We start from the raw sequence: 192,558 nt of genomic DNA on the forward strand, positions 1-192,558 counted from the left end.
GACACTTACTCGGGTTGGACTTTCACCAACTAGCAATTAACGGCTTGCTGGGCACGCATAAATAAAAAAACGCCTACCAGGCCAGAGCCAAGGGAGGCGTTTTTAAGATTATATAGCAGACACTGCGATAATTTTGATTTGATCAGATTCAACGACTGCTTTGAAGTCTTTCACTTCAGGTTGTTCAAAGATAAAGTCGGCAATTGCATCCTCAAGTTGTTCTTGGATGACTCTGCGCAGCGGTCTTGCACCGAAAGCAGGATTGTATCCAAGCGCAACTAATTTTTCTTTCGCTTCAGTTGAAACTTCCAAGGTTAAGCCTTGTGAAGCGAGAGTTTGATCCAGGTCTTTCAACATAATATCGACAATTTGCAGCAGGTCTTCTTTCTTCAATGCTGAGAATTCGATAATGCTGTCAAATCGGTTTAGGAATTCCGGTTTGAAGAATCCCCCGAGCGATTGCAGGATTGAAGCTTCCTCAATAGCTGAGCTTGCACCAAAGCCCATTACATTGCGCTTTTCACCAACGCCTGCATTGCTTGTCATGATAATAACTGCATTTTTAAAGCTTACAGTGCGGCCCTGGCTGTCAGTTAGACGGCCATCATCCAAAATTTGCAGGAACATATGCATGACATCTGGATGCGCTTTTTCAATTTCATCCATTAAAATAATACTGTATGGGTTTCTGCGTACTTTTTCTGTTAATTGCCCTGCTTCTTCATGTCCTACATATCCAGGAGGTGAACCAATTAATTTAGAAACACTGTGTTTTTCCATGAATTCACTCATATCAAGGCGGATCATGGATTCTTTATCGCCGAATAATTCTTCAGCAAGTGCTTTTGATAGCTCAGTTTTCCCTACACCGGTTGGACCTACAAATAGGAATGAACCGATTGGGCGGTTTTTCGATTTTAGTCCGGCGCGGCTTCGGCGGATCGCCTTACTTACTTTTTTCACAGCTTCTTCCTGCCCAATTACCTTCTTGGAAATTCCTTCTTGAAGGTGGACCATTCTGATTTGCTCGTCTTCCTGGAGTTTCCCAACAGGAATGCCGGTTTTTTCTTCGATGATGCTTTGAATATCTTCGACAGATACAATCAGACGTTCGGTGTTTAGTCCTGTCTGAAGAAGCTTTTCTAAGTTTGCTTCTTCATCGCGAAGTGCAGCTGCTTTTTCATAAGCTTCTTCGTTTAACGCTTCTTCTTTTTCTTGATGAATTTGCGCAAGCCGCTCTCTTACATGATCTTCATTGCCGCCCTCAATCGTCAAATTGAGTTTTGATCCTGCTTCATCCATCAAGTCGATGGCTTTGTCAGGCAGGAAGCGGTCCTGGATATAGCGATGTGAAAGCTCCACAGCTGCTTTAAGGGCTTCATCACTGTATGTGACTTCATGATACGTTTCGTAACTCTCTTTTAAGCCATGTAAAATCGCTAACGCTTCTTCAGTAGTCGGCTCATCAACTTGAACGGGTTGGAATCGGCGTTCAAGCGCGCCATCTTTTTCAATCTTTCTATACTCTGAAAGGGTAGTTGCCCCAACAAGCTGCAATTCACCGCGTGCAAGCGCAGGCTTCAGGATATTTCCTGCGTCCATCGAGCCTTCAGCAGATCCCGCTCCAACGATTTGGTGAATTTCATCGATAAATAAAATCACATTTTTTCGTTCCTGCAATTCAGAAATCAGCTGCTTCATGCGCTCTTCGAATTGGCCGCGGATACCTGTATTAGAAACCAAGGAAGCAACATCAAGCATATAAACTACTTTGTTGCGGAGTTTAGCCGGGACAGAACCTTCAGCAATTTTTGAAGCCAAGCCTTCTGCAATAGCGGTTTTACCGACACCTGGTTCCCCAATCAGGACCGGGTTATTTTTATTGCGGCGGTTTAAAATTTCGATAACTCTGCTTACTTCTTTATCGCGCCCGATCACGGGGTCAACAAGGCCAGCTTTTGCAGCATCCGTAAGATTGCGTCCGTATTGCCCGATCAATCCTCCACCGCCACTTTGTTGTTTGCGTCCTGCTTCTGGCTGTTTAACTTTATCAAATGGCTTAGATGAATGAGAGAAGCCTTCAAATGGATCATTCCCAAAATTCATTCCACCCATGGCTGCACCAAGTTTATTACGCTCTTCTTTATAGCAAGTGGAGCACAATTTTAATTCATGGTATTGGCCGTTCAGATTCATACTTAACTTAATAGTAGCGTGATTTTCATTACATCTTTCACAATACATCCTGTGACTCCTCCTTTTATTGTTATTATCATTTTTAATGGTCCTAATTTCGCTGTTTGACTTTGACTAACTTTGACCTTTATTGAATTATACACTAATTTTCTATAATTTCAAGGTGTTTGTTGGGCATGGAAAAAATTAGTTGTGCAAGATGTTTTTATTGGAATTACAGAGGATATAGAGGAGTAGTTTATTCATTCAGCTGTTTAAGCGAAAACTCGAGTTGATTCAAGCAAAAGCCCGCTTTATTTAAGTGAAACCATAATGTGTGACATTTAAAGCCCTAACTCACTTGGACACCCGTCCTGAAGCAAGAAAAACCCATGTATCACGGGTTTTTCTTTACTTATCAATATAACAATGCATCTGCATCTACAATTTCAACAGTTAAATTTTCATTAGCTGATAAATCGATTTCGTATGGTTTGACTTCCTGGTCATCTTCGTTCCTGATAATTCTGATCTCAGGGCGCCCAACTGCATTAAAATTATATTTGCTGACGATTCCGGTTCTTCCGTCATTTAGTCTTACGGTTAGTCCTTGCGGATAGATAGCAATACAATTTTTAAATAGTTCAACTTGTTTACTTTCAAACTTGGTGCCGCTCCCGGCGTAAAGCAATTCAATACCTTTATGTGGCAGCATCGCTGGTCTGTAGACACGATGACTTGTCGATGCATCAAATACATCTGCCACACTGAGGATTTTTGCGTAATTATGGATTTCGTTTCCCTTTAAACCTCGCGGATATCCAGACCCATCGTTTCTTTCATGATGTTGAAGTGCACAATGGGAAACAGGTAAAGGGATTTCATGAATCTTGCGAAGAATGTCAAACCCCAGCTCGGTATGAGTCTTTACATGCTTATATTCCTCTGCTGTTAAATTTCCAGGTTTATGTAAAATCTCCGGTGAGATATACATCTTTCCCACATCATGCAACATTGCCCCCAATCCAAGTTCTTCAATGTTCTTAAGCGGCAGCCCGTTCTCTAAGGCCAACTGGCAGGCGTATATGCTTACATTAAGACTGTGTGTATACACATAATTATCATGTGCCTTGGTCGTTGCCAATAAATTAAGTGCAGTCGGATTGTCGGTTAAACAACTTAGGATATCTTTAAATATTTTTTGAAAGCTTCGTATCGCTCTGCCAGTTTTCATCATTCCCTCAATATTTGCGTTGTTTTTCTGTAAACCGGCAATGGTTGTTAACCCTTCTGTTATTACATTTACAGCTTCTGTACGTAACTCCGCGGGAATGGACTCAATGATTTCAATTCCTTCTGATGCTTCATCTTCTATGTAAACTGTAGAAATATTAAATTTTATTAATCGTTCAATTAAGCCATCTGTCAGCTCTGTCCCTTTTGCTAAAAGGATTTGTCCGTTCTGATTATAAATGGATTGGCCTAATTTTATTCCCGATTCACATCTATCTAACGTGATTAACCGCATTTGCTCTCTCCACCCCAAATATACTGGAAGTTTTTTTAGAATTGTATATCCATTATACCATATACGAATATAGGTATTTTGACCTATTAAAACCAACAAATAACGCTGATAGATGTTGTGTTTTTCATTACCACTTTGTTCCTTATAACATCTCTAGAATGAATAGATACCATTTGATTGATTTTCTCATCTGCCGGGGGAGTTCGGTGGAGTTTTGTACATATACATTTTTATTAAGTAACTTGGTAAATACCAACTCAGGTAAATAGTTGAGCATTTACTTAAATTTAACAAACATTTAAAATAGCAAAAGGAATTAAAGAACTATAATAATAGTATATAATCGACAATTTTCAACAAGGTGAACGTATGAAAAATAACCGCATGATTAATTGTATAAGTTTCCTTGGTTTTCTAAAATCTAACCGGGATGTTCTCTATCAAGAATTTAAAAAAAATGAAGAACTCCAGAGGCTTATGCAAGCTGAAAAAGTAAATACTGTATTTCAGCCAATCCTTTCATTAGAAGAAGGCCGGACAATTGGATTTGAAATTCTAAACCGCCCGCAAACTACCCCGCTGTTCTCGACGACAGAAAAGTTCTATGACTATGTGGGTAAAAGCCGCGACATCTTTTTAGTAGAACATTTTTTGCGTAATCTTTCTCTTGAAAGATACTCTGAACAAATTAATAGCTCACAATATCACAAGGACAAACTCGTGTTCCTTAACATCCAGCCTCAAGTGCTGGCAGATCCTGCTTATCAAAGCGGCAAAACGCTGGAATTGCTTGCTAAACACAATCTTTCTCCAAACCAGATTGTGTTGGAGCTTACTGAAAAAGAAGCCGTCATTGACTATAGCCAGTTCGAAAGAATGATTGAGCATTATCGGGAGCAGGGATTTCGCATTGCAGTAGATGATGCAGGGACGGGCTATAACAGCTTAAAAACGCTGGTTTATTTAAAACCGGAATTTATAAAGTTAGACAAATCTCTGATTCGAAATATCAGTGAACATCCGGCGCAGCAACATTTAGTCGAACTGCTTTTGGAATTTGCATCGCAATCTGAAACATTGATCATAGCAGAGGGAATTGAGACATTATCAGAGCTGAGATTTTTACAGAACCTAGGAGTTCAGATGGGTCAGGGCTTTGGACTTGGAAAACCGAAACCAACATTAATTGATGGGAGTTTGCCATTATCACACCCTACTAAATGCAAAGAATTTGCCTGATAAACAATTTCTTCCTTAACCGGACTAATCTAATAGGATTTGTCAAAAAAACCCTCACGGCTCGCGAGGGTTTTTTGCATTAGACTAATTTAATGAACTCTTCATCCAAATCTTCAAGGGTAAGAAACACGCTCTTCTTAACAGCCTTACATCTTTTTTTCACTTTAGCAGCTTTTTTGCTTAATTGCTCGACTGTTGTAAGTGAATTATTAGTATTTTGAATGACTGCAATCGAAATACTTACCAGAGGGACATTTTCAAGTATTCCCTGTCTGCTGATTGCTTGCACATAACCTTTTTCCAAATCTTCCTTTGAATAAAAACGGTGGATCGAATTGTCGAAGCGAGTGATGATTGAATTGCATATTCCTTCATGATGAAAATGTGGAATAACTGCAATAAAATCATCGCCGCCAATATGTCCAACAAATGAAGGTTCGTTATCAGCAGTTAGAATCGTCTCCGTTACAATATTAGCTGTTTCGCGAATTAATTCATCCCCTTCTCTAAAGCCATATGTATCGTTAAAAACTTTAAATGAGTCGATGTCGATATAGAGGACACTAAAGCTCCTGTAGGATAATACTTCCTGTAATGTTTCCTCAATGACGGAATTTCCCGGCAGACCGGTAAGCGGATTGGAGTAACGTGCAATGCGAATTTGCACCTCTGACAATTTGATCAACAATTCCCGTATGCTTACAATTCCATACATGCGGTCCTTTTTGGTAACAATAACGCAGTCATAAATATTTCCCTGTTTTCGATTCATCGCAAGCGCACTAACTTCCGCAATTGGCACAGAGTAATCAACCGTCAATAGTTCCTGGTCCATGACGAGGTCGATGGTTCGTTTCATAAAAAGGTCAAAGCCATATTTAGTAGAAAGCTTTTGATAAAAATGGGTTTTCATGACCAGTCCAACTGGCTGTTCGTCCGAACATACAACAATTCCCTCTAAAGATGGAATTTCATTAAACATCCTGTAGACTTCCTCACATTTTGTTGAAGGAGTTACGGTTTTAATTTCCTCTGCAATATCTCCAATAGTTATGTGCATAAAGACACCTTCATTTCCATATATGAGTTTTTTTCTATAAGAAATTCTTGTTTTGCCAGATTATCACTTTGACACCATGAACTCCAATATACCGCGCAATGTTTAATATTGCTCAAGCAGGACATTCTCCTTTTCTATTAAAATAGGAAAATTTTCCGGCGTCGCACACCGAAACCATCATCTACTTTGCTCAGCTTGTAGATTATGAACTGTTCCTTCCAATTAAACTTTTTAAGGCAAAGAACTAAGCTGTCCTGAAGTGAAAAATAAGGGTTAGAATACAATGTAATAGAGTTAGGAATGAATTTCACAGATGGATGTAGATGCGAGGTTGATTCATGGATAAACACCATCCAAAAATAATCAAATGCTCTTATTTATAAGTTACTGCATTAATATTAATCGTTTGTAAAATTGATGTAAAATATTAGATTTTATTATGAATTTTTACCTATGACAGAAGTATCTCTTTTTTTGTAATGACATACAACTATTTATCTAAAAAATTTTTTATAAAATAAGAAAATTGGCAAAGGATTTCCCCGTGCCAATTGTTAAACCACTGCATACAGTTCTTATTCAAACTTGATTCTCCTCATTGCAATAAACAAGAATAATAAGGAAAATACAAGCAGGATCGCGACATTATCGAGCACATCCAGGAGAGTGCCTCCAGTTGCGACAAGATCCGTGAAGCCTCTGATCGCCCATGTTTGTGGTAAAAATTCTGCGATTTTTTGCATAAACACCGGTTCAATTTCAAGCGGCCAATAGACACCGCTCACCATACAAGTAGCAACGACAACTATATTTCCGATTGAAGATTGCTGCTCTACCGTATTTACCATTCCTGCAATCAATAAGCCTAAACCGACGATAGCAAACAACATAGCTGAAACTAATAGGATGACAGCAAATGGGTCTCCCCATTGTACACCGAACAGAAAATGAGTAAAGATCATCAAAGCACCGAACTGAATCCAACCAATCAGGAAGAAAGACAATAGATAACCGGTGGAAATTTCAAGTCTTGAAGCAGGAGTAGATAACATACGATACCAAACTCCATTTTTCCGCGCCTCCAAAATCGTGCCGGTGACACTCATCATCACAATCATGACAAACATAATCGAAAAGCCCGAAGCACTCGCAGATATTCCGCTCATTTGTGGTGCTGTAGCTTTCTCGTCGATGTTTATTTTATCAATAGCTAAAGGCTTTGTTTGCGGCGCGTTTTTCAATCGTTCAAACATCACTTGCCAGGCTTCACCGCTGTGTTCACTCCACTTATTTGATGCTAAAACCTCCAGTTTCATCTTCACAAGCTTATTGGATAAAATTTGGGTAATCGTAGATGTTGAAGAGAACTCCGGAATATGCTGAAAAGTGACATTCGGCGCTTGCTTTGCAAGCATACGTTCTTGAAACCCTTTTGATACAATAATTGCTCCGCCCATCTCCTTTGACTCGAGCATTTGTTTTGCTTTTTTCGAAGAACTTTTCCGAATCTCAAAAAGGGTATTATTCTCTTCAATCTGGTCGAATAAAGATTGAGACAGGACTGATCTATCCTGATCGACAAACAGAACTATCATTTTCTCCTCAACATCTGTACCGAAAAGCGATCCAAAAATGAAAGTGAACAATAATGGCATTGCAAACATAAGAAGATAACTTTGCCGTTTTTTTAGTAACCTCTGTATTTCCATTCTACAAATCGCCCACATCTTCCTCATCCGTTTTCCTCCTTAACCTGCCCTCAATCGCCATGTACCAATTGCTAACGATACAAGGCCCATCATCAGCAATACAACGATTGGTACTGATAGCTCGTGCCATGCCGTACCCGACATGATTTCTAAAAAACTTGTTAGCGCCCATTTATTTGGGGTAATATTTGCCAGAGTCTTGAGCGTATCAGGGAATACATAAATGGGAAGCATTGATCCTCCTAAAATAGCGAAAATTTGAATACCAACACCGCTTATAACATCCGTCGCTTTGGCGTCTGAAATAACAGCAGCTAACATCATTGATAATCCAGAAACAGCGACAGAATAAGAAATACCCACTGCAATAACCTGCAGTACATTATCGCCCCAATTGACATTAAAGAATAGAGTAGTTGCCGTAAAGAATATCAAAAGCTGGATGTTCGCAAATAAAAGCGTGCCTAAAAATTTTCCAAACAGAATCGATATATTACTTGTCGGAGATATCATTAATCGGGATAATGTCTCTGTTGCACGCTCCTCAATAATAGATTTTGCTCCAATTGTTGCATTGAACAACATAAACATTGCTGCCATCCCCGCCGCGTAATATTGCATGGCTGAAACAAGTTTTTCACCAATCGATCTCTCGTTTATTTGAACGTCATTTTTTGCGGTATGACTCAAGTCTGACGCGATTACTGTTGCAGCATCTCGGATATTGACTTTACCTGATGCAACAGCTGCAGACTCAGTCAAGTCAGTGATCACTGTGTTGGCGGTGACGGAAACGGTCTTGACGCGCTCACTAAAGGACTGCAATACCGATTCAATTACCGACGCTTTCAATTGGTTTTCAGATTGAGAAAAAATAGCGACTTCCCTCAACTCGCCTTTATCCAGATTACTGCTCCATTGTTTCGGAAAGACCATACCTATATCTATTTTTTCATCACGTACCATTTCTTTCAGTTTTTGTTCACTTTTCACGATTTTCACTTTGATGAAAGATATTTCTGCTAAAACGTCTTTGTTGAACGTTTCCGCCAGCGGATCTTGGTCACTTTGGTACAATCCCAGTGTTGTTTCTCTAAAACCACCATCGCCTCCCATAACCGAACTTAAGGCAGTACCTAAAATGGCCGTCAGCAAAAGCGGCATAAAAATCATCGTCAAAAATCCTTTACGGTCTGCCAAACGGATCTTAAAGTCCTTCCAGGCAATAAGTAAACTCTTCAACTTCATTCCTCCTAATCACGCAGCGATCGTCCGGTTAATGATAAAAAGAGATTTTCTAAATTAGGCTCTTGAACTTCAAAGGATTGGACTTGGACATGATTCTTGACAGCGCAAGACATGATTTCACCCACCACATGCTGGTGGCTGCTAACAAAAATATCGAGTGAATCATTTTCATCATTCGTGATGATTCTCGCCACCTCTGGCATTTCTTTCACGCATGTGATAAAGCCATCATTTAAGCGACTTACACGCAATTTTATAGCGGTCCCTCCCGCAAGACGATTGCACAAATCTGCTTTTGTACCAAGAGCGATCATTTTACCTTGATCAACAATGCCGATCCGGTCACATAAAAAATCAACCTCTTCCATGTAGTGGCTCGTATATATGACCGTCATCCCATTCTGATTTAATTGTTGGATAGTTTGCAAAATATGATTTCTCGATTGCGGATCAATTCCAACAGTTGGTTCGTCCATAATCAACAATTCAGGTTCATGCATTAAAGAAGCACCAATATTAATTCGTCGTTTCATTCCTCCCGAAAAGGTTTCAATCTTATCTTTAGCCCGGTCACGGAGTCCTACATAATCAAGCACCGCTTCTGCACGTTTTTTCGTTTGCGAACCCGTTAAGCCATACATTCTTCCCCAGAAAAGCAAGTTATCCCTTGCTGACATCGTCGGGTATAATGCAATCTCCTGTGGGACAACCCCTATTTTCTTTTTAACTGCCATCGTATTATTCTTAACTGAGTTTCCACCAACGGTAATCTCTCCAGAGTCGTACGAAAGCAATCCGCAAATCATGCTGATTGTCGTTGATTTCCCAGCGCCATTTGGTCCTAATAACCCAAAAGCTTCCCCTTTTTGGACTGTGAATGAAACGCCGCGCACTACCTCTTTCTGGCCAAATGATTTTTTGATGTCATCAACCACTAACATGTATGTGTCACTCCCTCTTCTCAATATCTAATTTCATTTTATTTCTTTATGGCGTATTCTCCATGTAGCGCAAGGTAGAAATTCGCAAAAAAAAAAGACCTTACGCAGGCCTTTTAGAATTTCCGATATGCTAAAAGTCATGTGCCGATACACAGCGGATCATCATTCAAAAACAGTGATTCCATAACGAACCGCAAAAATAGCTGCTTGGGTACGGTCACGTAATCCGAGCTTATTAATAAGATTAGAGACATGGTTTTTTACTGTTCCTTCAGTAATAAAAAGAGTGGCAGCAATTTCTTTATTGCTGAAGCCATATCCGAGCTGGCGAAGAACATCTAATTCCCGCTCAGTAAGTTCGTCTAAAGCCTTTGGCGCCGTCACCCTTTCGTTCGGACTTTTTAACTCTCTTGATTTCTTTAACTCTATAAGCATTTGAGCCGTAATATCAGGCGGTAAAACCAGTCCCCCAGACTGCACTGTCATAATCGCTTTCACGATCGTATCTGTAGACATATCTTTTAATAAATATCCACTTGCACCTTCCTCTAATGCTGTAAAAATAAGTGCACTATCTTTAAAAGTTGTTAACATTAACACTTTAGTTCCAGTTGTGTTTTTCGTAATTAAACTTGCTCCTTCCACGCCGCTTGTACCTGGCATGCGAATATCCATTAATACTATATCTGGATTTAGTTTTTTAACTTTTTCATAAGCTTCAAGACCATCACCTGCCGTCCCAATAATTTCAAGCTCCGGCCTCAGTCCGAGAAGTGTAGCCAACCCATCCCTGATCAACGGCTGATCATCAACAATTATAACTTTTATCATTTGCTGCCTCCCGAGATCCACTTTCTTTGCAGAAGCGGAAATTGTGCTCTCATCCGAAAACCTTCTCCTTCTATACTCTCAAATAAAACCGATCCTCCATGCTCTTCAATCCGTTCTCTCATATTTATCAGACCAAATCCCGGCTCAATCGATTTAACTCCTGTTCCGTTATCCTTTGTTAATAAGATGACCTCTTCCCCTGAGCATTCTATGTTCAGAAAAAAAGCGGCGGCGTTTCCATGTCTTTTAGCATTCGTTAGTGCTTCCTGAATCGTTCTGATGATCGTAGGCTGAAGCGATACAGGAATGGTAGCAGGATCACCTTTGAGCTCGAATACCGTTGCTAATTCTGCCGTTTTATAAAAATCATCCAATAATTTGCGGATTGATTGAATAAGTGTTAGTTGCTCTCCTTCATCGTCGTGCAGAGTTCGCACTGAAAACCGGATTTCCTGGAGAGCATCCCGGGCCAATTGCTCACAAACGACTAATTTCTCTTCAGCCGTGTGCACATCCAACTTTAATAATTCTCGCCCGAGCTGTAATTGCACAAGTAAGGCGGTCATCTTATGACCAACCGTATCATGAATTTCCCTGGCAACCCGGTTGCGTTCGCGAATCGTTGTCAGTTCTTCTACTTGTTTCGAATAAATCTCAAGCTGCCCGTGTGCTTCCGATAACGCCCGATGGGAAATATTCACTTGATCATATTGTTTGTTCAAAGTATCCAGTGCTGCATGCAATTTACGGATCAGATCGCCGACAACTGCCCCAAATACCACAAATGAAAAACTAATTAAATTTTCCCAAAAATAGAAGGAACCAATTGTCCTCCACCAGTAAAACATCATGCCTGCCCATAAAAGCGAAAATAACCCCATACTCAGTGCTAACATCGTTTTGTTTGAAATGCCAATAAACAAGGTTACTGTAACAACTCCCAATAAAATTAAATACAAAGTGGAGCCCGGAAATAAAAACCCAAATGAAAAACTAATTAAGGCATCCACAATTATAATCACGGTCAGCTGCTTTTCGCCTTTTATTGAATAGAGGCGGAAATGGTTAAACAAATAAATGAGTGCTGCAGCTATTACATAAAATTTCAGAACATTATTTTGTTCAGGTATTTTCAAGTAATATATGAAGGTTAGCAGCAACAGCATAACGATTCGTATGTAGGTTAACAACTCTTCACCCCAAGTATATGTATTTAAATCTCTAAAGAAGATTTCGTTCTGACGGGCAAAAAGCCCTTCTTTTGAGTATACCTATGGAATAATCATGTGTGTCAACTGAATAGTAAAAAAGAGCCAACGCCTTGCGGAAACAAGCCAAAAGCCGTTTGTTCCTACTGTTCAGCCCTGGAAGCGCCAGGTCAACAATGTCGGAGATGGACATTAAAACGCCCACTTATAATTGGAAAAGTTTATACTTTTCCTATAATCCAAAAAGCCATCCATAACAATGGATGACTGTTTATTTCCTGATATTGATCAAGTGATCATTACCGACACAACTGATCTGCTTCTATAATTTAAATCTCACTAAAGTCGATTGCATATCTTCAGCCAGAACAGATAAAGATTGTGCAGATGCGGAAACCTCTTCCATCGTGGCAAGTTGTTCCTGGCTGGAAGCCGCATTCTGCTGGCTTGTAGTAGCCCCTTCTTCTGCTACTCCTTTTACTACGTCAATCGCTTCAACTATTTGATTGCTGCCTTCCGACATCTGTGTGATAGAGGTTGCAACCTCCTGGACCTTATCACTGACCTGGGAGACCCCTTGCTCAATCATTTGGAATAATTCTCCGAATTTTTGCGTTTTGACAACACCGTCTGCTACTTTTTCTGTACCGATTAGCATTGAAGAAACAGCCTGGTCAGTTTCTTTCTGGATGGCTCCGATCAGTTCAGATATTTGTTGTGCTGAAGCAGATGATTGTTCTGCCAGCTTTCTTACTTCATCTGCCACAACGGCAAAACCTTGGCCATGTTCTCCGGCACGAGCTGCTTCAATTGCTGCATTCAATGCAAGTAAATTCGTTTGTCCTGCAATTTCCGTAATGATCGATACAATTCCAACAATTTCCTTAGATCTATCACCAAGGTTTTGGATAATCGCAGATGTACTTTGTACAGTTTGGTGGATATCATTCATATGAGTGATCACACCTTCAACACTGTTGGCACCATCAGTGGATATTTGCAGTGTATGTTGTGTCAATTCGGATACTTCACTGCTGTTTGCGGCAATTTGTTCAATACCTACAGACAATTGATTAACAGCAGTGGCCGCTCCATTAATGCTGTTAAGTTGTTCATCAGCACCTGCAGCAATCTGTTGGGTTGCCGCCGCAACTTGCTGTGCAGAAAGGCTGCTTTGTTCCGCAATAGCCGTTAATTCTTCTGAAGATGCTGTTAACGTATTAGCCGATTTATTAACCTGGCTTAACACGGAACGAAGAGAATCTACCATAACATTAAAGCTTTGTCCCAATTGCCCCAGCTCATCATTCGATGTAATTTCAATCTTTTCATCAAGACTGCCTTGATTGATTTTTTCTGTAGCTTCCATCAAGGTTTTTAAAGGACTGCTGATTGATTTAATAATAAAAAACACTAGAATGGTGGCAAGTACCAATGCTACTAAGATGACAATAAATGTTGTGACTAAAATTGGGCGCGCCTCTACGTCTATTTCCGATGAATACATCGTTCCGGAAATTTTCCATCCCGTTACTTTATTCGTTTCAAACATCAGCTTTTTTTCTTCGCCGTCAAGCATGTATGCTGTTTGGCCTGAATCATGATCATACATGTATTTATGCTCAGCGCCGTTAGCATCCGCACCTACTGGCTGCTTCGGGTGAATCAAAAATTTGCTGTTTTTATCCAGCACCTGAGGGTAACCTTCATTACCTATTTTTGCCTCATTGACCATCGCTGCGAGAGTGTCAATGTTAACGTCAAAAGCAACTACGCCGCTGTTGTCGTTCAGTGTTTTTGCCAGAGTGATGGTCACCAGGCCTGAACTTTTATCCTCAACAGGATCAGTGATAATCACTTTTCCTGAATTATCAGTCGCTTGTTGAAACCAAATTTTTTCTTCCGGGTCGCCTGATTCTTGTTCTGAAGAGCTTAATAAAGCACCTGTATTCGTACCTATATAGACATTTTCAATTTCCGGATATACTTCACTAAAATCGACAAGCTTCTTTGTTGTGTTTGTGATTTGTGATTGATCAAACTGGTCATTTGTAAAAGAACCAGATAAGTAATCTACCACTTTCATTTTATCTTCAAAAAATAGAGTTACATTTTGATTGATTAATTTCACATTTTCACTGGCTGCATTGAGAATTTGGCCCTCAACTTTTGATTTTGCTGATTGGTAAGATATTAATCCAATCGCGATTGTTGGTATTAATAGAACTAATGAAAAAGCGATGATAAGTTTATTCTTGATGTTAAGTTTAAAAAACGAAAGCATATGTTATTCCTATTCCTTTCTATATGTGTAATATCTTGATGCATTATTTACTACATTTTTTTCCTTTCTTTTCATTATATAAAAAAACGCTGCTGTTTTAGGTAATCCTACCTATAAACAGGAAGCGTTTAGTTTATAGCAGGTTCGCTACTAAATAACTACAAAACTTCACAAAGCAAAGGTGTTTGTTTATGTACAACAGGTTCACTGACGTCATAGAACATTCTGCCTTTTTTATTTTAGTACATATGAACTAAATAAAATTTGCCTTTATTTTCGAAAATAAGGAAATATGCCCGGTTTTTTGATTAAAACATAAATAAATTCCAAATGTCAATAAAATTTCCATAAATAAATCATTAAGCTATGTCCATCATCTATAAAAAAGATGATTTTTAAAAATAGCAAAAAAGGACTTTCATAGTGAAAGCCCTTTTTTGATTTGTTCATTTGTTTGTTTGTTTGTATACAATTTGAGATCCGTACATATTTCATTAAATTTTATTAAAAAAGATAGAGAACAACTTAAATAATCAGCCGGGTGGCTTTAATGTTAGTGAACTGAAAAAATTGCACTCCAGTTATAGACGATCAAAAAAATTGTCGTAGAAACCAGCAAAGCAGTTATAAATAACATGAATTTTTTTCCTGTCCAACATAATAATATGATAGATAAACCTACTGCTGCACCCAAGTATGCGAACCATGGAAACTGTGCATGGCCCAAAAACAGATAAAAGCCAAAGTTGGTCATTATCACTAAGGCGAGCAGGATTTGATTCATCATCCTGATTTCTGACTTGTTATGTTCAGTCATAAAGCTATGTCCACTCATAATCTTCCTCCTTTCTATCATAATATAACGTAAACAAGTTAAATAACTTATTTACAAATAGTTTTTGAGGAGTATAATAATACAAGAAACTGGAATGTCAATACGTTTATATTACTATATCTGTGTTGAAAATAGTAATATTTTGTTGAAGTTTGTCAAAATTATTACTTTTATTTCGATTTATCGCCTTTTATGCAACCAGAATGTCAACATAAATACTTAGGTTTGTTATTTTTAAAAAATAAAAATTCTGACTATTATTATATCGATATTCTAACACATAAAAATCTTGCATCGAAGTAAGAGAGCGGAGGATGAATTTACTACATAATTTAACGGGTGGTCAACAAATGGATAAGGAATTTACGCTCGAGGAGCATTTAACGGAGTTAAGAAAACGATTAATTATTGTTGTCGTGTCGTTTTTAGTGTCTTTAGGAATAGGCTTCAGTGTTGCATCAAAGTTATTAAACTTTATAAAATCACAGCCTGCCGCTGTAAATATAGATTGGAATGTTTTTAGTTTTACTGATGGCATACTTATTTATTTTAAGTGCGCCATCATCATTTCAATTCTAATTACTTTACCAATTGCACTGCACCAAGTCTGGCTCTTTGTAAAACCCGGGATGACGGACAAAGAATCTAAAGGAACCTTTTTTTATATTCCCGTATCATTTTTCTTATTTGTGGCAGGTGCATGCTTTAGTTACTTTATCTTATTCCCTTTAATGATGGAATTCATGTCAACGATCAATCAAACAATAGGTGCAACAGAAACATATGGAATGAACCAGTATTTTACGTTTATGTTCAATCTGATTATTCCAGTTGCAATTGTTTTTGAAATGCCGGTTGTCGTACTTTTCCTGACGAAGCTGGGGATTATCACTCCGAATTATTTGCGGAAAATGAGGAAACTCGCTTATTTTGTACTGGTAATTGTAGGCGTTTTTATTTCGCCACCGGATTTAATCTCTGATTTCCTGATTATTATCCCGTTATTGGTATTGTTTGAAATAAGTATTTTAGTTTCGAGTTGGTCTTTTAAACGAAAATAGATGGGGGAATTATCATTGTCTGAAAAAGAAGTTGTAAAAAAAGAAATCAAGTCGACAAGACGTACCTTTATCCGGAACTCTGGTCTGACTGTTGGAGGCGTTGTACTCGGAGGCGCACTTGGAAGCTTGCTTGGAGACAAACCAGCAGCTCCGGTATCACAGCCTGCCGTTGATCATTCACAGGCTGCGGCGAACCCAAATCAAGCATTAATGTACTTCACTCCGGAGCAATTTCAAGTTGTCGATGCAGCTGCAGAAGTCATTTTCCCGAAAACAGAAGCGGGCCCTGGCGCAAAGGAATTATTGGTTGCCTACTATATTGATCACCAGATGGCAGGTCCGTTTGGTTTGAACACGAAGGAATATATGTCGGGTCCATTCTCTCCTGGTGAAGCTGTACCTGAGCAGGGATACCAGACTCACTTAAAGCGGCAGGAGATATTCGATCTTGGCATCATGGCCTTAAATGACGAAGCAAATAAACGTTTCAAGGCTAAATTTCCTGAATTGGAAGAAGATCAACAGATTGAAATTTTAACAGATTTTGAAGCTGATAAAGTGAAAATCAATGGTTCAGTTACTTCTAAATTCTTCTTTACTTTATTACGCAAAGTTACGATTGAAGGCGCTTATGCTGATCCAATGTACGGCGGAAATAAAGATATGGCCGGCTGGAAGATGAAGAACTTCCCTGGACACCAGGGTGCGTATACCCATTTAGGAAAAGATCAATTTGTCGTTGTGGAACCAAAAGCTTTGAATTCTCAACATAAACATTAAGGATAAAGGGTGAAAAAGAATGGCTACAGAATTACCAAAAACGGACATAGTATTAGTTGGGGTAGGCTGGGTTGGAGGAATCATCGCAGCTGAATTAACTCGTAAAGGTTATAAAGTAGTTGGCATTGAACGCGGTAAAGAGCGTTCAACCGAGGATTACTTTATGGCTCATGACGAAGTGCGTTATGCTGAACGCAAAGAAATGATGCAGGATATGTCAAAGGAAACAGTTACGTTCCGTCACAATATGAATCAAAAAGCACTGCCTTATCGCGAATGGGGTTCTTTCCTGATTGGAGACGGTGTCGGCGGTTCTGGAATGCACTGGAACGGGCAAACATTCCGCTTCCTTCCATACGATTTTGAAATTTATTCTAAAACGGTTGAACGGTATGGAAAAGATAAGATTCCTCAAGGAATGCAATTGCAGGATTGGGGTATCACTTATGATGAACTTAAGCCTTATTTTGATAAATTTGATCTGATGACCGGAATATCAGGTGAACCGAATCCATTGCCAGGTTCGCCGCAAATCGAGTATCCGAATCCACCGATGATTGAAACACCTGTTACTAAGTTGTTTAAAGAGGCAAGCAAAAAACTTGGCTATCATCCGTACCATATGCCTTCAAACAACCTGTCACAAAATTACACCAATCCTGATGGTGTAAGCCGTTCAGCTTGTCAGTATTGTGGTTTCTGTGAGCGTTTTGGCTGTGAATATGGCGCAAAAGCTTCACCAGTAGTAACCGTTCTACCTGTTGCCAAAGAAACTGGTAATTTTGAAGTCCGTACACACTCAGTTGTTCGAAAAGTAATCCATACTAACGGCCGTGCAACTGGTGTCCTATATGTGGATACGCGTACAGGCGAAGAATTCATCCAGCCTGCTGAAGTTGTTGTTGTATCTGCTTACCAGATGAACAACATTAAAATCCTATTGAACTCTCAATTAGGTACTCCTTATGATGCAAAGACTGGAACGGGTGTTGTTGGTAAAAACTATGCGTACCAAACATACCTTGGCCGTGCACGAGGATTCTTTGATGATAAAGAGTTCAACCTTTACGGTGGTGCTGGTGCTTTAGGTGCGCAAATTGACGACTTTAATGGCGACTTCTTTGACCATTCAAACCTTGGCTTTATCCATGGTGCAACGATGCATATTACACACCTGGGCGACCGCCCGATTGCGAATAACTGGGTTCCGCCTGGCACACCAACTTGGGGTAAAGAATTTAAAGAAAAGTCTACTTTCTATGCCAACAGAAACCTGATTCTGGCAGCACAGGGCGCAAGTATGCCGTTCCAGGATAATTACATTGACTTGGACCCAACTTATAAAGATGCTTTCGGAGATCCATTGCTGCGCATGACTTTCAACTGGAAAGACCAGGACCGCAATCTCATGAAGTTCATGGGTGACAAGTCGGAAGAAATCATGAAAGAAATGGGTGCGACTCATGTCCTTAAAGGTGGAGACGATATTAAAGATTACGATATTCGTAACTATCAATCCACACACAATACAGGTGGAGTCATCATGGGAGATAACCCGTCAACAAGTGTGTTAAACAGCTACCTGCAAATGTGGGATTGTGAAAACGTGTTTGTTCCAGGAGCTTCTGCATTCCCGCATAACTCCGGTTACAACCCAACGAACACAGTTGGAGCACTGGCTTACCGTGCAGCAGAAGGAATTGAGAAATACCTGGCTAATGGCGGCTCATTAGTTTAATAGAATATTAGGGGTGAGATCATGGCGAATATCGGCATACCGGGTTTAATCATCATTCTAATTCTTGCTTTAATCATTTTCGGGCCAGCGAAGCTGCCTCAATTAGGGCGTGCAGTTGGACAAACTTTAAAGGAATTTAAAAATTCTACTAAAGATGTTGTAGACGAAGTTACGTCTGAATTTGAATTAGAAGAAAAGCAACCAGACCTAAAAAAGAAAAACGTTTAAAATACTTCTGCCAGTTTATTTTCATTGCTGGCAGAAGTATTTTTTTTATGTATTTACCCTCAAAATAAAATTGACATGATGTCCGCTTTCGTTTTTGCTTGCATAATCATTTCTAATTTTGCCCTGTCTCTCAATACAGCGGCCAGTGATTGCAATATTTCGGTGTGACTGCTCCCGTCAGTTCCGCAAACAGCACAGACTAGCTTGATGGGATCATTGCTATGGTGTCCGAAAAAAACTGGATTTTTAAGACGTATCAAGGCAAGACTCTGTTCAAGAACCCCCTGTTCCGGTCTTGCGTGTGGAATCGCAATCGATGGGGCAACCGCCATATAAGGTCCAAACTCATTAAACCCTTCCACCATGGCGTCGACATAACGCTCTTCAACCTTACCTTCATCCATCAACAATGCCCCTGCCTTTCTTATTGCTTCTACCGGCGTTTTTGCTTCAACATCCAAACAAATTAAATTTTCATTTAGAGGCAGCATCCCGTCACTCACTTTCTTCTTTTTTGATTTCTTCTTTTTTTCTCCAAAAAGGCTATATTGTAACTATGTATGAACGAGACTATGATGTTAGCGACTTTTTAACTACGATTAAAGTACTATATTCAAAGCAAAAAAGGCACCGGAGGCACCAGCGAACGACTATTTAAAATGAATGTAAACTGTTATTTATTGGGCTCATATATATCCCATGCCAGTTTCAACGAATCTACTATATAATCGGCTATTTCCTCAATGTCATGATTGTCTGTTTGAACTTTTGAATGGTGAGTAGAGTATATTTCTTGCCGCTTATAAAACAGTTCTTTTATCTCGTCAATCGATCTTCCTTGTAAAACCGGGCGGCTATCGATTATCAGGCTTATTCTCTCTTTCCATGATTCCCAAGATAAATCGAGAAAGAATACAATGCAGGAGGCCAAGCATTCTTCCCTGATTTCCTCTTGTAAAAAAGCCCCGCCGCCGACCGAGATAATATGTAATTTTTGCTTGGACAATTCAATAATCAGACTCTTTTCTCTTTCCCTAAATGCTTTCTCGCCAATTTTTTCAAAAATCTGCGAAACCGGCATATTGAATTCCTTCTCAATTTCATCATCGATATCGATAAAATCTCGATAAAGCTTTTTTGCCACAAGCTTGCCGATCGTCGTTTTCCCCACACCCATAAACCCGATAAACACGATACTTCTTTCTCTCAACGAAACTTCACGGTTCTTCAATACACTCAATCCCCCTGGTTTTACGGTAAAAACATTGAAATCATAAGCTTAAATATAAAAATTTATATTCTAATAATAGCACAAGTTTACCTGAACTCACCCAGTAATCTCGTGTGCAGTCGGCTATCCTCCGTTCGGATCGACAAAAAATCCCGCTGAGTAAACAGGCTGCTTACTTAGAGGGATTGATTGATTGCTGGCCCCTTAATTGTGGTCAACAGCTTCTTTATTTAATTAGACGGCTTTCCGCAAGTCGTTCATTTCCGAAATAGCGATTACGCTCTTCGTTTCGTCAAATTCCTTTTCACTTTTTGCAACAACAATGGTGGCGATTCCATTTCCAATCAGGTTCACAATCGCTCTTCCTTCACTCATGAACCGATCGACACCGAGAAGCAATGCCAACCCTTCGAGCGGAATAACCTGCAGTGCTGCCAGAGTTGAGGCAAGGACGATAAATCCGCTGCCTGTCACGCCGGCAGCCCCTTTAGATGTCAGCATTAACACTAAGAGGACCGTAATTTGCTGCCCGATTGACAGGTCTACGCCGAATACTTGGGCAAGAAAGACAACCGCCATCGATAGATAAATAGAAGTTCCATCAAGGTTAAAAGAGTAGCCTGTCGGGATAACAAGGCCGACAACCGATTTCGAACAACCGTAACGTTCCATTTTATCCATCATTCTCGGCAACACTGATTCTGAAGAACTCGTTCCCAGTACGATCAGGATTTCGTCCTTAATAAACTTTAAGTAATTCCAGAGGTTAAAACCATACGCTTTACAAATCATATTTAAAACGACAAAAATGAATAGGAACATCGTGATATAGACGGACATCATTAACTTAGCCAGCGGTACAAGGGAAGCGAGCCCGAAATTGCCAATTGTATAAGCCATTGCACCAAAAGCACCAATCGGAGCTGCTTTCATGACATAGCCGATAATTTTAAAGAACACGAGAGACAGCTTATCAAGGAAATCGATAAGACCCTTTCCTTTTTCCCCAAGAGCTGCAAGACCTACTCCAAACAAAATCGAAAAGAATAAAACTTGTAAAATATCACCCTTTGCAAATGCATCGAACATATTCGAAGGAATAATGTGGGTGACGAACTCTATCCAGTTAATACCCTCGCCGCCATTTTGCGTATATTGCGAAACATCGCCTTTTTCAAGTTCATTAAAATTCAAGCCTGCACCAGGCTTCACAACGTTAACAACGATTAGACCAATCGCTAATGCTAAAGTGGTGACGACTTCAAAATAGATGAACGCTTTTCCGCCGACCTTGCCGACTTTTTTCATATCGCCCATTTTTGCGATCCCGAGTACGATCGTTAAAAAAATAATCGGTGCAATGACCATTTTTACTGCATTTATAAATGTGTCCCCTATTGGTTTCATTTCTTTTCCGACACTAGGCCAGATCAGACCAACCATCACACCTATAAAAATTGCAGTCAAAACTTGAAAGGTTAAATTCTTGAATAATGATTTCACCTTCATTGAAACCCCTCCCCTTATTTGCCTGAAAAATTTCTGCCATCCTTTACTCATAACAGAATGATAACGTTTTCATTAACAGCTGGGAAGTTTATGGTCATAACGGATGTTTTGTTCATTTTGGTCTTTTTTCAACTAACCCCTGAGAGAATGAGCCTTGACATTGCGAAAAGGACACATTCACTCAGTGATTAAGTAGCGGTTAATCGGCCTGCCAACCCCTCCATATTGGACATCCAGCTTAATGACACCACGTTTATCAAGGTAGTCTAAATAACGGCGGGCCGTTACTCGCGCGATTCCGATCCCGCTGGCTACCTCTTCTGCAGAACGCGGTTCAGATTGTTTCTGCAAATAGCTGATAACCTCATTTAATGTAAATTCATTTAGACCCTTTGGCAATTGAGGATCTGTTGCCTTTGGTTGATCTGCATAAAGCAGCAGATCCAGCTGTTCCTGTGACATTGTTCCAGAATCTCTCATACTGATTCTGTATTGGCGGTACTTCTCCAACGCCTGCTGAATCCGCTGCAGCTTAAAGGGTTTTATAATATAATCCAAAGCACCATTTTGGAGCATCAGTTTGATTGTTTCTCGATCTTTGGCAGCCGATACAACGATAACATCGGACTCCAGATTTTGTTTTCGAAATTCCTGAAGCGTCTTGATGCCGTCTTTTTTGGGCATGAAAATATCGAGGATTACGAGCTCTGGCTTCAATTTTTTCACAAGTTCGATTCCCTCTTCGCCATCGCCTGCGACAGCGACTACCTGAAAGCCGCTTACACTTGCAATAAATTCTTTATTTACTTCCTGGACCATTGGATCATCTTCAATAAGCAGCACTTTAATTTCGTCTTTATGTGCCATACAATCCCTCCTCCACTCCCATCGGGAAGGTTATCGTAAAAGATGTGCCTTCACCTGGAAGAGATGAAACCTCGATTTCACCTCTCCCTTTTTCGACGATTTGTTTAACTAGATAAAGCCCGTAGCCTGTTCCAGCACGTTTGTTTACGGTAAATCCTTTCTCAAATACTCTTGAAAGGTGTTCTTCCTTAATGCCGCATCCGTTATCTTCGATTAAAATAGCGCATAGATCCCCGGACTGTTCAAGGCTTATATCTATTCTTTTATTCTCTATTTCTCCTAATTCAAAAGATCCAAAGGCATTTTCGACAAGGTTCCCCAATAACACGACAAAATCGTGTTGGTCAAGCTGCAAAGGAAATGTTTCCAAATGGCTGTTCTCGTCAATTATCACCTGGACACCGAGCTCTTTTCCCCTGCTTACTTTGCTTAAAAGCAGACCTGCGACAGCGTCGTTCTTGATCGCTTTATTTAAAAAGTTTGTTAAGCTTTCCTGTTCTTCCGACGCATTAAAAGCATGCTCCAGTGCCTTGTCCGATTTTCCGAGCTGAATCAGGCCGGCAATCGTATGAAGCTTGTTCATATGCTCATGATTTTGCACCCTTAGTGCTTCAACAAAGTTTTTTACACCCGTTAATTCTTCGGCTAGTTTGGCGACTTCAGTACGATCCTGGAAGATCGCGACGGCACCGATCGTTTTGTTATGGATCATAATCGGAATCCGGTTGCTTACAATTACTTTTCCGCTTACCTCTATCTCTTCATTATAAACCGCCTGATTTTTCTCGACAATTTCCGGGAGTCTTGTATCTTTTAAAACGGTGCGTATCGGTTTACCGACAACATCTCCTTTAACATTGAATATCAGCTTGGCCTTTTCATTGAAAATCGTAATGATTTCGTGATTATCGATGGCAATAACACCTTCATTAATTGAATGAAATGTAGCTGTCCGCTCTTCAAACATCCGTTTGATTTCATGAGGCTCTAACTGAAACATCTGTTTTTTAATATGATGGGCGAGCATCAATGACCCGATTAAACCAAATATCAATGTTAATATCACAATAAATTGAATTTCGTCGATCATTTCAACCATGATTTCCTGGAAGCTTGGAATCCGGTTACCAACCAGGACAACTCCAATTTGATTTAAGTCTTCATCTTTAATCGGAATAAAAGCACGGAGAACTGTTCCGATTTCACCCTTGGCCTTTGAAAAGTAAATATGTTCGGCAAAAGCGGGTTCTTCATCCTCGCCTTCCGAACGTTTTCCGATCAACTCCTTCGCAGGATGTGAATAGCGTATTCGCTCCATATTCATCACAATAATATAATCCGTTTCATTAATAATGCGGATGTCTTCCACGATCGGATTGATCTTGTCCCAGCCATCCGGTTTCTTGACAGCCTGCTTGACGTCGGACAGCTCTGCGACGGTTCGTGCCGTATTCATGGATCTTATCCGTAAATCTCTTTCCTCTTTTTGTTGAATATTTGCAACGATCACAATTCCGCCTATCAATAAAGAAAAAATCACGACTATATAGGATAAAATCGTGATTTTCCAACGAATCGATAAGTGTTTCATGTTATCCCCCCTCATCTTTAAAATCATCTTTACGAAAAGAACACTTCTCCGGTATGCTTACAATAATGAATGAAAGAGGAGGCTCGAACATCATGAAAAGAACGCTTACTCTTTTGCTTCTTTTAACAGTCGGCATTGCGGCTGCATTATTTATCGCGTTCCACAATTCCACTCCCCCTGAGGCACTTTCATATGACGATGATCAGGAAGGGCTGAAAGATCAAATTGTTTTTAAGTTCAGTCATGTCGTCGCGGAAAATACACCTAAAGGTCTGGCAGCCAACAAGTTTGCTGAACTTGTCTACGAAAAATCAAATGGAGATATAAAAATAGAAGTTTTTCCAAATGGAAGCCTTTATTCTGATATCGAAGAGATTAATGCCCTAAAAGAAGGACAAGTCCATTTTATTGCACCTTCAACTTCAAAGCTTGGAATGCTCTCCCCCCAGTGGGGTGTACTTGACTTACCCTTCGCGTTCCCAGATCACAAAGCTATCCAAGCAGGCTTAAACGGCAAAATTGGCGATCAATTGCTCCAATCATTGGAGAAAGACGGATTGAAAGGACTTGCCCATTGGACAAACGGATTTAAACAAATTACTTCTAACAAAAGGCCTGTTTACAGTCCTGACGATCTCAAAGGACAATCGTTGCGAATTATGCAAAGCAAAGTGATCCAGGCGCAGTATGATCTACTGGACGCCGATGCCCATCAAGATTCATTTAATTCTACTTACCAGTTGCTTGAAGCAGGCCAGGTTGATGGAGAAGAAAACACGATTTCAAACATCTATTCAAAAAAATTTTATAACGTGCAAAAGCATTTGACAATCAGTAATCATGGTTATTTAGGTTATGCCGTGATGATGGATCAGCAGGTTTGGAAACGACAATCAGAAAAAACGCAGCAAATCCTGCTTGAAGCAATGGAAGAGACCACGGCCTGGAATGAACGCCATTCTATTAAACTGAATGAAGAGCAACTAGAGCTGATCAAGCAACATTCATCTATCGAAATTCATGAATTAACTGAAACACAAAAACAGGAATGGATCAACAAACTCGATCCGGTGTATGATGACCTTGCACCATATATCGGCAAAGAATTAGTAGAGGACCTTAAAAAATTGAGGAAGCAATACGAGGCTGACGGGACTTAAGTTGACCAGAATTTAAGATACTCGGCCAGAAAAAAAATCCTGAAGGAGATAGCATTTTTTCCTTCAGGATATTATAATCATTCATTTTTCACTTTGTTGGTCGATGTAAACTGGATACCCAACAAATTTAAAATCCTTTCCAACTGAAATGATGCTGGCATCGGAAAGTTCAATGGCATCTCCCATCTTATCAATGCCTGCTCCCTCGAGAAACGTCGGGGCTTCCCGTCCGCCGACTAATTTTGGGGCGATGTAAATAACGGCTTTATCCACTAATTTATTTTCAAGAAAAGCAGCGTTTATCGTTCCTCCACCTTCAATTAATAAAGAAGAGACAAGCTTTTCTCCCAATGTTTGAACTACATCGACCGGGTTTACATGCGGGGATCCTGTTGTTGGCCAAACCTTGATCCCTAATTCTTCTAATATTTTTCGCTTTTCTTCATCATAATGCTCTGCTGTAAAAATCCATGTCTCAGCCTGCATATCTTTGATGACTTTAGCATCTAACGGAATTTGTAAAGTTGAATCCAAAATGACGCGAATCGGGTTTCGTCCATTAGGTATCCTTGTAGTCAATTCTGGATTATCCTTAACAATCGTGTTAATACCGACAAGTATCGCCATATTTTCATTTCTAAGCTGGTGGACATCTTGCCTGGCTTCTGCGGATGTAATCCATTTGCTGCTCGAGGAGTACGTAGCAATTTTGCCATCCAGGCTGATTCCTGATTTAAGTGTGACAAATGGTTTTTTCTCGACAATGAACTTATTAAACACTTCATTCATTTTCTTTGATTCTTCCGCGCGTACCCCGGTAATGACTTCAATACCAGCATCTTTCAGGATGCTGACGCCTTGCCCGGAAACAAGTGGATTGGGGTCAAGCGTTGCAATCACCACTGTTTTAAGGCCCGCGTCAACAATCGCTTCCGCACACGGTCCTGTCCTGCCATGGTGGGAACATGGTTCGAGGGTGACATAAATGGTCCCTCCCCTTGCTTGATCTCCAGCCATTCGAAGCGCATGAATTTCGGCGTGCGGTTCCCCTGCCTTTAAATGGGCACCTATTCCAACTACGCGGTTGTCATTAACAATAACTGCTCCCACTAATGGGTTCGGGTCGGTTTGCCCTTTCATTGCTTCGGCGTTTTTTAAAGCCAAATCCATATAGAAATGATGATTAGTCATTTGGGCAAGTTCCTCCGTCTTCGATGTGGCCGGAGCGCTCTACCTTCGTTTTCAGATAGTTCTCGTTAAACTCGGATTTATCTCCCCATAAAGGTGTTCGGCCAGAAACAGGCAATCCGGAATTTCTTAATGCCTCGAGCTTTTTAGGGTTATTTGTGATCAACGTAACCGGTTTTGTACGCAATGCCTTTAATACGCGAATGGCATCATCGTAGTTTCGCGAATCATCGACAAAGCCAAGATGTAAATTGGCCTCGACAGTATCGTAGCCATTTTCCTGAAGGACGTAAGCCATCGCTTTACTGAATAAACCAATTCCCCTGCCTTCATGGTTCGCTAAATAAAATAGCGCTCCTGTTCCATTTTCGACGATCATTTTCATCGACTGTTTGAGCTGGAAACCGCAGTCACAGCGTTTACTTCCAAAAATATCCCCAGTATGGCAAATAGAATGCATTCGAATCATCGCATTATCGGAGTATTCAAAATCTCCATAAACAAGCACGCTTGACTGTTGAAGTTCGGCCAGATTGGACGATGATAGTTTATCAATTATCTGCTGATAATCCTCGGTTACTTCGTTGCATTGCAGCCAGCAGTACCACTGAAAAATGACCGTTTCGCCGTATAAATTAACCGGGAGCCGGATCGGCCCGACTAAGTAAATCGCGCTATCCTCATTTGTTTTAATTAATTGGATTTTATCTTCTAAAATAGAAAGAACTTTTGATTCAAGTTCGGTTTGTTTCACAATGTCATTCCCCTTTTTTGGTTAGTGTGCGAGAAGGTGTTCTATTACATGTAATGATTTTACCAAAAAGATTGATAACATATAAAAAAAAAGGAATTACCTGTGGTAACCCCTGGATTTTTTTTATTTTCACTTTGCTCGCGTTACTGCGTCTTCATAAGCCTGGACGGCCAGTAAAAGAGAACCGGTAATTCCCGCATTATCGCCTAATCCGGGACTGACGATATATTGTTCGATATCGCTCGTCAATTCCGGGACAACTACATAGTTATTTAAAAATTGCTGAAGGTATTTATTTATGATCGGAAAAATTTGCTTCTGCTTCATAACGCCGCCGCCAAGAATGATTTTTTTCGGCGAGAGGATCAGAATGTATTGCATAAGAGCCTGGGCGATATAAAAGCCCTCCAGCTCCCATACTTCCTGTTTGTTTTGCAAGGATGCCCCTTTTTCTCCCCAGCGCTCTTCAAGAGCTGGACCGGCCGCCAATCCTTCAAGGCAATCATGGTGGTATGGACATTTTCCTTTATATATATCATTTTCATGGCGCCGGACGAGGATATGCCCCATTTCCGGGTGCGAAAGACCTTGCAGCAGCTTACCTTGCATGATCGCACCTGCTCCTATTCCCGTTCCGACCGTGATGTACAAACAGCTGTCCAAACCCTTTGCCGCTCCGAGAGTTGCTTCCCCCAAAGCTGCAGCATTCACATCAGTATTGAATCCGATTGGCACCTGAAAAGACTCGCGAATCGTGCTCACAAGCGGGTAATCCCGCCAAGCTGTTTTCGGGGTGGTCGTAATATTCCCGTAAGTCGGACTGTCGTGATTGACGTCGACAGGACCAAATGATCCGATGCCGACTGCGCTCAGCTGATAATTTTTAAAAAATGCAATAACCTGTTCCATCGTTTCTTGCGGAAAGGTAGTTGAGACAGAAATTCTCTCAACAATATTTCCCTGTTCATCGCCGACAGCACAAATAAATTTTGTACCGCCTGCCTCAATTCCTCCAAAAAGCATGGTTTCTCCTCCTAAAACGCTGTTTATTTGCAATGGTTTCTATTAACTCTGTTAATGTTTATTTTAAAGGAATTTGCTGAGTTTTCCTATGTATTCAAGTGAAATTTACTCAAGTTGAAAAACTTATGAAAAAATTAGTAAAAGTCATCTGGACTATCACCGGCTGAATACTAAATATTTTTGTCCTAAAAAATTGGCAATCGTGTACAGAGCCGTGCCGATCAGGATGGCCAGCTCTTTTTCCGAAGAAATAATAGTGCCAAAAATGCTTTGCATAATTGTCCAGCCGGCCAAAATATCAGCAGTTCCATAGGCTAAAAAATAGCAGGCCAGTATGATGAGGAGGAAACGGGGCGCGCCCTTCCTGAACGTAACCGTGCTTTGGAAGGTAAATGCCCTGTTTAAGGTAAAGCTTATCACCGCTCCGAGACTATTTCCGATAAATGTTGCGATCCAGTAGGACTGCTGCAAGAGGTTCATCAGGATGAACATGACCGACAGGCCGATGATCGTGTTAATGATGCCAACAACCAAGAAGCGCAAGAACGGCTTAATTTGTTTCAGAGAGTGTTCCAAAATCACGGCCAAATGTCTCCCCTTCCTCTCTATCCGTATTTTTCAAATGGTCCGGCAAGGGCAGGTTGTAAAAGTCAATATCAACTGAAAATTTTGGGCGCCGCTTTGATTCTTTATATATCTTTCCGATATATTCGCCGACGAGCCCAATGGCAATTAGCTGCAGGCCGCCGATCAGCCAGATCGATGTAATTAACGATGTCCAGCCGGTTTTTGTATGTCCCATGAATTTTAGCGTTAAAAAATAACTGCCAAAAATGAGGCTTACTAAAAAAGAAGTACAGCCAATAAAAAGCACAAAGCGGATTGGTGTAACGGAAAAAGAGGTAATCCCGTCAAAAGCGAAAGCAAGCATTTTCTTTAAAGGGTATTTCGTTTCACCGGCAAGCCGTTCTCTCCTGTCATAGTAAACGGAGGCAGACCGGAAGCCAATCATGGGGACAATTCCCCGCAAAAACAAATTCACTTCATCAAACCGTTCAAGCTCATCAAGGGCCCTCTTGCTCATTAAACGATAATCGGCATGATTATAGATTAAGTCAACACCCATTTTTCTCATTAATTTATAAAATGCTTCAGCTGTAGTCCGCTTGAACAGTGAATCCTTATCGCGTTTTTTCCTGACTCCATACACGACATCAAAGCCTTCATCAAACTTTTCGATAAATTCCCGGATCACGGAAATATCGTCCTGCAAATCAGCATCAATCGAAATCACACAATCAGATCTATCCTTTGCTGTAAACAGGCCCGCCAGCAACGCGTTTTGATGGCCTACGTTTCGGGACAATTTTAAGCCGCGGATTTGTTCGTTTCTTAAGCCTTCCTTATAAATCATCGACCATGTGCGATCCTTGCTTCCGTCATCGACAAAAAGGATTCTGCTTTTATGTGAAATAAACCCTTCCATGATCAAATTTTTTAGTAATCCGCCCAACTCGGAAATCGTGTATGGTAAAACCTCTTCCTCGTTATAACAAGGTACAACGATCGTCAAGATTGTTTGTTCCATTTATGGTCGTCCTCCTGTTGATAAATTAACTTTGTATAAGTAAATTTTCCAGGCTGCAGTGTCCGATGTAAAAACCTTGTCCAGCTGTAATTGATTTTCAAGCGCATTATCGATCGGAAGTGCAGAGAGGATGTATCTGCCGCCCATTTCTTTAAAAGGTTCAATGTTTAACTCGAGGGTATCGAGCCGCTTTTTCGAATCCTTTTTAAACATATAATGCTTTCCGAGCTCGTCCGTAAACAGATAGCAGCGCCCGCCCCATTCATCAAAATAAATGCGAATCGTTTTATTTTTTGCCAATTCTTGCTCGATTATTTTTCTAAACTGATATTTGTATTCGAGAGGATAAAAATTATTGTATGTATCAAGAGTGTAAAATCCATTATATTGCGGGATGGCCGGGTGAATTCCAAGGCTGGCAACCCGGTAATCCTCAAGGGGCGAGTTAATATGCTCCTTTATATCGCTGAATAAGTCTTCGGCATAGAATTCTTTAACAGAGGGCTTTGACTGATAGATGATTTCATCATTAAAAGCGGCTAACAATAGTATCTGTGCGACAATAAAGAAATGAACGACTGATTTCCATCCCTTTAAGTACGTCCAAATGATTTTCAATCCTAAAGCAAACCCCATGTAAATGACGAGCGGCCTCAAAAAATGAAATCGGGCAAAATTAAAAGTATCCATAAAGTGAAATCTTTCTGTAAGCGGGAGCCAGCCCTTATAAAACCAGAAGGCATACCATGCGGAAAGGGCAAAATTCAAGGCGAACAAATAGATGAAAATTTTTTCCTGCTTCCAGAGCCTCTTTTTTACCACAACATAAACGGAGATCAAGGTCACCGGCAAAATAATTAAGCCATGGACTGTCATTACATGCGTATGCCCGAGGACAAAATTTTTAAAAGTTAATCGAATCGCCCGCCACAGGGACAATCTTGCATGAAAATATTCATCCCGGCTATTTGGTTCATTATCAAACAGAAATGAATGGACAAGCCGATATTCGACAATAAAATAGATGGATGCCATATAGGCAATCGCAAGGAGAAAAGGGAGATTGAATTCTTTTTTCCTGAAAAGATCGACCACCCAAAGTACTCCGATTGAAAACAGGAAAAAGAAAAAACCTAAAACAATGCTTGAGTAAAACGGCAAAAGTGTGAGCGTCAGATAATTCTTCCATGACCTTTCCCCGTTCCGGATATTTAAAAAGGCCCACAACGCGAGTGGCATCCCCAACGTACTCAGCATACCGGAAGGCCAAAAAGGAGTGAGTGAAAAAGCCAAAGCCGTCCCAACGCTGATCCAGGCCATGTCGGGTCTTTTGATAAAATGCTTTTTAAGAAGAAGGTACATGCCCAGAAAAGCAATGACCCTTGTAATCGTTTGGCTTAATGCATAAGCAACCATCGTTGGAAATAAGGCAAAAAGCCAGACTATTACCGTAAACTCCGAGCCAAAAGCATTACGCGGTAGCCCATTTATAATTTGGGGAATCACAGCGTCAACAGAGCCAAATATTTGTCCGCTCCTTGCCAGCACCTTATACCAGGCAAGGTTTGAATCCAAATTATCATGCACCCTGATATGGGCATTTTCACCCAGCAAAAATAACGGCGAAAGATAAACAGCTAAAATAAGAAAAGCAAAGAGGATTAGTCTTTGCTCTTTATTATTTGTCATCATGGACAAGTACAACACCTCAAGAATCGATAATTAACTATAATTTTCGCAATAGCGGTCAATTCTATTCTTAGGAAAATGAAGCTGTTAAAGCATTTTATTAAGATAATTTCTTTGAAAATAACAAAAAACTCGTTTGATCACACAGTTCAAACGCTATTTTGCTTAATCATCGGCTTTAACCTTTCAATATATAGTTCGGAGGATTTAGATACTAAGAACCAAGTAGTGGTTGGCTCGGATTACAACTCGCTTGTTTGTAATCCGGAGGATGAAATTACCTATTCCAATTATCGGGATGCAGTCGCGGCGGTTATTTTAGAAATGACCGAAGAAGATACCGGGTTTATTGACTCAATGTATTTTACGGATTCAGTAAGCCGCAAGAACATTATGTATCTTGAAAACGGCTTATCCAACGCGTTACAGGACCGTTCAGACGGAAAGTATATTAAATGGATCCCATTTAACGGCACTGAAAGCATGCCATATGTTTATGAATCGTTTGAAAAACTGATGGGCAGATACAATTTAATGCCGAATGACATTGGAGCATATTGCTTATCTCAATTTGCCCTTGCTAACATTAAACTCATCCAAAATAAATTTGATATTGATGATGAAAAAATAGTTTACGTCGGAGACCGATTCGGCTACACCGGGACAAGCAGCCCGTTTCTTGCTCTTCATGAAGGGATAGAAAGCGGCCGCATCAAACGCGGTGACCATTTAATATTCTGGACAATCGGTGCAGGCTACCAAATTATTACTATGCTTTAAAAGATTAAATAAACACCCCCCGCTTAAGCTATGCGGGGGTTATTGATGCTGCAGGGCCGTTGATAATATTCTACTCTTCAACTTTCAGAGTTATCATCTACTTCGGCCAGTTGACAGTGAACTCTTTCTGCCATGTCATCAACTTCGGAGGGTTTATCATCATCTTTCCAGGATATATCGTCAACTTCGGTCATTTTATCGTCAACTTTCCAGGATATTTCACCAACTTCAGTTATGTTATCATCAACTCCTCTGATTTATCATCAACTCGCATACTTACTTGGCAAAACGTTTAATTATAAAAGCAATTGCAAAACCGATAATCGTACAGGGAAGGATGCTGGCTGCCAGCATGCCGAGTCCAATCCCATACCATGGATTACTGATTACTGCCACAGCAAAACGGGCGATAAATATTGTAACTGAGTAATAGTAAACTGGATCGCAAATAAACCAAAAAAATTGGTGAACCGTTTTATCCTGGTTCTCCAAATTAAGCATCCTTAAAATTTTTATAGCTTACTTGATTCGAATTTTGACAGAGTTAAGAGTCAGCGCCTTATTCCTGAATGACGATGGCTTCGAAACCGGCTTCTATAGCTTTCCCTGCTAGCTGATCCGCGTTTTCCCGATTGGCGAATGCGCCGATTTGCACTTTATAGTATCCGTCGCGATAGCTTATATAGGTGTCGAATCCTTTTTCCTCTGCTTGTGCAGCTAACTGGTCAGCATTAGTGCTTACAGTAAAGGCGCCGATCTGGACCCTATATAGCGGCCCGGCCAGATTTTTTCGCACCAGCCCGAATGAGCGGACTAATCCATTTACATGGCCGCGCGCGATTTGTTCAATAAATGATGATTGTTTAAGCTTTGCAGCATCCGATGTGTTGTCGATAAAACCGTTCTCGGTTAATACGGCCGGCATGTTGGACTCACGGAGGACATGAAGGTTCGCTTGTTTCTTTCCACGGTCGCGGTAATCAACTTGTTTAAGAACCTCCTCATGAATCAAGTTCTGGTAAGTTGTCGTCGGCGCACCAAGTCCTGGAAAAATATAGTCTTCGTAACCAGTCCCGCCTCCAGCATTAACATGAATAGAAAGATAGAAATCTGCCCCCCAGTTATTCGCCGCATCTGTGCGCTGAGTAAGGCTCGTCGTTTGGTCACCTGTGCGGCTCATTAACACAGAAATTCCTTCGTATTCATTTAAAAGAATATCCCTTATTCGGGAGCTGATCTGCAAAGTGAGGTTTTTCTCTTGCATTCCATTTCCCACTGCACCAGGGTCTGTTCCACCATGACCGGGATCTATGAAGATTTTTGTCACTTTTTATCACCTCATCCTATTCTATGTATTTCAAAATAAACTGGTTGTACATTTTACATAGGATAAATACTCAATTTGCATTAGATGAGGATGGGTAATAACTGGATTGAAAATCATAGAGTGCTTTCGCGGCGGGGGAAATTGGCTGATAAGTACTGGATTGAATTAAAAGCCAGTTACTTTTACATCTTTAACTAAAATAATGCCGGGCCGGCATGCAAATGATTCAGTTTACTTCCACTTCATGTATAATATATTTATTAAATGCTTCTCTTTTTGATGTTAAAATTGATTTTCAAAGGGATATTGCAACAGATGGTGGCAAATTGGGAAAGCTGTGTATGTTTTAGAACGATAAATTCATGTGATTTGGGGTTACTAAATAAGATGAAGTTTAAAAAAGCTATACCTAATTTATTTACGCTAAGCAATTTATTTTGTGGTTTTTTATCGGTGTTATTAACTGCTCACGGCGACACAAGGAACGCATCAATACTGATTTTGATCGGGATGATGCTCGATAGTATGGATGGACGAATCGCGAGAATGCTAAAAGCCGAATCCGAAATCGGAAAAGAGCTTGATTCTCTGGCTGATATTCTCACTTTCGGCGTTGCGCCTGCGATTCTCGTCTATTATGTATCGTTTTCTCAATATGGATTAATCGGAATGATTATAGCCGGTTTGTTTCCTTTGTTCGGGGCGTTCAGGCTGGCGCGCTTTAATGTCAACGCAAGAAGCTCTATCTATTACTTTACCGGTGTCCCAATCACCGCAGCAGGCGGTTTACTAACGCTGGTGGCAATCCTGCACCGCTGGATTCCCGATATCCTGATCAGCGTCTCCTTCATGGCTTTATGTTTCTTAATGGTCAGCAAATATAAAATACCAAGCTTAAAAAACGTTCCCCTTCCGAAATACGGAACGATAGTCACAGCGCTGCTCGGATGCCTTATTTTTATTATTTTTAAAAATCAGCAGCAAGAAATGCCTTATTTTATTTATATCGCAGTCCCCCTCTATATCGGTTTTATCGGCTACCGTCTGAAAAAACGCCGGGATAATGGCGGGAAAAATCATAAGAGCTAATGGATGAGATACGCAAAAGAACCGCACCCGGAAATTTCGGTGTAGTTCTTTTACGGTCTTTATTCAACTTTCTTTAACGACTCGAACCGAAGTGTACTGGAACAACAATAGATTGGATTGGCTTCGGCGTTAAAAATTTGGTAAATACTCGTACTTGACCTTATCGGCTCTAAACAATATAATTAATAATGTTTTCAACTTATATGTCCCAGTAGCTCAGTAGGATAGAGCAACAGTTTCCTAAACTGTAGGTCGGGAGTTCGAATCTCTTCTGGGACGTTAACTCATGCGGGAAATTCCTTTATTGATAAGGAATTTCCCTTTTGTCATTTTGTTTATAAATCCATGTAATAAAAGGAAAAAAATTTAAATTAAGCTTTTTTCTACAATTTATGTTATTATATCCCTTAGGGCAAATTTTACGAAAGTAAAAGACGCAAAGCCACGGGCCTAAAGCATTGAGTTGTCATGGCAGCCGGGTTGCATAAGTCACATACTTGTTTGTTCGATCCCTTTCTAATTTGCCTAAATTAGCTAAAAAGAAGGGTGAAAAATGTTTTATCCAACCGTTTATAGTAAGGAAAATGATCAAAGGCACATTGTAAAAGACAAAAACATCTGTGAATGTGGATTCAAATACAATGGTTTTTCGACGTTTATCATGCGCGACTTTAAAAAGATTCAATTTAAACATGTTAAAGAAATAACATGCCCAAAGTGTAAATCCGTCTTAAAACAATAAGATGGATTTTTTCATTTTCCAGAGGCTATTTCGCCAAACTTCCCATTGGCCCAAAGAATTCAAAATGAATTTTATCTTCACGAATGCCCAACTTATTCAATGATTGATAAATAGATTTCATGAATGGCGCAGGTCCACAGAAATAAAAATCGGTTTCTTCATTAAATTCAATTTGTTCTTTTAACCATTCATATGAGATGAAGCCTTCAAAGTCGTAGTTCTTCGATTGTCGGTCTTCTTCAGTAGGTGAATCATAGAATAGATAGGATGTTACGTTTTGCTTTTCATTGCTGATTTTGGCCAGATGATCGCGCATTGCATGAACCTTGCTGTTTGCGGCCGCATGGATGAAGGTAACTTTTCTGTCGGGCTCCCTCTCAACAATCGTGTTTAACATGCTTAGCATTGGAGTTATTCCAACTCCTCCGCTTATTAAAACAACTGGAGTTAACCGGTCAGAATGTAAGATAAAGTCACCGGCTGGTGCACTTACTTGCAAAGTGTCTCCCTCTTCTACTTGGTTGTGAAGATAGTTTGAGACGATGCCATCAGGTGTTTTGTTTCCATCTTCACGTTTAACTGAAATACGGTAATAATCTTTTCCAGGTGCATCGGAGAGGCTATATTGGCGAATATGGGTGTAATTTTCCCCGTCAATATTGAACTGAAGGCTGACATATTGACCCGGGATAAAATCTGCTATCTCCGCTCCGTCCGCTGCCTTTAAATAGAAAGAGGTAATGACATCACTTTCCTTTACTTTCTCTGTTACCATGAAGCTGCGGAAATCTTTCCAGCCGCCTTTCTGGCTGGACGCTTCGGCATACATGTCAAATTCAACACTTATAAATGCATCAGCTATTATTGCATAGGCTCTTTCCCAGGCATGGATGATTTCCGGAGTTGCAGCATCACCTAAAACATCCTGAATCGCCAAAAGAAGGTGTTTCCCGACTATTGGGTATTGTTCCGGTTTAATCCCAATGCTGCGGTGTTTATGTGCTATTTGCTTCACAACCGGGATAATCGCTTCTAAATTATCGATGTACTTTGCGGCTGCATAAACAGTACCGGCTAAAGCCTTCTGCTGTCTGCCCTGTTGCTGATTGACATGGTTAAAAATATTTAAGAGTTCCGGATGATTTTCGAACATTAATTGATAAAATCGGGTCGTAATTTTCTCTCCATGCTCCTCCAGCACAGGAACAGTAGATTTAATAATTTCAATAGTCTTGCTATCTAGCATCAGTGATCGTCTCCCAACCTGAGTGTTTTTCTTATTTACATAGTGATTATACTTAAAATAAGAAATCTAGATCGTGATCTGAATCACACATAAATCCACTTTATCTGTTCCAGCATCCGCAAATCATGATTCTCCATAACAGACTGTAGAGTATTCCATATGAATATCCGATCTGATAGCTTATGAAAAATGACTTTTGCAGATATTGGGATACTGTTGCTATTGTGAACGCAAAAAACTCCCTTCATTGTAAAAAGGGAGTTTTTCGCATTTCATTAACACACTGAATCTGTCGATTTTGGGACTGTTAATCCAAACAGCGGACGGATAAATAAAGCGAGCAATGTTCCGAGCATTGCCATAACCATCCAGACCCAGCCATGGAGGCTGAAGGATGCGATCCCGCTGAAGTAAGCCCCGATATTACAGCCGAAGGCAAGACGTGCTCCATAGCCCATCATAATTCCGCCTACGATAGAAGCTGCCGCCACTCCCGGTTTAATTCTGCCGGGTTTAAAGGTACCTTGTGCTGCCGCAGAAACAAAAGCACCAAGAATAATTCCGAAGTTCATTACGCTTGTCGGATCAGCCAACACGGTATTGGCAAGTGCGGCACCGTTTGGTCCCGAATAATAACCCCAGCTCGTCACATCAATGCCCATTGCCATCATAGCCTTGCCGCCCCATAGTGCAAAGGCGGAAGTGATTCCCCATGGATTTCCGCGAATAGTTAAGGTTAACGCGTTTAAAACAGCTAAAACGATTGCTGCTGTAAAGAGCGGCCAAGAACCGCGAATAATCTTTTTCCAGCCTGTTGTGGTCGGAAGCGGCTTCATCATCGGCGGATTTTTCTTTTTCGCAATTTGAACTGTTACCCAATAAATAAGGGCAAACGCCACCAATTGTACAAGCAGCGCACCGAAATAGCCGAGACCGGTCGATTGCGCAAGGGAAATCGCTGGCAGGGAAGGCATATCCTCCATCCAGAAAGTGAAATGGTAGGCTCCGAGCACGGATCCTGCAATAAAAGCCAAAAGCGTTAATATCATTGATGACGAACCGCCACCAACTGAATATAGGGTACCAGAGGCGCAGCCGTTGCCGAGCTGCATGCCAATTCCAAAAATAAATGCCCCAAATAAAACACTGACACCTACAGGTGAAACGTTCCCGGAGGGTGCGACACCAGTGAAGCTAAAACCTGTGCCAAGAATAATCGCAAATAAAGTCGATGCGACAGCAAGCATGAGCATGTGGGCTTGCAATCCCTGAACATTGCCGACTGACATTAAGCGCCGGAATGCCGATGTGAATCCAAATCGGGCATAAAGCAAAGTGATTCCCAACAAAAGCCCAATTACAAATAAAGTACCTTGTGTCCAGTTCGTTATAGAAACAATCATAATAAATAAAATAACTGCTGCAAAGACACCTAATGCCACAAGTGGCTTTTGCATTGGACTGAGGGTTGTCACAAAAGTTGTCGACTTTTTATCCCATTCCAATGAAGGAACTGTTGAAGTTTGTGCCAATCTAATCTACCCCTTTTCTTACCAGTTTACTTGGTTTTGTTGTTTGACTATTTCATACTATAACGATTTGAACCAATTGTAAACCAGTTAGCTTTGAGTCGTAATAACTAAAATTTGTATAAATAAAGAAGGAGCAACCGCAACAATCCGGCTGGCTCCTTCTTAAGATATATTCTACTATTTTTTGTCGTCATCGAGGTAGTTCTCAATTTTATATTCTTTTTTTCGCTCTTCCAGCCAGGTTGGATACTCGGTTTGAAACTTTTGATCATAGAGCAAATCGCGTATCTCTTCTTTATGGTCCTCTAAGCTTGCTTCTTTTGCCGCTTTTTTATCAAGCACTTGAATGAGATGGAAGCCGTGTTCAGTCTTAACCGGCTCGCTGATTGCGTCAACATCGAGCGAAAAAGCAGCCTCTTCAAACTCAGGAACCATATCTCCCCTTGCAAAATAGCCCAAGTCACCACCGGACTCTGCATTTGTCTCATCCGTCGAAAATTCCTTTGCCAGTGCAACGAAATCTTCGCCGGCGTTAAGCTTTGCTTTTACTTCTTCAGCAGTTTTCTGGTCCTCTACTAAAATATGCCGTGCTTTAACCTGTTCTTCTTCAGCAAACTGGGCTTTATTTTCATCGAAATACGTTTGCATCTCTTCTTCTGAGATCGCAATTTTGTCCTTGAGTAGCTTTCTTGTTAATAAATACATATCGATTTCTTCCTCGATACTGGCTTTTGAAATCCCGCTCATTTTCAGCTGCTCATTAAAGGCTTCTTTGCCTCCGTATGAATCCATAAGAGTTTTGAGTTCAGCTTCCTTTTCTTTGTCGCTTACCGTGATTTTTTGCTTTTTAGCTTCGAGGGCAACAATTTTATTGGAAATCAGTGAATCCAAAGCCTGCTTGCCATATAGATCAACCAGCATCTTATTTAATTCCGCCTCTTTGATCGGTTCCCCCTCCACTGTTGCAACTGCATCATTATTTTTTGAAAAAGCGACTGTAATCACTGCCGCACTCGCGATGATAATCGCAACCAAGATAAAATAAAACTTTCTGTTTCGCAAACTCATTTTCCCCCTCCAAATTGTATTTGTCCTTTTTACTTTAGCAGGTAATTATGAACAAAAGATGAACAAACCCCTTGCATCAAGCTAATATTAATGAATGCGTTGGATAGTGCTGTTTCTGCAAAGCAATGTCTATGCTTCTAAGGAAAGGCACAAATAAGCCTAGAATAGGCTATTTTTAAAAATTAAGCTACTTTCTTTTGGCACGTGGTATATTGGTAGACAACACCCAATATATCAAAGACTGTCTTCTTCTCATAACGGTGGGATTTTCGCCCGTTTTTCTGCAGAAGGGTAAACAGGCGAAGCAGGACCTTTGATAGCTCTTTGGTTCTTTTTTGTATCGATTGAAACAATAATACAAAATAATCTTTGATGATATAAATAGCCTTATATTCGCTGAGTTCTTATTTTTTCTTGGTAAGTACTAGCTGCCGCATTTGAAACATGGTGGAAGAACAAAGGAGCATGGCAATTAGTTGACCATAGAGATGACATTCTAGTCGCTCTTTTTAAATTTCTTTACAATGATCGATTTCAAAGAAAGATTTCCATGTTTTAAAGAGTAATTCGATTTGCCAAAGTAATGAGTAAAGATCGTTAACGTGTCCCGTTCTTCGAGTGGTGCATTAGTTATGTATACACTCATCGTACTCAATCGTTTACTCCGTTCCTTCATAACAATCCTTTCTTTTTCTCCTTTAATTCTTGATTTTTCCAGCGTTTTCTGGTTTGTTCTTCAGTCAGTCGGTGGATAATGACCATAACTGGTAACATTTGATACCGACCAATGTAAACGTATACGCTGAAACCGAGCAGCATAATGATGAGGAAGAATATTAGAGGAATACAGCTTTTGAGTAAGCAAGGAAGTGAATACATGTCGTAGAAGCTTGACGGCCGATGGATTAAATCGTTGGTTGAATCATTCAAGACTAATCAAGACACCCGTTGAAGATTCTAGATAACTGCATGATTGTGTTAGAGAAGTACTCGCTATTTTTTTACTTAATCACACGCACAATGCTATTAAATCTATGACTTGATACTTACTGGTTCTTTGAAAAAAGCCTACTTTTTTGGCCAGCTGTTGGAGAGCTTGGGGGGACAAAGAGCGTTGTAATTCCTAAGAAAACAGAGTAAGTTCATTTGAAACCTCGCCACACATAAAAAACACCATCCCTTCCATTATATACAGAAAGAATAGCGTTTTTTAATTTTTGTAGAAATGATTTTCCTAGCTTAAAGGCTATGTGGTAGGAACCCTAATAATGTCTATGCAATTAATTCTATTTTGCATATAATAAAACCCTCTCACGAATACTTAAGTTCTAGTTTGGTCGGTAATAATTTAAAAAAGGAAGCCCCTTTTATTAAAAGTCCAGAAATTTCATATAAAGACAGATGACAAGGATAGAGAGAGATTATTTTTGCATTATCTATCCTTTTTATACTAATACGACATTATTTACTACTACAACATTTAAGATTTATAACAACAAATATCATATGTTTTTCAACTATTGTAGCCTCGTAAGTTCAAAAAAGAGATATTACATATTTCTTTAATTTCAACCTTACTTTTTATTCATCTTAAAAAGCCTATACAATAAAAATATTCCACCGATCATTAGTGCTAAAGTCAAAAATAGAATTAAACCTGGTACACCAATATTTGATAACATATTCTTCACTCCAAATAAGAGTATCGTGATAGCTTATAATTTTTTGGGTAATAATGAAACTGACAGTTATAAATTGAAAAATGACACCGATTTTTATTTTCGAGGACATTTATCGTTAGCTTATTTCATGTATTATAACTATAAGTTTCTACATTCTTGTAGAAGTTGTTAATAAGTTATTATTTAAATGTGCTTTTAAATATGCATTAGCACCACCAAATCCACCAAGAACATTAAAATCGCCTTCATAGGTAACTAATTTGTCGGTTCTAGTAAATTCTCTATCAGTAAAAGTTGCTCCTATAACCCAGTAATTAGCATTATATGCCTTAGTAAATCTGGAGTTACTTGTATTTGATGGTACATATACATTCACGTAAAAACTTAGTCCTAAATAAGGTGTAGTTGCTGAAACTTTATATCCTGTTGTGGTGCCATACGGGAAATAGTGTGGCCTCCAGCCTAAAGTTGAAACATCTCCTAAATTACTAGAATTACCAGAAATACTAGCAGGTACAGGTTCTACAGTAATTGTAACATTTTCTCCGTTTTCATAAACATAACTTACTTCTTGAACTTCTTTTTTAGAGAGGTCAAACGTATTTTCGGTTGTTTTGCTCGGTTTTTCAGCCGCATGTGCTTCTGTAGTACCATTACCAAAAACTAAAATACTAACTACAACAATTAAAAAGCCAAACCATTTCCAATTTCTCACGTTACGTCCTCCTTATAACTAAAGTGTAATTTAGTACACTATTAATATACCAATAAATGAAATATATTTATTTGAATTAACAGAAATGTCTAAATATAAACAAATATTAAACGGATTTTTATGGGTTTATTAAACAATAGTGTTAAATTTTATAGTATAAAAAGGGCTTATTGCAAACCTTTGTTATTTTAAACGCATTTAATACTGTGATCAGCTGTGGGAGTATATGCGTTGTAATTCCTGAGAAAACAGAGTAAGTTCATTTGAGACCTCGCCACACATAAAAAACACCATCCCTTCCATCATATTACAGAAAGAATAGCCTTTCATTTTACTGGTAATGATTTATCTTAGCTTGATGGGCATGTGAACAAACCCGTAAAAATGATAATAAACAGGAAGCGGACCTTCGCTTCCTGTTACTTTACTAGTTGTTGCTCGTTAACGTTATTGGAATGGTTTTTAAGCTTCCTTCTTGATAAACCTTTAACTCGATTTTGTCGCCGACCTTAAGATTTGTATATAAGTATTTTCTTAAATCTTTCGAATTTGTAACTTCTGTATCGTTGATCGCAACTATGACGTCCTCTACCTGCAAGCCGGCTTCAGCTGCTGCAGAGTCTGGATCAATATTGGCGACGATCGCACCCTTAGTTACGCTATCTGGAACATTTTTCAAATAACTCCTCGGAATTTCTTCTAAATTTGCTAATCCGACTCCAAGATATGGCCGTTCCACCTTGCCGTTTTCGATTATTTCTTCGACAATCGGCAGAAGGTCGTTACTCGGAATCGCAAAGCCCAGTCCTTCTATACCATTTTGAGAGATTTTCAGGCTATTTATCCCGATCACTTCACCCTGTGTATTGATTAGCGCTCCCCCACTATTTCCGGGGTTGATCGCAGCATCTGTCTGGATTACATTTAAATCCCATTCACCTGCTGAAGTAGGGACGGAAATACTTCGATCAACCGCACTGACAATTCCCTGGGTCACTGTCCGGGATAAATCAAGACCAAGCGGATTTCCTATCGCCAGTACTTGATCCCCTGGTCTTAATGTTGATGAATCACCGAATTTAATCACGGAATCGGCATACTTGGCATCCATTTTCAAGACGGCCAGGTCAGTCAAGGCATCTGCCCCGATTAATTCCGCCGTTGTCTTTTCTCCATTATATAGAGATATCTCAATTTCTTCCGCCGCTTCAATCACATGGTTATTTGTGACGATATAAGCACTGTCTTTATCTTTTTTAAAAATAACGCCAGAGCCTGAACCACGTTGGGCATTTTCACGGTTATTTTCAAAATAACCCTGTTGCCCCTGCAGATTTACGATTCCAACGATCGCCTTCGAAGAAGTTTCGACAATATCGGCGATCGAAGTTGATGAATTTTGTGCAGAAGCAGGGACAATATTGCTTGCACCTTGTTCTGTTTCAGTTTTTTCATTGTTCGCCGCTGCTTGGCGATCTTCAGCTAAATCGAGGGTCTGAAGCAGATCCGTATTGGCGGCCAATGTTAAGGTCAGCATTGAGCCTGCCACTCCTGCTGATAACAACGAAAATACATTTTTTATTTTTGACTTGCCAGATATTTTTTTCTCCTTGCTACTATCATTTTCGTGTGAATTTATTTCATTAAAGTCTGTCATGCTCATTTCCTCCTCTATCTTCTAACACAAACATTGTTATGATTTGTTTTTATCATATCCATAATTTATGACGAAATTATTAACAATCTTTGAAGAGAGTTAGAAAAAATGAAGAAGAATTCAAGATGTGTGTTAAATTAAAAATTGCCTTTATCATCCCGATAAAGGCAAAAACAGTATTTTTTCACTCTTCGAATGAAATCCCCCGGCGTTCATCCACGCTGTTTTCGTAAAGGTTGCTGCGGTGTTTAAACCACTCGAACAGATGGGTGATGATGACCTTTAAAATCGCATAGCCCGGTACTGCCAGCAGGATTCCGACGACGCCGAACAAGTTACCAGCCGTTAAGATCACAAAAATGATCGTAATCGGGTGGATATGAAGATTCCTGCCCATAATTTGCGGTGAGATAAACTTTCCTTCTATTAATTGTACAATCGTCCAGACAATGATTAGCTTAAGAAGCATAAACGGGGATGTGACAATCGCAATAATCAAAGCAGGCGTAATCGCGATCGCCGGCCCCAGATACGGGACAATGCTTGTAAAAGCAGCAATAAGGGCTAATAAGGATGCATAATCGAGCCCAATCGTTAAGAACCCGATAAACAGCAGAATCCCAATGCAGAAGCTGACGATGATCTGCCCCCTGATATAGGAACTGATTTGATTATTCATTTCCTGCATCACCGTTGCGGTCTGTTTGCGCAGCGACACAGGCAGCAAGCTGCGGATATATTTTGGCAGCTTATCTCCGTCCTTCAATAAGTAAAACAAAATGAATGGCAGGGTAATGACCGCTAAAATAAAATCCTTAACTGCTCCGACAAAGCTCCCGATCCCTGTCCACGTATTTTCAATTAGTGTCGTTGCCTGGCGGGAAAGATTATTGGATAAATCAGCTACATTTATATTTAATGTCCTTTGCGCCTGATTAACAAATTCGCTGCCAAGTATTTGTTTTGTCATCGATTCAACATCCCTGGCATATTGCGGGAAGCTATAAATGAGGCTCAACACCTGGTCGCGCAGGAACGGGATTACCGATACAATTAAAATCGTCAGCACCCCAATGATGATAAGAAATAGCATGAGAATGGAATAAACCCTTTTTATCTTAAATTTCTCCAGGAAATCTACAATTGGATTCAATAAATAATAGACAACAGCAGTCATAATAATGGGCAGCAAGACCGTCTTTAATAACACCACAATCGGCGTGAAAATAAATGATACTTTCATATAGACGAGAATATTCAACCCAATTAACAACAGAATCAACAAGAAAAGCACGAATCTATTATTCAGGACGAACCTGCGGAAAACCCCCATCCTTGTCTGACGGACATCCATATGTAATTCCCCATTTCTTTAAAAAGCACTACGATTTAAAAAGTTGTTAATCAATCGCCGAGCATTGTTGAAATGTTTGTAATAAGGCGCCCCTAAAAGGGACCGCCTTATTACTTTTCCGGCCAGCTTATTTATCAGCGGGAAAAACAACCCCGACCTGGCGTCGGACCTCATCGAGGATTTCGATAACTGCCGCAGAGTTTGCCAGGGAATTTGTTTGAGATTCTGTCTGTCCGCTTTGAATTAAGTCAATAAATTCCTTCGCCTCATAATACATTGAATTTCGATCCTGATTCCGCGTAATATTTTCAACAGAACCATCCCGATAGTGGATTTCTGCTTTTTCGGGAATATTGATCTTATCAATCACAATATTGCCATTTTCACCCTGGATTTCGGCGGGAAGAGCAGAATTCGTTATTTTTGAATACATGATCACTGCATCCATGTCTTTATATTTGAGCACCAAGCTGCCCTCACCGTCGACTCCGGATTCAAGCAGCAGTCCGGTTGCCTTCACTTCATCCGGTTTGCCAAACAAAACAACAAGCGGATAAACGCAATAAATGCCAATATCCATGATCGCCCCGTTCGAAAACTCCGGTTTAAAGGCGTTTAAAATGTTCCCGGATTTGTAGGCATCATAACGGGATGAGTATTGACAATAACTCGCGAAATACCTTCGCGCTGTTCCAATTTTGGTGAGGTTTTCTTGTACAGCTTTAAAATTCGGGAGCAATGTTGATTTTAAGGCTTCCATCAGCAGCACCCCGTTTTTCTTTGCGGCCGTCATCATTTCTGCTATTTCCTTACTATTTGAAGCGATCGGCTTTTCACATAAAACGTGCTTGCCATGATTCATGAAGATGATCGCCTGTTTTCCATGGAGCGAGTTGGGACTTGCAATATAAACCGCGTCAATCTCCCCGCTGTCCGCCATGCTTTCTAAATCAGTGAAAGTATGGACAACGCCAAATTTCCTTGCGAATTCCTTTGCCTTTTCCTCTGTCCGCGAATACACCGCAGTTAACACAAAATCCTCTACTTCGCTTGCCGCTTTGATAAATTCTTCTGTAATCCAGTTTGTCCCAACAACGCCAAATCGCACCATTTCAGTTCCTCCTCGGAATAATCAATATATGTAAGGTCATTCAATTATAAGAATAACAGGTTCTTTGCTATCTTTTCCACCTCTGCAGTGAAAAGAAAAAGGAAAAACCTCCGGTATGTGCTGAAGGCCTCCACTTCAACCATATATTGTCCAATTTACCAGCAATATAATGAAGAATAATAGCAATGCTCTAGCAAATGAATCTTAGGTGAATGAATTTCACAAGGTAAATTAATTGAAAACAAACAGATATTTAAAATGTAGACAACTCCATTCTTTTTTCCGTTTAGCTTATTACATTCAAATTATAAATTAGATACAATTATCTTATTGAAGCTTTTCGTCAATAATGTGTTCATACTATTCTTTTGAGGTGAGAGTGCTTGCAGCAGCATCTTTATTCGAATTTTTTACGTCTGCCGCTCCTTATCCGGATTTTGATGATCGCCCTGCTTGTGATCGTTACTTTTGGCGCGATTATTCATTTGATCGAGCCGCAAAATTTCCCGTCTATTTTTGATGGAATTTGGTGGGCAATTATCACCGCTTCGACTGTGGGCTATGGTGATTACGCACCTGAAAGTTTTTGGGGAAGAATCGTCGGCGTCCTGCTTATTCTCGTCGGTGCAGGTTTGTTATCGTCCTATTTTGTAACGATTACAGCGACAACCGTGAAAAAGCATAATGAATATATCGATGGAAAGGCCGTATATCGGGGCATGGGACATATTATCATAATTGGGTGGAATGAACGGTCAAAGGAAATCATTCAAAGTATTTTAAACACTGACAAACATATGCAAATCATTTTAATTGATGAGACATTGCAAAAAAAGCCTTTATCAATGCGGCAACTTCATTTTTTAAAGGGGAGGGCCAACCAAGATGAAATACTGCATAAAGCCAATATAAATGGCGCTGGAAAGGTGTTAATTACAGCTGATCAAAATAAAGATGAGCTTCAGGCAGATATGAATTCAATTTTAACTCTGCTCTCGATAAAAGGGATTCGTCCCGAGCTGACTTGCATTGTCGAGATTTTAACGTCGGAGCAAGTTGCCAATGCAAAACGCGCCGGAGCCGATGAAATAATCCGGACAAATAGCCTGACCAGCTTTGTGATGATCCACGGCCTCACCTCCCAGGAAAAAATGGGCTCGATCCTCGAGTTGCTTAGCCAGCTTGAAGGAAGCAGACTTACCTTCAGCGGAGTAACGGACCAATTGATCGGCAAAACATTTATGGATGCTGCGGCAGAAATGCTCGCTAACGGAATATTAATCGTGGGGGTAAAAAGAGGCAAAGAAACATATATTAACCCTCCCCATCCGTTTACGATTGAACGTAACGATCAGCTGCTTGAGATTGTCAGTTAACCACATCAATTCCTAATCTGCAAACAAGGTTGATTCCAACTCATTCACGAGTGATTTTCCGATATCAACATACTTTTCGGGAAAATTTGCGTCTTTATCGACAGGTTCGGAAAACTGGTTGAAAGCTGCTGTCATATTGCCCGTGACGGCATGGTCATCAATACCCTGCTGGTATTTATGTGAAAGAAGGAACGGCCTTCCAATTGCCACGGTGCAGCCATTTGAATCAAGCTGGCCATCAATAGCCCGGAATGGCACGCGTAAAAACTGATAGCCGTCATCATCAATTTTATAATCAAACGAGCCATGGTCATAGTCCCAGCCACTGCCAATCGTATAGCCGAGCGGCTTTAGCAGCCTTTCAAGCTTAAATAAATCAAAATGCATTCCCTCGGCTTTGGACGGTATTTCTATCATGAAAAATCCACCCTCTCGGAGTTTTCCCCTTAGGTTCTCCAATCCGGTGGATTTCATAATCTTTTCTAGCTTCGTGTTTTTTGCAGTGAAACGTTATTTTAAGCGTTTTTCAAGCTCCGCTTTCTTCTCTTCAAAACCTGGCTTGCCAAGAAGCGCAAACATATTCACTTTGTAAGCTTCAACTCCTGGTTGGTCAAATGGATTTACCCCCAATAAATAGCCGCTCATTGCACAGGCCTTTTCAAAGAAATAGGCAAGATAGCCAAAAGTGAATTCATCCTGCTTCGGAATGGATACAATTAAATTTGGAACGCCTCCATCTGTATGGGCAAGCATCGTCCCTTCAAACGCCTTGTTGTTGACGAAATCAACACTTTTACCGGCAAGATAATTCAAGCCGTCCAAGTCGCTGTCGGCCGCTTCGATCGTAAGTTCATGGCGCGGTGTCTCAACCTTAATGATCGTTTCAAACAGGTCTCGGCGCCCTTCCTGTACATATTGCCCCAGCGAATGAAGGTCGGTAGAGAAGTTGGCTGATGAAGGGAAAATTCCTTTTTGGTCTTTCCCTTCACTTTCGCCAAACAGCTGCTTCCACCATTCTGCGAAATATTGGAGCCCCGGTTCATAGTTGACCAACATTTCAATCGTTTTTCCTTTGTTATAAAGGATGTTGCGCACAGCTGCGTATTGGTAAGCAGCGTTTTCTTCAAGCTCGGAATGGCTGAAATCCTCGCGCGCCTTGGCAGCACCCTGCATCATTGCTTCAATGTCTGCCCCGCTTGCTGCAATCGGAAGCAAACCTACAGCGGTCAGTACTGAGTATCGGCCGCCGACGTCATCAGGAATAACGAAGGATTCGTAGCCTTCTTCAGATGCCAGAGTTTTTAACGCACCTCTTTCTTTGTCTGTTGTCGCATAAATGCGTTTGCGGGCTGCCGCGGCTCCATACTTTTCTTCTAAAAGCTTGCGGAAAATCCGGAAGGCAATCGCCGGTTCTGTGGTCGTACCCGATTTTGAAATAACGTTAATAGAAAAGTCTTTGCCATCGAGCAGATCGATGACATCGTTCATGTATGTTGAACTGATGTTGTTGCCGACAAACAAAATTTGCGGCGTGCTTCTTTTTTCTTTTGGAAGGGCATTATAAAAGCTGTGCTGCAGCATTTCGATTGCAGCCCGGGCTCCCAGGTAAGAACCGCCGATACCAATCACAAGCAATACGTCGGAATCCGCTTTAATTTTTTGTGCCGCTTTTTGAATGCGTGAAAATTCTTCTTTATCATAATCAACAGGCAGGTCAATCCAGCCCAAAAAGTCGCTGCCCGCTCCCGTTTGCTCATGAAGGGAATGATGGGCAACTTTTACCTGATCTCTTAAGTATGTAAGTTCATGTTCGCCAAAGAAACTTAATGCTTTCGAGTAATCAAAACGAACGTGTGTCATATCTGATCCTCCTCGTATTTATTCATTTACCACTTTAACGAATGCTGTTCGGAATATCAAGAAACAGCCGATAATGTAAGCGCGTCCAATTATGACATATTTTTTACTCTTAAAAAAGGACCCAGCAACAATGCTGAATCCTTCCATGCATTTCTTTATAAAGAAGCTCTATATATTGCGAGTACATCCTCGCGGTTCAACTTTTTAAAGTTGCCGAACTCTCCATTGACCATTGCTTTGTCTGCCATAACATCCAACTGGCTGTCATCAATATCATAATCGGCTAAATGGGCAGGAGCGCCAATGCTGTTCCAGAATTCACGAAGCTTTTCAATGCCTTCGAGTGCTGTTTCTTCAACTGTTTTCCCTTCTGGATTGACACCAAATACCCGAACAGCGAGCTGTGCAAAGCGTTCCGGCTTGACCTTCAGATTGTGCTTCATCCAGTTGGGGAACAAAATAGCCAGTCCGCCGCCATGAGGGATATCATAAACAGCTGATACAGCATGTTCAATATTGTGGGTTGCCCAGTCACCGCGATAACCCATTGATAGCATTCCGTTCAGTGCCATCGTTCCACAGTATAGAATCGTCGCCCTGTGCTCATAGTTTTCCAGATCTTCTAAAAGCTTTGGAGCTGTTTCCATAACAGTAATCAACAAAGATTCACACATGCGATCCTGGAGAAGCGTATTTTCCTCGGGATGAAAATAATGTTCGAACACATGTGACATCATATCAACAATCCCGTAAATCGTTTGATCTCTCGGAACTGTAAAAGTATTTTCCGGTTCAAGAATTGAAAATCTCGGGAAGACAGCCGGGCTGCCCCAGCCATATTTTTCATTCGTTTCCCAGTTCGTAATCACCGAGCCGGCGTTCATTTCAGATCCCGTCGCGGCCAATGTTAATACAGTTCCAAACGGAAGCGCGTCTTCTGCAGCTGCCTTTTTTGTAACAAGATCCCATGCATCTCCATCATATTTTGCACCTGCTGCAATAGCTTTCGTACAATCAATGACACTGCCGCCGCCAACAGCCAATATGAAATCAATTTTTTCCTTTTTGCAAATCTCTACTCCTTTATGAACAGTGGACAGGCGTGGATTTGGCTCCACACCAGACAATTCGTGAATATCTGCACCGATTTCTTGCAAATACTTGACCACTCTGTCATATAATCCGCTTCGCTTAATACTTCCGCCGCCATATACAAGCAGAACTTTGTTTCCGTATTGGGGAATCTCATTTTTTAACTGTTCCAGTTGGTTTCTGCCAAAAATTAATTTTGTAGGGTTCCAATATGTAAAATTTTGCAAAATGATTCAGCCTCCTTTTTACTTTATTATCCCCCCTATGTGCCAACAATGCAAAAAAGACGTTTTTCACAAAGCACATTTGGATAAACAAAAAACATAGCCTTGTATGAATAAATTAAGTAAGGCTGTATCACTCTATAAAAGAATCCATTAAAAGGAGGAAACTTCATGAGTACAATTCAACGTATTGCTCTAGTACTTACTATCATTGGTGCGATTAACTGGGGTTTAGTCGGTTTTTTCCAATTTGATTTAGTTGCAGCTATTTTTGGCGGTCAGGATTCCGCCTTGTCACGAATTATTTACGGTTTAGTAGGGATTGCTGGTCTTATCAATCTAGGTCTTCTGTTCGCACCAAGTGAACAAGCTGAGCGTCAAGCGGGAACAAATCCCAGCCGTTAACCTTTAAAAACATAGAGAAAACGCTTTGCCAGAGTTGGCAAGGCGTTTTCTTTGTGTTATGGATCACATTAAAACTTTTTTAATTCGCTCAATCGCCCAGTCAAGATCTTCTTGGCTGATGACAAGAGGAGGAGCAAAGCGAATCACTGTATCATGCGTTTCCTTGCAGAGCAACCCCTCTTCTTTCAACTGCTCACAGTATTTTCTTGCTGGTTCATTTAGTTCGACTCCGATAAATAAGCCCCGGCCGCGAACGTCCCTGATGATTGGGTTATCAATCTCTTTTAGCTTTGAGATGAAATAATCGCCAAGCTTTTTCGAGCGTTCGGCCAAATTCTCATCAATCAGGACATCGAGTGAAGCTACTGAAACCGCACAAGCAATCGGGTTTCCGCCAAAAGTTGAACCATGTGAGCCTGGATTAAATACACCAAGCACATCTTTGTTTGCCACTACGCATGAAATAGGAAAAACTCCGCCGCCGAGTGCTTTTCCGAGAATATACATGTCAGGGACGACGTCTTCCCATTCGCACGCAAACATCTTTCCGGAGCGGGCTAAGCCTGATTGAATTTCGTCTGCAATCAATAAGACATTATTTTGTTTACAAAGCTCATATGCCTGCTTCATAAAGCCCTCCGGCGGAATAATAATTCCTGCTTCGCCCTGTATCGGCTCAATTAAAAAAGCCGCTGTGTTTGGAGTAATCGCCTGTTTGAGCGCGTCCAAATCACCGTAAGGAATTAATTTTATACCCGGGAGCAGCGGACCGAACCCGCGTTTATATTCGTCTTCTGATGAAAGTGAAACAGCCGTCATTGTCCGGCCATGAAAATTTCCGGTGCAGGCAATAATTTCTGCTTTGTCTTCGGCAATGCCTTTCACATCATATGACCAGCGGCGGGCCGCTTTGATGGCGGTTTCAACCGCTTCTGCCCCGGTATTCATCGGCAGTGCCATTTCTTTATTTGTTAGTGTACAAATCTTTTCATACCATGGGCCAAGCTGATCATTATGGAATGCGCGTGAAGTCAAGGTTACCTTATCAGCCTGGTCTTTTAAGGCTTCGATAATACGCGGATGGCGATGTCCCTGGTTGAGCGCCGAGTAAGCGCTTAACATGTCCATATACTTTTTCCCTTCCGGATCTTCTACCCAGACACCCTCGGCTTTTGAAATGATAATTGACAGTGGATGATAATTGTTAGCCCCATATTTTTCAGTTTGTTCGATTAACTCCCGCGTTTTCGTTTCTGTCATATTAATTCCTCCATTTCCCTGTTCACTTAGCCCCGCAAAATAACTGGTCAGTCCAGTGACCTTGTCGATCCTGCGACATATCCCACTCAGTTCATTGTAACGCAGACCGTCTGTTGTTTGTAGATGCTTCGCTTATTTTACCCTATTCTCGGTCGGGAGCACCTTTTCCTGCATAACGAAACGTCCACTTCTTTATGCACTATATTGCTCGCTGGCGAGGCATTATTTTCGTGGATATATCAATTCTTGCACACTTTGGCCGTCTGAAAAAAAGTATAAAAAAAACCGAGATATCCCCGGTTTTTCCAACTTACTTTTTAATTAAATCTTCACGCTGTGACTGCTCAATCCACTCTTCCAGCTTGTCTTTTAACGTATTGAATCCTTGCGGTGATTCTTCTGTTTGCTGTTGCAGAGTAGGCTGGCGCTTACGAGCGGCTTTTTTCGGTTTGGCCTCCTGTTGGACAGGGGCTTCTTCTGTTGCACGGATTGAAAGACCGATTTTGCCTGCAGCTTCGTCGACCGACAACACTTTAACCTTAACTTCATCTCCGACCTTTAAATGTTCGTTAATATCCTTTACATACCCGTGGGTAATTTCTGAAATATGAACAAGTCCCTGGGTATTTTCGTCAAGCGCCACAAACACGCCGTATGGCTGTATACCAGTTACCTTTCCTGTTATGACACTTCCTGTTTCGATTTTTTCTGACATAGAAACACTCCTAAATATAAATTTATTTACTCTTTTTTATACGCAATTAAAAATTATATCACAGAAGGACCCTGTTATCAAAGGGATATTAGGTTTTTTCCACATTTCCGGCAGGATTAAACGCGGATTTCATTCAAAAACCGCACCACTACTCTTTATCGATTATGAGTAGTAAATACTGGGCTTTCCAAAAAAAGCACCGCTTAACATGCATTTTATTTAAAATTGAGCAGGATTATGTAACTGAATGTTCACCTCGAACACCCGAATTTTGCCTGCCTTCATGATAAAATAAACTTAAAACAGGTCCTTGAAAGGAGAGAGAGGTATGTCCGCAATTGGTGAAAACATCAAAATGAGCCGGGAAAGGCGAAATTTAAGCCAGCAGGAGCTTGCGATGAAAGTCAGGGTGGGAACGGGAACAATTGAAAAATATGAATCAGGGGAAAAGCTTCCGGACATACAAACTATTTTAAAAATCTCTACAGCCCTTGATACACCTGCATCGGAACTTCTTGAAAAAGCCTATCAAACAAATCCTTCCGGCATCGATCATGAAATAGAACAGTTAGTAAAAGAAATTGGCACGAAAAAAGCAAAGCTGATTCTGAGGAAAGCAAAGGAATTCTCTGAGGATGATTTTCTGCGTGCTATGCAAATGCTCTATGAGATTAAACACAAAAAAGTAAACAACGACGTATAAAAAAAAGGGGGACTGGAAAGCCTGATATCGTAAGGCTTTCTAGTATTCCCCCCTTTTTTTGTTGAGGTTAACCTGAATGGTTAAGCCTCTTTTTTTTATTGCTTGAACTAACAAATCGAGTCAACAAAGCGATTGATGCGTTTCAGCGCTTCCTGGAGCTGCTCCATTGAAGAAGCATAAGAGCAGCGTACATGTCCTTCTCCACTATCCCCAAATACATTGCCCGGAACGACAGCGACCTTTTCCATTATCAGCAGCTGTTCTGCAAATTGCTCTGAAGAAAGTCCCGTTTTTTCTATTGATGGAAAAGCATAAAATGCTCCGCCTGGAACATGGCATTCAAGGCCGATTTCCGTTAGGGAGTGGACAAAGTAGTTTCGCCTGCGCCTGTAGCTTTTGCGCATTTCCTCAACATCTCCGCTGCCGTTTTTTAATGCTTCGATCGCCGCATGCTGCGCCATCGTTGGCGCACACATCATTGCATATTGATGGATTTTCAGCATCGCTGCACATATTTCTTCCGGCGCACAAACAAATCCGAGCCGCCAACCGGTCATCGCAAACCCCTTCGAAAAACCGGACACAACGATTGTACGCTCCTGCATGTGACTGATCGCAGCCATCGAGGCATATTTTTCATCATAAACAAGCTCAGCATAAATTTCATCGGACAAAACGAGCAAATCATACTTCTCCGCAATAGCGGCAATTCCTTCAAGCTCACTTTTGCTTAACAGGGTTCCCGTCGGGTTATTTGGGGAGCAGAGCATGATGATTTTCGTTCTTTCAGTGACAGCCTCTTCCAACTGGGAAGGCTGGATTTTGAAATCATTTTCCTTTAATGACTGGACATGGACAGGAACTCCTCCAGCCATTGTCACCAGAGGCGCATAGGAAACAAAACACGGTTCAATCACGATCGCTTCATCACCGGGATCGAGCACCGCCCGCAGCGCAATATCAAGCGCCTGACTTGCACCGACTGTCACAATAATTTCTGAATCGGGAGCATAGCGAACTTCAAATTGTTTTTCCATATAATAACTAATCTCTTCGCGAAGCTCCAATAACCCGGCATTGGCCGTATAGGAGGTATATCCTTGTTCAAGCGAAAGAATCGCTGCTTCTCTTACAGACCATGAAGTTACAAAATCCGGCTCGCCAACCCCAAGAGAAATGACTCCTTCCATGCCGGCAGCAAGATCAAAAAAACGGCGGATTCCGGAAGGCTTTAACTGGCCAACGGTTTTTGATACATATGCAGTCTTTTGCTTCATCAAGGGGACACCACGATGCGCTTATCTTCATCTTGTTGTTCAAATACCGTGCCGTCATGCTTATATTTCTTCAATATAAAGTGCGTCGTCGTCGAAATCACGGATTCCAAAGTTGATAGTTTTTCCGAAACAAATCTGGCCACTTCATTCATCGACCTGCCTTCGACAATCACAGACAGATCATATGCACCCGACATCAAATAAACAGATTTCACCTCTTTAAAGCGATAAATCCTCTCGGCTACGCCGTCAAATCCCACTCCCCGCTTCGGTGTTACCTTTACATCAATCATCGCTGTTACACCTTCATGTCCCTCAACCTTCGACCAGTCGATCATAGACGCATAGCGGACAATGATCTTTGCTTCTTCTAATTTAGCAAGAATGTCTTCTGCTTCGCCTGCTTTTAAACCAACCATTTTTTCAAGGTCAGCAATCGGTATTCTCGCATCCTTTTCCAATATTTCAACAATCTCTAATTCCTTATCGGTTAAATGCATCGAATCCATCCCTCAATTCTGCTTTATAAAATATGTTCATTATAGCAAAATTTTCGATCAAAATAGATTCCTTTTATTTATTTTTTTTATGTGCCTTTTAAAAAATAATACTGTCATTATTTTAGAAAATGATAATCTTTTATGTGTATAGTGGAAAAGCTAAGGGAAATTAACGGTAAAAAGATTTTCAAGGAGAAGATTAAAATGGTCCCAACTGCTGCAGCCGAAACAAAAAGAATCAACGGGAATGACGTTTATTATGAGTATTACCTAAATACACAGTCTTGTGAAACCATTGTGCTGCTGCATGGGTTTCTTTCTTCGAGTTTCAGCTTCCGCAGATTAGTTCCGCTGCTGAAGAATGATTACAGCGTAATCTCGATAGATTTCCCCCCGTTTGGAAAAAGCGGTAAGTCGCGTAACTTTCATTACTCGTATCAAAATATCGCCCGCACGATCATCGGCCTGCTGGAGTCGCTTAACATCAATAACTTCAACATTATTGGCCACTCAATGGGCGGACAAATCACGTTAAATATGCTTCACTACCGTCCAGATCTTGCGGACAAAGCGGTTTTGCTATGCAGTTCCGGTTATCTCAGCCCTTCAAAAATACCGCTCGTCTTTTCCAGCTATCTTCCGTTTTTCCATGTATTTGTGAAGCGGCGCCTTGAAAAATCGGGGCTGAGGACCAACTTGGAGAATGTCGTCCACAACCGATCGCTGATTGATGAGGAGATGGAGAACGGCTATCTTCAGCCTTTCCTGGACGAAAATATTTTCAAAGCATTAACAAGAATGATCCGTGACCGCGAAGGCGATTTACCATCCAATGTGCTTAGGGAAATTGAAACTCCGTGCCTTTTGATCTGGGGTGAGCATGACAAGGTTGTTCCGCTCCGCGTCGGCAGGAAATTGCATAAAGATTTACAGCATTCCAAGCTCGTCGTCTTGAAAGATACCGGACATCTTGTTCCTGAAGAAAGACCCGCTGAGGTTTACCACTATATTAAGAAGTTTCTTACCGGGTGAAAAAGGCTCGTTTCACATGCAAAAGGGCCGGCCGGTGTTGTATCCGGTCAGCCCTTTCGCCGCTATACTGAGCAAGATCCCTGACCCTTAATTTCCAGCAAAGCGACGGCAATTTTTCTGCAGTCGTCCAGTTGAATGATCTGTTCGAATGAAAATTCGTATATGCTCTGAATTTTTCTGGCAAGCTTGTTGGCATCATCTTCGTCATGCACGGCCTGGACTACATCGGCAATCTCCGTGTCATATCCGCCCTCACCGCAATGAAAAGGATCCCAGCTGTTTAAAACATCGACAAGACGTAAATTTATTTGTTGGGTTTGCATATAATCACCTATTATTTTAACTTTTGACGTTCATATCTTATCATATTAGTATCAGTAGATAAAAACATGATAGAGGGTGAAAAGATGGCAGGCTATGATTTTCATGAAAAAATCGATCGCGTTAACACTGCGTCTGTAAAATGGGGAATGACAAAGGAAGTTTTTGGTTCGGATGATCTTTTGCCGATGTGGGTCGCCGATATGGACTTCCGCCCGCCCGAAGAGGTCCAGAAAGCGCTGGCGAAACGAATTGAACATGGCATCTACGGCTACACATATGTGCCGCCTTCTGTTTCCAAAGCGATCCAAAGCTGGCTCTACAAACGGCACGATTGGCAAATAAACCGATCATGGCTTTTATATGCTTCCGGAGTTGTTCCGGCAATCAGCACAGCCATTCAAGCATTTACGGTTCCCGGTGATAAAGTGATGCTTCAATCACCAGTATACTATCCGTTTTTTGAAATGGTCGAAAAAAATGACCGCATTGTTGTCAACTCTCCTCTTCAACTCACAGGCTCGCAATACGAGATCAATTTTACTGATTTTGAAGAATGCCTAAAACAGGGCGTAAAGCTATTCCTGTTATGCAGCCCGCACAACCCGGGTGGGCGAGTTTGGAATGAAGAAGAACTGACAGAGATCGGCAGACTATGTGTCAAATACGACTGCCTCATTCTTTCTGATGAAATTCATTCCGATTTGGTTTTCTCACCCTATCGCCATATTCCGATTGCATCCTTTGAACCGTTCAGCAGCCATGTCATCACTTGTATCGCCCCTTCAAAAACGTTTAACTTAGCAGGATTGCAAGCAGCGGCCCTGATCATTAAAAATGAGAAACTGAGAGAGCAATTTCGGGAAGCCCAGCAGCGCCAAGGATTTTTCAGTTTAAACACATTTGGAACACTAGCTATGGAAGCCGCTTTCCGCTACGGTGAACCATGGCTTGATAGTTTGCTTGACTATTTGCAGGGAAATGTTGGAATCGCCAAAAAGTATTTTCAGGAACACCTGCCCCGGTTCCGATTAATTGAGCCTGAATCAACATACCTATTATGGATTGATTGCCGTCCGCTTGGGCTAACAGATGAACAATTACAAGATCGGCTTTTGGAAAAGGGCAAACTTGCCCTTGAACCAGGCAGCAAGTTTCGCCAGGGCGGGGAAGGGTTTGTCCGGATGAACATCGGCTGCCAGCGCGAAGTTCTGATCGAAGGATTGGAGCGGTTTACGAAAGCATTTGCATAATTTAAAACACCCAAAGCTATTAGCGGCTTTGGGTGTTTTAATTGTATTATGAAGCTTTTTCACCAGCTTGGACTTGCTTATCTTTTGATAAAAACCAACCGCCAACCGCAATTAAAATTAAGACAACGTAAAAGCTGATTTTCCATTCGGAAGATTTCGCAAATGCTTCGGGCAGGACACTCAGTGCCGGATGGGACAGAGTATAAACGGCAAGCTTGACCCCGACCCAGCCGACGATCATAAATGCAGCGATTTCCAGCCCCGGCCTGCGCTGCAACAGTGTTACAAAATAATTGGCTGCGAAGCGCATGATGATTAGACCTATTAAACCTCCAGCGAAAATGACGAGGAATTTCCCGCCGTCAAGTCCTCCAATCTGTGGGAGTGGCGTGTTCGGAAGCGTCACAGCCAGCGCAACAGCGGCTAAAATCGAATCGACCGCAAATGCAATATCCGCCAATTCAACTTTAAAAACGGTCGCCCAGAAGCTTGATCCCTTCTTTTCCTCTTTTTTCACTTCAGTTCTGTCCTTATTTATGACGAACTTACGGACAATATGGTTAATGGCAATAAAGAGAAGGTAAAGAGCTCCGATTGCCTGTACTTGCCATACGTCGACAAGGAAGGAAATGATAAACAGTGACCCGAAGCGGAAAATAAAAGCTCCGAAAAGACCATAGAAGAGCGCTTTTTTCCTCTCCTCCTCAGGAAGGTGTTTCACCATAATAGCCAAAACCAATGCATTGTCAGCAGCCAGAAGTCCTTCAAGTGCAATTAGGACAAGTAATACCCAGCCGTATTCCAGTAAAATTGATACATCCATGAAAAAATTCCTCCTTGAATTTTATTATTTGCTGGCAGTCAAATAGATTTTTCCCACCGGCCTTGCAGATACAAAAAGGCAATCTCATATGTCGGGTTAACAACAGGTGAACATAATAATGAATTACCCCATACCAAGAAAACAAAGCATAGTTGTAGTCCCGGGCAATGAAAAAAGGCCTTTACTCATGTAAAGGCCCGAAACATACAAAAAGACCTTTACACATGTCTGTAAAGGTCTTGCTAACAACGGTAAGGTTGCCAATAAAGCCGGAGATATGTATCCCGAAATGACGACTTTATTGTCCAGCTACTCCCCTTTAAAAAGGATTATTGAATTAATATAAATATAAAGGAAACTGTTCTGAAAAGTCAAGTCAATTCCGATAATCTGGTTGATTTTTAGAAAATTAGCTCTATGAGCACCGACCCATCTATCATCTTATACAGCTAAATTATTTTGGTGTTGCAGTTAATTGATCAGGAACATCTGAAAAAAGACGCAGAGCCATGTTAACGGTCTTTGTTTCGTTGGTTTTGTTCGTTTATTCTTTTTTCAAGCTCCTCCGTTTTGCGGGCTTCCCGTTTGGAGACATTTATTATGAATCTCATCGTTAAAATGGCCGCAATCAAGAAGACGACAAGCGTAATAGCCGAGGGGATATATTCAGATTTATCTTCGGGAAAATATAAAAAGAGGGAAAGCACATACCATTGCATCGTCTGTTTCTTCCTTTCTGCCGGGGCAGGGTTCCATTCATCTATTATAACGCGAACGGCCGGGCTCCGGTCTTTTTTACAAAAACCAGCGGGAGACCCCAATTTTACATTCAATCCCGTTCCGAGAATTTGAACAACTGCGGATTCAGGTTATTATGATACCATATGAATAAGCTATTTACACTTTCAGAGATTTAATCCAAGGAGGAGAGCAGTCGTGGAATTACAAATTGGCGATAAGGTAACAGCCCATTATAAGACGGGAAAATATGCAGGGGAGATTACTGATGTTCGGCCCGCGCATTACTTAGTGAGAGTCCTTGCTGTTTTAAAGCATCCGAAGCAGGGTGATTTACATAACCCGAATGAAGCTGAAGGAGTTTTCTTCCACGAAAGACGTGCGCTTGCCCACCGGGAACAAGCAAACATTACGAAGCAAATGGTCAAGCCTTTTGCCGATGACATGCCCGACTATGATGAATCGTTGCGGGCGGCAATCGCGAAAATGAAGGAAGAACTAGCCAATGACAGTTCCAAATGGACCGAACTGAGCTTAAGAAATCTTGAATCATTAGAAAAAGATTATTTTAAATGAACATTCTCGTCTGTGTCATCATGCATGCTCATTAACTAAAAAGCCAAATCTCCAATTACAGGGGATTTGGCTTTTTAGGCGAACTTATTTAACAGCTTGGAAAAATCAACGCGATCACCGATCGTCGTGGGAGTTGGCTTCTGTAAATATTGCTTATCCTTTTCGACCAAACGGAAAATGCTGTATGTGGTCATGGCGTCATCTAAAGCGCGATGGTGTTTGCCTGTCCCTTCCTTTCCGTACTCCTGGACTGCCTTCCATAAACCCGTCTGGTTTTGGTCTCCAAAGAATTGTTTGTATTCCATCGATAAGTCGATTTCCTTCCCGGAAAAAGGAAATGGCAACCCGGCCTTTGCACAATTTTGGCGAAGTACCCTCATATCCATATTTCCCCATGTGACAACCGTGCTTGAAGCTCCCCGATCCAAATGCTCCAATTTTTTAATCAGTTCATAAAAAGAAACTCCCTGATTCACCTGTGCCTGTGAAATATGTAAAAACGATTTGCAGCGGTCTGTTAATTTGGGGAAGCGCAACGGGATAACAAATGAAGAAAATTTCTCGAAAATATTCTCCTCTTCTACGATGACGATACCCGCTTCAATAATTTCCGGGTAAAACCCTGTTAACTTGCCTTTTCGATCTGGCATTGTAAACTCAAAATCAATAAATAAATACCGGTGCTTCTCCTTCACTTATTCACCTGCTTTCCCCTTGTGAATCAACCAATTCCGTGAATTAAAGTTCGATACAGCGATTGTTTTAAATTATTATATCATGTTCAATTTTAAATTTTTAAATTTTCTGCATTATTTTTCCCTATTTTTTTATTGCAGACTTTCAATTAAAGGATTTTTTTATTAAAATTAATATTTAGATAGACGAAATATTTTATTAACGATATCCAGAAATTAACTGTGGAAAAATTCCAACAAGAAGGTGTTTATAATTCAGTTACAACGAAGAAACCTGATGATTATGTGGTTTGCGAATTTTTTAGTCGCTGCAAGCGCCACGATGATCTTGCCTTTTTTATCCCTATATATTGAAACAATGGGAGCATTTAGTGATGATTATGTACAGCGTTGGTCCGGATTCGTCTTTGGTATTACATTTTTAGCTGCGTTTTTCATTTCTCCATTATGGGGACGGTTTGGAGACAAGCACGGGTACAAACCAATCCTCATCATTACTGGCTTTGGAATTGCTTCGTGCATTTTTTTAATGGGCCTGGTTGATTCTGTGCAGGGATTATTTATCCTGCGGCTTGCGATGGGGGTTGTCACCGGGTTTATCCCGACATCACTAGCACTCATTTCATCGCAAACAAGAAAGGAAGTTGCCGGGAAAACGTTGGGAACCTTACAAATGGGGACTGTATCCGGAAGCTTGTTGGGACCGCTGATCGGTGGAATGATGGCCGATATATTCGGGTTTCAATATACGTTTTTGATTACTTCGTTTGTAATCGCTCTGGCCACGGTGTTAGTTGCAGTAGGTATAAAGGAGAAACGGCGTGAAAAAGCGGCAGATTATGGAAAGTCGTTTTCACGGAAGGATGTTGTAAGCCATATTTTTCATAACCGGGTATTGCTTACAATTATGATTTTGTCTTTGCTTGTCAACACAGCCAACTTTAGTATCCAACCGTTGCTTGCCCTTTACGTCAATCAATTAAATCATTCTAGCAATATCGCTTTTCTGGCCGGGCTGGCATTCTCGGCAACCGGCTTTGGAGACCTGCTTTTTACACGAAGCTGGGGAAAGCTTGGTGATTCAGCTGGACATGACCGGGTTTTAATGATCCTGCTCGTCCTCTCAGCCCTGCTGTTTATACCTCAGGGGCTTGTCGAGTCATTATGGCAGCTTATCTTGTGTAGATTTTTATTTGGCGTCGCGATCGGTGGGGTGATTCCATGCATCACCGCTTACATCCGCCAGATGGCACCACTTGCAATGCAAGGAGAAATCCTTGGTTATAATGTTTCGTTTCAATTTATGGGGAACGTAATAGGGCCGGCAATGGGTGGATTGCTCTCCGGATTATTTGGCATTTCTACCGTCTTTTTTGTAACAAGTGCTTTATTCGTTGCTGCTTTTGGCTTATTATGGTGGAGTGTTAGAAAATCAGGAGAGCTGGCCCAGTCCTCTTCCTGAATTAATAGTTTACAGAAAAGCTAAGCTCATTTTAATTGCGCTATAGATATTCTTATATTTTAGAAGGAACGGGATAACAATTTGCGGACATTAAGCGGCTACTTCATCATTTCGATTCTTTTCCCTTTATTAATTGGTACAGTCTTTTATGCGACGCAAGAAACAAAAAAGGCAAAAAGCCTGGATACGATCTTAGAAGATATACATGTTGAAGAAACAAATTTAAAGCAAAAAAGCCTGATCCTGGCCGGAAATGGCAGCATCGCAACCGAGCTTTACAATCCGGAGAACAGAGTTTTTTTGCCTTTTGAACAGATCCCGGCCTTTCTAAAAGACATATTTATTGTCAGTGAAGACCAAAATTTTTATGAACATCCAGGGTTTGATTTAACTGCAATTGGGCGGGCTTTGACGGTCAATATTAAAGAAGACGGGATCGAACAGGGTGCAAGTACGATCACCCAGCAGGTCGCCCGAAACTTATACTTAAGCCATAATAAAACCTATAACCGCAAGCTCAGCGAGATTTTATATGCATATCAACTCGAACGGACCTTCTCAAAGGATCAAATACTGGAGCTTTATATCAATGCCATTTATTTTCAAAACGGGGCATACGGAATTGAAGCAGCAGCAGGTTTTTATTTTAATAAAAACACAGCCCAGCTAACAAAGGGGGAGTTAGCTTTCCTTGCAGCGATCCCGAACAACCCCTCCTATTACGATCCTATTGAACATTTTGATCACACAAAACTGCGCCAGGAAAGACTGATTGGCCTGCTTCAACACAGCGGCCTTATCGGCGGGTCGGAGGCGGAGCAAATAAAAGGGGAGCCGATCGTTCTCCATATAAAAAAACGCGTCGACCAGTTTCCGGACTATACTGCCTATGTAGAAGATGAACTGCATAGGCTCGTCGCCCAGCAGGACGGCTACGATGCCCGATTTGCTGAAGCATCTGAACAAGAACAGGCAATTCTCGAAGAGGAACTGGCTGCAAAAGTGGACGATCTGCTGTCCTCCGGAATTATCATCCATACGGCGCTGGACGCTGGAATCCAGGAAAAAACGGTACAGGCAGTCCAGAATCATTTAGGGAATATCGATGCCCAGGGAGCAGCAGCGGTAATCCGCCATCGCGACATGGAAATTATCGCCTTATCCGGTGGTAAAAATTATCAAAAATATGATTTTCATCGCGCTTATCAGGCTTACCGGCAACCAGGATCAGCCATAAAACCGCTGCTCGTCTACGCCCCATACTTTGAAAGAACAAAGGCTTCTGCTTCGGAAAATGTCGATGCAGGCCGATATTGCAACAAAAATTATTGCCCGGAAAACTACGACGGGGCCACCTACGGACGGGTCCCAATCGAGCAGGCTTTTATCCATTCCTATAATACTCCGGCTGTCAGGCTGCTTGATAAAATCGGCATTCAAGAGGGCTTTGCCGATATTGATCATTTTCATTTCAAACAAGTGGTTAGTGATGACCACGTCTTGCCTGCAGCTGTTGGTGGTTTCACGTACGGGATGACACCGCTCGAATTAACGGGCGCTTATACAGTTTTCCCGAATGGCGGCCATTATCGGACTCCAAGAACGATTCGAAAGATTACCGATCGAAACGGAAAAATCCTTTATGCCTGGAATGACCAGCCCGTACAGATTTGGAGTCAACAAACGATTGAAACGGTTGATCAGCTTTTGCAAAAAACGCTGTCCTCCGGGACCGCACGAAAAGCGTACCTGCCAAACCGGGCAGCAGGAGGGAAAACCGGAACAACCAATCATTTTAAAGATCTTTGGTTTGTCGGCTATGCGGACGATTTAACTGCTGGAGTTTGGGTCGGCAAGGATCAGCCGGAAAGCATTGAGTCACTGCAAAACCAGGCGCCCCAGCTGATGATCTGGCGTGATATTGTTAAATAAATTAGGATTAGAAAAAGGCGGAGGGCTAATTAATCCCCTTCCGCCTTTTAAACTGGCAAACTTGCCATCACACTGTTATAGATTTTAATAGACAAATAGAATACACCAGTCAACAGTGATGCCCAGACTACAACCTGAAAGAAAATCATGCCAATAATCCCCGCAGCAGACAGGTCCTGGCTTGTTTTATGGACAAAATAAATAAAATAAATGACTGTCGTAATGAGCAGGATGGCACCGATCCCGATAAAGCTGTACATGCTGGCAACAGATAATGCACTGCCAACAAAATAAATAATCGAACCGCTGCGAATCTTTTTCAAGCTGTCCCCTTCAGAATCCTTCGAAAAAAACAGCAAGGACATGCCATTTATCGTATCGGCTACCAATTTTAACGCAGCAAACACCATAAAAAACACGACAACCAATAAAATCAGCAGGGAAAGCTTTATGCCCCCTTCCGAAAAGAATTCGAGCATTCCCTTATAAATACCAATCTTTTTTAAAAAATCCAACAGCCATAATTCCACACGGATGGCCAGGGCAAGGCTGAACAAAATAATCGACATAAGCGGGAAATAGCTTGTTAAGTATGTATTTTTCATATGTTGTTGGGCTCCCGGTTTCATTTCATGTATCAAAATTTATTATGATTGAAATCCCGGCTTTGCACAACCTTTAATCAAACAATATGCGCTTTATGAAAACATATAAAGGGAGCTGGTTCTTTTGATCCAGCTCCTGGTATGATACTGTTTATAATTTGCGTGTCCAGTCTTTTTGAACACTGTATTTAAGAGTCACTCAATACACATTATTAATGACTCGCTGCGGCTTCTACGAGGCCCGGACTCTTACATATTCCCTTGGACCAAACGTTTTTTGAACTTCAAATTTTTCGTTTACTCCACCCTGATCATGAATTGGGATGATCTCGATATGTTCTTCATCCCCGGTTGGAACATAAGATTGCCTTTTTGTTTGTTGATTTAAAAACCACGCACTTGAGAACATTAGCAAAAAGACAAAAAGGCAAACATTCGCTTTTTTCAACATGTTGCACACCACCTTGTATTAGTGTGCATACGTTACCAAAGTATTATTCATAAAAAAATTTTTTCTGAAAACAACGGGTTTTTACATATTTAATAATGAGGTCCAAACTCTGTTCCAATCTAGCTCTTTTGCATGCATGCCGTTTTGATTTAGGTTATAATTTGTTCTAAAGATCGAAATGAGGGATTTTTACATTTACTGTGTCTCAAAGGATGTATTGCATGGAGGATTATATTTCAGTAATTGGAAATAGTGATAAAGAACTTAAATCCATTCATGTTTCACAGAGACAAGCTCATTGGAATTTCGATTAAGGGGGTTATGTTTTGTCATTGCTTCATCTTGCTATTTTATCACCGCTATTGCTGGCAATAGCCATACCTTTATTACATAAGTACTTTCGGCAAATCCATACCGGCTGGTTTGTACTGCCTCTGCCTATCGTTCTCTTCACTTATTTTTTACAGTACATATCTCTGACACGAGATGGCTCCTCCATTATCAAGACGATTGCATGGATTCCATCACTCGACATCAATTTTTCGGCAAAAATAGACGGGCTTGGTTTGCTGTTTGCCCTGTTAATTACCGGGATTGGCTCCCTCGTCGTTCTTTATTCGATCTACTATTTATCAAAGGATAAAGAAAAACTTAATACTTTTTATGTGTATATGCTATTGTTTATGGGAGCGATGCTCGGGGTAGTTCTATCGGACAATCTGATCGTTCTGTATACGTTTTGGGAGCTGACAAGCTTTTCTTCCTTTTTGCTGATCGGCTACTGGTACCATCGGGAAGAATCACGTTATGGTGCACAAAAGTCAATGCTTATCACTGTATTCGGCGGTCTCGCCATGCTTGGCGGTTTCCTTCTGCTTTATATAATGACTGGAACTTTTAGCATTACGGAAATGATCGGCCGGTCCGGGGAGATCTTTACTCATTCATTATTTGTGCCTTCACTGTTATGTATCCTTTTAGGGGCGTTTACAAAATCGGCACAATTCCCCTTCCACATTTGGCTTCCTGATGCAATGGAAGCACCTACTCCTGTCAGCGCTTACCTTCATTCAGCGACGATGGTTAAGGCCGGTATTTATGTTGTTGCGAGGTTCTCGCCAATATTCGCTGAACACAGCCTATGGTTATGGCTTGTCGCAGGTGTTGGAATCGTGACATTGTTCTGGGGGTCTTTTTCTGCGGTAAAGCAGACGGATTTAAAAGCGATTCTTGCTTTTTCTACAGTCAGCCAGCTCGGCATGATCATGTCGCTGCTGGGCGTCGGAGCTGCAGCTATCCACTTTGAAGAGCTGGATAACAGCTACTTTACGGTTGCTGTAACAGCTGCTGTGTTCCATCTTATCAATCATGCTACCTTTAAAGGCAGCCTTTTCATGGTTGTCGGAATTATCGACCACGAAACAGGAACACGCGATATACGAAGACTTGGCGGATTAATCAATCTGATGCCTATCTCATTTACACTGGCGCTGGTCGGAGCATTTTCAATGGCCGGATTGCCGCCGTTTAATGGGTTTTTAAGTAAAGAAATGTTCTTCACCGGCATGCTCAGGGTTATGGAGATGAATATCTTTAAGCTTGATACATGGAGTGCGCTGTTTCCGATTATCGCCTGGATCGGCAGCATTTTCACTTTTGTTTACAGCATGATCATCGTATTTAAAACGTTTGCCGGAAAGTACCAGCCTGAGAAACTTGATCGTAAGCCACATGAAGCACCATTGGGGATGCTGATTCCGCCTTTGGTTCTCGCTTCTCTTGTCATTATTTTCGGGGTACTCCCAAATATCCTGTCAGAGACACTGATTGCGCCAGCGATGACATCCATATTGCCGGGCCTTGCCTTTGATGTGCGCATTTCTTTTTGGCATGGACCTACGCCGGAATTGTTCATGACATTGGGAGTCGTCATACTGGGAACCATTCTTTATCTCACTCTGGCAAAATGGCAAAGCGTCTACGGCTTGCTTCCGGACAAGCTTGCTTTAAACAGGTTATATGACAAGGGACTGGAAAAAGCCCAATACGGCTCCTTCCGGTTAACAAGTACATATATGAACGGGTATATTCGCACATATTTAGTCTATATTTTCGCTTTCTTCACCATCGTGGTCGGGACGACACTGTTTGTAAAGAATGCGTTCGCTATAGACGCCTCAGATGTATCTCCTATCCGGTTTTATGAAGCAATTTTGGTCCTGGTCGTCGCTATTTCAGCGGTGTCGATTCTTTTCGCCAAATCGCGCCTGACTTCAATCATTTTACTCGGGGCTGTTGGATACACAGTCGCTTTGCTGTTTGTTGTTTTCCGCGCACCTGACCTTGCTTTAACTCAGCTTGTTATTGAAACCGTCTCTGTAGCGTTGTTCCTGCTTTGCTTCTACCATTTACCTGAAATCTGCCGAAGTGAAGAACGGATTCGCTTTAGAATGACGAATGCGGTCATCTCAATTGGAATAGGAGCAATTGTCACACTGATTGCTTTATCTGCCCACAGCACAAAACTGTTTGATTCGATTGCGCACTACTATGTTGAAAACACCTATGAAGAAGCTGCCGGAAAAAATATGGTGAACGTTATTCTTGTTGACTTCCGGGGCTTTGATACGATGTTTGAAATAACCGTATTGGGCATTGCGGCACTGGGGATCTTTACCATGATTAAGCTTAGGCTGGCAAGGAGGAAAGAGGGATGAAAACAAATGATATCATTTTACAGACTGTCACAAAAATAACCGTTTTTATTATTATTCTTTTTTCCATCCATTTGTTTTTCGCCGGCCACTATTATCCAGGAGGCGGATTTGTCGGCGGATTAATGACTTCGGGCGCCATCGTTTTATTGCTGCTGGCGTTTGACATGAAAACGGTAGCCAATGTACTGCCGATTGATTATAAGCATTTAATCGGCATCGGGCTTTTTTTCGCTATCGGTACCGGGTTAGGCGGGCTTATATTTGATGCTCCGTTCCTGACACATGCATTTACGGATGTAAATTTGCCGCTTTTAGGCGAAACCTCACTGCATACAGCCGTTTTATTCGATACTGGCGTGTTTCTTGTTGTTATCGGCGTAACGATGACCATTATTCAAACGATAGGGGAGGACGAATAATGGAGATTTTAATGGCTTTTGTTATCGGAATTTTGTTTATGTCTGCCACTTACTTAATGCTGTCAAAAAGCTTGCTCCGCATCATCATCGGGACAGGATTATTGAGCCATGGTGCCCACCTTTTGCTTTTAACAATGGGAGGTCTTAAGCGGGGGGCTCCACCATTATTGGGTGAACATGCTGAAACTTATACTGACCCAATTCCACAGGCTCTCATCTTAACAGCGATTGTGATCAGCTTTGGAGTTACCGCGTTTTTCCTTGTCTTGGCTTACAGGGCTTACCAAGAGCTGGGCACGGATAATATGGAGCGTTTGAGAGGTACCGAAAGACATGAATAATTTGATTATAATGCCGATATTGATCCCTTTAATATCAGGGGTCCTGCTGATCTTTTTCAGCAAAAACATCCAAATCCAGCGATGGGGTGCCGCCCTGTCCTCATTTATTACAATGATTGTCTCGGTCATGCTGGTTCAACAAGTCAAAACCGAAGGCATCCAAACGATGGATGTAAGCAATTGGGAGGCCCCGTTCGGAATCACGCTTGTTTCCGATATGCTTTCCGCTATGCTTGTATTAACGACCAGCATTATAGCGTTTACTTGTATCATCTACTCATTCCGCTCGATTGGAGAAGACAGAGAAAGGTTTTATTATTATCCGGTCGTTTTATTTTTAATCGTCGGTGTCAATGGGGCGTTTACGACCGGTGATATATTTAACCTGTTTGTATTCTTTGAAGTCCTGCTGATGGCATCTTACGTATTAATTGTCCATGGCGGCACAAAGATACAGCTTCGTGAATCGATCAAATATATTCTCGTGAATGTTATTTCTTCCGCATTGTTTGTTATTACTGTCGGTTTTCTGTACTCCGTTGTCGGCACGCTGAACATGGCTCATATTTCAGAGCGCATCAACGCAGCGAACCAGTCCGGAATTCTCACCGTGATTGCCATATTATTTTTAATTGTTTTCGGATTAAAAGGCGCCATTTTCCCGCTTTATTTTTGGCTCCCCGGATCCTATTATGCTCCGCCGTCAGCGATCACGGCGCTGTTTGGCGCATTGCTCACAAAAGTCGGCGTCTACTCGATCATGCGCACATATACATTGTTTTTCAATCATGACGCAGGTTACACACACCAAATTTTAAGTGTTTTGGCGATTTTGACGATCATCTTCGGAGTAATTGGCGCGATTGCCTTTTGGGATGTCAATAAGATCATTATTTACAATATTATCGTTGCTGTCGGGATCATTTTGTTTGGCGTATCAGTGATGACGCCGACTGCTTTAGCGGGTTCAATTTTTTATCTGATGCACGATATGATTATCAAAGCAGCCCTTTTTTTCCTCGCAGGTGTTATGATTGCCATAACTGGGACCAGCAACTTACGCGGCTTTAGCGGATTGATCAAACGGTATCCCGGTCTTGGCTGGAGTTTTTTCCTTGCTTCCCTTGCGCTCGCCGGGATTCCACCACTAAGCGGTTTTGCCGGAAAACTGTTAATTGTCCAAGGGGGATTTGAAGGAGAGCGATTTTGGGGTGCGGCCATTGTCCTTATGTCAAGCCTGCTTATGCTGTTTTCCGTAATGAAAGTATTTATTCATGGTTTTTGGGGAAATCCGCGGACGTTTGAAGGTGAGGATAAAGTGCCCGTCGGAGCCCTGATGGTTGCTCCATTCGTATTGGTGGGATTATCTGTTTTATATGGAATCGGCACAGAGGTTTTGATGCCTTACATTATCGAGGCTGCAGAAACATTATCCGATCCGTCCATTTACATTGAAGCTGTATTGAAGGAGTAATGGACTATGGCATTTCAAATTTTATTAAACTTTCTATTAGCGTTCACATGGATGTTTATCACCGTGTCTTTTGACGTGGTCACATTTTTTGTTGGTTATCTCTTCGGGCTCTTGATTATTTTTGCCTTCAGGCGGTTTTTCAGCTCCCGTTTTTATTTACACCGGGTGAACGCAGTTATTGCGCTGTTGCTTATTTTTATTAAAGAACTGGTGCTATCCAACATCGCCGTTTTAAAGGTCGTGTTAAAACCGAAGCTCGACATGAAGCCAGGCATTTTTGCACTGCCTACCGTACTCGAAAAGGATTGGGAGATTACCGTGCTGGCCAATCTCATCACATTAACGCCCGGAACGCTTGTCGTTGATATTTCACCGGACAACAAAATTCTTTATGTTCATGCCATGGATATTGACGATGTTGACGACGCAATCAGCAGCATTAAAAACACGTTTGAAAAAGCAATCATGGAGGTGAGCCGCTAATGTTTCATTTCATTATACAATTATCGCTCGTTTGTATTTCACTCTCGATGCTCGGCCTCATTTATCGTGTCATTAAGGGCCCCAGCGTCCCTGACAGGGTTGTCGCACTCGATGCAATTGGAATCAATCTTGTTGCGATTATCGCGCTCGTATCCATTCTCCTGAGGACAAATGCATTCCTCGAAGTTATTTTATTAATTGGGATTCTCGCCTTTATTGGAACCGTTGCCTTTTCGAAATATATTGAAAAGGGGGTAATTATTGAAAGTGATCGAGATCTTTAGATTTATGAGCGGAGCGTTAATTCTTATTGGGGCGTTTTTAAGCCTTGTAGCAGCTTTTGGAGTCATCCGCCTGCCGGACGTCTATACACGGAACCATGCGGCTTCCAAAAGCGCCACGCTTGGGGTAATGTCTATCCTGCTAGGTACGTTCGTCCATTTTTTTATGGAACAGGACCACTTCAACTCGCGAATCATCCTCGGGATTGTGTTTATTTTCATAACATCTCCGGTCGCCGGGCATCTGATCAGCCGGGCTGCTTATAACTCTGGTGTTAAACTGTGGGAGAAAAGCGTTCAGGATGATTTAGAAGAGGCGGTTTGGAGACGCAATAACCGTGTCAGACAAAGAGACAATTAGCACTCTGCAGCCATTAAGTGGATAATGGCTATTTTTTGAAATCATTAAAAATTCAAAAAAGGTTGACGAATTAATATTCAATGATTATGATGTACATTATACAGTTTAATAAAGCTATTCTTCTTATCAAGAGAGGTGGAGGGACTGACCCTGCGAAACCTCGGCAACCAGCATTTATTTGCCCGGTGCCAAATTCAGAGGAAATACCATTATTTCCGAAGATGAGAAGGCGGAACGTTGAATATATTCATCCACCCCCTTCTCTCTTTTCGAGTAAGGGGGTTTTTATTTTTCAATGACTAGATAAAGAGATACTGCAAAATGGTCCATGAGGAAAATAGTGTTCATTTCAATTACGGAAAGTGTGGCCGCTCCATGTTTACCTTTAAACTATAAAAACAAGGTGTAGTCCGCTTTAAAAAGGAGACGATGCTTTATGGGAAATTTGCAATTTGCTTACTGGGTACCAAATGTCAGCGGTGGGCTTGTTGTATCCAAACTGCCTCAAAGAACAGGGTGGAATTTCGAGTCAAATAAAAAATATGCGCAAATTGCAGAACAATCGGGTTATGACTACGCTTTGCTGCAAACCCGCTTTTTTGCAAGCTATGGAGCAGAAAACCAGCTGGAGGCAATCACACTTGCTTCTGCACTCGCATCAGTCACGGATAAGTTAAAATTGATTTCTGCTGTCCATCCGGGGTTATGGCATCCTGGTGTGTATGCGAAAATGCTGGCTACTCTAGATCAAATAAGCAATGGACGCGCCGCAGTCAATATTGTCAGCGGATGGTTCAAGCAGGAATTCATCGGGTATGGCGAACCTTGGCTGGAACATGATGAACGATACCGGAGAGCAGAGGAGTTTATTCAAGTGTTAAGATCGATGTGGACAGAAGAAACAACCACTTTTAAAGGAGACTTTTACCGCATAAATGAAGCCCCGCTTAAACCAAAGCCGGTGCAGGGGGCAGAACTGCCCATATTCCAGGGCGGCAATTCTTTGGCTGCCAAGCAAATGGCTGCCCGTGTTTCCGACTTTTACTTTATGAATGGGAATACACTGGAAGGCTTTAAGACCCAAATACATGAAGTAAAAGCACTTGCTGAAAAAGAAGGGCGCAACTTAAAGTTTGCGGTAAACGGCTTCGCTATCGTCAGAGATACAAAGGAAGAGGCAGTGCAACTATTACGTGATATCGTCGCCAGCGCAGATGTTGAAGCAGTTAACGGCTTTAAAGAAGCGGTTAAAGAGGCTGGGCAATCAACGAGAGATAAACAGGGAATGTGGGCGAACTCCTCGTTCGAAGATCTTGTTCAATACAATGATGGATTTAAAACCGGCTTGATTGGGACAGCTGAACAGGTGGCTGATCGGATCATTGAGTTAAAGAAAATTGGCATAGATCTCATTTTAACCGGGCATTTCCACTACGAAGAAGATTTGCAGCGCTTTGGCGAAGAAGTCATTCCTCTTGTTAAGAAAAAAGAGCAATTATTAGAAAAAGAGGGAACTGCAGCTTCATTTTCATAAGACTATTCATGTAGCTAAACCTTTAAAAAGCCATTCTGGTTGAGTGACTGGAAGAAGGAAGCTTAATTGCTCCCTTCTTCTTTAAAAATTTATAATGTTATTTTCTTTTTAGCACCGCCATTGTGCATCTTGAAACACAGATCAGCTTTTCCTGTTCATCAACAATTTTAATATCCCATACCATCGTCGTTTTTCCCTGATGCAGTACAGTGGCTCTTGCTGTAACAACTCCATCCGTTTTGCCGCGGACATGATTGGCGTTAATTTCCAGTCCTGCAACAGCTTCTGTTTCTTTGTCGACCAGCTCATACGCACCTATACTTGCAACGGTCTCCGCAAGGGCTACAGAAGCTCCTCCATGCAGAAGGCCAAAAGGCTGCCTCGTTCTTTCATTAACCGGCATTGTCGCAGTTACCTTCCCCTTTTTGAGTTCAGTGATCTCAATCCCGAGTGTGCTGATTAACGTCTTTTCAATGTTCAAACCGATTCCCCCTTAAAATGATAACATCGTTATTATAACGGGCCTGGATGTAATTGTCGTGTATAGTCATGGTTAGAGAAGTTTGAAATTGCCCGCTTTTTAACTTTCAAATATATCGTCATTTCAGCCGCTTTATCGTCAACTTTTCTAATATATCATTAACTTCAGCCGCTTTGTCGTCAACTTTTCTAATATATCATCAACTTCAGCCGCTTTATCGTCAACTTTTCTAATATATCATTAACTTCAGCCGCTTTATCGTCAACTTTTCTAATATATCATTAACTTCAGCCGCTTTATCGTCAACTTTTCTAATTATCATCAACTTCAGCCGCTTTATCGTCAACTTTTCTAATATATCATCAACTTCACCCTCTTTATCGTTGACTAACTTGCCTGCATCTTTTCCCTTCGCTTTTTTCGAACCACTTTAACCGATAGAAAAATGGCTGCACACACCCCCAAGATCAATAACAGCTCTTTCCCGTATTGCATAATTGTGTCGATCTCCTCGCCAAATATGTATCCTAACGTGAACATAATCAACAGCCAAACGAAAGCACCTGAATACGCAAATAATGCAAAAGATTTATAAGGCAGCCGGCTGGAGCCATACAAAAAGGGGACGAAGTTTCTGACACCGGGCAGAAAATAGCTGAACGAAAGAGAGAATGCATGATATTTTTCGATTAAATACAATGATTTGTCTATCGACTTGGAGAACTTGTTCTTTTTTGCGAACATGCGGAGCAGCGGCCTTCCAAGAAAATGGCCAAGCGCATAGATCGTTGTTAATGCCGTCAAAATTCCAAAGTACACAACGAGAAAGGTCAAGATTGGATTTAAAACACCTTGTGATGTTGCAAGGCCTACGGTCATTACAATTAACTCATTTGGGATCGGCATTCCAAAAATACCTAACCACAGCCACAGGAAAAGCGCCCAATAACCGCCCTCCTCAATAATATTAAGTATAAACTCCAGATCCACTCGCATTCCCTCCCCTCGCAATTCCATTTAGGGCATGCGTACTCTCGAGCTATTTTATATTGTATTATTAATTTCGATGTTTTTTTATGTTTTCCTTTTTTAATAATCACTTAGCTTGTGTAAACGAGCAGGTTTCCAGAGAATTAAAAGACCGCTAATGACTGAACACCAGCGGTCTTACAGATAATTCACGTAAAGCATCCATCTCACGAATTATAAATCGGAGCCTGCAGCTCTAGATATCTTAAACATCTCCTCCAAAGAGCTGTTTTGCTTGAACTAGTACGGATAGCCGCCGTAGCCGCCGTAGCCACCATAGCCACCATAACCATAGCCGTATGGAGGATATGGAGGATAATAAGGATATGGTGGGTAGTACGGACGTGGATACAATAAAGCGCTGCCGACAAGCCCGCCTATTAGCCCACCGACAAATGGCCCGCCAAAAAAGAACCTTCTTCTTCCATATCCATAAGGTCGTCTATAATCATACATTTGGGTACCTCCTTCTCCTATAAAACTTGCTTACACTACTTCATATGCAAAATGCCCCTACTTTGAGTGGGCGAATCCAGTATTTGCAAGGGTTCCTTACATTGTTGACGAGGTTCTTCCGAAAGATCCCATTCTTTCATCCGCATAAAAAAACCCCGGAAACCTGAGGTTCCGAAGTTTCATTTACTCTATTTTGTTTCAAAACGTTCAACAAGCAGGGCAAGTGTCCGCACCATAACTCCTGTCGCACCGGCAGGACCGAGGCTGCTTTCTTTTTTTGTCGTTGCTGTACCGGCAATGTCAAGGTGTACCCAAGGTGTGTCTTCTGCGAACTCACCAACAAACGCTCCGCCCATAATCGCATGGCCTTCACGGCCAGGAGAATTGTTTAAATCGGCAATTTTGCTGCCTCTAACCCGTTCTTTATCATCTTCAAATAATGGCAGGCGCCAAATCCGTTCTCCAGCTTCCAATGACGCTTCAAGCACTTGCTCAAAAAGCTGCTCATTATTCGTCAACGCCCCGGTTGTCTCTGTTCCAAGTGCAACGATCACTCCACCTGTTAATGTGGCAATATCAACTAAATAATCAGCACCGTTATGCTTTGCATACGTAACTGCATCTGCAAGGACGAGCCTGCCTTCCGCATCGGTATTCAGGACTTCAATTGTTTTTCCGCTCATCGAGGTAATTACATCATCAGGTTTCATTGCTGATCCACTGATCATATTATCTGTCGAAGCAATGACAGCAACGACGTTTTGTTCCGGTTTCAGCTCGCCGATGACCTCCATGGCGCCAAGGACAGCTGCCGCGCCTCCCATATCCATTTTCATCCCAACAATTCCATCCTTCGGTTTAAGCGAATAACCACCGGTATCAAACGTTATTCCTTTCCCCACAAGGCCAATAACGTCCTTCCACTCTTCTTTTCCCTGGTATTTGAGGACAATCATTTTGGGTGGTTCGGAAGATCCCTGGTTTACGGCTAATAATGCTCCCATCCCAAGCTTCTGCATTTCTTCTTTGCCCAGTACCTCGGCTTCAAAATCATATTTGGCGGCAAGCTCCTTCGCGTAGTTTGCCATATCTGTCGCAGTAAGCATATTGCCGGGAAGGTTTACTAGCGTACGGGCGGAGTTTGTTCCGTGACCATAGGCTGCGCCAACTGATAATGAAGCGCGAATGTCCTCTTCATCCGCCAGTTCACAGTAGACGGAGATGATTTCGATTTTCTTTTCCGGTTCATTCGACTTTTGCTTATAGCCTTCAAAACGGTATGTCGTCAAGGCGAAAGCTTCACTTAAAGCATGGGCGGCGTCCTGTGAGTCGACGTCCTCATTCGTAAAAGAATCCAAATATACAGCGGCTTCCTGGTACTTGGCTGATTCGATAGCCTTAAATGTTGCACCAAAGGCTTCACGGAGCAGTTCGAATGAAAAATCTTTTTGTTTACCGAGCCCGACAAAAACAATCCGTTTTGCAGTAATTTTTCCAAATGTATGTATGATAGAGATTGCTTTTTTCTTTGCTGCAATATCGCCGTGTTTTATAAGTTCATTCAGCTGGGCTGCAAATTCGTCATCGACACCTGCGATGATTCCTTCAAGCTTGGCCGGTTTATCAAAAATGCCAACCACTAAGCATTCATGCTCATTTGCAAAACTAAAGTCTTTTTTTATTTGAAACATTCCAACCACCCCCAAAGTATTGAATTTATTATAACGAAAAAAAACAAATATTTCGAGTGTCTAATCATCTTTCAAAATTAAATACAACTTTGCAACTCAGTAAACCGTCTGTTCGTGAAAAAGGAACACGATCGATATCTTTTGGTATAATAATAAGGCATTGTTCCGTAAACTGATTGATTCTTTTCTAGATCAAGTCCACTTTATCAAAAACTCATAATACTCAAGATGAAGATACACGGGCAACTTCACTCCCTGTGATGAACGGCGTATATTCTCATTTTGCACATTAATCTCAGTCAATTTTTATCCTTAACAAAAGTAGCAAACCACTTTAAATGTTTTCAATTTTTCATAGAGGTTATTACATAATATAGCTGGTTTTGGATATATTACGATTTTTCCTAAAGGAACAATTCACTAACTTTTCTTTTATCGTATATAAGATATAGAGGTATTAACTAAAAAGGTGGTTTTTTAATTGGATTTTTTTATGAATTTTCCTTTCTGGGCGGCGTTGGCAGCGATTTTTTTCGCTCAGTTTGTGAAAGTCCCGATTCAATTCATCGCAACCAGAAGGCTTGACTGGTCCTTGCTGACGAGCACGGGGGGAATGCCAAGCTCCCATTCCGCAGCCGTTACTGCTCTATCAACAGGTGTGGCGCTTGAGACGGGTTTAGACTCCGCCGTGTTTGCTGTGGCAGCTGTTTTTGCGATCATTACGATGTTCGATGCAACCGGTGTGCGCCGCCAGGCTGGCGAGCAGGCAATTGTGCTTAACCAGCTTGTTGCTGATTTTGCCAAGTTCGTCGTGGAGGCAAAGGTATGGCAGCAAAAGCCGGAGCAGGAAAAGCGGAAAGAGCTTAAGGAGTTGCTCGGGCATAAGCCGATTGAAGTCTTTTTTGGTGGATTAACTGGAGTGCTCCTGACTTTGCTTCTCTATTTTCTCTTTAACGTATAGGAGGCCGATCATGCGAATCGTGTCATTATGTCCAAGTAATACAGAAATCATTGCTTATCTGGAACTGACCGAAGCTCTGGTCGGGGTTGATGATTTTTCTGACTGGCCGGATTGTGTACATCACCTCCCGAGGCTCGGACCTGATTTGTCAATTGATCTTGACAAGGTTGAACAATTGAAGCCGGATCTTGTACTGGCGTCATTGAGCGTACCAGGGATGGAAAAAAATGTGGCGGAGCTCGAAAAAAGGAGCATCCCGCATATCGTTTTAAATCCGCAAAGCCTTTCCGATATTCAGGAAGACCTCCTGAAAACCGCTGAAGCTTTAAATGTGCCGGCACACGGGAGAAGAGCCGCCGCCAATTTTGCACTAAGGCTTGCGAAATTGAACGAGGCGGCCTCAACAGTTCAACAGCGGCCGTCGCTTTATTGGGAATGGTGGCCCAAGCCCGTATTTACGCCGGGGAAAATAAACTGGCTGACCGAAATTAGCCAAGCTGTCGGTGCTTATAATGTCTTTAACGATGTTGAGCTTGCAAGCGTCCAGACAGATTGGAACGATGTACTTGATCGGAACCCGGATTATATTTGCCTTGCCTGGGTTGGTGTAAGGCGGGGAAAAGTAAATCCCGATATCGTAAAAAAGCGGCCTGGATGGTCCAAGCTTAAAGCCGTAGAACAAAATCGGATCTTTGTTCTTGAGGAAGAACTTTTTTGCCGCCCATCCCCCCGGCTGCTTGAAGGAGCCGAAAAACTCTTCCAATTAATTCATGGCAAACAAAAAACAGGCAGCGTGTAAAATAACTGCCTGTTTTTATTCTATTCTTTGTCCGTGCTTATATACTGCTGCCTGAATACTTGCATCGGTTCGGCTTCGTTCAATGCTGTTAAATCCTCTTCCGTGAGTTTCCCATCTCCACGCTCAACAACGAAAACATCAATTGTTTTCTTGCCCCAATTCGTGAAAACATCGTCGACGGTTTCGTAATAAAGATCGAGTTTATTGCCTTTAATGGCTCCGCCTTTATCTGCTACCACACCAAAGCCATAATCAGGAATGAACAAAATGGTTCCGATCGGAAATACGTTTAAATCTGCTGCAACGGTCGAATAAAGATCCCTTTTCACCTTCACCCCGGAGTATGTAATTCCATAAGCAGGGTGGTCAGAACCTTTTCCGGTAGACTCATAGCCGGCTGTGTAACCTGTGGCCACAACAGTCTCTGTCGGATACTGATTCAAATTAAACTGGTCCTCTAATGATGGCAAAGTTCCAGCTACAGCATTGGTTGACGAGATTTTCGGTTCAACCTGTGCTACTTTTTGAATAAACTTAAATGCAAGCCCGATAGTTTTTATATTATGATCAAAATAGTTTCTGTCTTCAATCTCATTTTGCCCTTCATGTCCCCTTTGTGCCATCGCAACAAACGTCTTCGCTTCAACACCTGAAATAGCTTGGAATGTTGTCGATATAGCTGCCAAACATAAAATAGTCATTACTGAACGCTTAATCCAAACTTTTGGTTTCATCAAAATTTTCACTCCTCCCAAGACTATTCATTTCCCATATATCAGAGAAATATTCCTAAAAGGAGAAAAAACACAGGAAAATAAGGCTATAAGCTAAAAGTTTTGCAATTTACTAGCAAGTTATGTATTATGGAAACTTTGTGCTGGATAAGGGAAAGGCATGATGAGCCGGATTGCCCGGGGTAATAATGTTTGTTAATATAAATGCGGAATTTTGCCGTTTTTTGTTGGCGCAATTTGCCCTTCTTATTCAACGGGTTGATTTAAGCATAAAAAAGAACCCTCTCAAAAATGAGAAGATTCTAAAACATTTGATAGCCCTTTTTACGAAGCAGTTTAATGACGATTCCGGCCAGAATCGCTCCTGCCAGGCCGCTGCTTAAAATCAGCACATCAGACAAGGTCAATCTTGAAAATTTTACACCCAAATCAGTTAATGCTGTTTTGCTGCTAGTGAAATATTCGATAAAACGAACATCGTCGACAATAATGATCGCGATCAGAGGATACACAATTGCCATTATCCAAGACATGCGCAGTAGCATATTTAATAAAAAACCAATGCCAAAAAACAACACAAAAAACAAAAGCATTGATATGATTAATGTAACAATCGTTAGCATTCCATTCCCTCCCTTAACACATCAATTTTAAGTGTACTGAAAGGAAGTAAACCCGTCAATTTAAATAACAGAAAAAAACTCCGCATTTTGCGAAGTTTATTCATTAATTATTGTTATTTTTTGCTTTTCCCCGAACCGCCGCAGCAGGAGCATGTTTCAGAGCCACCTAGCAAAAGCTGAAAATACCCTTTTCCTGCGCAGTATGGACAATCTTTTGAATCCAGCTTCTTTGCTGTCATCTGAACCATCTCCTTATATATTACTGAATGTTCTGATAATATATCAAAATTTATTTTAAAAGCAAAGGAGCAAAATCAACGAAAAAATGCATGTGTAAACGCATACATAACTCTTTTTCTCCTGATTTCATTTGTTTACTCAATATTTCTGAATATTATAAAAATAATTTATATGCTGTGTAATTAAAGTGATCGCCCGGATTTATGCCGTTGATTGGCGCTTTTACGGCAGCATCTTTAAGGTTGGCCAAATGATGGAGAAGCACTGAAGCCGATTTTTCAGCAAGCAATTCATCTGGGTCTATAAAGCGAGCCTCCAAAATTTCGCTTTCCTGTACTTTAATAATTTGATCCTCTTTCGGCTTAAGCGAAAATACCAACATATTATCACTGATTTCATCGCTAATGACACCCGTTCTTAAGCCGATTAAACCTTGAATCGCACAATTGATTCCGGTTTCCTCGAAAACCTCGCGAACTGCCGCGGCATCAGCGGTTTCTCTAGGCGCAACAAAACCGGCCGGCAGTGACCACATTCCTTTCAATCCCCCGTAGCTTTTTTTGACAACAAGCCACTCGAAGGCTTCATTTATAACCAGGCCGGACACCCCTAACCAAACATTTCCTCTTTTGTTCACACTCATCCCCTGCACCCCTGTTTGTTTAATAATTCTATTTTATCAAAAGGCCCCACTTTCGGTGCCGTCGGGCGAAAAGGGTAAGTAAAAGCAGGCAGATCTTTGTCTGCCTGCCTTGTTATAGAATATTGAATTTCCCTTTTTTAAAGACGAGAGATGGTCCGCCAATCATGTAAAGGGCACGATTGTCGATCATTTTTTTCATGAAGGAAGCTTTTCCGCCTACCATTTTCTTTCCGAAGGCAACTCCAATCGCATCGTCTTCACCAAGGGAACAAACGGTTCCTTTTATATCAGGCGTAAAAGTTTCAAGTTCGCCTTTATCGCGAATAAGTGCGGCAAGATTTCTGGCGCATAGTTCGCCCTGCTGCATCGCAATCTGGGCTGTTGGCGGATATGGACGGTTGATTTCTTCATTGATGATCAATGAGCAGTCGCCAATTATGAACACGTTGTCGGAGCCTGGTAATCTTAAATCCGGGTCTACTTTTACACGCCCGCGCATTGCTTCGATCCCTGACTTTTCGATAATTGAATTACCGCGTACTCCGGCGGCCCAAACAACAGTTGCCGCTTTAATTTCTTCCACTTCATTTTCACCTTTTGCCACAATAATCCCTTCAGGTGTACATTCTTTGATCGCTGTTCCGATCCTGAATTCAACGCCTTTCTTCTCCAATTGGGAAACGGCATATTCGACAAGCTCCGGATCAAAGCCAGGCAGAACCATTGGTGCTGCTTCTACACAAATCATTCTGACATCATGGAAATCAACATCATATTCCTTGCATAATTCAGGGACGCGGTTTGACAGTTCCCCTAGAAATTCGATTCCCGTAAAACCTGCTCCACCCACGACGATAGAAAGGCGCTCAGGCTTTTTATCTGCATCTGTATTGTATGTCGCAAATTGGTATTCAATATGATTACGAATTTGTCTCGCAGAATCGACATTGACGATTGAAAAGGCGTATTCCTTCAAACCTTTTATACCAAATGTTTCAGGCTCTGCCCCCAATGCAACAACAAGATAATCGTATGCCACTTCCCCATTTTCGAGGATGACCTTTTTTTCTTCCATCTGAATCTCAACGGCCGCATCCTGAATGAACTCGATCTTGTTCGTGTCAATGACATTTTTAATGTCATAGCGGACACGGTCATGATGTAAAGTTCCTGCAGACGCTTCATGCAGCCATGTTGTTTCATAGTGGTAATCGTTTTTGTTGATTAAAACGATGTCAGCTTCATTTACACCGACAAGCTTTTGCAGCCGAACAGCAGTCATTAAACCACCGTAGCCCGCTCCAAGAATTACTATTTTTGGCTTTCTCAAGTATATCACTTCACCTTTATCTATATATTTTTCATCTGCAAACACTTTTTCTTATCTTCCGCTGCTTTATAATGAATTATTTTAAGTTTCAAGAAAAAGTTTGTGATGTAATTCACGAACTAAGTCAAAAAAATGTGCTGAAATTGTCATAAAATATTAACATATTGTCTATATTACATATTATTCTTTTTTACTCTACTTTTCAAGCTATTAAATCGAATTAAGAAAATTTATAATTGGCTTAAAAACATTGCTCAATTTTTCTTATATAGGCATTACCTGAATACCGAAAGTCATTTTTTTCAAATCGGAATTCCCGGCTTTTGAGTGAGGATTTCCTTCGTTTATGGTATGATAGGGAATGGATTTGTTACTATCAGATGGGGGGATTTGGTGTGAAAAAAGATCAAAAGGTTTATGATATTACGATCATTGGTGGAGGGCCTGTCGGACTCTTTACGGCTTTTTATGGAGGTATGAGACAAGCCTCAGTAAAAATTATCGAGAGCCTGCCTCAGTTGGGCGGTCAGCTTTCAGCTCTTTATCCGGAAAAATACATATACGATGTGGCGGGTTTCCCAAAGGTTCGCGCCCAGGAATTAGTCAATAACCTGAAAGAACAAATGGCTAAATTTGAGCCGGAAGTGGTAGTCGAACAATCAGTAGAGAAATTAGAAAAACAAGAAGATGATATTTTTAAATTAACGACAAATAAAGAAATTCATTATTCGAAAACGATTATTATCACAGCAGGGAACGGTGCTTTCCAGCCACGCCGAATCGAACTGGAAAATGCTGCTGAATACGAAGGAAAGAATCTTCATTACTTTATTGATGATTTAAACCAGTTTGCCGGCCAAAAAGTTGCCGTTTGCGGTGGCGGGGACTCCGCAGTCGACTGGGCGCTCATGCTTGAACCAATTGCGGAAGAAGTGATGATCATCCATAGACGGGATAAGTTCCGGGCTCATGAGCACAGCGTGGAAAATCTTCATAACTCAAGGGTCCAAGTGAAAACACCGTACATCCCGGTTGAGTTAATTGGGGATGATAGCGAGATTAAACAAATCGTTCTGCAGGATGGGAACGGTGACAGCAAAGAGGCAATTGATGTGGATGCCGTAATCGTGAACTTCGGATTCGTGTCTTCTTTAGGGCCAATTAAGGAATGGGGATTGGAAATAGAGAAAAATTCGATTGTTGTCAATTCAAAAATGGAAACGAATGTCCCGGGAATTTATGCTGCGGGAGACATTTGCACATATGATGGCAAAGTTAAATTAATCGCGTGCGGATTCGGGGAAGCACCAACAGCTGTAAATAACGCGAAAGCATTCCTTGATCCAAAAGCAAGGGTACAACCGCTGCACAGCACATCTTTATTTGAAAAATAAAAATGTAAAAGGCACCTGATCGGTGCCTTTTTATGTTAACACTCTTCCGGTGTACCGGCATTTACCGCAGTCCGGAATGATGATCCGCAGCCGCAGGAGGCGATTGCGTTCGGGTTGTCGATTGTGAAGCCGCCGCCCATCATGGATTGTTTGAAGTCAATTTTTGTTCCATTTAGGATGGCTGCATCTTCTTTTTTGACCAAAACAGGGATACTGTGCTGCTCATCAAGAAAATCATCGTCACCTTTTTCTTGCTCAAAGCCCATCCCGTATGAAAGTCCGCTGCATCCTCCACCCTTGACCGCTATTCTTAAGAAAGAGCCTTCTTCCTCATTTTGCTTCATCATATCTTTTATTTGAAATGCCGCTGCTTCTGTAATAGTCACTACTTGATTCATGCTAACGATTCTCCTTTCAAGTTGTCCGGTATACATGGACATGAATTTCTTGAATAAAACTTTATCTATAAATAGTATATACAGTTGGGGCCGAACACTCAACTGAATGAGCATCGCTTCTGTAAATTTCGGTTACAAATGAGTGAAAAGCAGTCCTTTTTACCCGCGTATACGGTATAATTTTAAATATACGAATGAATTTCATAAAGCAATTCTTTAAGTGAAAAACGAACAGTTACTTAATGTTAAAATAGTATTATTCGTTTCCTACGGCATACTCCTGTATATCTAGACAAATTTGTTCGTTTTTCCGTTTAGCTTTTTAAATTGTGAAATTGACTCATATTTTAAAATAAGAAATCTGGATGGTGATTGCTTTGACTGAATTAACTCCACTGTATGATAAAAGCTGCCAATGTATGATGTGTAAAAAGTCATTTACCACCAAAAAGATCCGATCCCGCTTTATAAAAGTTAAAGAAAATGAAAGTGATTTTAAGCCGGTCTATGAATCTGTTGAAAACAATCCACTGCTTTACTACATAAATGTCTGTCCGCATTGCGGCTTTTCTTTTTCAGACGACTTTTCTCTTTTTTTTCCATCAGGGGCGAAAGAAACAATAACCGAGAAAGTATCGAACCAATGGGTACCGCATGACTTCGGAGCTGAACGCAGCATCGACACTTCGATTAATACATATAAACTCGGATCGTATTGCGCCACGCTTAAGAAAGAAAAGCATATCATTATTGCTGGAATTTACATGCGGCTAGCCTGGCTGTACCGCACCTTGAATAACAGCATACAGGAACAGCGCTTTATGAAACTTGCGATCCACGAATATAAAGAATCCTTTTCAGCCGACGATTTTCAATGTACGCAGGTTTCCGAAACCAGATTGCTTTATTTGATCGGAGACTTGTCCAGAAGAATTGGAGATCAAGACCAGGCAGTCAAGTATTTCTCAAAAGTAATTGAAAAACAAAGCGGAACGACGGAACCAACGATAATCGAAATGGCCCGGGAACGCTGGCATGAGATCAGGGATTCCCGAAAGCAGGCCAAAGGAATTTGAACAGTTTAGAATTTATTGATGGAGAAATCATTTTGATGGCAATTCACCAGTGAAAAACCAGCCGCACGGAATTGGGGCTGGTTTTTTTCTATCTTAAAACATTGGATTTTCTTCCAAGTATTGATATATGTTTTCAACCAGCTCAGCTGGGGTATCTCCGGTAACAACTTCACCATTAACGAGTGCATATAATGATTGCGCACATTTTTCGCAATAGCCAAGGCAGCCATATTCAATAACGTCGAGATTAGAATCTCTCTCAAGCTGCTCTAGTGCCGCCTGTGCACCGCTTGCCAGGTTGCTGATGCAGAATTCTATGATCGGCTTAATCAACTTTCTCACCTCTCTACTAGTAATTTATCGTACCTGTTTTGTCCAGGCTCGTCAAATAGCACTGCCTCAGTCCTTTTGTCAAGTTATTTTGCCATTATCTGTTGTGATTTTGTGACAACTTCGTTATACTTTTTATGGTGTTAACAGTGACAAAAATAATTTATATATATTTAACTTTTTCAGAAAAATAATTTTCAATCTTTTTTATTGTGTGATCAGTGGAGTAGACCGGGCTAAACATAAGAATGCATTATATCAGGATGTTTTTTTAAAGTACGTAAAGTTATTATCCGCTAACAGGGATTTGGAGGGTATTTTTAAACCGCTTACAGAGTCAGATAAAGGGGAAATTCGAATGAAAAATTTAGTCATTCTCGGTGGAGGCTATGGCGGAATGAGAATTCTTCACCGCCTTTTACCGAATCAACTGCCAGAGGACATTACGATCACTCTGATTGATCGCGTCCCTTATCATTGTTTAAAAACGGAATATTATGCACTGGCTGCTGGAACAATCTCCGATCAACATATCCGGGTTGCGTTTCCTGAACATCCTCGGCTGAACGTCAAATACGGGGAAGTTTCAGGAATAAACGTCGGGGAAAAACAAGTATTGTTAACAGGCCAGGATCCGATCAGCTTCGATGATCTAATTATTGGTCTTGGTTGCGAAGATAAATACCATAATATTCCTGGTGCTGATGTTCACACATTCAGCATTCAATCGATCGATAAATCGAGAAATACCTATCAGGCTTTGAATAATCTTTCCCCGGGCTCGACAGTTGCGATTGTCGGAGCAGGACTTAGTGGAGTCGAACTTGCCAGCGAATTAAGCGAAAGCCGCCGGGACTTGAACATTCAGCTGTTTGACAGGGGCAACCATATTTTATCAGCGTTTCCGGAACGGTTGAGTACTTATGTAGAAAACTGGTTTGACAACCACGGCGTCGAAATCGTTAATAATGCGAACATTACCCGCGTCGAAGAAAAGCTATTATACAATCACGACGAGCCGGTTCACTGCGATGTGATTGTCTGGACGGCTGGAATACAGCCAAGTAAGGTAATTCGTGATTTAAACGTTGAAAAAGATAATCAGGGCAGAGTTGTGCTGACACCCCAGCACAATATACCAGGCAATGAACACATCTATGTTGTTGGCGATTGTGCGGCACTATCACACGCACCAAGCGCTCAATTAGCCGAAGGGCAGGCAGAGCAGATCGTCCAGGTGCTGCAGAAGCGCTGGAACGGTGAAGCGCCTCCAGAAAGCTTCCCAGCAATTAAATTAAAGGGAGTGCTCGGATCGCTTGGCAAAAAGCACGGTTTTGGCCTTGTTGCCGATCGGGCGATAACCGGCCGTGTTGCACGGCTGTTAAAATCGGGGATACTATGGATGTATAAATACCATAATGGGTAAAAAAACCTTGCTGTGGCAAGGTTTTTTCTACGCTCCATACCCGTGCTTTTCCATTTCAGCAAAAATTGTTTTCAGCCTTGGGTTTCCTTCTCCAACGACTTCGCCTTCGATTAACACGACAGGATAGAACATATCTTCTTCTATAACCTGCCGAGCAAACGAGGCTTTTCCTTCTTCAGCTGGAGGATTATATATATCAACGTAACTTATTTTAAATGGCTGATCGGGAAATTTCCTGACGACTGCGGCTTCAAGCCATTCAAAAGTCTCCTTTGAAGATGGAAGGTTAACACAGCTGGGACAAAGTTGCTCTGCGCCGTATACGATAATCTCGACTTGTTTATTCGCCATGTCTGCACCCCTGTTTGGTCTTTTTTTTATTTTACAATATAATCGAGTAAATTTCACAATGTAAAAAGCCACACCGAAAACACGAACGAAGTTGTCTAAATAAACAAAAGTAGCCGTGGCAATGAATAATAATATGTTAACTCTGTAAATAACTGGTTCGTTTTTCAATTAAAGAAGCTTTATGCAATTTATCAATCAATGAAAAACCTATGAAAATATTGTTTAATTGTGGTTTTCTGGTTCAAGGAATAGATTTTTGGCAGAGTAGTGATTATAATAAATATTAAAGAAAGGAGTCGATTTCATGGCTGATCTAGATGTTAAAGCTGAAGTCCAGGAAGTATTAGATAAATTGCGTCCGTTTCTTCTTCGCGACGGAGGAGACTGCGAATTGGTTGATGTTGAAGATGGCATCGTTAAGCTTCGCCTGCTGGGTGCTTGCGGAAGCTGCCCAAGCTCAACCATTACTTTAAAAGCAGGAATCGAACGGGCCCTTTTAGAAGAAGTTCCAGGAGTTCTTGAGGTAGAACAAGTATTTTAAGCACATAAAAACGATTTCACCACCTGGTGAAATCGTTTTTTATTTAGAAATCTGATAATTTTCTTTTTCAACATTGCTCCCGTTTCGGTCCATTTCCAGACTCAAAATATCCATGTCGGGAATATGTTTTTTCAGTCTTGATGCGAGCTCGTCCCCTTTTCCCTTCTCGATGAAGCACATCACAGCGGGGCCTGCTCCACTTAGCGCTGTGCCAAATGCTCCGCTTTCGGCTGCTACCGCTTCGATGCGGCTTAAATGGGGAACTAATTTACGGCGGTACGGTTGATGATATCGATCAGCTGCCATCATTTTTCCGGCGAGCTGCCAATTCTCAGCTAACAATGCCGCAATAAGCACATTTGAAACTGCTCCAGCCGTAACGGCTTCCTTGTAATCCAGCAATTCCGGCAATACCTGCCGTGATGCTTCTGTTAACAGCTCCTCCTTTGGCACGACGGCGACGATGTCAAAACAAATGTCACTGAAAACTGCGGCGTTTGCCTCTTCGCCATTCAGGCAGCCAATCACAAGACCCCCGAATAGAGAGGCTCCGGCATTATCCGGATGTCCTTCGAATTGGGACGCCAGCTCAAATTCCCCCTGCTTTGACAATCCTAATTGACAGACTGAATCAGCTAGTTCGATTCCGGCGACAATTGCTGCGGCACTGGAGCCCAAGCCTCTGGCAAGGGGAATTTCACTATTTACACGGAGGTGGCAGCCTGGCATTTCTTTACCAAACATAGCCGCTGTCTTAATGGCCGTAGAGCAAATTAAATTCGTCTCATCTTCAGGAAAGTCATGCAGTTCATCGGTTAAATAAGCAACCTTCCATTCGCTTCCCGGGAACACCTCAACTGTTAAATACAGATTTAAGGCCAGTCCGATTGAATCAAAGCCAGGGCCAAGATTTGCGGTGCTGGCCGGAACTTTGATGACCAGCTTTGCATCTTCCCTCATATCTGGACCACACCCTTAATATGCCGAGCAACCACCTCGTAGCTATTTGGAAGAACAATCGGCTTTACAGGGCTAACCTCAATGGCCGCAGTCGGGTCCTTCAGGCCGTTCCCTGTTAAGATCGCAACAATTCTTGTGCCCCGTTCAATTTCACTGTTTTGCAGTTGCTTGAAAATACCGGCAAGTGATGCGCATGAGGCCGGTTCGGCAAAAATGCCTTCACGGGAAGCAAGAAGCTGATAAGCAGCAAGAATTTCCGCATCGCTAACCTCATCTATTTTTCCGTTTGATTCCTGGACTGCGTTAACTGCTAAGCTCCAGCTTGCCGGATTGCCAATTCGGATTGCCGTCGCAATCGTTTCCGGCTCCTCAAAGACGCGATTATGGACAATTGCCGCAGCTCCTTCCGCTTCAAATCCGTGCATCCGCGGGAGAGCATACCCTTTTATCTCATTGTATTCTTTAAAGCCCTTCCAGTAGGCACTTATATTCCCGGCGTTTCCGACCGGAATCGCTAATATGTCCGGTGCCCCGCCAAGCTGGTCGCAAACCTCAAAAGCACCTGTTTTTTGCCCTTCGAGCCGATATGGATTAACGGAGTTTACGAGAGTAACCGGCTCAGTCTCGCTAATCTTTCGTACCATCTGTAAAGCTTGATCAAAATTCCCCTCTATTGATATGATTTCGGCTCCGTACATAACGGCCTGGGCGAGCTTGCCCATTGCTATCTTTCCTTCAGGAATAACAACAATGCAACGCAAGCCGGCCCGCGCCGCGTATGCCGCAGCAGAAGCAGATGTGTTACCTGTAGAAGCACAAATAACCGTGTCACTACCTTGTTCCTTTGCTTTTGCAACGGCCATCACCATTCCTCTGTCCTTAAAGGATCCGGTCGGGTTGGCTCCCTCTGTTTTTACGTACAGATCCACTCCCCATTCGATTGAAAGCTGCTCCAGCCTGACAAGAGGTGTATTTCCTTCATGTAGTGATAATAACGGTGTCTCTTGACCAATAGGTAAATATTCTCGGTAAGCTTCTAATAGTCCCGGCCATCGCATTAACGGCCTCCTCCTTCTACTCTGTATGAGCTTTTAATTTCATTTATGGCACTTAAATCTCTTAATTTGTTTAAAATTTGTTCGAAGTCCTCCAGGGACGAACGATGTGTAACGAGTACGATTTCAGCTTCTTCTGCTTCCTTCAAAGGAAGCTGGAGGATCTTTTCAAAGCTGACCCCATGTTCAGCAAATACCGACGTAATATTGGCAAATACCCCGACTTCATCCTTGACATGAATCCGTAAAAAGTATTTGGAGTAGATTTCTTCGGGTTGCTTCAATTTTTTTTCATACTGCGGTGAAATAGCACTCTTGCCGTTCACGCCAAGACGCATGTTTTTCATTACGCCGACCAGGTCTGAAACAATAGCCGTTGCTGTCGGCAGGCTTCCCGCCCCAGGTCCGTAAAACATTGTTTCCCCGACTGCTTCACCGTACACATAAACAGCATTGTACTCGTCATTAACGGCTGCAAGCGGATGGGCATCGGCCAGCAGGGTCGGCTGGACACTGACTTCAACTTTTTCGCCTTCCCGCTGGGCTATGCCGATTAATTTCATTGTGTAGCCGAGCTGTTTTCCGTATTGCAGGTCATCCTCTGATACAGAACGGATTCCTTTTACTTTTACATCATCCAAATCGATTTTCATGGAGAAACCGAGAGTAGAAAGAATCGCCATTTTTCTGGCTGCGTCAAGCCCGTCAACGTCTGCTGTTGGATCTGATTCTGCATATCCGAGCCTTTGGGCTTCCGCAAGTACATCGTCATAAGCACTGCCCTGTTTACTCATTTTTGTAAGAATATAGTTTGTTGTTCCATTGACAATTCCCATCATCTTTGTAATCCGGTCAGAAGCCAGGCCGTCGACAAGGCTTCTCAAGATAGGAATCCCTCCGGCAACACTTGCCTCATAAAATAAATCACAACTATTTAAGGATGCCGTTGTAAGCAGCTCTGAACCATGGACCGCCATCAAATCCTTGTTGGCGGTAACAACATGCTTTTTCTGTTTAAGTGCCTTTAAGAGCAGTTCCTTAGTGCCCTCTAAACCGCCCATTACCTCGATAATAATGTCAATATCCGGATCATCGATAATCTCCTCTGCACTTGTGGTCAACAAAGATTGATTCACCGCTACCTCTCTCTCTTTATGTATGTTTTGGACGAGAACTTTTTTCACCTGCACAGGGCAGCCAATCTGGTGCATCAGCTTATCCTGATGGTTTTCAATGATTTTTACGACACCTGATCCTACTGTTCCCAATCCCAATAAACCTATCGAAATTGCTTTCATGCTTTGCCTCCCCGGGAATGTCTTTTTTATGCGTACAAATGTTTATATATAAAAGACATTATAATTTGGTTGTTGCAGTTTTACAATAGCGAATTGTTGTTGTTTTTTGTGTGTAACCGCTTTACATGCAGGTATATCAATGAAAAAAATATTTTTATTCTATTCGAGTAAATTTCACAATGCTAAACCGATCGGACTTTAAATGATTTTAAGCAGTGTCGAGAAGTGTTGCATCAATGAATTTTCAGCCATTCCGGCTCAGGAATACTCAGCCTGCGGACTGGAACTTCTGCAAGCTGATAGAAATCACCGAGGAAGCGTTCGTATTCGCCCGATTGCGATAAATACTTGTTGAAACGATCCTCCAGCAAATGCTTCTGTTGTTCTGAGGATGATGTATAATAGTTTTCCACACAATCAAAGTAGTGAAGAGGGAATAAAATCCTTGCGTATAAAAGTCGCCAGGCAAAAGGTGAAAGGCGGGAGATCGTTTGATAATTTTGTAAAAATTGCTTCAACCCCGGCTGGTACGTTTGCGTATGATGAAAATAGTGATTCCTTGTCCATTCGGCAAGGTCCCGGCTTGGATGGTCGAATGTCCAGTCCAAGGGATTTTTGATCAATGGTTTTCGCCATGTTGTTTCCGAGAATCTTTCATGGCAGACTGTGCCGCCATCAGCACCAGTCGGTTGTTCGTCTATTTCGGTATCAACTAAATACTGGATCGCATTTTCTGTCAAACCCATATAATAAGGGAAGGAATCCAAAAACAATTCATCGAATTCATGATCAGGCTGGTGAATCAACTTACCATTCCACACGGTTTCCATCTGCTCCAGACGTTTTTCCCACAGCTGCTTCCATTGCCCGATCCTGCTGATCTTCTCAACTGAAAACGGTAATGATCGTCCACGAACATGGAACTTAGCCAGCTTTCGGCCAATGTTGATTTGCCTGTCCGTTTCACGTTGCCGGTAAAAAAGCAGGCAGTGCGGCGTCCCTCCCGATTCATAAACGAACTGCCCGGTTTTTGTTTTGACCAACGCAGAAACATATCGGTCTCCAGCGCTGATTAAATGCCGGGCTATTTGGTCCAGCTCTGCCAATTCCTCCTGTGAAAGGCTGGAAGGCACTACAAAATACAGCTCGTTATTTTTTTTAACAGCTTTATAATCGCCAACTTGCAGCTCCTCGTCCGCGCTAATCCCATACTGCTGCTCGATAATTCGCTGAAGCAATTCGTTTCCCCCTTTTTGGTGATTTTCTTTTCAATATATGCCTGATATCTGTAAAACTTGTTGAGTATGCCGAATAAGGATATCTTTTAAGGAGATGATGAAAAAAGGCACTTGCAGAATTTGTACTCAGGAGGAGACCCTAGTTCAAAAACGCATATTATAGATAAACATATATATAGAGAAAAATCACAGGAAAAGGTGAGAAAATGGAAGAAGAAAAAAAAGTAACCGATGTGAGCGAAACAACAGCCCGCAAATGGCTTCATGAACGAGGGGTAGAAATCAAGGACATTGCAGACCTTGTATTTTTCCTCCAGGAACAGTACCTTCCAAACCTTGATATAAATGACTGCATTGAGAATGTCGAGAGGGTTCTTTCGAAACGGGAGGTGCAAAATGCGATTCTGACCGGCATCCAATTGGATGTACTGGCTGAAAAAAGACTGCTCGATGACCCCCTGCTAAGCATTATCCAAACAGATGAGAGCCTTTATGGTATCGATGAAATATTGGCATTATCAATCATTAACGTTTACGGTTCAATCGGGTTTACGAATTATGGATACATCGATAAACTAAAACCAGGGATTTTAAAGCATCTAAACGATAAATCAACGGGAAAATGCAATACTTTCCTGGATGATATTGTTGGGGCGATAGCTGCTGCTGCTTCAAGCCGACTCGCCCATAGCGCAGCGAACACTGAATAAATCCCCGTCTCCCCGTGTTGCTGATGTCGGGTTTTTTTTTCGATAGAGAAACCCTGCCACTAAAATTGAGGCAGGGTTTCTTAGTTTTATATTTCCCATTGATCGAGAGAATCCACTACGTGAGTGGGCTGCTGCTGACAGTTTTTCAGTAATTCCTTTGTCGTTACACCCGTATGGACAAGCAGTGTATCCATTCCGGCATTTATTCCTGCGAGAATGTCGGTGTCATAATTGTCCCCGACCATCAATGTCTCCTCCATCCTGGTTCCAATTACCTTTAAGGCCTGCTCCATAATAATCGATTCCGGTTTGCCGATAAAAATCGGCCTCGTTTGTGTTGAAACCGTAATTACGGACGTAATTGAACCATTGCCGGGCAGGAACCCTCTCTCAGTCGGCAAAGCAATATCACCATTCGTTGAAATAAACGTGGCCCCGTTCCGGACTGCTAAGCAACCGATCGCAAGTTTTTCATAGTTGACTGAGCGATCAAGGCCAACGACCACATATTCTGCATCCTCCCCTGCCAGAGCAAATCCTTTTTCTTCAAGCGCGGTGCGTAGTCCGTCTTCACCGATAAAATAAACAGATGCGTTGCTATTCTGTTCATAAATATAATTCGCGGTTGCCATGCTTGTTGTAAACACTAAATTTTCCTCGGCAGGAATGCCAAAGGCCGTCAGTTTTTCAGCGACCTGGGCTGGAGTTCGTGATGAATTATTTGTTACAAACAAATAAGGGATACCGTTATCGCGCAGCTTTTTAACAAAAACTGCAGCTTCTTCAATCAACTCTGTCCCTTTGTACATCGTGCCGTCTAAATCAATTAAGTAGCCTTTATATTTTTTCAAGTCTGTCACTCCCAACTATATGATACCCGATCTTTCATATTATTAAAAAATATAAAATTGTGCAATACTTCACTATCTCATTTTGATGCTTTTTTCAAAAATAAAAGGACCAATCAGTGGTCCCGAAATGAACGCTGTTAGTTTTTAAAGGCTGATACCGGCCCAAGTTCATTCAGCAAATAAGCCCGTACTGACGGAGCAAACTGTTTTAAAACCTTTATATGTGTTTGGAAAGTGGATTTCAGAGCATCATGATCAATTTCCGTATAGGTTTGAATGAGCATCTTCCTATATGTCAGGATGTTTTTATAGATGCTGCTCATTTCGGCAGTGATCACCTTTTCATCTGCCAGAATATCGATTATGTCCTCATAACTTCCCGGATCACGCATTATAAATCCATCGATCATCGCATTGCCTACATCTAAAAAAGCTTCGATCATTGTATGGGTTAACCTCTCTAACGCTGCCTGCTCAAGCGGGTCTTCCCATTTGTCTTTTTCTTCAAAAAGGCGAATTTGTCTTTCCAAATATCGCAGTATTTCGTCGATCTTTTCCCTGTCCACAAAATACACTTTTTCTCCTCCTTGTCCTGCTGTAAAATGAACTATTCTTTCTTAAATGTCGATTTTGTTTATCCATATTGTATCATAACATGTAGAAATAGATATTTTTGCCTGCTATTATATAGAAAAAGGGATTGAGTAAAAAACAATAGCGAATTCGGAGGAATAATAGATGGCAGAGCGATTTTTTTTATACGATGATACAGAGGAAACAAAAACGAGGTTCGTCAGCTTTATGGGAGAAAATACACGTTTTGATTTAGCAATCACGCAAACTGACCGCCATTACGGAAAGTCGCTTGTCCTTGATATGCAGGGAAGCCGGTTTGCCATCATTGGCCAGGACGATCTGGATGAAGAGGGATATTTGGAGCATGCCTTTCAGCTCTCAGAGGAAGACGCGGCCGAACTTCGTTCTTTTTTATTTGAACTGTTATAACGATGAAACAGCCACGCTTTATAGCCCGGCTGTTTTCTTGTTTGCATGCATATAATTGAAAAACGAACGGTTATATAAAATTAAGATAGCATTATTCGTTTCCTGCGGCATACTTCTGTTTTTTTAGACTACTTCATTCGTTTTTCGGTTCAGCTTATTATATTGTAAAAATTACATATAGCTAACCGTCTATGACAGAGTTATCTGATTGTGCTTCAGCTAGTTTTTGGTTTTTCATCTTTTTAACAACAAAATAAGGGCAGCCGAAATTACAATATTCGTACAGGTATTCCGTTAAAGTGCTGATTTTTGTATCGAATGAGGCTTTTTGGTTCTGGTCGTCAAAGAAACCTTTGAGCCGAAGCTGGCCGTACCCCCAGTCCCCCACAATATAGTCGTACCTTGCTAATATTTCACTATATCTGGCACGAAATGCTTCTTCATTAAAACCATCCCGTTGTTCTTCAACGACTTCATAACAAACATTATTAATGCAAATCATTTTTTCACCTCTTTATCTTCCATGTCCTTAATTTGATTATAACTGATTGACCGACAATTACTAAGCGAAAAAACGAACTCGCAGGCCATTATAACCCCGGATAAGCATTAGAGGAAATCTCGGCTTGCACAACCATTACTAAGATAAACCGACAAATTGTAAGATTATATGCAAAATGAACACGTTGTTCGATGTAAATAAGAGTTCAGCAAATGCTGAACTCTTTTCGTTATGCTTGCTGGGCAGTCGTTTCCCCGAAGAGCTGCTTTTGTTTCGCAGCGGCATTCACTTGCTCATCTGCATGATAGGAAGAGCGCACTAATGGACCTGCTTCACAATGGCTAAAGCCCTTGCTCATCGCTATTTCCTTTAATTCCTGGAACTCGTCAGGATGGTAATACTTTTGAACCTTTAAATGTTTTTTGGTGGGCTGCAAATATTGCCCAATCGTCATGATATCGACATGATTGGCCCGCAGGTCATCCATTACTTCAACAATTTCTTCTTTCGTTTCACCAAGTCCGATCATCAAGCTTGACTTTGTCGGAATGTCGGGCTGCAATTCTTTTGCACGCCGCAGGAATTCAAGTGAGCGCTCGTAGGTCGCCCTTGCCCGTACTCTTGGTGTCAGGCGCCGTACAGTCTCGATGTTATGATTTAAGATATCAGGGCGTGCATCCATTAACGTCGCTAAGTTTTCAAGAACGCCCCCCATATCTGAAGGAAGAACTTCGACGCTCGTAAACGGGCTTTTTCTTCTGATCGCTCGAACGGTTTCCGCAAAAACGGCAGATCCGCCATCCTTTAAATCATCACGGGCAACTGCCGTTACAACGACATGCTTTAAATTCATTAAACTGACGGAATCAGCAACCCGTTCCGGCTCTTTCCAGTCAAGCTCTGTCGGCAAACCGGTTTTGACTGCACAAAACCGGCAGGCGCGCGTACAAGTATCCCCGAGGATCATAAACGTGGCCGTTCTTCTTACTGCCCAGCACTCATGGATATTTGGACACTTCGCTTCTTCACAAACAGTATGTAGGCTTTTTTCCCGCATCATTTTTTTAAGCCCGGTATAATTCTCATTTGTATTCAGCTTTATTTTAAGCCATTCAGGCTTACGTAAATGTTCTTCTTTCTTACTCAATTGTCCCACTCCAATCACTTAAAGCATTACAAAAATACATCATCGAAAGTGTCATGATACGTATTCACTTGTCACTTTAACATATTCAACATAAGCAGGACAAGTTGAACAGCTTCCGATTACCATTAATTGATATATATTAATTTTCCTTTTCCTCACAAACTAAACAAGTAGATGAATTAGGAGGGAGGATTCCAGTGCGGTTTATTTTGATTATTCCATTCGTTTTTATGCTGGCTTTGCAACTATGCACACCATTGGCCGTGAATGCCGAGGAGCCAGATTTTTATGCAATTCGAATGGAATTGTACAAAAAGGTTGAAGCCACGACAAACATTCCGTGGTATTATTTAGCAGCGATCGACCAATACGAAAGAAATGTTCGCCAATCGAGGCGGGATCTGCCAAAAGCTGATGGTGCTATCGGTATTTATTTTCGGCCTGAAGAATGGGCAGGCTTGCTGAACCCTAACCTTACGGATGAAAACCCGGCCTCAATTCAGTTTTTCGATGGAATTGGCATCGATGGAAATGGTGACGGTAAGGCAAGCTTTAAAAATGATGAAGATGTTCTCCATGCTTTTGCCAATTATCTTCTATCATATGGGGTCGACCATGATAATCTTAAAATCGGTCTTTGGAATTACTATAAGCGTGATAAAACAGTTGGTATCATTATTGGAAAAGCAAGAATTTATAAGCACTTCGGCCGTCTCGACCTTGAATCCCATGCCTTTCCAGTCCCATTAAGGAGCAGTTACAGCTACCGCAATACTTGGGGCGATGCACGGGGCTGGGGAGGCAGGCGCATCCACGAAGGCACTGACATCTTTGCAGGTTACGGCGTGCCTGTTCGTGCTACATCGTACGGGATCATTGAGATGAAAGGCTGGAACAGGTATGGAGGCTGGCGGATTGGTATACGGGATATTAACAACAATTATCACTACCTGGCCCATTTGAGCGGGTTTGCGAAGGACTTGCAGGTTGGCCAAATCGTTGAACCGGGCATGGTCATAGGCGGAGTCGGGAGCACGGGCTATGGACCTCCCGGAACATCCGGGAAATTCCCGCCACACTTACACTATGGCATGTACAAGGATAACGGTTATACAGAATGGTCATATGATCCCTACCCCCATTTAAAACTATGGGAAAGACAGGAACGCCAAAAGGCGCGGAAACACAAATAATAGTTTAGGCAAGGATTGTTTATCTACCGGATAGCACTTAAGCAAAGATGACTGCCGGATGACCGCAGTCATCTCTTATTTACATCGCATCTAATTAGAAGGCAGCTCAATCGAAGGACCTCCGCCCTTACCGCCATTGTTATAAAATTGAGGTACTTTTCCAGGGTAGAAGTATTCCCCTATTTTAACAGATACCACTTCTTCTATTTCATTTTCCAACAGCGGGATAATGACATTCATATGCACCTTCACCTTAATATAGACCTCAACGATCGTGTTATTGATTCCCGTCTCGATATATTTGGTTTCTAAATCGGAAGTTACCGCACCAATAATTTCAAAACGAACCGGTATTTCCGGCCCTAAATTTGATAGCAGGGTAACATTTGTTGCCATCCCCAACGGAATATTGTAGACAATTCCTTTTTGCTCCTGTGATTTAGTAAAATCAATATCCTCGTCTTTTTTAAAAGCCTCAAGTTTTTCAAGTTCACCAGCCTCTACCAGATCCAAGTATTCCTGAACACGGATTGTCGTATCAGCTATCAATTTGCTATACATCTGGGGATTAAAACTAATAATTGCCTCATCCCCAACCTCACGGGAAATAATCAATTTTTCGATGTCAACTTGTTTAACAATCGTATTGGAAATTGCATCATTTATCGCCTGCGCTGCGAACTGTCGCGATCTTGTTTCAGCAATGCTTTTTAAGGCAGGTTCAATATTTTTATTTATAATAATTAAGCTAAAGAATGTGCAGCCAATAAAAATAATAAAGCTGATCATAAATACATACTTAAACGGCAAAGGACCTTGTTTAAAGGTTCTTCTTCTAGGTTTGAACACAAAAAACCCTCCCTTACCCAATATATATGTCCATTGCACGCTTTCATGAAAGTTTAGTTGTTAATAGTGGTTCAGTATAAACAGGTCATTTTCCAACTAAAAAAAGAGAGCGGCCAGTCTTGTCGGCCGCCTCAAACCATCTTCAGCAATGCATCTTTCCCAATCATGCCTTTACGAATTCCGAGGTCGACCGCTGCAAAAGTGATAGATTCCAGCGGAGCCTCCAGAAGCTCCTCAATTGTCTTGACTCCGACCGCGCGCCCGGCAATCACTTTTCGATCTGCCAGCTTTTCATTGAGCAAGGCCACATCAAGGGCACCGCACATAATATATCCTTTATCGCTCATTACAGCGAGGAGGTTCGTTTTTGGCAGTCTTACTGACATAGCAAGAAAAGTCTGCCCCTGAATCTCAATCGGCGATAATTCGATCATACTCACACACTCCTTTTCTATCCCTTTCATTACACTTTATGAATAAGAATGGAAAAGCGTGTATCATGGCAGGAGTTTCTTAAACGAGCTTACTTATTCTGTTACCCGATGCAGTTCGGCGAGCTTCCAGCCGAGCAAATCCCGCAGAAATTCCGGGAGAAAATACTTTTTATGTTCAGCGCGAAAGAGTCCCGGGAAAAGTCGGCCAAACGTAAACATATCAGGAACTGCCAATTTATAAAAAGCGTCCGGCTTAATTTCCCGATTTTGAATATAAATTTTCTTAACACCTTTATGTACTATAATTGAAATTCCGTCATATTCCATTCTTCCCATCACCGTGCCCCTGAAGCCGAGACCGACTATTTGCAGGTGGGGCCATTTTTCATCGAAGGTCTGGTTAATAATTTCCTTTAATTCGCTTCCGGACAATTCAATGACACATGGATTGATTGGATGGGGGCAAACCTTTAATAAGTCATATTCAGTTAACGGTCCCGCCGGCAAGTCATGCAACAATAGACCTGCATTTAAGAATGCACAATCTGCCTTGCACCATTCTCTTAATGCCTCAACCAATATTTGCGGCAGAGGCGACGGCTTAAAGTGATCTGTGTGAATCGGCTCAGGCAAGATTGTAACTGTGTTATTGAGCAGCTCTTTTCCTTGAATAAAAAGTTCTTCAGCCCATTGTTGTTCCTGATCGGCTTGACTGAGCTCATTCGTATCGTATAACCGCGCTGTTTTTTGTACGATTTGTTTTCCCTGAGGACTAAATTCAATCGTCACCTGGCCGACATAAAAACCATACTTCCCGGCACCGCATAATAGACGTCCAGCGACTGTTTTCCCTTCATGTAACACATGGTGGGTATGTGCCCCAAGAATGATATCAACCTCCGGGAACTCTCTGGCGATTCTTTCATCTTCATGGAGTCCAAGATGGGATAAAATGAAGATTAGATCTGTCTCGTTTTTCAGCACCTCCACCTGTCTCCTTAATTCTTCAAGCGGTTCGGTAAGCTTCCAACCGAGCAATTCATATAAATGCGAAAAGTACGCTGTTAAACCGATCAACCCGATCCGGGTACCGGATTTTGTCGTTTTAATTGTAAACGGTTTGGCCCAGTCTGGCCGGGTTCCATCTTTCCGATAAAGGTTGGCGGCCAGAACGTCAAAATCAGCCTGCTCGTACAAGCTGTCCAAATCTTCATGGGAAAAGGTGATTCCTTCATTATTACCGATCGCTACAGCATCGTATCCCGCCCTGTTTAGTAGCTCTGTATTTCCTTTTCCACGCGTTCCTTCTGTATATGGGTGCCACCTGTCTGCATGGTCTCCGATATCAAATAATAACACTTCTTCCCCCTGCTCGCTATGAAGCTTTTTCCGGCTCGTGAGAAATTGTTGAATGCGGGGCCAATGGTCGAAATGGCTATGCAGATCATTTGTATGGTAAATATGAATGTATTCCATTTTATCAACCTCTTTTACTAACCGACTAGTCCTTCTAATACCAGCCGGGTTCCGATCATAATCAAAATGATTCCCAGCACAGGGACGAGCGTGCTGCATTGCAATTTTATATGGCATAAGCTTCTAATTTTGCGCCAGCCCATACTCCGCGTTCCACCCTGCCCGCTCCCGGAAATTGTCATCCTTTTTTTAAAACAAGTCAAGCTGCCGTGGTGCCAATCCATCGTATTCTATATTTAATATATCTATAAGTTGTTTCGCATTATCAGCCGCATCTCCACCGGAATTGTTGTTAAAGATCGCATACACATCGCGGCATTGCGTTTCTAAATCTTTCAGCCATGCTGCCCAGATCTTAAGCTCCTGCTGATTATAGCGATATAAATAACGAACCTCGCGCCAATTTTGGCCATTGCGTTGATTCCAGCCATGGACGTTTCTGCCGTGAAACCTCACCAGCACCTGCTCGTCGTTCGTTGCCGTTAATACTGTCGGCACCGAACCTTGTCCCGCTTGTGGTTCATCGCAAATACTGTGGATCCATCCGTCATTTTTCATATATTCAATCGTTTTATCACGTAATTCTCCTTGAAACCAGCTTTGGTTACGGAATTCAAGAGCACAGGGAATATCGCGCATTTCCTCTCTGCACCAGCGCAGGTAATCAACGTTTTCCCGGTTGCAGTCAAACCATGGCGGAAACTGAAAAAGTGTCATCGCCAGCTTGTTTGCCGATTGATAAGTCTTTAGCGATTCCCGAAAGGCAGCAAACATCTCTTGTTTGTTCTCAAATGGGATTTCCCCGCGCTGGTGGCCTGTCATCCCTTGATATGCTTTAACAATAAACCGAAACGAATCTGGTGTTTCCTGCACCCATTTCTCAGCATTTCGGATCGGCTGTACAGCATAAAATGAAGCATCCACTTCGACAGTTGGAAAAACACCGGCATACTCTTTTAATTTGTCACGGGAAGAAGTATGGCTGCTATATAAGCTGTCATGGTCTCCCCAGCCCGTTAACCCGATGATGATCATGGATACACCTCCATACAATAAATAATAGCATATTCTTTTCTGCTAGAAAAATTTGGCTGTTCGAGTAATATAAATTCTTCATCATTCGGATTTTAACATCTCCCACATATGGAGAATTCCATTTTCTACCCAATTTCTGTTGCTTTTAAACCCGTTGAAAAAGACAAAAAAATACACCAGCAAAAGAATTGCCGATGTGTTTTTATTGTTAATCTTTTTTCAGCCTCGCTGCCACCCGGTTGCCAAGTGATTGAAGGCCTTGAACGAGGATAATTAAGATAACGACCGTTACGTACATTACATCTGCTTCGTATCGAAGGTGGCCAAACCGGTAAGCAAGATCGCCCAACCCGCCGCCGCCAACAAGGCCTGCCATTGCGGTTGCACCAATTAAGCCAATTGTTGCAATCGTCAAGCCAAGAATAATCGATGACCGCGACTCCCTTACAAGAACATGCCAGATAATATCTTTTGTCGCGATCCCCATTGCTTCATATGCTTCGATCACACCTCTGTCAACTTCGAGGAGCGCTGTTTCCATTAATCTTGCAATATATGGAGCCGTGTAAACGACAAGCGGTACAATCACTCCCTGAACACCGATCGTCGTCCCGACAATCAACTTAGTGAACGGAAGAATAAAGAACAGTAAAATTATAAACGGTACCGACCGGATGATATTGATCAAAACATTTAACACTTGGTAAATGTAGCGATTCTCAAGGCTTTTTCCCGGGCGGGTTAAAACGAGCAAAATCCCGAGCGGAAGACCGATTAAAATCGAGATGAGCAATGATATCCCGACCATCTGGAAGGTTTGCAAAGTTGCCTGCCAGATGTCAATGCCCCACATATCAAGAAATTCATTGATTCGTGAAATCATGCTCACTCACCCCTTCTACATGTACACCCTGCTTTTTTAAAAAATCAACTGCTTTCTTGATTTCTTCATCTTCACCTTGCAAGTGAACAAGAAGCTGTCCGAAAGGCTCTTCTTTCAGCTGGGTAATCGAACCGGACAAAATGTTCGGAAAAATATCGAAGTTTTTGCTGACAAGAGCGAGAGCCGGTTGTTCTGAAGATATGCCGAAAAAAGATAAAGTAAACACATGACCCGTCTCTTTTAAATGGTCGAAAACATTTTCCGGAATCTTATGAGAAAACAAGCTGTTTACAAATTTCCTGGTTGTCTCCTGTTGTGGAGCACTGAAAATCTGGGCAGTTTTCCCCTCTTCAATCACTCTTCCGTTTTCCATTACTGCAACCTTGTCGCATATGCGCTGGATGACATGCATTTCGTGGGTAATCAGCAAAATTGTAATCCCGAGTTCACGGTTGATCTTGAGGAGCAAATCAAGAATCGCTTCTGTTGTATCGGGATCCAACGCACTTGTTGCTTCATCGCTCAACAGCACTTCAGGTTCATGGGACAGGGCGCGGGCGATCGCCACCCTCTGCTTCTGTCCGCCTGATAATTCAGAAGGGTAGGAATGTTGTTTTTCCGCGAGACCAACAATGTTTAAGTACTTTGAAACTCGTTCATCAACTTGTTTTTTACTCAGGCCTGTTAATCGTAAAGGAATCGCAATATTATCATAGACCGTTGCCGTTTTTAATAAATTAAAGCCTTGAAAAATCATGCCGATTTTTCGGCGTGATTCCCTTAGTTTTCCTGGTGAAAGTTCAGTCAGTTTCAAACCATTTACCGTTACTGTCCCCTCTGTTGGCTTTTCAAGAAGATTGACGCAGCGGATCAACGTACTTTTGCCTGCTCCGCTGTAACCGATCACCCCGAAGATTTCACCTTTTTTTACCTCAAGTGAGACGTTTTTTAAAGCATCAATTTTTCCCTGTTTAACGGCAAATGTTTTGGAAACATTTTCTAAAACAATCATGCTAGCACTCCTTTGAAACGCTCATTACCAGGCTGCGATAACAGACCCGGAGAAGGTTTCTTCAATAAATTGCTTTACTTCATCCGACTTATAATATTCAACGAATTTCTTAACTGCAGCGTCATCCTCGTTTCCCGTCCGGACAGCAATGACATTGGCCCAAGGAGAATCCTTCGGTTCGATCGCAATGGCATCTTTTGCCGGAGTAAAGCCGTGTTCAACAGCAAAGTTTGTATTAATGGCCGCTGCATCCAATTCTTCTAATTGACGAGGGATTTGCGCTGCCTCCAATTCGATAAATTCAAGATTTTGCTTGTTCTCTTCAATGTCTTTAAGTGTTGCCTTTACGCCTGCATCCTCTTTTAATTTGATCAAGCCTGCTTGTTCAAAAAGAATTAACGCACGCGCACCATTTGTTGGGTCGTTTGGCAAACCAATCTTTGCGCCATCTTTAATTTCGGAAAGATCTTTCACTTTTGAAGAATAAAGTCCCATCGGGAAGTTAACAACCTCTGTAACTTCAGTCAGATCAAGACCGCGGTCTTTCTTAAATTGATCCAGGTATGGCTTATGCTGGTATACGTTAATATCAATCTCTTCTTCTGCTAAAGCCATATTCGGCATTACATAATCATTGAATACCTTCAACTCCACCTCAAGGCCATCAGCTTCAGCAACTTCTTTTACTTTTTCAAGAATTTGTTCGTGTGGGCCAGCTGTTACTCCGACAACTAATTTTTCTTCACTCAGCTCTGTTTCTTTGTTAGCTGCTTTATCTTTATCGCCAGATGATCCTTCTTTGCTGCCACACGCTGCAAGCAACAACAATAATAATAGTGATGCAATCGTTAAAAACTTTTTCATGTTAACTTATCTCCTTTAAGGTCATTTTTTTGTTTTTGATCGATTCAAAAAGTCTTCAGCAAATTTTTCGAGCCCCCAAATAGCTTCAAGGAGACTCTGTTCGGAAACTGTCTGCTTCATGAGATGAATTGATTCTGATTCCCTTAATGCTTTACCAATAATGAAGGCAAGTACTTGCTTATTTTCAGGATCAATTGAAAATTCCTTTAGCCGGTATGGAAGCTTTGTCTCGACATAAAAAGGGATGAGTTGTTCTATCTCCTTCCAGTTGCACTCAATTGCAAGCTGAACGAGAATTCCATAGGCCACTTTTTCGCCATGAAGGAATGCGTGAGTTTCCTTGACGGCTGTTAAACTGTTATGTATCGAATGTGCACCGGCAACCCGCCCATATTTTCCGGCAAAGCCGCCGACCATCCCGCCTGCTAAAATATTAGCCTCGATTACTCTAGTGATCTCGGCGGTAACAAGCTGGTTCTCACATGATTGAATTGCTTCCCGGCCGTCTTTAAGCAAAATTTGTTTGCAAAGTTCAGCTGCTTCCCTGCCGACTTGAACCGCAACAGGCAATGACTCGTTTTGAAAAAAAGATTCAAGTAAAGCTTCTGCCTCATAAAACTTGGCAAGCGTATCGCCAATACCGGCTCTTAAGTAAGCTACAGGCCCTTTCGCGATAATTTCCGGCTCTATTAACACAAGTGCTGTCGCTGTCGGAAAAATCGAGTAATGCGAAAATTCACCCGCTTGATTGTAAAAAACACTCAAGGGTGTCCACGCCGCACAAGTTGACGCCACGGTCGGGATTAACACTGTTTTCAGCTTCGCCTTATAACCAACTGCCTTCGCAATATCTAAAATCGTGCCTCCGCCAATCCCGATAATTGCATCTGACTTGCCCTGCAATTCACTGGCAAGTCTATCCGTCATTCCCTCTGTGCAAGGACCGGTTAATTCGATATACTCCCAATTTTCTGTCTTCTCATTTGTTAAAAAAGGTTGAGCCGCCTGTAAGGCAGTTTTCCCATGTAAAACAGTAACGCGTTCAATTTCTAAAGCCTGAAGATAGATTGGGAGTTTTTCCAAAGCGCCCTGCCCACATTCATACTGCATCGGGGCGCCTTGTACAGTAATAGCTTCCATGTCTCATCCCCCTAAAGATCACCTCATTATAAAAGGTTAGCCCAGCATTGACTTACTTTAAATGAGCTGTTTAAACACAAAAAATGCCTCCCTGATAAAAGAGAGGCATGAAATCATAATAAATGACAGATCATCCTCTCTTATCTTTCAAAACATAGCGTTTTGCAGGATTTAGCACCTTTTCTCATCTATTGACAAGAACGGTTGCCGGGTTTCGCAGGGCCAGTCCCTCCACCACTCTGAATAAGAGATTTGCTCATTAAATTGTTATAGTCAGTTTAATCATTATTATTTTATTCGTCAAGAACTTTTTAATCGCGACATTTTTTTGATATCACAAAAAAACCGCCCGTCAGTTGACAGGCGGAACAGTTATTAACCAATAGAGCCTTCCATCTCGAATTTGATCAGGCGATTCATTTCAACTGCATATTCCATTGGCAATTCTTTTGTAAACGGTTCGATAAAGCCCATTACGATCATCTCGGTTGCTTCTTCCTGGGAGATGCCCCGGCTCATCAAATAGAATAATTGTTCTTCCGACACTTTTGAAACCTTCGCTTCATGCTCTAATGAGATGTTATCATTTAAGATTTCGTTGTAAGGAATCGTATCTGAAGTCGACTTATTATCCATAATCAGCGTATCACACTCGATATTTGAACGCGCTCCATCCGCTTTACGGCCAAAGTGAACGATACCGCGGTACGTTACTTTACCGCCTTGTTTCGAGATTGACTTCGAAATGATCGTTGAGGAAGTATTTGGCGCAAGATGGGTCATTTTCGCACCGGCATCCTGGTGCTGCCCTTTACCTGCCAACGCGATTGACAATGTCATGCCGCGGGCGCCTTCGCCTTTTAAAATGACAGCAGGATATTTCATCGTCAATTTTGATCCAATGTTTCCGTCAATCCATTCCATCGTTGCATTGGCATCACAAACAGCACGCTTTGTAACAAGGTTATAGACGTTATTTGCCCAGTTTTGAATTGTTGTATAACGGCAATATGCGTCTTTCTTAATAATAATTTCAACAACTGCGCTATGAAGAGAGTTTGTTGTATAAACAGGTGCTGTACAGCCCTCAACGTAATGAACGTGTGCACCTTCATCAACAATGATCAATGTCCGCTCAAACTGGCCCATATTTTCAGAATTAATCCGGAAATAGGCTTGAAGCGGAGTTTCGACTTTAATACCCTTTGGAACATAGATAAATGATCCACCAGACCACACTGCAGAGTTTAATGCTGCGAACTTGTTATCTGTTGGCGGAATTACTTTTGCCCAGTGCTCACGGAAAATATCTTCATTTTCCTTTAGGGCAGAATCTGTATCTTTAAAGATGATCCCCTGTGCTTCCAGATCTTCCTGCATGTTATGATATACGACCTCTGATTCGTACTGGGCAGAAACACCGGCAAGATATTTCTGCTCAGCTTCCGGGATTCCCAATTTATCAAAGGTTTGTTTAATTTCCTCAGGTACTTCATCCCATGAACGTTCCGTTTTTTCGGACGGTTTTACATAATACGTAATTTCATCAAAGTTTAATGAAGCCAAATCCCCGCCCCATTGCGGCATTGGCATTTTGTAAAATTGTTCAAGAGACTTCAAACGGAAGTCGAGCATCCACTGTGGCTCATCCTTTAACTTAGAAATTTCCTCCACGATTTCACGCGTTAAGCCACGCTTTGATCGGAAAATGGAAACGTCTTTATCGGCAAAGCCATATTTATAATCACCAATTTCGGGCATTTTCTTAGCCATCGTCGAATTCCTCCATTCTTTGATGGACAGGGAACTTCTTCCCTTCCACTCTTTTTATCCGCCGTAACGGTCTTAAAAGTTTATGTTCGCACATTCATCGAAATTCCGGGGCCGCTTAGTTAAAGTCTGTCTTCGTTCAAGCCTTTTTCCATCGCTTTCCAAGCCAGTGTGGCACATTTAATTCGTGCTGGAAACTTCGATACTCCCTGCAAGGCTTCGATATCGCCTAAATCAAGGTCATCATCTTGTATTTCTTTACCCTGCATCATTTCCGAGAAAACTTTGGACAGTTTGATTGCGTCGTCAATATGCTTCCCTTTGATTGCCTGGGTCATCATTGAAGCGGAAGACATCGAAATTGAACAGCCTTCCCCTTCAAACTTCGCATCGTTCACAATCCCGTCATTGACCTTCAGCGTTAAGCGGATTCGGTCTCCACATGTCGGGTTGTTCATATCAATCGTTAAGCTTCCGTCTTCTAAAACCCCTTTGTTGCGTGGGTTTTTGTAATGGTCCATGATTACTTGGCGATAAAGGGTATCCAAGTTATTAAAAGACATTGCTGAAATACTCCTTTGTTTTGACAAGGCCTTTTACAAGCTTATCAATATCTTCTTCAGAGTTATACAAATAGAAGCTCGCTCTTGCTGTTGCCGATACATCCAACCATTTCATCAACGGCTGTGCACAGTGGTGGCCTGCCCGAACTGCAATTCCCTCTGCATCCAATACTGTTGCTACATCATGCGGATGGACATCCTCAATATTAAATGTAACAACACCTGCCCTCTTCTTGGGATCCTTGGGGCCATAGATCGTCAATCCGTTGATTTGCCCGAGTTGATCCATGGCATAAGCGGCGAGCTTATGCTCATGTGCTTCAATATGATCACGGCCGATTTCTTCTAAAAAGTCGATGGCCGCTCCCAAACCGATAGCTCCGGCAATAATCGGTGTGCCTCCTTCAAACTTCCAGGGAAGCTCTTTCCAGGTTGAATCGTACAAGCCGACAAAATCGATCATTTCGCCGCCAAATTCAATCGGCTCCATATTTTCAAGCAAATGTTTTTTTCCATATAATACACCAATCCCGGTTGGTCCGCACATTTTATGGCCGGAGAAAGCAAAGAAATCACAATCGAGATCCTGCACATCCACGTTGATATGCGGAGCAGCCTGGGCGCCGTCCACCACCATCACTGCACCATTTTCATGAGCGATTTTGCCAATTTCCTTGATTGGATTCATTACTCCAAGAACATTAGAGACGTGCGTAACCGAGACTATTTTCGTGTTTTCTGTTACTGTGCCCCTTACATCATCAAGGCTAATCGTTCCGTCAGCCTGAAGGGGCAAATATTTTAACGTTGCCCCGGTATGTTTGGCCACTTGCTGCCACGGAATGATATTGCTGTGGTGTTCCATATAACTGATGACAATTTCATCGTCTTTGGAAAGGTTTGCCCTTCCGTAGCTGGCTGCAACTGTATTCAAAGCGGTCGTAGTTCCGCGAGTAAAAATAATTTCTTCTGTTGATTTTGCCTTGATGAACTTTCGAACCTTTTCGCGGGCTCCCTCATAGCCGTCGGTGGCTCTTGTTCCGAGAGTATGCACTCCGCGGTGGACATTGGAATTATATTCGCGATAATACTTATCCAATGCCTCAATCACCTGGTAAGGCTTTTGCGATGTTGCTGCACTGTCCAAATAGACAAGTGGATTTCCGTTAACTTCCTGGTCAAGGATGGGAAACTGTTTACGAATATCGGCGATATTCATTACTTAACTTTCCTTTCAATAACATTGACGAGCTGTTTTTTAACTCCTTCAATTGGAAGCTGGTTCACAACAGGAGCAAGGAACCCGTGAATAACGAGACGCTCCGCTTCTTTTTGGGTGATACCCCGGCTCATTAAATAATAAAGCTGAAGGGGATCGACCCGGCCGACAGAGGCTGCATGGCCTGCCGTAACATCATCTTCGTCAATTAACAGGATCGGGTTCGCATCCCCGCGTGCTTTTTCGCTTAGCATTAAAACGCGCGATTCCTGTTGGGCATTTGATTTTGTCGCACCATGCTCGATTTTTCCGATTCCGTTAAAAATCGAGGAAGCACTGTCCTTCATAACACCATGCTTCAGAATAAATCCTTCAGTATGCTTTCCGAAATGGACAACGGTCGTTGTGAAGTTCTGTGTTTGTTCTCCGCGTCCAACAACCACTGTTTTCGTGTCGCCAATCGAGCCGTCACCGACTAGATTTGTCAAATTTTCAGAAATCGTGTTTCCGTCATTCATTAAGCCCAATGCCCATTCAATTCGTGCATCCCGTCCGGCCACACCGCGGCGGTTTACATATGTCGTTACCCCTTTTGACAGGTTATCAACTGCACCGTATTGAACTTTAGCATTTGTACCCGCAATCACTTCTGTAATGATGTTAAAGACGCCAGTCCCTTCATCAGAAGTGGACACGTAATTTTCAACATAAGTGACCGAGCTGTTATCCTCTGCGACAACAAGCACATGGTTGAATAAGTTCGCTTCCGGCTCATCATGGACATAGATCGCTTGCACAGGTACTGATAGCTCAACGTTTTTCGGAACATAAAGGAAAGCCCCGCCATTCATCAATGCCGCATGCAGAGCAGTCAAGCGATGCTCAGCCGCTTTAACTCCGGAATTCATAAAATACTTTTGCAGCAATTCACCATGCTCGCGGGCCGCCGTAAATATATCTGTGAAGATAACGCCGCTATCCTGCAATTCCTTTGTTAAAGATAAAAATGCCGGTCTGTTATTTCGTTGAATGTATAAATTGTTATTTGAAGATTCAAGATCGATCAGTACTTTCACTTGTTCGGGAAGCTCGTCCAACGAAGCATAGTCTTCGCTCTTGACAATATGTTTACCGATTTTCGTGAAATTCCATTTATCGATTTTCGTTTTATCCGGTTTGGGCATTGGCAACATTTCAGCCTGTGCCAAAGCCTCAAGGCGTTTCTCTGTCAACCAGGCGGGCTCACCCATTTCTTTTGAAAATGAGTTCACATACTCCTGATCGAACGGTAATCTTGTTTCAGTCGTCATTATGATCCCCCTAACGCTTACGCTTCTTGCCCAACTGTTTCGTCTTCAATACCGAGCTCTTGCTTAATCCAATCGTATCCTTCTGCTTCAAGACGCTGGGCCAGCTCAGGACCTCCTGATTTCACAACGCGCCCTTGCATCATAACGTGCACATGGTCAGGAGTAATATAATTAAGAAGGCGTTGATAGTGCGTGATAATCAAGCAGCCGAAATCCCCGCCGCGCATTTCATTGATTCCTTTAGAAACGACCTTTAGTGCATCAATATCAAGACCGGAGTCAATTTCATCGAGAATCGCGATCTTAGGCTCAATCATCATTAACTGAAGAATTTCATTGCGCTTCTTTTCTCCACCAGAAAATCCTTCGTTCAGGTAACGTTGTGCCATATCTTGGTCCATTTCCAGCAAGTCCATTTTTTTATCCATTTGGCGAATAAACTTCATTAAAGAAATTTGGTTTCCTTCGTCAAGACGGCTGTTAATTGCTGAACGTAAAAAATCAGCATTTGTTACACCGCTAATTTCGCTAGGATATTGCATGGCAAGAAATAGTCCGGCACGTGCGCGCTCATCCACTTCCATTTCGAGGACGTCTTCGCCATCGAGCGTAATGCTGCCTTTTGTTACTTCATATTTTGGATGTCCCATGATAGCAGAAGATAAAGTTGATTTACCTGTTCCATTCGGCCCCATGATCGCATGGATTTCGCCGCCTTTTACCTCCAGGTTTACACCTTTTAAAATTTCTTTGCCATCAATTTCAACATGTAGATCCTTGATTGTTAATGTTGACCCTGCCATTTTATTACCTCCGTCAATAAAAGAAAAATTTGTATCTAACAGCTTTTAAGCCTAAAGCTTTTTCTATTCTCATTTTATTCTCATTACAATCTTATAACAAATGAAAAGTGTTAGCAACTCTTTGACTGCAGATGAAATTCTATAAAAATAAATAACTGGATAATATTCGAATCGATACACTTTTGTCCATTAAAGGCCACTTAACATCTTTTCATATGATTTCCTTCTGTCTTGTTTTCATGTAATCGAATCTTTTTCGGGACGAGCCATTGACAAAAGCGTAAAAATAGCGAAAACCAGTGCCTTTAAACACTGGTTTTCTGCCTTATCATCCAATTATCTTACGAGTGTAATTTTCTCTCCAAATCAGAAACCATCCTCTGGCTTCTCAAATAATCTTTTTCCCGTTTTTTCTCAACTTCCATTCTAACATCATGCTTTCTGCTGTAAGTTTCATAGCCTACACCGTGAGCACCGTGCATCGCCTTCTCCATTTCACTCGTGTAATTAAGCTGTAAGTGACTGATAATGAATCCATCCTTTCGGTTTTACGCTTTCGCGTTTTTTTCTCACGAATTCATGTTAACACTATTCTTTTACCACGCTCAAAGCCGATAAAACCGTTAATTTATGGATAATAAGGAGAGAGAGTGATTCTCCCTCATTCAGCTCTTTATTGCTTAAAAATGCTGGTTATTGCTTTAATTGATTGAGGTCACCGATTGCTTCCTGAACCAATGTTACAGCCTGGCTCATCGATGCCCCGCCCCCAAATGCTGAAGTAACGCCTACTGCTTCAAGAATCTCGTCTTCAGAAGCACCCTGATCAAGACATCCTTTCAAATGGTAAATAATACAATACTCATCTTGAGAAAACAGGCTAATTCCAAAGGCGATCAGCTGTTTTTCACGCTGTGTTAACGCCCCTTCTTTGAAGCAGGCTTCTGTAAATGCGTTATAATGCTCCGCCAGATCGGGCATTTTTTGCGTAAATATCCCGAGCCCCATTTTATAATCGTATAGGGCTGCTTCTGTTGCGTTTCGTGGTTCCATTTGTTCCATGTGCATCCACTCCATTCTTATAATCACAGCATTAGTATGTTTTAGAAAAAAAGAAACTATTCGAGTGAATTTCATAATGTAATAAGCTAATCCGAAAAACGAACGAAGGTTGACTAAATAAACAAGAGATTGCCCTTAGGAACGAATAATACTATCTTAATTTTAAATAACTGTTCGTTTTTCAATTAAAGAATTGCTTTATGAAATTGACTCATTCTTATAGAAAAAACAGGCACCCTTTTTGGATGCCTGTTTTCATGCATTACTCGGAAACCGGAACAACGGCGCCTTCATATTTTTCTAAAATAAAATTCTGGATTTCTTCTGAGCGAAGTACTTCAACCAATGTCTTGATTTCTTCTTTTTCTTCGTCACCTTCGCGAACGGCAATAACGTTCACGTATGGAGAATCCTCTTCTTCAATCGCAATTGAGTCGTCTAGAGGATTTAAACCAGCATCGATAGCATAGTTGGAGTTGATTAAGACGGCATCACCTTCACCGTTATTATAGATTTGCGGCAAAAGGGAAGCTTCATACTCAGTGTCGAATTCAAGGTTTTTAGCATTTTCTGCAATATCATCAATTGTTGCTGTTGTTTTCTCAACACCTGCATTAAGCTTGATTAAGCCTTCTTTTTCAAGCATTGATAAAATACGGCCATGGTCTGCAACAGAGCTGCTCATGATAATATGGGCACCTTCCGGCAATTCTTCAAGACTCTTGTACTTTTTAGAGTAGACCCCGATCGGCTCGATATGAATTCCGCCGGCATTCGTGAACTTGTAGCCATGCTCCTTCATTTGTGCTTCTAGATACGGGATATGCTGGAAATAGTTTGCGTCAAGCTCTTTGGATTCCAACGCTTGGTTTGGCACGATATAGTCCTGGAATGTTTCGATTTCAAGCTCGATTCCCTTCTCTTCCAACAATGGTTTTGCTTCTTCAAGAATTTCAGCATGCGGTACGTTAGAAGCACCGACCACCAACGTTTTGCTTTCTTTTTCATTGCTTTCACCAGCATTGCCGCCTTCAGAGCTTGTTTTTTCGCCAGTTCCGCAAGCTGCAAGCACGAGGGCAATTGCAAGGGTTGTAATAAACAGTAACCATTTTTTCATCTGTAAACCTCTCCTTATCTTTTATCTAATTTTGATGTAATAAAATCTCCAATAAACTGGAGGATGAATACAATAATTAAAATAATAATCGTCGCGACAAGCGTGACATCAAAACGGCTGCGCTGGAAGCCATCAAGGTATGCGAGGTTTCCAAGTCCTCCGGCACCGATTACGCCTGCCATCGCCGTGTAGCCGACCAGAGCGATCGCCGTTACGGTAATTCCTGAGACAAGAGCAGGCATCGATTCTGGAAGAAGCACCTTCCAAATGATTGTGCTTGTTGATGCACCCATTGATTTGGCCGCTTCAACAACCCCTTTATCAATTTCTCGCAGGCCAATTTCGACCATTCGCGCATAAAAAGGCGCTGCGCCGATGATCAGCGCGGGAAGGGCGGCATTTTCTCCAATCATCGTTCCAATAATGAATTTTGTAAAAGGAATTAATAGAACAATTAAAATAATAAACGGGATTGAACGAAAAATATTAACAAAGCTGCTGATAACTAAATTAACCAATCGATTTTCCCAAATATTCCCTTTAGACGTCAAAAACAGCAACAGTCCGAGCAGTAGACCTAAAACAAACGTAGCGAGAACGGAAATACCTGTCATATAAAGCGTTTCGGTTGTCGCTTCCCACATTTTTTCCCAATCTACATTAGGCAGCATTGTTTCAATCATTCGTGATCACCTCCACCCCAACCTGCTGGGTGCGTATGTAATCAATTGCCTTCGCTGCCTCTGCTTCTGCGGCATCAATATGGATAAATAGTGTTCCATAAGAGCCATTCTGGGTTTTGGAAATTTTACCCTGCAAGATGTTAATCGTCACCTGATAATTTCGGATCAGGTTTGTAATTAACGGCTGTTCTGTACCTTCCCCTACGAAGGTCAGTTGAACGACCTGGCCGTGCGGATAGCTTTCCAGCAAGTGCTCAATCGTTTCCTTTGTTTCCTCCGGTTCGGTAACTTGCTGAACAAATCTTCTCGTGATCGGCTGCTGTGGATTTTTAAATACATCGAGCACATCTCCAAGTTCGACAACCCGCCCACTTTCCATTACAGCGACCCGATGGCAAATTTTCCGGATCACATGCATCTCATGGGTAATCAACACGATCGTCAACCCAAGGCGTTTATTAATATCTACGAGCAGCTCAAGAATAGAGTCCGTAGTTTGCGGGTCAAGGGCAGATGTTGCTTCATCGCATAGAAGCACTTTCGGATTGTTGGCCAGTGCTCTTGCTATTCCGACCCGCTGTTTCTGCCCGCCGCTCAATTGTGAAGGGTAGGCATCTTCCCGCCCTTCCAGTCCGACCAATTTAATCAATTCATTGACACGCTTTAATCTTTCCGGCTTTCTCAGCCCGGCAATTTCAAGAGGAAAAGCAATATTTTCACGTACTGTTCTTGACCAAAGCAAATTAAAGTGCTGGAAGATCATACTGATCTCCTGGCGCGCCTTGCGAAGCTGGCTGCCCTTGATTTGTGACACCTGACGCCCAGCTACGGTAATCGATCCCTCAGTCGGAATCTCAAGACCGTTCAGCATGCGAATCAAAGTACTTTTTCCAGCGCCGCTATATCCGATGACACCAAAGATTTCTCCTTCTTTTATTTCCAGGTTCACGTCTTCTACTGCGCTAATCTGTCCATTTTTAGAAGGATAAATCTTTTTTACGTTTTTTATCGTAATCAACTGATTCACCCTCTTAAATCCGATTCACCCCGTGGGCTAACTTAACATTAAAAACTGCCCTTACATCGCTATACCATTTTGAATGCATTACTAATACAAACTCGTATCTATCCCGATAAGCGCGCAAATAAAAAGCCTTTCTGCTCTGTGAGCAGAAAGGCATATCATCTATGTCCTTTCTCTCATCTCCCAAAGCCTCAAGCTTTGTGTGAATTGGCACCATTTCATTGAATAAATGTTCAATGATGGTTGCCGGGCTTCAACGGGCACATCCCTCCACCTCTCTTGATAAGAGCGCAAAATCTTCTTTTATATTAAATTGGTTTTTGCCTGAAAATAAGCAGTTTTTAATTATGAGTGATATCGTATCACGGATAAAAAAGAGTGTCAACGACAAAGTTTTTCCGCTGAAATCGTCTAAAAATTATACATGGGCCGTCCTTGAAATGATGCCTGTTGCTTTTTCAATTGCTTGTTCTAAATCTTCAATTAAATCTTCGGCATTTTCGATTCCAATCGATACACGAATAAGGTCTTCTGGCACACCGGCTGCCGCCAGTCCATCTGCATCAAGCTGTTGGTGGGTCGTGCTTGCTGGATGAATGATTAAGCTTTTCGCATCTCCGACATTCGCAACATGCGCCCATAATGACAAAGAGTTAATCAATTTTTCGCCAGCTTTTCTTCCTCCTTCGATTCCAAATACGACAACAGAACCTGCCCCTTTCGGCAAATACTTTTCAGCTAATTTCTTATCAGGATGGGCTTTATGCCCCGGATAAAGAATCCATTTTACTGCAGGGTGGTTTTCCAGATACTCAATCATGATTTTCGTGTTGGCAACATGCTCCTTCATTCTCACATGAAGGGTTTCCAATCCAAGTGTGAATTGAAAAGCGTTTTGCGGGCTCAGTGCCGGTCCCAAATCGCGAAGAAGCTGGACTCTCGCTTTAACAATGAACGCTGCTGGACCCAATGCTTCACTATAAACAAGATCGTGATAGCTTGAATCAGGCTCATTAAAACCCGGGAACTTAGCTGAGCTCCAATCAAACTTCCCTCCATCTACAATGATCCCGCCAAGAGTGGTCCCATTCCCGACGAGCCATTTCGTGGCCGAGTGGATAACAATATCCGCACCGTGCTCAATCGGCCTGCATAAATACGGTGTAGCAAATGTATTGTCAATGATTAATGGAACACCAGCACTATGTGCTGCCTCTGCAACAGCTTCAATATCCAAAACTCTCAAGCTCGGGTTTCCGATTGTTTCTGCAAAGACAGCCTTCGTTTTTTCCGTAATTGCCCGTGTAATTTCATTAGGGTCTGTGGAATCAACGAGCTTTACCTTTATCCCGTACTTCGGCAAAGTGACCGCGAACAGATTATAGGTGCCGCCATAAAGATTAGCAGATGCAACAATTTCATCGCCAGCCTCGGCAACATTTAAAATCGCTGTCGTAATCGCAGCCATACCGCTCGATACTGCAAGAGCGCCTATGCCGCCTTCGAGCTGCGCAACTCTTTCCTCGAAAACGGTAACGGTTGGATTATGAATTCTTGTGTATATATATCCTTCTTCTTTTAGGGCAAACAAGTTTGCTGCATGCTCGGTATTTTTAAATTGATAGGCATTGTTTTGGTAGATCGGCACAGCCCTTGCACCTGTTATCGGGTCAGGTTTTAGCCCGCCATGAACCCCAATTGTTTCAATTCGATATTTTTGCTGCTTTTCACTCACTTTTCATCTCTCCTCTTTATTTAGTGATTTCTTTTAACAATAAGCTGCCTATGGCAGAGAAAACCAGGATTCATTAAAAGAAGAAATGAAAAACCCCCTTTTCAAAGAAGAGGGGGGTCATCTCTTCTTATCTGCCAGAGCAAGTTACATTGGCTTTAAACTTTATCCATGCTCTGCTGGAATTAGCACCGTGTTTATTAACCGGTTGCCGGGCTTCGTCGGGCCAGTCCCTCCACCTCTCTTGATAAGAATATTCAATTGTCGTTTTTGTCGGAATATTTAAACAGATGATACCATGCCTTTTGCCGGTTAGTCAACTGTTTCCTGCGTCCGAAATCCTCCCATAAACAGTTGGATTATATGGTTTTCCTAAAAAGAAAAGTGATTCAAGAAAAAGAATGATCCGAAATGGCGCGATTATGCTCAATCCAGTTGCAGAAGCTTCCCTGAGCTTTAATTCCCCGGCAAGCAACGAACAGATCAATCGTTCTTCCCCTGCTATTTTAGCATCGGGGGAACCCACATGATCTTTCACGATAATGATGACCCCGTCACTAATATGCAGGCAGGTGTCGATCTTTTCAGAAGAGAACAAAATAGTCAATGACTTATCTTCAAGTAAACAGGCTGTATGACGTCTAGTTTTTATTTCTTCAATAAAAATAGTTAAGTGCTGTTCCATTCCGGGCACCTCTTTACAAATCGATATTGATTCATTCGACTTTCTTGTTCAATAGCCCTGCGTGAAAAGTTCGACACTTTGAATTAAATAAAGCAATACCGCTGCATATTTCGGCATTGCCAATTCATTTCCCGAGAAATATGTCTTTTTTCGATTCTAGACCGTTTTTACCGAAGCTGCTGTCGTTTCCGGGCGGTTTATGCTCCTGAAGACGATAAAGAAATAGGTCGAGCCAATAAGATAGAGTCCGGCCGTAATTGAAAAGACGAAGGCATATCCCCAGTATTCCCCATATTTAATAACAATGCCGGTTGACACAGGTCCCATGATGGCCCAGCCGAGGCTAAAAACCATCTGATTGACTGAATTCGCCAGCCCCTTCATCGAATCATCAACATGGGACATCATCAAGGACATTTGGATTGGATTTCCAGCATTCATTAACGCCTGCCTGAACAAAAACCCCAGCGCCGCCAGCCATAGCTGTTCCGTATAAGCGGTGAGCAGCAAAAATGGCAGTGACAACAATTGAAGAACCACGACTGCCCTTACCTCGCCAAGCCTTCTGACAACATACGGACCAATAACCATGGCAACTGCTGTCGCAGCCTGGCCTAATGAAATAATCAGGCCGATTACTGAATTTGAAGCAGAAAAACGGTCAGCAAAGTATAAGTTCAAATACGGGATGACTAAACCTGCCCCGACACCGATAATCAGTTGCGCAACTGCGAACAGAATAATTACTTTTAAGCTGTCCCACTTTAGCTGCACTTTTTTTAAAACGGCTGTTTTGACAGCGTTTTTCTGGACAAGCAATTCCGGTTTTTCCTGAAACCGCAAAATCGGTATAACACCCAACAAGTAAATGACACCACCCATTAATAGGGTCACCCTGATGCTCGTGAGCGGATCAATTAATAAGGAAAGTAGATCAGTAAAAACACCGCCAAGCAAGTTTCCCACTACGTTGGCTGCAGTCATAACGGCAAAATGCATGCTGAAAAGGTGGACACGCTGCTCTGGCTTCGAGTTTTCGGCCAGCCACGGAATGCCGGAAACTTGTATAAAGGAAGTCGTGAGTCCGGTGGCAAAGGCAAACAAAATGAGCAGTGTTTGCGGTTCAACAACACTTCTTGACAGGAGAACAATTCCGGAAGTTATTGCCCCGAACAGCATTACTTTTTTTCTGCCGAGCTTATCACTTAAAAGACCCGCAGGTATTAAGATCAACGCCGTAGCTAAAGCCGTCATCGATATAACCTGTCCATTAACCTGTTCAGAATAGCCGAGCTCACGAATATAAAAGTTATAGATAACCATGAAAACACCCAGGCCAATTTGGGTGAAAATATTTGCTGTAATCGCTAATTTAATATTGCGATTATAATTGCGAAATTGATTTGCCCATTCCATATATAACGCCATCCAGCTTCGCCCCTTAAATATTTCGAATCCCTAAATATCATAATCCTTTTCGCATCAATCTGTAAATATTTGCGAGTAAAATGATTCAAAATAGTTTAAAGAAATATGGCATGTTATCTTGCCGCAAGCCATGCAAAACAAAAACCAGGAGCTTAACCCCTGGTCAATGTTTTAGAGAAGCAGTTATTTTTTCAACTAAGTACGGGACAGAATGAAAAGCATACAGTTTTTCTTGCAATTTGCCATCTTTGAATATGACAAGACATGGTACACTTTCAACCGTAAGAAGTTCAGAAAACTCAGGAACGAAGTTCAAATTTGCCTGTCCAATCGGCACTTCTTTAAACAGCATGGCCGCGACTTCCAGCATTTTTCCGGCAAGCTGGCATGTGCCGCATAAAGGTGTGTAAAAGTAGATGACTGCCGGCCCGCCCGCCTCGAGTTGTTTTTCGATATCTTCGCGCGTCCATTCCTTCATGGTACAATTTTATCCTCTTTCCAAGTATTCAGAATGAACATCAATATTGGCCCCGAGAAGAACAGTAGCCAAGTGGTGTTCGGGAGCCGTCGCTACTTCCCGGTACATTCTGTCAATATAGAGATGTGCTGCCTGGGGCATTTCTCGTTTAAATTGTTTGCGAAGCCTTTCTCCTGCAGCATCCGAATCAAATAATATATAAACATCCTTTTCAAACAGCAGCTCAATTAATTCATCGAGCTTAGCTAAGCTGATTGTGCCATTTGTACAAATAATCTCAACAGGTTCCTTTAAAATGTTTTTCACTTTTGTTTTGTCCGATTTCCCTTCAACAATAAGAACCTTCTCAAAAATATCAATGTTCATTATGATCACCTATGTTTGGAGTTATATCTGTAATTACGATAATTTATGCAGACGAGACTGTGGTGGTGTACTACCTGTGATTCATATTGCTAAATTTATTTTTACCTATTTTCACAACGTATGCAAAAACGACGCATTCCAGATGATAAAAAAACGCCTTGATCACTCAAGGCGCATTTTTCAATCTTCTTTGGTCATTTCTTCGTATTGTTCGGCACTCATTAAGTTGTCAATTTCACCGGAATCTGATGGTTTCACGACAATCATCCATGCCTTTTCATATGGTGACTCATTGACAAATTCAGGATTGTCATTTAAATCTTCGTTTACTGCCACAACTGTCCCGCTGACTGGTGCATACAGCTCAGAAACGGTCTTTACGGACTCAACGCTTCCAAATGGCTCATCAGCTTTCACTTCATCTCCCACTTCCGGAAGCTCAACAAAAACAATGTCGCCCAGTTCCGATTGTGCAAAATCAGTGATTCCAACACGGACGTTCTCGCCTTCCACTTTAACCCATTCATGTTCTTCTGAATAACGCAATTCGTTTGGTGTATTCATTCATATCCCTCCATATGTTCCTGTAATCTTAGGTAATCTATTATAGATTTTCTTACCAGGTAAGTAAAAGCATTTCCTTGCCTGGTAACAAATACTAACCTAACTTAAAGCCATGCTTTTTCGTAATCTTCTTCTTTAAACCCGATCGTTACCTTTTGTCCATCTGTCGCTATTGGACGTTTAATAAGCATGCCATCGGCTGCCAATAAATCAAGAAGCTCGTCCTCTGACGCTGTTTTCACTTTGTCCTTTAAGCCAAGCTCGCGATATTTTTGCCCGCTCGTGTTAAAAAGCCTCTTAATATCGAGTCCGCTGTTTCGATACAGCTTTTCGATCTCAGTGCGGGAAGGAGAATTTTCTACAATATGTACTTCTTCATAAGCTATCCCGTGTTCCTCGAGCCATTTCTTTGCTTTTCTGCACGTACCGCACTTAGGATACCAATAAAACGTTAATGCCATGCTTCCACCACCCAATGTAATCTTATCCATTTCTTTCTATTGACATGCTTCCTGTTATTCATTTGAATAGTACCATAATTTCAGGTGAATTCCTAACGGATACGTCCATACATAATGATTCGACACTCTTCTCCGCCTTCCTGCTTTTCTGATTCCGCTGCAATATAAAACAGTAATATTTTTCAACGAACAAAAAAATGGCCGGAAGGTTTTTACTTTTCCGGCCAATTTTGGTTCGTTTTATACGACAAACCGTTCTGCTGTGATTAATTTTTCAGATGCTTCACGTTTTTTGCCAATTACATTTATCGGTGTATGGCGTGTAAATTTGCGAAGCGCTGATACAAGCATGCGCAGCGTATCGCCTTTCTCTACAGCGACCAACGTTTCTTTTGCATGGCTTTCAATTTCGTTGAAAGCTTCCTGGCAGAAAATTTGTGTATACAGCAGCTTTTGCTTGCTCTTCTCAAGACCATCTCTTTCAATTGCTTTTTCTGTACGAAGAACAACCGATTCCATTGCATAGGCATTGGAAATTATATCGGCAATATTTGCGAGGATCTCCTGCTCTTTATCAAGCGCTTTTCCAAATTTTTGTGCAGCGAGGCCAACGGCCAACAAGCCAATTTTCTTTGCATTTTTCACCAAATATTTTTCCTGCGCCAATGGCTCATCGCCCGGTTCTTCCGGCATTAGCATCATCAACTCTTCCTGTAAAGCTTGCGCTTTTTGAAGCAACGGAAGTTCTCCTTTTAATGCTTTACGGAGGAAAGTGCCCGGCACGAGCAGACGGTTGATTTCATTCGTTCCTTCAAAAATACGGTTGATACGGGAGTCACGGTAGATTCTTTCGATTTCATACTCGGCCATGAAACCGTATCCGCCATGAATCTGCACACCTTCATCAGCAATATAATCCAATACTTCACTTGCAAAAAATTTATTTAATGAACATTCGATCGCATATTCAGCAATCGCTTTTGCATTTTCTTTTCCATCGTTAGCTTCCGCGTCGGTCAGCCGGCTCATCCTGTCTTCAAACAGACCGACTGTACGGTAAACAGAGCTTTCTGCAGCGTAAAGTTTTGAGGCCATTGTTGCGATTTTTTCTTTCGTAAGATTGAACTGGGAAATTGGCGTTTTAAATTGCTGGCGCTGGTTTGCATACTGAACTGTGACTTCAAATGCACGTTTGGAAGCACCAACTGCACCAACTCCCAATTTGTAACGGCCAATGTTTAAAATATTAAATGCAATGACATGACCCTTGCCAAACTCGCCAAGCAGATTTTCTTTCGGAACAAGCGCATCCTCCAGAATCAATGTACGAGTTGAAGAGCTTTTGATGCCCATTTTCTTTTCTTCTGCGCCGGTCGACACACCTGGATATTCACGTTCAACAATGAATGCTGAAAAATGCTCGCCATCGATCTTTGCATACACCACAAATACATCGGCAAAACCCGCGTTTGTGATCCATTGCTTTTCGCCGTTCAGGATATAATGCGTTCCTTCCGCATTTAACTTCGCGGTTGTTTTCGCCCCAAGTGCATCCGATCCTGACCCCGGCTCTGTCAAGGCATAGGCAGCAAGCTTTTCACCTGTTGCCAACAGCGGTAAATACTGCTGTTTCTGCTTTTCATTTCCGAACAAAACAATCGGCAGTGACCCAATTCCAACATGTGCGCCATGAGAAATCGAAAAGCCGCCGGCACGGGCCATTTTTTCAGAAATTAACGCAGAGCTGATCTTATCTAACGCCAGTCCGCCATATTCTTCCGGAACATCAGCACCCAGTAATCCCAGCTCGCCAGCTTGCTTCAAAAGCTTTACCGAACGGTCAAATTCATGGTTTTCCAGGTGCTCCACTTGCGGAATAACTTCGCCTACAACATAATCTTCAGTCGTTTTCGCAATCATTTTCTGCTCGTCGGAATAGTCCTCGGGCGTAAAAATATGATCTGGAGACACATCTTCGATTAAAAAGCTGCCGCCTTTTACTAAGCTATCTGTTTGGTTTGCCATTTTTATATTCCTCCTGTCTATTTTTAAGAGAGAGTCTTACGTTTAAGCCTCTCCCATCACTTTTTTCATAAAAGTTCAAACACTCCGGCTGCACCCATTCCGCCGCCGATGCACATTGTGACCACACCAAATTGCTCGTTTCGTCGCTTCAACTCATGAATAAGCGATAAAGTCAGTTTTGCACCTGTACAGCCGAGCGGATGGCCAAGCGCAATCGCGCCGCCGTTGACGTTTACTTTTTCCTCATCCAATCCAAGCTCACGGATAATTTGCAAAGACTGCGATGCGAACGCTTCATTTAATTCAAACAAGCTAATGTCTGAAAGCTCCAGGCCTGCTAGTTTCAATGCTTTTGGAATTGCCACGACTGGGCCAATCCCCATGATTTCAGGCGGAACTCCGCCGACAGCGAAGGAACGGAACTTGGCAAGAGGTTTTAAGCCAAGCGAATCCGCTTTTTCCCTGTCCATCACCATAACAGCTGCTGCACCATCACTCGTTTGCGACGCGTTACCTGCCGTTACCGAGCCGGTAACTGAGAAAGCCGGGCGAAGCTTTGCGAGCGTTTCCATATTTGTGCCCGAGCGAACACCCTCATCTTGCTTAAATTGAATCGTTTTCTCAGTCAGCTTATGATCGCGGCCGACTGAGCGAATCGTTACATCGACAGGAACAATTTCGTCTGCAAATTTACCTTCTTCTATTGCCTTGGCAGCTTTTTGGTGACTGCGAACCGCGAAGGCATCCTGATCTTCTCGGGAAATGCCGTATTTCTTTGCAACTTCTTCCGCTGTATGCCCCATCCCCATATAATACTCAGGAGCTGTTTCTGCCAGCTTTGCATTTGGACGGACCACATGCCCCATCATCGGGACGAGACTCATCGACTCTGCCCCGCCGGCAATCACCGTGTCGGAACCACCAACCATGATTCTTTCTGCTGCATAGGCGATCGCCTGCAGTCCTGAAGAACAATACCGATTAATCGTGATCGCCGGTACGGTATGGGAAAGGCCAGCCAATGCGCCGATATTACGTGCCATATTCAGGCCCTGTTCCGCTTCCGGCATGGCACATCCAATAATTAAATCATCAATATTGCCCTCATAGTTTCCTGCCCGCTTTAATGTTTCTTTGACAACAAGCGCGCCAAGATCATCAGGCCGGACATTCGCAAGCGTGCCTTTTTTCGCTTTTCCTATAGGAGTACGTGCACCTGCAACGATTACCGCTTCTCTCATCTTGTTCCCTCTCTTTCCTCTGCAATGTTGAGAAAATCTATATAACTGAGTAAATTTCTTAAAGCATTTCTTTAATTGAAAAACGAACAATTATATAAAAGTAAACAGCATTATTCGTTTCGTACTGAAACCTCCTCGTTCATTAAGACAATTTAACTCGTTTTTCGGTTTAGCTTATTACATTGTGAAATTTACTCAACTGAACAAATTTCATAAAGCATTTCTTCCATGCAAAACGAACTAATATTTAAAACTGTAAGAATATGATTCTTTTAATACGGAATTGTTTTGGTTTATTAAGGACAGTTAATTGGTTTTTCGATTTAGCTTAATAGATTGTCAAATCAAATCCAGAAAATGGTTTAGTTGCGCAACGGCTTGCCTTTAACAAGCATATGCTGCATTCTTTGCTGCGATTTTGGCTCAGCAATTAAACTTAAGAATGCTTCCCGTTCGAGGTCCAGCAAATATTGTTCATCGACTTCTGTCCCGTATGGTACCTTCCCGCCAGCAAGAATATAAGCCAGCTTTTTCGCAATTTTTAAATCATGCTCGGAAATGTATCCGGAATACATCATCGTTTGCGCGCCAAGAAGAAGCGTCGCATATCCAGGTTCACCAACGACCGGAATTTTCTTGCGAACTGGTGGTTTATACCCCTGTTCATAAAGAGCAAGCGCCGCCTGCTTTGCATCATGGAGAAGGTGATCCCCGTTCACGCTGATGGCATCCGCAGCATTCAAGAAATTATTGTCGCGCGCCTCTTCCCCGGAGGTGGACACTTTCGCCATCGCAATCGTTTCGAACACTTTATTGGCGACTTTTTGCAGATCAAATTCAACACCGTTCGGCAGGCTGTTAAGATATTTAATATACAATTCCTTGTTTCCACCGCCGCCTGGAATCAAGCCGACACCAACCTCGACAAGTCCCATATACGTTTCCATTGAAGCCTGGATGTGTGCGGCAGGAAGACATACTTCTGTTCCGCCGCCGAGCGTCATTCCAAATGGGGCAGCGACGACCGGCCTTGAACTGTATTTGATTTTCATCATCGCCTGCTGGAATTGGCGGACCGTCATATCGAGTTCATAAATATTATCATCCTGTGCCTCCATTAACATCATCGCCAGGTTAGCGCCGACGCAGAAGTTTTTTCCCTGGTTGCCAATCACCAGACCTTTATAATTTTTTTCAACTTCGTCAACCGCAAAGTTGATCATTTGAATGATGTCGAGCCCGATTGCGTTATTTGGTGAGTGGAACTCAAGCAGTGCAACACCATCTCCGAGATCAATTAAGCTTGCTCCGCTGTTCTTTCTGATAAGGCCTTTTTGTTTTTTCAGCTGTTTAAGGTTAATCACCTTCGGGTTTTCTTCAATGAGGCGATATTCACCATTATGGAAAAAGCTCAGCTTTCCGTCTTCTTCTTTGTAAAATGAAGTATATCCCGCTCCGACCAGCTCTTTTACCCAGTCAGGAACCTCCAGGCCGGAAGCTTCCATTTTTTCAACAGATGTCTCTAAACCAATCGCATCCCATATTTCAAATGGGCCAAGCTCCCAACCGAAGCCCCACTTCATCCCCCTGTCGATTGCGACAATATCATCGGCTATCTTCCCCAGCAATTCAGCAGAGTAGACGAGTACCGGACTAATAATCTTCCATAGTAATTGTCCGGCGCGGTCATCAGCAAATATGAGCGCTTTCATTTTATTGCCAAGCCCTTTTTCCTGCTTGCTCATTTCGGTTGAGGCTGTTTTAAGCTTCTTCCGTTCTCCATACTCCAATGTGTTTGGATCGAGCTCGAGTATCTCTTTCCCCTTTTTCAAAAAGAAGCCCTGACCTGATTTGCTGCCCAGCCAGCCTTTGTTCAACATTTCTTTCATAAAGTCAGGAACTTCAAAAGCTTCTTTTTCCTTTCCTTCTACCTGCTCATATACGTTGTTGGCAACATGGACAAACGTATCAAGTCCCACTACATCAAGGGTACGGAAGGTCGCGCTTTTTGGGCGGCCAATGAGCGGCCCTGTAAGGGAGTCAACCTCGCCGACACTGTACCCGCCTTTCAACATCTCTTGAACCGTAACGAGTAACCCATACGTTCCAATCCGGTTCGCGATAAAGTTCGGAGTGTCTTTCGCTTCAACAACCCCTTTTCCTAGAACGTCTTCACCGAATTGCTTCATGAATAAAAGAACGTCATTATCCGTATGTTTAGTCGGAATCACTTCCAAAAGCTTTAAATAACGCGGTGGATTAAAAAAATGTGTGCCCAGGAAATGCTTTTGAAAATCCTCTGAGCGCCCTTCCGCCATCGCTTCAACGGAAATCCCCGAAGTATTGGAACTAACAATGCTTCCCGGCTTACGGAATTGATCTACTTTCTCAAATACTTGTTTTTTTACATTTAGATTTTCGACAACGACTTCAATAATCCAGTCAACTTCACTCAATCTTGGCATATCATCGTCGAAGTTACCTGCTTCAATTAAAGCTAGGTTCTTTGTTGACGTAAGCGGGGCTGGCTTTTGCTTGAGCAATTTTTGCACGGAACCTGCGCTGATTCGGTTGCGGACCTGTTTATCTTCGAGCGTTAAATCTTTCGCTTTTTCCGCCTCGGATAATTCTCGAGGCACAATATCCAACAACAATGTTGGGATTCCAATGTTGGCAAGATGCGCAGCAATTCCTGAACCCATCACACCTGACCCAAGAACTGCAGCTTTTTTAATACGTTGGACCAATTTTGTTTCCCCCTTTGACATTTTTGAATGAATACTCATTCATTTTTCTGTCAAAAAAAATTTGCTTTCGAATGAGTCGTGCTACTTATAACTATAAAATATTTACAAAATTTTCGCAATAATAAACAGCGGAAAAATAAAAATTTTTCGAAATATATCATTAAGGCTAAAATTGCCGCCTAGTTAAAATGAAGTTTGCCCACAAAATCAGCCATTATTATAGAAAAAGCTAATCTAGAAAACTGCTTTTCTGAGCAGAATTTAGATTAGCTTATCTTTATTTCTTAAAGACTCCCTTTAAAACAAACGCTACATTGGCCGGCCGTTCAGCTAGGCGGCGCATAAAGTAGCCGTACCAGTCGGTGCCGAACGGGACATAAACCCTCATTTTATAGCCTTCCTGGACGAGCTCAAGTTGCCGATCAGGGCGGATTCCAAACAGCATCTGAAATTCAAACTGGTTGTTTGGGAGATTATGTTCTTTAACAAGCTGTTTCGTATATTCAATGATAGCTTCATCATGGGTGGCGACAGCCGTATAGTTGCCGTTTAAAAGATGGATGCCAATAATTTTTTTAAAGTTTTCGTCTACATCCTGTTTGTCGGGAAAAGCAACCTCTGCCGGTTCCTTGTAGGCTCCTTTTACGAGGCGAAGATTCGGTGAATACTCATTTAAGTCGTGTATATCACCTTCAGTGCGATATAAATATGCCTGGATGACGGTGCCGACATGATCATACTCAGCTTTTAAACGTTTAAAGATATCGATCGTCCTTTGACATCGTGAGAAGTCTTCCATATCGATCGTAACAAACACATCGTTTTCTTTTGCAGCATCAAGAATCCGCCGCATATTTTGCATGACAATTTCATCTGAAATATCAAGCCCCATCGAGGTCATTTTCAAGGAAAGCTGTGCATCGAGCTTTTCCCGGCCAATCGCTTTAATTGCTTCAATTGAGTGATCTGCCATCTCGTTTGCTTCCCGTTCATTGTCGACAAATTCACCTAAATAATCAATCGTCACAACGAGCCCTTTTTGGTTAAGGTCTTTGATCACTTCTACAGCCTGCTCGATTGATTCTCCGGCGACAAAGCGGGAAGCCCCGAAGCGCAATCCGTATTTTTTCGCCATTTTTGTTAAAGTTTTATTTTTAGATAAAAAGAGAAAAAAGTTTCTTAATGCTTGCTCCAATCTCATTATCCCCTCTCGAAAACGGTTACACAACAGTAAAAAGCACCTGAGTGGCAAATCAATTTTATCATTTTTTCATATTTTTGAATATTAGTTTAGTAAGAAAATCATCGGAATGTGTCGGTCAACTTTGCAAAAACGCCATACATATAATTGATCGATAATTATCACCCTCAAAGAAGAAAGCCATTCCCCAATTATTTGGGCAATGGCGTTTTTATTTTTCAGCGCGGCCTCCATGCTGGCGATGCGCTTCATTTAAACTTTTAATTTCACTTATGATCGTTTTTACTTCTTCCTTTGCCTCAGGGTACATCTCATTCCAATGCTTGGCGAGCGGAGGCATCGATTTGGCAATATAGCTGTACAGAGCCCATACTTTCACTTTTTCTTTCAGATCCTCATTGCTTTCACCAATCAAAAGCTCCGTGTATTTGTCCAGTAAAGCTTCAAACTGATTTAAGAATTTCTCATCCATGCTGGTCCTCCTTTGTCAGCCTCCCGCATTTTAGCGGGCAGGTTTTGTTCATTTCTGTCACCGTTGGCTTAAACTCCAGTTAAGACGCCTGGCCTCTCGATAATGCATCTTCCCTTGCCATAGGGAATACATAATGGCGTGCCGAAAAGCGGGTCCATCGTCACTTCACAATCCATTCCAAACACATTTTTGACGAGGCTGCAATTAATGACATTTTCCGGCTTCCCTTGCGCAAATACTGTTTGATCCTTAATCGCGACAATATTATGTGCATAACGGCACGCTAAATTCAGATCATGAAGAACCATCACAATCGTTCGTTGTTCTTGTTCATTTAATTCAAAAAGCAAATCCAATATTTCAATTTGATGAGTCATGTCGAGGTAAGTAGTTGGCTCATCGAGGAGAATGATATCTGTGTCCTGGGCAAGGGTCATTGCTATCCATGCCCGCTGCCGCTGTCCGCCCGATAAGGAATCGACGGAACGATCTTTCAAATCTGCCAGCCCGGTGGCCTCCAAAGCTCCGATCACTTTTTGCTCATCAAGTTCGGTCCACTGCTTCAACCATGTTTGATGTGGATAGCGCCCTTGCTTGACAAGCTGCAGAACTGTAAGCCCTTCCGGTGCGATTGGAGATTGGGGAAGAATCGCCATTTTTTTTGCGACATCCTTAGTCGGCTGTTTGGCAATCGCTTCGCCTTCCAGTAAAATCGTTCCTGCCTGCGGCTTGAGCAGCCTGGCAATCGAACGGAGCAAAGTCGATTTTCCACAGCCGTTCCCGCCAATAAAAACGGTAATTTCGCCTTTCGGAATTTTCAGGTCCAGCTCATCAATGATGATCGTGTCTCCATAAGAAAGCGTCAGATGTCTCGTTTCAATTGCTTGCCCCATGTTTGCCAGCTCCTTTTTCCGTATAATTTGCTCCGTGTATGTCTGAAAAAAAGTTGATTACTCAGCCTGCCGAATTTCGGGTTTTGTACAACAAATAAATAAAGTATGGCGCGCCTATTGCGGCTGTAAACACCCCGGCCGGAACCTCGAGCGGAGCAAACAATGTTCTTCCCACCAGATCAGCAAGCATGACGAGAATACCGCCAATCAATGCAGAAGCTGGGATTAACGCACCGAACGAAGCACCGACAAGCCGTCTTGCCATATGTGGCGCCATTAAACCGACAAAGCCGATTGCTCCAGCGAATGCGACCGAGCCGCCAACCAGCCCAGTGCTCAGCATTAATAATATAAAGCGCTGCCTTTGCACACTGCCTCCAAGCCCCGCCGCTACTTCATCACCAAGTTCTTGAATATTAACATGCCTTGCATATATGAAAGCTATGACAATCAGAATGGAACACCACGGCACTAAAACCCCTACGTTTTCCCATGTTGAACCGTATACCGTCCCGGTAATCCAGATATTTGCCTGGCTTGTCTGATAAATAGGCCCCAAAACCATCATTAATGTTGTCAGAGCCTTCGTTAAACTCATGGCCCCAATTCCCACAAGAACGAGTCTTATCGGAGAGACTCCATTTTTCCAGGCCAAAAAATAAACCAGCAATGCGACGATTGCTGCTCCTGTAAAAGCAGCAGCAGGCAACCATTTAATGCTTACAGTCAATACATGGTTGTTATCGCTAAATATAGCTAAAAAACCGACAACTGCAACCGCTGCTCCACCGGAAATCCCCAGGATATCTGGAGATGCAAGCGGATTTCGGATCATCCCCTGCAAAATGGCTCCCGCTACTGCCAGGCCCACGCCTGCCAGCAACGCTGTCATAATTCTCGGCAACCGGAATGACTGGATGACAAGTCGGTCCATATCTGAACCTCCGCCGAAAAACACTTGTAGTACCTTAAACGGGTTGATTTTCATTTCTCCCAATCCAGTGCTGATAATAAATATTAATGCAGCTACAAGCAACAAACCAAGGACAGTAAATAATGCCTTTTTATCGATTAAAAAAGAAACTGTTCCTTTATAGATGCGAACAATTTTGTATTCGCTCATCGCCCATTGAACCCCTTTCTCGCAATATAAATGAAAAATGGGGTTCCGATAATAGCAGTGATGGCCCCGACTGGAACTTCCTGCGGCATCAAAATATATCTCGATGCGATATCAGCAGCAACCAGTAATACTCCGCCCAGCATGCCGGAAAGCGGGATTAACCAGCGATGGTCATTTCCTATGAGTGAACGGGTCAGATGTGGAACAACGATTCCAATGAATCCAATCGGGCCTGCCACGGCAACTGCACCTCCTGAAAGCAGGATGACAATTACACCAATACTTATTTTAATGAAAGCGGTATTTAACCCGAGACCTTTTGCCACATCTTCACCCATCGCCAGTACATTCATTCTGGATGCAATAACGAGAGAAGCAATCCAACCTGTGACTAAATAGGGAAGAACTGCCGTTAAGTTGTCAAGTTTACGACCGGATATTGAACCCGCCAGCCAAAATAATACTTGCTCTAAAGCAGCTTCATTTAAAACGAGGAGTCCCTGGGTAAAAGATGCAAACATCGCTGTCATTGCTGCGCCGGCAAGTGTCATCTTCATGGGTGTTAAGCCTTCCCTGCCTATGGATCCAACAGCATAAACAGTGATCGCAGCTATAGCCGCTCCTGCAAAAGAAACCCACGTGAATAATTGGAGATTCCCAATGCTGAAGATCGTTACAGCTATTACAACAAAGGCGCCAGCTCCCGCATTCACCCCAAAGATATCGGGTGAGGCGAGCGGATTTTTCGTTAGTGTCTGCATCAAGACACCTGAAATTGCCAAGCTTGCCCCAACAGCAGCCCCAATAAATGCACGGGGAACTCTTACCGATTGAATGATGATATGTTCATTTGAACCATTAAAATTCGTAAACGCAGCAATGGCCGTCCGCCAGGATGTATCCGTATACCCGTATACAATACTTGCGCACATTAACAAAAGCAAAATAATCATGGCTACAGCCAAGCCAGTCCATTTTTGCCGGTTATTTTTGAACAACATAGCTTAATACCTTTCCAACTGAGTAAATTCCACAATGTATTAAACGAAAAACGAATTAAATTTATCCGGAATAACCATGAGGGTTCCGTATGAACGAATAAAACTGTCATAATTTTAATTTATTATTCGTTTTTCACAAGAAATGCATTATGAAATTTATTCAACTACTAAATATATTTTCAGTCTATTGTAATAGTGAAATAGTGTCAATGACTTTGATAATCATTTTCATTTAGTTATTGACACGGTAAAAAAATCATTTTATGATTGACCTACAAATGAAAATGATTATCATTCACAACGATTTTAGGAGGCTACATAAAATGAAAGGCTTTAAACATTTATCTGCAATTATTTCTTTAGTTGCTCTCTTCCTTCTTGCCGCTTGCGGGAACACAGCTGAGGAATCTGCTGCAACAAACGAAGCTGGCAACAATGCAGAAGCGCCAAGCTATACGGTTGAACATGCAATGGGCAACACTACTATAGAAAAAACACCTAAGAGAGTGATCATTCTTACAAACGAAGGTACAGAAGCATTGTTGGCACTAGGCGTAAAACCCGTTGGTGCTGTGCAATCATGGCTTGGGGATCCGTGGTACGATCATATTAAAAAGGATATGGATGGCGTAGAAGTTGTCGGTGTTGAGCACGAGGTGAATTTGGAGAAAATCGCCGCACTAAAACCTGATTTAATCATTGGTAACAAGCTGCGTCAAGAAGCTGTATACAGCCAACTGAATGCGATTGCTCCTACCATCTTTTCAGAGACGCTAAGAGGAGATTGGAAAGAGAACTTTAAATTATATGCAAAAGCTTTAAATCAAGAAGAAAAAGGTAAGAAAGTATTAAATGAGTTTGATAACCATGTAGAAGAGTTAAAAGAAAAACTGGGTGATAAAGTAAATCGAGAAGTTTCCGTCGTCAGATTCATGGCCGGAAAGTCCCGTATTTATTACACAGATTCGTTTTCCGGGGTTATTTTCGAGCAATTAGGATTTAAACGCGCTGCACAGCAGGCAGATCTTTTCACTCCAGATAATAAGCTTGGAAACCTTGCGATCGAAGTTGGCAAGGAGGTAATCCCACAAATGGACGGTGACATCCTTTTCTACTTCACATATGCTCCAAAAGGTGATCAAGCAGCTCTCGATACAGCAAAAGAATGGACAAATGATCCCTTATGGAAAAACTTAAACGCTGTGAAAAGCGGGAACGCCTATGAGGTTAGCGATGCAATTTGGAACACAGCCGGTGGTGTCATAGCGGCTAATCTAATGCTCGATGATCTCGAAAACTATTTCCTAAAATAACATCCCCCCTGTCAACAGTTAAAAATAATAACATCACTGTGCATATTACTTAAAAATATCTTCTAGAAAGAATCTGCAAAAATTGCGGATTCTTTTTTATCTCTCATAAAACTGGCAGATAAGGAAATAATAGCTTTATGGCAAAACTGGCGGTGGGAACAATATGAAGCAGTGGTTTAAAAAAAAGCGAACTCAAAAAGATGCCAAGAACAACGACTGGGAAAAAAACCTTAGTAAATCAAAGGATTTTAAGAAAACCTTTTATGTTAACCGAAAAACGAATGTGCGTTTCACTTTTACATTCATAGCAACGCTTGTTGATGAAAAAATTTTGCAGGAAAATGCGCTTCCTTATTTGCTGGAGCAGCCATTTGCTGTTATCGATGATGTCAAAAAAATTATCCCGGTAGCAGAGGTGGAAGTATCGGAAGACCCTTCGGTTATCGAGCAAAAGCTTTTCGCTGGCAACGCGATGTTAACCGTTGAAACAGATCCGAAAAAATTCGCCTTTATCTCGGCACAGAAAAACGTCGCAAGGAAAGTTACACAGCCTGAGGTTGAGTTCAGTGTTATCGGTCCGAAAGAAGCTTTCGTTGAGACGCTTGACCAGAATTTGAACATGATCAGGAAGCGGATTCCTATTAAGGAATTAGTGGTCGAAGAAATCATTGTCGGTGATTTATCTAAATCAAAGGTTTGTATTCTTCATATTGACGGTATTGCCGATCCAGAGAATGTAAATACGATCAGGCATCGAATCAAAAATATTAACTTTGATGAAATTTTAGACAGTTCTTACATCGCCCAAATCATCTCTGATAATCAAAACTCTCCGTTTCCACAGTTATTGGACTCCGAAAGGCCTGACAGGGTTGCGGCGGTGCTCGCAGAGGGGAAAGTGGCGGTGATTGTGAACGGTTCACCGCATGCGATTATTGGCCCTACTACATTAGTTGAATTTTTCAGTTCCTTTGAGGATTATCTGTTAAATTGGTATTTGGCCTCATTTTTCCGGCTTATTCGCTTGTTTTCGGTTGCTTTTTCGGTTTTGGTTACGCCTATTTATGTCGCTGCCCTTTCATATCATTATGAACTGATTCCGAAAGATCTCCTAACCACATTGATTACGTCACGAAGGGCAGTTCCGCTTCCACCAATACTGGAGGCATTATTTTTGGAGCTAACGATTGAATTACTGAGGGAAGCCGGGGCCCGTCTGCCGACAAAAGTTGGCCAGACTATTGGTATCGTCGGCGGAATTGTCATCGGAACCGCTTCCGTTGAGGCCGGCTTGACGAGTAATGTCCTGTTGATCCTTGTAGCACTTGCCGCGCTGGCTTCGTTTACCACACCGATCTATCGAATGGGCAATACCATTCGTTTACTGAGGTTTCCATTTTTATTTTTCGCCGAGCTTTGGGGCCTGCTTGGAATCATCTTTTGCTTCTGCATTTTAATTACTCATTTGTTAAGGCTCACTTCATTGGAAAGACCATTCTTAGCACCGCTTTATCCACCAAGAATGATCGATTTCAGGGATGCTTTAATCCGCCTTCCTTTTGAGAAACAAGCGCTGCGCCCGCTATTTTTACGGCCGGAAGACCCGGTTCGTTTCAACACGAAGAAGGCCAGAGAAAAGAAAGACATAGATGAATAGTTCCGAGGTGAAATATGCTCCAGAATGAGTCGATTCCAGAACCATTGAAAATTTCCCCTTTTCTCGTCTTTTACATTGTAATAGCAATGCAAATTGGCATCGGGATCCTTGGCTATCAGCGGATCATTGCCAAGGGTGCAGGATATGAAGCTTGGATTTCCGTCCTTTTTTCCGGTTTATCCCTTCATATCATTATGTGGTTAATTTATAAAATCTGCAGCACCGTTGAGGGCGATCTCGTAACTGCGAATATTTTCGTTTTTGGGAAAAAACTAGGGAAAGCGATCAGCACGATCTTCATTGCTTATTTCACGATCATTGCCGTCACTACCCTTCGCACCTTTATCGAGGTCATTCAAGTATGGATGTTTCCAGAAATGAGTATTTTTTGGTATTCACTCGCCTATTTACTGCTCGTCATTTACATTATATACGGTGGATTTAGGACTGTTGTCGGGATCGCCTTTTTTGGAACAGTCCTTCCAGCTTATTTGCTCCTTACGTTTGCATTCGCCTTAAAATACGCGAAATTTGCAAACATGCTTCCGTTGTTTGACCACTCAGTAGTCGAATTTTTAATCAGCGCTTATAAAATGTCGCTAACCTATATCGGTTTCGAGGCAATATTATTAATGTATCCATTTATCAAGAGTCCCGAAAAATCCAAGAAATGGGCTCATTTAGCGATATTAACAACGACTCTTATTTATACAGTGTTAACCATTATTTCCTTTGCGTATTTTTCGGAGCAACAACTGCAAAAAACGATTTGGGCTACCCTCACGATCTGGAAAATCGTCGAAATGCCCATTGTCGAACGTTTTGAATACATTGGCATTGCCAATTGGAATCTTGTGATTCTCCCTAATATATGCATCGCAGTTTGGTGTGCAAGCCGATTAATTAAGCGAATTTTTTCTTTTCAGCAAAAAAAGAACGTTTTTTTGATTGCGATCATTTGTATCATTGTCACCATTTTAATCGAGACCCGTAGCCAGGTCGATTTCCTCAACACTTTGACATCGAGAATCGGTTTTGCTTTTATTTATGTTTATATCCCGATCCTTTACCTTTCAATTGTGATTGCGAAGAAGGTGAAAAAAGGATGAGGACGTTTCTTACGGCGATGCTTGCCACCTTATTACTGACCGGCTGTTTACAGAAGGAGATTGTCGACGATGTGAGTATCGAAGCAGGAGTATCGTACGATTCACATGATGGCCGTCTGAAAGGCACATTTGCCGTCCCCCAGTATGAACCTGATAAAAAGGTTAAAAACCTTTCGTATACAGCTGTTTCGACTTTGCGCCAGGATATCATTGCCGAAGTTCAAAGAATGGCGGCCGATCCGCTCGTAACCGGAAGCCTCGAGGTTGCCATGTTTGGCGAAGATCTTTCCAGGAGAGGTCTTGCTCACTTAATCGATGCTTTTCAACGAGATCCGAGTATCGCAGAACGACTTTATTTAGCGGTAACTGAAGGAGAGGCCGGCAAAATTATCGGTGGTGACTATGGAACGAGGGGAACCGCTGTTTATTTCGCGGATATGCTGGAGCATAATATCGAAAATAGGAATGTACCAAATGTAAACCTTCATGTTTTTTCTGCGATGTATTTCCAAAAAGGCCAAGATCCATTCCTGCCGATTATTAAAGATATCGGCGGTGGGAAAGCAATAATCAATGGCTTGGCGCTGTTCTCTGGAGACAAAGTCGTTGATAAAATCCCGGCTGATAAAATGTTTTATTTTAAATTAATGGTAGATAAACATACAAGGGGCGGATTAAAGGTTCACATGACTAAGAAAGAGGAAGCGTATGTCCGCAGTATCAAGTCTAAATTCAAGCTGAAAATCAATAAGCGGGAACCATATGAACTCGACCTCGACATTAAAGTAGAAGGAATTATCAAAGAATATTCCGGTGGTAGACTAAGCCCCGCAAAAGTAAAGAAGATAGAAGATACAATGGTTAAAAATATAAAAGAACAATGTGCGGGCATGACCCACCGGTTTCAGGATAAAAACATTGACCCGATCGGCTTTGGCATGTACGTGAGCAGCAGAACCCGGCATTTCGACTACAACAGGTGGCCGGATGAGTACAAGCACTTAACCGTTAACATCAATCCTGATGTGACGCTCACTGAGTCAGGTGTGCTTGAATAACAGGGCATTTAAAAGAGCGAAGAGAAATCCCCTCCGCTCTGTTTATGTTGGCCTTTCCGCGTAAAATCAATCTTTTGGCATCGCTCTTATGCATCCTTTGAGAACATATACTTTTTGTAATGATACCGTATCGAGAAAATCAGGCTGATCGCGAGCATGTTTCCCATCAACGAACTTCCGCCGTAGCTGATAAACGGAAGCGGAATCCCCGTGATAGGCAGCAAGCCAATCGTCATCCCGATATTTTGAAAGACATGAAAGGTGATCATGCTAATGACCCCTACACAAACAAATGTATAGAAATCATTCTTCGTTTCCATGCCTACTTTTGTGATTTGGTAAATAAGCAAAAAGAACAAACTTACAAGCACACTGGCTCCGACAAAGCCAAATTCTTCACCAACAATACTGAAAATAAAATCGGTATGGCTTTCAGGCAAATAGACCTCGCGGTTCCCGTAGCCCTTTCCGCCTGTTTGCCCTGACCCGATCGCGAGCAGTGACCGGGTCAGCTGAAACCCTGTCGTGCTTTGATAGTTGTAAGGATCAATCCACGAATAAATTCTTCCGAACTGGTATTCTTGCACACCAAGATATTTTTCAAGAATTTCCGGTTTCCAGAGGACAAAGTACATGATAACCGAAATAATCGACAGCCCTGCACCGAAAATAGACAATAACAGTTTCCAGCTGACGCCAGAAATAAAGATCATTCCGACCATAATCGCAATAAAAACAAGCGATGTCCCGAGGTCGGGCTGCTGCATGACAAGAAGGAGCGGCAGCAGCGTAATCAAGCCGATTTTAACCAATAACCATAAATCGGTTTGAGTTGTTTTCACGAGGTGTTTCTGATGGTGTTCAACAATCACCCTTGCGATCGCAAGAATGATAAATACTTTGACAAACTCGGACGGCTGGAGCGACCCCATTCCAGGTACCCTGAACCAGCTTTTTGCACCGTTAATTGTAGGTGCAATACTATCTGGAGCAACAATCAACAAGCCAAGCAACAGAATTCCGAATCCGTACGCATACCAGGCCAATTTTTTTAACTGATCAGAGTCAAGATTAATAACCGCAGCGATAATTCCGCAGCCGACTGCATAAAAGACGATCTGCCTGATTAAAAAGTTTTCCCCGTATTGGCCCGTTGTCTGTGCACTATAGATGGCTGCGCAGCTGGCCAGAAATAATAAAAATAATATTAAAACTAGACCGAAATCCAGTCTGGAATTTGATTTTTGATTCGAAGTCATATCCATTCTCCCAAAAAAGGATTGTGTACAATAGTTCATTATATTTTTATTACGGGAAAAGCACAACTTCTTACTGGCGTTTGGATATTATTACATTCAATTTTTATGATTAGCCGTCATCACGCTAATGATCATGGTCACTTTCTTCATCATGATGTTCATGGCTCATTTCCGCCGGGTTGCCAATTTGCAGTTGCTGCTTTGGCATCGTATGCATGCTGCGTGCCGTCACGTGCACCTGAACAGTATAATGGCCTTCTTCTGCGAAAGTTTTTATCGCCGTATATTTCCCTTTTCCTTGATATTTCGCAGGAATCAGCTCGCTTGCATCTTTATTGCTGTCACGCCAAATTTCAAATTTTACCTCGTTAGCATCTTCAACTGCTTCGCCGTCTTGTGTTACGGCGACACTTAACTCAACTTCCCCTGCCGATTCTACTTTTTCAGGAATCTGTAACTCTGCCTCAATTAGACCCGGCATTTGATCACCATTCCCGTTTTTACCGGACTCCTGATTAGCATTACCGCAGCCTGCCAAAAGAAGCATTGCAAATAGCATAACTGTGATTCTTTTTTTCATAATAATTCCCCCATTAGTTAATAGTACCTTTGCTTAATATACTAGCTAAATGTGTCCCAACAAAAATATTCTACATATTGTCACAAAAATTTCACAAAAACCCACGCTATCAGTAGGATCAACTGGCCAGCTTTACTGGATTAACGGGGAAAAACGTAGATTATTGGAATCAACACCTAACAATCCTTCACAAAACTTAACGTTTCCAAACGAATTGTAACAAAAATCACAGATAGAAAGATACTTCTGCTTTATTTTTAAATAAACAAGCATTTTCTTGAAAGGAAGGGCGCCTATTGGATCAAGAATTGTTTACTGCCAATGATGTTGCTGAAATTTTAAAAATATCAAAACACACTGTTTATGAATTGATCAAACGAGGCGAATTAAGAGCTTTTAAAGTCGGAAATAAAATGCGAATTGAAGCTGACGAGGTTGAGCGTTATAAAACGATGGTGCAGACGTTCCCTGCCATAACGGAAAGTCCGGATCAAAGAATGAACGGGGCTCTTCAATTGTCTGGAAGTCATGATTTCCTTGTTGAGTACCTTGTAAAACATGTATCAAAACGGAACTCAAAGCTAAGCTTACAGCCGGCCTATATCGGCAGCCTCGAAGGTTTGATGAGTCTTTATCGCGGTTTTGCTGATATTGCAGCCATTCATCTGCTTGACCCTTCCAGCGGTATGTATAACCTTCCGATTATCAAACAATTATTTGTTTATGAACGAATCACCGTGATCAGGCTGGCATCCCGGGAGCAGGGATTGATGATCGCCAGGAATAACCCGAACAATATTTCCGGGCTCGCTGACGTGGCAAGAAAGGATATTTCGATTGTGAACCGGCAAAAAGGGTCAGGCACCAGGTTCTCACTCGATTACTTGTTATCCTTAACAGGGATTGACCCTGCTTCCGTAAATGGGTATGACAACGAGGAATGGACCCACCTCTCTGCTGCTTCATATATAAGCAAAGGTCTTGCCGATACGGCATTCGGCATTCGTGCAGCCGCAGATCAACTGAATCTCGATTTTATCCCGATCACAACCGAACCATTTGATCTTGTCTTTCGCTGGAAATCGGAAAATACACCGTTTCTCGAACAATTAATCGAGATCATCCAAACGCAAGATTTCAAAGATACTGTGATACATCTATCTGGCTATGATTTTAGTGAGCTTGGAAAGATGATCTATCAATTTTAAAAAGTAGGGGCGAATAATCTTGAATTTAAAAAACGTTTATGTCTCTTCCTTGATTGCTACGATTCTTATCCTATTATCTGCCTGTTCTTCCGCGTCCGGGTCGCCAGCGAAAGGAGCACCGACAAATGTCATTCTTGCGACAACAACCAGTACTCAGGACAGCGGGCTGCTCGATGTGCTGATCCCTGCTTTTGAAAAGGAAAACAACATAAACGTCAAGACTATCGCTGTCGGTACAGGGCAGGCTCTTGAAATGGGTAAAAAAGGTGAAGCGGATGTCCTGCTCGTTCATGCACCAGAAGCGGAGCAGGAGCTAATCGACAGTAACGATGCGATTAACCGGAAAAGAGTCATGTATAACGACTTTATCATGGCCGGGCCAAAAGAGGATCCAGCTAAGATAAGCGGACTTGAGATGGCGAAAGCTTTAAAAAAAATAAATGAGCGTAAATCACTGTTTGTTTCCCGGGGGGATGACTCCGGAACCCATAAAAAAGAGCTTGAGCTATGGAAGAACGTTGATTTGCAACCTTTCGGAGCGGACTTTTATTTGGAAACAGGCCAGGGCATGGTCAATACGCTCAGGGTTGCTGCAGAAAAACGCGGTTATGTGCTCACAGACCGGGCCACCTATCTTGCCCAGCAAAACCAGCTCACAGACCTTATGATAATGGTTGAGGGTGATGGAGAGCTCTTAAATGTTTACCACGTAATGCAGGTGAATCCCGAAACGCATCCGAAAGTAAACGAAGAAGCCGCAAAATTATTTGTTGAATTTATGACCAGTGAAAAGACACAGGAAATGATTCAGCAGTTTGGCGTCGAAGAATTTGGAGAGCAGCTGTTCTTTTTGTTTTCAGAATAGCGAAACTAACGAAGGGTATGAAGTGATATGGAGCTTTTACTGGATGGACTAAAACGGGCGTTCGAAATGCTTTTGAGCGGGGATACCGAAATTATCGAGATTGCCTGGCTGACATTAAAAAGCTCCTTAACAGCAGTCCTGATTAGTACAGTGATCGGGATTCCTGCGGGAGTTTGTCTCGGTTTACTCTCATTTCCAGGAAAAAAGTTCCTGCTTGTGTTCGTCAATATCGGAATGGGCCTTCCCCCTGTTGTAGCAGGCTTATGGATTACAATTTTATTATGGCGGTCTGGACCTTTCGGCGATTACGCGCTTCTGTTTACACCTGCGGCGATAGTGATCGCTCAGGTTGTTGTGTCTCTGCCACTGATTGTAGGATTAACGAGCTCCGCCTTTCAACAAATCGATGACAAAATGCTGCTGCAAATAAAAGGCCTGGGCGCGACAAAGCTGCAAATGCTGTTCATCCTTCTAAAGGAAACGAAAATTGGCATTCTCGCCGCTGTCATGGCTGGCTTTGGCCGGGTCATTGCGGAAGTCGGCGCCGCGATGATGGTCGGCGGAAACATCCGCGGTGAAACAAGAATACTGACGACAAGCATTGTCATGGAAGTTTCCAAAGGGAATTTTGATATTGCGCTTGCTCTGTCTTTTATTTTGATGTTTCTCGCTTTCATGGTTACATGCTGCCTAACCTTCTTACAGCAAAGGACTGGATCTTTATGACTGAGTTAATTCGGATTGAACAGATGAAACGGGTTGCGAACGGAAACAATATTCTTGATATAAGCCAATTAACCATCGACCGTGGCGAAATCCTTGGCATCATGGGGCCAAATGGTGCAGGAAAAAGTACGCTGTTGAAGGCCCTTTGTTTGTTGGAACCGAAATGCATCGGAAGTTATTTTTTTCAAGGGCAAAACACCCCCCTCCAAAAACCACCTCTTCAATTGCGCAGAAGGTTTGCGATTGCGCTGCAACAGCCGCTATTGTTCAATGCTTCTGTCCATAAGAACGTCGCAATCGGCCTAAAAATCCGCAATACCGGCAACAAAGAATTGAAAAACAAGATTGCGTTTTGGCTTGATGCTTTTGAGATTGGCCATCTTGCTGCAAAACAAGCACAGCATTTGTCCGGCGGCGAGGCCCAGAGAGTCAATCTTGCACGGGCTTTTGCGCTTGAGCCCGAGGTTTTATTCCTTGACGAACCGTTTTCCGCACTCGATTATCCGACTAAAAGGAAGTTAATTCAAAATTTAAAAAAGGCCATCGACGAAACTAATACAACGGTCGTCCTTGTCAGCCATGACTTGACGGAAATTGAATACTTAACAAATCGTCTCATCATTTTAAAGGAAGGGGCAGTTGTTCAGGCAGGGGCAACCGTTGAGGTAATTGCTCATCCCCACCAGCAGGCATCAACCTTTTTAAGTGGCTGGAATCCATTAATGGAAAGCAGAGCAACCAGTAACTGTCGGATTTATCATTGAACGGCAGACTTTTAATTTGGATTTGGTCCCTATTTTGTGGTTGACTAGTGTTACTAATGTCAAGGAGTGAACAATAATGAAATTTGCATTAATTACCGGGGCATCAAAAGGGTTGGGTGCAGAAATCGCCAAACGAATGCTTGCAGAGAACATTGGCATCATCACCATTTCCCGTACTGAGAATACGGAATTGCAAGCGATCGCAACTGAAAAGGGTCATCTCTATCAGCACATTTCCTGCAGCCTCTCAGATGTGGAGCAGGCCCATGCGGCTTTTTCAGAAGCTGCAACAATGCTTTTTGGAAAGCGGCCAGAGCTTGTTTATTTGATCAATAACGCTGGTGCGATCGAACCGATTGAAACGGTTGGGCGCCTTGATGCTCAGTTCGTCGAAGACAGTATTCAAATCAATTTAACCGCTCCCGTTTTACTGACAAACCTGTTCATTGCGGAAGCAAATCGCCACAACACTCCCATTCATATCATAAACATTTCTTCCGGGGCAGGCGAGCGGCCTATTCAAGGATGGAGTATTTACTGCAGCACGAAGGCGGCCTTAAATATGTTTACACAAACAGCAGCACTGGAGCAACGTTCTGCAGGCCACCCACATAAAATTATTGCTTTTAGCCCTGGTGTAATGGACACCGACATGCAAGTGACGATCCGTTCTTCATCTGCCGAAGCTTTTCATGATGTTGATACATTTCAGCAATACAAGGAAACAGGAGCTTTGCGCAGCCCATACATAGTTGCCAATGCATTAATGGACAAACTCCTGGAAGGAACGATTGATTCAGGAAAGATTTATCATATCAATGAATTGCTATAACTGTTTACCCTCACAAAAAGCGGGAACAATGGTTTCGCTTAATTAATCGAGTTCTCGTGCATCAATATGTTTTCAAAGGGGTCGGGGTTCGCTTAAATGTGCTTATTATTTACGCTGCTGCCCCGTCTTTTTTCAGCTTCTGAATGTAAACCACGTGTTGGTTTTAAGATTTTTTCCCTTTTGTATTTAGCCATTTGAGAAAACGGAGAGCTTCGTGGCGATTTTCTTCTGGAGAATTTTTTAATTCCTCACGCCATATCCTAAACTCCGGATCGTTAAGAAGCTCGACTATCTCATTTTCCTCTTCTCTTGTGGTGAAATTGTCGTAACCGTGTTCTCTCACCTGGCTTTCTCGACCTAATAAATAATCTGCAGTTACTTCAAGCACCTTTGTCAGTCTGGCAATATCTTCAGTTCCCGGAGAAGTGTATCCCCGCTCCCAATTTGAGACGACCTGTGACGAAACATTGACTTTTGTAGCGAGTTCCTTTTGCGTTAGTTTTCTTCTCTTCCTATACTCTCTAATTCGGTGACCGATTGACATTTAAATCACCTGCTATCGGATTAGTTTTATTTTAATAATACCAATTAGTAACTAATTTCGATAGAAAACTAACGGAATTTGAGATCTAATGGATTATATTTGACATTAACAGGAAATGGTAGTATGATTTTATTAACGGAAATCGTTATTCTTGTTTTGGAGGGGATACATTGATTCATATAAATGTTGAACGTATTCGTCAAGCAAGAGGGGTTACAAAAACGCATATGGCCAAGAAGTTAAATTTGTCTCTGCAAGGTTACAGGCATATCGCTTCGGGAAGTGTTAGATTGGATGCAGAAAGGCTTAAGGTTATTGGACTTATTTTAAACGTAAATCCGAGTACTTTTTTTGATGATAAACTAACGGAATTGGTTATAAAAGAAATCGATAGTATTGGGAGTAATGATTCTGTTGGACAACCCAATAAGAATAAAAAAAGAAAGCCTGGTGAGGGATAACAAGTAACCTCGAGCCCTGCTCATTGAAAGCTGAACGGAAAATGGAATTAAGGGGAGATCCTTATATGACCAAGCTCGAAACAGCTTTAACGATCGCTGAAATCCAAGTTGCATTGTTGAGGCTCCTTCATCGTATGACTGAGGATGAACTGTATGAACGGGAAGATGCGATTGGGGATATTAAAGAATTGCTTCGGGAAATGAATGGAGTTTACTATCCTTTTGAATAATGAATAACTGTTCCGGTTTTGGGCCATGCAAAAACCGGTTTTCATGATGAAAGCCGGTTTATTTTTTTTCATAAGGGTTTTTGATGAGAATTGGGTTGGGGTTGCCAGAAATATAAGGCAATATTGAGTATTCTGGACGATGATTGTCAGCATAAAACTCCTCTTGGATCTTTAAATTTGCAGCTTCTGTTTCAGACATGCCCTCAGCGGAACCGTAAATTCGTTTCGCAGCCTCTCTGCTGTCCAGCTTCCCATTCTTGTCGGCCGGTTTATTTTCCGTTTCTTTTCGATTCATTTGAAAAACCTCCTTCAGTAACAAGCCTAGTATGCTCATTGCTGCTTTTTTTACACCATGTTTCAAAATGAATTTGTTTCTTTATCTTGTTAATACCCGAATACGGAAGGGGTATAACTTGATAATCCTTCCAAAAGCCGATAACACAGGCTTCACTCGGGTTGCGTTGATTCCATCCCCCGCATTGTCCCAGAAACCCTTGAAGATTTCTCAATTCAGCCCACTGCTCTTGAGCCTCTGAAAATTGCTCTCTTTTGTCGTCAGGCACTTCTGCTCTAATCCATTTGACTAACAATTGATGATCCTCCTTACTGACTGATTGTTTATTACATTTATTTTCCATTTCCGTAAACGTTTCACAGGGTTTCTTAATGGGTACTATGATAGAAACATTTTCATTTTATTAAAGAATCAAATATTCCTAAAGGAGATGTAGAAATGAACAAAAATTCAGTAAACGCTACTAATATGGAATATCTTAATAATGGACAGACATTAACCCGTGAATCAGATGAATCCTTTTATTTTGAAAATCAATTGGAGGGGATCGAAGATATTGAAGATGTTGATGCATCAGATATTGCCTATATATTTGCGGGGTGTTCGCTGATCGGATCGATTATTTATCTTTTGTCATATATTTTATAGCTAACAAAACTAAACAACCGGAGAAGGCGAATTAGTCCGTTGTTAAAATTTCCGCATACAATTTTTCAAACTCTTCTTCCCTGGTGTTGCTGTTTAAAAAAGCAGGGTCGATGATGGCTGTCAAGAGCTGTTGCTTCTTGATGGGATCGGCGACGTTGTTTAAGATAAATTGTCGACAATCATGTAGAAATTCGAGATAGTTTTCGAATTTTTCATCATACACTTCGGCAAGGTCATCTCGTATTGCTTTTGCCAACGAAGGGCTGGCTCCCGAGGTGGAGACTGTAATTAGAAGCTTTCCTCTTTTCAAAACGGACGGTGCTATAAAGTCTGAATGCTCAGGGTTATCCGCCATGCTGACAAGCTGAAAATCTGAGGCAGCCCTGTGGACTTCTATGTTTGCTTCTTGATTATTTGTCGCGGCGATAATCAATGCTGCCTCTTGAATATCCTCGGCAGAAAAGCTTTTTTGGCGCCAATCAATGTTCTGTCCATCCGCTAATTTTTTCAGGCCCGCAGTTAATTCAGGACTAACGACGCAGATTGTGGCGCCCGTATTTAGCAGCCCGTAAACCTTGCGCTCGGCCACTTTTCCCCCTCCGACAACCACAGTCATTTTTCCGGACAAATTAAGGTTCACCGGATAATACTCTTCTTTCATAATCAACACCTCTACGTCCAAATATAGCATGGCTTGCCCTAGTTTCAGCAACTCTTTTGCGCAGAACGTTTCGGAGCCTTCCATCAAAACCGGTCGGATCACACAAAATCGATTGTTCTCCTGCAAGCCGTTCAGAAATCTGCTTTGCAACTCCACCTGTAAAAAGAAAATGTGGGACGACATAGACTTTATTCATATTGATTCCATCCATCACAACCCGGTAATCGGGATCAGATTTAATATACCCGGTATACACCGGCGAAGCAAGATTGAATTGGAGCATTTCTGCGAGACGGCTCAATTCCTTTGCGGCTTCTGGCTCGCGGCTGCCGTGGCAGACAAGCAACACTGATTCCTGTTTGCTGTTTGAAAAACCTTTCGCGCCAAGCCGTTCCTGAATCACCTTTACAACTTCTTCGTCATAGCCGATTGGTTTTCCGTATTGAATCGTAACATCGGGAAATACCTGTTGTACCGTTTTTAATTCTGATGGAATATCTTCATTGGCATGAATGCCCGGCAGCAGCAGGAACGGAACAATAATCAATTGCTTTGCGCCTTTTTCAACACAGCCTTCTACAGCTTGAAAAATATCCGGTTCCCCGTTTTCGAGAAAGCCGTATGCTTTTATCGGCACTTCGACCACTTTATACCACTCATCGATAAATCTTCGGAACTTCATGTTCCCCTTTTCCGACCGGCTTCCATGGCCGATTAAAATGACTGCCTCCATGTGCTTGTCCTCCTATACTTTAAGCAGAGGCTTACCCCCATTTACTATTTATCAAATGCTCCAACAAAGCAGCTTTAGTTGGATTGGCAAGCACAGCTTTCGGCTTAATTTCATGTTCTGCCGCTGCCTGCAGCGTTTGCTTCCCCATACAGACGATTGATGCACGATCCAGCAGCTCCCTTGGAATAAAGTTAGCATTGATCCCCTCTTGCATCAGAATCTTGACCGATAAACTGCTTGGAAAAATAACGGTATCAACAGCAGCTTCCTCAAGCATTCGCTCAAAAATCGGCAGAAACTGTTCATCGATTTTTTTATGGCTCGTGATGTACAAATCAAATCGTCCATACTTGGAGGAGGCATAGGCCAGCTGCTGTTCTTGAAGATGATTGTCACCAACCAGAAGCAGCCTTCCATCAGGACGCATTTTTTCAGCTGTGTCGGCCAAAAAGCCTTTTTCATTCAATGCTTTGGCAGATTTCACTGAAGCTCCAAAAAGCTCAGCCTTCAGGGAGCGGATATCGATTCCCGCTTCGAAAAGGACTGTAAAAAAATCGGTGATACTTTCCGGCGAAGTGAACAAAATTCTGCAATAAGCATCTAAGTTCTTTAGTATATGCATATCAATCGGGGCCGGGACCTTATTCCATTTCGGAAATTCGATCACATCTGCACCCTGGTCCGAAAGCTCTTTTGCAAGTTCACTTTGATTGGTTCCCGTCCGGGCAAGCAAAATTTGCCGGCCAAACAATGGCTTTTTTTCAAACCAGCTGATTTTTTCCCTTAAGGACACGATATTGCCTACCAATGTTATCGCAGGATTGCTGAAACTGACCGCTGTCGCTTGAACTGCAATTGTTGCCAGTGTACCCTGGAGCGTCTTCTGGCGCCCGAATGTGCCCCACTGAATCAAGATCACTGCTGTGTCGGAAGGCTTACCATTTTTGATGAGGTTTTCGCAAATGAATGGCAAATTTGCAATTCCCATGTAAAAGGCAATCGTATCAACACCGGAAGCGAGTCCTGGCCAATCAAGAAGCGGCTTGCCATCCAGCGATTTATCATGAGCCGTCACAACGGCAAAAGATTCACCATATTTTCGGTGCGTGACGGGAATGCCCGCATAAAGTGGAGCCGCAATCCCGGAAGAAATACCGGGAACGATTTCAAACTCGATACCATGCTGCGCCAAAGCTTCCGCTTCTTCGCCGACACGGCCGAAAACCCCCGGGTCCCCGCCTTTTAGACGGATTACGGTTTTTCCTGTAAGCGCATTTGAAACGAGCAAATCAGTGATGGCTTCCTGGCGTAAAATATGACGGTGGGGCAGTTTTCCGCAATATATCAGCTCGCAGCCGGGCACTGCAAATTCAAGCAGCTTCGGATTTGCCAGCCTGTCATAAAGAATCACTTCCGCTTTCCTAATGGCTTCCATACCTTTGACGGTGATTAATCCGACATCGCCAGGGCCGGCTCCAATTAAATACACTTTTCCTTTACTCATGATGCTGACATCCTTCCGGGGTTTCGTGTAGAAAATAAACCTTTTTTCCTTTGATGAATTGCGTTTCCAAGTTCAATCATTTATCGAACAAGGTACACGCTATCACCCTCGACCTCGATATTGTATGTTTTTACCTTGCCGCTTTCCGGTGCCTGGACTCTTCCATCCTGCAATGAAATCTTCCAATCGTAAACCGGGCAATAAATGAATTCGCCGCTTAGCATGCCTGCTGCAAGGGTCCCGCCTTTTGGATGCGGACTCTTATTTTCAATCGCTTTCACTTCACCATTTGTCAAACGGAACAACGCAATTTCTTCGTTTTCAATTTTTATGACTTGCCCCGATCCTGCTGGAAGGGCCGCATAGTCCGCCACTCTGATTTTTTCTTTTGTTGTCCTCATGTCTGCCACTCCTTTATCGAACCGTTACCGGGATTGATCGTGTTTGGTAATATTTTTCCTGGATTTCTTTGCTTTCAATAGCTTCCATCCATGGTTCATTATATCTTGAAAGGGTGCGGTCGAGGCGCTCGTTTAATTGTTTTCTTAAGCCCTCTTCTGCGAGTATTTCTTTTACAGCTCCGAGCCCGATTCGGTCAAGCCATTTTGAGGTGCGTTCCAAGTAGTTTGCTGTCTCGCGATAATACTGCATGTAGGCACCGGTTATATCCATAACTTCTTCTTCCGTTTTAACAGTACAGAGCAGGTCCCCGGCACGGAGGTCAGTCCCGCCGTTTCCAGCAACATAAATTTCCCAGCCGCCATCGATTCCGACGACCCCGACGTCTTTAATGCCTGCTTCAGCACAGTTGCGCGGGCAGGCCGACACTCCCATCTTGACCTTATGCGGTGTATCGAGGCGTTCGAATTTTTTCTCCAATCTGATTCCCAGGCTCATTGAGTCCTGCGTTCCAAAACGACAAAACTTTGCCCCGACACAAGTTTTTACCGTACGCAGTGTTTTACCGTACGCATAGCCGGACGGCATGCCGAGCTCTTCCCAGATTTGCGGCAAATCTTCTTGTTTCAATCCGAACAGGCCAATCCGCTGGCCGCCTGTCAGTTTCACAAGCGGGACGTCATATTTTCTGGCGACTTCGGCGATTTTTTGCAGATCCTCCGCAGTCGTTACGCCGCCATACATTCGCGGCACTACAGAATAAGTTCCATCCTTTTGGATATTAGCGTGCATTTTTTCATTGACGAGGCGGGAGTCACGGTCATCACGATAAAGCTCCTGATGGACCATTCCAAGGAAATAGTTAAGCGCCGGGCGGCATTTCGTACAGCCTTCCTCCTGCTTCCATCCCAGCACGTACATCGCTTCTTTGACGCCTGTCAAGCCCTTTTCCCGGATTTCTGCGACGATTTCATCCCGGCTTAATTCTGTACAGCCGCACAGCGTTTGTTTTTTCGGTGCTGCGTCAAAGCTGTCACCCAGTGTATAAGCTAATATATCAGAAATGAGCGGTTTACAGCGTCCACACGAGCGACCGGCATTGGTACATCCACCCACTTCATCAACGGTTGTCAGCTGATTTATTTGAATAGCATCGACAATCGTCCCTTTAGTCACACCGTTACAGCCACATACCAGTTCTTCAGCTGGCATTGAGACGATATCACTATGCTCACCGCCGCCACTTTGAGTCTGTAAGAGTGATGTGCTGGTCATGCCACTGATATCTTCTTTATTCAGAAGCATTCTGAACAACTTTGTGCTGTCCTTCGTTTCCCCGTAAAGGACTATGCCAACGACCGTGTTATTGCAGATCAAGATTTTCTTATAAATACCATCAAATTCATTATGGACTTTAATGGACTGTGTGGTCGGGTCATCGATGATTTCTCCGGCGGAGAACAAGTCTACATCAGAAACCTTTAGCTGTGTACCGACAATTGATCCTTCATAGGGTTTTGGCTGCTGCCCGCATATATGTGCAGCAAGAACTTTGCCTTGTTCGTAGAGCGGAGCAACCAGGCCGTATACAATTTCCCGGTGTTCAGCACATTCACCGACTGCATAAATATTCGCTTCATTCGTCTCCATGTAATCATTGACGACGATTCCCCTGTTAACGTATATACCGCTGTCTTTTGCAACCCTTGTGTTCGGTTTAATTCCAACGGCCATCACAACGAGGTCCGCGTCGACTTCCGAACCATCTTGAAAGCGGAGCCCTGTCACACGGTCATTGCCAAGAATTTCAACCGTTTCTTTTTCCATCAGGAAATTCATGCCCTGATTCTCAAGCTCTCGCTTCAGCATCGCAGCAGCAATTGGATCAAGCTGTCTTTCCATGAGATCCGGCATTAAATGCACGACATCGACTTCCATCCCGAGATTAAGCAATCCCCGGGCAGCTTCAAGACCGAGCAGCCCGCCGCCAATTACGATTGCTTTTTTGTTTGTTTCCGCAATATTGATCATCATTTCACAATCTCGAATATCACGAAATCCTGTTACACCCTGTTTGTCAGCTCCCGGAATGGGCAGGATGAATGAGCTTGAGCCTGTCGCGATAATCAGTTTATCGTAGGTGACGGTCCGGCCCTTTTCCGATATCACCCGTTTGTTTGCTTTATCGATTGTTGTGATCGCTTCACCTGTATATAACTGAATCCGATTGTCTTCATACCAGCTCCAGTCATTCATAATGATATCTTCAACATTGGTATCTCCCTGAAGGACTGTCGACAATTGGATCCTGTTGTAATTCGGGTATGGTTCGTTTCCGAATATCGTGATTTCAAATCTGTCAGGCGCAATTTTCAGGATTTCTTCAATTGTTCTGACCCCGGCCATGCCGTTTCCGATCATGACGAGCTTCGTCTTGTTCATGTTATGGTCCTCCAGTGCAGCTCAGTATTGTCGTTTACAATGAATATCATTGTTCTTCTGCCTTTATTGTAATGCGATAAATATACAAAGTTTGTGAAGTTGATCACATTGATGTAAAAATTGTTCACTTCTTCACAAAAAATGCAAAAAAAAGATAGTGCGTGTCCTCACATATAATTGGGAAGAAATAAGCCGGGAACAGCTGATCTGTTCCCGCCTAAAGTTTATGCCTGTTCGTTTTTCCATTAAAGAAATTGCTTTATGAAATTCATTCACTTAACTATTTTCTTAAATTCTCTTGATCCTTTAAGCGGTTTTGCTGGTCAGGCACTCTGCCCTGGTCCTTGAATTGACTCTCCTCCTTTTGTTCTTCTTGTAGTTTCCGCGCATAGTCCAATAAGCTTTCTTTCTCTTTTCTGTTAGATGCCATGTCTATCCCTCCTTAAAGTCATTGTTAGTCTTTTCCCGAAAGATTTCATTGAAAAACATCGCTCGCTGCATGTGTGAGCAGTTTTTTTGACAGCCAAAAAATAACTATTATATAATCGCAAAGTATTTTGTTTGTGCAGCATTTTTGCAAGCTATCATTCATGATCAATTGTTTTTGACGGCCGGATAAACAATATTTGAAAGATTTTGAGGAAGATTGATTGCCCGCATATTTAACCTCCTTGCAGACACTGCACTCTCAGGCTACAACAACCACAACATAGATAATGGAGGAACACAGCCAATGGCAAATGTTTTATTTGTAAAAGCAAATTCACGACCTGCTGAGCAAGCAGTCAGCGTGCAATTATATGAAGCTTTTCTAAACAGCTATAAAGAATCCCATCCAGAAGATCAGATCACAGAACTTGATTTGTTTGCAGAAAATCTGCCATATTACGATACTGATAAAATCAACGGTATGTTTAAGCTAGGCCGCGGTCTTGAACTCACGCCTGAAGAACAGCAAGCAACAGAGTTGGTTAATAAGTATTTGGACCAATTTATTGCTGCTGATAAAGTAGTTTTTGGTTTCCCGCTATGGAACTTTACGATTCCGGCAGTTCTGCATACTTATTTTGATTATCTTGGCCAGGCGGGAAAAACATTCCGCTATACACAGGAAGGTCCAGAAGGATTGCTCTCAGACAAGCAGGTCGTTCTTTTAAATGCAAGAGGCGGTGTTTATTCAGAAGGCCCTGCAGCTTCGATTGAAATGGCAGTTAATTATGTCATGACTGTGCTTGGATTCTGGGGAATCAAGGATGTAACAACTGTTATTGTCGAAGGACATAATCAATTTCCTGACAGAGCAGCAGATATCATTGAAGAAGGTATCGCGAGGGCAGCAACGGCTGCAAATCAATTCTAATATCCATTAGAAAGAGCTGTGAATTTGGTCTTGTACCAAACTTCTAAGTAGTTCAGTTTTAAGGTACAAATCATCGGTAAACACCACAATTTGATGTCCAATTCGCATATGAATTGGACTCTTTATTTTTTGTTGATATATCAACGCCATATAAAGAGATACGGAAGGCTTTGGCAAGCTTCGAAAAGCGCTGGCCGACTCAAAACCGCCACGTTTGATGGCAACATCGGAACTACCACGTCGATGCTGCGGGCCTGACAGTGAAATCGGGCTTGACTCCATCCGCAGGACCGCAGCGACTCGGACTGAGCTGGGCACATCATCGCGTTGTACCGAGCCATAATGTGCACAAGATGGTCCGAATAACCCACTCATTTAGACTATCATTGCTTATTTCTTGCTTGTCCTGTCCGAATAACCCGCGCATTCGGACTATCATATGCCAGTTTCCCGCCTGTCTTGTCCGAATAACCCGCGCATTCGGACTATCATTGCTTTTTTCCCGCTCGTCCTGTCCGAATAGCCCGCGCATTCGGACTATCATTGCTTTTTTCCCGCTCGTCCTGTCCGAATAGCCCGCGCATTCGGACTGTCATTGGTTTTTTCCCGCTCGTCCTGTCCGAATAGCCCACTCATTCAGACTATCATTGCTTATTCCCCGCTCATCCTGTCCGAATAACCCACTCATTTAGACTATCATTGCTTATTCCCCGCTCATCCTGTCCGAATAGCCCACTCATTCAGACTATTATTGCTAGTTTCCCGCCTGTCCTGTCCGAATAACCCGCGCATTCGGACTGTCATTGCTTTTTTCCCGCCTGTCCTGTCCGAATAACCCGCGCATTCGGACTATCATATGCCAGTTTCCCGCCTGTCTTGTCCGAATAACCCGCGCATTCGGACTATCACTGCTTATTCCCCGCTCATCCTGTCCGAATAGCCCACTCTTTCGGACTGTCATTGCTTTTTTCCCGCTCGTCCTGTCCGAATAGCCCACTCATTCAGACTATCATTGCTTATTCCCCGCTCATCCTGTCCGAATAGCCAACTCTTTCGGACTGTCATTGCTTTTTTCCCGCTCGTCCTGTCCGAATAACCGCGCATTCGGACTATCATATGCCAGTTTCCCGCCTGTCTTGTCCGAATAAGACCCGAACATTCGGACTGTCATTGCTTTTTTCCCGCCTGTCCTGTCCGAATAGCCCGCAATTCGGACTATCATTGGTTAGTTCCTGTATGTCCTGTCCGAATAGCCCACTCATTCAGACTATCATTGCTTATTCCCCGCTCATCCTGTCCGAATAGCCAACTCTTTCGGACTACCATTGCTTATTCCCCGCTCATCTTGTCCGAATAACCCGAACATTCGGACTCCCATAGGTCATTCCCCGCCAACCGCTGTCCGATTTCACCCCCTCACTCGGATTAGCACCATAGCAAATTTCTAGAAATCCCTCATTCGGGAACTTATTTATCTTCTAATAATGTTTGACGGCAAATTAACCTCATTTATAATGAGCCTTTTTATCATTTTTCCACTTCAAAACTTAGCTGCTTAACGAAACTTCACAGTTCTTTTTTCATTACGCCCCGGAAATCTGTGCATTGTGATCCCCCGCCTCATCCAGGGTATTCCTTGATCCTGATTCACCGCTTTACGTCTTAGGACTTACAAAAAAATAATTCCCCGGCTCAATGAATTAAGAGAAAATCCGTAATACACTGATATTGTCGATACAGTTTATTCGTTATACGATAAACGAGAGCTTATTACATGATCATTATAGAAAGCGGGTAAAGAAATGAAAAGAATATTAATCATTTTTTGCATCATTCTTGGCGTGTACTTATTGTTTTTCTCCAGCTTCAATATTTCAAGCCTGCTGACCGGAAAAGACGAGCAACAGGCACGAGTTACGGACAATATCGATTTGATTGAAATTGATGTTTCCAGCCTGGATGCGGTGGTTATTCCTGAGGAACGGGACAATGTCAAAGCGGTGCTTGATGGTAAAGGCAAGGTAACGGTTAAAGAGCGCGGAGATAAGATTACAGTGGATTATGATCGGAAATGGTATCAAGGTTTTGGCTTTTTCAACACGCCAACACTTGCCGTTTATATTCCCGAGAACTACAAAGAGGATATGAATATCGATATTGGTTCAGGCACATTTAATTATGATGGAGGATCGGCGGGAAATCCTGCAAAATTGAATCATTTATCACTTCACATGGGTTCAGGTGATGTGAATATAATGAACCTGGATGTCAAAGAATACGTGCAAGACGTAGGATCAGGCAGTGTTGTGATTGAAACTCTTACTGCTGAAAAAGGTGTTTTTAATGTCAGTTCCGGAGATACGATGCTATCCAATTATTCCGGACAATTAAATGCTGATGTTTCATCGGGAGAATTAATCGTTCAAATGGCAAAACTGAACGATGCAATTAATATTGATGTCAGCTCTGGAGATGTCAGTCTCGACCTTCCTGCTGATGCCGATTTCAGTTTAAAAGGGCAAGTGAGCAGTGGGGATATTTATAGCGATTTTGATTTAAAGAACCAAAATACAAGCAAAAAGCTAATGGAAGGCACTTATGGTTCAGGTAAACATGAAATTAATTTGAATGTTTCGAGCGGACAAATTAATGTCTTTTAATTCGTGAGGAGAATACTTGCCATTCTCCTTTTTTACATATAATGTTTATAAAATCCTATGACGAACACTTTCCCATTTTCCACATGAGTTTTAGCCTTCATGAGCCCTATGACGAACACTTTCCCATTTTCCAAATGAGTTTTGGCCTTCATGAGCCCTGTAAAGAACACTTTCCTATTTTCCACATGAGTTTTGGCCTTCATGAGCCATAAAAGCACCCGCTCTCTTTGCCCATCTAAAGATAGCTGGAAAATGTTAAATACAAGTTATATAGATAAGCAGTTCCATGCCTTATTACGATTTAACCCTCCCTGACAGATGTGGACTCAAGTGTCCAGCCAGCCAAAGAGCCGCCAAAATAATGAATAACATTCCTATTCTTTTCATGGCTTGTTCCTTTCATGTATAGTCACAAAATACTTCTATTTTCTGTTACTGAATTCCTTCAAACAGAAGAGAACCGCAGCTTTAAACTAACGGGTTCTCTTGATGGGGACAAAACAATAAAATAACATATAAAATCGCAGACCTATCAGCATTATCTGATAGGTCATTTTTTATTGATATAGAGCCATTTGTTTGGATATTTCAATAAAAATAGCACCAAAAATAGCATACAGGTGACAATGTACAATAGTCATGAAGTGCGATTTAATTGGCTAAAATATATACTAAAAAGTGTGCTATTTTTCCTAAATAAGGGAGGCTTTATTATGCGATTTATGGTGCCAAAGGAAAAGAATTTAAAAAAGGCAGATTGGGAAGTATCGCAAAAGATAATAGATTTGGTCAAGGCTTATTCCGAATACACGGATAACACCGAAAATGAGGTTGTCGAGTATTATTTAAGCCAAATTCAAGAAGATGAACGGTTCCGAGCTTGGGCTATGAAGAAGCGGAATAACAAGAAACTGTTGAAATTATTGGAGATTGAAGAACCTCAAAACGGAGGGACTACCAGTTGAGCAAATTAAAACGACTCGCAACCGTTTCGGATACGATTGTTGAAATTGATAGTCCGTTCTCATTGGATGAAATTAACCAAAGAAATAAAGATTATCCCATTCTATCGGATAAAAAATTTGCGACGAAGTACAGTAAATCTTTGTTTCATCCAGTTACATTTCGGATAAACGGGGTTGAACACAGTATCCAATATAACTTCTGTGATGACCAGTTTTGTAAGTGGTTTGGTCAGCCTCAAGTCCGATTTACCACAGTCAAAAATAAACCATATCGCTACAAACTTGTCGGGCAATCAAATAAGAAATCAATCCAATGCAATCCTGACCCCATTTATCCAAACAGGTGAATGACTTTCAATTGCACTTCTAAAACCTATTCAAATTGGAGCGTAGCACAGGAAATCGAACGGTTAATCCGCATCAATTCTGTAAAGGATATAGAGCCTGAATACCAGTTTCATAAAGAATCCTGTGAATATACAGATGAAAATCCATTTGAACATCCCTCCCTTTTCTATAAAAGAGGGAAAAGCAAAACGGGAACGCAGCGATGGCAATGTAAAAAGTGCGGGAAAAGAACAGATATGATGCCGACAAGAAGGCAAACATCCACCTACAATCAAAAGAGAAATGACATCCTTCCATTGTTCACGAAGCTGCTTGTCAACAAAATGCCTGTTTCAAGAGCTATTGATGTTTTGGAGATTGGTGTCAAAACCTATTACAGCAAACTGGAATGGATCTATCGTCGGTGCTTAGAATTTTTGGAGCGGCACGAACAAAAGCCACTTCAAAATAAAACATTTGGAACGGTCTGGTTAAATACTGACAAGATGATTTATAATTTGAACAATGTTCGAAAGAAAGGAATGGGCGGAGCGAGATATGATGATGTGGAAGATACGCAATTTTCAACTCATATCATCATTTCTGCCGATGTATTTTCCCGTTATGTATATCGGGCAGATGTTGCTTTTGATTGGGATGTACGGCTGGAAGATATAATGCTTGATACCATTTTATATAAAGATGACCATCTGCATCTATTTGCTCGTAAACACGCAAGATTACGGTTCAGCTCTTATCCGCAAGAGCCAACGGAAAATGACACTCAAACGATGGCTGAGTACAAGAAAAAACTCGATGAATTCGATACCAGAAACCACTATATTGAAGGGTTGCATACAAACGGAACTTACACCACTATGGCTCATTATTGGCTTATCAAAGACCTGTTAAAGGCACAAAATTGGCGATTTGTGACCGATAACGAAAGTTCCTTGCATTCAGCAATGTATCGGGTGTTTTCGGAGGATTTCAGGTCATTTTCGGCTCATCATTTCTTGTGCCTAACCGACCGTGAGAAATCACGGAAACAAGCCTACCAGGAGTTCAGGGAGGCAAGTACCGATTTGTATAATTAGGGATTGGCGACGGGAATCGACAGCCGCAATCCTTATACAATTGCCTATCATTATCTTGTAGATTTGTTTAAAAATCGTGGTCATCAATTTCATAAGGAGATTGTCTTACCGACACACAGCTTCACGGTCAAAGATAATAATCCAATTGTTCATCCCCTTGCTTCCATTGACCGAGGATATACGAAAGTGGATTGCAAGACGGACTTATCTTCACTGGAACCTGAAGAAGTTGCAAGGTTAATTTTGAATGTAAATGACCACGCCACCAACTTCTTTATCCAACACATTCGCAGAAAATTGTCGGTCCTGGAACGCCCACTCACAACTGCAAGAGGTGATGGGAAAAGCTATATCTATTCGAATTTCAATCCCAAATACGCTCAAATGGCTACCACAATCCTCCGAACGTATTACAATTTTTGTTTGCCTTATAAATCTTATGATAAGCAAAAGTTGACTCCTGCACAGCGTTTAGGGATTACTGACAAGAGATTTAACATTGAAGATATATTGTATTTAAGGTGAGTGTAAAAATTAGAAAAATTAATAAAGGATGGTGAAAATATAAGCTAAAATTAGAAGGTAAATAACAAACAGGGTGAAGAAGTTTTAGGTTGATGGGCAGGTTAAGCAAGTTCTCGTTTATGTGCATAGGCTTCAATTTGTTATTAAATATTTTGCTTTTTTTATTAATTAGAATTCCGTTTTCAGGTGGAGTAATCTTCGGAACCATTTACCAAATTATACTTTTTGGCAATATAGTCCTACCAGTTATGGTATCACTTGGGGGAGCTATGTTAGGAATTGGTTCTATAATACTTAAGGAAAAACCGTTAGTAAAATCAATGATTGCGATAGTATCTAATATTATTTATATAATTGCATACTTTTCTGTTTGGTCTATGTAAAACATTGGAAAAGTGTGAGAAATAGCGTATACCAATGTCGAATTTTTATGTTAAATATTAAAGCGATTTAAAAAGCATCGGTGCGAAAACCGATGCTTTTTTTGATGCTAAAATTTTGTGATTTTTATTGTTTTTTTTACTTTTGTCCCCCAGAAGAGAACCCGTTAGCTTTAAACTGCGGTTCTCTTAAGTGAAACAAGTCGTGGACTTGTCAGATATTTAACTCATAAACTCTCGCTTCATGCGGCCTTATATTCATTGTCTCTGAGAAGTCTGCACAATCTTCATTCGGGTAGTTTGAGATGATTAGCTTTCCTGTCGATATTTCTGAAACAGGAGTGTACGAGTTTGCCTTATCCGAATGGTTTAAAATGACCAACCATGTCTTGCCATTGTAAGTGCGGGTATAAACATATAAATTTGGGTCGTCTTTGGATAAATCTTTATAATCTCCATAAACCATAACCTCATGGTCTTTTCTTAACGATATAAGCTTTTGATAATAATAGAAAACAGAATCAGGGTCCTTTAATGCTTTTTCCACATTAATACCCCGATAATTCGGGTTCACTTTTATCCATGGTCTTCCCGACGTGAACCCAGCCTGATCGCTATCATCCCACTGCATTGGCGTTCTTGAATTATCGCGGCTGGGTAGAAGCAGGCTTTCAAACACTTCATCCGGATCCTGCCCTTTTTCAACCAATTCTTTGTACTTGTTCTTCATAGCAACATCATCATAATCATCGATCGAATCAAAGCGGACCCCGGTCATGCCGATTTCTTCGCCTTGATAAACATATGGCATGCCCGGCAGAGTATGAACCATGGTCGCCAGCAGTTTCGCAGATTCAACACGGTATTCACGATCGTTTCCATACCGGGTTACCTGGCGCGTGTGATCATGATTATTGAGAAACTGCGAATTCCAGCCTTTCCCCTTCAAGCCTTCATACCAGCGGGTTTGGATTTCCTTATAACGAAGCATATCCCACGTCGCCATTTCGTCGGCAACCTGAAAATGAAAGAGTGTGTTCAGCTCGTTTCTGTCTTCCCCTACATAAAGCAGGCCTTCCTCCGGCGTCACGAACGGAATTTCCCCTACTGTCATCACATCGTAATGCTGCAGAACTTCCCTGTTCATTTCCTGCAAATAATCATGTATCCCCGGATTATTGGCCAAGTAGCTAATATCGAATGGATTTTCGGCATCTGGAAATCCTTCCTGTTTTGCAAGCAAATTAATGACATCCATGCGGAATCCATCGATCCCTTTATCAAGCCAAAAGCGCATCATTTTATAAATTTCGCTGCGAAGCTCCGGGTTTTGCCAGTTTAAATCAGGCTGCTCGACCGCAAACGAATGGAAATAATATTGGCCGGTTGCCTCATCCAGCTCCCATGTCGACGGGGCAAAATAAGACCGCCAATTGCTCGGCTCCCGCCCGTCCTTCGGATCTTTCCAAATATACCAATCACGCTTTTGATTATCAATTGAGGAACGGGATTCAATGAACCATGGATGTTTGTCAGAAGTATGGTTAACAACAAGGTCCATAATCACTTTCATGCCACGCTCATGAATTGCTTTCACAAGCGTCTCGAAGGTTGGCATGTCGCCAGCCTTGCCCATAACTCCATAATAATCGCTGATATCATAGCCATTATCGCGATCAGGTGATTCGTAAAAAGGATTAAGCCAAATAACATCAACGCCAAGACTTTTTATATAATCAAGCTTCTCGATTACACCTTGCAGGTCACCATAGCCATCCCCGTTCGTATCATAGAAACTGCGCCAATACACTTGGTATACAACAGCTTCCTTCCACCATGTTTTTTTCAGTGAATTCATCAAGGTCAGCTCCCGTTCTAAATTAAAAACCCTTATAAACTCTTGCTTCATATGGCCGCAATTCAAACGATAGAGATGGCTTTCCTTCAATCGCGTAGTTACTGATTAACAGTTCAACTGCAGTGAATTCGACATCTTCGGGCAATGAGAATGGCACAGATTCACCGCTAAAATTAGTGATGACCAACAGCTTCTCATTTTCCAGGGAACGGGTATAAGCAAAAATTTGCTTATCTTCCGGAAGAATCAATTGATAATCCCCATAAACAATAATCGGATGTTGTTTGCGAAGTTTAATAAGCTTGCGATAATAATGATAAACTGAGTTGTGATCTTTAACCGCTTGTTTTGCATTAATTTCATGGTAGTTAGGGTTTATTTTCAACCAAGGTTCACCGGTTGTAAAGCCGGCATGTTCTGAGTCGTCCCATTGAAAAGGTGTTCTGGCATTATCCCTGCCCTTGACGTAAATCGATTCCATCACTTTATCATGGCTTTCATTGCCTTCAATCACTTTTTCCTTGTACATATTTAGGATTTCAATATCTTTATAGTCTTTAATCGAATCAAAGCGGACATTGGTCATGCCGATTTCTTCACCCTGGTAAATATACGGAGTACCTTGAAGCATATGGAGGAATGTCGCGAGCATTTTCGCCGACTCTACCCGATATTTCCCATCGTCGCCAAACCGGGACACCATGCGCGGCTGGTCGTGGTTATTTAAGTAAAGACTGTTCCAGCCTTCCCCGTTTAGGCCTGTTTGCCACTTCGTAATACTTTGTTTTAAATCACGAAGATCAAGAGGTCTTAAATCCCATTTTCCATTTGGTCCTGAATCCAGATCGACATGTTCAAATTGGAAAACCATATCCAGTTCTTTACGGTCATCCCCTGTATAAAGCTTTGCTTCGTCTACAGTAACACCCGGCATTTCACCGACAGTCATGATGTCATATTTCGAAAGAACTTCGTTGTTCATTTCATGCAAAAACTCATGAATACGGGGGCCGTTCATATAAAATCTCCCGCCTCCCACGTACTTTTTCCCTTCACGGTTTGGGGCGTCCGGGAGGCCTTGTTGTTTGGAGATAAAGTTGATCACATCCATTCGGAAGCCGTCAATCCCTTGATCTAGCCACCATGTCATCATTTTGTAAACTTCTTTCCTTAAGTCAGGGTTCTCCCAATTCAGATCTGGCTGTTTTTTACTGAATAAATGAAGATAATACTCTTCTGTCGCTTCATCGTATTGCCAGGCAGAACCGCTGAACGCCGACTCCCAATTATTCGGCTCACGCCCATCCTTTCCCGGGCGCCAAACATAATAGTCTCGATAAGGATTGTCCTTCGACTTTCTTGATTCAACAAACCACTTATGCTCATCGGATGAATGGTTCACGACCAGATCCATAATCAGCTTCATGCCGCGATTGTGCACTTCTGTAAGCAGCTTCTCCCAGTCTTGCATTGTTCCGAATTCATCCATAATATCCTGGTAATCACTAATGTCATACCCATTGTCATCATTCGGGGATTTATAGACCGGTGATAACCAGATGACATCGACACCCAATTCTTTCAAATAATCAAGTTTTTCGGTAATTCCTTGTAAATCACCGATCCCGTCGCCATTGCTATCATTAAAGCTGCGGGGATAAATTTGATAAATGACGCTCTCTTTCCACCAGGTTTTGTTCAAAACGATCGCTCCAATCACTGATTTTTGTATAGCGTATTATTGTAGTTTCTACATTCTTAAAACTGTTTATTTTATCGAACCTCTCATCACGCCGCTGATTACCCATTTTTGCGCAAAGATATAAACAATGATCATCGGAGCTAACGCCATTAAATAAGAAGCAAAGGCCAGATTATAATCTGTGCTGAATTGCGATTGGAAAATATACTGGACGAGCGGTAAAGTCGCCATATCGCGGTCGCTTAGCATCACTAGCGGAAGCATAAAATCATTCCACGCGCCAAGGCATGTGATAATCGCAACTGTTGCATTCATAGGCGCCAAGAGCGGGAAAATGATTTTCCAAAAAACTCCCCATGTGCTCGCACCATCGATAATTGCTGCTTCCTCGAGTTCTTTTGGTATCGATCTGATATATCCAATATATATAAATACATTAAATGATAAATTGAAAACGATATAAAGGATAATCAATCCGACTAAATTATCCATTCCCCATGCACTCGTTTGTTTTACAATCGGAAGCATAATAATTGGAAACGGAATAAACATCGCACTAATAAAATAATAATACAAAAACTTATAAAACTTCTTATGAAGATTGCGGGCCACCGCATATGCAACCAGGGAATTCGTAAGGACCGTAAAGATGACAACAAAAACAGTGACGAATAAACTATTTTTGAAGGCGTTGAAGAAATTCGTCATCTCGATCGCTTCCGTAAAGTTATTGAATGACCATGATTGCGGCAGCGCCAATAAGTTTCCTGCCATTTCAGCTGGCGTTTTAAACGCAATTGTGACGGTTAAATAGAGCGGAAATACAATAAATAATGACCCCAAAATTAAGAGAATGGTTACAGGCCAATTTGTTTTTTTCGTCATCATTAGCTTTCCACCTCTCTTTTTTCTAAAAATTTAAGCTGAATGATCGAAATGACAACAATAATGATGAAATATATAACGGCATTTGCCGATTGGTAAGCAAATTCGCCGCCCTCGAATCCGCCGCGGTAGATGAGCAACGAAATCGATTCGGTTGATTGACCTGGCCCCCCACCAGTCAGGGCCATAATTTGATCAAATACCATCAAGAAGTTTTTCATCGATAACACCATATTAATCGTAAAGAAAGGAGCGATTAGTGGAAAGGTAATCTTCCAGAACCTCGTCCAATGATTGGCGCCATCAATGCTCGCTGCTTCATATAAATCCTCAGAAATCGTGACAAGACCTGCTAAATAAAGAATCGTATTAAATGCGACTGCCTGCCAGACGGCAACAATAACGATCCCGATCCAGGCAAGGTCAGGGTCTCCCAGGATGTTTGTTGACAAGAATTCAAGCCCAGTTGCTTCGCCAATCTTCGGCAGGAAATGGGTAAACACAAAGTTAAAAATAAAGCCAACAATCAGTATGCTTAGAATATACGGTAAAAAATAGACAGCCCGTAGTGATTTATGGAATTTAATCTTTGAATTAAGGCCCATCGCAACCAGCAAGCTGATTATGTTGACGATAATGGTTGATATAATCGCAAACTTAAAGGTGAATATATAGGCATCGAGCGCCCGTTCATCCTTAAATACATTTAAGTAATTCTTTAATCCGACAAAATTCCAATTTCCGTACCCTTTCCAGTCAGTAAAGCTATAAAAAATCCCCTGCAGTGCAGGATATGTGTGAAAAGTAAAGAAAAGGACAAACGCAGGAATTGCAATGACCAAGAATGTTTTGTTTTTCTTATTCATCGAAACCTCTCCTTCTTAACAGCCCAGGGCCTCCGCTGCAGATGCCCCGGGCATTGATCCTTTTAGCGATTTTGGACTTTGTCCCACTCGCTGTCCATTTTCTTTAGAAAAGCCTCTTTTTTTTGTTCAATTAAAAACTCTTGAACGATGTTTTCTGCTCCCATTCCTGCTGGGTAGTAATGATCAGGAAAGCTCGTAATCGCTCCGGATTCAAAATTAGCTTTAATTCCTTCAAATACCGGATCCTCCTGGAAGACACCTTCGATAGCAGAGAAGGCTTTTTGTTCATCAATATAACGTTTCGCTGTTTCTTTTTCCCTCATAAATTCAACAAATTTCAATGCTTCGTCTTTATGCTCTGTATCCTCATTCACACCAAGCAGTACATCAACACCTGAAACCAATTTATTTTGAGCTGGATCATTTGTGACCGGCATTGGAAATACTCCAAGCTGAATATCCGGATTTGCCTTTAAAATTTCCGGAATCGCCCAGTTGCCCTGGATGTACATGACAGACTTTCCACTCGCAAACGCATTATTTCCGTCTTTATAAGCAACTCCCATATTATCTTTATGACCATAGCTTATAAGAGATAACATTTTGTCAGCAGCCTCACCATAGCTTTTAACAAATGTAGTTTTACCTGCCGTTTTCTCCTCGGCAAAATCGTCCCCTGCGGTATTAGCACCTAAAGAGTTCCATGAGATCATTCCTGTCCAGGCGTCTTTCAAGGTGAAGTAAATCGGGATCTGACCGGCAGCTTTCGCTTGATCAAGTACAGCGATAAATTCATCCCAGGTCGCAGGAACCTGCAAGCCAAGCTCTGCAAATTTTTGCTTATTATAAATCACCGCATTGGCGTTCGATGCGTATGGAAGACCGAATATTCCATCCGTTTCAGACCCGACCAAACGGCCAATCATTTCAACGTAGGAAGGCTGAACATTCTTTACAAGCTCAGAATCAGTAAAGTCATGAAGGACACCGGCACGACCGAGCTCTCCATATGTCGCATTACCCGCGATTGCCATTATGTCAGGCATATCATTTTTCGTTAACCGTGTTTTTAAAACGGTTTCTGCTTCAGGTGGTGCCTCGAGCTTCACTTTAATATCCGGGTTTTGTTTCTCAAAATCTTTGATTAACCCTTTATAGGTTTCTATATTCTCCGGCTTATTTGAAAACATCTCCAACGTGACCTTTCCATCTGCGCTTTCGCTTGAAGATGAACATCCCGCTAACAATCCAGCACCCAGCGCCAGAGCCATCATACCTGCAATCATTTTTTAAACATTGTTTTTCCCCCTGAATATCATTTTTTAATTACGTAAACGTTTACTTTTTGCGTCTTAAAAAAATTCCTATCTTGTCCGATATTTACGTAAACGTTTACGTAAAAGAGTTGAGAAAAGAAGAATGAGTTATTCTTCTCTATACACTGTTTCTTTCGATAATTTGATGTGGCATAATCCGGCTTTCCACGCTCTGTCCGGTTTCCATCATCTCAAACAGCATTTTTGTGGCCATTTCCCCCATTTCAGCTAACGGCTGCGCAACAGATGTTAACGGGGGTGCCGACATTTCCGCAATGCTCAAATTATCGTACCCAATAATCGATAGGTCATCAGGAACTTTAATCCCAAGCTGATATGCTTTTGATAAGGCACCAATTGCGATCTCATCGCTGGCTGCAAAAACCGCGGTTACTCCCGGAGCCTGCCGCATCAAAGCTTCCAACCCTTCGACCCCGTCCTGGAAAGCAAAGCTTTTACTGTTAATAATGTATTTGTCGTTTACAGGAAGGCCGTTATCTGTCATTGCGTTGATGTAGCCGTCTATTCGCGGTTTCCCCGCAATAATATCGTCTTTATTCCCGCTGATCATCGCAATTTTTTTATGTCCTTTCTGAATTAGATATTGCGTCGCTGTGTATGCGGCATGCCTGTCATTCACTTTTACATAGGGTACCGGATAAACATACGATTCAGTTGAAAGAAGCACCATTGGGACCTTCATCTTTTTAATATATTGATAGTATTCATCTTTTAGAACTTCACTGGTAAAAATAATTCCGTCAATTCTTTTTTCATTCAGTAACTGAAGGTACTTCATCGTTTTTTCACCGTTTGACTCTGTATGACAGACGATAACGCTCGATCCCTGTTCATTGGCTGCTTTTTCAATTCCACTTAAAAACTCTGTGACCAGCATTCCGGAAAACTTCGGAAAAAGTACCCCGATCGTATGCGTTCTCTTATTAATCAAGCCCCTGGCAACAGCATTAGGCTGATAGCCTAATTCCTCAATCACGTCCAGCACTTTTCGTTTTGTTTTTTCAGAAAATCCCGTTTGGTTATTAACTATTCTTGATACCGTTGCAATCGAGACATTTGCTTTCTTTGCAACATCTTTGATGGTGTATTCCATATCCCACCCTCTTTCTGGAAGCATCAAAATTACGAAAACGTTTACGTAATGATCTTAGCACTAATTGAAAACCCTTTCAACGTTTTTCGAAAAATTTTTTTTGCTATAAAAAATAAAACCTGATCATAAAGAGAATTAAAATTCTCCTCTGCACCAGGTTTATTTTTTAGTTTGATTGATTTGTTGCTTCCTGCTCATTCTCTTGTTCTCCTACAGCTTCGCAACCCGTTCATATATATCTGATAAAGTACGGCAGCCAAGTTCGTCGATTTTTGACAGATAGCAGCACCAAAGCTTAGCGGTCAGCTTTGCATCTCCAAGCGCATGATGGCGATCTGCGACCGGTATGCCATTATGTTCACAAAAATCTTCGAGCCTGACCATGTTTGCTTTAGGTTCGGCAATTCGGTACAAAAACGATGTATCAATAATTCGATGCTTTAAAGGTGCGCGAAACAGTTTCCAGCATGCATTTTGCAAGAAGCTTTTTTCATGATTTGCATGGTGGGCAACAAGGCTATCACCGTTTACGAATTCAAAAAATTGAATAAGGACGTCTGAAAGATAAGGTGCATGTTTCAGTTCATCACTTGTAATGCCGGTCAGTCTCTCTATTTCCGGTGAAAGATTTTTCTCGTAACGAACAAGAGAGTAAAATACCTCGTTTTCATGAATTTCCCGGCCGCAAACCCGAACTGCTCCCAATGAGATCATTTCATCTCCCTGGTCAGAAAAAAAACCGGTCGTTTCGATATCAAATACAACAACATTCAACTCGTGTAAAGGTATGGTCATTGATGCTTCGACCTTCATCTCTTTTTGCAGCTGCCGCAAAAATGCCACTTGTTGAGAGCTCTGCCCCCCCACGGTTGAATTGATCTTTCCGTGAATTCCTCTCATCATATCAATAAGCGGAAATCTCATTTTTTTACACCCTTTTCAACAATTGCCTGGACGTATTGTTGAAGCTTTTTTCCATCTTTAAGGATTTTCTTTAGTTCATGTTTTTCAGCTTTACTTAGTTTTTTTATGCTCAAATAATGGCCTTCATCATACGATTTATTTGCAGCCAGTGAAAGTCGATAGCTTAACAGCTTTCTAAAATTCTCTCTATAGTCCAACAGTTCATGATGATTTTTTGTTAACCGGTCAATTCTCGCCAGAGTTGACGTCTCTTTTATCCCTTCTTTTAGCGCCAAAATCCTGACGGCATTGACATATGGAATAATCGCAGTATTTTTTAAATCGATCGAACCTTTATACAAGCCTTTTTCCTCGGGAATAATTTGGCCAAAAGGGCCGACTGCGTTTTTCATATGCATGACATTTTCTAATAAACGCATTAATATTTTCGGATGCTCTTTTTGAAAGTCATAAATAAACGACTTCAGCTCGTTTACAAAGCTTTCCGCACCGACCAGCGGCCGCGAATCGTAAAAAATATGCAAATAACGGATTGACTGCCAGCTTTCCTCCTCGAGCCACTGCAAAAGCTGCGCTTTCCATTCAACCTTCGATTGGCACCAGAGCGGATTCGAACTCATTACTTTCCCTTCGCAATAAGGGTATCCGACTATAGCCATTCCAAGGGAAAGCTCTTCGCCAAGCCTCAGAAAATACTCAGCGGCTTCCGGGCTGGACCTTTCGTAAATAATGCCATGGTCCTGGTCGCTGATCAGCCCTTGCTCAAACCGCCCTCCACTGCCCGTAATAAACCAGGAATAACTGCAGGGAGGGGAACCATTGTTCAATCGGCATGCCGCAAGCTGATAAACCTTGCGTAACACTCTGTCATGAAACTCATTTAAGGAAAGAGTATCTCCCTGAAACGAATGAATCGCTTCATCCTTCCATATTTTAATCGCTTCATAAGATTCAAAACCATCGGCCATTGCAACACTTCCTTCGTACCCGGCAGAAATTTCATCAGCCTATTGCAGAATTTTTGATCTTATGAGGTCAGTTTATTCTCTTTTGCCATGAATACTTCAGGATATCCGTAGCTGCCGTGCTCGCTCATATCCAGTCCCATAATCTCTTCTTCTTCTGTTACTCGAAGCCCTTTCATCGCTTTCTTGGCGACGAATAAAATTGCGAATGAAACGGCAAATGCATAAGCTCCTGAAACTGCTACCCCCATTAATTGAACGCCCAGCTGGGTAAGCCCTCCACCATAAAATAACCCGGGTAAGCCAACAGTTGCAAGTTCTGGTGTTGCAAAGAAGCCGGTTGATATTGTTCCCCAAACTCCAGCTGCGCCGTGAACGGATAAGGCATAAATCGGATCATCAATTTTTCTCTTTTCAAAAAATCTTGCACTATAGAACACTAGCATTCCTGCGACAAACCCGATCACAACCGCTGCCCATGTGTCGACAAAAGCACATGATGCGGTGATTGCGACCAACCCGGCAAGTGCTCCGTTCAGCAATGTCGTTACATCCGATTTACCCATTACGACCCATGAGATTAACAAAGCGGCAACAGCACCGGCTCCGGCGGCTAGATTTGTATTCAACGCAACGAAACCGAAAAATCCACCATCTACAGAAACCGTACTGCCCGCATTAAATCCAAACCAGCCAATCCATAAAATCAATACCCCTAAGGAAGTATATACTTGGTTATGCCCGTAAATGTTATTGGCCGAACCATCTTTATTATACTTGCCGATTCTTGGTTTAAGCAGTAGTGTCGCAGCCAGGGCAGCCATTGCACCAGTCAAATGCACCACGGTGGATCCGGCGAAATCCTGTTTACCATGTTCCGCCAACCAGCCTCCGCCCCAAATCCAGTGGGCAACCACCGGGTAGACGAGCGCGGAAAACAGAATAGTGAAGACTAAGTAGACCGATAATTTAGCGCGCTCCGCAAAGCCTCCGAGCGCGATGGTAATCGCGATTCCTGCAAAAGCCAATTGAAATAGGAAGAAAACCGATGAAGAAAGATTGATGCCTTCAATTTCATAACCGGAATAAAAAAAGTGGGAAAGACCAACGAAAAAGTTCGCATTATCACCAAAAATAAAGCCAAATCCTACTGCCCAAAACACAAGTGAGGCAAGCCCAAACGTAAAGATCGTTTTTCCTGCGATATGACCCGCATTTTTCATTCGAGTCGAGCCGGCTTCAAGCAGAATAAATCCACCGATCATCAAAATGACTAAAACTGCTCCTACCATTACCCACAAGCTGTTCATCAAAAAGATGGTGTCCATACATTTTCCTCCTTTTTTCAATGTATTTTTCATAACATTTCATGTTAGAAAATATAACATTGATTTATTATTTCTTATTTTAACCGATTTGAATGATCTGTCAATGAAAATTTTAAAGTTTCTGATTGTTTAATGTAATAAAATATAACATTAATAATTGATTCATTAAGATAAAATCATCTGCAGACGGTTTTTCGGAGGTGTTAAGGAGAAAATAAAAAAACAAAGCTGACTTGTAAAGGATTGAATCCCAAGTCAGCTTTGTTCTCATATTGTTTGTTAGTTATTTGACTTCTTGCGGTTGACAATCGGATAAATGATAAATCCGGCCAGGAACAGCCCAATTCCTAAAGAAAATGTTTGCAGATCCGCAGTTCCCGATCTGATCACATATAGCGAATAGACCAACGCCAATGCCGCAATGATGCCATCAAGAACACGCGGTCCTTTGATGAGATCATATGTTTCTCCTTTAATCGTCAGCTTCAAGAAGAAAATGGCTGAGACAAGATAAGGAATTAAATAAGCAAGTGTTGCCGATGTTGTTAAAAAGGTATAGGCCTCACTGATCGTCCCGGAAATCGTCGAAAAGATAAAGATCTGTGACATTGCATTTGTAACCGTAAGGGCACGAACAGGACTTCCATTTTTATTTACTTTCGCAAAATAAGCCGGGAAAATGCCCGATTTTGCCGCTTGATATGGAACTTCTGAGCTTAGCAATACCCAGCCGATTGTTGCGCCAAATAATGAAATGACTGCGAGCACTCCCATAATCGTCCCACCGTTGTCGCCAACCATAGCGGACAGGGCGTCAACAAAAGGTTTATCAGAGGCTCTTAATACTTCCTGAGGTAAAATACCCATGATGAGCATCGTAATTCCCATGTAAATAATGAGCGCAATGAATAATCCAATGACGGTTGCCCGGCTGACATCCCGCTGCGATTTGGCGCGCCCGGATAAAATAACAGCCGATTCAATGCCAACAAATGCCCATAGCGTTGAAATCATGACTAAATTGATTTGGCTGGCAAGATTGTGCGTTTGCCCCTCAGCATCGACTACTGTTGTATAGAACTCACCCAAGTTGGAGGACTGGAAAGCAAACAAGGCAGCAACAATGAATAGTAAAAATCCGATAACCTTTGAAACTGTTGCAACGAAATTTAATTTTCCGGCAGCATTGAGGTTTGTTATTACGATATAATGAGTTCCCCATAGCAAAATCGTACAAACGATGAATGTAACCAATCTTCCTGCTTCAATTGGCTGGCCCCCGATAGTAAAGAGAACAGCAGAGCTGCCCATTACCGGGAAGAAGGTTGACAAATATCCGGCTAAGCTCGTGATGATCGCAACATTACTGATCCAGTTTGCGACCCAGTATCCCCAGACCATGCTAAATCCGGCTAATTTCCCTTTACTTTCGGATTGGAACAGAGCACGCGCATAGCTTTGCGGACCTGCCGTTAAATCAGGACGGCGAATTGATAATTTCCCAAAGACCAGTGCGATCATCAGAACTCCGAAACCTGTTATGATCCAGGCAATCGTAACTCCCATAGGGCTGGCAATTTGCGCCAGTGTACTTGGAAGCATAAAAATCCCCGAACCTACCATATTTCCAACGACTAAAGCTGTCAGCAGCCAAAGTCCCCAATTTTTTTCATTCATGCAAAAACCCCCAAGGAATCTAGTATTTAAACAATAAAAAACGCGTAGGTATAGTGTACCCGCGCGTTTCTGTGAATATAAAAAAACCCGCATCCTATCTCGTTCATAGCTCTCCCCAGAATAAATCTGCGACAGTCCTGCACCTATTCGATGCAGTCCCAGCGTGAACGGCTGTGTGGGTCCATCCATACTTCGGCAGCAATTCCTTTCACTCTTCGTCTCAGATCCCAACAGACCTCAGAAAAAGCTACTCTTAATTGCCGCAACCTCTACCTCACCGAGATAGCGATGAGGATTTTGTTCATATGAAATTGCTAGTATTGAGAATAGCAACAACGCAACCATCTGTCAACAATCCCGCTAGAATTCAGATTAGTTGTTATTATTAGTCTGTTCGGGTATTTTGCTCGTCGGCCAAAAAAATAAAAACTTTGGTTTGCGCGCAGGATGTATTTTTTATTCAATGTATTCAAATACTGTTAATGATATTCGCGAATATCACGTTATCACGTGTTTTAGCATATTCTATCCTATTATGAGGTGATTCAAAATGAGCTATAAAGATCACTTGGATCCACATTCTCAACAGTTTCACCATAATTGGACGAGACGTAAGCGCGCGAGTTCGCAAGTAAATGGACACACTCAGATGTCGCAAATGACCATTATACTAAGAAGTAACGCAAAGGCTCACAGGTGGTAAGGATATTTCTGAACTGAAAAGAAAGAAGACTTCTTCGGTCTTCTTTCTTTTTATATTAGTCGGGATACTCCTAATGGAACATCTCTGCCAATAAATGATAGGAGTAAATTTTATCTTGAAAATCATAAACATTGGTTATGATCATAAATTCATCTGTCCGGTAAAATTCACTTAAACGGAGAAGTTCATCTCTTACTTTCTCAGGTGTACCAATAATCATTCTCTTGCGGTTTTCTTTTACTTTTAATCGTTCCTCATTTGTTAAGTTCATGCTTTTCACTTCTTCGATCGAAGGGATACTTGTATCTGTCTGATTTCCCACCGCCAGCAGCCACATATCCTGGCTCAGTGCCATCTCCTCAGCTTTTTCTTCTGTCGAGGCGCAAACGACAAAAACACAGACATTTGCTGTTGGTACCGTTAAATATTGAGATGGTTGAAAGTCATTTCGATATTGGTCCATCGCTCTTTGCCCGTTAACAGGAGTAATGAAATGGCCATAAGTAAACGCTGTGCCGTTTTCAGCCGCAACCCGCGCACCCCGGTGTGTTACTCCCAAAAGCCACATTTGCGGAAGCGATTCTGTTGTTGGGAAGGCATGAACATCGTGAAATTGGTGAGCATCAGGCAAGCTGTTGTTTAAAAATCCTTGCAGGTCTTTGACCTGTTGCGGGAAGTCATTCATACTTTTTCTTAACCCATCTGTCAGCGCTAACCGGGTAGATGGCGAGCCTCCAGGTGAACGCCCAATTCCGAGGTCGATGCGGTTCGGAAATAATGCCTCTAAAACCTTGAAATTTTCAGCTACTTTATAAGGGCTGTATTGCGGGAGCAGAACCCCGCCCGAGCCTACGCGGATTTTTTTCGTCCTCGAAGCAAGATGAGAAATTAGAATTTCAGGCGCTGAGCCTGCAAACCCGTTCGTATTATGGTGTTCAGCCACCCAAAAACGGATAAATCCAAGCTCTTCTGCTGTTTGAGCAAGTTTCACAGTGTTTCGGAATGTTGAGCTTGCATTTCCTCCTTTACTGATAACAGATTGGTCCAGAACACTCAATTTCAAACAAATTACCTTCTTCCTCTATAAATAGCATGACAATAATGGTCTACTTACCATACCAACCTATTATAGTTTTCAATTTCAATATCATCTATTATGCAAGCTTCGGACTGATTTTTTTAGAAATGAAAAAGAGCTATTCTTCTAAAGAGAGAAGATATAGCTTCAAATCTTGGAAACAGTTCAAGCGCATTAAATATCCCTGATCCGCTCCGGATGTGTATAAACATTTAATGATTTGTTGCGGATAAAACCCACTATGGTAATCCCCAATTGCTCTGCTAATTGCAAAGCGAGTTCAGTCGGGGCTGATTTTGACAATATCACTTCACAACCGATTTTTGCCGCTTTTAATAAAATTTCTGATGAAATTCGGCCGCTGAATACGAGGCTCTTATCATCAATGGCAATGTCATTTCTTAAGCAATAGCCATAAATTTTATCAAGTGCATTATGGCGCCCGATATCCATTCTTCCAAGCAAAATTCCATTTCCATCTCCCAGAGCGGCATTATGGACGCCACCAGTATGATGGAAAGTAGTGGCCGATTGTTGCATATGATTCATCAACTGAAAACAGTCGTCAACAGAAAGTGATACGGTGATTCGCTCCATCTTTTTGGCAGTCAGAGCATCGTTTACGAATACAAAGCCCTGCCGTCCCATTCCGCAGCATGAAGTTATATAGCGTTTGCTTTGAAAATCGCGGAAATAAGGGTTGACCCTGGAAGTTTTCACATAAGCAAATCCATCTTTTTCCTTCACCCATATCTCTTCGATATCTTTATAGCGGCGAATAATACCTTCCGATGCCAAAAAACCTGTTACCAAATCTTCGATATATTCAGGAGTGCAGACGATCGTCACAAATTCCTCGCCATTGATTTTGATAGTAATCGGGTACTCGGTCACAATCGTATCTTCGACCCTGTTCAATTCACCGTCTCCATAACGCAGAATGTCTCGTCTCACTTCTATCGGTTTTTCCACGGCCACGACCTCTTTATGCTTTGTACTTCTTGTAAAGTAATCATTAACAAGGCCCTATAGCCTGGCTTAGGGGATGCCCACCATTAAAGGACATCCCCTTAATTAGTTTAAAAGAAATCATTTTGTAGATAATCCAATTTGCGGTCATTTTGACAGTCTTGGCAAACATGCAACAATGTACCTTCCATTTTTGTTGCCTCATCATGTTCTGCTTCCTCAGTTAATCCGCATACTTCACATGTTTTCATCAGCGCTTCCCTCCTAAAACTTATTTTTCGACCCGATAATTTTCAACCGGTTCAGCCTGGTAACCCCTATCAACAAGTGCATATTGAAAGTCTTCATAAGATGCCATTCGTTTATCGAAAGTAAATACGGCTTGATGGTTTTCTAAATGGACCTCAGCTCTGCCGATTCCCCATACATCAAGCAAGGCATTCAACACTTTATTTGCATCCTGCTGATTGGACATATTTTTCACGAAAAAAACGCCTGTTTCCACATCATCTCCCCCTTTTCCTATTGATTATTTTGCTTATTTTTCAGAAATGCTTGTCCCATTCCTTCAAGGAAATCAACCATTGTCGTCATTGCGGCCCTGATCTCGGGGCTGCGCAGCCTCCTTCTCATTTTCCATATTGTCTGCTTCTCGCCCTGTTGCCCGGTCTTGGATAAGCGTTTCAAGCCAAGGCCGACTCCGTCAAGAATGGTTTCAAGCTGGGTGGGTTGCAAACTGCCAAGGAATTTAAATGCACCCATGCCATTTTTGATTGTATTATGCATTTCCGGCTGATTGATTTGCTGAATCGCGATAACCCCTACTTCGGTACGCTGGTCGATGAGCCCATGCACAATCTCAAGGACCCTCATTTCATGCAAGCCTTTTAAAATCCCTATCGTCGACATAATCGCTTCGCGGTTTTTCGTGAGCTCCTCTAAAATATCCGAGATGGCCTGGGCCTGTTCCTCCGCAGGGTTGGGAATGGCCTGCTTAATTTGCCTGATTGCCTTCGCCATACTCATCACCTCCCATTTCGAACATTTCCGGTATTGGTGTAAAATCAGCCCGCTTCCATTTTTCTTCAACCCTCACACTGATTTGCGGCACACGGTTGCCATAACGAAAATTTTCCCTTGGAAGCGGCGGGTGTCCTTCCACTTCCAATACGTCCATTTTCACACTCATTTCCTTATAACTTGGAGTGTGGGTGATGTAATCATGGTAGCTGCTTGTTAAGCGATTGACAGCCGAAATAATTTCCGGTGAGTGCATTGGGAAATAGAGTTCATTACCCTGCACCCGGTCAGTAACGATCACGCGGATCTCAGTATGCCCGTATGGTGAGGTAAGCCGTACCAATGAACCGTCTTTCAGGCCTCTTTCCTTGGCAAGCTCATGGGAGACCTCCAGCCATGGCTCAGGCACTTTGTGTGTGATGTCTTCACTGCGGTACGTCATATTGCCTTCATGGAAGTGCTCAAGGATCCGTCCATTGTTGAGATGGAGATCGTATTCCTCACCAGGTTCATACGGCTCTGTCCAATCAACCGGAACAAGTCTCGCCTTGCCATCCTGAAAGCCAAACCGCTCTGTATACAGCAACGGGGTGTCCTGCCCGTTTGGAGCGACTGGCCACAACTGGCTGTTCCAGCCTTCAAGCCGATCGTAACTGACGCCGGCAAACAGCGGTGCGAGCTTGGCTACTTCCTCCATAATTTCACCAGGGTGTTCATACTTCCAATTGGCTCCGAGCCGGTTCGCCAGATCCTGAAAGATTTCCCAATCGGGTCTTGCTTCTCCCAGCGGTTCGAAGACTTTATAAAAGCGCTGGATGCGGCGTTCGGTATTGACAAATGTGCCGTCTTTTTCAAGATTTGGAGCAGCTGGCAAAACAACATCAGCAAACTGGGCAGTCCTTGAGAAGAAGATGTCCTGGACAACAAAAAAATCAAGCTTTTCGAAATTCGATTCAACATAGTTTGAGTTGGAGTCAACCAGGGCCATTTCTTCTCCAAAAAGGTAAAGAGCCTTGAGCTTGCCTTTATCAATTCCTTCTACCATTTGGTGGTTGTTCATGCCTGGATCGGCCGGGAGCGACACACCCCATGCTTCTTCATATTTCTCCCGAACCTGTTGGTCTTGTACGGGTTCATAACCAGGGAACCATGCAGGCAAAGAGCCAAAGTCGCATGCCCCCTGAACATTGTTATGACCCCTGAGCGGGTAAGCTCCTGTTCCGGGACGACCGTAATTGCCGGTAATTAATAACAGGTTGCAGATCGCCGTGCTTGTGTCGGTTGCTCCCGTGTGCTGAGTTATGCCCATTGCCCAGAGGGCACATACCGTTTTCGCGTCATGGATCATCGTCGCGATTTGAATTAAAGTGTCCCGGGAAATTCCAGTTTTTTCTTCGGCATACTCAAGCGTGTATTTCTCAAGGGAATCTATATATTTTTCCAAACCGTTAACCCTGCTTGCCAGAAACTCCTTAGCTTCCCAACCTTGGTCAAGAATATATTTGGTCACGGCATTTAACCAAATAAGATCCGTGCTTGGCTTCGGATGGACGTACAGATCTGCCCGCTGCGCCAGTTCATGCTCCCGCAAGTCGACAACGATCAGCTTTTGCCCGAATAATTTATGGGCACGTTTCACGCGTGTCGATAAAACCGGATGGGATTCAGCAGGGTTTGCACCAACAACGAGGACAAGCTCGGCTGAAGCGATATCCCTGATCGTGCCGGTATCGCCTCCCAATCCAACCGTCCGCATTAGAGCGGCAGTTGCCGGTGTTTGGCAGTAGCGGGAACAGTTATCGACATTATTGGATCCCATTACTGCACGGACAAATTTTTGGAACACATAATTATCCTCATTGGAACATTTCGAAGATGCAATATATCCGATCGAATCCGGGCCATGCTTTTCTTTGATCTCAGTCAGCTTGTTGGCAATCAAATTCAGAGCCTCATCCCAGGTTGCTTCCACAAATTCCTCTCCCCTGCGGATTAACGGCTTTGTTAAACGCTCAGGACTGTTGATAAAATCCCAGCCCCATTTACCTTTCACACAAGTGGAGATACCGTTAACCGGTGCCTCTTCGGTGGGCTGGATCCTGAGAATTTCCCGGTCCTTTGTCCAAACCTCAAAGCTGCAGCCGACTCCGCAGTATGTGCACACCGTTTTTGTCCTCTTAATACGGGCTTTGCGCATCGCTGCTTCCACTTCCGATATCGCAAAAATCTCCTTATATCCTGGCTCGACTTCCTTTGTTAAATCGATCATCGGCGCCAATATCTTTGGTGGAATCCCAGTTAAATAGCCAGCTTTGCCAATCATCGATTTTTCCATTAAGGCATTGCACGGGCACACATTTACACAGTGGCCGCAGGAAACACAGGAGGACTCATCAATCGGAACATCGTTATCCCAAATAACCCGGGGCACTTCCCGGTTCCAGTCAATCGACAGCGTCTCATTGACCTGTAAGTCCTGGCAGGCTTCGACACATCTTCCGCATAGAATGCACTGATCTGGTTCATACTGGTACATCGGATGCGAAAGGTCCGGTGGATATGGTTTCGCCTCAAATTCGTATTTTTGGTGTTCAATCTCCATGTACTCGGCCGTGTTGTGGACCGTGCAGTTTCCATTGTTGTTATCGCAGACTGTACAGTACAATTCATGATTTTTTAAAATTCGGGACATTGCTTCGTCCTGAGCCTCTTTAACCGGCTTGGAGAAGGTATCAATCTCCATTCCCTGCTCCACTTTTGTCGCACAGGAGCGAACCAGATTTCCTCCCACATTGACAAGACATGTATCACACGTTTGAATTGTTCCAAGATTCGGGTGATAGCAAATACTAGGAATAAATAAATCCTGTGCCTTGGCAACATCCAGAATCGTTTGTCCAGGTTTAGCGGAGTACACTTCTCCATTAATTTGCACTGTGAACATTGTTTCCGTCATCATCACTTCTCCTAACTATCAGATTGTCTCCCTCATGCCTCCGGGGCTGCGTAATCTTTGTAAGCAATCCAGTACAGTGCCGCTACAAAAACAGCCCCTCCAATCATATTTCCAATAAATACCGGAATGAAATTTGATATGTAGTCGCCCCAGCTAAAATGGCCTGCGAATATCGCAGCCGGAATGACGAACATGTTGGCGACAACGTGCTGAAATCCAATCGCGACAAATCCCATAATCGGAAACCAGACAGCAAGTATTTTCCCGGCAACATCCTCGGCACCATACGATAGCCAGATCGCGAGACCGACCAACCAGTTACAACCGATCGCTGAAAAAAACGCTTCCCAAAAGTCTTCATCCAGCTTTGCCCCTGCGATTGCGACTGTCTTCTCTAAATATGGACCAGTGTCTGTCAGACCGGCGATATGGCCAAAGCAATAAGCGACAAAGAGCGATCCGATAAAATTGGCGATTGTGATCCAAAACCAATTGCGTAACAGGCGGGTTAACGAGATACGCTTTGATAAGAAAGCCATAGAAACGGCCATCATGTTTCCCGTTAACAACTCCGCCCCGCCAACGACGATTAATATGAGTCCCATTGGGAAGACTGCCGCACCTAAAAAGGCCCCAAACGTTCCCCAGTCTTTCGGTAAATCCGCTGTCACCCTTATATCTAACAGATAGCCCAAAGAGATAAATGCTCCGCCCAAAAACCCTAATACAAGCATGCTCCGAATCGGTAATGTCGCTTTCCGAATCCCGATCTCTGTTGCTAATTGGGCAATGCGCGGGGGACTATGAAACGCCATTGAGGTTCCCTCCTACTTAAATTCACTTCTTACTATCTGCTTTTTTTCGAGTTTTATTAGGAAAAGTTAGGATAATTTTCGTGATTGGATCAATATATGTTCTTTGTTGTCATTTCTTTGATCGTTTTGGGAATGTTATTAAAAAGATTTATAAATAGAAAGGAAGGCTTGCATGGAGAAGGAAAAGCTTTTTCAAAGAGTGGAGACAATGATCCATTCATCATCAAAAAAACCAAAATACATGTCTCTATCGACAGTAAAAATGGCTGATATTTTTGCGGTAAACCCTTCTGATATTGAGCAGGGATTGGTGGATCTTGTTAATGAAGGAAGGTTGCGTAAATCGAAACTGACCGATCCTCCTTTTAATGAGATATACTTATTGCCCTAGTGTAAAAAGAGCGAAATCCTTGGCGGATTTCACTCTTTTTTCCTTTATCACCGTAACCAAACTTAATGGTTGTGTGTTCCTTTTGATGGATTTGTGATGACAAATCCCTCTTCACCTACATAAAAGTACTGGATCCAGACACCGTCCAGAAAATCTTCACGTTTGTCAAGGAGGATATCAATGTCTTTATCTGTCTTGACGATTTCATCGTGCTCTGTTGGTGTATCAAGCTTTAAATCAAAGTGGGCGTGATCGCCATGGTGCAAAGAAACGTATACGCGGATCATTTTACCTTCTGCTTCTTCACTGCTCAACATCTTTTTTAGTTCTTTCGCTGCATTACGGTTAATTTTACATTTCATCCTGGTTGTCCCCTATTCTATGTTTTCTGTTTTATATTATGGCATTATTGTCGTAAAAAATAAAAAATCCTGCTTTCGCGGGATGTTCAGTTCTAGATCAATATTTATTTTACTGAAAAGAACTTCTTTTGTCCCTTTCTAAGTTCTCTTATTTTGTAATGATAATGTTCCTATTCGAGTCCAACGTAATGACAGTGTCGACCATTTTTACGAACAATCCATTGTCAACAACTCCAGGAATTAAATTCAGGTCGCGTTCTAACGCTGCAGGCTCGAGTATTTCCGGAAAGCTGCAGTCAAAAATATAATTTCCGTTATCTGTCTTAAAGGGAGTGTCGTAAATCTCGCGCAGTTTTGGTTCACATCCAAATCCAGCTAGATGTTTCCGTGTCATCTCATATCCAAATGGGACAACCTCTACCGGGAGAGGAAAATCCCCTAACTTTCCAACGAATTTTGAAGAGTCGGCAATAACAATGAAAGCTTTTGCCGTTTTAGCAATCATTTTTTCCCGTACAAGGGCACCGCCGCCTCCTTTTATCAGATTCCATTCAGAATCGACTTCGTCCGCTCCATCTATCGCAACGTCAATTTCATCTATTACACTACTGTAGCCGACAAGGGGAATTCCCCACTGTCTTGCTAATTTTTCTGTTTGAACGGACGTGGCAACCCCTTTAAGCGAGAGTCCGTCCCGCAGAAGCTGTCCAAGCTTGGCAATCGTATAAAAAACCGTGGAACCCGTTCCAAGCCCGACAATCATCCCGTCCTTTACAAATTCGGCAGCCTTTTCACCTATCACCCTTTTTTCATTCATGCATTGTTCTCCTTTTGCGAGTTTCGTTGATGATATTTATGATGACAACTGTGAATTTGCATTTGTTTCATCCATGTTTTTTTATCAAGGGAGCCGTTTAAGCTCCCCTGCGATCATTACTTATTGAAAAATTGAGTGATGCTTTCGCGGATTGAAGTAGGTTTTCTTCCAATCAATGTTTCTAAATCATTGGAAGTATTGCCTTCTTTCCCACTCGCTATTGATTGATAAAGTGCAATCTGGAAGTGGGCGAGCCCCTCTGGAACACCAGCATTGAGCATTCCGTTTAAAACTTCAGAGTCTGATACAGATTGGTGGATGACCGTTTTACCGGAAACATCGGTAAGAATTTCGGCTAAGTCGTCATAATTCCAGGTTACAGATGATGCTAAGTCATAAACTTTGTTTTTATGTCCGTCTTCAGCAAGGACGGTCGCTGCTGCTAACGCCAAATCACTGCGCGTTACCGTATTAATTGTTCCTTTTCCAGCAGAAGTAACAATTACACCGCTGTCAATGAATGCTTGGAGGCTTGGGTTAACAAACACTTCTTGATAAAAAGCGTTTCGTAAAATCGTAAATGGGATACCTGAAACACGAAGAGTGTATTCGGTTGCCAGGTGAACATTGCCAAGTACAGGAAAAGCACCTTTATCAGCGAAAGCAAAACTTGTATATAAAATATGTTCTACTCCTGCTTTTTTAGCCGCTTCAATTGCAGTAACATGCTTACGGATACGTGCTACAGCTTCGTCTTCCGGTGTTGATATCAGAAGCAGCTTAGCAGCACCAGCAAATGCTTTTTCAAGCGAAGCTGGATCATCATAGTCTCCGTAGCGGACTTCAATTCCCTGGTCTGCAAAAGGAGCGGCTTTTTCTATATTCCGAACGCTGACTGCAATTTCATTTGCAGATACTTTTTCAAGCAGGTGTTCAACAATAAGCTGGCCAAGTTCTCCCGTTGCTCCAGTGATCACAATTTTTGACATCGAATATGTCAGCTCCTTTTTTATTTAGTACTTGGATGGATTATCAAGTATAATCATATATTATGTTACTAGACCATTTTTTTAAAGTAGGCTCTTTTTTATAACATAGTAATAAAAATAGTACCATTGAGAAGGAGTGGAATAATCCATGGCCCGAATTCATTTTCAAGGAGAACTTCCTGCCGGACAGGAAGAGATTTGTCCTGTTACACATACACAAAACTTAATTGCAGGAAGATGGAAAATTATTATTCTCTGGCATTTAAGCAAACAAACAAGAAGGTTTAGTGAATTGCAAAGACTATTGCCCGGAATCTCAAAAGGGATATTGACCCGCCAGTTAAGAGAATTAGAGCAGGACAAGTTTGTTCACAGGGAAGTTTATAAAGAAATCCCTCCTAAAGTAGAATATTCTCTCACACCTACAGGTAAGAGTTTTATCCCGATATTGGACAGGATGGGGGAATGGGGCAAAAAACATCTGGAAAATCAGAAAAACAACCAAGGGGATATATCTTAAAAGCTAAAGCCCGATGTGGCTTTAGCTTTGATGAGTTTTCCTTTTAAACCCGTTCCTCACAGATGTGTTTACCAGAAAGTTATATCAAAAGCCGCATCCAATGAGAAGGCACCGGGACCGGTCAGCATGATTCCTAACGCAACCGCTATCAGCACAACAGTATATTCGATTCCACCCTTGTCAGAAAACAGTCCATTTTTGCCATGAACCGTTTTGATCGCCACAATCATCGGAATAATAATTAAAATCGCAGCCAAAGGCGTTAAAAACCCGAGTAAGAACAAAATACCCCCGATAACTTCACCCCAACCGGCTAATAAAGCCATCTTTTTGCCTGGTTTAATTCCGATTTGGTCAAAAAAAGCACCTGTTCCTTCAGGCCCTCCCCCGCCAAACCAACCGAAGGCTTTTTGGGCACCATGTGCTGCATAGTAAAGACCAACAACAACACGGATAATTAATAGTCCTAGGTCTACCACTCTGTGACCTCCTCGTAAAGTGATGAATCTAATATGTAGTTTGATTATACCCCTAAAGAGCAGCTTTATTCACACCTGGCACAGTTAAAGGAATTGTCACAATCTCATTAAAAATAACTAAGATAGAATCGAAATCATCATCATCCTTTTTAAAAATGTAGTAAGATGGAGAGGAATCCACTGGTAATTTACAGTTCATTTCCTATATACGAAAGGAGTTTTTAGTGTGTCTGAACAGTTTAAAGCATTAATGGTTAATAAAACCGAAAGTGATTTTTCAGTTGATATCAAAAGTATTTCTTTAAACGAGCTGCCTGAAGCTAATGTGTCAATCAAGGTTGCTTATTCCGGTATTAACTTTAAAGACGGCTTGGCTGGCACTCCTAATGGCAAAATTGTCAGGTCGTACCCCTTTATACCTGGGATTGATCTAGCCGGAGTCGTTGTGTCTTCTCAGGACCCCCGTTTTAACGAAGGGGATGAAGTGATCGCAACGAGCTATGATATCGGCGTTTCCCACTATGGAGGCTATAGTGAGTATGCACGCATTCCCGGGGAATGGATTGTTCCACTGCCAAAAAATTTAACCTTAAAAGAAGCAATGGTATTCGGTACGGCCGGTTTTACAGCAGCACTTTCGATCCAGCGCCTGGAAGACAACGGGTTAACGCCTGATAAAGGTAAAGTGCTTGTAACAGGAGCAACAGGGGGCGTTGGAAGTTTAGCGGTTTCAATGCTTGCAAAGCTGGGATATGAAGTGGTTGCCAGTACTGGTAAAGCTGATGAACACGATTTTTTACATAAGCTCGGTGCGAAAGAGATTATCTCTCGAGAAGATGTTTACAATGAAAAAATTAAACCTCTAGATAAACAACTATGGGCCGGGGCTGTTGATCCAGTCGGTGGAAATACTCTTGCTGCTATCTTGAGCAAACTAAGCTATGGCGGGGCTGTTGCGGTAAGTGGCTTAACCGGCGGAACGGATGTGCCGGCTACGGTATTCCCATTTATTCTGCGCGGTGTCAATTTACTCGGGATTGACTCTGTTTATTGCCCAATGGATGTCCGAAAAGAACTGTGGAACCGCATGGCAGCCGACTTCAAACCGGCTAACCTTTTAGATAACATGCAAAAAGAAATCACCCTTGAACAATTGCCAGAAACATTGCCTTCCATTTTAAAAGGACAGGCGCGAGGCAGGATCGTAGTGAAGATTTAGCAGATCAGCGTGACGCGTGCTAAATCAATTATGAACAGAAAAGGCTGCTGAATGCATGATCGGCAGCCTTTTTGTTTTATTATTTCATCAACCTTGATCAGTTTATCGTCGACTTTGCTGATTTATCTTCAACTTCGACTACTTTATCGTCAACTTCACTATATATCATCAACTTCCCCCATTTTATCTTCAAGTTATCAAATATATCTTCAACTTTGACTACCTTATCGTCGACTTTCACAGTACATCTTCAACTCGGATGATCAATTATCAGCCTTTTAATCAAGGAACTCGCTATATTGAGCCCTTACAAGATCAGTTAAGCCAACTTTATCCAAATAGTGGATCGGGGCCAGGAATGTCACGGTGATCACTCCGGGATGACGGCCAATTTCGATTGAACCTGTAATCGTTGCCCGGTTCATTACTTCAGGTACAGTAATCCCAAATACATCTGCCGCCCTCTTTAAACCATTTTCGGTTGCCTCGTTAAGATTCGCGCCTGTTCCAATAAAAGAAACCGGCAGTGATTCTTCTAATTCCTTCACACCCCATTGCCCGGCAAGAGCCTGCGCGGATTCTTTCTCTTTCTTTGTAATTGGTTTGGCTAAATACGGCAGATCTTCTGCAACAGGAAGCAACACAGGGCCATCTAGCTCCAACCCTTTCATAACCTTTGTTTCGAGCGTTACGATTCCTGCGACATCGGCGGTATGCCCTGCAATCTCACCATCGCCTTGCATTGCATGCATATCACCGATATAGACGCCGCCGCCCGGTACTTTTACAGGGCAAATCAGTACAGCTCCTTCACGGACCCTGTTGATATCCATATGGCCATCGGTCCGATCCTCCAGCTGTTCTTTTGTAATCCCGTATTCGTGTGGAGCCTCCACTAAAAATTGCCCAAAGTCCCCTGCATTATGGGAGTCTGGCAATGGTCTTGACGGGGTTGTGCCAAGCTGTCCCAAAAATGGGCGAAGTCTAGCGACCGTTCCAACTAAATCATGAGGGGCAAAAGTGACAATCGGGTTTTGGACCGAGTTCTCAGGCGTTGACATATATGAGCGGCCGTCTTTAGCAATTTCTTCTGCAGCCTCTTTGTTTAGTGTAACGCCCACATTGCGTTTTGCGTCAAAGGCAATCGTGTATCCATTCGTAAACACAAATGGTGTAACATCTTCACCGCAATTTGTGCAGCGAATCGCCTCAGGACCTGTGCCGACAATTTTGGTATCGGGATAGAGTTCTCCGCAGCCCGGACATTTTACTGCGACAAATGGATCACCAAGGAATCGCCCATCTACCGGTTTATCATTTCCTGAGGATGTTGCCAACGAAGTCACTTGAATCGATTTGATTTTAATCGCTATCGCATCGCCTACTTCTGCTCCTTCAACAAATACCGGCCTCGTGACCTCATGTCCGCCACGAATACATGGAGTAATCATCGGGCCCCAACAACCCGGGGTCGTATTTGCAATGATGTGTCCCCCGTCGATAACGGGACCGAGCATTTCTTGTTTCGGATCCAAAATGCCATTTGTAAACTCGTTTACATATAGAGTTTGCTGTGCCTTCATTATTCTTCCCCCAATCAATTATGTAAGCACTTACATTATAACTCAATTAAATTATTTTTTGAGCTTTTCACCTAAAAGTATCAGCAATCTTTCATAGATTTCTATGCACGCAAAAAAGGGATTGCGTTAACCACAATCCCCTGCATAAATGGGTGAACTTTATATTTTCAATTAACAGCCATCGATCCCGCAAGCCATTCCTTCAAAAAATTGGTCATCAGACAGTTGTTTTTTTAGTTCTTCCTCGATAGCTTGTTCAATCGTCTCCTTCGAACGAACACCTGAGAGAACAGTATCACCAATCACAAAGGTAGGGACGGCTGTGATATTTGCTTCTGTGTAAGCGTGCTGGAGGGCTTTTTGATGTTGCTCTTTATACTTTCTCGTTTCCAGAGCTTGTCGATATTCATTTTCATCGAGGCCCACTTCCCCTGCCAGCTTTGTTAAAATGTCAATATTCCCGATATCCTGCTCTTCCTGAAAGAAGGCACGAAGCATACGATCGTTATATTCATTTCCCTTTCGATGTTCCTTCGCATATTGGAAGCCCTCAAAGGCTAAATGTGTATAAGGCTGCGGTGATACTTTTGGAAGCACTATCGGAATCCCGAGACGTTCAGCCATTGGATAAACCGATTGTTTCCATGTATTTCGTAAGTAATCTCCCTCAGGCAGCAACGTCTCATTCGGATATCGACGCAGCTCGTACGGCATCCATTCCACTTCGACATCTTTTCCATTTATTGCTTCTTCAAGAGGTTTTTCTGCGAGGAAACAAAAGGGACAAACATAGTCTGAATAAACCTTTATCTTCAATGCCATCATTCAATTCCTCCAAGCCATAGTCATATCAACATGCTCTGCAATATTTAAAATTGCCATTATTAGTGCCCCTTATGTCCCACTAAAAAAATTCTTAATTTAAAAGGGTTCCTGACAACCTTTTTTAACCCAGACGGTTTGTGAAAGTCAGAGTGGCAGGATCTTTTTGTTGTGTTTCTTTTGAAGCCTGTTTCAGAGCTGATAATTCCGTTGTCAATTCCATAAACCATGGCTCATCATTTGTAATCAGCGCAAGATCGATCAAGTAGCCAAGTTCTTCTTCGTCCCTTTTCTCCGCTACGGATAATTTTGCAACCCATCTGCTTAACGTTGCAACCGTTTTTCCAATCGATTTATCATTATCGCTGTCCAACACGTTCACTTTGATAATTCCGTTTATAGGGTCAATCGTTTCGATATAACCGCGGATTAACTCTCCATTTCGTGACTTCCCCTTGACCCAATCGCCTATTTCAAACCCTTTGTTAGTCGCCGTCATTAACATTCACCATCCATTCAAGAATTTTAGTTTCATATGTTGAATGCACTGAAAAGTTATGATCTATCTGTAACAAAAAATATTACACTTACGTGAATTTCATTGTTATAAGCTAAACCGAAAAACGAATGAAGTTATCTAAATAAACAACACAATGCCGTAGAAACGAATAATAATATCTTAATTTCACATAATTGTTCGTTCTTCAATTAAAGAATTGTTTTATAAAATTCACTCACTTAGAATAAAAATCAAATCAATATCAGTGACACTGTTTAATTTTCTCCAGTACAGAATGAATCGTAACCTGATCCAGGTATTTTACTAAAGAGACTTCTGCTTCATTAAAAATTTCGTCCATCACTTCCGGGATATTCGATGAAATCGGACAGTCCTGTTCTGGATCCCCAGTGCACCCGTGCGGCTTCACAGCCCCATGTGAAATGGCCCGATAAATTTGCGCCAACGTTACTTCGTGCGGGTTGCTGTTGAGAATATAGCCGCCCCCAATCCCCTCTTTTGTCTTCACAAATCCATTTTTACGCAGGCAGCTCATGACTTTGCGAATTCTGGCAGGGTGTGTTGATACATTTTTCGAAATCAGCTCGCTGCTAGCCATACGCCCAGGCAGATAAGCCAAGTAAACCAAGCTATGCACGGCTATAGTAAATTCACTGTTCACTTACGATATCCTCCTAATGAAGCTTACTGTAATTTTATTTGATACAGTTTGTAATGTCAAAGGTTGTGCTTCAAAAGGAGCGATTCGACTGAATTATTTAATCTTTAAAACATTACATATTTTTGTTTACCCGCTACGATCTATATGGAAACTGAAAAGCATTAAAAATAGACGCCTGCTGGATCATTCAGGGCGGGATGATAAAACTTGATCGGCAATTAATCCATAGGAACGAATCCGATCTTCATAGCTGTGTGTAATCGTCTCAATCATTAATTCATCCGCTTCGTATACAGCTTGCAGTTCTTGAAGTTCAGCTTTGACTTCCTGCGGATTGCCGACCACCATTTGTCTTTTGCTATTGTCGATACTTTGGTGATCATCGCTATTTAAGTATTGTCTTGCTTCCTCCACAGAAGGTATGCCGTTCTTGCCTTCGCCTTTTGCCAGTTGAGTTTGCCAAGCGCGGCCGCTCAATGCGAGTTCTTCTGCTTTTTCGGTTGTTTCTGCACAAATGGCGGAAACAGCAAGAATCGATGCAGGACGTTTTAGCATGCCATTCACTTTAAAATCTGCAGTATACTGTTTCAAAATATCCGGTCTTTCTTTTTCGCTCATGAAATGTCCAAAAGCATAGGCAGTTCCATGTTCCGCAGCAAGAATGGCGCTTTTTTCACTTGTTCCAAGAATCCATGGTTGAGGCGAGACCGCAGGAAGAGGAGCTGCAGATATTTTTGAAAACATTTCATCAGCAGAAAAATCGTTGTTTAAAAAATGGAGAAGGTTTTTAACCAGTTCGGGCATTTTTCGAACTTGCTCCAAAAAATTATCCGACAGCGCCATTGTTACTTCAGCGGAACCACCCGGTGCCCGCCCAATTCCAATATCAATTCGATCTGGAAACAGCGTGGCAAGCATATTAAACGTTTCAGCAATTTTGTATGGTTTGTAGTGCGGCAGTAAAACGGCACCAGATCCAATCCGGATCTTTTTCGTGTTTGCGCCAACATATCCTAACATCACTTCTGGCTCTGAACATGCCAGTCCCGGCAAATCGTGGTGTTCAGCGATCCAGTACCGTGAATAACCCAACTTTTCTCCCATTTGCGCCAAGTGCATAGAGGCCTGTAATGCTTGTCCTGCTGTTTTTCCAGAAGAAATTGGCGATTGGTCTAAAATACTGATTTTCATATCTTTTTCCCTCTTTCCAGCTTGCTTCAAAATTGATCCGGACTGGATAACAAAGCGTTAAAGCCGCCGGATAACTGGAGCATAACAGCTCTAATAGCTTCCAACTCCTAAAGGAAATCCGTCCTTATATTCACCGTTGTCATACAGTTTAACAGGCATTTCTCCTTCATAGACGATCGCTACTTTGCTGTAATTCAGCCCTCTTTTCGCCGATTCGTCTGCAGATTTAAGATCATCAAAACGCCCGATATGCTCGCAAACTGCAGCTTTGTCATATAGTTTTACTACAAACATGTTATTACCTCTGTTTTCTTTTTATTTTGATTATCCCTGTTTGGACTAGTACAATTTATTGTTTGCAATAGAGCTTCAGTTCGTTGTGGAATTGTCCTTTAGTGAAACATATTCCGGCTGTTTCTCCATGACATTCTCCATATAGTTCTTTCCCCATTGGTACATCGAGTCAAGAATTGGCATCAGGCTCCTGCCCTCATCGGTCAGTGAATATTCCACTTTTGGCGGGACGATTGGATATACTTTGCGTTTTACAATCAAGTCTTCTTCCAATTCGCGAAGCTGGTTAACGAGCATTCTTTGCGTAATTCCGGGAATGAGTGCCTTCAATTCACCAAATCGCTTCGTTCCTTCTTTCCCTAAATGCCACAAGATCAGCATCTTCCATTTTCCGCCAATAACTGAAAGGGTTAACTCCTTCTCACAGTTAAACGTTTTACCCTGCATCCGTGTCATTCATATCCCTCCATCTCATTAACTTTATTAGTATACTTTTTAACACTATGTAATAATAAAGTGCGTACTTTTAACTATAAAACATACATAGTATAATGACAATCATTCCGGCCTGAGGAAGCATCGAAAGATTTCACCGAAAAAAATTGGGTATATTACTACAGTGCAACCAAGAAAAAATACTAGGAGTGAAAATTCATGGAACTACAATTAGCATTAGATCTTGTCAACATCCCAGAAGCAATAGAACTGGTAAGAGAAGTCGAAGAGCATATTGATATAGTTGAAATTGGTACACCCGTTGTCATTAATGAAGGACTTAGAGCTGTAAAAGAAATGAAAGAAGCATTTCCAAATTTAAAGGTATTAGCAGACTTGAAAATTATGGATGCAGCTGGATATGAAGTGATGAAGGCTTCTGAAGCTGGTGCAGACATCGTTACGATCCTTGGAGCCGCCGAAGATGAATCGATTAAAGGGGCTGTTGAAGAAGCAAAAAAACAAGGAAAAAAAATCCTTGTGGATATGATCGCAGTGAAGGATCTTCAACGCCGGGCGAAAGAAGTTGATGCTCTTGGCGTCGACTATATTTGTGTGCATACCGGTTATGATCTTCAGGCAGTTGGCCAAAACTCTTTCGAAGATTTAGCGACTATCAAGCGTGTTGTTAAAAATGCGAAAACAGCCATTGCCGGCGGGATCAAATTAGAAACTCTTCCTGAAGTAATTAAAGCCCAGCCGGACCTTGTTATTGTTGGCGGCGGAATTACAGGAAAAGAAGATAGAAAAGCCGCAGCTGCAGAAATGCAAAGATTAATTAAACAAGGTTAAGGTCATTATGAATACCACTGAATATTTAGCTCAAGTCATTGAGGAATTAAATCGGAGCATCGATTTAATTGCCGATGAACAAGCAGAGCAGCTTGTGAACGGCATTCTTGAAGCGAAGAAAATTTTTGTCGCCGGTGCGGGAAGATCCGGTTTGATGGCTAAATCTTTTGCGATGCGAATGATGCATATGGGCTTGGATGCTTACGTAATCGGCGAAACGGTTACCCCGAACTTTGAGACAGAGGATATTTTAATCATCGGATCGGGTTCAGGAGAAACAAAAAGCCTCGTTTCGATGGCAGAGAAAGCAAAAAAGATTGGCGGGACTGTTGTAGCTGTTACGATTTTCCCGGAATCAACAATTGGACAATTAGCAGACATCGCGATTAAACTGCCTGGCTCACCTAAGGATAAATCGGAAAATGACTATAAAACAATCCAGCCAATGGGGTCTCTATTTGAGCAAACCCTGTTGATATTTTTTGATGCCGTCATTTTAAGGTTCATGGAGAAAAAGGGATTGGACTCGGGCACGATGTTTGGCAGGCATGCCAATCTTGAGTAGATACATTCACGCAAAAGGCCAAAATCATTTTTGGTCTTTTGCCAAAGGAGAGTTGTAAGATGGCTTCATTGAATGGGAAAACAGCTTTAATCACCGGAGCAGGAAGAGGAATCGGACGTGCTGCAGCCATCGCGTTGGCGAAAGAAGGAGTCAATATCGGGCTAATGGGCCTGACGATGGAAAACCTCGAAAAGGTAGCGGCTGAATTATCGGAATACGGTGTGAATGTTTCTGCAGCAGTTGCAGATGTAGCAGATCTTGAATCTGTTCATCATGCGGTGGAACACATCAGATCAGACCTGAATTCAATTGATATTTTAATTAACAATGCCGGGATTGCCAAATTTGGCGGCTTTCTTGAATTAACAGCCGAAGAGTGGGAGAAGATCGTACGGGTAAATTTAATGGGTGTCTATAATGTAACAAGAGCTGTTTTACCAGAAATGATCGAAAAAAAAGCAGGGGATATCATTAATATTTCTTCATCAGCCGGCCTAAAGGGTGCTCCTGTTACAAGCGCGTACAGCGCCTCTAAATTTGCGGTGCTCGGCTTGACCGAATCGCTCATGCTTGAGGTGAGAAAGCATAATATCCGTGTAAGTGCCTTAACACCAAGCACTGTAGCAACCGATTTAGCAATTGAAACAAATCTTACTGACGGCAATCCCGAAAAGGTCATGCAGCCGGAGGATCTTGCTGAATTTATGGTCGCTCAACTAAAACTGAATCCGCGTGTCTTCGTTAAGACTGCGGGATTATGGTCCACCAATCCATAAACAAGAAAAGAATCGTTCTTTTGGCTAAAATTAGCCAAAAGGCGATTCTTTTTATTTTGAACATATATCCAAAGTGCCAACCCTATTGGAAATAATACAAGTTAGAATCGTGCCTGAATGGATTTTAGTCAACGGGGGAAATTATGGTTAATAACTACACTGAGGTTTAATATGAGGAAATTACTTAAAAAAGAATTTAATAAGAACAAATTGTTTACATATTTCATGTTTAATGTTTTGGTGATTCTCCTGTTAATCGCTAATACTATTTACAAAATCAAAGAAAAAACAGGAAACTATCTCCTAATCGCCATTCTCATATTACTTTTAGCCATCTGCCTGTATCTGCTAATTGATTTTATAGTTGTCATTCCAAACTCCCAATCAAGCTTAAAGGTAATATTTATCGGATCAGCTCTACTTTTAAGCTTAATTATCATCACATATGCAAATTTATATTTCCTTGTATACACTATTAAAGGTCATAAAGCTTTTAGCTTTACCGGTAAAAACCTTTCCGGCGGTGATTTTTTATATTACAGCATAACGACCTTTACGACGACAGGCTATGGTGACATCACATCCATCGGTATCCTTTCTAATGCCCTGGCCGCGTCTGAGATGCTGGTTGGGGTGATCACGGACGCCATCTTTATGGCTATTCTAACCGCGAAGCTAATTAAAAAACTGAATAATTGAAGTATCAAGACCCCTTGCCTTGAAGCTCGTATCTTGAATAAAGGCAGGTCCGGAATACCAGACCTGCCTCATAGGATGCAATCATTATTGATTCAAAGACTTATAATAATGACCCAGTTTATCTGCAGTCAATATCGCCGTATAGACTAGCTCTGGAGTGACATTAAAAGGCATATTATAGATCGTTTCACCGTCCGCACACGCAAGCTCTGCTACTCTGCGAATTTGGTCTTCATTGATTGTTTTTACACCAATATCCTCTAAAGTCAGCGGCAGGCCGACACTTAAACAGAATTGAGCCACTTCGTCAATTTCTTCAGTCGGCGCGTTTTCCAGAACAAGCTGTGTGAGTGTACCAAAAGCAACCTTTTCGCCATGATACATATGGTGAGCTTCTTCTAAAACTGTCATGCCATTGTGAATGGCATGGGCTGCAGCAAGGCCGCCGCTTTCAAAGCCAATTCCGCTCAGATAAGTATTCGCTTCAATTATTTTCTCAACCGCTTCAGTGGTTCCTTTATTCTCAACTGCCAGTTTTGCTTTTAGGCCTTCTTCAATCAAAGAATCATAGCAAAGCCTTGCAAGCGCAATCGCAGCCTCGGTTACATTAGCACCGGCCATGGCTGGTTTATTAGCCCGTTTACAAGCGCGAGCTTCGAAATACGTGGCAAGAGCATCCCCCATACCTGCTACAAGAAGACGTACCGGGGCTGCCGCAATAATCTTAGTATCCATAATGACATAGGTTGGATTAAGCGGAAGGAAAAGATATTCATCAAACTCGCCATTTTCTTTATAAATAACGGAGAGCGCACTTGTTGGCGCATCTGTTGACGCAATTGTAGGGGCCACGATGACCGGGATACTATTGTAGTAACCTATTGCTTTCGCGGTATCAAGCGTTTTACCCCCGCCAATCCCAACGACGACATCAGCATTTACCGATGCACACATTTCTTTTAACCGGCTGATCTCCGGTTTTGAGCATTCACCTTTGAACTTCTCGGCTGTATAGGTATTCTCTTGATTGGCATAGCTGCTTGCGATCGTTTCTTTTGTGAGATTCATAATAAAATCATCCGCTATGATAAAAGCATGCTGTCCCAATTGGGCTGTGTACGATGCGATTTTTGACAGTTCATCAGGTCCCTGTATGTACTTGCTTGGTGAAATAATCATTTTTGTCATCTCTGTGTTCCTCCTGTTTTTCATGAGTATTTTTCTAGTCAACTTTTCTCTAAGGGTGACTCCTTGTTCTGGATTGATCCTACTAATCAACTATTTGCCACACTACATCGTAAATCCTGCTTCAAAGTTCATGCTTGATGACTTTTTAGCGAACATTTCACAAAAATTTAACATCTTGAATATAAATAAGCCCAAGCCGGTGTTCTTGGGAAACCGGCTTGGGCTTATTATTTCAAATTAAAATTTTTTTATGCTATAAATTGGCTTTCCGAACACCAACTCATTCCACTGTGATCGTCAAAAACGTCTTCAGTGCTTCTCCCGGTTTTACAAAATACAATTCTTCTTTACGATTCAGTTCATCTGTCTTGGCCATCCATGGTTCAACACAAATAAAACCTTGCCCCTTCTCTGTCCATAAATACACGTATTTAAATTCTTCGCCGTATTCCATCAAAACCTTCTTGTTTAGTTCCGGCAAAACAAAGGAGATTTCCTTTTTTACTGCATCCGTTAACACTAAGGATTCCTTCTTGTCTGTCAGGTCCAGGCCGTGTATGAGTAAAATGTTTGTAGGAGAATTATTTCCCTTCTCATCCAGATAATGGCGTAGCCG

General features: G+C 42.0%; 198 protein-coding genes, 1 tRNA gene, 4 pseudogenes and 6 riboswitches. Of the genes and pseudogenes, 60 read left to right on the top strand and 143 right to left on the bottom strand.

Features of this window, described 5'->3' with window-relative positions:
• Positions 1 to 108: 108 nt before the first annotated feature.
• Positions 109 to 2,244 (bottom strand): ATP-dependent Clp protease ATP-binding subunit, encoded by a 2,136-nt coding sequence (locus CVD23_RS09285; RefSeq protein ID WP_101575913.1) that lies wholly within the window; start codon positions 2,242 to 2,244, stop codon positions 109 to 111.
• A 349-nt stretch (positions 2,245 to 2,593) separates the two neighbouring features.
• Positions 2,594 to 3,703: an HD-GYP domain-containing protein gene (locus CVD23_RS09290; protein WP_101665841.1), complete on the bottom strand. Its 1,110-nt coding sequence runs from the start codon at positions 3,701 to 3,703 to the stop codon at positions 2,594 to 2,596.
• A gap of 369 nt (positions 3,704 to 4,072) precedes the next feature.
• Here CVD23_RS09290 and CVD23_RS09295 point away from each other — a divergent pair, with 369 nt between their 5' ends.
• Positions 4,073 to 4,942, top strand: coding sequence for an EAL domain-containing protein (locus CVD23_RS09295; protein WP_101575915.1), 870 nt, complete (start codon positions 4,073 to 4,075; stop codon positions 4,940 to 4,942).
• 79 nt (positions 4,943 to 5,021) lie between these two features.
• On the opposite strand, the gene CVD23_RS09300 is transcribed toward CVD23_RS09295, so the two are convergent.
• From CVD23_RS09300 to CVD23_RS09335, 9 genes and pseudogenes are all read right to left on the bottom strand, one after another.
• Positions 5,022 to 6,002 carry a GGDEF domain-containing protein gene (locus CVD23_RS09300; protein WP_101665842.1) on the bottom strand — a complete coding sequence of 327 codons (981 nt, stop codon included), beginning with the start codon at positions 6,000 to 6,002 and terminating at the stop codon, positions 5,022 to 5,024.
• 575 nt (positions 6,003 to 6,577) lie between these two features.
• Positions 6,578 to 7,738, bottom strand: coding sequence for an ABC transporter permease (locus CVD23_RS09305; RefSeq protein WP_101665843.1), 1,161 nt, complete (start codon positions 7,736 to 7,738; stop codon positions 6,578 to 6,580).
• Positions 7,739 to 7,750: 12 nt separating this feature from the next.
• A complete protein-coding gene (locus CVD23_RS09310; RefSeq protein ID WP_101665844.1) occupies positions 7,751 to 8,953 on the bottom strand; it encodes an ABC transporter permease in 1,203 nt (400 codons plus the stop codon).
• An 11-nt stretch (positions 8,954 to 8,964) separates the two neighbouring features.
• Positions 8,965 to 9,900, bottom strand: a complete 936-nt coding sequence (locus CVD23_RS09315) for an ABC transporter ATP-binding protein (protein WP_101665845.1) — start codon at positions 9,898 to 9,900, stop codon at positions 8,965 to 8,967.
• Between the two features lie 162 nt (positions 9,901 to 10,062).
• Positions 10,063 to 10,731, bottom strand: a complete 669-nt coding sequence (locus CVD23_RS09320) for a response regulator (protein WP_101665846.1) — start codon at positions 10,729 to 10,731, stop codon at positions 10,063 to 10,065.
• Positions 10,728 to 11,921 (bottom strand): sensor histidine kinase, encoded by a 1,194-nt coding sequence (locus CVD23_RS09325; RefSeq protein ID WP_101575921.1) that lies wholly within the window; start codon positions 11,919 to 11,921, stop codon positions 10,728 to 10,730. The genes CVD23_RS09320 and CVD23_RS09325 overlap by 4 nt, the downstream gene beginning before the upstream one ends.
• Before the next feature lie 340 nt (positions 11,922 to 12,261).
• Positions 12,262 to 13,209 carry a methyl-accepting chemotaxis protein gene (locus CVD23_RS22855; RefSeq protein ID WP_374702629.1) on the bottom strand — a complete coding sequence of 316 codons (948 nt, stop codon included), beginning with the start codon at positions 13,207 to 13,209 and terminating at the stop codon, positions 12,262 to 12,264.
• Positions 13,204 to 14,223: pseudogene (locus CVD23_RS22860) on the bottom strand (cache domain-containing protein); the annotation flags it as partial. The gene CVD23_RS22855 and the pseudogene CVD23_RS22860, both read right to left, overlap by 6 nt.
• A 553-nt stretch (positions 14,224 to 14,776) precedes the next feature.
• Entirely contained in the window at positions 14,777 to 15,058 is a 282-nt protein-coding gene (locus CVD23_RS09335) for a hypothetical protein (protein ID WP_101575923.1), read from the bottom strand.
• A 350-nt stretch (positions 15,059 to 15,408) separates the two neighbouring features.
• Here CVD23_RS09335 and tatC point away from each other — a divergent pair, with 350 nt between their 5' ends.
• From tatC to tatA, 4 genes are read left to right on the top strand one after another with little or no spacing between them, the layout of a single operon-like run.
• Positions 15,409 to 16,119, top strand: coding sequence for a twin-arginine translocase subunit TatC (tatC, locus tag CVD23_RS09340; protein ID WP_101665848.1), 711 nt, complete (start codon positions 15,409 to 15,411; stop codon positions 16,117 to 16,119).
• A gap of 15 nt (positions 16,120 to 16,134) precedes the next feature.
• On the top strand, positions 16,135 to 16,899 hold the full coding sequence (locus CVD23_RS09345; protein WP_245917316.1) for a gluconate 2-dehydrogenase subunit 3 family protein: 765 nt from the start codon (positions 16,135 to 16,137) through the stop codon (positions 16,897 to 16,899).
• 19 nt (positions 16,900 to 16,918) lie between these two features.
• A complete protein-coding gene (locus CVD23_RS09350; protein ID WP_101575926.1) occupies positions 16,919 to 18,637 on the top strand; it encodes a GMC family oxidoreductase in 1,719 nt (572 codons plus the stop codon).
• A gap of 18 nt (positions 18,638 to 18,655) precedes the next feature.
• Positions 18,656 to 18,865, top strand: coding sequence for a twin-arginine translocase TatA/TatE family subunit (tatA, locus tag CVD23_RS09355; RefSeq protein WP_101575927.1), 210 nt, complete (start codon positions 18,656 to 18,658; stop codon positions 18,863 to 18,865).
• A 59-nt stretch (positions 18,866 to 18,924) separates the two neighbouring features.
• On the opposite strand, the gene CVD23_RS09360 is transcribed toward tatA, so the two are convergent.
• The 5 genes from CVD23_RS09360 to CVD23_RS09380 all read right to left on the bottom strand — a co-directional run bounded on the left by CVD23_RS09360 (position 18,925) and on the right by CVD23_RS09380 (position 24,063).
• Positions 18,925 to 19,356: a PTS sugar transporter subunit IIA gene (locus tag CVD23_RS09360; RefSeq protein ID WP_101575928.1), complete on the bottom strand. Its 432-nt coding sequence runs from the start codon at positions 19,354 to 19,356 to the stop codon at positions 18,925 to 18,927.
• Positions 19,357 to 19,538: 182 nt separating this feature from the next.
• Entirely contained in the window at positions 19,539 to 20,096 is a 558-nt protein-coding gene (locus CVD23_RS09365; protein WP_101665849.1) for a shikimate kinase, read from the bottom strand.
• Positions 20,097 to 20,330: 234 nt separating this feature from the next.
• Entirely contained in the window at positions 20,331 to 21,605 is a 1,275-nt protein-coding gene (gene dctP, locus CVD23_RS09370; protein ID WP_101575930.1) for a C4-dicarboxylate transporter DctP, read from the bottom strand.
• Between the two features lie 177 nt (positions 21,606 to 21,782).
• On the bottom strand, positions 21,783 to 22,472 hold the full coding sequence (locus CVD23_RS09375; protein ID WP_101575931.1) for a response regulator: 690 nt from the start codon (positions 22,470 to 22,472) through the stop codon (positions 21,783 to 21,785).
• A complete protein-coding gene (locus CVD23_RS09380; protein ID WP_101665850.1) occupies positions 22,462 to 24,063 on the bottom strand; it encodes an ATP-binding protein in 1,602 nt (533 codons plus the stop codon). Before CVD23_RS09380 ends, CVD23_RS09375 begins: the two co-directional genes overlap by 11 nt.
• Positions 24,064 to 24,155: 92 nt before the next feature.
• Between CVD23_RS09380 and CVD23_RS09385 the strand changes: the two genes are divergently transcribed.
• Positions 24,156 to 25,223: a TRAP transporter substrate-binding protein gene (locus CVD23_RS09385; protein ID WP_101665851.1), complete on the top strand. Its 1,068-nt coding sequence runs from the start codon at positions 24,156 to 24,158 to the stop codon at positions 25,221 to 25,223.
• Between the two features lie 81 nt (positions 25,224 to 25,304).
• On the opposite strand, the gene ribD is transcribed toward CVD23_RS09385, so the two are convergent.
• The 6 genes from ribD to CVD23_RS09415 all read right to left on the bottom strand — a co-directional run bounded on the left by ribD (position 25,305) and on the right by CVD23_RS09415 (position 31,465).
• Entirely contained in the window at positions 25,305 to 26,414 is a 1,110-nt protein-coding gene (ribD, locus tag CVD23_RS09390) for a bifunctional diaminohydroxyphosphoribosylaminopyrimidine deaminase/5-amino-6-(5-phosphoribosylamino)uracil reductase RibD (RefSeq protein ID WP_101577210.1), read from the bottom strand.
• A complete protein-coding gene (locus CVD23_RS09395; protein ID WP_101665852.1) occupies positions 26,407 to 27,165 on the bottom strand; it encodes a GTP cyclohydrolase II in 759 nt (252 codons plus the stop codon). Before CVD23_RS09395 ends, ribD begins: the two co-directional genes overlap by 8 nt.
• Before the next feature lie 129 nt (positions 27,166 to 27,294).
• Complete coding sequence (locus CVD23_RS09400) at positions 27,295 to 28,188, bottom strand: ROK family protein (RefSeq protein ID WP_101665853.1); 894 nt, start codon at positions 28,186 to 28,188, stop codon at positions 27,295 to 27,297.
• Positions 28,189 to 28,344: 156 nt separating this feature from the next.
• Positions 28,345 to 28,770, bottom strand: a complete 426-nt coding sequence (locus tag CVD23_RS09405) for a GtrA family protein (protein ID WP_245917402.1) — start codon at positions 28,768 to 28,770, stop codon at positions 28,345 to 28,347.
• Positions 28,739 to 29,776 (bottom strand): glycosyltransferase family 2 protein, encoded by a 1,038-nt coding sequence (locus tag CVD23_RS09410; protein WP_101665854.1) that lies wholly within the window; start codon positions 29,774 to 29,776, stop codon positions 28,739 to 28,741. The genes CVD23_RS09405 and CVD23_RS09410 overlap by 32 nt, the downstream gene beginning before the upstream one ends.
• Complete coding sequence (locus CVD23_RS09415) at positions 29,777 to 31,465, bottom strand: DUF6044 family protein (protein WP_101665940.1); 1,689 nt, start codon at positions 31,463 to 31,465, stop codon at positions 29,777 to 29,779.
• 114 nt (positions 31,466 to 31,579) lie between these two features.
• Between CVD23_RS09415 and CVD23_RS09420 the strand changes: the two genes are divergently transcribed.
• Complete coding sequence (locus CVD23_RS09420) at positions 31,580 to 32,245, top strand: 3-oxoacyl-[acyl-carrier-protein] synthase III C-terminal domain-containing protein (RefSeq protein ID WP_180955612.1); 666 nt, start codon at positions 31,580 to 31,582, stop codon at positions 32,243 to 32,245.
• A gap of 276 nt (positions 32,246 to 32,521) precedes the next feature.
• On the opposite strand, the gene CVD23_RS09425 is transcribed toward CVD23_RS09420, so the two are convergent.
• The gene (locus tag CVD23_RS09425; RefSeq protein WP_101665856.1) at positions 32,522 to 32,737 is read right to left on the bottom strand and encodes a hypothetical protein; all 216 of its coding nucleotides are present in this window, start codon (positions 32,735 to 32,737) and stop codon (positions 32,522 to 32,524) included.
• Positions 32,738 to 32,804: 67 nt separating this feature from the next.
• The gene (locus CVD23_RS09430) at positions 32,805 to 33,572 is read right to left on the bottom strand and encodes an N-acetylmuramoyl-L-alanine amidase (protein WP_101577219.1); all 768 of its coding nucleotides are present in this window, start codon (positions 33,570 to 33,572) and stop codon (positions 32,805 to 32,807) included.
• A gap of 387 nt (positions 33,573 to 33,959) precedes the next feature.
• Between CVD23_RS09430 and pssA the strand changes: the two genes are divergently transcribed.
• Together pssA and CVD23_RS09440 are read left to right on the top strand one after the other, a co-directional pair.
• Positions 33,960 to 34,661: a CDP-diacylglycerol--serine O-phosphatidyltransferase gene (gene pssA, locus CVD23_RS09435; protein ID WP_101665857.1), complete on the top strand. Its 702-nt coding sequence runs from the start codon at positions 33,960 to 33,962 to the stop codon at positions 34,659 to 34,661.
• 205 nt (positions 34,662 to 34,866) lie between these two features.
• Positions 34,867 to 34,940: transfer RNA gene (locus CVD23_RS09440), tRNA-Arg, on the top strand.
• Positions 34,941 to 35,062: 122 nt separating this feature from the next.
• Positions 35,063 to 35,149: riboswitch (cyclic di-GMP riboswitch) on the top strand.
• Positions 35,150 to 35,428: 279 nt separating this feature from the next.
• On the opposite strand, the gene hmpA is transcribed toward CVD23_RS09440, so the two are convergent.
• From hmpA to CVD23_RS09485, 8 genes and pseudogenes are all read right to left on the bottom strand, one after another.
• Positions 35,429 to 36,649, bottom strand: coding sequence for an NO-inducible flavohemoprotein (gene hmpA / locus CVD23_RS09450; protein WP_101665858.1), 1,221 nt, complete (start codon positions 36,647 to 36,649; stop codon positions 35,429 to 35,431).
• A 275-nt stretch (positions 36,650 to 36,924) separates the two neighbouring features.
• Positions 36,925 to 38,106, bottom strand: a complete 1,182-nt coding sequence (locus tag CVD23_RS09455) for a YeeE/YedE family protein (protein ID WP_101577453.1) — start codon at positions 38,104 to 38,106, stop codon at positions 36,925 to 36,927.
• A gap of 252 nt (positions 38,107 to 38,358) precedes the next feature.
• The gene (locus CVD23_RS09460) at positions 38,359 to 39,249 is read right to left on the bottom strand and encodes a peptidylprolyl isomerase (RefSeq protein WP_180955613.1); all 891 of its coding nucleotides are present in this window, start codon (positions 39,247 to 39,249) and stop codon (positions 38,359 to 38,361) included.
• A 182-nt stretch (positions 39,250 to 39,431) separates the two neighbouring features.
• Positions 39,432 to 40,357, bottom strand: a pseudogene (locus CVD23_RS09465) (transposase).
• 722 nt (positions 40,358 to 41,079) lie between these two features.
• The gene (locus CVD23_RS09470; protein WP_101665859.1) at positions 41,080 to 41,646 is read right to left on the bottom strand and encodes a DUF5626 family protein; all 567 of its coding nucleotides are present in this window, start codon (positions 41,644 to 41,646) and stop codon (positions 41,080 to 41,082) included.
• A gap of 427 nt (positions 41,647 to 42,073) precedes the next feature.
• A complete protein-coding gene (locus CVD23_RS09475) occupies positions 42,074 to 43,303 on the bottom strand; it encodes a S1C family serine protease (RefSeq protein WP_101665860.1) in 1,230 nt (409 codons plus the stop codon).
• A 184-nt stretch (positions 43,304 to 43,487) separates the two neighbouring features.
• A complete protein-coding gene (locus CVD23_RS09480; protein WP_101577223.1) occupies positions 43,488 to 44,657 on the bottom strand; it encodes an AI-2E family transporter in 1,170 nt (389 codons plus the stop codon).
• A 127-nt stretch (positions 44,658 to 44,784) separates the two neighbouring features.
• Positions 44,785 to 45,768: a Gfo/Idh/MocA family protein gene (locus tag CVD23_RS09485; RefSeq protein ID WP_101577224.1), complete on the bottom strand. Its 984-nt coding sequence runs from the start codon at positions 45,766 to 45,768 to the stop codon at positions 44,785 to 44,787.
• Positions 45,769 to 46,151: 383 nt separating this feature from the next.
• Here CVD23_RS09485 and CVD23_RS09490 point away from each other — a divergent pair, with 383 nt between their 5' ends.
• Entirely contained in the window at positions 46,152 to 47,144 is a 993-nt protein-coding gene (locus CVD23_RS09490; protein ID WP_101577225.1) for a potassium channel family protein, read from the top strand.
• A 12-nt stretch (positions 47,145 to 47,156) separates the two neighbouring features.
• On the opposite strand, the gene CVD23_RS09495 is transcribed toward CVD23_RS09490, so the two are convergent.
• From CVD23_RS09495 to CVD23_RS09505, 3 genes are all read right to left on the bottom strand, one after another.
• Entirely contained in the window at positions 47,157 to 47,561 is a 405-nt protein-coding gene (locus CVD23_RS09495) for a YugN-like family protein (RefSeq protein WP_101665861.1), read from the bottom strand.
• 93 nt (positions 47,562 to 47,654) lie between these two features.
• Positions 47,655 to 49,004, bottom strand: coding sequence for a glucose-6-phosphate isomerase (locus tag CVD23_RS09500; protein ID WP_101577227.1), 1,350 nt, complete (start codon positions 49,002 to 49,004; stop codon positions 47,655 to 47,657).
• Between the two features lie 155 nt (positions 49,005 to 49,159).
• Positions 49,160 to 50,323 (bottom strand): iron-containing alcohol dehydrogenase, encoded by a 1,164-nt coding sequence (locus CVD23_RS09505; RefSeq protein ID WP_101577228.1) that lies wholly within the window; start codon positions 50,321 to 50,323, stop codon positions 49,160 to 49,162.
• A 168-nt stretch (positions 50,324 to 50,491) separates the two neighbouring features.
• Here CVD23_RS09505 and CVD23_RS09510 point away from each other — a divergent pair, with 168 nt between their 5' ends.
• On the top strand, positions 50,492 to 50,725 hold the full coding sequence (locus CVD23_RS09510; protein ID WP_101577229.1) for a DUF378 domain-containing protein: 234 nt from the start codon (positions 50,492 to 50,494) through the stop codon (positions 50,723 to 50,725).
• A 63-nt stretch (positions 50,726 to 50,788) separates the two neighbouring features.
• On the opposite strand, the gene CVD23_RS09515 is transcribed toward CVD23_RS09510, so the two are convergent.
• The gene (locus CVD23_RS09515; RefSeq protein ID WP_101577230.1) at positions 50,789 to 51,985 is read right to left on the bottom strand and encodes an ornithine--oxo-acid transaminase; all 1,197 of its coding nucleotides are present in this window, start codon (positions 51,983 to 51,985) and stop codon (positions 50,789 to 50,791) included.
• Positions 51,986 to 52,295: 310 nt separating this feature from the next.
• Positions 52,296 to 52,700, bottom strand: coding sequence for a S1 domain-containing post-transcriptional regulator GSP13 (gene yugI / locus CVD23_RS09520; RefSeq protein ID WP_101577231.1), 405 nt, complete (start codon positions 52,698 to 52,700; stop codon positions 52,296 to 52,298).
• Between the two features lie 328 nt (positions 52,701 to 53,028).
• Between yugI and CVD23_RS09525 the strand changes: the two genes are divergently transcribed.
• Entirely contained in the window at positions 53,029 to 53,403 is a 375-nt protein-coding gene (locus tag CVD23_RS09525; RefSeq protein WP_101577232.1) for a helix-turn-helix domain-containing protein, read from the top strand.
• Between the two features lie 107 nt (positions 53,404 to 53,510).
• Here the strand turns inward: CVD23_RS09525 and CVD23_RS09530 are convergent, their stop codons facing one another.
• Positions 53,511 to 54,680 (bottom strand): aminotransferase, encoded by a 1,170-nt coding sequence (locus CVD23_RS09530; protein WP_101577233.1) that lies wholly within the window; start codon positions 54,678 to 54,680, stop codon positions 53,511 to 53,513.
• The gene (locus tag CVD23_RS09535) at positions 54,680 to 55,180 is read right to left on the bottom strand and encodes an Lrp/AsnC family transcriptional regulator (protein WP_101577455.1); all 501 of its coding nucleotides are present in this window, start codon (positions 55,178 to 55,180) and stop codon (positions 54,680 to 54,682) included. Before CVD23_RS09535 ends, CVD23_RS09530 begins: the two co-directional genes overlap by 1 nt.
• A 204-nt stretch (positions 55,181 to 55,384) precedes the next feature.
• Here CVD23_RS09535 and CVD23_RS09540 point away from each other — a divergent pair, with 204 nt between their 5' ends.
• The gene (locus CVD23_RS09540; RefSeq protein ID WP_101577234.1) at positions 55,385 to 56,212 is read left to right on the top strand and encodes an alpha/beta fold hydrolase; all 828 of its coding nucleotides are present in this window, start codon (positions 55,385 to 55,387) and stop codon (positions 56,210 to 56,212) included.
• 62 nt (positions 56,213 to 56,274) lie between these two features.
• On the opposite strand, the gene CVD23_RS09545 is transcribed toward CVD23_RS09540, so the two are convergent.
• Positions 56,275 to 56,535 (bottom strand): DUF1871 family protein, encoded by a 261-nt coding sequence (locus CVD23_RS09545; protein ID WP_101577235.1) that lies wholly within the window; start codon positions 56,533 to 56,535, stop codon positions 56,275 to 56,277.
• An 84-nt stretch (positions 56,536 to 56,619) separates the two neighbouring features.
• Between CVD23_RS09545 and CVD23_RS09550 the strand changes: the two genes are divergently transcribed.
• A complete protein-coding gene (locus tag CVD23_RS09550) occupies positions 56,620 to 57,786 on the top strand; it encodes a MalY/PatB family protein (RefSeq protein ID WP_101577236.1) in 1,167 nt (388 codons plus the stop codon).
• 46 nt (positions 57,787 to 57,832) lie between these two features.
• Here CVD23_RS09550 and CVD23_RS09555 read toward each other — a convergent pair whose 3' ends face one another.
• Positions 57,833 to 58,609 carry a TerC family protein gene (locus CVD23_RS09555; RefSeq protein WP_101577237.1) on the bottom strand — a complete coding sequence of 259 codons (777 nt, stop codon included), beginning with the start codon at positions 58,607 to 58,609 and terminating at the stop codon, positions 57,833 to 57,835.
• Between the two features lie 512 nt (positions 58,610 to 59,121).
• Positions 59,122 to 59,328 (bottom strand): hypothetical protein, encoded by a 207-nt coding sequence (locus CVD23_RS09560; RefSeq protein WP_101577456.1) that lies wholly within the window; start codon positions 59,326 to 59,328, stop codon positions 59,122 to 59,124.
• 217 nt (positions 59,329 to 59,545) lie between these two features.
• On the opposite strand from CVD23_RS09560, the gene CVD23_RS09565 reads away from it, so the two are divergent.
• Positions 59,546 to 59,923: a kinase-associated lipoprotein B gene (locus CVD23_RS09565; protein WP_180955614.1), complete on the top strand. Its 378-nt coding sequence runs from the start codon at positions 59,546 to 59,548 to the stop codon at positions 59,921 to 59,923.
• A 74-nt stretch (positions 59,924 to 59,997) separates the two neighbouring features.
• Here CVD23_RS09565 and kapD read toward each other — a convergent pair whose 3' ends face one another.
• On the bottom strand, positions 59,998 to 60,618 hold the full coding sequence (gene kapD, locus CVD23_RS09570) for a 3'-5' exonuclease KapD (RefSeq protein WP_101577239.1): 621 nt from the start codon (positions 60,616 to 60,618) through the stop codon (positions 59,998 to 60,000).
• Positions 60,619 to 60,895: 277 nt separating this feature from the next.
• Between kapD and CVD23_RS09575 the strand changes: the two genes are divergently transcribed.
• The gene (locus tag CVD23_RS09575; protein ID WP_308314932.1) at positions 60,896 to 62,080 is read left to right on the top strand and encodes an MFS transporter; all 1,185 of its coding nucleotides are present in this window, start codon (positions 60,896 to 60,898) and stop codon (positions 62,078 to 62,080) included.
• Positions 62,081 to 62,161: 81 nt separating this feature from the next.
• Entirely contained in the window at positions 62,162 to 64,012 is a 1,851-nt protein-coding gene (locus CVD23_RS09580) for a transglycosylase domain-containing protein (protein WP_101665863.1), read from the top strand.
• Positions 64,013 to 64,059: 47 nt separating this feature from the next.
• Here the strand turns inward: CVD23_RS09580 and CVD23_RS09585 are convergent, their stop codons facing one another.
• Both CVD23_RS09585 and CVD23_RS09590 read right to left on the bottom strand, forming a co-directional pair.
• Positions 64,060 to 64,617: a DUF5366 family protein gene (locus tag CVD23_RS09585; protein ID WP_101665864.1), complete on the bottom strand. Its 558-nt coding sequence runs from the start codon at positions 64,615 to 64,617 to the stop codon at positions 64,060 to 64,062.
• A gap of 232 nt (positions 64,618 to 64,849) precedes the next feature.
• On the bottom strand, positions 64,850 to 65,068 hold the full coding sequence (locus tag CVD23_RS09590) for a hypothetical protein (protein WP_101665865.1): 219 nt from the start codon (positions 65,066 to 65,068) through the stop codon (positions 64,850 to 64,852).
• Positions 65,069 to 65,394: 326 nt separating this feature from the next.
• Here CVD23_RS09590 and CVD23_RS09595 point away from each other — a divergent pair, with 326 nt between their 5' ends.
• From CVD23_RS09595 to sfnG, 8 genes are all read left to right on the top strand, one after another.
• Positions 65,395 to 67,785: a Na+/H+ antiporter subunit A gene (locus CVD23_RS09595; protein WP_101665866.1), complete on the top strand. Its 2,391-nt coding sequence runs from the start codon at positions 65,395 to 65,397 to the stop codon at positions 67,783 to 67,785.
• Positions 67,782 to 68,204, top strand: coding sequence for a Na(+)/H(+) antiporter subunit B (locus CVD23_RS09600; RefSeq protein ID WP_101577243.1), 423 nt, complete (start codon positions 67,782 to 67,784; stop codon positions 68,202 to 68,204). The genes CVD23_RS09595 and CVD23_RS09600 overlap by 4 nt, the downstream gene beginning before the upstream one ends.
• Positions 68,204 to 68,545 carry a Na(+)/H(+) antiporter subunit C gene (locus CVD23_RS09605; protein ID WP_101657887.1) on the top strand — a complete coding sequence of 114 codons (342 nt, stop codon included), beginning with the start codon at positions 68,204 to 68,206 and terminating at the stop codon, positions 68,543 to 68,545. The genes CVD23_RS09600 and CVD23_RS09605 overlap by 1 nt, the downstream gene beginning before the upstream one ends.
• Complete coding sequence (locus CVD23_RS09610; RefSeq protein WP_101665867.1) at positions 68,538 to 70,019, top strand: Na+/H+ antiporter subunit D; 1,482 nt, start codon at positions 68,538 to 68,540, stop codon at positions 70,017 to 70,019. Before CVD23_RS09605 ends, CVD23_RS09610 begins: the two co-directional genes overlap by 8 nt.
• Before the next feature lie 6 nt (positions 70,020 to 70,025).
• Positions 70,026 to 70,502 carry a Na+/H+ antiporter subunit E gene (locus tag CVD23_RS09615; RefSeq protein WP_101665868.1) on the top strand — a complete coding sequence of 159 codons (477 nt, stop codon included), beginning with the start codon at positions 70,026 to 70,028 and terminating at the stop codon, positions 70,500 to 70,502.
• A 47-nt stretch (positions 70,503 to 70,549) separates the two neighbouring features.
• A complete protein-coding gene (locus tag CVD23_RS09620) occupies positions 70,550 to 70,786 on the top strand; it encodes a Na(+)/H(+) antiporter subunit F1 (protein WP_373270874.1) in 237 nt (78 codons plus the stop codon).
• The gene (gene mnhG, locus CVD23_RS09625) at positions 70,770 to 71,144 is read left to right on the top strand and encodes a monovalent cation/H(+) antiporter subunit G (protein ID WP_374702630.1); all 375 of its coding nucleotides are present in this window, start codon (positions 70,770 to 70,772) and stop codon (positions 71,142 to 71,144) included. Before CVD23_RS09620 ends, mnhG begins: the two co-directional genes overlap by 17 nt.
• Positions 71,145 to 71,264: 120 nt before the next feature.
• Positions 71,265 to 71,372: riboswitch (SAM riboswitch) on the top strand.
• Positions 71,373 to 71,580: 208 nt separating this feature from the next.
• Positions 71,581 to 72,678, top strand: a complete 1,098-nt coding sequence (gene sfnG / locus CVD23_RS09630) for a dimethylsulfone monooxygenase SfnG (RefSeq protein WP_101665869.1) — start codon at positions 71,581 to 71,583, stop codon at positions 72,676 to 72,678.
• Between the two features lie 97 nt (positions 72,679 to 72,775).
• Here sfnG and CVD23_RS09635 read toward each other — a convergent pair whose 3' ends face one another.
• The 4 genes from CVD23_RS09635 to CVD23_RS09650 form a co-directional block, all read right to left on the bottom strand.
• Positions 72,776 to 73,159 carry a hotdog fold thioesterase gene (locus CVD23_RS09635; RefSeq protein WP_101665870.1) on the bottom strand — a complete coding sequence of 128 codons (384 nt, stop codon included), beginning with the start codon at positions 73,157 to 73,159 and terminating at the stop codon, positions 72,776 to 72,778.
• A 387-nt stretch (positions 73,160 to 73,546) separates the two neighbouring features.
• Positions 73,547 to 74,149 carry a DedA family protein gene (locus CVD23_RS09640; RefSeq protein WP_101577250.1) on the bottom strand — a complete coding sequence of 201 codons (603 nt, stop codon included), beginning with the start codon at positions 74,147 to 74,149 and terminating at the stop codon, positions 73,547 to 73,549.
• A 279-nt stretch (positions 74,150 to 74,428) separates the two neighbouring features.
• Positions 74,429 to 74,644 carry a hypothetical protein gene (locus tag CVD23_RS09645; protein ID WP_101577251.1) on the bottom strand — a complete coding sequence of 72 codons (216 nt, stop codon included), beginning with the start codon at positions 74,642 to 74,644 and terminating at the stop codon, positions 74,429 to 74,431.
• 188 nt (positions 74,645 to 74,832) lie between these two features.
• Positions 74,833 to 76,335 (bottom strand): leucyl aminopeptidase, encoded by a 1,503-nt coding sequence (locus CVD23_RS09650; protein ID WP_101665871.1) that lies wholly within the window; start codon positions 76,333 to 76,335, stop codon positions 74,833 to 74,835.
• A gap of 493 nt (positions 76,336 to 76,828) precedes the next feature.
• Here CVD23_RS09650 and CVD23_RS09655 point away from each other — a divergent pair, with 493 nt between their 5' ends.
• Together CVD23_RS09655 and CVD23_RS09660 are read left to right on the top strand one after the other, a co-directional pair.
• Positions 76,829 to 77,296 (top strand): divergent PAP2 family protein, encoded by a 468-nt coding sequence (locus CVD23_RS09655; RefSeq protein WP_373270873.1) that lies wholly within the window; start codon positions 76,829 to 76,831, stop codon positions 77,294 to 77,296.
• Between the two features lie 10 nt (positions 77,297 to 77,306).
• Positions 77,307 to 78,095 carry a cobalamin-binding protein gene (locus CVD23_RS09660; protein ID WP_101665872.1) on the top strand — a complete coding sequence of 263 codons (789 nt, stop codon included), beginning with the start codon at positions 77,307 to 77,309 and terminating at the stop codon, positions 78,093 to 78,095.
• A 20-nt stretch (positions 78,096 to 78,115) separates the two neighbouring features.
• On the opposite strand, the gene CVD23_RS09665 is transcribed toward CVD23_RS09660, so the two are convergent.
• The 5 genes from CVD23_RS09665 to CVD23_RS09680 all read right to left on the bottom strand — a co-directional run bounded on the left by CVD23_RS09665 (position 78,116) and on the right by CVD23_RS09680 (position 81,665).
• Positions 78,116 to 78,829: a 3D domain-containing protein gene (locus tag CVD23_RS09665; protein WP_257988282.1), complete on the bottom strand. Its 714-nt coding sequence runs from the start codon at positions 78,827 to 78,829 to the stop codon at positions 78,116 to 78,118.
• A gap of 302 nt (positions 78,830 to 79,131) precedes the next feature.
• Positions 79,132 to 79,452, bottom strand: a complete 321-nt coding sequence (locus tag CVD23_RS09670) for a YuiB family protein (protein WP_257988256.1) — start codon at positions 79,450 to 79,452, stop codon at positions 79,132 to 79,134.
• A 113-nt stretch (positions 79,453 to 79,565) separates the two neighbouring features.
• On the bottom strand, positions 79,566 to 79,691 hold the full coding sequence (locus CVD23_RS21925; RefSeq protein ID WP_180954815.1) for a YuiA family protein: 126 nt from the start codon (positions 79,689 to 79,691) through the stop codon (positions 79,566 to 79,568).
• A gap of 155 nt (positions 79,692 to 79,846) precedes the next feature.
• Entirely contained in the window at positions 79,847 to 80,335 is a 489-nt protein-coding gene (locus tag CVD23_RS09675; RefSeq protein WP_101665874.1) for an NUDIX domain-containing protein, read from the bottom strand.
• A 112-nt stretch (positions 80,336 to 80,447) separates the two neighbouring features.
• On the bottom strand, positions 80,448 to 81,665 hold the full coding sequence (locus CVD23_RS09680) for an NAD(P)/FAD-dependent oxidoreductase (protein ID WP_101665944.1): 1,218 nt from the start codon (positions 81,663 to 81,665) through the stop codon (positions 80,448 to 80,450).
• 395 nt (positions 81,666 to 82,060) lie between these two features.
• Here CVD23_RS09680 and CVD23_RS09685 point away from each other — a divergent pair, with 395 nt between their 5' ends.
• Positions 82,061 to 83,059 (top strand): NAD(P)/FAD-dependent oxidoreductase, encoded by a 999-nt coding sequence (locus CVD23_RS09685; RefSeq protein WP_101577258.1) that lies wholly within the window; start codon positions 82,061 to 82,063, stop codon positions 83,057 to 83,059.
• A 35-nt stretch (positions 83,060 to 83,094) separates the two neighbouring features.
• On the opposite strand, the gene CVD23_RS09690 is transcribed toward CVD23_RS09685, so the two are convergent.
• Positions 83,095 to 83,457, bottom strand: coding sequence for a HesB/IscA family protein (locus tag CVD23_RS09690; RefSeq protein ID WP_101577259.1), 363 nt, complete (start codon positions 83,455 to 83,457; stop codon positions 83,095 to 83,097).
• Between the two features lie 377 nt (positions 83,458 to 83,834).
• Here CVD23_RS09690 and CVD23_RS09695 point away from each other — a divergent pair, with 377 nt between their 5' ends.
• Entirely contained in the window at positions 83,835 to 84,533 is a 699-nt protein-coding gene (locus tag CVD23_RS09695; RefSeq protein WP_101665945.1) for a DUF2225 domain-containing protein, read from the top strand.
• Between the two features lie 93 nt (positions 84,534 to 84,626).
• Here the strand turns inward: CVD23_RS09695 and CVD23_RS09700 are convergent, their stop codons facing one another.
• Complete coding sequence (locus tag CVD23_RS09700) at positions 84,627 to 84,866, bottom strand: YuzB family protein (protein ID WP_101665875.1); 240 nt, start codon at positions 84,864 to 84,866, stop codon at positions 84,627 to 84,629.
• Between the two features lie 355 nt (positions 84,867 to 85,221).
• Between CVD23_RS09700 and CVD23_RS09705 the strand changes: the two genes are divergently transcribed.
• A complete protein-coding gene (locus CVD23_RS09705) occupies positions 85,222 to 86,289 on the top strand; it encodes an NAD(P)/FAD-dependent oxidoreductase (protein ID WP_101577261.1) in 1,068 nt (355 codons plus the stop codon).
• A 27-nt stretch (positions 86,290 to 86,316) separates the two neighbouring features.
• Here CVD23_RS09705 and CVD23_RS09710 read toward each other — a convergent pair whose 3' ends face one another.
• Entirely contained in the window at positions 86,317 to 86,640 is a 324-nt protein-coding gene (locus CVD23_RS09710; RefSeq protein WP_101577262.1) for a YuzD family protein, read from the bottom strand.
• Between the two features lie 304 nt (positions 86,641 to 86,944).
• On the opposite strand from CVD23_RS09710, the gene CVD23_RS09715 reads away from it, so the two are divergent.
• Positions 86,945 to 87,181 (top strand): NifU family protein, encoded by a 237-nt coding sequence (locus CVD23_RS09715; RefSeq protein ID WP_101577263.1) that lies wholly within the window; start codon positions 86,945 to 86,947, stop codon positions 87,179 to 87,181.
• Between the two features lie 39 nt (positions 87,182 to 87,220).
• On the opposite strand, the gene thrB is transcribed toward CVD23_RS09715, so the two are convergent.
• The 4 genes from thrB to yutH all read right to left on the bottom strand — a co-directional run bounded on the left by thrB (position 87,221) and on the right by yutH (position 91,732).
• A complete protein-coding gene (thrB, locus tag CVD23_RS09720) occupies positions 87,221 to 88,141 on the bottom strand; it encodes a homoserine kinase (protein ID WP_101665876.1) in 921 nt (306 codons plus the stop codon).
• Complete coding sequence (gene thrC / locus CVD23_RS09725; RefSeq protein WP_101577265.1) at positions 88,138 to 89,199, bottom strand: threonine synthase; 1,062 nt, start codon at positions 89,197 to 89,199, stop codon at positions 88,138 to 88,140. Before thrC ends, thrB begins: the two co-directional genes overlap by 4 nt.
• Positions 89,199 to 90,494 (bottom strand): homoserine dehydrogenase, encoded by a 1,296-nt coding sequence (locus CVD23_RS09730; protein ID WP_101577266.1) that lies wholly within the window; start codon positions 90,492 to 90,494, stop codon positions 89,199 to 89,201. Before CVD23_RS09730 ends, thrC begins: the two co-directional genes overlap by 1 nt.
• 233 nt (positions 90,495 to 90,727) lie before the next feature.
• A complete protein-coding gene (yutH, locus tag CVD23_RS09735) occupies positions 90,728 to 91,732 on the bottom strand; it encodes a spore coat putative kinase YutH (RefSeq protein WP_101665877.1) in 1,005 nt (334 codons plus the stop codon).
• 206 nt (positions 91,733 to 91,938) lie between these two features.
• Between yutH and CVD23_RS09740 the strand changes: the two genes are divergently transcribed.
• On the top strand, positions 91,939 to 92,442 hold the full coding sequence (locus tag CVD23_RS09740; protein WP_101665878.1) for a phosphatidylglycerophosphatase A family protein: 504 nt from the start codon (positions 91,939 to 91,941) through the stop codon (positions 92,440 to 92,442).
• 86 nt (positions 92,443 to 92,528) lie between these two features.
• Here the strand turns inward: CVD23_RS09740 and CVD23_RS09745 are convergent, their stop codons facing one another.
• Positions 92,529 to 93,293 (bottom strand): TIGR01457 family HAD-type hydrolase, encoded by a 765-nt coding sequence (locus tag CVD23_RS09745; protein ID WP_101665879.1) that lies wholly within the window; start codon positions 93,291 to 93,293, stop codon positions 92,529 to 92,531.
• A gap of 137 nt (positions 93,294 to 93,430) precedes the next feature.
• Positions 93,431 to 93,868, bottom strand: coding sequence for a type VII toxin-antitoxin system HepT family RNase toxin (gene hepT, locus CVD23_RS09750; RefSeq protein WP_101577270.1), 438 nt, complete (start codon positions 93,866 to 93,868; stop codon positions 93,431 to 93,433).
• A 163-nt stretch (positions 93,869 to 94,031) separates the two neighbouring features.
• Here hepT and CVD23_RS09755 point away from each other — a divergent pair, with 163 nt between their 5' ends.
• On the top strand, positions 94,032 to 94,298 hold the full coding sequence (locus tag CVD23_RS09755; RefSeq protein ID WP_101577271.1) for a DUF3055 domain-containing protein: 267 nt from the start codon (positions 94,032 to 94,034) through the stop codon (positions 94,296 to 94,298).
• 181 nt (positions 94,299 to 94,479) lie between these two features.
• Here the strand turns inward: CVD23_RS09755 and CVD23_RS09760 are convergent, their stop codons facing one another.
• Positions 94,480 to 94,800 carry a YutD family protein gene (locus CVD23_RS09760; protein ID WP_101665880.1) on the bottom strand — a complete coding sequence of 107 codons (321 nt, stop codon included), beginning with the start codon at positions 94,798 to 94,800 and terminating at the stop codon, positions 94,480 to 94,482.
• 229 nt (positions 94,801 to 95,029) lie between these two features.
• Positions 95,030 to 95,947: a lipoyl synthase gene (gene lipA / locus CVD23_RS09765; RefSeq protein ID WP_101577273.1), complete on the bottom strand. Its 918-nt coding sequence runs from the start codon at positions 95,945 to 95,947 to the stop codon at positions 95,030 to 95,032.
• A 230-nt stretch (positions 95,948 to 96,177) separates the two neighbouring features.
• Between lipA and CVD23_RS09770 the strand changes: the two genes are divergently transcribed.
• The gene (locus tag CVD23_RS09770; protein WP_101665946.1) at positions 96,178 to 97,140 is read left to right on the top strand and encodes a M23 family metallopeptidase; all 963 of its coding nucleotides are present in this window, start codon (positions 96,178 to 96,180) and stop codon (positions 97,138 to 97,140) included.
• A gap of 90 nt (positions 97,141 to 97,230) precedes the next feature.
• On the opposite strand, the gene yunB is transcribed toward CVD23_RS09770, so the two are convergent.
• The 33 genes from yunB to CVD23_RS09930 form a co-directional block, all read right to left on the bottom strand.
• Positions 97,231 to 97,989, bottom strand: coding sequence for a sporulation protein YunB (gene yunB, locus CVD23_RS09775; RefSeq protein WP_101665881.1), 759 nt, complete (start codon positions 97,987 to 97,989; stop codon positions 97,231 to 97,233).
• 131 nt (positions 97,990 to 98,120) lie between these two features.
• Positions 98,121 to 98,423, bottom strand: coding sequence for a YunC family protein (locus tag CVD23_RS09780; RefSeq protein WP_101577275.1), 303 nt, complete (start codon positions 98,421 to 98,423; stop codon positions 98,121 to 98,123).
• 93 nt (positions 98,424 to 98,516) lie between these two features.
• A complete protein-coding gene (locus tag CVD23_RS09785) occupies positions 98,517 to 99,899 on the bottom strand; it encodes a bifunctional metallophosphatase/5'-nucleotidase (protein WP_101665882.1) in 1,383 nt (460 codons plus the stop codon).
• 17 nt (positions 99,900 to 99,916) lie between these two features.
• Entirely contained in the window at positions 99,917 to 100,042 is a 126-nt protein-coding gene (locus CVD23_RS22450; RefSeq protein ID WP_257988261.1) for a hypothetical protein, read from the bottom strand.
• A gap of 46 nt (positions 100,043 to 100,088) precedes the next feature.
• Positions 100,089 to 100,934 (bottom strand): DUF72 domain-containing protein, encoded by an 846-nt coding sequence (locus tag CVD23_RS09790; protein ID WP_101665883.1) that lies wholly within the window; start codon positions 100,932 to 100,934, stop codon positions 100,089 to 100,091.
• A 208-nt stretch (positions 100,935 to 101,142) separates the two neighbouring features.
• Positions 101,143 to 101,817, bottom strand: a complete 675-nt coding sequence (locus CVD23_RS09795; protein ID WP_101665884.1) for a methionine ABC transporter permease — start codon at positions 101,815 to 101,817, stop codon at positions 101,143 to 101,145.
• Positions 101,798 to 102,829 carry a methionine ABC transporter ATP-binding protein gene (locus CVD23_RS09800; protein WP_101577279.1) on the bottom strand — a complete coding sequence of 344 codons (1,032 nt, stop codon included), beginning with the start codon at positions 102,827 to 102,829 and terminating at the stop codon, positions 101,798 to 101,800. The genes CVD23_RS09795 and CVD23_RS09800 overlap by 20 nt, the downstream gene beginning before the upstream one ends.
• Before the next feature lie 24 nt (positions 102,830 to 102,853).
• On the bottom strand, positions 102,854 to 103,693 hold the full coding sequence (locus CVD23_RS09805) for a MetQ/NlpA family ABC transporter substrate-binding protein (RefSeq protein ID WP_101665885.1): 840 nt from the start codon (positions 103,691 to 103,693) through the stop codon (positions 102,854 to 102,856).
• Between the two features lie 21 nt (positions 103,694 to 103,714).
• A complete protein-coding gene (locus CVD23_RS09810) occupies positions 103,715 to 104,833 on the bottom strand; it encodes an iron-containing alcohol dehydrogenase family protein (protein ID WP_101665886.1) in 1,119 nt (372 codons plus the stop codon).
• A gap of 137 nt (positions 104,834 to 104,970) precedes the next feature.
• A riboswitch (SAM riboswitch) is annotated at positions 104,971 to 105,083 on the bottom strand.
• 125 nt (positions 105,084 to 105,208) lie between these two features.
• Positions 105,209 to 106,606, bottom strand: coding sequence for a Fe-S cluster assembly protein SufB (gene sufB, locus CVD23_RS09815; protein ID WP_101665887.1), 1,398 nt, complete (start codon positions 106,604 to 106,606; stop codon positions 105,209 to 105,211).
• A 119-nt stretch (positions 106,607 to 106,725) separates the two neighbouring features.
• The gene (gene sufU, locus CVD23_RS09820; protein WP_101577283.1) at positions 106,726 to 107,166 is read right to left on the bottom strand and encodes a Fe-S cluster assembly sulfur transfer protein SufU; all 441 of its coding nucleotides are present in this window, start codon (positions 107,164 to 107,166) and stop codon (positions 106,726 to 106,728) included.
• Positions 107,156 to 108,385: a cysteine desulfurase gene (locus CVD23_RS09825; RefSeq protein WP_101665888.1), complete on the bottom strand. Its 1,230-nt coding sequence runs from the start codon at positions 108,383 to 108,385 to the stop codon at positions 107,156 to 107,158. Before CVD23_RS09825 ends, sufU begins: the two co-directional genes overlap by 11 nt.
• Complete coding sequence (gene sufD / locus CVD23_RS09830; RefSeq protein WP_101577285.1) at positions 108,385 to 109,695, bottom strand: Fe-S cluster assembly protein SufD; 1,311 nt, start codon at positions 109,693 to 109,695, stop codon at positions 108,385 to 108,387. The genes CVD23_RS09825 and sufD overlap by 1 nt, the downstream gene beginning before the upstream one ends.
• Positions 109,696 to 109,712: 17 nt before the next feature.
• Positions 109,713 to 110,498 (bottom strand): Fe-S cluster assembly ATPase SufC, encoded by a 786-nt coding sequence (gene sufC, locus CVD23_RS09835; protein ID WP_101577286.1) that lies wholly within the window; start codon positions 110,496 to 110,498, stop codon positions 109,713 to 109,715.
• 693 nt (positions 110,499 to 111,191) lie between these two features.
• A complete protein-coding gene (locus tag CVD23_RS09840) occupies positions 111,192 to 111,560 on the bottom strand; it encodes a carboxymuconolactone decarboxylase family protein (RefSeq protein ID WP_101577287.1) in 369 nt (122 codons plus the stop codon).
• A 262-nt stretch (positions 111,561 to 111,822) separates the two neighbouring features.
• Positions 111,823 to 112,677: a MetQ/NlpA family ABC transporter substrate-binding protein gene (locus CVD23_RS09845; protein ID WP_101665889.1), complete on the bottom strand. Its 855-nt coding sequence runs from the start codon at positions 112,675 to 112,677 to the stop codon at positions 111,823 to 111,825.
• 14 nt (positions 112,678 to 112,691) lie between these two features.
• Positions 112,692 to 113,360 carry a methionine ABC transporter permease gene (locus CVD23_RS09850; protein ID WP_101665890.1) on the bottom strand — a complete coding sequence of 223 codons (669 nt, stop codon included), beginning with the start codon at positions 113,358 to 113,360 and terminating at the stop codon, positions 112,692 to 112,694.
• The gene (locus tag CVD23_RS09855; protein WP_101665891.1) at positions 113,353 to 114,378 is read right to left on the bottom strand and encodes a methionine ABC transporter ATP-binding protein; all 1,026 of its coding nucleotides are present in this window, start codon (positions 114,376 to 114,378) and stop codon (positions 113,353 to 113,355) included. Before CVD23_RS09855 ends, CVD23_RS09850 begins: the two co-directional genes overlap by 8 nt.
• A 179-nt stretch (positions 114,379 to 114,557) precedes the next feature.
• Positions 114,558 to 114,673: riboswitch (SAM riboswitch) on the bottom strand.
• Between the two features lie 129 nt (positions 114,674 to 114,802).
• The gene (locus CVD23_RS09860; RefSeq protein ID WP_101665892.1) at positions 114,803 to 116,119 is read right to left on the bottom strand and encodes an O-acetylhomoserine aminocarboxypropyltransferase/cysteine synthase family protein; all 1,317 of its coding nucleotides are present in this window, start codon (positions 116,117 to 116,119) and stop codon (positions 114,803 to 114,805) included.
• A 124-nt stretch (positions 116,120 to 116,243) separates the two neighbouring features.
• Positions 116,244 to 116,370: riboswitch (SAM riboswitch) on the bottom strand.
• Between the two features lie 62 nt (positions 116,371 to 116,432).
• Entirely contained in the window at positions 116,433 to 116,801 is a 369-nt protein-coding gene (locus CVD23_RS09865) for a hypothetical protein (RefSeq protein WP_101577292.1), read from the bottom strand.
• 156 nt (positions 116,802 to 116,957) lie between these two features.
• Positions 116,958 to 118,229, bottom strand: a complete 1,272-nt coding sequence (locus tag CVD23_RS09870) for an MFS transporter (RefSeq protein WP_101577293.1) — start codon at positions 118,227 to 118,229, stop codon at positions 116,958 to 116,960.
• 163 nt (positions 118,230 to 118,392) lie between these two features.
• Positions 118,393 to 118,707: a thioredoxin family protein gene (locus CVD23_RS09875; protein ID WP_101577294.1), complete on the bottom strand. Its 315-nt coding sequence runs from the start codon at positions 118,705 to 118,707 to the stop codon at positions 118,393 to 118,395.
• A gap of 9 nt (positions 118,708 to 118,716) precedes the next feature.
• A complete protein-coding gene (locus CVD23_RS09880; protein ID WP_101577295.1) occupies positions 118,717 to 119,073 on the bottom strand; it encodes a toprim domain-containing protein in 357 nt (118 codons plus the stop codon).
• 180 nt (positions 119,074 to 119,253) lie between these two features.
• The gene (gene gcvH / locus CVD23_RS09885; RefSeq protein WP_101577296.1) at positions 119,254 to 119,637 is read right to left on the bottom strand and encodes a glycine cleavage system protein GcvH; all 384 of its coding nucleotides are present in this window, start codon (positions 119,635 to 119,637) and stop codon (positions 119,254 to 119,256) included.
• Positions 119,638 to 119,741: 104 nt separating this feature from the next.
• Positions 119,742 to 120,098 (bottom strand): arsenate reductase family protein, encoded by a 357-nt coding sequence (locus CVD23_RS09890; protein WP_101577297.1) that lies wholly within the window; start codon positions 120,096 to 120,098, stop codon positions 119,742 to 119,744.
• Between the two features lie 240 nt (positions 120,099 to 120,338).
• Positions 120,339 to 122,123 carry an acyl-CoA dehydrogenase family protein gene (locus CVD23_RS09895; RefSeq protein ID WP_101577298.1) on the bottom strand — a complete coding sequence of 595 codons (1,785 nt, stop codon included), beginning with the start codon at positions 122,121 to 122,123 and terminating at the stop codon, positions 120,339 to 120,341.
• 65 nt (positions 122,124 to 122,188) lie between these two features.
• Positions 122,189 to 123,364: an acetyl-CoA C-acetyltransferase gene (locus CVD23_RS09900; protein WP_101665893.1), complete on the bottom strand. Its 1,176-nt coding sequence runs from the start codon at positions 123,362 to 123,364 to the stop codon at positions 122,189 to 122,191.
• A gap of 362 nt (positions 123,365 to 123,726) precedes the next feature.
• Positions 123,727 to 126,111, bottom strand: coding sequence for a 3-hydroxyacyl-CoA dehydrogenase/enoyl-CoA hydratase family protein (locus tag CVD23_RS09905; protein ID WP_101665894.1), 2,385 nt, complete (start codon positions 126,109 to 126,111; stop codon positions 123,727 to 123,729).
• A 277-nt stretch (positions 126,112 to 126,388) separates the two neighbouring features.
• Positions 126,389 to 127,306 carry a proline dehydrogenase family protein gene (locus CVD23_RS09910; RefSeq protein WP_101577301.1) on the bottom strand — a complete coding sequence of 306 codons (918 nt, stop codon included), beginning with the start codon at positions 127,304 to 127,306 and terminating at the stop codon, positions 126,389 to 126,391.
• A gap of 217 nt (positions 127,307 to 127,523) precedes the next feature.
• On the bottom strand, positions 127,524 to 127,784 hold the full coding sequence (locus CVD23_RS09915) for a YusU family protein (protein WP_101577302.1): 261 nt from the start codon (positions 127,782 to 127,784) through the stop codon (positions 127,524 to 127,526).
• A gap of 68 nt (positions 127,785 to 127,852) precedes the next feature.
• Positions 127,853 to 128,677, bottom strand: coding sequence for an ABC transporter ATP-binding protein (locus CVD23_RS09920; protein WP_101665895.1), 825 nt, complete (start codon positions 128,675 to 128,677; stop codon positions 127,853 to 127,855).
• Positions 128,678 to 128,738: 61 nt separating this feature from the next.
• Positions 128,739 to 129,800 (bottom strand): FecCD family ABC transporter permease, encoded by a 1,062-nt coding sequence (locus tag CVD23_RS09925; protein ID WP_101665896.1) that lies wholly within the window; start codon positions 129,798 to 129,800, stop codon positions 128,739 to 128,741.
• A complete protein-coding gene (locus CVD23_RS09930; RefSeq protein ID WP_101665897.1) occupies positions 129,797 to 130,801 on the bottom strand; it encodes a FecCD family ABC transporter permease in 1,005 nt (334 codons plus the stop codon). Before CVD23_RS09930 ends, CVD23_RS09925 begins: the two co-directional genes overlap by 4 nt.
• 323 nt (positions 130,802 to 131,124) lie before the next feature.
• Here CVD23_RS09930 and CVD23_RS09935 point away from each other — a divergent pair, with 323 nt between their 5' ends.
• The 4 genes from CVD23_RS09935 to CVD23_RS09950 all read left to right on the top strand — a co-directional run bounded on the left by CVD23_RS09935 (position 131,125) and on the right by CVD23_RS09950 (position 135,938).
• A complete protein-coding gene (locus CVD23_RS09935; RefSeq protein ID WP_101665898.1) occupies positions 131,125 to 132,114 on the top strand; it encodes an ABC transporter substrate-binding protein in 990 nt (329 codons plus the stop codon).
• 163 nt (positions 132,115 to 132,277) lie between these two features.
• Positions 132,278 to 133,771 carry a spore germination protein gene (locus CVD23_RS09940; protein ID WP_101665899.1) on the top strand — a complete coding sequence of 498 codons (1,494 nt, stop codon included), beginning with the start codon at positions 132,278 to 132,280 and terminating at the stop codon, positions 133,769 to 133,771.
• Positions 133,772 to 133,785: 14 nt separating this feature from the next.
• Positions 133,786 to 134,880 (top strand): GerAB/ArcD/ProY family transporter, encoded by a 1,095-nt coding sequence (locus CVD23_RS09945; protein WP_101665900.1) that lies wholly within the window; start codon positions 133,786 to 133,788, stop codon positions 134,878 to 134,880.
• Positions 134,877 to 135,938 carry a Ger(x)C family spore germination protein gene (locus CVD23_RS09950; RefSeq protein ID WP_101665901.1) on the top strand — a complete coding sequence of 354 codons (1,062 nt, stop codon included), beginning with the start codon at positions 134,877 to 134,879 and terminating at the stop codon, positions 135,936 to 135,938. The genes CVD23_RS09945 and CVD23_RS09950 overlap by 4 nt, the downstream gene beginning before the upstream one ends.
• Positions 135,939 to 136,024: 86 nt before the next feature.
• Here the strand turns inward: CVD23_RS09950 and CVD23_RS09955 are convergent, their stop codons facing one another.
• Both CVD23_RS09955 and CVD23_RS09960 read right to left on the bottom strand, forming a co-directional pair.
• Positions 136,025 to 137,197 (bottom strand): FtsW/RodA/SpoVE family cell cycle protein, encoded by a 1,173-nt coding sequence (locus CVD23_RS09955; protein ID WP_101577310.1) that lies wholly within the window; start codon positions 137,195 to 137,197, stop codon positions 136,025 to 136,027.
• A 124-nt stretch (positions 137,198 to 137,321) separates the two neighbouring features.
• Positions 137,322 to 137,777: a FixH family protein gene (locus CVD23_RS09960; RefSeq protein WP_101577311.1), complete on the bottom strand. Its 456-nt coding sequence runs from the start codon at positions 137,775 to 137,777 to the stop codon at positions 137,322 to 137,324.
• 296 nt (positions 137,778 to 138,073) lie between these two features.
• Between CVD23_RS09960 and CVD23_RS09965 the strand changes: the two genes are divergently transcribed.
• The 5 genes and pseudogenes from CVD23_RS09965 (at position 138,074) to CVD23_RS09985 (ending at position 142,172) form a co-directional block, all read left to right on the top strand.
• Positions 138,074 to 138,985, top strand: a complete 912-nt coding sequence (locus CVD23_RS09965) for a helix-turn-helix transcriptional regulator (RefSeq protein WP_101577312.1) — start codon at positions 138,074 to 138,076, stop codon at positions 138,983 to 138,985.
• A gap of 19 nt (positions 138,986 to 139,004) precedes the next feature.
• Positions 139,005 to 139,850: a substrate-binding domain-containing protein gene (locus CVD23_RS09970; protein ID WP_101665902.1), complete on the top strand. Its 846-nt coding sequence runs from the start codon at positions 139,005 to 139,007 to the stop codon at positions 139,848 to 139,850.
• 27 nt (positions 139,851 to 139,877) lie between these two features.
• Entirely contained in the window at positions 139,878 to 140,576 is a 699-nt protein-coding gene (locus CVD23_RS09975) for an ABC transporter permease (RefSeq protein ID WP_101665903.1), read from the top strand.
• A gap of 53 nt (positions 140,577 to 140,629) precedes the next feature.
• Positions 140,630 to 141,340: pseudogene (locus CVD23_RS09980) on the top strand (energy-coupling factor ABC transporter ATP-binding protein); the annotation flags it as partial.
• 76 nt (positions 141,341 to 141,416) lie between these two features.
• On the top strand, positions 141,417 to 142,172 hold the full coding sequence (locus CVD23_RS09985) for a (S)-benzoin forming benzil reductase (RefSeq protein WP_101665905.1): 756 nt from the start codon (positions 141,417 to 141,419) through the stop codon (positions 142,170 to 142,172).
• A 163-nt stretch (positions 142,173 to 142,335) separates the two neighbouring features.
• Here CVD23_RS09985 and CVD23_RS09990 read toward each other — a convergent pair whose 3' ends face one another.
• On the bottom strand, positions 142,336 to 142,716 hold the full coding sequence (locus CVD23_RS09990) for a helix-turn-helix domain-containing protein (RefSeq protein WP_101577317.1): 381 nt from the start codon (positions 142,714 to 142,716) through the stop codon (positions 142,336 to 142,338).
• A gap of 170 nt (positions 142,717 to 142,886) precedes the next feature.
• Here CVD23_RS09990 and CVD23_RS09995 point away from each other — a divergent pair, with 170 nt between their 5' ends.
• Entirely contained in the window at positions 142,887 to 143,177 is a 291-nt protein-coding gene (locus CVD23_RS09995; RefSeq protein ID WP_101577318.1) for a helix-turn-helix domain-containing protein, read from the top strand.
• Positions 143,178 to 143,242: 65 nt separating this feature from the next.
• On the top strand, positions 143,243 to 143,407 hold the full coding sequence (locus CVD23_RS21930; protein ID WP_180955616.1) for a hypothetical protein: 165 nt from the start codon (positions 143,243 to 143,245) through the stop codon (positions 143,405 to 143,407).
• A gap of 58 nt (positions 143,408 to 143,465) precedes the next feature.
• Here CVD23_RS21930 and CVD23_RS10000 read toward each other — a convergent pair whose 3' ends face one another.
• Both CVD23_RS10000 and CVD23_RS10005 read right to left on the bottom strand, forming a co-directional pair.
• Positions 143,466 to 143,702: a hypothetical protein gene (locus tag CVD23_RS10000; RefSeq protein ID WP_101577319.1), complete on the bottom strand. Its 237-nt coding sequence runs from the start codon at positions 143,700 to 143,702 to the stop codon at positions 143,466 to 143,468.
• Positions 143,677 to 143,997 carry a DUF4937 domain-containing protein gene (locus tag CVD23_RS10005; protein ID WP_180955617.1) on the bottom strand — a complete coding sequence of 107 codons (321 nt, stop codon included), beginning with the start codon at positions 143,995 to 143,997 and terminating at the stop codon, positions 143,677 to 143,679. Before CVD23_RS10005 ends, CVD23_RS10000 begins: the two co-directional genes overlap by 26 nt.
• A 143-nt stretch (positions 143,998 to 144,140) precedes the next feature.
• Here CVD23_RS10005 and CVD23_RS10010 point away from each other — a divergent pair, with 143 nt between their 5' ends.
• Entirely contained in the window at positions 144,141 to 144,350 is a 210-nt protein-coding gene (locus CVD23_RS10010) for a hypothetical protein (protein ID WP_101577321.1), read from the top strand.
• Positions 144,351 to 144,381: 31 nt separating this feature from the next.
• On the opposite strand, the gene CVD23_RS10015 is transcribed toward CVD23_RS10010, so the two are convergent.
• The 6 genes from CVD23_RS10015 to CVD23_RS21935 form a co-directional block, all read right to left on the bottom strand.
• Positions 144,382 to 145,011, bottom strand: coding sequence for a precorrin-2 dehydrogenase/sirohydrochlorin ferrochelatase family protein (locus CVD23_RS10015; RefSeq protein ID WP_101577322.1), 630 nt, complete (start codon positions 145,009 to 145,011; stop codon positions 144,382 to 144,384).
• Positions 144,980 to 145,744: a sirohydrochlorin chelatase gene (locus CVD23_RS10020; protein ID WP_101665907.1), complete on the bottom strand. Its 765-nt coding sequence runs from the start codon at positions 145,742 to 145,744 to the stop codon at positions 144,980 to 144,982. Before CVD23_RS10020 ends, CVD23_RS10015 begins: the two co-directional genes overlap by 32 nt.
• Positions 145,745 to 145,775: 31 nt before the next feature.
• Complete coding sequence (gene cobA / locus CVD23_RS10025) at positions 145,776 to 147,248, bottom strand: uroporphyrinogen-III C-methyltransferase (protein WP_101577325.1); 1,473 nt, start codon at positions 147,246 to 147,248, stop codon at positions 145,776 to 145,778.
• A gap of 80 nt (positions 147,249 to 147,328) precedes the next feature.
• The gene (gene nirD / locus CVD23_RS10030; protein ID WP_101577326.1) at positions 147,329 to 147,649 is read right to left on the bottom strand and encodes a nitrite reductase small subunit NirD; all 321 of its coding nucleotides are present in this window, start codon (positions 147,647 to 147,649) and stop codon (positions 147,329 to 147,331) included.
• A 13-nt stretch (positions 147,650 to 147,662) separates the two neighbouring features.
• Positions 147,663 to 150,089 (bottom strand): nitrite reductase large subunit NirB, encoded by a 2,427-nt coding sequence (nirB, locus tag CVD23_RS10035; protein ID WP_101665908.1) that lies wholly within the window; start codon positions 150,087 to 150,089, stop codon positions 147,663 to 147,665.
• Positions 150,090 to 150,369: 280 nt separating this feature from the next.
• The gene (locus CVD23_RS21935) at positions 150,370 to 150,519 is read right to left on the bottom strand and encodes a hypothetical protein (protein WP_180955618.1); all 150 of its coding nucleotides are present in this window, start codon (positions 150,517 to 150,519) and stop codon (positions 150,370 to 150,372) included.
• Positions 150,520 to 150,822: 303 nt separating this feature from the next.
• Between CVD23_RS21935 and CVD23_RS10040 the strand changes: the two genes are divergently transcribed.
• Positions 150,823 to 151,449, top strand: a complete 627-nt coding sequence (locus CVD23_RS10040; RefSeq protein WP_101577328.1) for an FMN-dependent NADH-azoreductase — start codon at positions 150,823 to 150,825, stop codon at positions 151,447 to 151,449.
• Positions 151,450 to 151,768: 319 nt separating this feature from the next.
• On the opposite strand, the gene CVD23_RS10045 is transcribed toward CVD23_RS10040, so the two are convergent.
• From CVD23_RS10045 to CVD23_RS10055, 3 genes are all read right to left on the bottom strand, one after another.
• Entirely contained in the window at positions 151,769 to 151,993 is a 225-nt protein-coding gene (locus CVD23_RS10045) for a hypothetical protein (RefSeq protein WP_101665909.1), read from the bottom strand.
• A gap of 210 nt (positions 151,994 to 152,203) precedes the next feature.
• Complete coding sequence (locus CVD23_RS10050; protein ID WP_142382891.1) at positions 152,204 to 152,410, bottom strand: hypothetical protein; 207 nt, start codon at positions 152,408 to 152,410, stop codon at positions 152,204 to 152,206.
• Between the two features lie 66 nt (positions 152,411 to 152,476).
• Entirely contained in the window at positions 152,477 to 152,671 is a 195-nt protein-coding gene (locus tag CVD23_RS10055; RefSeq protein WP_101665911.1) for a hypothetical protein, read from the bottom strand.
• 580 nt (positions 152,672 to 153,251) lie between these two features.
• Here CVD23_RS10055 and liaG point away from each other — a divergent pair.
• From liaG to CVD23_RS22465, 5 genes are all read left to right on the top strand, one after another.
• Positions 153,252 to 154,109 carry a LiaG family protein gene (gene liaG / locus CVD23_RS10060; RefSeq protein ID WP_101577330.1) on the top strand — a complete coding sequence of 286 codons (858 nt, stop codon included), beginning with the start codon at positions 153,252 to 153,254 and terminating at the stop codon, positions 154,107 to 154,109.
• Positions 154,110 to 154,822: 713 nt separating this feature from the next.
• Positions 154,823 to 155,074, top strand: a complete 252-nt coding sequence (locus CVD23_RS10070) for a hypothetical protein (protein ID WP_101665913.1) — start codon at positions 154,823 to 154,825, stop codon at positions 155,072 to 155,074.
• Positions 155,071 to 155,421 (top strand): hypothetical protein, encoded by a 351-nt coding sequence (locus tag CVD23_RS22455; RefSeq protein WP_257988275.1) that lies wholly within the window; start codon positions 155,071 to 155,073, stop codon positions 155,419 to 155,421. Before CVD23_RS10070 ends, CVD23_RS22455 begins: the two co-directional genes overlap by 4 nt.
• The gene (locus tag CVD23_RS22460; protein WP_257988277.1) at positions 155,422 to 156,498 is read left to right on the top strand and encodes a hypothetical protein; all 1,077 of its coding nucleotides are present in this window, start codon (positions 155,422 to 155,424) and stop codon (positions 156,496 to 156,498) included.
• A gap of 3 nt (positions 156,499 to 156,501) precedes the next feature.
• On the top strand, positions 156,502 to 157,023 hold the full coding sequence (locus tag CVD23_RS22465) for a hypothetical protein (protein ID WP_245917405.1): 522 nt from the start codon (positions 156,502 to 156,504) through the stop codon (positions 157,021 to 157,023).
• Positions 157,024 to 157,617: 594 nt separating this feature from the next.
• Here CVD23_RS22465 and CVD23_RS10085 read toward each other — a convergent pair.
• The 10 genes from CVD23_RS10085 to CVD23_RS10130 all read right to left on the bottom strand — a co-directional run bounded on the left by CVD23_RS10085 (position 157,618) and on the right by CVD23_RS10130 (position 170,038).
• On the bottom strand, positions 157,618 to 159,252 hold the full coding sequence (locus CVD23_RS10085) for a glycoside hydrolase family 13 protein (protein WP_101577462.1): 1,635 nt from the start codon (positions 159,250 to 159,252) through the stop codon (positions 157,618 to 157,620).
• Between the two features lie 31 nt (positions 159,253 to 159,283).
• Entirely contained in the window at positions 159,284 to 160,963 is a 1,680-nt protein-coding gene (locus CVD23_RS10090; RefSeq protein WP_101665915.1) for a glycoside hydrolase family 13 protein, read from the bottom strand.
• 66 nt (positions 160,964 to 161,029) lie between these two features.
• Positions 161,030 to 161,848 carry a carbohydrate ABC transporter permease gene (locus tag CVD23_RS10095; protein WP_101577463.1) on the bottom strand — a complete coding sequence of 273 codons (819 nt, stop codon included), beginning with the start codon at positions 161,846 to 161,848 and terminating at the stop codon, positions 161,030 to 161,032.
• Positions 161,849 to 161,850: 2 nt separating this feature from the next.
• Positions 161,851 to 162,714: a carbohydrate ABC transporter permease gene (locus CVD23_RS10100; protein ID WP_101665916.1), complete on the bottom strand. Its 864-nt coding sequence runs from the start codon at positions 162,712 to 162,714 to the stop codon at positions 161,851 to 161,853.
• A 62-nt stretch (positions 162,715 to 162,776) separates the two neighbouring features.
• On the bottom strand, positions 162,777 to 163,985 hold the full coding sequence (locus CVD23_RS10105; protein WP_257988278.1) for an ABC transporter substrate-binding protein: 1,209 nt from the start codon (positions 163,983 to 163,985) through the stop codon (positions 162,777 to 162,779).
• Between the two features lie 163 nt (positions 163,986 to 164,148).
• Complete coding sequence (locus tag CVD23_RS10110; RefSeq protein WP_101577336.1) at positions 164,149 to 165,144, bottom strand: LacI family DNA-binding transcriptional regulator; 996 nt, start codon at positions 165,142 to 165,144, stop codon at positions 164,149 to 164,151.
• 210 nt (positions 165,145 to 165,354) lie between these two features.
• Positions 165,355 to 166,068: an exonuclease domain-containing protein gene (locus tag CVD23_RS10115; protein WP_101665918.1), complete on the bottom strand. Its 714-nt coding sequence runs from the start codon at positions 166,066 to 166,068 to the stop codon at positions 165,355 to 165,357.
• Positions 166,065 to 167,036 carry a DUF294 nucleotidyltransferase-like domain-containing protein gene (locus CVD23_RS10120; RefSeq protein WP_101665919.1) on the bottom strand — a complete coding sequence of 324 codons (972 nt, stop codon included), beginning with the start codon at positions 167,034 to 167,036 and terminating at the stop codon, positions 166,065 to 166,067. The genes CVD23_RS10115 and CVD23_RS10120 overlap by 4 nt, the downstream gene beginning before the upstream one ends.
• Before the next feature lie 59 nt (positions 167,037 to 167,095).
• On the bottom strand, positions 167,096 to 168,361 hold the full coding sequence (locus CVD23_RS10125; protein WP_101577339.1) for an ammonium transporter: 1,266 nt from the start codon (positions 168,359 to 168,361) through the stop codon (positions 167,096 to 167,098).
• Positions 168,362 to 168,640: 279 nt separating this feature from the next.
• A complete protein-coding gene (locus CVD23_RS10130; protein ID WP_101665920.1) occupies positions 168,641 to 170,038 on the bottom strand; it encodes an amino acid permease in 1,398 nt (465 codons plus the stop codon).
• 98 nt (positions 170,039 to 170,136) lie between these two features.
• Positions 170,137 to 170,318, bottom strand: a riboswitch (Lysine riboswitch).
• A 270-nt stretch (positions 170,319 to 170,588) separates the two neighbouring features.
• On the opposite strand from CVD23_RS10130, the gene CVD23_RS10135 reads away from it, so the two are divergent.
• Positions 170,589 to 170,741: a YpzG family protein gene (locus CVD23_RS10135; RefSeq protein ID WP_101577341.1), complete on the top strand. Its 153-nt coding sequence runs from the start codon at positions 170,589 to 170,591 to the stop codon at positions 170,739 to 170,741.
• A gap of 70 nt (positions 170,742 to 170,811) precedes the next feature.
• Here the strand turns inward: CVD23_RS10135 and CVD23_RS10140 are convergent, their stop codons facing one another.
• The 7 genes from CVD23_RS10140 to CVD23_RS10165 form a co-directional block, all read right to left on the bottom strand.
• Positions 170,812 to 171,804, bottom strand: coding sequence for an LLM class flavin-dependent oxidoreductase (locus CVD23_RS10140; protein WP_101665921.1), 993 nt, complete (start codon positions 171,802 to 171,804; stop codon positions 170,812 to 170,814).
• A gap of 189 nt (positions 171,805 to 171,993) precedes the next feature.
• The gene (gene fdhD / locus CVD23_RS10145; RefSeq protein WP_374702627.1) at positions 171,994 to 172,791 is read right to left on the bottom strand and encodes a formate dehydrogenase accessory sulfurtransferase FdhD; all 798 of its coding nucleotides are present in this window, start codon (positions 172,789 to 172,791) and stop codon (positions 171,994 to 171,996) included.
• 107 nt (positions 172,792 to 172,898) lie between these two features.
• Positions 172,899 to 173,039 carry a hypothetical protein gene (locus tag CVD23_RS21940; RefSeq protein ID WP_180955620.1) on the bottom strand — a complete coding sequence of 47 codons (141 nt, stop codon included), beginning with the start codon at positions 173,037 to 173,039 and terminating at the stop codon, positions 172,899 to 172,901.
• Positions 173,040 to 173,059: 20 nt separating this feature from the next.
• Positions 173,060 to 173,293, bottom strand: coding sequence for a heavy-metal-associated domain-containing protein (locus CVD23_RS10150; protein ID WP_101577344.1), 234 nt, complete (start codon positions 173,291 to 173,293; stop codon positions 173,060 to 173,062).
• 17 nt (positions 173,294 to 173,310) lie between these two features.
• Positions 173,311 to 173,808, bottom strand: coding sequence for a DUF1641 domain-containing protein (locus tag CVD23_RS10155; RefSeq protein ID WP_101665923.1), 498 nt, complete (start codon positions 173,806 to 173,808; stop codon positions 173,311 to 173,313).
• A complete protein-coding gene (fdhF, locus tag CVD23_RS10160; protein ID WP_374702628.1) occupies positions 173,783 to 176,767 on the bottom strand; it encodes a formate dehydrogenase subunit alpha in 2,985 nt (994 codons plus the stop codon). The genes CVD23_RS10155 and fdhF overlap by 26 nt, the downstream gene beginning before the upstream one ends.
• Positions 176,768 to 176,796: 29 nt before the next feature.
• The gene (locus CVD23_RS10165; protein ID WP_101665925.1) at positions 176,797 to 177,579 is read right to left on the bottom strand and encodes a formate/nitrite transporter family protein; all 783 of its coding nucleotides are present in this window, start codon (positions 177,577 to 177,579) and stop codon (positions 176,797 to 176,799) included.
• Positions 177,580 to 177,751: 172 nt separating this feature from the next.
• Here CVD23_RS10165 and CVD23_RS10170 point away from each other — a divergent pair, with 172 nt between their 5' ends.
• Positions 177,752 to 177,970 (top strand): hypothetical protein, encoded by a 219-nt coding sequence (locus tag CVD23_RS10170; RefSeq protein ID WP_101665926.1) that lies wholly within the window; start codon positions 177,752 to 177,754, stop codon positions 177,968 to 177,970.
• Between the two features lie 62 nt (positions 177,971 to 178,032).
• Here the strand turns inward: CVD23_RS10170 and CVD23_RS10175 are convergent, their stop codons facing one another.
• From CVD23_RS10175 to CVD23_RS10185, 3 genes are all read right to left on the bottom strand, one after another.
• The gene (locus CVD23_RS10175) at positions 178,033 to 178,332 is read right to left on the bottom strand and encodes a heme biosynthesis protein HemY (protein ID WP_101577349.1); all 300 of its coding nucleotides are present in this window, start codon (positions 178,330 to 178,332) and stop codon (positions 178,033 to 178,035) included.
• Between the two features lie 148 nt (positions 178,333 to 178,480).
• Positions 178,481 to 179,149, bottom strand: coding sequence for a ribose-5-phosphate isomerase RpiA (rpiA, locus tag CVD23_RS10180; protein WP_101665927.1), 669 nt, complete (start codon positions 179,147 to 179,149; stop codon positions 178,481 to 178,483).
• A 116-nt stretch (positions 179,150 to 179,265) separates the two neighbouring features.
• Positions 179,266 to 180,138, bottom strand: coding sequence for an SDR family oxidoreductase (locus tag CVD23_RS10185; protein ID WP_101665928.1), 873 nt, complete (start codon positions 180,136 to 180,138; stop codon positions 179,266 to 179,268).
• A 148-nt stretch (positions 180,139 to 180,286) separates the two neighbouring features.
• On the opposite strand from CVD23_RS10185, the gene CVD23_RS10190 reads away from it, so the two are divergent.
• Complete coding sequence (locus CVD23_RS10190; protein WP_101665929.1) at positions 180,287 to 180,658, top strand: winged helix-turn-helix transcriptional regulator; 372 nt, start codon at positions 180,287 to 180,289, stop codon at positions 180,656 to 180,658.
• A 68-nt stretch (positions 180,659 to 180,726) separates the two neighbouring features.
• Here CVD23_RS10190 and CVD23_RS10195 read toward each other — a convergent pair whose 3' ends face one another.
• Positions 180,727 to 181,137: a DoxX family protein gene (locus CVD23_RS10195; protein ID WP_101665930.1), complete on the bottom strand. Its 411-nt coding sequence runs from the start codon at positions 181,135 to 181,137 to the stop codon at positions 180,727 to 180,729.
• Between the two features lie 226 nt (positions 181,138 to 181,363).
• On the opposite strand from CVD23_RS10195, the gene CVD23_RS10200 reads away from it, so the two are divergent.
• Positions 181,364 to 182,356: an NADPH:quinone oxidoreductase family protein gene (locus CVD23_RS10200; RefSeq protein WP_180955621.1), complete on the top strand. Its 993-nt coding sequence runs from the start codon at positions 181,364 to 181,366 to the stop codon at positions 182,354 to 182,356.
• Positions 182,357 to 182,453: 97 nt separating this feature from the next.
• On the opposite strand, the gene CVD23_RS21945 is transcribed toward CVD23_RS10200, so the two are convergent.
• The 8 genes from CVD23_RS21945 to CVD23_RS10235 form a co-directional block, all read right to left on the bottom strand.
• A complete protein-coding gene (locus tag CVD23_RS21945; protein WP_180955622.1) occupies positions 182,454 to 182,597 on the bottom strand; it encodes a hypothetical protein in 144 nt (47 codons plus the stop codon).
• A 37-nt stretch (positions 182,598 to 182,634) separates the two neighbouring features.
• Positions 182,635 to 183,939: an acetamidase/formamidase family protein gene (locus tag CVD23_RS10205; RefSeq protein WP_101665931.1), complete on the bottom strand. Its 1,305-nt coding sequence runs from the start codon at positions 183,937 to 183,939 to the stop codon at positions 182,635 to 182,637.
• 171 nt (positions 183,940 to 184,110) lie between these two features.
• Positions 184,111 to 184,761: a DsbA family oxidoreductase gene (locus CVD23_RS10210; RefSeq protein WP_101665948.1), complete on the bottom strand. Its 651-nt coding sequence runs from the start codon at positions 184,759 to 184,761 to the stop codon at positions 184,111 to 184,113.
• A 124-nt stretch (positions 184,762 to 184,885) separates the two neighbouring features.
• Entirely contained in the window at positions 184,886 to 185,260 is a 375-nt protein-coding gene (locus CVD23_RS10215; RefSeq protein WP_245917407.1) for an IDEAL domain-containing protein, read from the bottom strand.
• 262 nt (positions 185,261 to 185,522) lie between these two features.
• Positions 185,523 to 185,942 (bottom strand): RrF2 family transcriptional regulator, encoded by a 420-nt coding sequence (locus tag CVD23_RS10220; protein WP_101665932.1) that lies wholly within the window; start codon positions 185,940 to 185,942, stop codon positions 185,523 to 185,525.
• A gap of 183 nt (positions 185,943 to 186,125) precedes the next feature.
• Positions 186,126 to 187,133, bottom strand: coding sequence for an LLM class flavin-dependent oxidoreductase (locus tag CVD23_RS10225; protein WP_101665933.1), 1,008 nt, complete (start codon positions 187,131 to 187,133; stop codon positions 186,126 to 186,128).
• A 90-nt stretch (positions 187,134 to 187,223) separates the two neighbouring features.
• Positions 187,224 to 187,427: a hypothetical protein gene (locus tag CVD23_RS10230; RefSeq protein ID WP_101577356.1), complete on the bottom strand. Its 204-nt coding sequence runs from the start codon at positions 187,425 to 187,427 to the stop codon at positions 187,224 to 187,226.
• 75 nt (positions 187,428 to 187,502) lie between these two features.
• Positions 187,503 to 187,883: a winged helix-turn-helix transcriptional regulator gene (locus tag CVD23_RS10235; protein ID WP_101665934.1), complete on the bottom strand. Its 381-nt coding sequence runs from the start codon at positions 187,881 to 187,883 to the stop codon at positions 187,503 to 187,505.
• A gap of 198 nt (positions 187,884 to 188,081) precedes the next feature.
• Between CVD23_RS10235 and hxlA the strand changes: the two genes are divergently transcribed.
• The 4 genes from hxlA (at position 188,082) to CVD23_RS10255 (ending at position 190,754) form a co-directional block, all read left to right on the top strand.
• Entirely contained in the window at positions 188,082 to 188,714 is a 633-nt protein-coding gene (gene hxlA / locus CVD23_RS10240) for a 3-hexulose-6-phosphate synthase (RefSeq protein ID WP_101665935.1), read from the top strand.
• Positions 188,715 to 188,721: 7 nt separating this feature from the next.
• Entirely contained in the window at positions 188,722 to 189,279 is a 558-nt protein-coding gene (gene hxlB, locus CVD23_RS10245) for a 6-phospho-3-hexuloisomerase (protein ID WP_101665936.1), read from the top strand.
• A gap of 59 nt (positions 189,280 to 189,338) precedes the next feature.
• Entirely contained in the window at positions 189,339 to 190,055 is a 717-nt protein-coding gene (locus tag CVD23_RS10250; RefSeq protein ID WP_101665937.1) for a 3-ketoacyl-ACP reductase, read from the top strand.
• 171 nt (positions 190,056 to 190,226) lie between these two features.
• Positions 190,227 to 190,754, top strand: a complete 528-nt coding sequence (locus tag CVD23_RS10255) for a potassium channel family protein (RefSeq protein ID WP_180955623.1) — start codon at positions 190,227 to 190,229, stop codon at positions 190,752 to 190,754.
• 84 nt (positions 190,755 to 190,838) lie between these two features.
• Here CVD23_RS10255 and CVD23_RS10260 read toward each other — a convergent pair whose 3' ends face one another.
• Together CVD23_RS10260 and CVD23_RS21950 are read right to left on the bottom strand one after the other, a co-directional pair.
• Positions 190,839 to 191,942, bottom strand: coding sequence for a glycerol dehydrogenase (locus CVD23_RS10260; RefSeq protein ID WP_101665938.1), 1,104 nt, complete (start codon positions 191,940 to 191,942; stop codon positions 190,839 to 190,841).
• 280 nt (positions 191,943 to 192,222) lie between these two features.
• Positions 192,223 to 192,558: pseudogene (locus CVD23_RS21950) on the bottom strand (hypothetical protein); the annotation flags it as partial.

This window comes from Bacillus sp. V33-4 (genome assembly GCF_002860225.1).
Lineage (GTDB): Bacteria > Bacillota > Bacilli > Bacillales > Cytobacillaceae > Bacillus_BJ > Bacillus_BJ canaveralius.

Bases quoted from the DNA above. Each gene is read 5' to 3' on its own strand.
- CVD23_RS09400 (WP_101665853.1), bottom strand. From the start codon at position 28,188: ATGCTTTTTGGAGGAATTGAGGCAGGCGGTACAAAATTTATTTGTGCT.
- CVD23_RS10050 (WP_142382891.1), bottom strand. From the start codon at position 152,410: ATGACAGTCCGAAAGAGTGGGCTATTCGGACAGGATGAGCGGGGAATA.
- CVD23_RS10000 (WP_101577319.1), bottom strand. From the start codon at position 143,702: ATGAATCGAAAAGAAACGGAAAATAAACCGGCCGACAAGAATGGGAAG.
- CVD23_RS10070 (WP_101665913.1), top strand. From the start codon at position 154,823: ATGCGATTTATGGTGCCAAAGGAAAAGAATTTAAAAAAGGCAGATTGG.
- yugI (WP_101577231.1), bottom strand. From the start codon at position 52,700: ATGTCAGAAAAAATCGAAACAGGAAGTGTCATAACAGGAAAGGTAACT.
- CVD23_RS09705 (WP_101577261.1), top strand. From the start codon at position 85,222: ATGAAAAATTTAGTCATTCTCGGTGGAGGCTATGGCGGAATGAGAATT.
- sufC (WP_101577286.1), bottom strand. From the start codon at position 110,498: ATGGCAGGGTCAACATTAACAATCAAGGATCTACATGTTGAAATTGAT.
- CVD23_RS09870 (WP_101577293.1), bottom strand. From the start codon at position 118,229: ATGGCGTTATATATGGAATGGGCAAATCAATTTCGCAATTATAATCGC.
- CVD23_RS21930 (WP_180955616.1), top strand. From the start codon at position 143,243: ATGACCAAGCTCGAAACAGCTTTAACGATCGCTGAAATCCAAGTTGCA.
- CVD23_RS10250 (WP_101665937.1), top strand. From the start codon at position 189,339: ATGGCTTCATTGAATGGGAAAACAGCTTTAATCACCGGAGCAGGAAGA.
- CVD23_RS09670 (WP_257988256.1), bottom strand. From the start codon at position 79,452: ATGCTAACGATTGTTACATTAATCATATCAATGCTTTTGTTTTTTGTG.
- CVD23_RS09945 (WP_101665900.1), top strand. From the start codon at position 133,786: ATGCTCCAGAATGAGTCGATTCCAGAACCATTGAAAATTTCCCCTTTT.
- CVD23_RS09660 (WP_101665872.1), top strand. From the start codon at position 77,307: ATGCGAATCGTGTCATTATGTCCAAGTAATACAGAAATCATTGCTTAT.
- CVD23_RS09545 (WP_101577235.1), bottom strand. From the start codon at position 56,535: ATGCAAACCCAACAAATAAATTTACGTCTTGTCGATGTTTTAAACAGC.
- cobA (WP_101577325.1), bottom strand. From the start codon at position 147,248: ATGAGTAAAGGAAAAGTGTATTTAATTGGAGCCGGCCCTGGCGATGTC.
- CVD23_RS09935 (WP_101665898.1), top strand. From the start codon at position 131,125: ATGAAAGGCTTTAAACATTTATCTGCAATTATTTCTTTAGTTGCTCTC.
- CVD23_RS09560 (WP_101577456.1), bottom strand. From the start codon at position 59,328: ATGCAATGGTATGTGCTTTCCCTCTTTTTATATTTTCCCGAAGATAAA.
- CVD23_RS09550 (WP_101577236.1), top strand. From the start codon at position 56,620: ATGGCAGGCTATGATTTTCATGAAAAAATCGATCGCGTTAACACTGCG.
- CVD23_RS22450 (WP_257988261.1), bottom strand. From the start codon at position 100,042: ATGGGCTGGCGCAAAATTAGAAGCTTATGCCATATAAAATTGCAATGC.
- CVD23_RS09785 (WP_101665882.1), bottom strand. From the start codon at position 99,899: ATGGAATACATTCATATTTACCATACAAATGATCTGCATAGCCATTTC.
- CVD23_RS09610 (WP_101665867.1), top strand. From the start codon at position 68,538: ATGAATAATTTGATTATAATGCCGATATTGATCCCTTTAATATCAGGG.
- CVD23_RS09665 (WP_257988282.1), bottom strand. From the start codon at position 78,829: ATGAAACCAAAAGTTTGGATTAAGCGTTCAGTAATGACTATTTTATGT.
- CVD23_RS09375 (WP_101575931.1), bottom strand. From the start codon at position 22,472: ATGGCACATAAAGACGAAATTAAAGTGCTGCTTATTGAAGATGATCCA.
- CVD23_RS10045 (WP_101665909.1), bottom strand. From the start codon at position 151,993: ATGATAGTCCGAATGCGCGGGCTATTCGGACAGGACGAGCGGGAAAAA.
- CVD23_RS09415 (WP_101665940.1), bottom strand. From the start codon at position 31,465: ATGACAAATAATAAAGAGCAAAGACTAATCCTCTTTGCTTTTCTTATT.
- CVD23_RS09380 (WP_101665850.1), bottom strand. From the start codon at position 24,063: ATGAAACACTTATCGATTCGTTGGAAAATCACGATTTTATCCTATATA.
- CVD23_RS09985 (WP_101665905.1), top strand. From the start codon at position 141,417: ATGAAATTTGCATTAATTACCGGGGCATCAAAAGGGTTGGGTGCAGAA.
- CVD23_RS09895 (WP_101577298.1), bottom strand. From the start codon at position 122,123: ATGGCAAACCAAACAGATAGCTTAGTAAAAGGCGGCAGCTTTTTAATC.
- CVD23_RS09715 (WP_101577263.1), top strand. From the start codon at position 86,945: ATGGCTGATCTAGATGTTAAAGCTGAAGTCCAGGAAGTATTAGATAAA.
- CVD23_RS22855 (WP_374702629.1), bottom strand. From the start codon at position 13,209: ATGGTAGATTCTCTTCGTTCCGTGTTAAGCCAGGTTAATAAATCGGCT.
- CVD23_RS09850 (WP_101665890.1), bottom strand. From the start codon at position 113,360: ATGATTGAAACAATGCTGCCTAATGTAGATTGGGAAAAAATGTGGGAA.
- thrB (WP_101665876.1), bottom strand. From the start codon at position 88,141: ATGAGGGAAGATGCAAAGCTGGTCATCAAAGTTCCGGCCAGCACCGCA.
- CVD23_RS09285 (WP_101575913.1), bottom strand. From the start codon at position 2,244: ATGTATTGTGAAAGATGTAATGAAAATCACGCTACTATTAAGTTAAGT.
- CVD23_RS09795 (WP_101665884.1), bottom strand. From the start codon at position 101,817: ATGATTTCACGAATCAATGAATTTCTTGATATGTGGGGCATTGACATC.
- thrC (WP_101577265.1), bottom strand. From the start codon at position 89,199: ATGCGATGGCCGGGACTATTAGAAGCTTACCGAGAATATTTACCTATT.
- CVD23_RS09495 (WP_101665861.1), bottom strand. From the start codon at position 47,561: ATGATAGAAATACCGTCCAAAGCCGAGGGAATGCATTTTGATTTATTT.
- CVD23_RS21925 (WP_180954815.1), bottom strand. From the start codon at position 79,691: ATGACAGCAAAGAAGCTGGATTCAAAAGATTGTCCATACTGCGCAGGA.
- CVD23_RS09845 (WP_101665889.1), bottom strand. From the start codon at position 112,677: ATGAAAAAATGGTTACTGTTTATTACAACCCTTGCAATTGCCCTCGTG.
- CVD23_RS09535 (WP_101577455.1), bottom strand. From the start codon at position 55,180: ATGCATTTAACCGATAAGGAATTAGAGATTGTTGAAATATTGGAAAAG.
- CVD23_RS10015 (WP_101577322.1), bottom strand. From the start codon at position 145,011: ATGAAAGAAGAGTATTATCCGGTGAACCTTAATTTGTCCGGAAAAATG.
- CVD23_RS09555 (WP_101577237.1), bottom strand. From the start codon at position 58,609: ATGGATGTATCAATTTTACTGGAATACGGCTGGGTATTACTTGTCCTA.
- CVD23_RS10190 (WP_101665929.1), top strand. From the start codon at position 180,287: ATGGCCCGAATTCATTTTCAAGGAGAACTTCCTGCCGGACAGGAAGAG.
- CVD23_RS09620 (WP_373270874.1), top strand. From the start codon at position 70,550: ATGCTCGGCCTCATTTATCGTGTCATTAAGGGCCCCAGCGTCCCTGAC.
- CVD23_RS09710 (WP_101577262.1), bottom strand. From the start codon at position 86,640: ATGGCGAATAAACAAGTCGAGATTATCGTATACGGCGCAGAGCAACTT.
- CVD23_RS09960 (WP_101577311.1), bottom strand. From the start codon at position 137,777: ATGAAAAAAAGAATCACAGTTATGCTATTTGCAATGCTTCTTTTGGCA.
- rpiA (WP_101665927.1), bottom strand. From the start codon at position 179,149: ATGAATGAAAAAAGGGTGATAGGTGAAAAGGCTGCCGAATTTGTAAAG.
- CVD23_RS09990 (WP_101577317.1), bottom strand. From the start codon at position 142,716: ATGTCAATCGGTCACCGAATTAGAGAGTATAGGAAGAGAAGAAAACTA.
- CVD23_RS09880 (WP_101577295.1), bottom strand. From the start codon at position 119,073: ATGAACATTGATATTTTTGAGAAGGTTCTTATTGTTGAAGGGAAATCG.
- CVD23_RS10055 (WP_101665911.1), bottom strand. From the start codon at position 152,671: ATGATAGTCCGAATTGCGGGCTATTCGGACAGGACAGGCGGGAAAAAA.
- CVD23_RS10185 (WP_101665928.1), bottom strand. From the start codon at position 180,138: ATGTCAAAAATTGTGATCACTGGAGCAACGGGAGAACTTGGCCAGCTT.
- CVD23_RS09615 (WP_101665868.1), top strand. From the start codon at position 70,026: ATGGCATTTCAAATTTTATTAAACTTTCTATTAGCGTTCACATGGATG.
- CVD23_RS09770 (WP_101665946.1), top strand. From the start codon at position 96,178: ATGCTGGCTTTGCAACTATGCACACCATTGGCCGTGAATGCCGAGGAG.
- CVD23_RS09975 (WP_101665903.1), top strand. From the start codon at position 139,878: ATGGAGCTTTTACTGGATGGACTAAAACGGGCGTTCGAAATGCTTTTG.
- CVD23_RS10100 (WP_101665916.1), bottom strand. From the start codon at position 162,714: ATGAATAAGAAAAACAAAACATTCTTGGTCATTGCAATTCCTGCGTTT.
- CVD23_RS10230 (WP_101577356.1), bottom strand. From the start codon at position 187,427: ATGTTTGTAGTAAAACTATATGACAAAGCTGCAGTTTGCGAGCATATC.
- CVD23_RS10130 (WP_101665920.1), bottom strand. From the start codon at position 170,038: ATGAATGAAAAAAATTGGGGACTTTGGCTGCTGACAGCTTTAGTCGTT.
- CVD23_RS10010 (WP_101577321.1), top strand. From the start codon at position 144,141: ATGAACAAAAATTCAGTAAACGCTACTAATATGGAATATCTTAATAAT.
- dctP (WP_101575930.1), bottom strand. From the start codon at position 21,605: ATGAAGGTGAAATCATTATTCAAGAATTTAACCTTTCAAGTTTTGACT.
- CVD23_RS10110 (WP_101577336.1), bottom strand. From the start codon at position 165,144: ATGGAATACACCATCAAAGATGTTGCAAAGAAAGCAAATGTCTCGATT.
- CVD23_RS09590 (WP_101665865.1), bottom strand. From the start codon at position 65,068: ATGTTGAAAAAAGCGAATGTTTGCCTTTTTGTCTTTTTGCTAATGTTC.
- CVD23_RS09525 (WP_101577232.1), top strand. From the start codon at position 53,029: ATGTCCGCAATTGGTGAAAACATCAAAATGAGCCGGGAAAGGCGAAAT.
- CVD23_RS09740 (WP_101665878.1), top strand. From the start codon at position 91,939: ATGGAAGAAGAAAAAAAAGTAACCGATGTGAGCGAAACAACAGCCCGC.
- CVD23_RS09480 (WP_101577223.1), bottom strand. From the start codon at position 44,657: ATGGATGTCCGTCAGACAAGGATGGGGGTTTTCCGCAGGTTCGTCCTG.
- CVD23_RS09605 (WP_101657887.1), top strand. From the start codon at position 68,204: ATGGAGATTTTAATGGCTTTTGTTATCGGAATTTTGTTTATGTCTGCC.
- hxlA (WP_101665935.1), top strand. From the start codon at position 188,082: ATGGAACTACAATTAGCATTAGATCTTGTCAACATCCCAGAAGCAATA.
- CVD23_RS10120 (WP_101665919.1), bottom strand. From the start codon at position 167,036: ATGGCCGATGGTTTTGAATCTTATGAAGCGATTAAAATATGGAAGGAT.
- CVD23_RS09840 (WP_101577287.1), bottom strand. From the start codon at position 111,560: ATGGAACAAATGGAACCACGAAACGCAACAGAAGCAGCCCTATACGAT.
- CVD23_RS09290 (WP_101665841.1), bottom strand. From the start codon at position 3,703: ATGCGGTTAATCACGTTAGATAGATGTGAATCGGGAATAAAATTAGGC.
- CVD23_RS10260 (WP_101665938.1), bottom strand. From the start codon at position 191,942: ATGACAAAAATGATTATTTCACCAAGCAAGTACATACAGGGACCTGAT.
- CVD23_RS09955 (WP_101577310.1), bottom strand. From the start codon at position 137,197: ATGACTTCGAATCAAAAATCAAATTCCAGACTGGATTTCGGTCTAGTT.
- CVD23_RS09645 (WP_101577251.1), bottom strand. From the start codon at position 74,644: ATGTATGATTATAGACGACCTTATGGATATGGAAGAAGAAGGTTCTTT.
- CVD23_RS10235 (WP_101665934.1), bottom strand. From the start codon at position 187,883: ATGACACGGATGCAGGGTAAAACGTTTAACTGTGAGAAGGAGTTAACC.
- CVD23_RS09950 (WP_101665901.1), top strand. From the start codon at position 134,877: ATGAGGACGTTTCTTACGGCGATGCTTGCCACCTTATTACTGACCGGC.
- CVD23_RS09920 (WP_101665895.1), bottom strand. From the start codon at position 128,677: ATGGGGCAAGCAATTGAAACGAGACATCTGACGCTTTCTTATGGAGAC.
- CVD23_RS09805 (WP_101665885.1), bottom strand. From the start codon at position 103,693: ATGAAAAAGTTTTTAACGATTGCATCACTATTATTATTGTTGTTGCTT.
- CVD23_RS09655 (WP_373270873.1), top strand. From the start codon at position 76,829: ATGAATTTTCCTTTCTGGGCGGCGTTGGCAGCGATTTTTTTCGCTCAG.
- CVD23_RS09305 (WP_101665843.1), bottom strand. From the start codon at position 7,738: ATGAGGAAGATGTGGGCGATTTGTAGAATGGAAATACAGAGGTTACTA.
- CVD23_RS09575 (WP_308314932.1), top strand. From the start codon at position 60,896: ATGATTATGTGGTTTGCGAATTTTTTAGTCGCTGCAAGCGCCACGATG.
- nirB (WP_101665908.1), bottom strand. From the start codon at position 150,089: ATGAACAAGACGAAGCTCGTCATGATCGGAAACGGCATGGCCGGGGTC.
- CVD23_RS09925 (WP_101665896.1), bottom strand. From the start codon at position 129,800: ATGAGCGAATACAAAATTGTTCGCATCTATAAAGGAACAGTTTCTTTT.
- CVD23_RS09295 (WP_101575915.1), top strand. From the start codon at position 4,073: ATGAAAAATAACCGCATGATTAATTGTATAAGTTTCCTTGGTTTTCTA.
- nirD (WP_101577326.1), bottom strand. From the start codon at position 147,649: ATGAGGACAACAAAAGAAAAAATCAGAGTGGCGGACTATGCGGCCCTT.
- sufD (WP_101577285.1), bottom strand. From the start codon at position 109,695: ATGACGACTGAAACAAGATTACCGTTCGATCAGGAGTATGTGAACTCA.
- CVD23_RS09585 (WP_101665864.1), bottom strand. From the start codon at position 64,617: ATGAAAAATACATACTTAACAAGCTATTTCCCGCTTATGTCGATTATT.
- CVD23_RS09940 (WP_101665899.1), top strand. From the start codon at position 132,278: ATGAAGCAGTGGTTTAAAAAAAAGCGAACTCAAAAAGATGCCAAGAAC.
- tatC (WP_101665848.1), top strand. From the start codon at position 15,409: ATGGATAAGGAATTTACGCTCGAGGAGCATTTAACGGAGTTAAGAAAA.
- CVD23_RS09320 (WP_101665846.1), bottom strand. From the start codon at position 10,731: ATGATAAAAGTTATAATTGTTGATGATCAGCCGTTGATCAGGGATGGG.
- CVD23_RS09780 (WP_101577275.1), bottom strand. From the start codon at position 98,423: ATGATCGAATTATCGCCGATTGAGATTCAGGGGCAGACTTTTCTTGCT.
- CVD23_RS09300 (WP_101665842.1), bottom strand. From the start codon at position 6,002: ATGCACATAACTATTGGAGATATTGCAGAGGAAATTAAAACCGTAACT.
- fdhF (WP_374702628.1), bottom strand. From the start codon at position 176,767: ATGATGACGGAAACAATGTTCACAGTGCAAATTAATGGAGAAGTGTAC.
- CVD23_RS09930 (WP_101665897.1), bottom strand. From the start codon at position 130,801: ATGTTGTTCAAAAATAACCGGCAAAAATGGACTGGCTTGGCTGTAGCC.
- CVD23_RS09890 (WP_101577297.1), bottom strand. From the start codon at position 120,098: ATGGCATTAACGTTTTATTGGTATCCTAAGTGCGGTACGTGCAGAAAA.
- CVD23_RS09875 (WP_101577294.1), bottom strand. From the start codon at position 118,707: ATGAAGGAATGGACGCGCGAAGATATCGAAAAACAACTCGAGGCGGGC.
- CVD23_RS09650 (WP_101665871.1), bottom strand. From the start codon at position 76,335: ATGTTTCAAATAAAAAAAGACTTTAGTTTTGCAAATGAGCATGAATGC.
- CVD23_RS21940 (WP_180955620.1), bottom strand. From the start codon at position 173,039: ATGAAAACATGTGAAGTATGCGGATTAACTGAGGAAGCAGAACATGAT.
- CVD23_RS09675 (WP_101665874.1), bottom strand. From the start codon at position 80,335: ATGAGTGTGAACAAAAGAGGAAATGTTTGGTTAGGGGTGTCCGGCCTG.
- CVD23_RS09475 (WP_101665860.1), bottom strand. From the start codon at position 43,303: ATGACAGACTTTAATGAAATAAATTCACACGAAAATGATAGTAGCAAG.
- CVD23_RS10125 (WP_101577339.1), bottom strand. From the start codon at position 168,361: ATGGACACCATCTTTTTGATGAACAGCTTGTGGGTAATGGTAGGAGCA.
- CVD23_RS10170 (WP_101665926.1), top strand. From the start codon at position 177,752: ATGGAGAAGGAAAAGCTTTTTCAAAGAGTGGAGACAATGATCCATTCA.
- CVD23_RS09485 (WP_101577224.1), bottom strand. From the start codon at position 45,768: ATGGTGCGATTTGGCGTTGTTGGGACAAACTGGATTACAGAAGAATTT.
- CVD23_RS09540 (WP_101577234.1), top strand. From the start codon at position 55,385: ATGGTCCCAACTGCTGCAGCCGAAACAAAAAGAATCAACGGGAATGAC.
- gcvH (WP_101577296.1), bottom strand. From the start codon at position 119,637: ATGAATACACCAAACGAATTGCGTTATTCAGAAGAACATGAATGGGTT.
- CVD23_RS09730 (WP_101577266.1), bottom strand. From the start codon at position 90,494: ATGAAAGCAATTTCGATAGGTTTATTGGGATTGGGAACAGTAGGATCA.
- hxlB (WP_101665936.1), top strand. From the start codon at position 188,722: ATGAATACCACTGAATATTTAGCTCAAGTCATTGAGGAATTAAATCGG.
- CVD23_RS09315 (WP_101665845.1), bottom strand. From the start codon at position 9,900: ATGTTAGTGGTTGATGACATCAAAAAATCATTTGGCCAGAAAGAGGTA.
- CVD23_RS10105 (WP_257988278.1), bottom strand. From the start codon at position 163,985: ATGGCTCTGGCGCTGGGTGCTGGATTGTTAGCGGGATGTTCATCTTCA.
- ribD (WP_101577210.1), bottom strand. From the start codon at position 26,414: ATGACTAATCATCATTTCTATATGGATTTGGCTTTAAAAAACGCCGAA.
- CVD23_RS10095 (WP_101577463.1), bottom strand. From the start codon at position 161,848: ATGACGAAAAAAACAAATTGGCCTGTAACCATTCTCTTAATTTTGGGG.
- CVD23_RS09915 (WP_101577302.1), bottom strand. From the start codon at position 127,784: ATGGATGAGAAATTCTTAAATCAGTTTGAAGCTTTACTGGACAAATAC.
- CVD23_RS09335 (WP_101575923.1), bottom strand. From the start codon at position 15,058: ATGAGTGGACATAGCTTTATGACTGAACATAACAAGTCAGAAATCAGG.
- CVD23_RS10135 (WP_101577341.1), top strand. From the start codon at position 170,589: ATGAGCTATAAAGATCACTTGGATCCACATTCTCAACAGTTTCACCAT.
- CVD23_RS09755 (WP_101577271.1), top strand. From the start codon at position 94,032: ATGGCAGAGCGATTTTTTTTATACGATGATACAGAGGAAACAAAAACG.
- CVD23_RS22460 (WP_257988277.1), top strand. From the start codon at position 155,422: ATGACTTTCAATTGCACTTCTAAAACCTATTCAAATTGGAGCGTAGCA.
- CVD23_RS09455 (WP_101577453.1), bottom strand. From the start codon at position 38,106: ATGCAAAAGCCACTTGTGGCATTAGGTGTCTTTGCAGCAGTTATTTTA.
- CVD23_RS10225 (WP_101665933.1), bottom strand. From the start codon at position 187,133: ATGAAAATCAGTATTTTAGACCAATCGCCAATTTCTTCTGGAAAAACA.
- CVD23_RS09510 (WP_101577229.1), top strand. From the start codon at position 50,492: ATGAGTACAATTCAACGTATTGCTCTAGTACTTACTATCATTGGTGCG.
- CVD23_RS09515 (WP_101577230.1), bottom strand. From the start codon at position 51,985: ATGACAGAAACGAAAACGCGGGAGTTAATCGAACAAACTGAAAAATAT.
- CVD23_RS10205 (WP_101665931.1), bottom strand. From the start codon at position 183,939: ATGAAGGCACAGCAAACTCTATATGTAAACGAGTTTACAAATGGCATT.
- CVD23_RS09600 (WP_101577243.1), top strand. From the start codon at position 67,782: ATGAAAACAAATGATATCATTTTACAGACTGTCACAAAAATAACCGTT.
- CVD23_RS10115 (WP_101665918.1), bottom strand. From the start codon at position 166,068: ATGAGATTTCCGCTTATTGATATGATGAGAGGAATTCACGGAAAGATC.
- CVD23_RS09760 (WP_101665880.1), bottom strand. From the start codon at position 94,800: ATGATTTGCATTAATAATGTTTGTTATGAAGTCGTTGAAGAACAACGG.
- CVD23_RS09360 (WP_101575928.1), bottom strand. From the start codon at position 19,356: ATGCTGCCTCTAAATGAAAATTTAATTTGTTTGGATGTTGAAGCAAAA.
- CVD23_RS10210 (WP_101665948.1), bottom strand. From the start codon at position 184,761: ATGGCATTGAAGATAAAGGTTTATTCAGACTATGTTTGTCCCTTTTGT.
- sufB (WP_101665887.1), bottom strand. From the start codon at position 106,606: ATGGCTAAGAAAATGCCCGAAATTGGTGATTATAAATATGGCTTTGCC.
- CVD23_RS09790 (WP_101665883.1), bottom strand. From the start codon at position 100,934: ATGATCATCATCGGGTTAACGGGCTGGGGAGACCATGACAGCTTATAT.
- liaG (WP_101577330.1), top strand. From the start codon at position 153,252: ATGAAAAGAATATTAATCATTTTTTGCATCATTCTTGGCGTGTACTTA.
- CVD23_RS09385 (WP_101665851.1), top strand. From the start codon at position 24,156: ATGAAAAGAACGCTTACTCTTTTGCTTCTTTTAACAGTCGGCATTGCG.
- sufU (WP_101577283.1), bottom strand. From the start codon at position 107,166: ATGTCTTTTAATAACTTGGATACCCTTTATCGCCAAGTAATCATGGAC.
- CVD23_RS09825 (WP_101665888.1), bottom strand. From the start codon at position 108,385: ATGAATATCGCCGATATTCGTAAACAGTTTCCCATCCTTGACCAGGAA.
- CVD23_RS09530 (WP_101577233.1), bottom strand. From the start codon at position 54,680: ATGAAGCAAAAGACTGCATATGTATCAAAAACCGTTGGCCAGTTAAAG.
- CVD23_RS09800 (WP_101577279.1), bottom strand. From the start codon at position 102,829: ATGATTGTTTTAGAAAATGTTTCCAAAACATTTGCCGTTAAACAGGGA.
- CVD23_RS10040 (WP_101577328.1), top strand. From the start codon at position 150,823: ATGGCAAATGTTTTATTTGTAAAAGCAAATTCACGACCTGCTGAGCAA.
- CVD23_RS21935 (WP_180955618.1), bottom strand. From the start codon at position 150,519: ATGGCATCTAACAGAAAAGAGAAAGAAAGCTTATTGGACTATGCGCGG.
- CVD23_RS10215 (WP_245917407.1), bottom strand. From the start codon at position 185,260: ATGACGGCGACTAACAAAGGGTTTGAAATAGGCGATTGGGTCAAGGGG.
- CVD23_RS09350 (WP_101575926.1), top strand. From the start codon at position 16,919: ATGGCTACAGAATTACCAAAAACGGACATAGTATTAGTTGGGGTAGGC.
- CVD23_RS10165 (WP_101665925.1), bottom strand. From the start codon at position 177,579: ATGGCGTTTCATAGTCCCCCGCGCATTGCCCAATTAGCAACAGAGATC.
- CVD23_RS09410 (WP_101665854.1), bottom strand. From the start codon at position 29,776: ATGGAACAAACAATCTTGACGATCGTTGTACCTTGTTATAACGAGGAA.
- CVD23_RS09690 (WP_101577259.1), bottom strand. From the start codon at position 83,457: ATGAATCAAGTAGTGACTATTACAGAAGCAGCGGCATTTCAAATAAAA.
- CVD23_RS09900 (WP_101665893.1), bottom strand. From the start codon at position 123,364: ATGAGAGAAGCGGTAATCGTTGCAGGTGCACGTACTCCTATAGGAAAA.
- CVD23_RS10175 (WP_101577349.1), bottom strand. From the start codon at position 178,332: ATGAAATGTAAAATTAACCGTAATGCAGCGAAAGAACTAAAAAAGATG.
- sfnG (WP_101665869.1), top strand. From the start codon at position 71,581: ATGGGAAATTTGCAATTTGCTTACTGGGTACCAAATGTCAGCGGTGGG.
- CVD23_RS10255 (WP_180955623.1), top strand. From the start codon at position 190,227: ATGAGGAAATTACTTAAAAAAGAATTTAATAAGAACAAATTGTTTACA.
- CVD23_RS09500 (WP_101577227.1), bottom strand. From the start codon at position 49,004: ATGACACACGTTCGTTTTGATTACTCGAAAGCATTAAGTTTCTTTGGC.
- CVD23_RS09865 (WP_101577292.1), bottom strand. From the start codon at position 116,801: ATGGAACAGCACTTAACTATTTTTATTGAAGAAATAAAAACTAGACGT.
- hmpA (WP_101665858.1), bottom strand. From the start codon at position 36,649: ATGCTAGATAGCAAGACTATTGAAATTATTAAATCTACTGTTCCTGTG.
- CVD23_RS10155 (WP_101665923.1), bottom strand. From the start codon at position 173,808: ATGGCGAAGGCAATCAGGCAAATTAAGCAGGCCATTCCCAACCCTGCG.
- pssA (WP_101665857.1), top strand. From the start codon at position 33,960: ATGAAGTTTAAAAAAGCTATACCTAATTTATTTACGCTAAGCAATTTA.
- CVD23_RS09810 (WP_101665886.1), bottom strand. From the start codon at position 104,833: ATGGAAGCTATTACTGTACAAGGCGCCCCGATGCAGTATGAATGTGGG.
- CVD23_RS10020 (WP_101665907.1), bottom strand. From the start codon at position 145,744: ATGGAGGCAGTCATTTTAATCGGCCATGGAAGCCGGTCGGAAAAGGGG.
- CVD23_RS09460 (WP_180955613.1), bottom strand. From the start codon at position 39,249: ATGAGTTTGCGAAACAGAAAGTTTTATTTTATCTTGGTTGCGATTATC.